At 40.6% G+C, this 211084-nt stretch carries 198 protein-coding genes, 6 tRNA genes and 2 rRNA genes (1 of these 206 running past the window's edge); 134 read left to right on the top strand and 72 right to left on the bottom strand.

Features of this window, described 5'->3' with window-relative positions; all coding sequences use genetic code 11:
• The 9 genes from F952_RS04285 to hisC all read left to right on the top strand — a co-directional run.
• A 23S ribosomal RNA gene (locus tag F952_RS04285) occupies positions 1–2790 on the top strand; the annotation flags it as partial.
• 195 nt (positions 2791–2985) lie between these two features.
• Positions 2986–3100, top strand: a 5S ribosomal RNA gene (rrf, locus tag F952_RS04280).
• Between the two features lie 241 nt (positions 3101–3341).
• Entirely contained in the window at positions 3342–4790 is a 1449-nt protein-coding gene (locus F952_RS04275) for an RNA polymerase factor sigma-54 (RefSeq protein ID WP_004922708.1), read from the top strand.
• Positions 4791–4958: 168 nt separating this feature from the next.
• Positions 4959–5297, top strand: a complete 339-nt coding sequence (gene hpf / locus F952_RS04270) for a ribosome hibernation-promoting factor, HPF/YfiA family (RefSeq protein WP_004922705.1) — start codon at positions 4959–4961, stop codon at positions 5295–5297.
• Positions 5298–5431: 134 nt separating this feature from the next.
• A complete protein-coding gene (gene ibaG, locus F952_RS04265; protein ID WP_004922703.1) occupies positions 5432–5683 on the top strand; it encodes a BolA family iron metabolism protein IbaG in 252 nt (83 codons plus the stop codon).
• Positions 5684–5689: 6 nt separating this feature from the next.
• Positions 5690–6946, top strand: coding sequence for a UDP-N-acetylglucosamine 1-carboxyvinyltransferase (gene murA, locus F952_RS04260; protein ID WP_004922701.1), 1257 nt, complete (start codon positions 5690–5692; stop codon positions 6944–6946).
• Positions 6946–7629, top strand: a complete 684-nt coding sequence (gene hisG, locus F952_RS04255; RefSeq protein ID WP_004922697.1) for an ATP phosphoribosyltransferase — start codon at positions 6946–6948, stop codon at positions 7627–7629. The genes murA and hisG overlap by 1 nt, the downstream gene beginning before the upstream one ends.
• A gap of 286 nt (positions 7630–7915) precedes the next feature.
• Complete coding sequence (gene hisD, locus F952_RS04250) at positions 7916–9205, top strand: histidinol dehydrogenase (RefSeq protein ID WP_004922693.1); 1290 nt, start codon at positions 7916–7918, stop codon at positions 9203–9205.
• A 79-nt stretch (positions 9206–9284) separates the two neighbouring features.
• The gene (gene hisC / locus F952_RS04245) at positions 9285–10370 is read left to right on the top strand and encodes a histidinol-phosphate transaminase (protein WP_004922691.1); all 1086 of its coding nucleotides are present in this window, start codon (positions 9285–9287) and stop codon (positions 10368–10370) included.
• Here the strand turns inward: hisC and F952_RS04240 are convergent.
• Positions 10367–11677: an anthranilate synthase component I family protein gene (locus F952_RS04240; RefSeq protein ID WP_011182112.1), complete on the bottom strand. Its 1311-nt coding sequence runs from the start codon at positions 11675–11677 to the stop codon at positions 10367–10369. The genes hisC and F952_RS04240 overlap by 4 nt on opposite strands.
• A gap of 301 nt (positions 11678–11978) precedes the next feature.
• On the opposite strand from F952_RS04240, the gene filA reads away from it, so the two are divergent.
• The 6 genes from filA to filF all read left to right on the top strand — a co-directional run bounded on the left by filA (position 11979) and on the right by filF (position 19932).
• Positions 11979–12845, top strand: a complete 867-nt coding sequence (gene filA, locus F952_RS04235; RefSeq protein WP_004922685.1) for a putative pilus system protein FilA — start codon at positions 11979–11981, stop codon at positions 12843–12845.
• 213 nt (positions 12846–13058) lie between these two features.
• Positions 13059–13892: a putative pilus system C39 family peptidase FilB gene (gene filB, locus F952_RS04230; protein ID WP_004922683.1), complete on the top strand. Its 834-nt coding sequence runs from the start codon at positions 13059–13061 to the stop codon at positions 13890–13892.
• Between the two features lie 51 nt (positions 13893–13943).
• Positions 13944–15104, top strand: a complete 1161-nt coding sequence (filC, locus tag F952_RS04225; protein ID WP_004922681.1) for a putative pilus system protein FilC — start codon at positions 13944–13946, stop codon at positions 15102–15104.
• A gap of 14 nt (positions 15105–15118) precedes the next feature.
• Positions 15119–16783, top strand: coding sequence for a putative pilus system OmpP1/FadL family transporter FilD (filD, locus tag F952_RS04220; RefSeq protein WP_004922678.1), 1665 nt, complete (start codon positions 15119–15121; stop codon positions 16781–16783).
• Complete coding sequence (gene filE / locus F952_RS04215) at positions 16783–18006, top strand: putative pilus assembly protein FilE (RefSeq protein WP_004922675.1); 1224 nt, start codon at positions 16783–16785, stop codon at positions 18004–18006. Before filD ends, filE begins: the two co-directional genes overlap by 1 nt.
• Positions 18007–18024: 18 nt before the next feature.
• Positions 18025–19932: a putative pilus system protein FilF gene (gene filF, locus F952_RS04210; RefSeq protein WP_004922672.1), complete on the top strand. Its 1908-nt coding sequence runs from the start codon at positions 18025–18027 to the stop codon at positions 19930–19932.
• 42 nt (positions 19933–19974) lie between these two features.
• Here filF and F952_RS04205 read toward each other — a convergent pair whose 3' ends face one another.
• Complete coding sequence (locus tag F952_RS04205) at positions 19975–20523, bottom strand: NUDIX hydrolase (RefSeq protein WP_026056896.1); 549 nt, start codon at positions 20521–20523, stop codon at positions 19975–19977.
• 122 nt (positions 20524–20645) lie between these two features.
• On the opposite strand from F952_RS04205, the gene F952_RS04200 reads away from it, so the two are divergent.
• The 7 genes from F952_RS04200 (at position 20646) to fghA (ending at position 26604) form a co-directional block, all read left to right on the top strand.
• Positions 20646–21251, top strand: coding sequence for an NUDIX hydrolase (locus tag F952_RS04200; RefSeq protein ID WP_004922665.1), 606 nt, complete (start codon positions 20646–20648; stop codon positions 21249–21251).
• Positions 21252–21276: 25 nt separating this feature from the next.
• On the top strand, positions 21277–21819 hold the full coding sequence (locus tag F952_RS04195) for a gamma carbonic anhydrase family protein (protein ID WP_004922662.1): 543 nt from the start codon (positions 21277–21279) through the stop codon (positions 21817–21819).
• Between the two features lie 106 nt (positions 21820–21925).
• Positions 21926–22591, top strand: coding sequence for a tRNA (adenosine(37)-N6)-threonylcarbamoyltransferase complex dimerization subunit type 1 TsaB (gene tsaB, locus F952_RS04190; protein ID WP_004922661.1), 666 nt, complete (start codon positions 21926–21928; stop codon positions 22589–22591).
• Positions 22592–22603: 12 nt separating this feature from the next.
• Positions 22604–23428 carry an undecaprenyl-diphosphate phosphatase gene (locus F952_RS04185; RefSeq protein WP_004922656.1) on the top strand — a complete coding sequence of 275 codons (825 nt, stop codon included), beginning with the start codon at positions 22604–22606 and terminating at the stop codon, positions 23426–23428.
• The gene (locus F952_RS04180; protein WP_004922654.1) at positions 23422–24234 is read left to right on the top strand and encodes a class I SAM-dependent methyltransferase; all 813 of its coding nucleotides are present in this window, start codon (positions 23422–23424) and stop codon (positions 24232–24234) included. Before F952_RS04185 ends, F952_RS04180 begins: the two co-directional genes overlap by 7 nt.
• Before the next feature lie 128 nt (positions 24235–24362).
• Positions 24363–25796, top strand: a complete 1434-nt coding sequence (locus tag F952_RS04175; RefSeq protein WP_004922651.1) for a C13 family peptidase — start codon at positions 24363–24365, stop codon at positions 25794–25796.
• Positions 25765–26604, top strand: a complete 840-nt coding sequence (gene fghA / locus F952_RS04170) for an S-formylglutathione hydrolase (protein WP_004922648.1) — start codon at positions 25765–25767, stop codon at positions 26602–26604. The genes F952_RS04175 and fghA overlap by 32 nt, the downstream gene beginning before the upstream one ends.
• Before the next feature lie 72 nt (positions 26605–26676).
• Here the strand turns inward: fghA and F952_RS04165 are convergent, their stop codons facing one another.
• Positions 26677–26952 carry a DUF2218 domain-containing protein gene (locus tag F952_RS04165; protein WP_004922645.1) on the bottom strand — a complete coding sequence of 92 codons (276 nt, stop codon included), beginning with the start codon at positions 26950–26952 and terminating at the stop codon, positions 26677–26679.
• 181 nt (positions 26953–27133) lie between these two features.
• Here F952_RS04165 and rpe point away from each other — a divergent pair, with 181 nt between their 5' ends.
• The 7 genes from rpe (at position 27134) to F952_RS04130 (ending at position 33275) form a co-directional block, all read left to right on the top strand.
• Complete coding sequence (gene rpe, locus F952_RS04160; RefSeq protein ID WP_004922644.1) at positions 27134–27820, top strand: ribulose-phosphate 3-epimerase; 687 nt, start codon at positions 27134–27136, stop codon at positions 27818–27820.
• Positions 27821–28253: 433 nt separating this feature from the next.
• The gene (locus tag F952_RS04155; RefSeq protein WP_227499417.1) at positions 28254–28652 is read left to right on the top strand and encodes a hypothetical protein; all 399 of its coding nucleotides are present in this window, start codon (positions 28254–28256) and stop codon (positions 28650–28652) included.
• Positions 28653–28710: 58 nt separating this feature from the next.
• The gene (locus tag F952_RS04150) at positions 28711–30471 is read left to right on the top strand and encodes a copper resistance system multicopper oxidase (RefSeq protein ID WP_004922638.1); all 1761 of its coding nucleotides are present in this window, start codon (positions 28711–28713) and stop codon (positions 30469–30471) included.
• Positions 30458–31288 carry a copper resistance protein B gene (locus F952_RS04145; RefSeq protein WP_004922636.1) on the top strand — a complete coding sequence of 277 codons (831 nt, stop codon included), beginning with the start codon at positions 30458–30460 and terminating at the stop codon, positions 31286–31288. Before F952_RS04150 ends, F952_RS04145 begins: the two co-directional genes overlap by 14 nt.
• Positions 31289–31342: 54 nt before the next feature.
• Positions 31343–32311 (top strand): cation efflux transmembrane domain-containing protein, encoded by a 969-nt coding sequence (locus tag F952_RS04140; protein WP_004922633.1) that lies wholly within the window; start codon positions 31343–31345, stop codon positions 32309–32311.
• Between the two features lie 136 nt (positions 32312–32447).
• Positions 32448–32768: a DMT family transporter gene (locus tag F952_RS04135; RefSeq protein ID WP_004922631.1), complete on the top strand. Its 321-nt coding sequence runs from the start codon at positions 32448–32450 to the stop codon at positions 32766–32768.
• A 15-nt stretch (positions 32769–32783) separates the two neighbouring features.
• Positions 32784–33275, top strand: a complete 492-nt coding sequence (locus F952_RS04130) for a methylated-DNA--[protein]-cysteine S-methyltransferase (RefSeq protein ID WP_004922629.1) — start codon at positions 32784–32786, stop codon at positions 33273–33275.
• A gap of 57 nt (positions 33276–33332) precedes the next feature.
• Here F952_RS04130 and F952_RS04125 read toward each other — a convergent pair whose 3' ends face one another.
• The 3 genes from F952_RS04125 to F952_RS04115 form a co-directional block, all read right to left on the bottom strand.
• Positions 33333–33779 carry a VOC family protein gene (locus F952_RS04125; RefSeq protein ID WP_004922626.1) on the bottom strand — a complete coding sequence of 149 codons (447 nt, stop codon included), beginning with the start codon at positions 33777–33779 and terminating at the stop codon, positions 33333–33335.
• Positions 33780–33910: 131 nt separating this feature from the next.
• Positions 33911–35086 (bottom strand): thiolase family protein, encoded by a 1176-nt coding sequence (locus F952_RS04120; RefSeq protein WP_004922622.1) that lies wholly within the window; start codon positions 35084–35086, stop codon positions 33911–33913.
• A 115-nt stretch (positions 35087–35201) separates the two neighbouring features.
• A complete protein-coding gene (locus tag F952_RS04115) occupies positions 35202–35720 on the bottom strand; it encodes a GspH/FimT family pseudopilin (RefSeq protein WP_004922618.1) in 519 nt (172 codons plus the stop codon).
• A 384-nt stretch (positions 35721–36104) separates the two neighbouring features.
• On the opposite strand from F952_RS04115, the gene omp38 reads away from it, so the two are divergent.
• Positions 36105–37172: an outer membrane protein Omp38 gene (gene omp38 / locus F952_RS04110; RefSeq protein WP_004922616.1), complete on the top strand. Its 1068-nt coding sequence runs from the start codon at positions 36105–36107 to the stop codon at positions 37170–37172.
• A 111-nt stretch (positions 37173–37283) separates the two neighbouring features.
• On the opposite strand, the gene F952_RS16930 is transcribed toward omp38, so the two are convergent.
• From F952_RS16930 to F952_RS04095, 4 genes are all read right to left on the bottom strand, one after another.
• Entirely contained in the window at positions 37284–37445 is a 162-nt protein-coding gene (locus tag F952_RS16930) for a hypothetical protein (protein ID WP_004922613.1), read from the bottom strand.
• 396 nt (positions 37446–37841) lie between these two features.
• The gene (locus F952_RS04105; RefSeq protein WP_004922610.1) at positions 37842–39305 is read right to left on the bottom strand and encodes an amino acid permease; all 1464 of its coding nucleotides are present in this window, start codon (positions 39303–39305) and stop codon (positions 37842–37844) included.
• Positions 39306–39323: 18 nt separating this feature from the next.
• Positions 39324–40340, bottom strand: a complete 1017-nt coding sequence (locus F952_RS04100) for a class I SAM-dependent methyltransferase (RefSeq protein WP_004922607.1) — start codon at positions 40338–40340, stop codon at positions 39324–39326.
• A 63-nt stretch (positions 40341–40403) separates the two neighbouring features.
• Positions 40404–41777, bottom strand: coding sequence for a uracil-xanthine permease family protein (locus F952_RS04095; RefSeq protein WP_004922604.1), 1374 nt, complete (start codon positions 41775–41777; stop codon positions 40404–40406).
• A gap of 178 nt (positions 41778–41955) precedes the next feature.
• On the opposite strand from F952_RS04095, the gene typA reads away from it, so the two are divergent.
• From typA to F952_RS04080, 3 genes are all read left to right on the top strand, one after another.
• Positions 41956–43788, top strand: a complete 1833-nt coding sequence (typA, locus tag F952_RS04090; RefSeq protein ID WP_004922602.1) for a translational GTPase TypA — start codon at positions 41956–41958, stop codon at positions 43786–43788.
• A gap of 276 nt (positions 43789–44064) precedes the next feature.
• Complete coding sequence (mscL, locus tag F952_RS04085; RefSeq protein WP_004922597.1) at positions 44065–44505, top strand: large conductance mechanosensitive channel protein MscL; 441 nt, start codon at positions 44065–44067, stop codon at positions 44503–44505.
• A gap of 155 nt (positions 44506–44660) precedes the next feature.
• Positions 44661–45008 carry a gamma-glutamylcyclotransferase family protein gene (locus F952_RS04080; RefSeq protein ID WP_004922594.1) on the top strand — a complete coding sequence of 116 codons (348 nt, stop codon included), beginning with the start codon at positions 44661–44663 and terminating at the stop codon, positions 45006–45008.
• 41 nt (positions 45009–45049) lie between these two features.
• Here the strand turns inward: F952_RS04080 and F952_RS04075 are convergent, their stop codons facing one another.
• Entirely contained in the window at positions 45050–45337 is a 288-nt protein-coding gene (locus tag F952_RS04075) for a peptidylprolyl isomerase (RefSeq protein WP_004922592.1), read from the bottom strand.
• A 35-nt stretch (positions 45338–45372) separates the two neighbouring features.
• Positions 45373–46191 (bottom strand): bifunctional DNA-formamidopyrimidine glycosylase/DNA-(apurinic or apyrimidinic site) lyase, encoded by an 819-nt coding sequence (mutM, locus tag F952_RS04070; RefSeq protein ID WP_004922589.1) that lies wholly within the window; start codon positions 46189–46191, stop codon positions 45373–45375.
• 242 nt (positions 46192–46433) lie between these two features.
• On the opposite strand from mutM, the gene F952_RS04065 reads away from it, so the two are divergent.
• The 3 genes from F952_RS04065 (at position 46434) to F952_RS04055 (ending at position 50711) form a co-directional block, all read left to right on the top strand.
• The gene (locus tag F952_RS04065) at positions 46434–48590 is read left to right on the top strand and encodes a TonB-dependent receptor family protein (protein WP_004922586.1); all 2157 of its coding nucleotides are present in this window, start codon (positions 46434–46436) and stop codon (positions 48588–48590) included.
• Between the two features lie 19 nt (positions 48591–48609).
• Complete coding sequence (locus F952_RS04060; protein WP_004922583.1) at positions 48610–49722, top strand: NADH:flavin oxidoreductase/NADH oxidase; 1113 nt, start codon at positions 48610–48612, stop codon at positions 49720–49722.
• Positions 49723–49787: 65 nt separating this feature from the next.
• Positions 49788–50711, top strand: coding sequence for an AEC family transporter (locus F952_RS04055; protein WP_004922580.1), 924 nt, complete (start codon positions 49788–49790; stop codon positions 50709–50711).
• A 44-nt stretch (positions 50712–50755) separates the two neighbouring features.
• Here F952_RS04055 and F952_RS04050 read toward each other — a convergent pair whose 3' ends face one another.
• From F952_RS04050 to ygfZ, 3 genes are all read right to left on the bottom strand, one after another.
• Positions 50756–51565, bottom strand: a complete 810-nt coding sequence (locus F952_RS04050; protein WP_017385088.1) for a tetratricopeptide repeat protein — start codon at positions 51563–51565, stop codon at positions 50756–50758.
• A 282-nt stretch (positions 51566–51847) separates the two neighbouring features.
• Positions 51848–52555: a DsbC family protein gene (locus F952_RS04045; RefSeq protein WP_004922573.1), complete on the bottom strand. Its 708-nt coding sequence runs from the start codon at positions 52553–52555 to the stop codon at positions 51848–51850.
• A gap of 235 nt (positions 52556–52790) precedes the next feature.
• Positions 52791–53513: a CAF17-like 4Fe-4S cluster assembly/insertion protein YgfZ gene (ygfZ, locus tag F952_RS04040; RefSeq protein ID WP_004922569.1), complete on the bottom strand. Its 723-nt coding sequence runs from the start codon at positions 53511–53513 to the stop codon at positions 52791–52793.
• 192 nt (positions 53514–53705) lie between these two features.
• Here ygfZ and F952_RS04035 point away from each other — a divergent pair, with 192 nt between their 5' ends.
• The 7 genes from F952_RS04035 to F952_RS04005 all read left to right on the top strand — a co-directional run bounded on the left by F952_RS04035 (position 53706) and on the right by F952_RS04005 (position 57381).
• Positions 53706–54365, top strand: coding sequence for an RluA family pseudouridine synthase (locus F952_RS04035; RefSeq protein ID WP_011182124.1), 660 nt, complete (start codon positions 53706–53708; stop codon positions 54363–54365).
• A 126-nt stretch (positions 54366–54491) separates the two neighbouring features.
• Entirely contained in the window at positions 54492–54875 is a 384-nt protein-coding gene (locus tag F952_RS04030) for a ribonuclease E inhibitor RraB (RefSeq protein ID WP_004922565.1), read from the top strand.
• Between the two features lie 134 nt (positions 54876–55009).
• A complete protein-coding gene (locus F952_RS04025) occupies positions 55010–55450 on the top strand; it encodes an SRPBCC family protein (RefSeq protein WP_004922562.1) in 441 nt (146 codons plus the stop codon).
• A 52-nt stretch (positions 55451–55502) separates the two neighbouring features.
• Complete coding sequence (locus tag F952_RS04020) at positions 55503–56045, top strand: DUF2939 domain-containing protein (RefSeq protein ID WP_004922558.1); 543 nt, start codon at positions 55503–55505, stop codon at positions 56043–56045.
• 65 nt (positions 56046–56110) lie between these two features.
• A complete protein-coding gene (locus F952_RS04015; RefSeq protein ID WP_004922554.1) occupies positions 56111–56455 on the top strand; it encodes a zinc ribbon domain-containing protein YjdM in 345 nt (114 codons plus the stop codon).
• Between the two features lie 47 nt (positions 56456–56502).
• The gene (locus F952_RS04010) at positions 56503–56907 is read left to right on the top strand and encodes an NUDIX hydrolase (RefSeq protein ID WP_004922550.1); all 405 of its coding nucleotides are present in this window, start codon (positions 56503–56505) and stop codon (positions 56905–56907) included.
• Between the two features lie 138 nt (positions 56908–57045).
• A complete protein-coding gene (locus F952_RS04005; RefSeq protein ID WP_004922547.1) occupies positions 57046–57381 on the top strand; it encodes a YegP family protein in 336 nt (111 codons plus the stop codon).
• 111 nt (positions 57382–57492) lie between these two features.
• Here the strand turns inward: F952_RS04005 and F952_RS04000 are convergent, their stop codons facing one another.
• The 3 genes from F952_RS04000 to F952_RS03995 all read right to left on the bottom strand — a co-directional run bounded on the left by F952_RS04000 (position 57493) and on the right by F952_RS03995 (position 61930).
• Entirely contained in the window at positions 57493–58776 is a 1284-nt protein-coding gene (locus tag F952_RS04000) for a ribonucleotide-diphosphate reductase subunit beta (RefSeq protein WP_004922544.1), read from the bottom strand.
• 139 nt (positions 58777–58915) lie between these two features.
• The gene (locus F952_RS16655; protein WP_171056900.1) at positions 58916–59047 is read right to left on the bottom strand and encodes a preprotein translocase subunit YajC; all 132 of its coding nucleotides are present in this window, start codon (positions 59045–59047) and stop codon (positions 58916–58918) included.
• A gap of 57 nt (positions 59048–59104) precedes the next feature.
• The gene (locus F952_RS03995; RefSeq protein ID WP_004922541.1) at positions 59105–61930 is read right to left on the bottom strand and encodes a ribonucleoside-diphosphate reductase subunit alpha; all 2826 of its coding nucleotides are present in this window, start codon (positions 61928–61930) and stop codon (positions 59105–59107) included.
• Positions 61931–62474: 544 nt separating this feature from the next.
• On the opposite strand from F952_RS03995, the gene bfmR reads away from it, so the two are divergent.
• Together bfmR and bfmS are read left to right on the top strand one after the other, a co-directional pair.
• Complete coding sequence (gene bfmR / locus F952_RS03990) at positions 62475–63191, top strand: response regulator transcription factor BfmR (RefSeq protein WP_000076440.1); 717 nt, start codon at positions 62475–62477, stop codon at positions 63189–63191.
• A 46-nt stretch (positions 63192–63237) separates the two neighbouring features.
• Entirely contained in the window at positions 63238–64878 is a 1641-nt protein-coding gene (gene bfmS, locus F952_RS03985; RefSeq protein WP_004922536.1) for a sensor histidine kinase BfmS, read from the top strand.
• Between the two features lie 51 nt (positions 64879–64929).
• Here bfmS and F952_RS03980 read toward each other — a convergent pair whose 3' ends face one another.
• A complete protein-coding gene (locus F952_RS03980) occupies positions 64930–65289 on the bottom strand; it encodes a hypothetical protein (RefSeq protein ID WP_004922532.1) in 360 nt (119 codons plus the stop codon).
• Positions 65290–65923: 634 nt separating this feature from the next.
• On the opposite strand from F952_RS03980, the gene ndhC reads away from it, so the two are divergent.
• The 15 genes from ndhC to F952_RS03905 all read left to right on the top strand — a co-directional run bounded on the left by ndhC (position 65924) and on the right by F952_RS03905 (position 84041).
• Positions 65924–66475: an NADH-quinone oxidoreductase subunit A gene (gene ndhC, locus F952_RS03975; RefSeq protein WP_004922530.1), complete on the top strand. Its 552-nt coding sequence runs from the start codon at positions 65924–65926 to the stop codon at positions 66473–66475.
• 6 nt (positions 66476–66481) lie between these two features.
• Positions 66482–67159: a NuoB/complex I 20 kDa subunit family protein gene (locus tag F952_RS03970; protein WP_004922528.1), complete on the top strand. Its 678-nt coding sequence runs from the start codon at positions 66482–66484 to the stop codon at positions 67157–67159.
• Positions 67160–67240: 81 nt separating this feature from the next.
• Positions 67241–69028 carry an NADH-quinone oxidoreductase subunit C/D gene (nuoC, locus tag F952_RS03965; protein ID WP_004922523.1) on the top strand — a complete coding sequence of 596 codons (1788 nt, stop codon included), beginning with the start codon at positions 67241–67243 and terminating at the stop codon, positions 69026–69028.
• Between the two features lie 12 nt (positions 69029–69040).
• A complete protein-coding gene (gene nuoE / locus F952_RS03960; protein ID WP_026056894.1) occupies positions 69041–69550 on the top strand; it encodes an NADH-quinone oxidoreductase subunit NuoE in 510 nt (169 codons plus the stop codon).
• Positions 69547–70878, top strand: coding sequence for an NADH-quinone oxidoreductase subunit NuoF (gene nuoF / locus F952_RS03955; protein WP_004922516.1), 1332 nt, complete (start codon positions 69547–69549; stop codon positions 70876–70878). The genes nuoE and nuoF overlap by 4 nt, the downstream gene beginning before the upstream one ends.
• 11 nt (positions 70879–70889) lie before the next feature.
• Positions 70890–73574, top strand: coding sequence for an NADH-quinone oxidoreductase subunit NuoG (gene nuoG, locus F952_RS03950; RefSeq protein ID WP_004922513.1), 2685 nt, complete (start codon positions 70890–70892; stop codon positions 73572–73574).
• Between the two features lie 3 nt (positions 73575–73577).
• A complete protein-coding gene (gene nuoH / locus F952_RS03945) occupies positions 73578–74594 on the top strand; it encodes an NADH-quinone oxidoreductase subunit NuoH (protein ID WP_004922510.1) in 1017 nt (338 codons plus the stop codon).
• 18 nt (positions 74595–74612) lie between these two features.
• A complete protein-coding gene (gene nuoI, locus F952_RS03940; protein ID WP_004922508.1) occupies positions 74613–75155 on the top strand; it encodes an NADH-quinone oxidoreductase subunit NuoI in 543 nt (180 codons plus the stop codon).
• Entirely contained in the window at positions 75155–75673 is a 519-nt protein-coding gene (nuoJ, locus tag F952_RS03935) for an NADH-quinone oxidoreductase subunit J (protein WP_171056903.1), read from the top strand. Before nuoI ends, nuoJ begins: the two co-directional genes overlap by 1 nt.
• Positions 75673–75981: an NADH-quinone oxidoreductase subunit NuoK gene (gene nuoK / locus F952_RS03930; RefSeq protein WP_004922503.1), complete on the top strand. Its 309-nt coding sequence runs from the start codon at positions 75673–75675 to the stop codon at positions 75979–75981. Before nuoJ ends, nuoK begins: the two co-directional genes overlap by 1 nt.
• Positions 75978–77873: an NADH-quinone oxidoreductase subunit L gene (nuoL, locus tag F952_RS03925; protein ID WP_004922500.1), complete on the top strand. Its 1896-nt coding sequence runs from the start codon at positions 75978–75980 to the stop codon at positions 77871–77873. Before nuoK ends, nuoL begins: the two co-directional genes overlap by 4 nt.
• Before the next feature lies 1 nt (position 77874).
• Positions 77875–79473, top strand: coding sequence for an NADH-quinone oxidoreductase subunit M (gene nuoM, locus F952_RS03920; RefSeq protein WP_004922497.1), 1599 nt, complete (start codon positions 77875–77877; stop codon positions 79471–79473).
• Positions 79474–79476: 3 nt separating this feature from the next.
• Entirely contained in the window at positions 79477–80973 is a 1497-nt protein-coding gene (gene nuoN, locus F952_RS03915; RefSeq protein ID WP_004922494.1) for an NADH-quinone oxidoreductase subunit NuoN, read from the top strand.
• A gap of 106 nt (positions 80974–81079) precedes the next feature.
• Positions 81080–81715: a uracil phosphoribosyltransferase gene (upp, locus tag F952_RS03910; RefSeq protein ID WP_004922492.1), complete on the top strand. Its 636-nt coding sequence runs from the start codon at positions 81080–81082 to the stop codon at positions 81713–81715.
• Between the two features lie 184 nt (positions 81716–81899).
• On the top strand, positions 81900–84041 hold the full coding sequence (locus F952_RS03905; RefSeq protein ID WP_004922489.1) for a TonB-dependent receptor: 2142 nt from the start codon (positions 81900–81902) through the stop codon (positions 84039–84041).
• 72 nt (positions 84042–84113) lie between these two features.
• Here the strand turns inward: F952_RS03905 and gigC are convergent, their stop codons facing one another.
• Entirely contained in the window at positions 84114–85001 is an 888-nt protein-coding gene (gene gigC, locus F952_RS03900; protein ID WP_004922487.1) for a LysR family transcriptional regulator GigC, read from the bottom strand.
• A gap of 85 nt (positions 85002–85086) precedes the next feature.
• On the opposite strand from gigC, the gene F952_RS03895 reads away from it, so the two are divergent.
• On the top strand, positions 85087–85848 hold the full coding sequence (locus F952_RS03895) for a ferredoxin--NADP reductase (RefSeq protein ID WP_004922485.1): 762 nt from the start codon (positions 85087–85089) through the stop codon (positions 85846–85848).
• Between the two features lie 131 nt (positions 85849–85979).
• Here F952_RS03895 and F952_RS03890 read toward each other — a convergent pair whose 3' ends face one another.
• Positions 85980–86402: a hypothetical protein gene (locus tag F952_RS03890; protein WP_004922483.1), complete on the bottom strand. Its 423-nt coding sequence runs from the start codon at positions 86400–86402 to the stop codon at positions 85980–85982.
• Positions 86403–86557: 155 nt separating this feature from the next.
• Here F952_RS03890 and F952_RS03885 point away from each other — a divergent pair, with 155 nt between their 5' ends.
• The 3 genes from F952_RS03885 to F952_RS03875 all read left to right on the top strand — a co-directional run bounded on the left by F952_RS03885 (position 86558) and on the right by F952_RS03875 (position 88964).
• A complete protein-coding gene (locus F952_RS03885; RefSeq protein WP_004922481.1) occupies positions 86558–86794 on the top strand; it encodes a flagellar basal body-associated FliL family protein in 237 nt (78 codons plus the stop codon).
• 228 nt (positions 86795–87022) lie between these two features.
• Complete coding sequence (locus F952_RS03880; RefSeq protein WP_004922478.1) at positions 87023–88693, top strand: mechanosensitive ion channel; 1671 nt, start codon at positions 87023–87025, stop codon at positions 88691–88693.
• 88 nt (positions 88694–88781) lie between these two features.
• Entirely contained in the window at positions 88782–88964 is a 183-nt protein-coding gene (locus tag F952_RS03875) for a hypothetical protein (RefSeq protein WP_004922477.1), read from the top strand.
• Here the strand turns inward: F952_RS03875 and F952_RS03870 are convergent.
• The 6 genes from F952_RS03870 to F952_RS03845 form a co-directional block, all read right to left on the bottom strand.
• Positions 88961–90157 (bottom strand): BaiN/RdsA family NAD(P)/FAD-dependent oxidoreductase, encoded by a 1197-nt coding sequence (locus tag F952_RS03870; RefSeq protein WP_004922474.1) that lies wholly within the window; start codon positions 90155–90157, stop codon positions 88961–88963. The genes F952_RS03875 and F952_RS03870 overlap by 4 nt on opposite strands.
• A 70-nt stretch (positions 90158–90227) precedes the next feature.
• Positions 90228–91112 carry a 1-aminocyclopropane-1-carboxylate deaminase/D-cysteine desulfhydrase gene (locus tag F952_RS03865; protein ID WP_004922470.1) on the bottom strand — a complete coding sequence of 295 codons (885 nt, stop codon included), beginning with the start codon at positions 91110–91112 and terminating at the stop codon, positions 90228–90230.
• Between the two features lie 9 nt (positions 91113–91121).
• Complete coding sequence (locus F952_RS03860) at positions 91122–91724, bottom strand: HAD family hydrolase (RefSeq protein ID WP_004922467.1); 603 nt, start codon at positions 91722–91724, stop codon at positions 91122–91124.
• An 81-nt stretch (positions 91725–91805) separates the two neighbouring features.
• Entirely contained in the window at positions 91806–92975 is a 1170-nt protein-coding gene (locus F952_RS03855; protein WP_004922466.1) for an HlyD family secretion protein, read from the bottom strand.
• 15 nt (positions 92976–92990) lie between these two features.
• Positions 92991–94652, bottom strand: a complete 1662-nt coding sequence (locus F952_RS03850; protein ID WP_004922462.1) for an MFS transporter — start codon at positions 94650–94652, stop codon at positions 92991–92993.
• Complete coding sequence (locus tag F952_RS03845; protein ID WP_026056893.1) at positions 94645–95214, bottom strand: TetR/AcrR family transcriptional regulator; 570 nt, start codon at positions 95212–95214, stop codon at positions 94645–94647. Before F952_RS03845 ends, F952_RS03850 begins: the two co-directional genes overlap by 8 nt.
• 194 nt (positions 95215–95408) lie before the next feature.
• Between F952_RS03845 and F952_RS03840 the strand changes: the two genes are divergently transcribed.
• The 3 genes from F952_RS03840 to F952_RS03830 all read left to right on the top strand — a co-directional run bounded on the left by F952_RS03840 (position 95409) and on the right by F952_RS03830 (position 97177).
• Positions 95409–96173: a class I SAM-dependent methyltransferase gene (locus tag F952_RS03840; RefSeq protein ID WP_004922456.1), complete on the top strand. Its 765-nt coding sequence runs from the start codon at positions 95409–95411 to the stop codon at positions 96171–96173.
• 40 nt (positions 96174–96213) lie between these two features.
• Positions 96214–96840: a LysE family translocator gene (locus F952_RS03835; RefSeq protein ID WP_026056892.1), complete on the top strand. Its 627-nt coding sequence runs from the start codon at positions 96214–96216 to the stop codon at positions 96838–96840.
• Positions 96841–96985: 145 nt separating this feature from the next.
• Positions 96986–97177, top strand: a complete 192-nt coding sequence (locus tag F952_RS03830; RefSeq protein WP_004922447.1) for an NF038215 family lipoprotein — start codon at positions 96986–96988, stop codon at positions 97175–97177.
• An 87-nt stretch (positions 97178–97264) separates the two neighbouring features.
• Here F952_RS03830 and F952_RS03825 read toward each other — a convergent pair whose 3' ends face one another.
• Complete coding sequence (locus F952_RS03825) at positions 97265–98617, bottom strand: 8-oxoguanine deaminase (RefSeq protein WP_004922443.1); 1353 nt, start codon at positions 98615–98617, stop codon at positions 97265–97267.
• Positions 98618–98810: 193 nt separating this feature from the next.
• On the bottom strand, positions 98811–100172 hold the full coding sequence (locus F952_RS03820) for a nucleobase:cation symporter-2 family protein (RefSeq protein WP_026056891.1): 1362 nt from the start codon (positions 100170–100172) through the stop codon (positions 98811–98813).
• 179 nt (positions 100173–100351) lie between these two features.
• Here F952_RS03820 and F952_RS03815 point away from each other — a divergent pair, with 179 nt between their 5' ends.
• Complete coding sequence (locus tag F952_RS03815) at positions 100352–101302, top strand: isopenicillin N synthase family dioxygenase (protein WP_004922437.1); 951 nt, start codon at positions 100352–100354, stop codon at positions 101300–101302.
• Positions 101295–102086 carry an alpha/beta fold hydrolase gene (locus tag F952_RS03810; RefSeq protein ID WP_004922434.1) on the top strand — a complete coding sequence of 264 codons (792 nt, stop codon included), beginning with the start codon at positions 101295–101297 and terminating at the stop codon, positions 102084–102086. The genes F952_RS03815 and F952_RS03810 overlap by 8 nt, the downstream gene beginning before the upstream one ends.
• Positions 102087–102150: 64 nt before the next feature.
• Here F952_RS03810 and F952_RS03805 read toward each other — a convergent pair whose 3' ends face one another.
• The 4 genes from F952_RS03805 to F952_RS03790 form a co-directional block, all read right to left on the bottom strand.
• On the bottom strand, positions 102151–103128 hold the full coding sequence (locus tag F952_RS03805; RefSeq protein WP_004922430.1) for an MBL fold metallo-hydrolase: 978 nt from the start codon (positions 103126–103128) through the stop codon (positions 102151–102153).
• A 126-nt stretch (positions 103129–103254) separates the two neighbouring features.
• The gene (locus tag F952_RS03800) at positions 103255–104166 is read right to left on the bottom strand and encodes a putative phage abortive infection protein (RefSeq protein WP_004922428.1); all 912 of its coding nucleotides are present in this window, start codon (positions 104164–104166) and stop codon (positions 103255–103257) included.
• A 68-nt stretch (positions 104167–104234) separates the two neighbouring features.
• Positions 104235–106292 (bottom strand): methionine--tRNA ligase, encoded by a 2058-nt coding sequence (gene metG / locus F952_RS03795; protein WP_004922425.1) that lies wholly within the window; start codon positions 106290–106292, stop codon positions 104235–104237.
• A gap of 181 nt (positions 106293–106473) precedes the next feature.
• Positions 106474–107319 (bottom strand): nucleoside-specific channel-forming protein Tsx, encoded by an 846-nt coding sequence (locus tag F952_RS03790; RefSeq protein ID WP_004922422.1) that lies wholly within the window; start codon positions 107317–107319, stop codon positions 106474–106476.
• Between the two features lie 800 nt (positions 107320–108119).
• Between F952_RS03790 and F952_RS03785 the strand changes: the two genes are divergently transcribed.
• From F952_RS03785 to F952_RS03775, 3 genes are all read left to right on the top strand, one after another.
• The gene (locus tag F952_RS03785; RefSeq protein WP_026056890.1) at positions 108120–108584 is read left to right on the top strand and encodes a hypothetical protein; all 465 of its coding nucleotides are present in this window, start codon (positions 108120–108122) and stop codon (positions 108582–108584) included.
• Between the two features lie 150 nt (positions 108585–108734).
• Positions 108735–109958 (top strand): iron-sulfur cluster carrier protein ApbC, encoded by a 1224-nt coding sequence (apbC, locus tag F952_RS03780; RefSeq protein WP_004922417.1) that lies wholly within the window; start codon positions 108735–108737, stop codon positions 109956–109958.
• 174 nt (positions 109959–110132) lie between these two features.
• Positions 110133–111008 (top strand): 5'-methylthioadenosine/S-adenosylhomocysteine nucleosidase, encoded by an 876-nt coding sequence (locus F952_RS03775; RefSeq protein ID WP_004922415.1) that lies wholly within the window; start codon positions 110133–110135, stop codon positions 111006–111008.
• Here the strand turns inward: F952_RS03775 and F952_RS03770 are convergent, their stop codons facing one another.
• A complete protein-coding gene (locus F952_RS03770) occupies positions 111009–111575 on the bottom strand; it encodes a DUF2062 domain-containing protein (protein WP_004922413.1) in 567 nt (188 codons plus the stop codon).
• Positions 111576–112004: 429 nt separating this feature from the next.
• On the opposite strand from F952_RS03770, the gene F952_RS03765 reads away from it, so the two are divergent.
• From F952_RS03765 to F952_RS03735, 7 genes are all read left to right on the top strand, one after another.
• Positions 112005–112598, top strand: coding sequence for a LysE family translocator (locus tag F952_RS03765; RefSeq protein ID WP_004922410.1), 594 nt, complete (start codon positions 112005–112007; stop codon positions 112596–112598).
• A gap of 97 nt (positions 112599–112695) precedes the next feature.
• Positions 112696–113265, top strand: coding sequence for a dCTP deaminase (gene dcd, locus F952_RS03760; RefSeq protein ID WP_004922407.1), 570 nt, complete (start codon positions 112696–112698; stop codon positions 113263–113265).
• A 231-nt stretch (positions 113266–113496) separates the two neighbouring features.
• Positions 113497–114876 (top strand): hypothetical protein, encoded by a 1380-nt coding sequence (locus tag F952_RS03755; RefSeq protein ID WP_004922405.1) that lies wholly within the window; start codon positions 113497–113499, stop codon positions 114874–114876.
• 11 nt (positions 114877–114887) lie between these two features.
• Positions 114888–115520, top strand: coding sequence for a hypothetical protein (locus F952_RS03750; protein WP_004922400.1), 633 nt, complete (start codon positions 114888–114890; stop codon positions 115518–115520).
• A gap of 13 nt (positions 115521–115533) precedes the next feature.
• Positions 115534–117792, top strand: coding sequence for a DUF6160 family protein (locus F952_RS03745; protein ID WP_004922394.1), 2259 nt, complete (start codon positions 115534–115536; stop codon positions 117790–117792).
• A gap of 15 nt (positions 117793–117807) precedes the next feature.
• Complete coding sequence (locus F952_RS03740) at positions 117808–118917, top strand: hypothetical protein (protein WP_004922391.1); 1110 nt, start codon at positions 117808–117810, stop codon at positions 118915–118917.
• A 147-nt stretch (positions 118918–119064) separates the two neighbouring features.
• A complete protein-coding gene (locus F952_RS03735) occupies positions 119065–119793 on the top strand; it encodes a DUF4882 family protein (protein WP_004922389.1) in 729 nt (242 codons plus the stop codon).
• A 66-nt stretch (positions 119794–119859) separates the two neighbouring features.
• Here F952_RS03735 and F952_RS03730 read toward each other — a convergent pair whose 3' ends face one another.
• The 4 genes from F952_RS03730 to F952_RS03715 form a co-directional block, all read right to left on the bottom strand.
• Positions 119860–121572, bottom strand: coding sequence for a proline--tRNA ligase (locus F952_RS03730; protein WP_004922386.1), 1713 nt, complete (start codon positions 121570–121572; stop codon positions 119860–119862).
• 102 nt (positions 121573–121674) lie between these two features.
• Positions 121675–124776 carry an efflux RND transporter permease subunit gene (locus F952_RS03725; RefSeq protein ID WP_004922383.1) on the bottom strand — a complete coding sequence of 1034 codons (3102 nt, stop codon included), beginning with the start codon at positions 124774–124776 and terminating at the stop codon, positions 121675–121677.
• Positions 124777–124799: 23 nt separating this feature from the next.
• Positions 124800–125909, bottom strand: a complete 1110-nt coding sequence (locus tag F952_RS03720) for an efflux RND transporter periplasmic adaptor subunit (protein ID WP_004922380.1) — start codon at positions 125907–125909, stop codon at positions 124800–124802.
• A 56-nt stretch (positions 125910–125965) separates the two neighbouring features.
• Positions 125966–126610, bottom strand: a complete 645-nt coding sequence (locus tag F952_RS03715; RefSeq protein WP_004922377.1) for a hypothetical protein — start codon at positions 126608–126610, stop codon at positions 125966–125968.
• Between the two features lie 252 nt (positions 126611–126862).
• On the opposite strand from F952_RS03715, the gene pilG reads away from it, so the two are divergent.
• The 5 genes from pilG (at position 126863) to F952_RS03690 (ending at position 134037) form a co-directional block, all read left to right on the top strand.
• A complete protein-coding gene (pilG, locus tag F952_RS03710) occupies positions 126863–127246 on the top strand; it encodes a twitching motility response regulator PilG (RefSeq protein ID WP_004922374.1) in 384 nt (127 codons plus the stop codon).
• Between the two features lie 23 nt (positions 127247–127269).
• Positions 127270–127641 carry a response regulator gene (locus F952_RS03705; protein ID WP_004922371.1) on the top strand — a complete coding sequence of 124 codons (372 nt, stop codon included), beginning with the start codon at positions 127270–127272 and terminating at the stop codon, positions 127639–127641.
• Between the two features lie 3 nt (positions 127642–127644).
• Positions 127645–128163, top strand: a complete 519-nt coding sequence (locus F952_RS03700; protein WP_004922368.1) for a chemotaxis protein CheW — start codon at positions 127645–127647, stop codon at positions 128161–128163.
• 42 nt (positions 128164–128205) lie between these two features.
• Positions 128206–129639, top strand: a complete 1434-nt coding sequence (locus F952_RS03695) for a hypothetical protein (protein ID WP_004922366.1) — start codon at positions 128206–128208, stop codon at positions 129637–129639.
• A gap of 84 nt (positions 129640–129723) precedes the next feature.
• The gene (locus tag F952_RS03690) at positions 129724–134037 is read left to right on the top strand and encodes a hybrid sensor histidine kinase/response regulator (RefSeq protein WP_004922362.1); all 4314 of its coding nucleotides are present in this window, start codon (positions 129724–129726) and stop codon (positions 134035–134037) included.
• Between the two features lie 29 nt (positions 134038–134066).
• Here the strand turns inward: F952_RS03690 and dapE are convergent, their stop codons facing one another.
• The 3 genes from dapE to F952_RS03675 form a co-directional block, all read right to left on the bottom strand.
• Entirely contained in the window at positions 134067–135200 is a 1134-nt protein-coding gene (gene dapE / locus F952_RS03685; RefSeq protein WP_004922360.1) for a succinyl-diaminopimelate desuccinylase, read from the bottom strand.
• A 118-nt stretch (positions 135201–135318) separates the two neighbouring features.
• On the bottom strand, positions 135319–135462 hold the full coding sequence (locus F952_RS03680) for an entericidin A/B family lipoprotein (RefSeq protein ID WP_011182135.1): 144 nt from the start codon (positions 135460–135462) through the stop codon (positions 135319–135321).
• A gap of 143 nt (positions 135463–135605) precedes the next feature.
• Positions 135606–136466 carry a DUF1853 family protein gene (locus tag F952_RS03675; protein ID WP_004922354.1) on the bottom strand — a complete coding sequence of 287 codons (861 nt, stop codon included), beginning with the start codon at positions 136464–136466 and terminating at the stop codon, positions 135606–135608.
• A gap of 142 nt (positions 136467–136608) precedes the next feature.
• On the opposite strand from F952_RS03675, the gene F952_RS03670 reads away from it, so the two are divergent.
• The 9 genes from F952_RS03670 (at position 136609) to F952_RS03630 (ending at position 139006) form a co-directional block, all read left to right on the top strand.
• The gene (locus F952_RS03670) at positions 136609–137022 is read left to right on the top strand and encodes a YbaN family protein (protein WP_004922350.1); all 414 of its coding nucleotides are present in this window, start codon (positions 136609–136611) and stop codon (positions 137020–137022) included.
• A complete protein-coding gene (gene elsL, locus F952_RS03665) occupies positions 137015–137518 on the top strand; it encodes a cell wall-recycling L,D-carboxypeptidase ElsL (RefSeq protein ID WP_004922347.1) in 504 nt (167 codons plus the stop codon). Before F952_RS03670 ends, elsL begins: the two co-directional genes overlap by 8 nt.
• 256 nt (positions 137519–137774) lie before the next feature.
• Positions 137775–137850, top strand: a tRNA-Val gene (locus F952_RS03660).
• 23 nt (positions 137851–137873) lie between these two features.
• A tRNA-Asp gene (locus F952_RS03655) sits at positions 137874–137950 on the top strand.
• Positions 137951–137997: 47 nt separating this feature from the next.
• Positions 137998–138074, top strand: a tRNA-Asp gene (locus F952_RS03650).
• Between the two features lie 22 nt (positions 138075–138096).
• Positions 138097–138172, top strand: a tRNA-Val gene (locus tag F952_RS03645).
• Positions 138173–138207: 35 nt separating this feature from the next.
• Positions 138208–138284 (top strand) — tRNA-Asp (locus F952_RS03640).
• A 97-nt stretch (positions 138285–138381) separates the two neighbouring features.
• Positions 138382–138457: transfer RNA gene (locus tag F952_RS03635), tRNA-Val, on the top strand.
• 84 nt (positions 138458–138541) lie between these two features.
• Positions 138542–139006, top strand: a complete 465-nt coding sequence (locus F952_RS03630; protein ID WP_004922344.1) for a DUF2750 domain-containing protein — start codon at positions 138542–138544, stop codon at positions 139004–139006.
• Between the two features lie 78 nt (positions 139007–139084).
• Here the strand turns inward: F952_RS03630 and F952_RS03625 are convergent, their stop codons facing one another.
• From F952_RS03625 to yccS, 4 genes are all read right to left on the bottom strand, one after another.
• Positions 139085–139870, bottom strand: coding sequence for a YdcF family protein (locus F952_RS03625; protein WP_026056885.1), 786 nt, complete (start codon positions 139868–139870; stop codon positions 139085–139087).
• A gap of 135 nt (positions 139871–140005) precedes the next feature.
• Positions 140006–142651, bottom strand: coding sequence for a PepSY domain-containing protein (locus F952_RS03620; protein ID WP_004922338.1), 2646 nt, complete (start codon positions 142649–142651; stop codon positions 140006–140008).
• A gap of 156 nt (positions 142652–142807) precedes the next feature.
• Positions 142808–143368 (bottom strand): YcxB family protein, encoded by a 561-nt coding sequence (locus F952_RS03615; protein ID WP_004922336.1) that lies wholly within the window; start codon positions 143366–143368, stop codon positions 142808–142810.
• A 92-nt stretch (positions 143369–143460) separates the two neighbouring features.
• Positions 143461–145635 (bottom strand): YccS family putative transporter, encoded by a 2175-nt coding sequence (gene yccS / locus F952_RS03610; RefSeq protein WP_011182137.1) that lies wholly within the window; start codon positions 145633–145635, stop codon positions 143461–143463.
• 149 nt (positions 145636–145784) lie between these two features.
• Between yccS and F952_RS03605 the strand changes: the two genes are divergently transcribed.
• Positions 145785–146996 carry a multidrug effflux MFS transporter gene (locus tag F952_RS03605; protein ID WP_004922330.1) on the top strand — a complete coding sequence of 404 codons (1212 nt, stop codon included), beginning with the start codon at positions 145785–145787 and terminating at the stop codon, positions 146994–146996.
• Positions 146997–147056: 60 nt separating this feature from the next.
• Here the strand turns inward: F952_RS03605 and F952_RS03600 are convergent, their stop codons facing one another.
• Complete coding sequence (locus F952_RS03600; protein WP_004922327.1) at positions 147057–147761, bottom strand: nitroreductase; 705 nt, start codon at positions 147759–147761, stop codon at positions 147057–147059.
• A 375-nt stretch (positions 147762–148136) separates the two neighbouring features.
• On the opposite strand from F952_RS03600, the gene gltS reads away from it, so the two are divergent.
• From gltS to F952_RS03585, 3 genes are all read left to right on the top strand, one after another.
• Positions 148137–149372 (top strand): sodium/glutamate symporter, encoded by a 1236-nt coding sequence (gene gltS / locus F952_RS03595; RefSeq protein ID WP_004922324.1) that lies wholly within the window; start codon positions 148137–148139, stop codon positions 149370–149372.
• 138 nt (positions 149373–149510) lie between these two features.
• The gene (locus F952_RS03590; protein ID WP_026056884.1) at positions 149511–150986 is read left to right on the top strand and encodes an alanine/glycine:cation symporter family protein; all 1476 of its coding nucleotides are present in this window, start codon (positions 149511–149513) and stop codon (positions 150984–150986) included.
• A 139-nt stretch (positions 150987–151125) separates the two neighbouring features.
• On the top strand, positions 151126–152076 hold the full coding sequence (locus tag F952_RS03585; RefSeq protein ID WP_004922319.1) for a patatin-like phospholipase family protein: 951 nt from the start codon (positions 151126–151128) through the stop codon (positions 152074–152076).
• Positions 152077–152113: 37 nt separating this feature from the next.
• On the opposite strand, the gene F952_RS03580 is transcribed toward F952_RS03585, so the two are convergent.
• Complete coding sequence (locus F952_RS03580) at positions 152114–152308, bottom strand: hypothetical protein (RefSeq protein ID WP_004922317.1); 195 nt, start codon at positions 152306–152308, stop codon at positions 152114–152116.
• A gap of 142 nt (positions 152309–152450) precedes the next feature.
• Positions 152451–153029, bottom strand: coding sequence for a DJ-1/PfpI family protein (locus F952_RS03575; RefSeq protein WP_004922314.1), 579 nt, complete (start codon positions 153027–153029; stop codon positions 152451–152453).
• 272 nt (positions 153030–153301) lie between these two features.
• Between F952_RS03575 and sbmA the strand changes: the two genes are divergently transcribed.
• Positions 153302–154495 carry a peptide antibiotic transporter SbmA gene (gene sbmA / locus F952_RS03570; protein WP_004922310.1) on the top strand — a complete coding sequence of 398 codons (1194 nt, stop codon included), beginning with the start codon at positions 153302–153304 and terminating at the stop codon, positions 154493–154495.
• A 66-nt stretch (positions 154496–154561) separates the two neighbouring features.
• On the opposite strand, the gene F952_RS03565 is transcribed toward sbmA, so the two are convergent.
• The 3 genes from F952_RS03565 to F952_RS03555 form a co-directional block, all read right to left on the bottom strand.
• Positions 154562–154792 (bottom strand): hypothetical protein, encoded by a 231-nt coding sequence (locus tag F952_RS03565; protein ID WP_004922308.1) that lies wholly within the window; start codon positions 154790–154792, stop codon positions 154562–154564.
• A 143-nt stretch (positions 154793–154935) separates the two neighbouring features.
• Entirely contained in the window at positions 154936–155454 is a 519-nt protein-coding gene (locus F952_RS03560; RefSeq protein WP_026056883.1) for a chromate transporter, read from the bottom strand.
• A gap of 2 nt (positions 155455–155456) precedes the next feature.
• Complete coding sequence (locus F952_RS03555) at positions 155457–156026, bottom strand: chromate transporter (protein WP_004922303.1); 570 nt, start codon at positions 156024–156026, stop codon at positions 155457–155459.
• 100 nt (positions 156027–156126) lie between these two features.
• Between F952_RS03555 and F952_RS03550 the strand changes: the two genes are divergently transcribed.
• Complete coding sequence (locus F952_RS03550; protein ID WP_004922299.1) at positions 156127–157050, top strand: LysR family transcriptional regulator; 924 nt, start codon at positions 156127–156129, stop codon at positions 157048–157050.
• Here the strand turns inward: F952_RS03550 and F952_RS03545 are convergent.
• Entirely contained in the window at positions 157040–157795 is a 756-nt protein-coding gene (locus F952_RS03545; RefSeq protein WP_004922296.1) for a DUF4850 domain-containing protein, read from the bottom strand. The two genes, F952_RS03550 and F952_RS03545, sit on opposite strands and share 11 nt — an antisense overlap.
• A 131-nt stretch (positions 157796–157926) precedes the next feature.
• Here F952_RS03545 and F952_RS03540 point away from each other — a divergent pair, with 131 nt between their 5' ends.
• The 6 genes from F952_RS03540 to F952_RS03515 all read left to right on the top strand — a co-directional run bounded on the left by F952_RS03540 (position 157927) and on the right by F952_RS03515 (position 162684).
• Positions 157927–159006: a DUF1176 domain-containing protein gene (locus F952_RS03540; protein WP_004922293.1), complete on the top strand. Its 1080-nt coding sequence runs from the start codon at positions 157927–157929 to the stop codon at positions 159004–159006.
• 37 nt (positions 159007–159043) lie between these two features.
• Positions 159044–159820 (top strand): hypothetical protein, encoded by a 777-nt coding sequence (locus F952_RS03535; RefSeq protein WP_004922290.1) that lies wholly within the window; start codon positions 159044–159046, stop codon positions 159818–159820.
• A 206-nt stretch (positions 159821–160026) separates the two neighbouring features.
• Positions 160027–161085: a TauD/TfdA family dioxygenase gene (locus tag F952_RS03530; protein ID WP_004922287.1), complete on the top strand. Its 1059-nt coding sequence runs from the start codon at positions 160027–160029 to the stop codon at positions 161083–161085.
• A 118-nt stretch (positions 161086–161203) separates the two neighbouring features.
• The gene (locus tag F952_RS03525) at positions 161204–161728 is read left to right on the top strand and encodes a hypothetical protein (protein WP_004922283.1); all 525 of its coding nucleotides are present in this window, start codon (positions 161204–161206) and stop codon (positions 161726–161728) included.
• 113 nt (positions 161729–161841) lie between these two features.
• Positions 161842–162426, top strand: coding sequence for a hypothetical protein (locus F952_RS03520; RefSeq protein ID WP_004922280.1), 585 nt, complete (start codon positions 161842–161844; stop codon positions 162424–162426).
• Positions 162427–162504: 78 nt separating this feature from the next.
• Entirely contained in the window at positions 162505–162684 is a 180-nt protein-coding gene (locus tag F952_RS03515; RefSeq protein ID WP_004922277.1) for a hypothetical protein, read from the top strand.
• Between the two features lie 54 nt (positions 162685–162738).
• On the opposite strand, the gene gatB is transcribed toward F952_RS03515, so the two are convergent.
• Genes gatB through gatC form a run of 3 tightly spaced genes read right to left on the bottom strand, consistent with a single transcriptional unit; the run spans position 162739 to position 166068 of the window.
• Positions 162739–164226 carry an Asp-tRNA(Asn)/Glu-tRNA(Gln) amidotransferase subunit GatB gene (gene gatB, locus F952_RS03510; RefSeq protein WP_004922274.1) on the bottom strand — a complete coding sequence of 496 codons (1488 nt, stop codon included), beginning with the start codon at positions 164224–164226 and terminating at the stop codon, positions 162739–162741.
• A complete protein-coding gene (gene gatA, locus F952_RS03505) occupies positions 164226–165704 on the bottom strand; it encodes an Asp-tRNA(Asn)/Glu-tRNA(Gln) amidotransferase subunit GatA (RefSeq protein ID WP_004922272.1) in 1479 nt (492 codons plus the stop codon). The genes gatB and gatA overlap by 1 nt, the downstream gene beginning before the upstream one ends.
• A gap of 52 nt (positions 165705–165756) precedes the next feature.
• Positions 165757–166068 carry an Asp-tRNA(Asn)/Glu-tRNA(Gln) amidotransferase subunit GatC gene (gatC, locus tag F952_RS03500; RefSeq protein WP_004922268.1) on the bottom strand — a complete coding sequence of 104 codons (312 nt, stop codon included), beginning with the start codon at positions 166066–166068 and terminating at the stop codon, positions 165757–165759.
• A gap of 130 nt (positions 166069–166198) precedes the next feature.
• Here gatC and F952_RS03495 point away from each other — a divergent pair, with 130 nt between their 5' ends.
• The 6 genes from F952_RS03495 (at position 166199) to F952_RS16925 (ending at position 170951) form a co-directional block, all read left to right on the top strand.
• On the top strand, positions 166199–167239 hold the full coding sequence (locus F952_RS03495) for a rod shape-determining protein (protein ID WP_004922266.1): 1041 nt from the start codon (positions 166199–166201) through the stop codon (positions 167237–167239).
• Between the two features lie 18 nt (positions 167240–167257).
• Entirely contained in the window at positions 167258–168115 is an 858-nt protein-coding gene (mreC, locus tag F952_RS03490; RefSeq protein ID WP_004922263.1) for a rod shape-determining protein MreC, read from the top strand.
• Positions 168102–168593, top strand: a complete 492-nt coding sequence (mreD, locus tag F952_RS03485; protein ID WP_004922258.1) for a rod shape-determining protein MreD — start codon at positions 168102–168104, stop codon at positions 168591–168593. Before mreC ends, mreD begins: the two co-directional genes overlap by 14 nt.
• Positions 168581–169147 (top strand): Maf-like protein, encoded by a 567-nt coding sequence (locus F952_RS03480; RefSeq protein ID WP_017385084.1) that lies wholly within the window; start codon positions 168581–168583, stop codon positions 169145–169147. Before mreD ends, F952_RS03480 begins: the two co-directional genes overlap by 13 nt.
• Positions 169148–169186: 39 nt before the next feature.
• Entirely contained in the window at positions 169187–170641 is a 1455-nt protein-coding gene (gene rng, locus F952_RS03475) for a ribonuclease G (protein ID WP_004922253.1), read from the top strand.
• 136 nt (positions 170642–170777) lie between these two features.
• The gene (locus tag F952_RS16925) at positions 170778–170951 is read left to right on the top strand and encodes a PA1571 family protein (RefSeq protein WP_011182145.1); all 174 of its coding nucleotides are present in this window, start codon (positions 170778–170780) and stop codon (positions 170949–170951) included.
• A gap of 58 nt (positions 170952–171009) precedes the next feature.
• On the opposite strand, the gene dgaT is transcribed toward F952_RS16925, so the two are convergent.
• Both dgaT and F952_RS03465 read right to left on the bottom strand, forming a co-directional pair.
• A complete protein-coding gene (gene dgaT, locus F952_RS03470; protein WP_004922247.1) occupies positions 171010–172386 on the bottom strand; it encodes a bifunctional wax ester synthase/diacylglycerol acyltransferase in 1377 nt (458 codons plus the stop codon).
• Between the two features lie 171 nt (positions 172387–172557).
• Positions 172558–173292, bottom strand: a complete 735-nt coding sequence (locus tag F952_RS03465) for a phosphoadenylyl-sulfate reductase (RefSeq protein WP_004922236.1) — start codon at positions 173290–173292, stop codon at positions 172558–172560.
• A gap of 197 nt (positions 173293–173489) precedes the next feature.
• Between F952_RS03465 and thrH the strand changes: the two genes are divergently transcribed.
• Positions 173490–174107, top strand: a complete 618-nt coding sequence (gene thrH / locus F952_RS03460) for a bifunctional phosphoserine phosphatase/homoserine phosphotransferase ThrH (RefSeq protein WP_004922234.1) — start codon at positions 173490–173492, stop codon at positions 174105–174107.
• Positions 174108–174159: 52 nt separating this feature from the next.
• Here the strand turns inward: thrH and F952_RS03455 are convergent, their stop codons facing one another.
• The 3 genes from F952_RS03455 to F952_RS03445 all read right to left on the bottom strand — a co-directional run bounded on the left by F952_RS03455 (position 174160) and on the right by F952_RS03445 (position 177912).
• The gene (locus tag F952_RS03455; protein ID WP_004922232.1) at positions 174160–175626 is read right to left on the bottom strand and encodes an outer membrane protein transport protein; all 1467 of its coding nucleotides are present in this window, start codon (positions 175624–175626) and stop codon (positions 174160–174162) included.
• Between the two features lie 390 nt (positions 175627–176016).
• The gene (locus tag F952_RS03450) at positions 176017–176949 is read right to left on the bottom strand and encodes a tRNA dihydrouridine synthase (protein ID WP_011182148.1); all 933 of its coding nucleotides are present in this window, start codon (positions 176947–176949) and stop codon (positions 176017–176019) included.
• 153 nt (positions 176950–177102) lie between these two features.
• The gene (locus tag F952_RS03445; protein ID WP_004922224.1) at positions 177103–177912 is read right to left on the bottom strand and encodes a cytochrome C assembly family protein; all 810 of its coding nucleotides are present in this window, start codon (positions 177910–177912) and stop codon (positions 177103–177105) included.
• A gap of 145 nt (positions 177913–178057) precedes the next feature.
• Between F952_RS03445 and ffh the strand changes: the two genes are divergently transcribed.
• Entirely contained in the window at positions 178058–179470 is a 1413-nt protein-coding gene (gene ffh / locus F952_RS03440; protein ID WP_004922222.1) for a signal recognition particle protein, read from the top strand.
• Positions 179471–179537: 67 nt separating this feature from the next.
• Here ffh and F952_RS03435 read toward each other — a convergent pair whose 3' ends face one another.
• Both F952_RS03435 and F952_RS03430 read right to left on the bottom strand, forming a co-directional pair.
• A complete protein-coding gene (locus F952_RS03435; protein WP_004922219.1) occupies positions 179538–180269 on the bottom strand; it encodes a pantothenate kinase in 732 nt (243 codons plus the stop codon).
• Between the two features lie 6 nt (positions 180270–180275).
• On the bottom strand, positions 180276–181037 hold the full coding sequence (locus F952_RS03430; RefSeq protein WP_004922217.1) for a biotin--[acetyl-CoA-carboxylase] ligase: 762 nt from the start codon (positions 181035–181037) through the stop codon (positions 180276–180278).
• 30 nt (positions 181038–181067) lie between these two features.
• Between F952_RS03430 and F952_RS03425 the strand changes: the two genes are divergently transcribed.
• The 5 genes from F952_RS03425 (at position 181068) to ligA (ending at position 189410) form a co-directional block, all read left to right on the top strand.
• Positions 181068–181871: a sulfite exporter TauE/SafE family protein gene (locus F952_RS03425; protein WP_004922214.1), complete on the top strand. Its 804-nt coding sequence runs from the start codon at positions 181068–181070 to the stop codon at positions 181869–181871.
• A 197-nt stretch (positions 181872–182068) separates the two neighbouring features.
• The gene (locus F952_RS03420; RefSeq protein WP_004922211.1) at positions 182069–182776 is read left to right on the top strand and encodes a GntR family transcriptional regulator; all 708 of its coding nucleotides are present in this window, start codon (positions 182069–182071) and stop codon (positions 182774–182776) included.
• 97 nt (positions 182777–182873) lie between these two features.
• Positions 182874–186323: a chromosome segregation protein SMC gene (gene smc, locus F952_RS03415; protein ID WP_004922209.1), complete on the top strand. Its 3450-nt coding sequence runs from the start codon at positions 182874–182876 to the stop codon at positions 186321–186323.
• A 1-nt stretch (position 186324) separates the two neighbouring features.
• The gene (locus F952_RS03410) at positions 186325–187302 is read left to right on the top strand and encodes a cell division protein ZipA C-terminal FtsZ-binding domain-containing protein (RefSeq protein ID WP_004922207.1); all 978 of its coding nucleotides are present in this window, start codon (positions 186325–186327) and stop codon (positions 187300–187302) included.
• 77 nt (positions 187303–187379) lie between these two features.
• Positions 187380–189410 carry an NAD-dependent DNA ligase LigA gene (gene ligA / locus F952_RS03405; RefSeq protein ID WP_004922204.1) on the top strand — a complete coding sequence of 677 codons (2031 nt, stop codon included), beginning with the start codon at positions 187380–187382 and terminating at the stop codon, positions 189408–189410.
• A 142-nt stretch (positions 189411–189552) separates the two neighbouring features.
• On the opposite strand, the gene F952_RS03400 is transcribed toward ligA, so the two are convergent.
• Positions 189553–190608, bottom strand: coding sequence for an SDR family oxidoreductase (locus F952_RS03400; protein ID WP_004922201.1), 1056 nt, complete (start codon positions 190606–190608; stop codon positions 189553–189555).
• Between the two features lie 130 nt (positions 190609–190738).
• On the opposite strand from F952_RS03400, the gene F952_RS03395 reads away from it, so the two are divergent.
• From F952_RS03395 to F952_RS03380, 3 genes are all read left to right on the top strand, one after another.
• On the top strand, positions 190739–191314 hold the full coding sequence (locus F952_RS03395) for a hypothetical protein (RefSeq protein WP_004922198.1): 576 nt from the start codon (positions 190739–190741) through the stop codon (positions 191312–191314).
• 459 nt (positions 191315–191773) lie between these two features.
• The gene (ftn, locus tag F952_RS03385) at positions 191774–192238 is read left to right on the top strand and encodes a heteropolymeric bacterioferritin subunit Ftn (RefSeq protein WP_004922195.1); all 465 of its coding nucleotides are present in this window, start codon (positions 191774–191776) and stop codon (positions 192236–192238) included.
• 233 nt (positions 192239–192471) lie between these two features.
• The gene (locus tag F952_RS03380; RefSeq protein ID WP_004922192.1) at positions 192472–193224 is read left to right on the top strand and encodes a BapA/Bap/LapF family prefix-like domain-containing protein; all 753 of its coding nucleotides are present in this window, start codon (positions 192472–192474) and stop codon (positions 193222–193224) included.
• Between the two features lie 67 nt (positions 193225–193291).
• Here F952_RS03380 and F952_RS03375 read toward each other — a convergent pair whose 3' ends face one another.
• Positions 193292–193855 carry a peroxiredoxin gene (locus tag F952_RS03375; RefSeq protein ID WP_004922188.1) on the bottom strand — a complete coding sequence of 188 codons (564 nt, stop codon included), beginning with the start codon at positions 193853–193855 and terminating at the stop codon, positions 193292–193294.
• Positions 193856–194006: 151 nt separating this feature from the next.
• Here F952_RS03375 and F952_RS03370 point away from each other — a divergent pair, with 151 nt between their 5' ends.
• From F952_RS03370 to bioD, 5 genes are all read left to right on the top strand, one after another.
• Positions 194007–194726, top strand: a complete 720-nt coding sequence (locus F952_RS03370) for an alpha/beta hydrolase family protein (RefSeq protein WP_004922184.1) — start codon at positions 194007–194009, stop codon at positions 194724–194726.
• A 96-nt stretch (positions 194727–194822) separates the two neighbouring features.
• Entirely contained in the window at positions 194823–196112 is a 1290-nt protein-coding gene (gene bioA / locus F952_RS03365) for an adenosylmethionine--8-amino-7-oxononanoate transaminase (protein ID WP_004922180.1), read from the top strand.
• Positions 196099–197256, top strand: a complete 1158-nt coding sequence (locus F952_RS03360; protein ID WP_004922179.1) for an 8-amino-7-oxononanoate synthase — start codon at positions 196099–196101, stop codon at positions 197254–197256. The genes bioA and F952_RS03360 overlap by 14 nt, the downstream gene beginning before the upstream one ends.
• The gene (gene bioC, locus F952_RS03355; protein ID WP_011182155.1) at positions 197247–198014 is read left to right on the top strand and encodes a malonyl-ACP O-methyltransferase BioC; all 768 of its coding nucleotides are present in this window, start codon (positions 197247–197249) and stop codon (positions 198012–198014) included. The genes F952_RS03360 and bioC overlap by 10 nt, the downstream gene beginning before the upstream one ends.
• The gene (bioD, locus tag F952_RS03350; RefSeq protein ID WP_004922174.1) at positions 198011–198652 is read left to right on the top strand and encodes a dethiobiotin synthase; all 642 of its coding nucleotides are present in this window, start codon (positions 198011–198013) and stop codon (positions 198650–198652) included. The genes bioC and bioD overlap by 4 nt, the downstream gene beginning before the upstream one ends.
• 67 nt (positions 198653–198719) lie before the next feature.
• Here bioD and F952_RS03345 read toward each other — a convergent pair whose 3' ends face one another.
• The 4 genes from F952_RS03345 to F952_RS03330 form a co-directional block, all read right to left on the bottom strand.
• Positions 198720–199832, bottom strand: coding sequence for a hypothetical protein (locus F952_RS03345; protein ID WP_004922171.1), 1113 nt, complete (start codon positions 199830–199832; stop codon positions 198720–198722).
• A gap of 138 nt (positions 199833–199970) precedes the next feature.
• Positions 199971–200912, bottom strand: a complete 942-nt coding sequence (gene rluB / locus F952_RS03340) for a 23S rRNA pseudouridine(2605) synthase RluB (protein WP_004922169.1) — start codon at positions 200910–200912, stop codon at positions 199971–199973.
• A gap of 41 nt (positions 200913–200953) precedes the next feature.
• On the bottom strand, positions 200954–201544 hold the full coding sequence (scpB, locus tag F952_RS03335; RefSeq protein ID WP_004922166.1) for an SMC-Scp complex subunit ScpB: 591 nt from the start codon (positions 201542–201544) through the stop codon (positions 200954–200956).
• Positions 201541–202332 carry a segregation and condensation protein A gene (locus F952_RS03330; RefSeq protein ID WP_004922164.1) on the bottom strand — a complete coding sequence of 264 codons (792 nt, stop codon included), beginning with the start codon at positions 202330–202332 and terminating at the stop codon, positions 201541–201543. The genes scpB and F952_RS03330 overlap by 4 nt, the downstream gene beginning before the upstream one ends.
• A 282-nt stretch (positions 202333–202614) precedes the next feature.
• Here F952_RS03330 and F952_RS03325 point away from each other — a divergent pair, with 282 nt between their 5' ends.
• Positions 202615–203319 (top strand): GNAT family N-acetyltransferase, encoded by a 705-nt coding sequence (locus F952_RS03325; RefSeq protein WP_004922161.1) that lies wholly within the window; start codon positions 202615–202617, stop codon positions 203317–203319.
• Positions 203320–203346: 27 nt separating this feature from the next.
• Here the strand turns inward: F952_RS03325 and F952_RS03320 are convergent, their stop codons facing one another.
• Positions 203347–203964, bottom strand: a complete 618-nt coding sequence (locus F952_RS03320; protein ID WP_004922159.1) for an L-threonylcarbamoyladenylate synthase — start codon at positions 203962–203964, stop codon at positions 203347–203349.
• 101 nt (positions 203965–204065) lie between these two features.
• On the bottom strand, positions 204066–204728 hold the full coding sequence (locus tag F952_RS03315; RefSeq protein WP_004922155.1) for an elongation factor P hydroxylase: 663 nt from the start codon (positions 204726–204728) through the stop codon (positions 204066–204068).
• Between the two features lie 96 nt (positions 204729–204824).
• Here F952_RS03315 and F952_RS03310 point away from each other — a divergent pair, with 96 nt between their 5' ends.
• The 6 genes from F952_RS03310 to lysM all read left to right on the top strand — a co-directional run bounded on the left by F952_RS03310 (position 204825) and on the right by lysM (position 208500).
• The gene (locus tag F952_RS03310) at positions 204825–205385 is read left to right on the top strand and encodes a YceD family protein (protein WP_004922153.1); all 561 of its coding nucleotides are present in this window, start codon (positions 204825–204827) and stop codon (positions 205383–205385) included.
• A 71-nt stretch (positions 205386–205456) separates the two neighbouring features.
• On the top strand, positions 205457–205642 hold the full coding sequence (gene rpmF / locus F952_RS03305; RefSeq protein WP_004922151.1) for a 50S ribosomal protein L32: 186 nt from the start codon (positions 205457–205459) through the stop codon (positions 205640–205642).
• 153 nt (positions 205643–205795) lie between these two features.
• Entirely contained in the window at positions 205796–206782 is a 987-nt protein-coding gene (fabD, locus tag F952_RS03300; protein WP_004922148.1) for an ACP S-malonyltransferase, read from the top strand.
• Entirely contained in the window at positions 206779–207513 is a 735-nt protein-coding gene (gene fabG, locus F952_RS03295; protein ID WP_004922146.1) for a 3-oxoacyl-ACP reductase FabG, read from the top strand. The genes fabD and fabG overlap by 4 nt, the downstream gene beginning before the upstream one ends.
• An 85-nt stretch (positions 207514–207598) precedes the next feature.
• A complete protein-coding gene (acpP, locus tag F952_RS03290; RefSeq protein ID WP_004922143.1) occupies positions 207599–207835 on the top strand; it encodes an acyl carrier protein in 237 nt (78 codons plus the stop codon).
• A gap of 188 nt (positions 207836–208023) precedes the next feature.
• Positions 208024–208500 carry a peptidoglycan-binding protein LysM gene (lysM, locus tag F952_RS03285; RefSeq protein WP_004922141.1) on the top strand — a complete coding sequence of 159 codons (477 nt, stop codon included), beginning with the start codon at positions 208024–208026 and terminating at the stop codon, positions 208498–208500.
• Between the two features lie 2 nt (positions 208501–208502).
• Here lysM and F952_RS03280 read toward each other — a convergent pair whose 3' ends face one another.
• Positions 208503–209735, bottom strand: a complete 1233-nt coding sequence (locus tag F952_RS03280; protein WP_004922138.1) for an ImmA/IrrE family metallo-endopeptidase — start codon at positions 209733–209735, stop codon at positions 208503–208505.
• Between the two features lie 74 nt (positions 209736–209809).
• Complete coding sequence (locus F952_RS03275) at positions 209810–210589, bottom strand: hydroxymethylpyrimidine/phosphomethylpyrimidine kinase (RefSeq protein WP_004922136.1); 780 nt, start codon at positions 210587–210589, stop codon at positions 209810–209812.
• A gap of 97 nt (positions 210590–210686) precedes the next feature.
• Between F952_RS03275 and F952_RS03270 the strand changes: the two genes are divergently transcribed.
• A protein-coding gene (locus F952_RS03270; protein ID WP_004922134.1) for an HAD-IA family hydrolase crosses the window boundary here: on the top strand, positions 210687–211084 show its 5' portion. The gene runs 277 nt beyond the window's last position; the window shows 398 of its 675 coding nt (coding positions 1–398); its start codon is at positions 210687–210689; its stop codon lies off the right edge, out of view.

The following is a 211084-nucleotide window of genomic DNA, read 5'->3' as shown; positions in this document are numbered from 1 at the left end:
TGATCCGGAGATGTCTGAATGGGGAAACCCACTTATCATAAGATAGGTATTGCATGATGAATACATAGTCATGCAAGGCGAACGAGGGGAAGTGAAACATCTCAGTACCCTTAGGAAAAGAAATCAATTGAGATTCCCTTAGTAGCGGCGAGCGAAAGGGGAACAGCCCATTAAGTTGTGTGTGTTCTAGTGGAACGCTCTGGGAAGTGCGAACGTAGAGGGTGATATTCCCGTACACGAAAGGGCACACACAATGATGACGAGTAGGGCGAGGCACGTGAAACCTTGTCTGAATATGGGGGGACCATCCTCCAAGGCTAAATACTCCTGACTGACCGATAGTGAACCAGTACCGTGAGGGAAAGGCGAAAAGAACCCCTGTGAGGGGAGTGAAATAGATCCTGAAACCGCATGCATACAAGCAGTGGGAGCCGACTTGTTCGGTGACTGCGTACCTTTTGTATAATGGGTCAGCGACTTATATTCAGTAGCAAGGTTAACCGCATAGGGGAGCCGTAGGGAAACCGAGTCTTAATAGGGCGTATAGTTGCTGGGTATAGACCCGAAACCAGGCGATCTATCCATGAGCAGGTTGAAGGTTGGGTAACACTAACTGGAGGACCGAACCCACTGTCGTTGAAAAGCCAGGGGATGACTTGTGGATAGGGGTGAAAGGCTAATCAAGCCTGGTGATAGCTGGTTCTCCCCGAAAGCTATTTAGGTAGCGCCTCGGACGAATACCATAGGGGGTAGAGCACTGTTTCGGCTAGGGGGTCATCCCGACTTACCAAACCGATGCAAACTCCGAATACCTATGAGTACTATCCGGGAGACAGACTGCGGGTGCTAACGTCCGTAGTCAAGAGGAAAACAATCCAGACCGCCAGCTAAGGCCCCAAAATCATAGTTAAGTGGGAAACGATGTGGGAAGGCATAGACAGCTAGGAGGTTGGCTTAGAAGCAGCCACCCTTTAAAGAAAGCGTAATAGCTCACTAGTCGAGTCGGCCTGCGCGGAAGATGTAACGGGGCTAAAACTATGTGCCGAAGCTGCGGATGTAACTTTAAGTTACGTGGTAGGGGAGCGTTCTGTAAGCCGATGAAGGTGGATTGAGAAGTCTGCTGGAGGTATCAGAAGTGCGAATGCTGACGTGAGTAACGACAAAACGGGTGAAAAACCCGTTCGCCGAAAGACCAAGGGTTCCAGTCCAACGTTAATCGGGGCTGGGTGAGTCGACCCCTAAGGCGAGGCCGAAAGGCGTAGTCGATGGGAAATTGGTTAATATTCCAATACTTCTGTGTAATGCGATGAGAGGACGGAGAAGGTTAGGTCAGCCTGGCGTTGGTTGTCCAGGTGGAAGACAGTAGGCATGCATCTTAGGCAAATCCGGGGTGCTCTATGCTGAGAGTCGATAGCAAGCTAGTTTACTAGCGAAGTGGCTGATACCATACTTCCAAGAAAAGTCTCTAAGCTACAGTTACACAGGAATCGTACCCGAAACCGACACAGGTGGTCAGGTCGAGTAGACCAAGGCGCTTGAGAGAACTCTGCTGAAGGAACTAGGCAAAATGGTACCGTAACTTCGGGAGAAGGTACGCTGTTGATGGTGATGGGACTTGCTCCCTGAGCGATTGACAGCCGCAGAAACCAGGCCGCTGCAACTGTTTATTAAAAACATAGCACTCTGCAAACACGAAAGTGGACGTATAGGGTGTGATGCCTGCCCGGTGCTGGAAGGTTAATTGATGGGGTTAGCGTAAGCGAAGCTCTTGATCGAAGCCCCAGTAAACGGCGGCCGTAACTATAACGGTCCTAAGGTAGCGAAATTCCTTGTCGGGTAAGTTCCGACCTGCACGAATGGCATAATGATGGCGGCGCTGTCTCCAGCAGAGGCTCAGTGAAATCGAATTCGCCGTGAAGATGCGGTGTACCCGCGGCTAGACGGAAAGACCCCGTGAACCTTTACTGCAGCTTGACATTGAACTTTGACCTTACTTGTGTAGGATAGGTGGGAGGCTTTGAAGATGGGACGCCAGTTCCATTGGAGCCATCCTTGAAATACCACCCTGGTAATGTTGAGGTTCTAACTCTGCCCCGTGATCCGGGGCGAGGACCATGTCTGGTGGGTAGTTTGACTGGGGCGGTCTCCTCCTAAAGAGTAACGGAGGAGTACGAAGGTGCGCTCAGCGTGGTCGGAAATCACGCGTAGAGTATAAAGGCAAAAGCGCGCTTAACTGCGAGACCCACAAGTCGAGCAGGTACGAAAGTAGGTCTTAGTGATCCGGTGGTTCTGTATGGAAGGGCCATCGCTCAACGGATAAAAGGTACTCTGGGGATAACAGGCTGATACCGCCCAAGAGTTCATATCGACGGCGGTGTTTGGCACCTCGATGTCGGCTCATCTCATCCTGGGGCTGAAGCAGGTCCCAAGGGTATGGCTGTTCGCCATTTAAAGAGGTACGCGAGCTGGGTTTAGAACGTCGTGAGACAGTTCGGTCCCTATCTACCGTGGGCGCTGGAAATTTGAGAGGATCTGCTCCTAGTACGAGAGGACCAGAGTGGACGAACCTCTGGTGTACCGGTTGTGACGCCAGTCGCATCGCCGGGTAGCTATGTTCGGAAGGGATAACCGCTGAAAGCATCTAAGCGGGAAGCCTACCTCAAGATAAGATTTCCCTAGGAATTTATTCCTCTAAAGAGCCGTTCAAGACTAGGACGTTGATAGGTTGGATGTGGAAGCATAGTGATATGTGAAGCTGACCAATACTAATTGCTCGTGAGGCTTGACTATACAACACCCAAACAGTTGTTGTATGCAAGATAAATTCATACAAATGATCAATTCAAACTTGATTTAGTTAATGAACTAGTTACAATACCGACTCAATAGTCCAATCCGTTAAACTCATTTGGTACAAAGTACGGCACACACTGTGAAATACAATCCACAGTCAAAATAAGACCCGAAAATGTCCATAAACAGTTTGCTGGCGACAATAGCAAGAGTGAACCACCTGATCCCTTCCCGAACTCAGAAGTGAAACCTCTTCGCGCTGATGGTAGTGTGGCGTTAGCCATGTGAGAGTAAGTCATCGCCAGCTTTTAAATATAAAAGCCCCCTGAATCAAAATCAGGGGGCTTTTTTTATGTAGAAAATAAATTAAATAGAAAAAAACTTGCGAATTTAATAGTAGGAAGGATATATAAATTTGGTTTAACTGCATTTTACAAATAATTTGTTTCTGAAATATTTTTTTTTGTAGGATAAAGTTAAATCCTATGCTATAACAATGATATCGGCATATTTTTTGCATTGTATAATAGTAGTCAGGATATTGCTTTATGAAGTTATCTGTTGGATTGAAAGTCGCGAATTCTTTATCGCTTACCCCTCAATTACAACAAGCGATTCGTTTATTGCAATTATCAAGTCTGGAGCTTGAACAAGAAATCCAGATTCAATTAGATAGTAATCCATTACTTGAAAAAATAGAAGATGAGGGTACAGCAGAAAGTTTAACCCATTTAGAAAATAAAGAAAGCCGAGATCTAACTCAGGATTTAAATGCGGACCATTTACCCAATGATCTTCCTGTGGATACCGATTGGGATGATGTGTATACGCATCAATCTACAGCTTTGGCTTCACCAGAATATGAAGAACGGGAAGATAATCGTCAAGCTGAGCATACTTTAAAAGAACATATTTTGGCCCAAGTAAATTTATTGCATTTTTCGACTGTCGATCGGTTAATTGCTTATTGCGTTGTAGATTGTCTGGATGAGAAAGGTTTTCTAGATGCCGAAATTGAAGAAATTATTGAAGCGGCACAGTATTTATTGTCAGAAGCAGGGCTTGAAGAAGAGATTGAGGCAGATGAGGTGATGGTTGTGCTTAAGCATATCCAGCGTCTTGATCCAGTTGGTGTAGGTTCAAAGAATCTTGCAGAATGTTTGAAAGTTCAATTGGATGTTCTTGATGTTTTTACACCTTTAAGAAATGAAGCTTTAAGTTTATTAAAATATTATGAACTGCTTGTGAGTAACGATTTAAATAAATTATTAAAATCTACAAATTTGACCATGTTGCAAGTAAAAGAGGCAATTGAGCTGCTTAAAACATTAAAGCCTTATCCAGGCTTGGACTTTGAAGCACAGGATTCAGATTATCAAGTTCCTGATGTGGTGGTCACTAAAAAAGATCAATCTTGGCAGGTACAGCTTAATCCTGACATTATGCCCAAATTACGTATCAATTCATTCTATTCTAATATGATTCGTAGAGCAGATCAGAGTGATGGAAACATGTATCTGCGCAATCAGATGCTGGAAGCCAAAAATTTTATAAAAAGCATTGATGAACGTCATAAAACATTATTAAAAGTTGCAACCTGTATTGTTGAACATCAACGTAATTTTTTCGAAATTGGTCCCGAGGGTATGAAACCTTTGGTACTGCGTGATGTGGCAGAGGAAGTTGAGCTGCATGAGTCAACAGTGTCGCGGGTAACCACCAATAAATATATGCTGACTCCACGTGGCTTATTCGAATTGAAATACTTTTTTTCAAGTCATGTCGGAACAACCTCTGGAGGAGAGTGTTCTTCAACTGCGATTCGTGCGCGTATTAAAAAAATGATTTCTGCGGAAAATCCACGTAAACCTTTGTCGGATAATATTATTGCAAATATGCTCAAAGATGAAGGAATTGATGTAGCGCGTAGAACCGTTGCAAAATATCGTGAATCGTTACATATCCCCTCATCTTCTGAAAGAAAAGTCTTGATCTGATCTGCATAATCTGTCTATTCTAGAGATTCATTGTTGCAAAATAATGAATCTTTTTTTTCATCGAAGGAATAGTTTAAATGATTTGACGATTGCATTTTATAGTTAATTTCTGTCTTTAGATCATTTGGCTATACCTTTATATCCTGATAGAAGGTGAGGGATAGAACTATGCAGATAACAATTCGTGGACATCATTTAACTATAACACCTGCCATTGAAGAAAATATCAAATCTAAATTTGGTGAGATGACCAAGCATTTAGATCAAGTCAATAGTATGCAGGTGAAACTTTCGAAAGATCATCAAATTGATAAAAGAACGCACAAAGGGAGTTCAAATCATATTGCTGAAGCAATTGTACGCCTACCAGGCATTGAACTTTTTGCACAAGCGTCTGCTGATGACATGTATACATCAATTAAAAAATTATCTGAAAAATTGAAACGTCAATTACAAAAACATCGAAAAATACAATGTACATATCAGCAAGTTATTGTTCCTATTTAATTTTTTGATCTTTAAAGAGGCTAGAGATTAGCCTCTTTTTTTATGTATAAAATGTAGCGACGTACTAAATTATCTCTATGATTTATAGTAGAATGATGAGTTTTTACACCCAAGGTTGTATAAGAGGTCTAGCCATGAATAGTGAACAGCTCACACAAATTTTACAAGAAGCTTTTCCCGAGTCGGAAGTAGCGGTAAGTGGGCAAGCTGGAAAATTTGACCTCCGTATAGTGGATGATCAGTTTGAAGGAAAACGAACTGTCGCTCGTCAGCAGGCAGTCTATGCACCTTTAAATTCTTATATTGCCAGTGGTGAAGTCCATGCGGTTACTATCCGTGCAATGACTAAAGAAGAATGGCGTAAAGCAAGTCTATTCGGAGCCTAAACTTACATGGACAAATTTTTAATTACGGGTGGTGTAAAACTCGAGGGTGAAGTTCGCATTTCTGGCGCCAAAAATGCGGCATTACCTTTACTTGCGGCTATGATTTTGGCTGATTCTCCAATTACGCTGAATAACGTACCTAATCTTAAAGATGTCAATACACTGGTCAAGCTGATTGCCGGGTTAGGTATTACAATGGATTATGAGGGTGAAACTGTTAAGGCAGACACCTCTACATTATCAAATCAGTTTGCACCTTATGAATTAGTAAAAACGATGCGTGCATCGATTTTAGTGCTCGGGCCATTATTGGCACGTTATGGCAATGCACAGGTTTCTTTACCAGGTGGGTGTGCGATTGGTTCTCGTCCTGTAGATCAGCATCTTAAAGCACTTGAGGCATTAGGTGCTCATATTGAAGTTGAAAATGGTTATGTACATGCCACTGTGGATGGCCGTTTAAAAGGCGCAGATATCACCTTTGATATGGTAACCGTCGGTGGAACAGAAAATATTCTCATGGCTGCGGTATTGGCAGAGGGTACAACCACAATTCGTAATGCTGCACGCGAACCTGAAATTACGGATTTGGCACAAATGTTGATTGAAATGGGCGCCAAGATTGAAGGATTAGATACAGATACTTTAGTAGTTACAGGTGTTGAAAGTTTACATGGCTGTGAATATTCAGTTGTTGCTGATCGTATTGAGACAGGTTCTTATCTTGCCGCTGCTGCGATTACAGGTGGGCGTGTTAAGACCACACATACGGATCCATCATTACTAGAATCAGTTCTTGATAAGTTTGAAGAAATGGGTGCAGAAGTCACGCGTGGTGAAGACTGGATCGAATTGGATATGATGGGCAAACGTCCTAAAGCTGTAAGTTTTAGGACATTACCGCATCCAGAATTTCCAACGGATATGCAGGCACAGTTAATGGCGGTTAATGTGATTGGTAGAGGTTTTGCGACGATTTCAGAAACTATTTTTGAGAACCGTTTTATGCATGTCCCTGAACTGTCACGTATGGGTGCCAATATTCAGGTCGAAGGTAATGATGCTATTGTAACGGGTGTTGAAAAATTGCAAGCAGCTCCTGTGATGGCGACTGATTTGCGTGCTTCTTTTTCCTTGGTACTCGCAGCATTGGTTGCCGAAGGAGATACTTTGATTGACCGTATTTATCACATTGATCGTGGTTATGAAAATATTGAAGCTAAATTACAAAGTTTAGGCGCTAAGATTAAGCGAGTAAGTTGATGAATGATATGAGAAACGATGATCCAAACTTTAACGTAATGGGGAATTTTGATCATGGTTTAACATTGGCGCTTAGTAAGGGGCGTATTTTAAAAGAGACTTTACCTTTGCTGGAGGCAGCAGGTATTAATTTACTTGAAGACCCAGAAAAATCCCGTAAATTAATTTTTCCTACCACACATCAAAAAGTCCGTATTTTGATTTTACGTGCATCTGATGTGCCAACTTATGTAGAAAATGGTGCTGCGGACTTTGGGGTAGCGGGTAAAGATGTCTTGATGGAACATGGTGCACAGCATGTTTATGAGTTACTTGATCTTAAAATTGCAAATTGCAAATTGATGACCGCTGGTAAAGTCGGAATGCAACACCCCAAAGGCCGTTTAAAGATTGCTACTAAATATGTAAATTTAACGCGTCAATACTATGCAAGCCTTGGTGAGCAGGTGGATGTGATCAAACTTTACGGCTCAATGGAGCTGGCACCTTTGGTGGGTTTAGGTGACTACATTGTGGATGTAGTTGATACTGGAAATACCTTGCGGGCAAATGGTTTGGAGCCTTTAGAGGAGATCATGAAAGTGTCATCTCGTCTGATTGTGAATAAGGCCAGCTTTAAGCGTAAACAAGCTTTATTAGATCCGATTCTTGCTCAAGTGGAAGAGGCTGTGAATCAGCGTTAACCTTAACATCAGCAAGTTGCGTATTTTATTCAAGAACCGCCATATTCTGGCGGTTTTTTGTCATTGGAACAGGTAACTATTGTTGTTTGATTAAGATATAGGGTCTTACAGTTGATGCAAGCTGTATAAGTGTTAAGCCTACACCACCAGAATAAATTTTTAGAATAACGGTTAACTCTATTTTCAATGAAACAATGCAAGATTGTTGATGGTTGATTACCCACAGAAGCCATGAAAAAGAGTACACTAAGATCTTATTTTCACTTAGCACCTTGTAGGTAAATTGATGCGACGTTTATCGACTCAAGATCAAAGCTTTAAACAGGTTTTTGCAGATCTGTTAGCGTTTGAAACTGTAAATGATCCTGAACTTTTAAAAACAGTAGACCAAATCATTGCTGATGTACGTCAGTATGGTGATGAACATGTTCTTAAGCTCACTCAGCAGTTTGATCGACATCCAGCGCATCAATTTTCAGATTTGGAACTGACCCAAGAGCAACTTAAAACTGCATTTGAGGCCTTAACGGCTGAAATACGTGAAGCCCTTGAATTGGCTGCGGAGCGTATTCGCAGTTTTCACCAAGCTCAAAAGCAAGAAGGTTGGAGCTATGTGGATGCATTGGGAAATACCTTGGGTCAAAAAGTGACACCTTTAGATCGTGTCGGTATTTATGTCCCTGGTGGTTTGGCATCTTATCCGTCTTCGGTACTTATGAATGCAATTCCAGCACATGTGGCTGGTGTACCAGAAATTATCATGGTCGTGCCAGCACCAAATGGTGAGTTGAATTCTCTGGTTTTGGCTGCGGCATATTTGGCTGGAGTAAGCCGTATTTTTACGATAGGTGGAGCGCAGGCTGTTGCCGCTTTGGCTTATGGCACCCAGACTATTCCAGCAGTAGATAAAATTACTGGACCTGGTAACAGATTTGTTGCGGCCGCTAAGCGCGCTGTTTTCGGTCAGGTCGGAATTGACATGATCGCCGGTCCATCTGAAATTCTGGTATATGCAGAAGGTCAGAATAATGCTAAATGGTTGGCAATGGATCTTTTGTCACAAGCGGAACACGATACCGTTGCACAAGCCATTTTTATTACACCAGATGAAGCATTACTTGATGAAGTCGCTCAAGCGATTGAAGAACATTTAGCTGCATTACCTAAAGCTGATATTGCGCGGACTTCAATTGCAAATCGTGGAGCACTGGTTCTGGTTAAGGATCGTGATGAGGCCATTGAATTAATTAATCAGGTGGCCCCTGAACATTTAGAGCTGTGTCTGGATGAATCAGAAGCGATGAGTCAGAAGATTCGTCATGCAGGTGCAATCTTTATGGGACGCTATACACCAGAAGCGATTGGCGATTACTGTGCAGGTCCGAATCATGTATTACCAACATCGGGTACCGCACGTTTTTCATCGCCTCTTGGGGTGTATGACTTTCAAAAACGTTCAAGTTTGATCATGTGTTCGCAAGAAGGCGTGAAAAGCTTGGCAAAGGCGGCAGACGTATTGGCTCAACAGGAAAATCTGGATGCACATGCACGTTCTGCACGTTATCGTTATCAGTAAGTATTAATATTTTAGCAAGATCAGAGCTTAGTAACTGCTCTACGGGGCTGATTTTCAGCCCTTTTTTGAGAATAGAAAGATGAATGTCACTAATGAAAAAATGCGTTTCTGGAGTCCAGAGGTTCGTGAGTTAGAGCCTTATGTACCTGGTGAGCAACCTAAAATCCAGAACTTACTTAAACTCAATACCAATGAAAATCCGTATCCACCTTCGCCTAAAGTAAAAGCAGCAGTAGAGACTGTACTGGTAGATCAGGCAGACGCATTGCGTTTATATCCTGATCCAGATGCATCATTGCTAAAACAGGCAATTGCGAAACAGCAGCATTTGAGTGTGGAACAGGTGTTTGTAGGCAATGGTTCAGATGAAGTGCTTGCACATATTTTTAAAGCATTCTTCATTCAAGATGAACCAATTTTATATCCCGATATTAGCTACAGCTTTTATCCAGTTTATAGCCAGTTCTTTGGTGTACAAACCAAACAAATTCCACTGAATGATCATTTCGAAATTGTCGTAGAAGATTATCAGCAGAATAATGGCGGTATTATTATTGCTAATCCAAATGCACCCACCAGCATAGCGCTTTCATTGAAAAACATTGAGCAAATTCTAAAGAATAATCCCGATCGTGTAGTCGTAATTGACGAAGCCTATGTCGATTTTGGTGCCGAATCTGCTGCGAGTTTGGTAAACCAGTATGATAATTTGGTCGTGTGTCAAACCACCTCAAAATCACGATCTCTGGCAGGTTTACGCGTCGGGTATGCACTTGCACAAGCACATCTCATTGCTGCACTTGAAGCAGTGAAAAACAGTTTCAATTCTTATCCCATTGATCGTTTTGCCATAGCTGCGGCAGTAGCATCTTTTGAAGATCAAGCTTATTTTGAAGAACAGTGTTTAAAAGTGATTCAAAGCCGCGAACAATTGATTGAGCAGCTTGAAACTATAGGGTTTGACGTATTGCCATCTAAGGCAAACTTTATTTTTGTGACACATCCTGCTCATGTTGCAATTGAGTTAGCAAAAGCATTGCGTGAACAAGGGATTATTGTGCGTCATTTCAATAAACCACGTATCAATCAATATCTAAGAATTACTGTAGGCACAGACGAGCAGAATCAGCGCTTAGTAAATACTTTAAAACTATTTATTAATTAAGCCGTGCTTTGCATGCTTTGCCATGTATTGATTAGATTCAGCATGGCAGAGACTTTATCAAAACATTCCTGATATTCAGCCTCAGAGTTTGATGCGATGGTAATGCCACCACCTGCCCATAAAGAAAGTTGATCTTGATACCGTTGCAGACTACGAATTAAAATATTCCAGCAACCTGTACCATCAAAATTAAAGTAACCTAAAGAACCGCAATAAGCCCCACGTGGCTCGCCTTCAAGCTCATCTATAATCTGCATGGCTCGAATCTTGGGAGCACCAGTAATCGAACCACCTGGTAAAGCAGTGAGTAAGACCTCAAAAGGATTAACATCAGCTTTGAGCGTGGCCGTGATTTCACTGACCATATGATGAACCTGATTGAAGCTTTCAATTTCAAAAAGTTTTGTTGTTTTTACTGAGCCAACTTCTGCATAGACACTTAGATCATTACGTAACAGATCGACAATCATGACATTTTCTGCCTGATCTTTTTCTGATGCTTGTAATTTTTGTTTAGACATTTGATCTAACTCGGCATTATCAAAACGCGGCATAGTTCCTTTAATAGGACGTGTCTTGATTTGTCGATACTCATTAAATTCGATAAATAACTCAGGCGAACAACTGAGTAATTCAAAATCACCTATCTGCAAATAACCTGCGTAAGGAGCATTGGTTAAATCCCAAAGTTGATCGGCTTTTGAAAGTAAATTTCCTTTGCAGTGCGTTTGAAATTCTTGTGTCAAATTAATTTGATAACAATCCCCTGATTTGATGTAATCCTGAATTTTTTCAAAAGCCTTTAAATATGTCGATTTTGTCCATCGGGATTGAAATGGTGTTGATATATAGAAGCTTGAGTTATTCTCAGAAATTTGTTGGGTGAAAATACTAAGTAGTTGTAAATATTCAGTTTCAGCATTTGGAGATTGACTATAAAAATACCATTCGTCATTTTCTTGAGTCAGGTAACTCAGATATTTGCCTACATAAAGCGCAGGTTGTACACAGAAATCGGTATTTACATATTGTGATGCAGCATAATCATAGCCAATGAATCCAATATAACCACCCTGAAATTTACTATTTATACTTTTTGTAGAATATTCAGAATTCTGAAAAATGATAAATTCAGTCAGCTCGGTATTATCTTGATCCTCGATATATTGATTTGATTCATCTCTTTTGTAGTAATGAAGTTGATGATCTTGAAAAATACAAAATGTAGCAGGATTAAATCCGATAATCGGCTGATCCTTATTATTCAAAAAAACTAATCCAGTCACTTCAGACTGTTGAAGGAGCATTAGAATATGCTGGGCTGATTGAGCTGGAAGAGGGAGTTTTTGAATATACTGCACGAGAAGTTGCTCAAGTATGAACGAAAAAATAGCGAGTAATTTTACTACACAATTGAAACAGACATAAGCCTCATAACCATTTATCGGCAAAATGGCAAATTTTACACATTACACGTTGCAGAAAATGTGAACTAGCGCTAATTTAAAGAGGCAAAATTAGGCTACTCAGGGATAAAGGAATCATTCTTTTTAACGGAAGAATGAGAGTAGTAAGAAATAAAAATAAATGCTCTTGGGAGAGTTTGGAATGAAAATATTCACTAAATTGGCTTTGGTTTCTTCTATGCTAATCAGTGTTAATGCGATGGCTATGCAGGCTATGGATGATGCATCAATGAGTGCAACTACAGGTCAGGATGGCTTAAATATTGGGATTAAGCTTGATAATGCAGGGATTAGCATTGGCAAGTTATACGTACATGATAATGATGGTTTAGGAACTGATACAAATATCACGGGCGCGACAGGTACAGCAGGTGCAATTGCCATTAATGGTGTGACTGTTAAACAAACAAATACAAGTGAGAACCTATTAGACCTAAAAATTGATACCAATGGTAGTGCAACTACGTCTAATGGTGCTCAGGGTGCTTTTCTTAACATTGCAGCCACGGTTGGTGCTGTCGATATCGATATTGGGTCAATTGGTATTGGAAGTTCTAATACTGCTGTCAATACCACAACGGGTTTACGTGGTATTAAAGAGACAAACCCAACAGAAATTTTATCAGGTTTGACTCTTTCACTGGGTAAAGTTGCAGCTAATATTCAATTAGGTGCAACCCCTCAAGGTGCCATGATTGTTCTAAATTCTACACTGCAAAAAGGCTTGACGATTTCAAACTTAGGTATCAATGATGCCGCTGGTGGTGGTCAGATTTACCTAGACAATATTTATGTTCGCGGTGCTGATAATACCACTGGTGATTTGACGTTAAATGCCACTGTCGGTGTTACAGCAAACGGTATTGTGATTAAGAACAACAGTGCGCAAAATATCAATACTTATATTCAAGGTGTTCATTTAGGAAGTTCTACAGCGAAGTCGATTGGGGATGTTGAAGTTGCTGGCCTAAATGTAGGTAACTCGACGATTACCATTAGTGGTCATTAATTGAACTAACTGTGAATTTAAAAAACGCGTGTTCGTCACGCGTTTTTTAATGACCAAAAATTACAAAAAAATACGTATTTCGTCAAAAAAAATAAAAAAAAGCTGCATTTTTTTCAAAAAAAAGGTATCTTCAAAAGACAGGGAACGTAGAGTATTTGCTCTAAAAAATACAAATATCAGGCATTTTTTGCCCAAAAGTAGAACCGCCAGATTATGTTAGAGATTACATTAGGGTCGGCATTGATCTATTACTTTGCAGCCCACGCTTTTGACATTAAAGAGAAACCTCCAGGGACAGTTCAATATACTGAAATGTTAGATTCCAGAGAGCCATCTTTCACTAGAATGCATCGTGAATCTGTTTTGATTAAACCTGCCATAGAGGAACAATTCCGAGGAATTGTACGTCAGGCATATGACTATAGCTGTGGATCTGCGGCATTAACAACATTATTAAATGGTTACGTGGGTACAAAATTAACTGAACAGCAAACCATGAATGGTCTATTACGGTTTGGAGAATATCAGCGAATCATTGAACGCCGTAGTTTCTCACTACTCGATATGAAGCGGTTTGTAACCGCATTAGGACTAGAAAGTGGGGGATATCGTGGAGAGTTTTCAGATTTGGTTAATCAGGGCCAACCTGCGATTGTTCCAATTTCTTATGCTGGGTTTAAACATTTTGTTGTATATAAAGGATATAAAGATGGACGAGTGTATGTAGCAGATCCTGCACTCGGCAATATCAGCTTTGATGAAGTGCGTTTTAAAGAAATCTGGGAAAATAATACGCTATTTTTGATACAAGTACCTGAAGCTCAACGTCAACATATGCTTGCCTTACAAGAAAGTGATATGCGCCATGTCGAGGATACAACTATCAATAAATATGCCTTCATTGATATGCAATATCCTAGTTTTTATATGGAGCGTATTGCAGATCGAATCTCGACGGTACGTCGAGCACCAGACATGGATAAAAATTCTTATACCTATGGTCAGAATATCGATACGTTTATGCGACTTTATTACAAGCGTAAATAGTTTAGTCAGAAAAAAAATAATGTGGTGGATAGAATGAAGAGAGCTCAACGGATGAATAAAACTTTTCTAGCGCTTAGTGTCAACATGCTGATGATTGGTGGGGTTTATGCTGCTGATGATGTCCAGACATCGACACAGGAGAAATCGCTTGAACAGTCTACACAGTCTTCTGAGACTGCTGCACAAGGTAGTGTGTTTACCGATACAAGTACGCCGACAGCGGTAGCATCTGATCAAGTAAATACGGCGGCTGCAAGCTCTCCGAGTTCCGCGGCGGAAGCTTTACAAAAAAAAGAAGGCGATGCGACACAAGAGAGTAATCTTCAAGAAGTTTTTACCTCAAATGAACGACAATATTCCCTGATTAAAAAAGGTGAAATTTCAAGTTATTATGATATTGATTACACTTATTACCGAGATACGCGGCTAGATTTAGCAGTTGAAGATGGAACCATTAATCAGTTACGTGTTGAAGAAGATGCAGCGCATACTTTAACCAACACCTTCACATTGCAATATGGTTTACGTGACAATATTACCTTAAGTACCTCCATTCCATTTGTTGCAAAATACGACAATTTAAAAGCAGGCTCAGGTGGTGGGGGCACAACGGCTGGTTTAGGTGATATTGCATTTGGAGCACGTTGGGAGCCTTTCCCGTTACAAACCGGACGTTTACCACTGATTCTGTTTGGTAGCCTTTCAACCAAAACAGGTGATAGCCCATATGAAATTAATCCTGTAACTGATCTTTCTACAGGTAAAGGGTATTACTCGGCTGGTCTGGGTGCAAGTACACGTAAATACATAGATCCAGTTGTTCTGTTTGCATCAGTGTCGGCCAATTATGGTTTTAAAGAAACAGGCTTAAATCAAAGACGTGGTACCCGTACTATTACTGAGTTTGATCCAGGAATAAGTGGCGGATTCGCTGTCGGATTTGCTTACTCGTTTAACTATGATGTCTCATTGACGATGTCATATCAGCAAAGTTTTAATCTGGATTCTGAGTTTACCTATTCGTCAGGTGAAAACTACAAACCTGCTGATCAAACCACTTCCATGTTTACCATTGCCTTGGGGGTTCGTGTATCACCAACAACAATTGTCAATGGAACATTGGGAATTGGCTTAACTGAAGATGCACCAGATGTTTCTTTGGGGCTTTCTTTCCCGTTAGATATAGCTGGTTTTGCTAAAAAACTTCGTTAAGGGGAGTCGTCGCTATGCGATATCTCAGACTACGCCCGTTAGCATCTGCAATTGTCTTGACGGGGTGTTCCAATGTTGCATTCGCACAGTTGGGACAGAATTTATCAGTTGATGTACGTTCTTTAGCACTGGGAAATGCTGTCACTGCTGATCCACCTGGTATCAGTGCAATTCATTTTAACCCTGCTGCTTTAACTAAAATTGAAGGTTTACAAACTGATGTACAGGGGCTAATCGCAAATTTTGATATTAAACGTGAGTTTTCAGCACCTGCTGGATATAACGTATTTGGATATTCAGATGATCCATTAGTATGTAATGATGGCCCAGAAGTTGCATCCAATTTGTGTACCGACTACAAAGGAAGTGTAAGTGGGGATGTTGAATATGCGAGTATTTATGTTCCGATCTTAAAAAAGATGGTGGATTTGGGTGAAGGTGTTCCTTTGGCTGCACCTACAGCTGGTATTGCCTATAAACCACCAGGCTCAAAAATTACATATGCCACAGCAATTTATGCACCGTTAGTTGCTGGTTTTGGATCTGAAAATGGTAATCCTGGCAATTATATGGGGCAACAAGTTGCCTTGGAGCGGGTGACCTATTTATCACCTTCTTTAGCTTTTAAAGTGACCGATGAATTATCACTGGGTGCATCCATCGGGATGTCTTACCAAGCCATTTCAATCAAAACTGATTTAAGATTTCCCAATGAGTTGATTGGTGTCTTGCGAATGGTGGATGAAGTCGTCTGCGCACCCTTTAAAGATAACAATGACGTTATTACAGATTTGCTTCTGCTGGGGATTTGTAATGCTCAGGAAGGAATGAATCCATTTAATCGTTTTGGACAGTTAAAGGTTTCGGTTGAGCAAGCATTAAGTCCAAGCTATAACTTAGGTTTACTTTGGGAGCCAAACGACGATTTCAGTTTTGGTATGGTCTACCAAAGTGCAAGTAAAATGCGCCTAAAGGGTAAATATTTTGTTGATAATGAAAAAGCACCAAGAGAGTTAATTAGAGGATTGAATTCTTCTGCCACAGGTGCGGTATTTGCAAGGATTTTAGGTTTCCCATCCAGTATTCCAGCCTCTGAGTCTGGTCTGGTATCTATGGATTTTGAATATCCTGCACATTTTCAGGCCGGAATCAAATATAAGATCCTTCCTGATTTACAAGTAAATTTTGATGTGGGCTGGACTGATTATAGTGCATGGGACAAATTCAGATTTGAGTTTGATCGGCAAGTTGCGGCGCTCAAAATCGCTAAACTTTTATCAAGTGACATCACCGATGATAGTCTGGCATTGCCATTAAAGTTTACCTCACCATGGAGCTGGGGCATTGGGTTTGAATACTCAGCGACAGATCGTCTGAAATTACGTGCAGGTTATGAGCCGCGTACTTCGGCAATTCCAAATGATAAACGTAATACATTGATTCCAATTAACAATGCACAATTATTCGGTTTAGGTATTGGATATCGTTTTGATACAGATACAGATATAGATCTTTCTGTTGGCTTTTTGCGTAGTCGGGATAATATTCCCGCTGGTAGCAGTACTTTGGCCAACCAGACAGGCGTGAGTAATATCTTGTTGAATCCTTATGCTGGCTTGGATGTAAAAACCAATACGAAAGTGACTATTTTGGGCATCAATTATAGGACACGCTGGTAATGCAAAAAAGGCAGTTGAGACTTTTAGGTGGATTGAGTGTTTTAGGATTATGTTGGAGTGTAACATCTATGGCCTGTGCGGGTGATTTTTTCACCATCATTGGTCCTGATGGACGACCTTTGGTAATACAAAGACAATCTGGTTCAACAGAAGCACGAAAGCCAACACGTCCACAAAATGTTACATCTGCCACTTCGAACAATAGCCTACCAAATGTAATAAATTCACCAAAAACCACTTTGCCAGCAAATTCTGCTACAAAAGTTGTGAGCTCAGTGAGCACGACTGAACGACCAAAAAATGCTAATCTTAATCAACCCGCGCAGAGTCAAGCTACTCAACAATCAGATTCTGTTCCACAAAAAAATCAACCTATTACTCAAGCGCTTCCGTTAAATAGTCAAAATGCAATGACTGAAAAACAGAATCAAGACACCTTATCTGGACAAGCTCAAACAGAGGCGAAGGCTCATTTAGACGGAGCAGTTACCGATCAAGGGATTCAAGCAAAAAGCTCGCCCTATATTTCAACCATTGATGGCGAACAATATGTGAATAATGAGTATCTTGAGGAGCGTGAATTTAATCTGGATGGGAAAAAACGCTTCTATATGATGCCTGAGGGAGATATTGATCCCAAAACAGGGATTGTGAGAATGCAACCCATTGAACGCGAAAAGGGTGTGAGTCGTTCTTTGCTAAATCAGATATTTAAACCGAAATCAGATCCACAGACTTCTCAAGTGTTGGCACTGGCACCCACATATTTTAGAATGCCCAAACAGCAAGTTGTGGAAAGCTTGGCAACCGCATGTTTTGACGGTAAAAAAATAAAAGATGCGAAAAAATTCGACACTGATAAATATATTTCACTTTGGCCAAGAAAACCGTTAAAAGATACCTTTGACTATGAAGTGGTCAAACTTTCGGCACCTCTAAAACAAATGAAACTGAGTTCATATGCTTCCACTCAAGAGAACCCACGTTATTACTGGCCATTTGTGGTATTTCTAGATCAACAGGGTTGCGTGATTGAAGGTGTCAGTGGTTATAAAAATCAGGAATATGCTGCTACACGATTGCAATATGCATCACTTGAAGGTGTGATCAGACTTCCTGAAAGTACGGCTTATATTTTAATGACACCATTGGCTTCTGCCATGGATGTTGAAGATAAATCCCTGACCAATCAAGGACAAATAAAATTAACGGCTATCCGTTAAAATAAGTAGGATATCAAGATGAAAAATAAAATTTTAATGGCGACAACATTGACGACTTTGGTTTCTGCTCTTTCTGGTTGCGGTGGGGAAGGAGGGAATATTTATTTGGATCCCAATGAAGGTGTGACTGCCAGTACCAGCTGTAAAACATCAAGTGATAACTGTCAAGGTTTCTATCTGGTGTATCCAGTTTCGGGATTAAATTTTGATTGTAGTAGCAATAAAAATAATCATTTTGTCACCGTAAAAGGTGGTAATAGTGTCACAGGAGCTTGTCAATTAGGTGATACCATTACCTTCTCGATCAAGGGACAAACTACAGATAAGCAAATCAATTTAGGCAGTTTAGATTTAAAAACGATTTCACCTATCAAGGTGGGAGATCAGCCACTTTCTCTTATTGATATTGCCACAGCAATGACCGGAAAAGCCCCAACAACACTTAATTTGCAAGATGATACGATTAAGGTAGCGACAGCACTGGTTCGGGTATTTCAGGCAGTTGGTATTCAAGAAGATCATAATGTCGCTGGCGATTTACAGCCAGTTTCTTTAAATGAAGATTATAAAAATGATTTATCTAAAATCACTCGTTCGTTGACGGTGAGTGATTTTATTGATGGCAGCTATGAAACTGTACTTAGTCCTTGGGTCGATTTGTCAAAAGTGTCACAGGCACAGGCTTTTGATGTGCTTAAGACCATGATGAATCTCCAGAATGCAGGCATCTTTAACGCAGAAATTTTTACACCTACCAGTGTGAGCGAGATCCTCGTTCTAAAAAATGCAAGCGGCTTTAGAGGACAGTCAACGACTACACAATCTCAGATTCTTGCCAATATGTATTTACTTACAGATCGTCAAGGTTATACCTTAGGTTATGGTTTGCAATGGAGGGGTAAGCCAGATGAGTCTACAAGTGAGCTTGCTTACCTGACGCTCATTAGAAAATATGCACCTACCAAAATGACAGGGCAGGCCCAAAAAACGTGGATTGATCCACTTTCCAAAGCACTTTCCTCTGCTCAACCATTTCGCTTCAGTCTTAACTCAAATAGTAATGAAGACCTAAAAATCTTTCAGGGCAAACTATTAGATAATTATGTTATCGTTTCGACAGATACGTTATACAAGCGTGCAATGAATACCGATACAGTTGATACATCAGTCTATGGAAACTGGACACAACAAGTCGGAACAGAAACATTTAATGGTAAAATTGATCTTGCCAAAATTTATCCAATTTCCTATCTCGACAAGGATGTCTTTAAAACCAGTAAAAATGTAACTTCTGGTCAATACATCTTTCCTCTATATGCCACGCTCACTTTCAAATTTAATGATACCTCAGTGCCTGATGTTAAATTGGGGATTGTCATCGATGAAAATGGTGATATCCGTACAGATATCGGGCCTAATGCAACTACTACGGATATGTCTGGTACATGCGGGACTTTGATTAATGGTATGCAGGATAATAACGGCGTTACTCAATATCGAGTGGGAACCACGGGCGCGGCGAACTCTACCTCAAGTGATCAATCGATTACGATTCGTATGATTTTAAGTGATGCTAAATTTGGCCTTCTTGAAGGCGCTTTACTTGGGCTTAATCAGAATTTATCTGTGAGTACCGATGCGGCGAATGCGGTATTAAGTTCAGGCGGCGTTAAAATTAATCTTGGTAATTTACTTAATACAAATAGTAATTCCAGAAGTATTAGTGTGAGTAATTTTAATGATCCTTCATCAGGGCTGAGCACAGTAGCAAACTGGGCTAACACTTATGCGGCATATCAAAAAATTTATAACAGTATTACAAACATCCAGCCAGCACCAACGGCAGATCAAATCGAACTTGCCAAGCGAGTATCGGGCACTTTAACTGCTGAGTTACCAAATTGTTATAGTGTAAAAAATAAATAATAAAAAAGGCCAGATTATCTGGCCTTTTTTATATCTTAGGAGTTAACCTGTATGATCCAGACGAGTACCAATCGTTTCAAGATGAATCGGAAAATCTTGAGTTTTACGGTCTGCAAAATAATGTCTTAAAGTTCTTTCAACGCTTGGAAAAGCCAGCTCGTCCCAGGGAATTTCATGTTCTTCAAACAGGCGAGATTCAATACTTTCTTCACCTGCACCAAAAATTCCATCTTTGATGAATGCTTTAAATAGTACATAAATTTGACCAATACGTGGAATATTGTACATACAGTAAAGGTGCTCAATCTCGATTTCAGCTTCAGCTTCTTCACGTGTTTCCCGTGCCGCGCCTTGCTCCATGGTTTCAAAAAGCTCCATGTAACCCGCAGGTAGAGTCCATAACCCATAGCGAGGTTCAATTGCACGTCGACAAAGCAATACTTTATTGTCCCAAATTGCCAAGGCACCGCAAATCACTTTAGGATTCTCGTAGTGTATATGACCGCAGTTTGTACATACGCGGCGTATTTTATGGTCACCTAAAGGAATTTTTTCTTCGGTTTTATGTCCGCAAACGATGCAAAAACTCATAATAATCATCAGCGCTAAAGATAGCTCAGCATAACCGAATTTTTATTGTTTCGCATCATTTGTATACGACCTCCAGAAAATTCAGCTATGATGGAAAAATAATAAAAAACTGAGTGAAAGGAATGATTAAACAAGGATTAACACAGCAGTTGCAACAACGATTGCGTTTTGCAAAACGAACGCAACCTGCTGAAGCAGCGGTGTTAATTGCCATCACTGATGAACATGATCCGAAGGTATTACTCACCAGACGTTCAACCCAGCTTACCAATCATGCAGGTGAAGTGTCTTTTCCTGGCGGTAAACGAGATATAGGCGATACCAGCAATATTGTGGTGGCATTGCGTGAGGCACAGGAAGAAACCGCGCTCAATCCGTTTGATGTCGAGTTGATTGGTGATCTTCCCATGCAACGTGCACGTAACGGAATGCGGGTTAAACCTATTGTAGGACTGATTCCACCGCACGTTGATTTAAAGCCACAACCCACAGAAATAGATCGTATTTTTTTTGCTTCATTGACTGAATTGATTGACGCGCCACCAACCCCTTACAAAGTACAATACATCAAACAAACGCTTTATTTCCCAAGTTTACAGGTCGAAGATGAAGTGGTGTGGGGGTTAACGGCAAGAATGCTGATTTCTTTATTTAATTATGGATTGGGTTATCAGAAAGAGTGGCCATTTTTACTGAATCCGCCTTCATTTTATCAAAGAAAATTTTAAAGTCAGAATACAAGGAAAGATCATCATGATGTACAAGTTTCAAGGATATCATCCAAAAACAAAAACTCATCCATGGAATGGGTGGATTGCAGGTAATGCAACTGTCATTGGTCATGTTGAACTGGGTGACGAAGTGAGTATCTGGTTTGGTGCGGTGATCCGTGGTGATAACAGTCTGATTCGCCTGGGAGATTATACCAATGTTCAGGAAAATGCCGTTTTGCATACCGATGCAGGTATTGAATTGCATATTGGCAATTATGTGACTGTTGGACATCAGGCGATGTTGCATGGATGCCATATTGGTGACAATACACTGATTGGTATCAATGCGGTAATTCTTAATCATGCAGTCATTGGGAAAAATTGTATTATTGGTGCCAATGCGCTGATTCCAGAAGGTAAAGTCATTCCAGATAATTCTGTGGTCATGGGCTCACCAGGCAAAATCGTCAAAACATTAGATGAGGAGGGTGCAGCAAAACTCCGCTTGAGCGCGTTACATTATGCCGAACATTACAAAAAGTATATTCAGCTTGAGCCTTACTTTTTTGATGATTACGAATAAAGATCGTGGTCAGCACTTGTAAACATTCGCGTCAATGGCTCGCCTCATTGATGCGAGTAGCGTATGATAAGCAGCGTTTTTGTTGATTATATGGCGTAAGGTTTGCATGAAAGTGCTGGCATTGGAAACAGCAAATGAGCAATGTTCTGTTTCCCTAATAGATGAACATCAAGAGCTTTTTTATCAGCTTGACTGTAGAGCAAAAGCACAGACACAAACAATTTTGCCAATGATTGAGCAAGCCCTGCTGACTACGCAAACCTCTTTAGAGGATTTGACTGCGATAGCGTTTAGTCGTGGTCCAGGTTCATTTAGTGGTGTACGGATCAATGCTGCAGTCACACAGGCACTGGCTTGGGCCAATGATTTACCCGTCATTCCAGTCTCTACCTTGCAGGCATTGGCACAAGCAGCCTATCGCGAATTTCAGTATCCGCAGGTGACCGCAGTGCTTGATGCGCGTATGCAAGAGGTTTATCTAGCGAATTATGTTCTCGATTCGACAGGCATTATGCAATTGCAAGGCGAAGAATGCTTGCTCAACTACTCTCATGCAAAAGAAGCCGCACAATTTACCCTGATCGGATCAGGCGCACATCTTCTTGATGAAACGATTAATTTACAAGAGACTCTGCATCCTAATGCACGGCATATTGCAGAGTTGGCACGTCATTATGCTCTTGATCAGCAATGGGTTTCAGCCGAGCATGCCCTTCCAGTTTATTTACGTGATAACGCATGGAAGAAAATTTCAGAACAGGGTAAAGCATAATTAGGATACTTTATGGATCTTTTACTGCTGTTAAAAGCAGCAATTATGGGTATTGTTGAAGGGATTACAGAGTTTCTTCCAATTTCGAGTACGGGCCACTTGATTCTGGCTTCTGAGCTGATGAATTTCTGGACAAAAGAAAAAAGTGCTGTGTTTGTCGTCGCGATTCAGATGGGAGCCATTGCAGCCGTTATTTATGAGTATTGGTCAAGATTGTGGGGTGCTGCCACAGGCATGGTAACAGGAGAAGAAAAGGGACGTCATCTGGCAATCTCTCTCATTCTTGCATCTATTCCAATTGTGTTGGTGGGCTTAAGTTTTGGTCAAACAGTCAAGGATTTACTTTTTAATGACGTCGCTGTGGCGATTGGTCTGATTGTTGGTGGCGTTATTATTATGTGGATTGAGAAAAATCCACCTAAAGTAAATGCGGTCGAAGTTGAAAATATTGGTCTAAAACAAGCCATCTGGATTGGCTTAATCCAAGTTTTATCCTTGATTCCAGGAACATCACGTTCTGGTGCAACCATTATTGGGGCTATGTTTTTGGGGGTATCTCGTAAAGCTGCGACCGAATTTTCATTCTTTTTAGGTATACCTGTGATTATTGGTGCAGGCTTACTGGATCTGTATCAAAGCCATGAAGTATTACAAACCAGTTTTGACTGGAGTGTATTGGGCGTTGGAATTCTGGTTTCTTTTGTTTCTGCTTTACTACTCATTCGTGCATTGGTTGCCTATGTTGCAAAACGTGATTTCATGGTTTTTGCGTGGTATCGCATAGTATCTGGTCTGCTCATTTTACTCTTTGCTTATACGGGTTGGACAATATGGTAAAACCGATGCATCTATTTGCTGTGGTTGATGCTCTGGAGCAAGCACAACAATTTCAACAGGTGCTTGCCTCCCGAGATGTGAGCACCGAACTGGTACAGATCGAGCAGTTAAATGCTCGATTTTTACGTCATCATCCCGAGCTGGCATTGTGTGTTGATCTGGATGGTTTGTGGTTATCGGCCAATGGAATGAAAATGCAGCCAGATTGGCAAGCTGAAATTCCACGTTTAAAACGCGCCAGTTTAAAATCAGAAATGATTGCACGTGCCTGTCAGATCAATGAGCAGCCTTCACTCATAGATGCAACTGCAGGCTTAGGCCATGACAGTCTATTGATGGCTTATCTAGGTGCACATGTAACTTTGGTCGAGCGACATCCTGTGCTATTTACTTTGCTTGAAGATGCCAAGTCTAAAGCCGAAAATGATCCCTTCTTGTCGAAGTACATGCAACGTATCCATCTGATTTTTCAGGATGCTCACTATTATTTACAACAATGTAATCAGGATGATCGCAAAGTCGATGTGATTTATCTGGATCCGATGTTTCCGCAACGTGACCAACATCATCAGGTTATAAAAAAACAGGCACAAGTCAAGAAACAGATGCAATTGCTGCATTTATTATTGCCAGAAGATGGTGAGATGGATCTTGGTGATCAATTGTTGCCGTTGGCGCAGCAAATCGCATCACGTGTAGTGGTGAAACGTCCAAAACATGCTGTGTTTTTAAATGAACAACAGCCAGATCATCAGTGGCAAGGAGATGCCTGTCGTTTCGATGCTTATTTTCAGATTTCTATGTGAGTATATGTGATCATTACTTCAATATTGATTCAATATTTGCTATATAGTGGAACAGCATCACAAATAAAATTGCGCTTAGGAATCTTAAAAAAAGTGCCTACTGAAAAAATGACCTCCCGAACTGCTCTATGATCGACCTGAAACCTTCCATCAACTTTTGGCATGATTTTAAAAGTAACCAAATTGCGGGCTTGTGGTTATTTCTTGGATCAAGACGATCACTCAAAGTGATTCATCCTTCAATCTTCCAATTACTGGTATGGGGAGTATTAGGGGGGGCTGCCAATACACTGTTTAGCTGGATGGTTGCAGGGGATGGCGGACAATTTAACTCTCAAGGTCTGGTGAGCTACGCGTTATGGCCTTTTCTGGCTTTGATCGTTGGTATTTTTCTGTCACAGCGAACCAACAACCCACGCCTAATGTTGGTGCCTGCTATTTTATGGTTGGTGTTAGATACCAATATCGCCTTATTGCAAAGCTTTATTCAGTATTTGGGGCAGCTCGACTATTTGCCTTATTCACTTTATAACTATTTGCCAGGCCTATTTATGGTGTTATTTGTCTGGCAAAGTCTGGCAGTGGTATGGGTGTTCGCTCGTGAGTTAAAATGGCCTTGGTGGGAACGTGCCTTGATTATGCTGGCTACGCTAGTCACACTGGTGGTATGGCAAGGTTCGGTTCGCAGTCAGCCAATCTGGAAGGTCGAAGATGTGCCGCCTACCTTTGCTGAAGATGCCTTTTATGCACAAAGTCGCTTACTTCATAAGGCACTTGAGCAGATTCAATATGGAGAGTTTGCGCAGAGTCACTGGTATTTTCTAGGGGTAGCGGGTGCTAGCTATCAGGACGTATTTAAGTCTGAAATTATGCGCATTAAGGATCAGTTTGATACTCGCTTTGGAACATTCGGCCGCTCGATGATGTTGGTCAATAATCCTGATACACGTACTCAAATTCCGATTGCATCACGAACCAGTATTGCTATGGCATTGAATCGGATAGGACAGCAAATGAACCGTGAAAGTGATGTCTTATTTTTATATATGACTTCACACGGCGCACCCAATGATTTTGAAATTGAAAATGCACCACTCGATTTACAGCAGGTCGATCCGAAATGGCTACGTGAAGCGTTAGATAAATCGGGTATCCGTTGGCGTGTTATTGTGGTGTCATCGTGTTTTTCAGGCAGCTTTATTTCTTCACTTCAATCACCTGATACCCTGATTATTACAGCTTCTGCAGCAGATCGACAATCATTTGGATGTACCAATGAAGCGGATTATACCTATTTTGGACGTGCCTTGTTTGATCAGGCAATGCGTGATCATCATTCGATGAAAGATGCTTTTCAGCAAGCTAAGCAAACGGTGGCCAAATGGGAGTCTGCTCAGGGTTTCGAACCGTCTGAACCGCAGTGGGTGATTGGAAAAAATATGGAACTGATGCTGCCACAACTAGAGCAGCATTTATTTCCACAGCAAACTTTACCGCAAGCTACCGCCATTTCGCATGAGGAAAAAACACATGGAACTTCTGCAAAAAAACAAGTGTTATGAAGGTGAACAACGCATTTATCAGATAACATCAAGTTTTTTAAATGGAAAAACCAAGTTTGGTATTTTTCTGCCTCCTGCTGCCTTGCAAGGTGAACAGTGTTCAACTTTATTTTATCTCGCAGGATTGACCTGTACAGAAGAAACATTTGCCATTAAAGCGCATGCGCAGCGTCTGGCTGCACAGCTCAATCTCATTTTAATTACACCAGATACTTCACCACGCGGAGATGATGTGGCACAAGGCGATCATTGGGATATTGGTCAGGGCGCTAGTTTTTATATCAACGCGACGCAAGCCCCGTGGAAAGCACATTATCAGATGGAAAGTTATCTTATTGATGAGTTGTACACTTTGATCCAAACGGAATTTCCTGCTCATCCAGATCAGATCGGGATAATGGGGCATTCAATGGGTGGTCATGGCGCGCTAACCCTTGCGTTCAAATACCCAGAAAAATTTAAGTCAGTTTCTGCATTTGCACCGATTTGTGAGCCATCACAGTGTCCTTGGGGTGAAAAGGCCTTTTCAAATTATCTTGGTAATGATCAATCAGTTTGGAAAAGCCACGATGCAACTGCACTGATCCGTCAAAAGGGGATGCTGTTTAAAGATATTTTAATTGATCAAGGATTAGATGATCAGTTCTTAAGTCAGCTTCACCCCGATCAATTTGAGCAGGCATGTGAAGCAGCCCAGCAGCCATTATCGCTGAGAAAGCATGCAGGATATGATCATGGTTATTACTTTATTCAAAGTTTCATGGATGATCATTTGCAATTTCATGCAGTACAGCTTGAACACGCCTAAACAAATTTATTCAAATGAGAGGTCGTTTAAGAACAAAATAGCGAAGTAGAACGCTTCGCTGTTTCACTGAGATCACACCTGAGACCACGTTACATTAAACTCTTGCTGAGCCATTCGATTCAGATGGTCAATCACGACACCTTCAAGACGCGTGTGATCCTCAAGCTCACTTTCAATACGTGCAGTCAGTTGCTGTTCTGATGGCGTCAAAACAACAGTTGCAGTTGGCATCATGATACGAAACTCAGTATCAGATTCACTCACTTCAAATTTATGTTTCCAATGATTCAGTAAGCGTTTTGCAATGCGCCGAGCTTCAACTGTATTTAAAGATGTCTGTGTTTTCACTTATCGTTCCTCTTGCTTATCGATTTACCCTAGCAAATTTTTTAAATAAAAGCGAAGTATTCTCAACAACACAACGTTTCCTTTTTGAAATGATTGATATTCGATTGATAGGCGACAAAGCAGCAGATCAATATGAGATTTGCTATACTTTAGACCAGTTTATTTCTTTGCCAGGTTCTTCATGTCCAAGCCTTATCTGATTGCGCCGTCTATTTTATCTGCTGATTTTGCCCGTTTGGGGGAGGATGTGGAACGTGTATTGGAAGCAGGTGCAGATGTTGTGCATTTTGATGTAATGGATAACCATTATGTGCCGAATTTAACGTTTGGTGCAGGTGTATGTAAAGCATTGAAAAATTATGGTATTCAGGCACCTATTGACGTTCATCTGATGGTTTCACCTGTAGATCGTATGATTGGTGACTTTCTGGATGCCGGTGCAGACATTATTACCTTTCATCCAGAGGCAACAGATCATATTGATCGTTCATTACAATTGATTAAGGCTGGTGGTGCGAAAGCTGGTCTAGTGTTCAATCCTGCAACACCGTTACATTATCTCGATTATGTACTTGATAAAGTTGATCAGATTTTACTGATGAGTGTAAACCCTGGGTTTGGTGGACAAAAATTTATTCCAATGACACTTGAAAAGCTTCGTCAGGCACGCAAGATGATTGATGCAAGTGGTTTAGATATCCGTTTAGAAGTAGATGGTGGTGTAGGGCCAGCAAATATTCGTGAAATTGCGGAAGCTGGAGCAGATATGTTTGTTGCGGGTTCAGCAATTTTTGGCAAACCAGATTATAAAGCTGTGATTGATGAAATGCGTGTAGAGCTTGCCAAAGTTGGTTCACACACGGCATAAGAGTAATCACTTTAATTTATATCAGGGTTGTGGATAACTTTGTTTATAACTATATGGATAACTGTGTTTATAAGTATATGGATAAACTGGTGATAGAATAAACAATGCAGCAACAAGTGTTTATAGCGTGATCTTTTCGCGAATAAAAAGAATACATGATGTATTCTTTTTATTCGTTTAAGCGATTTAAAAATATAATTTTTATACTTCTGATGTTGGATTATTCGAGGTACAGTAAAATGAATAAAATATTGTCAGATTTGGATTTTGAATTGCCAGAATTGAATCTTGAGCATTGTCTTGAATTTAGTTATGCTTAAAAAATACAGTAAAAATTATTTGTGAATAACGACAAATAATCTAGATACGAGGTATGGGCTTGAACACAATTCAACGCAAACACACATGGTTTGTGTTGCTTATGATTTTGATCATGAGCTGGAATAGTGCGGCCGTTGCTTCGAGTCAGACGACACATCTTAAGATGTTGATTTCATTTGATCCATCTGTATCACATGATGATCATGCAATGCAGCATATTGCCAAAGGTGCCTGTCATACGCTTTCCCTGCAACATTCAAATATGACAGATCATGTGCATCATTTGAATCCAGATTGTATAAAGAGTCTCAATACTCAGCATGCCCATGCCTCGGATTGTCAAGACTGTAATCAGTTTCATTGTCAGACGCTGAGTCATTACATCTCAAGTTCCTCCATCGTAAATGATGCAGATCGACATGAGATATCTCATCTTGATCCCTCATCCTCCTATTACGTTCAGTATTCAAAAGGATATTGGCAAGAAATATTACGTCCACCCAAAGCTTAACCTGAATTTAGATACATCACGTTTAACGTAAAGTGTTTTTAAAATTTAGAGGTTAAGTATGCGACGTGTATTACAACAGTTATGGGCTGTTGGGATTTGCCTGACTTTTTCATCGGCAACTCTCGCAGCAATCAAAGAGTATCATCTCAACATTGATGAGCAAATTATTGATCTTACAGGGAAGCCGACGAAAAAAATCACGGTAAATGGACAGTTCCCTGCACCACTACTCGAATTTGAGGAAGGCGATGAGGCCGTTATTCATGTCCATAATGCCTTGAAAGATCGTGATACCTCTTTACATTGGCATGGTTTATTGTTACCAGGCCTAATGGATGGTGTACCTGGTTTTAACGGATTCCGTGGCATCAAGCCTCATGCAGATTTTGAATATCGTTTCAAGATTCGGCAAAGTGGAACTTACTGGTATCATGCCCATAGCCAAGGACAGGAACAAGACGGCTTATATGGCGCACTTGTGATTTATCCCAAAAATAAAAAACCGATTGTCTCTTATGAGCAAGTTGATCGGGATTACGTGGTCATGTTGTCTGATTTTCATCATTCATCTAGTGATCAGATCATGAAAAATCTGAAAAAGTCTTCCGAGTATTATCAAAATCAGCGTGAAACAATAAAAGACGTTTGGCATCAGCTTCAGCAACAGGGATTTAAGGCAACCTGGCAAGACCGTAAAATGTGGAATCAGATGCGAATGCTCAAAACCGATTTATCTGATGTCACTGATTATACATTTCTGGTCAATGGAAAAACACTTGAACAAAACTGGACAGCGATGTTTAAGCCCAACGAAAAAGTTCGATTGCGTTTTATTAATGCTTCAGCCATGTCTTTTTTCGATGTCAGGATTCCACAACTACGAATGACAGTGGTAAGTGCCGATGGTCAGCCAGTAAAACCTGTGCAGATTGATGAGTTTAGAATAGGTGCTGCTGAAACCTACGATGTAATTGTAGAGCCTCAGCAAGCGCATTATCAGATTCAAGCTGAATCGATTGACCGAAGTGGTTTTGCACTGGCCAGTTTACAAAATGAGTTATTACCAGCACCACCACAGATTCAGGTTCCTACAGCACGTCCACGTAGTGTTTTAACAATGGAGGATATGGGGCATCATCCTATGGATGTTGAATCAGATAGCTCTTCGATGCAGCATGAGATGCCGAATGATGATCATGCCATGTCACATAATATGATGCAGCATGATGTGATGAGTCATGAGATGCAACCAAGTCCTCAGTATAAATCGAGCCAGCAGTCACCAGAAGGGTGGGCAAATGCTTCTACGCCAATGGGTTTAAAAGCATTGCAATATACCGATTTAAAATCTTTGTTTCCTCAGTCCGACCTGCGTCAACCTGACCGTGAGATTGTCATCCATCTTGGTGGAAACATGGAGCGATATATCTGGACCATGAATGGCAAAAAGTTTAGTGAGGCATCGCCTTTAACATTGAAATATGGAGAGCGAGTCAGGCTCAAATTTGTGAATGATTCCATGATGGCACATCCCATGCATTTACATGGCATGTTTGTACAACTGGAAAATGGTCAGGCGATGGAGCGTTTACCGAATAAACATACTTTGATCGTGCCGCCTGGCAAAACTGTAACGGCTTTGTTGACCGCAGATGAAGTAGGAGAGTGGGCGATACATTGTCATTTGCTCTATCACATGACCGCTGGAATGATGAATAAGCTCGTGGTCGCGCATACCGAAGTTCCAATGCCGAGCACATTAAAGACGAATGAAAACAGTACTCAGGAAGTGAAAGGAGAACATCATGCGCATCACTAAGGTCACCTTTTACCTGACTGGCGTTCTGATGAATGCTTCGGTATATGCACATGATGCACATGCTATGAACACGATGGTATCCAGTGATCATCATATGCAGAGTACCCCACAATTAGACAATTTTGCCGAGACTGAGACTATTCAAAATGATGCGGCTATGGATGAACAGCATCGTCATGAGCATGGGGGGCAAATTTATCAAGCCACACAATGGGATAATCTCTGGGCCTTAAATCGGCATGGAGAGGCAAGTATCTCCTCTGAGTTAAAAAGCTGGATTGGAACAGATGAAAATAAGGTTTTTTTAAAGGCTGAACTTGAAAAAGAACAATCCAGTTCACCTGATCGCTATATTTCAATTTTATACAGTCGTAATATCGCCAATTTTTGGGATGTACAAGCTGGCGTTCGTTATCGTGATCAAGCATCACAGGTTGAATCGAAAGAACATCTTGATGCCGTATTTGCTCTGCATGGCTTAGCACCTTACTTTTTTGAAACAGATGTATCGTTATATCTAGGAGAGCAACAATATGCGAGCTTAAAACTGGAGACAGAGCGAGATATATTACTCACGCAAAAACTCATATTAAAGCCTTATTTGGAAGCTGATATCGTTTTAAGTGATCAATCCCGTGATGCCGAGAAAAAGGGCTTATCTACGCTTAAATCTGGATTACAAACACGCTATGAAATTAACAAAAAAGTGATGCCATTCATTGATCTGGCGTATCATTATAAGCACGGTCAGGATGCACAGGAAAAAACTTCCGAACGGGAGTGGTTATACGGTGCGGGCATGACCTTTAAATTTTAATTTTTTGTTTTTCAATTTATCAGACTGCTACAGCTTACGAGAGTGAGTCGTCTGATGAACATCCATTGTGGTGCATTGATGAATTTAAAACAGCAGTATCAAACCAGCTTGATTACCGATGCATTACTGCATTCGCTGCAAACACATTCTGTCTGCACCACACCGTCTGAAACCATTGATTCAGCGTTGAATAGTGATGGAATGGATCGTCAATGGATGAGTTTTTTTTATTTACCAGAATTGAATTCAACCACTGTAAATAAAATTAAATCGATCTTAAGTTCTTTTACAGAAGTTGGGTATATCGAGATTGACCAACAAACGCATCATCTCGCAATTTATCATGATGGCCCTATAACACCGATTGAAAAAAACTTAGAGAAACAAGGTATTGACGTTGTCTTTCAACAAACTCAGGCCAACTATATTCCAGAACCCATTGATTGGAAGCAAATTAAAAAACGGCATCAGATTTTAAGCTGGCTGTTTAGTATCAATCTTATCATGCTGATGGTTACTTTTTTTACTGGACTCATAGCATCTTCTACTGCATTGATTGCTTTGGCATTGATTATCATGAGTGATGTTATGATTTATGCCATGACTTTGTATGGTATTCATGAAAAACAGATCGGATTGTATAAATTCACACGAGTGGGTCTTTATCTACAAATTAGTTTAAGTCTGCTTTTGATTTTAGCGGTAATTTTTCAAAGTGTACTGCAGCATCAGCCACTGGCACAGCTCATAATTTTAGTGGCTGCCTTGGCTTTTTTTACAATGCTTATCAACATGTATTTGCTTATACAGACCCAGCAAGAGCGTCCTGATCTGTTAAACTTTCGGCAATGGTTTAGTTTTTATGATGTCATGTTTAGTTTTGCTGTCATCGTTGCGGGTATATGCTGCTTATTATTTGATTCAAACTGGCCAGATATCACAATCACTACACTCATGGTTTTCTTTTTACTTGATCGTTCTAGACGTGTTTTTAAGAAAAAAACTTCATTTGTGGTGCAGTAGTTTTGCACTGACCAAATAGTGAATTCAGATAAAACAATTTAATCGTGATAGATGTTTTGTTTTACTTTTGGAGGAACGACCTCCCCCAATGTGGGAAAATATCAGGCCGACCTGATCTTGATAAAAGGAAAGCAATATGGCTTGGCTGATTTTGATTCTGGCGGGCATGTTTGAAGTGATATGGGCCTATTCGATGAAGCTATCGGAGGGTTTTACCAAGCTAGTACCCAGCATTATCACGATTATATTTATGATATTGAGTATTATTTTACTCTCTATTTCTATGCGAAGCTTACCTTTGGGTACCGCCTATACGGTGTGGACTGGAATAGGTGCTATAGGCTCATTTCTACTCGGAATTTTGTTCTTGCATGAGCCAATGGGGGCGATGCGGATGCTGGCTGCGGTCCTGATTGTATCGGGTCTGGTCTTGATGAAACTTTCTGCTCACTCATAATCATTGTGGAATATCATGGAACAATTATTTTATCGTTATATCGATTCTCCTGTTGGAAAACTCAAGCTAGTTGCCTCTGATACAGCTTTAGTGGCGATATTATGGGAAAATGAAAATCCTAAACGTATTCAACTTGCGAATTTGACTCAAGCTTTCCAGCATCCTGTGTTATTACAGACTAAGTTACAGTTAGAAGAATATTTCTTAGGCAAACGTCAGTATTTTGAAATATCACTCGATCTTCAAGGTACGCCCTTTCAAAGACAAGTATGGACAGCTTTGCAAACTATTCCATATGGAAAAACCTGTAGCTACAAGCAAATTGCCCAAATGGTGGGCCGTGAAAAAGCAATGCGTGCCGTAGGGGCTGCCAATGGAAAGAACCCTATTTCAATCATTGTGCCATGTCATCGCGTGATTGGTGCAGCTGGCACATTGGTAGGCTTCGCGGGGGGAATAGATAAAAAACAAAAATTGCTCGCATTAGAATCCAGCTTTACCATTTAAGCTAAAACTGGGTAGGGCTTTATTAAAATCAAAGTATTTTGAAAGTACGGTAAATATTTATGGTTCAAGATCTAATTGACAATTGACCATCCATTTAATACCAAACTGATCTGTAAATGCTCCATACAACGCACCCCAGAATGTTTTCTGTAATTGCATTTCGATATGTCCACCTGCAGAAAGCTGATTAAATAAGCGCCGTGCTTCGGTTTCATCTTCCAGATTGATTGAAATGTAATGATTGTTGCCTTTATTTAAGCCCAAAGGATGGGGAGAGCAAAACTGTTCATGTACATCTGATCCCATCAGCACGGTAAATTCATTAATGGGTAAAGACACATGAAGAACCCAGCTTTTTTGTTGTTCTGAATAGACCACTCCATCTTCTGATGGAAGATCACCATAACGAGTTAATATCGAAAACTCGCCTCCGAAAACCGATTGATAGAAGATAAATGCGGCTTCTGTTTCGCCTTCAAAGTTGAGGTAATGATTGAGTTGCATTGAAAGGACCTGATTATTTTTATGATGCTGTTAACCACTGTAAAATATTTTTGAGTAAAAAATAAGCAAAAATTATATTGTTTCTTATCATAAAAAATCCCGACTTGTCGGGATTTATAGATGCATAAATACTAAATTAATTCGATAGCTACTGCTGTTGCTTCACCACCGCCAATACATAGGGCTGCTATGCCTTTTTTACCGCCTGTGCGTTGTAATGCATGAATCAAAGACAAGATGATACGTGAGCCTGTTGATCCAACAGGATGACCTAAGGCACATGCCCCACCGTGGATGTTTACTTTCTCAGCATCTAGTTCAAAATCATCGATAGCACACATAGTGACCATGGCAAAAGCTTCATTGATTTCCCATAAATCAACTTCTTGAGCATTCCAGCCCGATTTTTTTAATACTTTGCCAATTGCTCCTACAGGGGCAATCGTAAACTCTGAAGGATGCTGAGAGTTAGATGCGGTTGCAATAACTTTGGCCAGTGGTTTTAAGCCGCGCTGATCAGCATTTTCTATAGATGTTAATACAAGAGCAGAAGCACCATCTGAAATTGAGCTTGAGTTTGCAGCAGTAATGGTACCATCTTTGGCAAAAGCAGGTTTTAAAGAAGGAATTTTATCAATTTTTGCATTGAGAGGTTGTTCGTCCTGTTCAATGATCACATCGCCTTTACGTGATGACACGGTGACTGGAACAATTTCTGCTTTAAAATAACCTTCTGTAATCGCATTTTGGGCACGCTTTAAAGAGCGAATGGCAAAGTCATCCATTTGTTCACGGGTATAGCCACGTGTATTCGCCATATCTTGTGCAAAAGAACCCATTAGACGACCTGTTTCGGCATCTTCCAAACCGTCTAAAAACATATGATCCTTAATTTCACCATGTCCCATACGATAACCAGAACGTGCTTTAGGCAAAACATAAGGCGCGTTACTCATCGACTCCATACCACCAGCAATCACAATTTCTGCACTACCCGCCTTAATCATATCTACAGCTTGCATCACTGCTTTCATGCCAGAACCACACAATTTATTGATCGTGACAGCACCTGTTGTATCAGGCAGTCCAGCCTTACGCATAGCTTGGCGTGCAGGGCCTTGCTTTAGACCTGCTGGCAATACACATCCCATAATGACTTCTTCGATATCTGTAGGTTGTAAACCCGAACGATAAATCGCTTCTTTAATGGTAACTGCACCCAAATCAGTGGCAGTCAGCGGAGCTAAAGCACCTTGAAAGCCGCCCATCGCTGTACGTGCGCCATTTACAATCACGATCTCAGTCATTGTTGTCCTCTCTAGAATATTGTGGTCTAAATCTTCACACTGATTTCAGCAGTATAGACAAAAAAATAGCCATTGCAGGTGAGGGAACGACTTGATTATGTAGACTGAGCAGTTTTTATAAAGTGCAATCGTTGACCTGTTCATGCCGAATATGTCCCATACGGCTCAGCACAAGTTTTTTATTAGCAGTTTTCTCAGAGCAATAATAAAAACTGCCATTTGACGCAATTGGTAAACCTGTACCAGCTTTAAACATCAGGTTGTTTGCGTGTAAGGTGCCTCTCCAGTGAAGTGAACCATAACGAGTATTCCATTGAGTAGCAGATAAAATTTTTTCATCTAAATCACGTTCACGATTACGGTTTCGGTCCAGAAACATGATTAATCCATTGCTCCAGTCATCAGAACAAGTTTGTGTATCATGACTTGGACAGATAATCACGTTATGTCGATACATCACCGCTTCAGATTTTGCTTTTTGTATGTGAATTGTGAGTATATGAGGAATAGTACGCGCTTCTTGAGCCGCCATATGACGATGATATGCGGGAAGACCTAAGCTCACTAAAATGGCTATAATTGCACTGACAGTGATAAATTCGATTAAAGTGAAACCAAAACAATTGTTATACATAGTAAGAAAATGTCCATCTTTTGTAGTTTTTTTCTTTTTTTAACAGTAAATTACCTTATGGTTGTTGAAAAAAAAAACGAATTGAAATATTTATTACCTAAGCGTTTGAATACTGTTAAAATAAAGAAAGCGTGAAGAGTAAGTTATTCACAAAGAGAAATTGAGTAAAAAGTTACCTAATTACAACGGAAATTGTAAGTAATTTTGTCAATAATTTACTTGATTAAAGTTATCAAGCACTTGGAAATAAGTTTAAGTGTTTGTATGATTCAACGTGAGTAGCTTAAAAAAAAAACTGGGGTACAAAAAGCTTATCTCAGGAAGCCAAAAAAATTTTAGGCTGAGCTTGAACAACAAACAATTTGTTATCTCTGGAGGATATCCATGAAATTGAGTCGTATTGCACTTGCTACTATGCTTGTTGCTGCTCCACTAGCTGCTGCTAACGCGGGTGTAACAGTAACTCCATTATTACTTGGTTACACATTCCAAGATTCACAACACAACAATGGTGGTGATAAAGGTAACCTAACAAATGGTCCTGAACTTCAAGACGACCTTTTTGTTGGTGCTGCTCTTGGTGTTGAATTAACACCATGGTTAGGTTTTGAAGCTGAATATAACCAAGTTAAAGGTGATGTTGATGGTGCTGCTGCTGGCGCTGAATACAAACAACAACAAATCAATGGTAACTTCTACGTTACTTCTGATTTGATCACTAAAAACTATGACAGCAAAATCAAGCCTTACGTATTGTTAGGTGCTGGTCACTATAAGTATGACTTTGACGGTGTAGACCGTGGTTACCGTGGTAACAAAGAAGAAGGTACTCTTGGTAACGCGGGTATCGGTGCTTTCTGGCGTTTGAATGATGCATTGTCTCTTCGTACAGAAGCGCGTGCAACTTATAACGCTGATGAAGAGTTCTGGAACTACACAGCACTTGCTGGTCTAAACGTTGTTCTTGGCGGTCACTTGAAGCCTGCTGCTCCAGTAGTAGAAGTTGCTCCAGTTGAGCCTGCTCCAGTTGTTCAACCTCAGCAACCACAAGAGTTGACTGAAGATTTGAACATGGAATTGCGTGTATTCTTTGATACAAACAAATCAAACATCAAAGACCAATACAAACCAGAAATTGCAAAAGTTGCTGAAAAATTGGTTGAATATCCAAATGCAACTGCTCGCATCGATGGTCACACAGACAACACTGGTCCACGTAAGTTGAACGAACGTTTGTCATTGGCTCGTGCTAACTCTGTTAAGTCTGCACTTGTAAATGAATACAACATCGATCCAGCTCGTTTGGCTACTCAAGGTTTTGCATGGGATCAACCAATTGCTGACAACAGCACTAAAGAAGGTCGTGCAATGAACCGTCGTGTATTCGCTACAATCACTGGTAGCCGTACAGTAACAGTTCAACCTGGTCAACAAGCTCCTGCTGCTCAATAATTTGAGTTTGATCAGATAAAAAAAAGCAGCTCTTCGGAGCTGCTTTTTTATTTGTGCTAAAATTTTCATGTTTTATTCCTTCATTTAAATCTATTGATCAAGTTATAACAATTATTCAAAGTTGGTATGTCTTAACCATTGTTTGGCTTGCTTACGATCCTTGCGATGCTGGGCACGTGGTTGTTCGGTTTCATGTAATCCGCTTTTATGCAGCAATGGCGAAAGAGCAACTTTATTTCTTGCTCTGACTTGAGAGGTGTTTTTGAGTTTCATTAAATGATCCTATAAATTTAGTTTTAGGGTAGAGATAACGTGTTTGATATATTTCATACTCTGATCGTTACTATTGATGATTATCGTGACTACGCTGCCAATGCTAGTTAACGCATTTTGTATACTCATAAGTGGTGTCGTATTGGTAAATTTTCAACACCTATGAACAGACACAAAAAAACCTGACGAATGCCAGGTTTGATTTAGAGCATTCGGACAAGCGATCTGGACACTTGTCCGTGAGCTGACAACGTGCCAATTATTTAAAGAATTTCCTAAAGTTCGACATGCTGCTTACTCCTATAGTTTGCCAATTCAAATAAAAATTATGAAAATGGTTAAATCTTGCTCGTTATCATAATAAACTCAACAGAATTGTCAAATCAGCATGAAATATCAATCTTCTTTACCTGCTTTCACATTCATTTCTTGATAAGGAATGAGCTTGGTTTTATATTTCCATTTATAACCAAGCCAAATGATTAAAAAGAGTGGAATACTGATATAGGTGGATAACAATCCAGTCCAGTCTATTTTACCGCCTAATATCGCCTGATAATTTTGTCCCAGAATAATAATCGAACATAAAATAAAGGCAAACCAGGGTGCAAAAGGAAAAAATTTGGCTCGATAGGCGAGATCTTCAAGTTTATAACCTTGGGCGATATAACCTTTGCGGAAGCGATAATGTGAAATCGCAATCCCTAGCCAAACAATAAAACCACACATCCCAGACATATTCAGTAGCCAGTTAAAGACTTCCTGTTCACCAATAAATGTAGTTAAAAAGCAGAGTGCTGCAATTGCAGTTGTTGCATATAGGGCGTTCATGGGCACGCCACGACGGTCAAGCTTTGCAAACCATTTAGGTGCACGTCCTTCTTTTGCCATATCCCAAAGCATACGGGTAGAAGAGTACATGCCTGAGTTTCCAGCCGATAAAATCGCCGTTAAAATCACCGCATTCATCAGGCTTGCAGCAAAGGCAAAGCCCGCTTTTTCATACAGCAGGGTAAAAGGTGACAAGGCAATATCTGAGCTATGTGCAGCTTGAAGTAGACGCGGGTCATCGTAGCTGACCAAGGTCCCAATGATGAAAATACACACCACATAAAATAGCAGAATTCGCCAGAAAATCTGTTTAATCGCAAGCGGAATTGTACGTTTTGGATCTTTAGACTCACCTGCCGCAACACCGACCATTTCCGTTCCCTGAAATGAGAATCCTGCAATCATGGCCACACCAATCATAGCTTGTAACCCCCCTACAAACGGTGCATCTTTATAGGTCCAGTTACCAAAGGTTGCCATATTTGGGGTCATCATGATTTTAATAATCATGGCCATACCAATAATAATAAAGGCAATGATGGCAACGACCTTGACCATTGAAAACCAGAATTCACTTTCACCAAAACCTTTAACGGTCATGGCATTGATGGCAAAAATCACCACCAAGAAAATAGCACTCCAGTAAAAACCTGGAATATCTGGAAACCAGAATTTCATAATAAACTGGACTGCCACTAGCTCAAATGCCACAGTAATGGCCCAGTTATACCAGTAGTTCCATCCTAATGCGAACCCGAATCCCTCTTCTACATAACGATTGCCATACGTAAAAAATGCCCCTGAAGTGGGATTATGAGTCGCTAGTTCACCGAGACTGGTCATGAGAAAATAAATCATGATGCCGATGAGTACGTATGCCAGCAGGGCGCCGCCTGGTCCCGCATTTGCGATGGTTGAGCCAGATGCAAGGAATAAACCTGTGCCAATGGAGCCGCCAATGGCAATCATATTAAGATGACGAGCACCGAGCTTGCGCTGGAGCTGATCAGGTTGAGTGGTTTCGCTCATGAAAATTCCTTACATTCCTTAAGTCGCTTTGGCATAGAGAATTTTGAATCCTTGTTGATCGGTTTTTACTTGACACTGGCCAAAGGTTTGTTCGATCAAAAGAGGATAATTTAAAAAACGGTTCGCCACTATCCACAATTCGCCACTCGTATTCAAGTGCTGTTTAGCTGTTTTACACAATCCTTCGCTGGCTGAATAATCTGTATGGATCCCTTGATGGAAGGGTGGATTACTCACAATAACATCAAGCGCTTTCGGTGCATCCTGAATGCCAGTCACAGCATGCAGATGCAGACGTTCAGATGCTAATCCATTGCGCTGAAATGTGAATTCGGTAGATCGAAGTGCAAAAGCATCAATATCTAGTGCATGAATTTCATTGTGCGGACTCAGTTGAGCCAGATATGCACTGATGACCCCTGCACCACAACCAAAGTCGGCAATTTTACCCAATTTTATCTGGTTTAGATAAGGTAGGAGTACGGCCGTGCCAATATCGAGATGATTCTGACTAAACACGCCAGGTAAGGCGTAAATTTCTAGCTGTATATTTTCATTTTTTACAGAATAATGTTTTAGCCATTGTTCAAGTGGTTTGAGCTGTTCTGTGGTTTCGATCGTAGTTTGCCAGAGCTGGCAATGACGAGCGCTGTCGAGTTTGACTGTTTTTCCGTAGCTTTGTAATTGCTTTGATGCACGTTCTACCCCCCCTTTTTTTTCACCCACCAAAAAAATATGCTGTCCAGCAGGAAGATGACTCACCACTACATGTAATAGATAACTTAATAGCTCTTTTGACTTTGGTACAAAAATAATCACCTGATCTGGTATCTGATCTGGAAAAGTGACAGCAAAATCAGATTGAATCGACTGATGTTGAAAGTATTGGTGATCTGCAAAATTCCAAGTCCATACCGAAACTTGATGTTTATGTGCAAGCTGCTGCGCAAGTTCATCGGCAGGAGGGTTAATCAGTAAAATCTTGATAGCCAGATATTGTTGCTGCCGAAGTACCACTTCACTACGTGGGTCCATCTTGTGTCTCTCATGAATAACAAAGCCCAGTCAATACTGGGCAAATCTGTTGAATTACCTAAGTTATTGTTTGTGTTCAGGCAATATAATATTCAGTATCAGCGCTGCAATACCACCTGTAGCTACGCCAGAGCTAAAGATATTTTTAAACAACGCTGGTAAATGCTCTAAAATTTGCGGGACTTGTGCAACACCTAAACCTAGTGCCAATGAAATCGCAATAATGAGTAAGGCACGTCGATCCAAATGAATACCAGACAAAATATTAATACCAGAAGCTGCGACTGCACCAAACATTACCATCACAGCACCGCCTAAAACAGCTTGTGGTACGGCTTGAATGATGCCTGCGACAGCAGGAAATAATCCAAGCAACATGAGTAACACTGCGATCCAGATACCTACGTAGCGACTGGCAACGCCTGTGAGCTGAATCACCCCATTGTTTTGTGCAAACACTGAGCTTGGGAAAGTATTAAATAGACCCGCCAAAAATGAATTTGCACCATTGACCAGCACACCACCTTTAATTCGTTTCATCCATACTGGGCCATCTACAGGTTGATTAGAAAGCTTGCTGGTAGCAGTAATATCACCAATCGCTTCAAGAGACGTCACCAGATAGATAAAAGCCATTGGAATAAATAGGCTCCAGGAAAAACTCAGTCCAAAATGCATTGGGGTTGGAATCTGAATCAAAGGCGTTTCATGTAAACCTGAAAAATTTAAATGTCCCATAAAACCTGCAAGAATATATCCCACGATCAAGGCAATCAGGATGGCAGAACTTTTGACCCAGATCACCTGAATACGATTGAGTAAAATAATAATTGCCAAAACCGTACATGACATAATCAGGTTATCGCTGCTGGCAAAGGTTTGATCCTGCATGGCTTGATAACCACCGCCCATACTGATCAGGCCTTCTTTAATTAATGTGAGTCCAATCAGTAATACTACAATGCCAGTGACGAGTGGGGTAATCAGCTTTTTGATCCAGGGCAAAATACGCGAAACGCCCATTTCAATAAACGAGCCAGCAATCACTACACCAAAAATGGCAGCCATCACCTGATTGACTGGAGTTCCAGCTGCCACCATTGTAGAGCCGATGCCAATAATCGGGCCAATGAAGTTAAAACTGGTGCCTTGAACAATCAAAAGACCAGCACCTAAAGGACCGACTTTTTTACATTGTAAAAATGTGGCGACGCCAGAAATCACCAATGACATCGACAAGATCATATTGGTTTCTTCACGAGAAACACCCAGTGCCAGACAAATTAACAAGCCTGGCGTCACAATTGGAACAATAATAGCAAGTAAATGCTGTAATGCAGCCAAAAAGGACACGAATGGGGCAGGTCGATCATCTAAACCATAGATCAAATCGAGTTGCTCGGGACGTTTTGGGGGAGATTGAGGGAGATCGGACATCTAAAATCATCAAGTCTGGTACAACAAGTTGGCGGTATTCTAATCGAGTTAGTACTGATAATAAAAGATAAAAGGCGATGGATGAAAAAAAACGCGTTAATGTCAATAAAGTGTCACTACTTTTATGTAGGATTTTTCTGTATAATTTGCCCTCAAGTTTTAGGCTTATCGAATTTTCATGTCAGATATCAAAAATCTCCGCAATATTGCAATTATTGCACACGTCGACCACGGGAAAACTACCCTTGTCGATAAACTTCTTCAACAATCAGGTGCACTTGGCGATCGCGCGGGTGAGATTGAGCGTGTCATGGACTCGAATGCGCTTGAAAGTGAGCGTGGTATTACCATTCTTGCAAAAAATACGTCAATCAAGTGGTTAGATAAACGTACCGACACTGAATACCGTATCAACATCGTGGACACCCCGGGACACGCCGACTTCGGTGGCGAAGTTGAACGTGTGATGTCGATGGTTGACTGTGTATTGTTGCTGGTTGACTCTCAAGAAGGTCCAATGCCGCAAACTCGCTTTGTAACTCAAAAAGCGTTTGCACGTGGTTTGAAACCAATCGTGATTATCAACAAAGTTGACAAACCAAGTGCGCGTCCAGACTGGGTCATCGATCAAGTATTTGACTTGTTTGATAATCTTGGTGCGACTGATGAACAGTTAGACTTTCCAATCGTTTACGCTTCAGGCTTACGTGGTGTTGCAGGTCCTTCACCAGAAGAATTGGCTGAAGACATGACCCCGTTGTTTGAAACGATTGTAGATATCGTTGAACCACCAGCAGTTGATGCAGATGGTCCATTCCAGATGCAAATTTCTTCACTTGACTATAACAGCTTCGTTGGTGTTATCGGTGTTGGTCGTATTCAGCGTGGTTCAGTGAAATTAAATACACCTGTGACTGTGATTGACAAAGAAGGCAATACACGTAACGGCCGTATTTTGAAAATCATGGGCTATCATGGTCTTGAGCGTATTGATGTTGAATCTGCATCTGCGGGTGACATCGTGTGTATCACTGGTATTGATGCACTCAACATTTCAGACACCATTTGTGATCCTAAAAATGTAGAAGCATTACCGCCATTGTCTGTTGATGAACCGACTGTATCGATGACCTTCCAAGTGAACAACTCACCGTTTGCTGGTAAAGAAGGTAAGTTCGTGACTTCACGTAATATTCGTGAACGTCTTGATCGTGAATTGATTCACAACGTAGCACTTCGCGTAGAAGATACTGACAGTCCAGACCGCTTCAAAGTATCTGGCCGTGGTGAGCTTCACCTTTCAGTTTTAATTGAAAACATGCGTCGTGAAGGTTTCGAGTTGGGTGTATCGCGTCCACAAGTGATCATCAAAGAAATTGATGGTGAAAAGCAAGAACCTTACGAAAACGTAACGTTTGACGTAGAAGAACAGCATCAAGGCGCTGTGATGGAACAAATGGGCCATCGTAAAGGCGAAATGACCAATATGGAAGTGGATGGTAAAGGCCGTATCCGTATTGAAGCAACTGTTCCATCGCGTGGTTTGATTGGTTTCCGTTCTGAATTCTTGACCATGACGTCTGGTACAGGAATCATGACGTCAAGCTTCTCGCATTATGGTCCTGTGAAACAAGGTACTGTTGCGAAGCGTCAAAACGGTGTGTTGATTTCAATGGTTCAAGGGACTTGCTTGGGCTATGCATTGTTTAGCTTGCAAGACCGTGGTCGTTTGTTTGCTAAGCCACAGCTTGAAGTTTATGAAGGTATGATCGTGGGAATTAACTCACGTTCAGACGATATGGTGGTTAACCCAACCAAAGCGAAACAGTTAACCAACGTACGTGCGTCTGGTACGGACGATGCGTTGACGCTTACGCCTGCAATTGAATACACGCTTGAACAAGCGCTTGAATTCATTGAAGACGATGAGTTGGTTGAAGTAACGCCAAAATCGATCCGTATTCGTAAGCGTTATTTGACTGAAAACGAACGTAAGCGTAATCGCGCATAAGTCGGTTTGATTAAGTCATCAAAAGACCGCTAAATTTGCTTTAGCGGTTTTTTTTTATGGCATATTTTTATGATAAAAAGGAAGAAGTAATCCATTACTTAATTTGCTGAGTGTGGTATTTAATCAGTCAAATACAAGTTATGTTGTTAAAATGTGACATATCTTTCTTTTTCTAGAAAAAACATTACATTGAATTTCATATATCAATAAAAGTTACATTTACTAAAAAATGTAATTAGAAACAAAGTGGGCAAGTTGCCTAGCTGGAGAATTTAGATGAGTATTATTCAAGAATTTAGAGAATTTGCCGTTAAAGGCAATATGATTGATTTGGCTGTGGGTGTCATCATTGGTGGTGCTTTTGGTAAAATTGTCGATTCATTGGTGAAAGATATTATCATGCCATTGATTACTGTCATTACGGGTGGTGGTGTCGATTTTACCCAGAAATTTGTTGTATTGGGCAACAACCCTGATAATCTACAATCATTGGATGCATTACAAAAAGCGGGTGTGAATGTACTCACTTATGGTAATTTCTTAACCATTTTAATTAACTTCATTATTTTGGCATGGGTTGTATTCTTAATGGTGAAACTCATTAACCGTATGCGTCGTAAGCAGGAAGAAGCACCTGCAGCACCAGCACCAACCCCGGAAGATATCGCACTTCTGCGTGAAATTCGTGATGAATTAAAAAATCGTCCTCAGGTTTAACTGATTCATCATTAAGCGGTTGCTTGTGAAAACGGTACGCGGTGCGTACCGTTTTTTTATATGAATCGTTTGATTCTGGCATGGATTTTTCTTAAAAATTTGAGATTATGACCAGCAATTAAACACGACTGTTAAAAATGAAGGATAAGCTGTAGATGAATAGATTATTTGCTTATGGCACGTTACGACCTGATCAGCCCAATGCCCATATTTTGGCGAAGCTCAATGGTGAATGGCAAACTGGCTATGTACATGGTGTCATTCATACCTTGGATTGGGGGCCAGATCAGGGACTACCTGCGATTGTGCTAGATTCTTCTGCACCACAGGTCGAAGGATTGGTTTTTAGTAGTGATCAGCTTGAAGATCATTGGCAAATGCTGGATGAATTTGAAGGTTTTCAGTATGAACGTGTCATGATTGATGTCTTACTCGACTCAAACCAATGGATACAGGCATGGACCTATCAGATGAATCCCAATGCGAAATTCAGCTCAAACTGATTAAATAAGGCTTAAATACTTAAAGTGCTTAAGCCTTTTATTCAACGAAAATCTGTTCTAAATTTAATCTCGACCAAATGGAAACCAAACTGGCTTTTGATTGGTCCATGTAATACGCGTTCAGCGGCACTAAATACCAGTTTATCAATGACAGGAACCAGTTGACCTTTTTTAACTTCACCAAGTTCACCACCACGTTTGGCAGAATTACAGGTTGAATACTGCTTGGCAATCTTAGTGAAATCTGCACCATCCTGAATTTTCTTTTTTAGCTGATCGGCCAAATCTTTGTCTTTAACTAAAATATGTCGCACGATGGCTGTTTGCATGAATTAAACCTCGCTTGTGATCTTAAAGATACACATTATTTTCGCTTTAATGGCTGACATTGAGGGCAGAACACACTGGCGCGTTGTCCAAGTTTTAGATTTTCTAAAGGTGTTTCGCAGTTTACGCACATTTCACCTGCACGGCCATAAGCCAAAAGTGTTTGCTGGAAATAACCGTTTTCGCCCATTGCATTGGTATAGTCTCGTAAAGTTGAACCACCCAGCTCAATCGCAAATTTTAAAATACGTTTGATTTCTTGAACTAAAGCCAGAATTTGAGGCTTACTCAAACTACTGGCAGGCTGGGCAGGGTGAATTCCTAAATTAAACAGGCTTTCTGTCGCGTAAATATTACCTACGCCTACCACGACATGATTATCCATAAGTGCAATTTTTATGCCGACTTGCTTGGATTTTAACTTTTGGTAAAGATAGTCTGCATTAAAATCTTCACTTAAAGGCTCTGGGCCAAGTGGATTAAGTAGCTTGCTTTGTGATTCTTCATTCAGCCATAAAATGCAGCCAAAACGCCGTGGATCGTGATAACGCAACTCGGTGCCATCATCGAATGTTAAAATCAGATGATCATGTTTACGTAGTTCATCTGCTGCTGTCGCCACACGAAAGCTGCCTGACATGCCTAAATGCCACAGCATTTGATCTGTTTCAAATTCGGCCAAAATATATTTGGAGCGTCGCTTTAGACTCGTTAAACGCTGTCCAGCAAGACGAGAAATATCTTCGGGAATAGGCCAGCGTAATCGGGAGTCTCTGACTTGCACAGATTTGACACGTTGGTTCAGTAAAGGTAACAGGCTTGTTTTTGTCGTTTCAACTTCAGGTAATTCAGGCATCTTTAGCTCAACTCTATCAACCAACGCTAATATGGGGGCGATCTTGTCCATTGTAAAGGATGGGGCGCATTGTAGCCTCTAATATGTATAGGCTTATGTCTTTCATACGTCAAAATATGGCGTGTTTACATAAAGATCTGATCAGGCATCGATAAAATCGTTTTTTGTCGATATGATATTCAGATATTTTTAAGTTTTAATGCTTTACTTTTGGGTAAAATTTTCAAGATAAGGATAAATGAATGCGTTTTACACGATTCAATACACTGTATCGTTATATGTTTTTAGCAACAGGTTTGGGGACGAGTGGTTCCCTTTGGGCACAAGAAACTGTAAATACAGCAGTCCAATTACCCACCATTAAAGTAGAAGCGACACGAACCGATACCGAATATTTAAAAACGCCTGCCTCTATTTTCCGTATTGATGCACCGCAACAGATCGAAAGTGCAGGAGTTAACCTGACTGAAGTAGTGAAAGGCGTTCCAGGGATTCAGTTAAATAATCGGGAAAACTATGCACAAGACTTGCAGCTTTCTATGCGTGGTTTTGGCGCACGTTCTACCTTTGGCGTACGTGGTATACGTTTGTATGTCGATGGTATTCCTGCCACCATGCCCGATGGCCAAGGCCAAACCTCTAATATTGATTTGAGTAGTCTGGATCATATTGAGGTGTTAACTGGGCCATTTTCATCATTGTATGGAAACTCATCTGGCGGAACTTTACTGACCACGACGAAAGAAGGACAGGGTAAGGACTCAGTTGAACTGAATTATTCAGGCGGCAGTCATGATAAAAATCGGACAGGTTTAATATTGCAAGGCGGCGCTAAACAAAGTAATCAACCGAGTTATGTAATTAGCTCATCCTATTTTGACACCGATGGTTATCGTGAACACAGTGCTGCTCACAAAATCTTGAATAATGCCAAACTCACATGGAATCTGGACGACGGCTCAAAAATTAACTGGATCACCAATTATGTCAAAATTAATGCAGATGATCCGCAGGGGCTGACACGTGATCAGTGGAAAGCAAACCCTAAACAACAAGTACCTTTTTTACAACAATTTGATGTACGTAAAGATATCGAACAGACGCAAACAGGTGTGACCTGGAGTAAACCCATCAATGATCAAAATGAGCTGTATATGATGGGATATCTGGGCAATCGTAAAGTCACACAATATCAGTCGATTCCTAAATCTACGCAAGATGCGAGTAAAAATCAGGCTGGTGGTGTGATTGATTTTGAACGGAATTATTATGGGGCAGATCTACGTTGGACAGGTAAGGAATTATTACCGAATACAACTTTTAGCGTAGGCGTGGCTCTTGATGCGATGGATGAAGACCGTAAAGGCTACGAAAATTACGTTACGGTCAATAATCAACCAAGCTATGGGGTGAAAGGCAATTTACGTCGTGACGAAGACAATACGCTTTGGAATATCGACCCTTATCTACAAGCGTCATGGCAGTTCTTACCGACTTGGCGCCTAGATACAGGGGTTCGCTACAGTAATGTTCACTATAAGTCCGATGATCATTTTATTGTCATAGGCAATACCGCAAAAGACAGTAATCCAGATGACAGTGGCAAGACCGATTATTCTAAGGTTTTACCTTCGGCTGCTTTAAGTTGGCAAATTGTGCCTGAACTCTTGGCTTATGTGAGTTATGCTAAAGGTTTTGAAACGCCCACCTTTACAGAAATGGCGTATAACCCAGATCCAGATCTTTCAGGTTTTAATTTTGGTTTAAAAGCATCGACCAGCGATACCTATGAAGCAGGGCTAAAATCACAAAACAGACTTGGTGATTTTACTTTGGCTGCATTTCAGACCAAAACCAAGGATGACATTGTCTCGGCGGGAAGTATCAATGGGCGTGCCACTTTTCGCAATGCCGATAGAACCTTACGTGAAGGTATCGAATTTACATGGAATAAACAGCTTTGGCGTGATCTGGTCTTAAATACAAGCTATGCTTATTTGAATGCAACTTTCGATGCAGATGTACCTGCAACTGCTTCTGTTGCTGCCATTACATCGGGTAATCAAATTCCAGGAGTCGCAAAAAATCAGGCTTATGCATCTTTGGCGTGGAAGCCTCAAACCGGTTTTCATGGAGGCATAGATGCCCAGTACAACGACAAAATTTATGTGGATGATAAAAACTCAGATGCAGCACCGAGCTACACCGTAGTTGCAGCCTATGCAGGATATACATGGCAAATGCAGGACTGGAAACTAAATGTATATAGCCGTGTGGATAATATGTTCGATAAAAGTTATGTGGGTTCGGTGATTGTTAATGATGGCAATAGCCGTTTTTTTGAACCGGCAGATGGTCGAAACTGGAGTGCAGGTTTGCGTGTAAGCAAACAATTTTAATCTGATCTAGAGGTGAAACGTGGCAAAGCTATTTGAAAATATTCAGTTTGATACATTGCGCCTGAGCAATAAAATTATTATTGCACCGATGTGTCAGTACTCTGCTACAGATCAGGGTGAAATCACCTATTGGCATGAACAGCAGTGGGCAAACTATGCCTTATCTGGTGCAGGATTATGTATTATTGAAGCCTCTGCGGTGCAGGCAGCGGGACGAATCAGTTATGCCGATGTTGGTCTTTGGAATGATAACCAACGTGATCAGATCAAGATGTTGCTGAATAAGATCAAACACCTTTCACCTGTCCCTTTTGGGATTCAGCTCGCACATGCGGGACGAAAAGCATCCACAGACAAGCCCTGGTTAGGTAAAGGGCAAATCCCGCCAGATCATGTACATGGCTGGCAAACAGTCGCGCCAAGTAGCATTGCATTTGGAGAACATGATCTGGCTCCACATGCCTTAACACGAGATGAAATCCAGCAGATTCAGGCTGATTTTGCAGCTTCTGCCGTCAGAGCAGTTGAGGCAGGATTTAAACTTATTGAAATTCATGCGGCACATGGCTATTTATTGCATCAATTTTTATCGCCACTTTCAAATTTACGTGATGATGAATATGGCGGTTCATTTGAAAATCGTATCCGCATGACACTTGAGGTTTTGCAAGCTGTGAAAGCGGTCGTGCCAGAAGGTTTTCCTGTAGGTGTACGTATTTCTGCAACAGACTGGATGCCAACCCAAAGTTGGGATATCGAATCCAGTGTGGGGCTATCGCAGGCTTTGGAACAGTTAGGTGCCGCTTATATTCATGTATCTAGTGGTGGCCTGCACGTCATGCAAGATATTAAAGTGGGCGCAAATTATCAGGTGCCATTTGCGGCACAAATTAAGCAAAACGTATCAATTCCTGTGATTGCAGTGGGCTTGATTACCGAACCTGATCAGGCCGAAGCGATTTTACAGAATGATGAGGCTGACGCTATTGCGTTGGCACGTGCAATGCAGTATGACCCTCGCTGGCCTTGGCATGCTGCTGCTGCGCTTGGTGCAGAAATTGAGATTTCACCTCAGTATCTACGTTGTCAGCCGCATGGTTTGAAACAGTTATTTAAAGCATTTTCTCATTGATTCACGCGAGAGAAAGATTTTCAGATCGAAATTTTTCTCTTCTGACAAAACCCAAGGAAGCCTAGGTGGTTGTTCAAGTTATTGTTCCGATTTTCCTGTTATTGTTTGCAGGTTATTTGAGTGTATCAATACGTTTGATCACCCCTGAGCAGATCAAGGCACTCAGTGCTTTTATTATTAAAATTGCGTTACCTGCATTTTTGTTTTTTGCGCTTTCCAATAAAAACCTGACCGATATTTGGCATCCTTCTTACTTTATTGCTTATGGTGGTGGTTCACTTCTGATCTTTGCTTTGGCATTTCTTTGTTATCGTAAAGGATTTGGTTATGCATTGACACCTACAGCAATCCTGTCGATGGGTGGATCTATGTCAAATACAGGATTTATTGGTACTGCGGTCTTAACATTATTGATGGGGGCTCATGCTGCAATTTATATCTCATTGACGTTGATTTTAGAAAATTTGCTCATACTTGCACTGGTTTTGGCATTGGCCGAAGCAGGGTTACATGGTCAGCAAAATATTTGGGCTGTTGTTCGTAAAACAGCAGTAAGCTTGCTCAAAAATCCTGTAATTATTGCAATCATTTTAGGAATGAGTTTTATTTTTCTGGATATTAAGCCACCGACTTTACTCAATCAGTCTTTAGAGCTGCTTGGAAAAACAGCATCACCCTTGGCATTATTTGCAATTGGTGGCAGTTTGGTGGGTATGGGAATGACTGCATTGAACCTACAAAGCTACTTACTGGTGTCATTTAAAGTGGTATTGATGCCGTTGGTTATTTACAGTCTATTACGGATATTGCCTGGTGTGAGTCAAGAAATGCTCCACGCGGGAACTATTCTGGCTGCCTTACCTATGCCAATTGCTTTTGGAATTTTTGGTCAGGCTTATGGTTTGAATGAGCAGGCCTTGACGCCTTTGATGCTGAGTACCATTTTAGGATTTATGGGCATTAGCGGCTTGATTATGTTGTGGTGGTGAAACTGCCTTAAATGTGTAAGACAGTTTCTGATATTTTTTTAGTTTCAGCTTTTTGCTTTGCTTGCAGGTGCTTTGGCTTTTGCAGCAATCAGTTGATTGACTGCAGCGAGTGACTCCTTGGCTTGAGGGACATTGTCTTGTGCCAAAGCAGTGAAGATTTTTTTCGCTTCTTCCAGATTTTGCGGCACGATATTACCATTTGCCAGCATATTTCCTACGGCCATCAGCGCTGGAACATAGCCTTTTTTGGCCAGACTTTCGATACTGGCTAACCCAACCTTAACAGCAGCTTCATTTTTGGTTTTAAAGCCGTTGCTAATGTCGTAAATTGCTTTTAAATGCATTGCCCGATAATTATTCTTTTTGATGAGAGGGTCCAGTTTTTTCAGTGCAAGCTGATCTGATGCAGGTTTGTTTTCAGAGAATAACAACACTGCAAGCTCTACTGTTGCTTCGTCAAATCCAGCATTTGAGGCTTTTTCAAGATACTGTCGGCTTTTATTAACGTCTTTGGTGACACCCAGATCGCCTAGCGAATAAATCTGTGCAAGGCGGTAAGTCGCTACAGGATAGCCTTTATTAGATGCATCTTGATAATAGCTCAGCGCCTTTTTGGGGTCTTTAGTTGTGCCTTGCCCGAGTTCGGTCATAAACCCAAGATTATAAATGGCTTGAGGATTACCCGCTTTGGCAAGTCGATCGATTTCCTGATATGCCGCTGTATAGTTTTTTTGATTATAAAGCTGTTCTGCTTTATCAAAAGGCGTTGCTTGGGATGTATTTGCTGGCGCATCTGCAGCGAAAGTCATGCTTGCAGAAAGGGAGAGAAGTATTGCGAGGAGGTGTTTTTTCATCTCTGGATATCCTGTTTTTATACTCATTGCATTCCTTTGATAAGTATAAGTGTTGCTTGATCTAGTTCATATTAAGTACTTTCAAAAGAATGTAAATGCATAAATTAAGATAAATCACAGCATTTTGATACACGGCGTATCACTGTACTCAAACTTTGTAAAAAAGCTCCCCAATCATGAAGAGCTTTTGAAGAAAGATACGTCACCATTAACATTCAATCATGATTTTTTAATAAAGTTAATTATTCAGAAGTTGTTATACCCATGAGTGATGCTATGGGATTATTGGGCTTGATCCAGCAACGTATTTAATTGACCTGCTTGCATAGCACCCGCAATGCGTTCTCCATTTTTGAGGTACATGGTAGGTGTGCCATTAATGTTGAGTTTTTGTCCTAACGCCAGATTTTTTTGGATCGGGGTGCTACATTTTTGAGAGGCTGTTGATGCTTTATGATTGAGTAAATAATCTTGCCATGCCTGATATTGATTTTTTGAACACCAGATCTGAGTTGCTATGGTTTCTGCATTTGGATGCAACGTCGTCAACGGGAACAAAAATAAATAGATGGTCACATTATCTACCGCAGTAAGTTCTTTTTCGAGGCGCTGGCAATAAGGACAGTCAGGGTCACTAAAAATATACAGTGTTCTTTTGCCATTACCTTTGACGTGTTTGATCGCTTGGTTTAAGGGTAATGTGCTGACATCAATTTTATTGAGTTGCTGCATGCGTTCGGCTGTCAGGTTCCGCTGATTTTTAGGATCGACCAGATTACCTACGAAAAAGTACTGTGCATCGTCATTGGTATAGACAATTTGGCCTTCAGTGATGACTTCATAAACCCCCTTAACAGGCGTAGTATTGACCGCAGAAACTGGAATCTCTGGAAAGTTTTTCTTTAAGTTTTGCTGTGTTGTCGCAACATCTGCATGTGCCAGCCCCAAAGTCGATAGACTTAAAATAAGTGTAGTTAACCAAGTTTTCATCATGATTCCAGTGATCGTTTTATTGTGAGAATAATGCCTAAAATATAAAGCAACTTTCGTAAAAAAATGTGTGAAGTTGTTCATCGCTTAGCATAACTAATGATCTATCTTACATGATAAGTTTAAATAGCACGGCACAATGTTTTTAGTAACTGTTTGATTATATCTCAATGATCTGGATATAAAAAAGCCTTCAAATTTGAAGGCTTAATTCGAGCTCAATACATCATATCTGTTATTGAGGACGAGCCACATCGGCGCTTAATGCTTCGGGCAAATCAAGTACAGTGAGGCTTAATTCCTCAAGTGCAGCAGGTTTGGCAATCACCAACGCTTTATAACCTGACGCTATAGCAATACTATTAACCACTTCAACATCATTATTCAATTTAGTTGCGGATACAGGCACTTCGCCATCGCCTAATACCAGATGTAGCCAGTGCTTGGGTTTTGCCTTGAACCATAAACGAGCGACAATTTCCTGTCCCAGATAACATCCTTTGTCATAGTCGACGCCATCACGCTGATGCAGGCGTAATTCTTGTGGCTGAAACTCATGTTCGGTCAGCTTGCTAATCCATGCCTGACCAGATTCAATGGCCTGGAGTTGCCATGCATTGATATCTGTTTCGCTATTTGAAAATTCAGTCTGGATGCCTGTAACTGTTGGATAAACTGTTCCCGTTTTCTCAAGCTTCATTTTAGAAAATGCGCCATATTTTTTAATATGTAGGGCAAAATCTTCGGCCTGATCTTGGGTGGTTACAATCTGGAATTCTTCAGGATTGAGTTTGGTGATCCATAAACCAAAGTGGATACGTCCTTTAAGATCACAAATTCCTGTATAACGCGTCGTATTTTCTGCGAGGCGTTCAATATGAAGCAGGACTTGTCCTTGCAAGAATTTTTGTGCATCGACACCAATAAGGGTGAATGAAGTAAACGCCAAATCATTCATAAAACGTCTAACCTGAATTGTGTATAGAATTATTCAAACTATTTTGCGCTATTTCTTTCAAAAAATCAGCCTTTGCCTTCAATCTGTATCCAAGTCTGGAGGCAATGAAATTCTAGGCCGTATGATTGACACCTGAATGTGCCATTGCTATGTTGCGCGACGATTTTGATTTCCCATGAACTGTATCAATCAATGAGCACTAACTTTGTATACATGCCACCGCAAGACCCTATGTGTATGGTCTATGAAGATGATGACCTGATTGTGATAGATAAGCCTGCTGGCTTGCTGTCTGTGATGGGGCGCTTACCCGAACATCAGGACAGTGCTTATCTAAGAATACGGCAGCAATATCCATTGGCGCGAGTGACACATCGTCTGGATATGGCAACTTCTGGACTATTGATGTTTGCTAAACATCGCCGTGCAGAAATCGCGATCAGCAAATTGTTTCAAACACGATGTATCCAAAAATATTATATTGCTTTGGTTGATGGAGAGGTGCAGGCACAAGGAATGGTTGAAGCACCTTTAATCACAGACTGGCCGAATCGACCTAAACAAAAAATTGATTTTGTAGAAGGTAAAGCAGCAAAGACATGCTATCAGCCACTTGATTATAATGCAGCATTCAATCAAACCCGAATTCAGCTTGAACCGATTACTGGTCGCTCCCATCAGCTTCGTGTACATATGCAGCATATTGGTCATCCAATTATGGGAGATAAGCTTTATCATCCTGAACCTGCCAAATTTGCCTTAAAGCGTATGGCGTTACATGCGACTTCACTCAAATTCATCCAGCCATTTACCCAGCAACCTTTAGACATTGTAGCCACAGTTCCATTTTAAAAAATCTCTAAAAATGATCTGACACAAATTCGAGTAATAAAAAGTATCTAAGTGATAAAACTGACATAAAATTAAGTTAAGCTAGAATTAAAATTATTTTCAAACCATCATAACAAGGACATATACATGAGCCGTAACTATGAACTTTTTCCAGATGATGATAATGGCAATGTGCTTTGGCAAATGGTCGAAGATGGCAACGATTTAAACGAACCACATGAGTTCGAATTTTCAATTGTATTTAAAGAACAGTCAGATATCGAAAAATGTGCGTTACATCTTTTGCACCAAGAACAAAAAGTGTCTTTATTTCAAGAAGACCAGCATACAGAGGGTTCTGATCTGTGGGTGCTTAACATTCATGTGACCATGACGCCCGAATATGATGACATTCAGGATTTGGAACAGTGGTTTACCCATATTGCGCAGGATTTTGGTGGCGATTACGATGGCTGGGGCTGTATGAGTTACCTGTACGAATATGAAGATGATGAACCCTTACAAAACTAAATCCTCTTAGATATTAGCAAAGTGCCTGATCGAAGCAGTATTGGGTACTTTATATAAACTGGGCAGCATGATCTACAGGATGTTATCCGTTTTGCCAGTGTTCAAATCATAATTATTATAAAAGGAGAACAGGGATGGGAATGGTGAGACTACATCGTATATTTAATGCACCTCCGTCGCGCGTATATCGTGCTTTTCTGGAACCAGATGCGCTTGTGAAATGGATAGCTCCCAATGGATTTACGGCCAAAGTACATTCCTTTGAAGCCAAAGAGGGTGGACAATATCAGATGTCATTTACCAATTTTTCAACAGGAAGCTCGCATTCTTTTGGTGGAACTTATATCAAGCTGATTCCAAATCACTTGATTCGTTACAATGATCATTTTGATCATCCAGCATTATCTGGCCAGATTGAAGTAACGATAGAAATACAGCCTGTAAGTGTTGGAGCAGAAGTCTATATTACCCAATCTGGTATTCCCTATGCGATTCCCGTTGAAGCATGTTATTTGGGATGGCAACAATCTTTACATCTGTTAGGCTTACTGGTGAATGCCGAAATTCCTGATTAAGCTTCTTGATAAGACAAATCTGCATTGTTCAAATAGGATACATCAACTGAATATGAAACAATTAACATCTCTATTGATGGTCGTACTGTTTTTATTTTTATTTTATGTATTCGCTTCACCTTATTGGGTGGCATATCAGATTCAGCAAGCTGTTCAGAATAACGATGCTAAGCATCTTGCTCAATATATCGATTTTCCGATGCTTCAAAATAATTTAAAACAACGGATCCATTTAAGGGTGCTTGAAGTACAAGAAGCTCACCCTGAAGATCCGCTTCACATCTTAAGCCGCGTATTTGCAACAAAGCTGATTGATAAAGTTGTTGATTTTACACTGACTCCCGAGGGAGTTGCGTTATTGCTACAAGGCAAAGAGTTAAAACAAAGTATATCTTTTTCTCGGCCTCTAGATTCTGCGTCTACCGATCATCCCATTGAGCAAACCCCATCAGTCAGACTTGATTACTCTGGGCATTATGAATCCTTTAGCCAGTTTGAAGTGACTTTACTAACAGAACAATCGCAGGAAATTCAGTTTATTTTGCATCGTGATGGCTTATCTTGGAAGCTGGTTGATATCAAGCTTCCATTTTAGAATTCTTTTCAATTTTTTGAAAAAAAAGACAATTCACGGCATAATAATGCTTTTCGAGTTTTTTAATGTCTTTACCACATTGTCCTAAATGTCAGTCAGAATATACCTATCAAGATAATGACTTATTGATTTGCCCTGAATGTGCTTACGAATGGAAAGAAGGGGAAGCTGCTGCGCTTGATGAAAATGAAATCATTAAAGATGCAAACGGAAATATACTCGCCGATGGTGATCCTGTCACCGTAATTAAGGATTTGAAAATCAAGGGTTCTTCTTCTGTGGTAAAAGTTGGAACCAAAGTAAAAAATATTCGTTTGGTTCCAGATTCATCCGATGGACATAATATCGATTGTAAGATTGATGGCATTGGACAAATCAAGCTGAAATCTGAATTTGTTAAAAAAGCATAAACAGATGAAGAGGGAGTACAACTCCCTTTTTTATTGCAGGAGTATTCATGGCATTTTTAGACCGATATCGTGTAGGGGCACATGCGGTAATTATTAATCCACAGGGACAAATTTTACTGCTTAAGGCTACGTATGGTCATTTGGCTTGGGGATTGCTAGGGGGAGCTATTGATCCACAAGAAACAATTTTTGAGGGGTTACAGCGTGAGTGCTTGGAGGAACTAGGCGTTGATATTGAAAATGCTATCCTTACGGGCATTTATTTGCATTCCGATATCGATGCGCATGTGAGTATCTTTCGCTGCAAGTTACCGCGAGAGCATAAAATTCAGTTGAGTCACGAGCACTCAGAGTACGCTTATTTTAATCTTTCGGATTTGGCTGCAATACAGAGGCAACGTGTAGAAGATAGTCTTGGTTTTAATGGAAACGTAATTTTTCGCAAATTTTAAAAACGGTCACTGAAAATAATATCTAAAAAAGAGAAGTGAAAAGTATAAATATAGACTTTTATCTATCATTAAAATCTTTTATATTTTGAATACATTGTTTAAAAAAAATACGAAACTCATAATAACAGGGGATAGCTGATGTCAGGTTGGTACGAAATTAGTCAGGCAAAAGATGGGCAATATCGTTTTGTGTTAAAAGCGGGAAATGGTGAAATTATTTTGACGAGCGAGCTGTATAAAGCCAAAGCATCGGCAGAAAATGGAATTGCATCTGTACAAAAAAATAGTTCAGATGACGCGCGATACGAGCGTTTAGTTGCAAAAAATGACAAACCTTATTTTAATTTAAAGGCAGCCAATCATCAGGTGATTGGAACCAGTCAGTTTTATGCATCTGAACAGTCTCGTGATAAGGGAATTGAGTCTGTTAAAAATAATGGGACAACCGCTACAGTCAAAGATTTGACTGGTTAAAATGAAAGGTTAATTCAGGATGATCTTGATCATTTTAAATAACTAAGAAATTAAGTATGAAAAAACCGCCTATTAAAAGACGGTTTTTTTGAATATTATCAATAACTTATTTCACCAACTCAAAGCGCCACCTGTCTGATAGTCTGTTACGCGCGTTTCGAAGAAATTCTTCTCTTTACGTAAGTCCATCATTTCAGACATCCACTGAAATGGGTTGTTCACGCCACGATATTGCTCTGGCAAACCAAGCTGTGCCAAACGGCGGTTACAGATAAACTTCAAGTACTCTTCCATCATGGCAGCATTCATACCTAATACACCACGTGGCATGGTGTCACGTGCATATTCGATTTCAAGTAATGTACCTTCCACAATCATCTGAATCACTTCTTGTTGGAACTCTGCTGTCCACAAGTGCGGGTTTTCGATCTTGATCTGGTTGATCATGTCGATCCCGAAGTTTACATGCATTGATTCGTCACGCAAGATGTACTGGAATTGCTCAGAAACACCATTCATCTTATTACGACGGCCCATACTCAAAATTTGAGTAAAGCCACAATAGAAGAAGATCCCTTCAAGTACGCAGTAGAATGCAATCAGGTTACGCAAAAGCTGCTGATCTGTTTCAGGGGTTCCTGTTTCAAACTTTGGATCGCTCAAAGATTGTGTATATTTCAAGCCCCATGCTGCTTTGCGTGCAACACTTGGAATCTCGTGATACATATTGAAGATTTCGCCTTCATCCATACCCAAAGATTCGATACAGTACTGGTATGCATGTGTATGAATGGCTTCTTCAAATGCCTGACGCAAAATATACTGACGGCATTCGGGGTTGGTAATGAGGCGATAGATCGCAAGAACCAGATTATTTGCAACCAGTGAGTCTGCAGTAGAGAAGAAGCCAAGATTACGTTTTACAATCACACGTTCATCTTCGGTTAAGCCATTTTCAGACTTCCAGAGTGCGATGTCGTGGTTCATGTTAACTTCTTGTGGCATCCAGTGGTTGGCGCAACCATCCAGATACTTCTGCCAAGCCCATTCGTATTTAAATGGTACAAGCTGGTTTAAGTCTGCACGGCAGTTGATCATGGCTTTATCATCAACCTGTACACGTGCGGCACCAGTTTCAATCTCTTGCAGACCAGCCGTAATGTCCAGATGTTTTAGGGACTCAGATGCTCGAGCCACCGGATCGGTTGGATCTGTTGATCGCATGGAATCGGTTCCAGAGGATTGTGCAGTTGCCACACGCGGCGATGATGGCTCTGCATCAGATACCAACGGCGCAGCTGGCGCTTTTTGCGTATCGACGGGCGCAGGCTTGTGTTCATGTGCAGCCGGTTTTTGCGAATCATCTTCTAAATCGTCCCAACTCAGGATAGACATCTCAATTCTCTCTTCGTTGTTAATATCGTTATCGACACCTTTCTACGAAGATGCCATTACTATACGCTTATTATGTGTAAGCAAAATTAAGTTTTGTCGATAGATGTTCTAAAATTATTCATTAGAACAGATATCCCCACTACTTATTTTGATTACGCTGCTGTTTACGAATTTTAAAAAAAGCGTAAACCATCGGTGCGTAAAAGAAAACGAAGGCAAAAATCAGTACCATCAAGCCTAATGTGTAGTTATGACTCAGATGTAACATGATTTTTACCCCGCTCTCGTAGAAGGAAATATCAGATTCTGATATTTCCTTTATGGTGTCTTACTGACACGCTTCACAATCTGGATTGTCGATTGAGCAAGCCATAGGTACTGGTGCTGCTGTGGTGAAACCATCTTCTGCTGTCACTTCTGGTTTAGTTTCCTGAGCGACGGCAGCAACTGGTGCTGCGACAGTTGTTGGTTTTACTGCATTCAATGCACCTGTGTTGATGGTTGATTTCTCGGCAGATGTTGCACCTAATGCACGGAGATAGTAAGTTGTTTTAAGACCACGTAACCACGCCATTTTATAGGTGATATCTAGTTTCTTACCATTTGCGCCTGCAATGTACAGATTCAAAGATTGTGCCTGATCAATCCACTTTTGACGACGAGAAGCAGCATCTACAATCCAGCGTGGTTCAACTTCAAATGCAGTTGCAAAGATTGCCTTTAATTCTTCAGGAATACGGGCAATTTTTTGTACCGAACCTTCAAAGTGTTTCAGGTCATTCACCATTACAGTATCCCACAAACCACGTTCTTTTAACGCACGTACAAGGTAAGGGTTGATCACTGTAAACTCACCAGACAAGTTTGATTTTACATACAAGTTCTGGAAAGTGGGTTCAATCGATTGAGATACACCACAAATGTTTGAAATGGTTGCCGTTGGTGCAATCGCCATGACATTCGAGTTACGCATACCGTCTTTTTGGACTTTATTGCGTAGGGTATCCCAGTCCAGGCGCTGTGTACGATCAACTTCAAACATGCGCTCAGGACGTGATTTAGCCACGATATCTAACGAGTCAATTGGCAGGATACCTTGATCCCACAATGAACCTTTAAATGTCGAGTAAACGCCACGTTCGATTGCCAAATCACTTGATGTCTGGATCGCATAGTAGCTGATCACTTCCATCGATTCATCAGCAAAATTAACCGCCTCATCAGAACCATAAGCCATGTTCATTTCATAAAGTGCATCTTGGAAGCCCATGATGCCCATACCAACTGGACGATGCTTAAGATTTGAGTTTTTCGCCTGTGGTACAGCGTAGTAGTTGATATCGATCACGTTGTCGAGCATACGTACCGCTGTTTTGATGGTACGTGCTAACTTGTCACGATCAAGAACACCGCCTTGTACGTGTTGGACCAAATTAATCGAACCTAAGTTACATACTGCAATTTCATCATCGCTGGTGTTAAGGGTGATTTCTGTACACAAGTTTGATGAGTGAACCACACCGACGTGCTGTTGTGGTGAACGCAGGTTACATACATCTTTGAAAGTAATCCAAGGATGGCCTGTTTCAAACAACATAGAAAGCATTTTGCGCCATAAATCTTGTGCACGAACTTTCTTATGCAGCAAGTTCTGTTCTTTCGCTATAGACTCATAATATGCATAACGCTGTGCAAATTCTTCGCCAGTCAGGTCATGTAGGTCTGGCACTTCTGAAGGGGTAAATAGTGTCCATTCACCATCCTCAAATACACGTTGCATGAATAAGTCTGGAAGCCAGTTTGCAGTATTCATATCGTGAGTACGACGACGGTCATCACCTGTGTTTTTACGCAGCTCAAGAAATTCTTCGATGTCGAGATGCCAAGTTTCAAGGTATGCACAGACTGCACCTTTACGCTTACCACCTTGGTTCACTGCAACAGCCGTGTCATTGGCAACTTTCAGGAATGGAACTACACCCTGAGATTTACCATTAGTCCCTTTGATGTAGGAGTTTAAAGCGCGTACTGGTGTCCAGTCATTCCCTAAACCACCTGCCCATTTAGACAGCATCGCGTTGTCACGGATGGCACCATAGATGTTGTACAGATCATCACCAATAGTGGTGAGGTAACAGCTTGATAATTGTGGACGCAATGTACCTGAGTTAAACAGGGTTGGTGTCGAAGCCATGTAGTCAAAGCTTGACAGCAAGTTATAAAACTCAATCGCACGTTCTTCGCGGTTGTCTTCGTTGATCGCAAGACCCATCGACACACGCATGAAAAATAATTGTGGTAATTCGTAACGAACACCATCAGAGTGAATGAAGTAACGGTCGTATAGCGTTTGTAAACCCAAGTAAGTAAATTGGTTTGAACGCTCTGGTTGGATCGCAGCAGCAAGAGTCGCCAAATCAAAGTTGAGAAGCTCAGGGTCTAAAAGCTCAAGTTCCACACCTTTTTTTAAGAACGTCTCAAGCGCATCATTTTCTGCGGTATCTTCAGACAGACCTAAGAACTCAAGACCTTTAGCCACAAGCTCATTACGTAATAAACGTGCAGTGACATAGGTGTAGTTTGGCTCGTGTTCAATACGGGTACGGGTTGCCATCATCATGGTGGTGGCAATATCGCTGACTTTCACGCCGTTATAAAGATTTTTGACGGTTTCTTCTACAATCGCCTGAATTTCAATACCTTCCAGACCTTCTGCCGCTTTTTCTACAGTTGCTTTAAGTGCATCTAGATCAAGGGGTTGCAATTGACCTTGGGCATCTGTGATTTGTAGCGTAGGGTGGTGGTTGGCACCAGACTGTTGACGTGCGTTACTGCGTTGCTCACGATAGATGACATAAGAACGTGCAATTTTATGCTCGCCTGTACGCATCAGCGCAAGTTCAACCTGATCCTGAATTTCTTCAATATGAATGGTTCCGCCAGAAGGTAAACGGCGATTAAAGGTGTTTAACACCATTTCGGTTAACTGACTGATTCGGTCATGAATGCGACTTGAGTCGGCACTCTGCTGACCTTCAACAGCCAAAAATGCTTTTCCAATCGCAACAGAAATTTTTTCTGCATCAAAGGTAGCAACTTCTCCATTGCGTTTAATCACCTGAAGTTGTCCAGGAGTTGAAGTGATTACGCTCATGTCAGCATAGCTCCATTATCATCTGTAGTTATGTTCATGGACCGTTTGAACCGGGCAATTTTGTGCACGATGTTTGAGGGATAAACACAAGACTTAGTGGTTAATATTGTTTATAGGCACAAGATACGGGAATTTAAGCTTGATATCAATCTTGACTTTTCTTTAATTCTTTTTTCATTTGATATGTGCATGATTCTGCGATGCATAGCATAACAAAGAGCCTGAAAATTGCGTATAGATAAGTTTGTGGATAACTCAAAAAACAAACATTTAGGCTACTGTATTTCGATCAATGAAATAATTTGTTTAATATTTGGACGTACTAACCGACGATTGGCGAACTTGTAATCTGTGACTAAAATCAGATTAAAAACATCTGAAAATTCAACACTTAATAAAAATGCAACAAAATGCAACCGAGATGTATCAGTTTGGTGAACGAGGACTTGTTTACAATGTAAACGTGTGTATATTGCAATCTATTAAGTCAGTGTATCTGCTGGATTTTGATAGATACACTCCAATAGATCATAGGGGCAAAAGTATGAGCCAAGAAGAAAAGTTACCCAAGATTTTAATTGTTGAAGATGATGAGCGTCTGGCACGTCTGACACAAGAATATTTAATCCGTAACGGATTGGAAGTGGGTGTTGAAACTGACGGTAATCGCGCCATTCGTCGCATTATTAGTGAACAGCCTGATTTGGTCGTACTTGATGTGATGTTGCCAGGTGCAGACGGCTTAACGGTTTGTCGTGAAGTGCGTCCACATTATCATCAGCCGATTTTGATGCTTACAGCCAGAACTGAAGATATGGATCAGGTTTTGGGTCTGGAAATGGGTGCAGATGACTATGTTGCTAAACCTGTTCAGCCACGTGTATTACTGGCACGAATTCGTGCTTTGTTGCGTCGTACAGACAAGACTGTTGAGGATGAAGTTGCTCAACGTATCGAATTTGATGATTTAGTCATTGATAATGGTGGTCGTTCGGTAACTTTAAATGGCGAGCTGGTCGATTTTACCAGTGCCGAATATGATTTATTGTGGTTACTCGCTTCAAACGCGGGCCGGATCCTATCGCGTGAAGATATTTTTGAGCGTCTTCGTGGCATTGAATATGATGGTCAAGATCGTTCGATTGACGTTCGTATTTCACGTATTCGTCCAAAAATTGGTGATGATCCTGAAAATCCAAAACGTATCAAAACTGTGCGCAGTAAAGGTTACTTGTTTGTGAAGGAAACCAATGGCTTGTAAAAGCAAGTAATGGTGATGAGTAAAACTTCCATTTAAGGCTGATCGAGTGTTTAAACACAGTATTTTTTTGCGCATTTATGCAGGCTTGGTCGTTCTGGTCATGTTGGTTGCTTTATTTGGCTACTTACTTGTACAGATTATTAACTACCAGCGTGCTCAAGAATATCGTGAATCATTGACCGATGGCATTTCTTATGTCATTGGTGAAGGAATTGCTCGGCAGCCTACAAAACAACAAAAATTAGACTGGATATCAGATGCCTCTGATCTACTTGAGTTGCCCATCTATTATATCGATGCCAGCAAAATCGAGTTATCACGTACAGAGAAGAAACGTCTGGATGAGCAAAAATCAGTTGTTCGTTATGATGCTGAAACCTCAATTGCTTATGTGGTCATTGGCTTAAAGGATGATCCAAAACACTTCCTTTATATTAAGGTAGATAAAATTGGTGAGCGTCAAATGAAGGCGCTGCCTATTTTTATCCTGGATTATCTGATTTTTTATCCTGGACAGGAAAAACAATACGTTCAAAAAATTCAGAAATATTTTTCTTATCCAATTAATATTTATGATGTTAAAGATTTGAATTTGGACTCGGAGCAGATCGGGCGTTTACGTCAGGATCAAAGTGTGATGCTCTATAAAGATAATGCGACCATTCGTGGAACCACGATTTCGATTATCTCACCCATGCCAAACAATCCAATGCAAGCTTTGGTACTCGGGCCTGTGCCATTATTCAACTGGATGCCATTTCAACTCTCTGCTGGAATTACCTTATTTAGTTTGTTTCTGCTTAGTCTGGGTGTTTATGGTTTAATTTTACCACTTGAACGAAAGATTCGTCAGGTACGTTATGCACTCAACCGCATGAAGTCTGGTGATTTATCATTACGTGTCCCGATTGAGGGAAGTGATGAAATGGCAAATCTGGCATCAAGTTATAATAATATGTCGGATCATATTCAGCGTTTGATTGAGGCACAACGTGAGTTGATGCGTGCAGTTTCCCATGAACTAAGAACACCTGTTGCACGTATTCGTTTTGGAATGGAAATGCTCGCTGAAGAAGATGACTACAATTATCGTATTCAGCAAATGGAAATGATTGACCGTGATATTGAGGCACTGAATACCTTAATTGATGAAATCATGACCTATGCCAAGTTGGAGCAGGGTACACCTTCGCTTGATTTTGAAGAGATCATACTGGTCGATCTGCTTAATCAGGTAGCCATTGAAACTGAAGCACTCAAAACCCAAAAAGAAATTGAACTCATTCCACCGCCCACTTATGTTATGGTCGATGCAGAGCGTCGTTATTTGCATCGTGTGGTTCAAAATCTGGTAGGTAATGCCGTGCGTTACTGCAATGATAAGGTGCGAATTTCTGGTGGAATTCATCCAGATGGTCATGCATTTATCTGTGTGGAAGACGATGGTGCGGGTATTGCTGAAGAAGATCGCGCGAGAGTATTTGAAGCATTTGCTCGTTTAGATGATAGTCGTACACGTGCTTCTGGCGGCTATGGTTTGGGGCTTTCGATTGTGAGTCGTATTGCCTATTGGTTTGGTGGAACCATCCAGGTAGATGAAAGTCCAGAATTAGGCGGCGCCCGCTTTGTGATGCAGTGGCCTGCAAAACGTTTTAATGAAAATAGTAAAAAGAAAAAATCGATATAGAACAAAAAAACAAGGCAGCGATAAACTGCCTTGTTTTTTAAATTTTAAAAGTTATTCGTACTGGTTCGCATCTGGTGCAACTAAAGATTTACCTTGCTGTAAACTTTTAGCGGCATCTTCATCAAAATCAATGGTGAGTGAATTGTTTTCTGCATCAATTTTATAATGGGTAATTAGCTTCTGATCACCACTATTTAAAGTTTCAACTTTGTATTCATCGGCAATATTTAGGATACTGTCGAGATTGGTGGTTGATGATGCATAATCTTGACGAAATAAATCATAAATATCGCTCAACTCAAAGGTAGCATGAAGGACATCAGGATGTTTTTGTATATAAGTTTCTATATGGCGAATAAATAATTGCGCATAAAAGAAATAATTAGGTTTATGGGTATATTCAAGATTCATTCTTTTACTCCTTATACATTGTTATTAGCATACACATCAGTTCGAATTGATCTGTATAAAGTTAATTAAAGCATGTTACTGAATTGAAACAGGTTATATAAGGCTAAAGACATGATTTCGATCTGACTGTTTAGTTTAATACCGTACTTGATTTCTTTCTTGGGATAATTGTTCAATAGCGTGAGTATGACCACTCTAAAACAATGCCGCTCGAACAAAAAATGATACATTTGTGCCGTGGACGCATTTAAGTATAATTTATCATAGTGGTAAATGATCATCATTTAAATTTATTATGCTTGCGCTATAGTGGTGCAATTTGTAAATGTCATGAGCTCTTGCTATAAATTTACGGAATCTGGGTTTAAGACATGATTTTTTTCAAATAAAGAAAAAAATAATCATAAAGTGATAAATGATTTAATAAATCGATGATCTACGTGGGTGTTGGGATTGAACCATGTTGTGTCAAAAAAATGTATAAAAACCATGCTAAAGGCTAAGAGGCTTGAACTAGAAAGAGAAAAGCGAAATCAGGTACAATTGGCGGGATTAATTTTGTGTTTGGTGCGTTTCCAAGACCTAAACATACATTTCTTTGTTAAATAATAGGCCTGCCAGGAGTTATCCCCGCATGAGTGCCATTACTCCATACGATTGGGCAATTATTGCCTTCGTGATCGGCGTTACATTTCTGTGCGTTTTTATGCTTACTGTTCCCTTACTCCTAGGGGGTAAATCATGGGGACGTGCGAAGCAGGAACAGTTTGAATCGGGTGTGGTGAGCGCAGGTGGTGCTCGCATTCGTTTATCTGCAAAATTCTATTTGGTTGCAATTTTCTTTGTCGTGTTCGACCTTGAAGCACTTTATCTTTATGCATGGGCAACATCTGTGCGTGAAGTCGGGTGGATGGGCTTTACCACGATGGTTATTTTTGTTGTAGATCTTCTTATTGCATTGATTTATGTCTTTGCAACAGGCGCCTTAACTTGGTCTCCGTCAGATCGTCGTAAAGCAGCAGGAATTAAACCTAAAATCGGTTCTCCTAATATGAATATTGCAGAGATCACGCGATTCAATTCAATTGAAGAGTTGGTCATCGATCCAACTGGTCATATCCCTGCACAATCCTCTGGTCGAATGAAATCCAAAACATCGACAGCACCGTCATCTAAACAGGAGTAACTCGGGATGAAATATACATTAACCCGTGCGAATCCGGATGCTAATCAATATCCATTACAAGAACGCCAAGTTGTGAACGATCCACTTCAGGAAGAAGTCAATAAAAATGTATTTATGACTCGCCTTGAAGATGTATTGCATAACGTAGTGAACTGGGGCCGAAAAAATTCGGTTTGGCCTTTTAACTTTGGTACTTCTTGCTGTTACGTAGAATATGCAACAACCTTGACGGGTGTGCATGATTTATCACGTTTTGGAGCTGAGGTAATTCGTGCTTCACCTCGTCAGGCTGACCTGATGATTGTTGCAGGAACGTGCTTTGTCAAAATGGCACCTGTTATCCAGCGTTTGTACGAACAAATGCTTGAGCCGAAGTGGGTTATTTCCATGGGTGCATGTGCAAACTCAGGTGGTATGTACGATATTTATTCTGTCGTACAGGGTGTTGATAAAATCATTCCTGTTGATGTGTATGTTCCAGGATGTCCTCCTCGTCCAGAAGCACTCATTCAGGCACTTATGCTCTTGCAAGATCAAATTCAGCTTGAGCGTCGTCCATTATCAGCCGTCATTGGTGATGATCTTCAGCCAGTATATAAGCCAAAGATGATGCCAGAACGTGACCGAAAAAATGCTGAACGGATTGCAGTGAAAAACTTACGATCTATGGATGAAATTAAATAATTTTTTTGATTTTCCATCTCTATGTTGAGCATGGTTGTCAAAAACCAAAAAAGAATTTGTATTAAATAGGAAGCCAAACCAATGGCTGAAACTGACATTGCTATGCCAGAATCAACCCCTGTTGATTCACGCCCAGCATTTGCAATTGTAGAAGAACTCAAAACCAAATTCGGTGAGAACTTCTATGTGCAAACGACTTGCGAAGAGTTTCCAACGGTCTGGGTTGAGCGCTCACGCGTACAAGAAGTTTTGATGTTTCTACGTAAAGTAGACCGTCCTTATGTCATGTTATTTGACTTGTCTGCAATGGACGAGCGTTTACGTGTACATCGTGATGGTTTACCTGCTTCAGATTTCACTGTTTTCTATCATTTATTATCGTTAGAGCGCAATAGTGATATCCGTATCAAGGTTGCATTGAACGAGAGTGATTTAAACATTCCAACCGCGACCAATATTTGGCCAAACGCCAACTGGTACGAACGTGAAGCCTACGATATGTTTGGAATCAATTTCGAAGGGCATCCGATGCTCCGTCGTATTTTGTTGCCAACCTATTGGGAAGGTCATCCACTTCGTAAAGAGTATTCTGCGCGTGCGACCGAATATACGCCGTACATGCAGAATCAGGCGAAGCAGGATTTTGAACAGGAACATTTGCGTTTTGTGCCTGAAGACTGGGGTCTTAAGCGCGGTAACGCCGATGAAGACTTTATGTTCTTGAACTTGGGTCCAAACCATCCATCTGCGCATGGTGCATTCCGTGTGGTCTTGCAGCTTGATGGTGAAGAAGTCAAAGACTGTGTGCCCGATATTGGTTATCACCACCGCGGTGTGGAAAAGATGGCTGAACGTCAAACATGGCATTCTTTCATTCCTTATACCGACCGTGTCGATTACTTGGGTGGTTGTGCGCAAAACATGCCGTATGTGATGGCAGTTGAGCAGCTAGCAGGCATTAAAGTGCCTGAGCGTGCACAAGTGATTCGTGTCATGTTGAACGAATTGTTCCGTATCAATAACCACTTGTTGTTCTGCGGTACAGCGATTCAGGATGCGGGTGGTATGACACCTGTATTCTATATGTTTGCAGACCGTCAGAAAGTGTATGACATCGTAGAAGCCATTACAGGTTACCGTATGCATCCAGCATGGTTCCGTATTGGTGGTACCGCTCACGATCTTCCAAATAACTGGCATAAGCTGGTGAAGGAACTGCTCGAGTGGATGCCAAAACGTCTAAACGAATACCACACGGCAGCGCTGAAAAATTCGGTGTTTATTGGTCGTACCCGTAATGTTGCCCAGTATGATGCAAAATCGGCATTGGCTTGGGGTGTGACAGGAACTGGTTTACGTGCAACAGGTATTGATTTTGACGTACGTAAATATCGTCCTTATAGCGGCTATGAAAACTTTGATTTTGATGTGCCGCTTGAGTATGAAGGCGATGCCTATGCACGTGTCATGGTGCATTTCCGTGAAATCACGGAGTCATTAAAAATTATTCAGCAATGTCTGGATAACATGCCATCAGGCCCTTATAAAGCGGATCACCCATTGGCTGTTCCACCGCCAAAAGACAAGACATTACAAGATATTGAAACCTTGATCACACACTTCTTAAGTGTATCTTGGGGTCCAGTAATGCCTGCGGGTGAAGCATCATTCATGACTGAGGTTGTAAAAGGTGCGAGCACGTATTACCTCACATCTGACAAGTCAACCATGAGCTATCGTACACGTATTCGTACGCCAACCTTCACCCACTTGCAGCAAATGCCTTCGGTGATTAATGGTAGTCTGGTTTCGGACTTGATCATTTATTTGGCGACCATTGACGTGGTTATGGCTGACGTGGATCGCTAGGGGTAAACGATGATGATGATTTTGACTGATAAAAAACCTCGTGTGAATGTTGAAGGAATTTTGACTGCTGATGAAATTCATGAAATTGAACATCACATTCATCACTATCCTTATCCACGCGCTGCATCTTTAGATGCGTTGAAATGTGTTCAGCGTCGTAATGGCTGGGTCGATGATGCGCAAATGAATGCGATTGCACAAATGCTCAGTATTAGTGTGGCTGATTTGGAAGGTGTAGCAACATTCTATAACCGTATTTACCGCCAGCCTGTAGGCCGTCATGTGATTTTACTCTGCGATTCGATCGCGTGTTTTCTCATGGGTGCTGAAACGTTAGCAGAGGCATTCCAGCGTGAGCTTGGAATCCAGTATGGGCAAACGACAGCAGATGGTCGCTTCACATTATTGCCAATTTGCTGTTTAGGAAATTGCGATAAAGGACCAACCTTAATGATTGATGAAGATACACATGGCTTAGTTGATGTATCTTCGGTCAAACAGTTATTGGAGAAGTATGTATGAATACTGAACCAAAACCGATTTATGGCGACGGAAACCCTGAAACTCATCCGCTGACTTGGCGTTTGAGTAAGCAGGAGCATGTACGTAGTGCTGATGATTACGAAGCACTAGACGGTTATGCAGGTTTTAAAAAAGCCATTGGCATGACACCTGCTGAAGTCCTTGATGTCGTAAAAGCCGCAACAGTCAAAGGCCGTGGTGGTGCTGGTTTCCCTGCCGGGATCAAATGGTCATTGATGGCGCCAAATGATGGTGGTCCTCGCTACCTGATTTGTAATGCCGATGAAATGGAACCAGGGACTTTTAAAGACCGTCTATTGATGGAAAAGTTACCTCACCAGCTGATTGAAGGTATGTTGATTGCAGCATATACACTTGAAGCGACTCAGGGTTACATCTTTATCCGTGGTGAATATATTGAAGCTGCCCAGTACTTAAATGAAGCACTGGAACAGGCTCGTGCCAAAGGTTATCTTGGCGATAATATTCTTGGAACAGGCTGGAATTTCGAGCTTTACGTCCATACGGGTGCGGGGCGTTATATTTGTGGTGAAGAAACTGCATTGATTAACTCACTGGAAGGCCGTCGTGCCAACCCACGTACCAAACCACCATTTCCACAGGTTGCAGGTGCTTGGGGTCGTCCAACCATCGTCAATAACGTAGAAACCTATAATAACTTACCAGCGATCATGTTACGTGGTCCTGAGTGGTATATCGGATTGTCTGCTGGCAAGTCAAAAGACCCAGGTACCAAGATTTATGGTGCATCGGGTAAAGTTAAATTCCCAGGTTTATGGGAGCTTCCATTTGGTACAACTGCGCGCGAAGTGATTGAAGAGCATGCAGGTGGTATGCGTGATGGATTAAAGCTGAAAGCATGGTTACCAGGTGGTGCATCAACAGACTTTTTGGCTGCTGAGCACATTGATCTGCCTATGGATTCAGAAAGCATTATGAAGGCGGGTTCTCGTTTGGGAACATGCTTGCTGATGGTGGTGGATGAAACCCAATGTATGGTTTCAGCAACACGTAATCTGGAAGAATTCTTTGCACGTGAATCATGTGGTTGGTGTACACCCTGTCGTGATGGTTTGCCTTGGGCTGTGAAAGCATTAAAAGCGCTCGAGAATGGTGAAGGGAAGATGGAAGATATTCAGCATCTTCAGGAACTGACTCGAAAGTTATGGATTGGTAAGACTTTCTGTGCTCACGCACCAGGTGCGATGGAGCCACTGATGGGCGCACTCAAATATTTCCGTAGCGAGTTTGAAGCGAAAGTGGCAAAAAGCCCAGTCGTTCAAACTAGCCACGTAGCACAAGCTTAAGGAATTCGACTATGGCTACAATTCATGTCGATGGAAAATCTTACGAAGTCGATGGATCAGAAAACCTGTTGCAGGCCTGTTTATCACTTGGTCTTGATATTCCATATTTTTGTTGGCATCCATCATTAGGTTCTGTGGGTTCATGTCGTCAATGTGCAGTAACTCAGTATGCAAATCCTGAGGATACGCGTGGCCGTCTGGTCATGTCATGTATGACGCCTGCAACTGACAATACTTATATTTCAATTGAAGATAAAGAAGCGGTTGATTTTCGTGAGTCGGTGGTTGAGTTCTTAATGACCAACCACCCACACGATTGTCCAGTGTGTGAAGAAGGCGGTCACTGTCATTTACAGGACATGACAGTCATGACAGGTCATGACCGTCGTCGCTATCGTTTCACTAAACGTACCCACTACAATCAGGAGCTGGGTTCGTTTATTGCACATGAAATGAACCGTTGTATCGCATGCTACCGTTGTGTGCGTTATTACAATGACTACGCTGGTGGTACTGACTTTGGTGTCTATGCCAATGCATCACGTGTTTACTTTGGTCGTCCAGAATCAGGAACTTTAGAGTCTGAATTTTCGGGTAACTTGACTGAAGTGTGTCCAACAGGTGTATTTACCGATAAAACTCACTCTGAACGTTATAACCGTAAATGGGACATGCAGTATGCGCCAAGCGTATGCCAAGGCTGTTCTTCAGGTTGTAATATCTCTCCAGGTGAGCGTTATGGCGAGCTTCGTCGTATCGAAAACCGCTTTAATGGTGAAGTCAACCAGTACTTCTTGTGTGATAAAGGCCGCTTTGGTGGGGGATATGTCAATCGCGCAGATCGCCCACGCCAGCCACAGTTCCGTGTCGGTGAAGCAGTGACCACAGTTTCTGTGGATCAGGCACTGGATCAGGTCATTGCCAAGATTCAAGGCAAGAAAGTTCTGGGGATTGGTTCACCACGAGCGAGCCTCGAATCAAATTATGCATTGCGTGAGCTGGTGGGTCAGGAAAACTATTCGACTGGTATTTCCCAGAAGGAACAGCGTCTGGTTGAGCTTGCAGCATCGATCATGCAGACACAGGGAATTTACAACCCGAACATGCGTGAAATCGAAAGCTACGATGCAGTTTTGATTTTAGGTGAAGATCTGACTCAAACTGCGCCACGTATGGCGTTGTCTGTACGTCAGGCTGCTAAAAACAAAGCCAAGCAAATGGCAGCAGATCGTCGTACCCAAGAGTGGCTAGCAGAACCTGTACAGCGTATCGGTCAGGATGCAAAATCTCCGATCTATATCTTGGCTGCAACACAAACCCGCTTAGCTGATGTAGCTGCAGGCGAAGTGGTTGCATCGCCTAATGATATTGCGCGATTAGGATTTGCGATTGCTGCGGCAGTGAAGGGTGAGACCATTACGGGTCTGGAAGATGATGCAAAAGCATTTGCTCAAACAATTGCTGACACATTAAAAGCTGCGAAAAAACCATTGGTTATTTCGGGTACGAGTCTACAAGATCCTGCCATTATGGAAGCAGCAGCACAGGTCACTCAGAACTTGGGTGAACGCGCTGGTCTGACACTGACTGTCCCAGAAGTTAACTCGATGGGCTTGGCACTGTTTGGTGGCTTGAGTTTAGAGCAAGCATTTGCGCATGACTATGATGTCATGGTGATTGTTGAAAACGATCTGTTCCGCCGCTTGCCTGAAGCACGTGTTAAGGCTGCACTTGAAAAAGCTGAAACGGTGATTGTGCTTGATCATAGCCAGACTGCGACCTTGGAACAGGCAGATATTGTGCTTTCAGCAGCAAGCTTCGCTGAAGGTGACGGTACTGTTGTGAGTCAGGAAGGCCGTGCTCAACGCTTCTATCAGGTCTATGATCCAAGTTATTACAAGCCTGAATATGCGATCAAAGAATCATGGCGCTGGTTACATGCGATTGAAACAAGTCTGAAAGGTAAGTCAATTGACTGGACTTTACTTGATGACGTGATTGAATCTGTTGTGAAAAATGTGCCTGTGCTAGAAGCAATTCAGGATGTTGCACCTGATGCGGGTTATCGTGTTCATGGTCTGAAAATTGCACGTGAACCACGTCGTTATTCTGGTCGTACAGCACTTCGCGCACCATTATCTGTACATGAACCAAAACAGCCTGTAGATGTTGACTCTGCATTAACATTCTCGATGGAAGGTTATGTCGGGCCGCAAAAAGCATCAGCATTGGTTCCATTTGCTTGGGCACCAGGTTGGAACTCTCCACAATCTTGGAATAAATATCAAGATGAAGTCGGTGGTCATTTGAAAGGTGGTGATTCAGGCATCCGTCTGTTTGATCGTTTACCAAAACGTCCAGCACGTAGCTATGTCGCACCGTCGGCAGTACTGGTTAATCCAGAAAGCTTCCGTCTGGTTCCAATGCATCACATTTTTGGTTCTGGTGAATTTACCATTAAGACACCAGCGATGCAGTCCCGTATTCCAGAAGCAGCCTTTGCTGTGGGGGAGCAGGATGCAGAGCGTCTGAATTTGAAAGATGGTGAAAGTATTCAAGTTCAAGCAGGTGATACAACGGTTCGTTTACCTGTTCAGGTGATTGAATATTTACCAGCGGGTTATATTGGTTATCCAATTGGGTTGGCACCAACAATCTCAATGGCCGAACCTGTGTCTGTTGCGGTAGGAGTATAATTCATGAATCAAGAAATTATGCGTCAAACACCGCTCTGGGCAGAGAACTGGCCAATTGCATATTCAGTCATTCAGGCGATTGTGATTTTACTGGTCGTTGTTCTGGTTGCTGCATTAATGTCATTTATTGAACGTCGTCTACTTGCATGGTGGCAAGACCGTTATGGTCCGAACCGTGTAGGTCCTGGCGGTATGTTTCAGATTGTGGCAGACATGCTCAAGATCATGTTCAAAGAAGACTGGACACCAAAATTTGCAGATAAACTCACGTTTCGTATGGCACCAGCAGTGGCAATGGCAACTGCGGTACTGTCATTTATCGTGATTCCAGTCAGCCCAACACTGGGTGTGGCGGATATGAGTATTGGTCTGTTGTTCTTTATGGCAATGGCTGGTATTGCAGTGTATGCGGTTTTATTTGGTGGTTGGGCTTCAAACAACAAATATTCATTACTTGGTGGTTTACGTTCGGCTGCTCAGACCATTTCTTATGAGGTCTTTTTAGGGATTTCCCTAATGGGCGTTGTTGCAATTGCGGGTTCATTTAATCTACGTGAAATTGTAGAAGCGCAACGCGACATGTGGTTTATCGTACCGCAGTTCCTTGGTTTCATGATCTTTGTGGTTGCTGGTGTTGCGGTGACTCACCGTCATCCATTTGACCAACCAGAAGCCGAGCAAGAGCTGGCAGAGGGTTATCACGTCGAGTATGGCGGTATGAAATGGGGCATGTTCTTCGTCGCTGAATATGTCAACATCGTACTGATTTCTGCACTGATCGTGACGTTGTTCTTTGGTGGTTGGCTTGCACCGTTTAACCTTGAGATACCGTTTATTCCACCCGTATTTTGGTTCATTGTAAAAACAGCATTCTTTGTCATGATGTTTGTTTTGGCACGTGGTGCGTTAATGCGTCCACGTTATGACCAAGTGATGAATTTTGGTTGGAAAGTTTGTTTGCCGCTGGCGTTGGTCAACCTGATGGTGACTGGTGCTGTGATTCTGATGAATCAGGCCTAAGACAGCAGGGAGTACAAAATGTATAAAGTTCTAGCTGGAGTTGGGTCAATCGTTCGTACATTGTGGATGGTTTTCACTCACATTACACGTAAACGTGACACAATTCTGTATCCAGAAGTACCAGCAGAGGAAATTGTACCACCTCGCTATCGTGGTCGTATTGTTTTGACACGTGATCCGGACGGGGAAGAGCGCTGTGTCGCGTGTAACCTCTGTGCGGTGGCATGTCCAGTGGGTTGTATTTCACTGCAAAAAGCAGAGAAAGAAGACGGTCGCTGGTATCCTGAATTTTTCCGTATCAATTTTTCACGTTGTATCTTCTGTGGTATGTGTGAAGAAGCATGTCCGACCACTGCCATCCAGATGACGCCGGATTTTGAGTTGGGCGAATACGTGCGTCAGGATTTGGTTTATGAAAAAGAAAACTTACTGATTTCTGGTCCTGGTAAATATCCTGATTACAACTTTTATCGTGTTGCTGGTATGGCAATCGATGGTAAAGAAAAAGGTCAGGCACAAAAAGAAAGTGCACCAATTGATGTACGGAGTTTATTACCATGATGTGGCCATTTTATTTGATGGCTCTTGTGGCCATTATCTCGACGATTCGTGTTGTGACTAACACGAATCCAGTACATGCTTTATTAAGCTTGATTGTTTCACTGCTTGCTGTTGCAGGTATTTTCATGATTGTGGGTGCGCCATTTGCTGGTGCACTTGAGATCATTGTTTACGCTGGTGCAATTATGGTCTTGTTTGTATTTGTGGTGATGATGCTCAATTTGGGCCGCCACACTGTAGAGCAGGAGCGTAAATGGCTGACCTCTGAAACATGGGCTGTTCCTGCTTTGATGAGTTTTCTGCTTGGCCTGACATTGGTCTGGATGCTAAGCGGTGAATATACAACAGCAGGACATGTTTTAGGACGTGAAGTGATCGGTCCAAAAGCTGTTGGTCAAGCACTGTTTACCCACTATCTATTACTGGTTGAAATTGCCGCAATGTTATTGCTTGCAGCTCTTGTTGCAGCATTCCACTTAGGTAAGCGTGAACCAAGTGCAACAGAGGGACAAGAATAATGGGTAATATTCCTTTAGAGCATGGTTTGATTGTTGCTACCATTCTTTTTGCACTGGGATTTTACGGTGTAATGGTGCGACGCAACTTATTGTTTATGTTGATGAGCCTTGAGATCATGATGAATGCTGCTGCACTGGCATTCGTTTTGGCGGGGAGTGTCTGGGCACAACCTGATGGTCAGATCATGTTTATTCTGATTTTGACCCTTGCTGCGGCAGAGGCATGTATCGGTCTTGCGATCGTCCTTCAGTTTTACCATCGCTTCCACCATCTGGATGTGGATGCTGCGAGTGAGATGCGTGGATGAGTACTTTATATTTAACGATTCTTTTTCCGCTGATCGGTTTTATTTTATTGGCGGCAGGGCGCGATAAACTTTCTGAAAATGTAGCCGCGATTGTGGGTGTCGGTTCAGTTGGTTTATCCGCATTATTTGCGCTTCTTGCGGGATTGGCATTTACCAGCAGTGGTCAACCTGTTTTTGTTCAGCATTTATGGACATGGTTTAATGTCGGCGGCTTTGCACCTGGCATTACCTTGCATTTAGATGGTTTATCATTGCTCATGATGGGCATGATTACTGGCGTTGGTTTTCTGATCCACATCTTTGCATCATGGTATATGCGTGGTGAAGAGGGCTATGCACGTTTCTTCTCCTACTTTAACCTGTTTGTAGCCAGCATGCTGGTGTTGGTATTGGGTGATAACCTTGCGTTATTGTTCTTGGGTTGGGAAGGTGTAGGTCTGTGTTCATACCTATTGATTGGCTTTTACTACTCAAATCCTGCCAATGGCTGGGCTGCCATCAAAGCATTTACAGTGACCCGTGTGGGTGATGTATTCTTGCTGATTGCACTCTTCTTGCTTTACCAACAGTTTGGTACGCTCAACACGCAGTACATTGTGGAAAATGCAGCGTCAGTGATGACTCAAAGTTCATCACTTTCGATCTGGACCGCATTAATGTTGTTCTTGGGTGCAGCAGGTAAATCGGCACAAATTCCATTACAAACATGGCTTGCTGATGCAATGGCAGGCCCAACACCAGTTTCGGCATTGATTCACGCGGCAACGATGGTTACTGCGGGTGTTTACTTAACCAGTCGTATGCATACAGTGATCGAAATGGCGCCTGCTGTGATGCAGTTTATTTCAATCACGGGTGCAGTGACACTCCTTGTTGCAGGTTTTGCGGCACTGGTTCAAACCGATATCAAACGTATCTTGGCTTACTCGACTATGAGTCAGCTCGGCTATATGTTTATGGCTGTGGGTGCAGAAGCTTATCAGGCTGGTCTGTTCCATATGTTGGCACATGCATTCTTCAAAGCATTACTGTTCTTATCATCTGGTGCAGTGATTCTGGCATGTCATCACGAACAGAACATTTTCAAAATGGGTGGTCTGCGTAAAAAGATCCCATTTGTATTCTGGTGTTTTGTGATTGGTGGTGGTGCATTGGCTGCGCTTCCGATCGTAACGATTGGCTTCTTCTCAAAAGATGCAATTTTGGGTGCTGTATACGCGCAGTCTACGCTTGCGAACCTTCCGCTTTACAATACCTTGTACTGGGTCGGTGTTGCTGGTGCATTCCTCACCTCGATTTATACCTTCCGTTTAATCTGGGTAGTCTTCTTTGGCGAAGAAAAAACCGAAGCACATGCCATTCATGGCGTGACTTACTGGGGACCACTCGCAATTCTGGCATTTCTATCGACAGGTGTGGGTTATTTCCTTCAAGCACCCGTCTTAAAGCTACTGTCAGGGGCAAACATTCCAGCATTCACTATTCCTGAGCAATTAGAAGCAGCAGTGTCTCATGCTGAACATCTGGCAAGTGGTGTTGCGATTGTTGGATTGGTTATTGGAATTGCATTGTTTGTATTTGCATATAATGCGGTTAAATCTTTTGCTGCAACAGGACTCGGTTCTGGTCTGGCACACATTTGTCGTACGGCTTTTGGTTTCGATGCACTCTATGACATCGTGTTTGTTAAACCCTATTTGCTCATCGCGAAAATTTTAGGTCGTGATCCGATTGATGGTTTGTGGTTAGTGCTTCCAGCTTTGGTTAAAGGTGGTAATAGCTTTACCAGTGCCCGTCAAACAGGTTCATTGCGTGAATACGCGTCAAGTATGTCACTCGGTGTAGTGGTGTTATTGATGATCCTGATCATTATTCAGGTAGTGGGGAAATAAAATGGAAAACAATTTAATTTTACCCGCGCTGATACTCGTTCCCTTCATTGCAGGTTTTCTTTGCTGGATCATTGATAAACTTGACCAGCAACTTCCACGCTGGATTGCCCTGATTGGTATGCTAATTACCTTGGGCTTAACTTTGGCACTTTGGCAGCATGGTACTTATCAGTACGAGCTAGGGGCAAAAGTTCCAACGTGGTCTTCAGAATTTTATATTCCTTGGATTAAAACACTTGGAATTAATATCCATCTGGCTGTAGATGGTCTTTCTCTTATGATGGTTGGATTAACTGCATTACTTGGTGTATTGGCAGTCGGCTGTTCATGGGGCGAAATTCAAAAAAATGTTGGTTTTTTCCACCTTAACCTGTTGTGGTCATTGGGTGGGGTGATTGGTGTATTCCTTGCAATTGATATGTTCCTCTTCTTCTTCTTCTGGGAGATGATGCTGGTTCCAATCTATTTCTTGATTGCACTGTGGGGACACAAAGGATCGAATGGCCGTTCGCGTGTATATGCAGCGACTAAATTTTTCCTTTATACCCAGATTGCTGGTTTGATCATGTTGATCGGTATTCTTGGTCTTGTAGTTTATGGCTACATGATGACAGGTATGATCGGCTTCGATTATAACTACTTGCTTGCAGTTGCAAACAACTTGCCAGCAGGTGTTGCTTATGCCTTTATGCTGTGCTTCTTTATTGGTTTTGCCGTAAAACTTCCTGTGTTTCCTTTACACGGCTGGTTACCAGATGCACATGCACAAGCACCAACAGCAGGTTCTGTGGACTTGGCAGGGATCTTGATCAAAACGGCTGCCTATGGTCTGCTTCGTTTTGTGATTCCATTCTTTCCAGCGGCGTCTGCACAATTTGCAGATATCGCAATCATTTTTGGTTTGATTGGTATTTTCTACGGTGCTTGGTGTGCTTACCAGCAAACAGACATGAAACGTTTGCTTGCTTATACCTCTATTTCACACATGGGCTTTGTACTACTTGCAATTTATGCAGGTAATATTTTGACGTATCAAGGTCTGATGATCATGATGCTGGCACACGGTTTGTCTTCTGCTGCGCTATTTATTATGTGCGGTCAGATTTACGAGCGTTTGCATACACGTGATCTACGTTTGATGGGCGGTATTCGTGGTCAGTTCCGCTACTTGCCATTTTTCTTAATGTTCTTTGTTGCAGCACTTGTGGGTATTCCTGGTTTAGGTAACTTTATTGGTGAATTCCTGATTTTGATGGGATCTTTCAACAAGTATCCAACATTCACAATTATTGCGGCTGTAAGTTTGGTATTTGCAGGATTGTACGGTTTGATCTTGATCCATCGTGCATTATTTGGCGAACCAAATCCAGAGCAGGCTCAGCATTACAAACAACCACTGAAAGATCTTTCTACTCGTGAAGTAGGAATTTTGATGATCTGTTTAATTGGTCTGGTTTGGTTAGGAATCTATCCTCAAACTTTCCTCGATATTTCTCATTCATCAATGCAATGGTTAACCAATGGTTATGCTCCTGTCAGTCAAATTGTTGATGTTACTCAACAAGCAGTAGCTCAGCTTAGCGATGTGGAGATCCAATAAGCCATGAACTTCACAATGTCTTTTTCTCAGCTTATGCCGTTAGCACCTGTCATGATTGTGGCTTTAACCGCAGTCGTGGTAATGATCCTGATTTCGATTAAACGAAACCACAATCTGATTGCAACAGCTTCGGTCATCGGCTTAAACCTTGCGGCGGCTTATATTCTTCTCACAATGTTTGGTGGTCAGTTTGTACCATCAAATGTTATGGGTATGTTTATGGTTGATCCATTCACATTGCTCTACCAGCTTCTTATTTTGGTTGCATCATTGGCATGTTGTACCTTGTCGCATGCTTATATCGATTCATATCAAGAAAATCGTGAAGAACTCTATCTATTGCTACTGGTTTCGGTATCAGGTGCCATGTTGATGGTTTCTAGCGCGCATTATGCATCGTTCTTCATTAGCCTTGAGCTGATGTCGATTCCTGTCTATGGTTTGCTGGCTTATACCTATCAACGTAGTCGTTCTTTAGAAGCTGGAATCAAATATCTGGTTTTATCTGCTACAGCGTCTGCAATGCTATTGATGGGTATGGCATACATTTATGCATATACAGGTTCTTTAGCATTTTATGATTCTGTACAGGCACTATTTGAAGCGATTCAGCAACCAATGGTCATTTTAGGTCTTGGCCTGATCATTTTTGCAGTTGCTTTCAAACTGTCACTTGCACCATTTCATAAGTGGACACCAGATGTTTATGCAGGCGCACCGGCACCTTTAGTCACATTCCTTGCGACCGCAGCGAAAGTTGCAACGATTGGTTTGTTTGTACGCTTTATGCTGACTTCTGGGGCAATCCTGATCGATTCAATCGTGACAATTATTACCATTCTTGCGGTATTGTCGATTGTGATTGGTAACTTGCTTGCTGTTCGTCAGGTGAATTTAAAGCGTGTACTTGCTTACTCATCGATTGCCCATTTTGGTTACTTACTCATTGCTTTAGTGAGCATGACTTATGCAAGTTTAGGTAGCGTAACCGTATATGTGATCACTTATGTACTCACTACAATTGGTGCATTTGGTGCTGTAGCGCTGATGTCGAGTCCTTACAACAACGTGGATGAAGCAGAAAGTCTTGCAGATTATCGTGGTCTATTTTGGCGTCGTCCAGTTTTAACCGCGACCTTAACGGTGATGATGCTATCTCTTGCAGGTATTCCATTAACTGCTGGATTTATTGGTAAATTCCTCGTGGTAATGGCTGCCGTAACCACTCAACACTGGTTCTTGGCTGCAATGATTGTGGTGGGTAGTGGTATTGGTTTGTACTATTATTTGCGCGTCATGATTGTGATGTATATGACCCCACCAGATGTCCCACGTATCGATGCAGATAAGCATTGGGGACAAAAAGTGGGCGGTATCATGGTACTTGCTGCGGCTGCATTGGTCTTGATTATTGGTATCTATCCAGATCCGATTATCAAGCTTGCACTTGAAGGTGAAATTCTTTCTCCATTACATTTTGTGTTAGCAAATCATCAGTAATGTTTGGTTTTTAACAAAAAGAGCCTCCATTTTTGGAGGCTTTTTTTATTTCATGTTCAAAAACAATTATAATAACCAAAGTTTATCGTTGTGTTAGGTGTCTCTCGTGCCCATTCAAGAAATTCGTCATCCTTTAATTCGTCATAAACTTGGTTTATTACGTCGTGCGGAGATTAGTACCAAAAATTTCCGTGAGTTGGCTCAGGAAGTAACCATGCTATTGACCTATGAAGCGACCAAGGATTTACAACTGGTTGATCATGAAATTGATGGCTGGGTGGGTAAGGTAAAGACACAACGCATTGCAGGCAAAAAAATTACCATTGTACCAATCTTGCGTGCAGGTATTGGAATGCTTGAAGGCGTACTCAATCTTATACCAAGTGCGAAAGTAAGTGTGTTGGGATTGGAGCGTGATGAAGAAACGCTTGAAGCACGTACCTATTACAAAAAGCTGGTGCCTGATGTTGCGAATCGTATTGCCATGATCATTGATCCGATGTTGGCAACGGGTAGCTCATTGATTGCGGCAATTGATGTACTGAAAGCCAGTGGTTGTAAAGACATCCGTGTGATGGTGTTGGTGGCTGCACCAGAAGGTGTAAAGAAAGTGCAGGCTAAGCATCCAGAAGTCGAGATTTATACGGCATCTATTGATGATGGTCTAAATGAGCATGGTTATATTGTGCCTGGACTTGGCGATGCTGGTGACAAAATTTTTGGTAGTGTCCAAAAAGATTAATTCCTAAAAATAAAAACAAAAGCCACAATATTGTGGCTTTTGTTTTTTCATTTCTTGATTGTTAAATATTTTTATAAAGATCTCTTGATACTTTAGTAATAATAAATACTAATATTATTTATAATAATAATTATTCTCATTTATTAATGTGTTTGCTAGAATCCCTCCATCTATGGGGGATGATATGAACAAGAATATTTTATTTTTATCTTTAATGGCCTTACCTGTATTTGCCTTCGCTGAAAATAATCTGGTATTACCTACAATTACAGTGAGTGCTGAGCAGCAAGTGCAAAGCTATGCAGCAGATAGATTGAATAAACAAGCAGCGTTGGGAAGTCTTGGTGAAAAATCTGTGCTTGATACGCCATTTTCACTTGTGAGCTATTCAGATGTCATGATTCGGGATCAACAGGCATCTACAGTATCAGAAGTATTAAGAGCTGATCCGAGTATTCGTGAAACGACCAATGCAGGACATTTAAATGAGAATCTTCAGATAAGAGGTTTTACAGTAGGTTTTGAAGACTACAATATCAATGGCCTATATGGTATGTCGCCATCTGGACGTATACCCACTGATATTCTAGATCACGTCACCTTATTAGAAGGTCCGAATGCATTGGTCGCTGGGATGGCGCCAGCAGGTAGTGTCGGTGGGGTGGTCATGGCACAAACCAAGCGAGCCACAAAAGATCTCACTCAAGTTTCTGCAATGTATGAGGATGGTGGTTACTATAAGTCAGGATTTGATGTGTCGCGTCGTTTAGGACAAAATAAACAGATTGGCGCGCGTGTTAGCGGTTCTTATGGACAAGGTGAGCATATCATTGATGGTATGCAAGATAAAAATTCAACAGGTGTTATCGCCCTTGACTATACGACAGACAAATTGAAAATTAATTTGGATGCCTATGCGGTACGCGACGAGCGTAAAAATGGTTCACCTGCCATGGTTGGCTTCGTTCCTTGTGCCACATTATCTAAAGCCACAGCGTGTACTACGCCATATACATTAAGCAGTGCTCCATCAGGAGATACCAATTATTTTTCAAATATTAAAGGACAACAAAATAGTAAATACACAGGCTTGTCAGGAGAATATAAGTTTACTCCAGACGTGAAAATGTATGCAGGTTTAGGTTATGCACAAAAAGAATATTCAGGACATTTGTTTGGAACTCGACTGATTGTTAATGATACAAACACAGGAGCTTCTTCTTCCCAATATTACCGTGTAGGCTCAAAAGAAAATAATTTTGCAGCGAATACTGGATTTGAAAGTAAATTTGAAACAGGCGCGATCAAACACACAGTCGGGTTACGTGTCGATTACTTAAATCGAAAGTATAGTCAACATGCTGCTGCAACCAGCTCAACGTTTACTACAAATTTGTATTATCCTAGTCATGATGGAACAATGCCAACCAGCTATCCAAATATTGTACCTTATGCAGATAATACTTATGTGAGTTATACGCTGACTGATCAACTTTCTATGCTGGATGATAAATTGCAACTCATTTTAGGAGCACGTTATCAAGATATTCACACGAAAAATTTATATAAAAACTCAAATTATTCGAGCGATAAGGTTTCTCCAAGCTTAGGCCTGGTTATTAAACCGTTTAGTGATAATTTATCGTTTTATGTCAGCTATGTAGAAGGTTTATCAGAAGGCGTAACCGTGTCGGATATTACTTATCCAACAGCAATCAATAAGGGCGAAACATTTACACCATTTCAAACCAAACAATATGAGCTGGGCACTAAATACCAAGTAGGGTCATGGTTAAGTACGGTTGCACTTTTTCAAATTGAAAAACCTGAGATTTATTTAGATACGACGACATCGGCAGTAAAAGACGATGCACAAACGCGTTCTCGTGGCATTGAATTATCAACATCAGGTAATGTCACAGACCATCTTAATTTAATGGCAAATATGGCTTACATCGATGCTAAATATGCAAAATCTGGTACGCCAGCATTAGTTGATAAAACAGTGTACGGCATTCCAGATTTTACCGCAGGTTTAATGCTGGATTATGCGATTGCTTATGTAGATGGGTTGAGTACAAATGTGGGTATCACCTATGTGAGTAAACAATATTTAAATAACACCAATACTTTAGAGTTACCTGATTATACAATTCTGGACTTGGGTGCAAAATATAAAGTCAAATTGGGCGGCGTTGATACTACATTTAGAGCCAACATTGATAATGTGAATAACAAACAATATTGGTCAGGTGTATTTAATAACAACTATGCCGTTATTGGCGAGGCACGAACCTATAAACTGGGTGTAACATTTGATTTCTAAATGAAGGAATAAATAAAAAACTCTTTCAATTGAAAGAGTTTTTTATTCAGATTAATGAAATCGCGTAAAAAATTAATTCACTCGATTTTCACAGAAGTTCATAAAGGCCTTTAAACCAGGTCCCTGATATTTTTGACGATGGACTAATAGATGTAAAGGGCGGGTAAGTTCCCAAAAAGGAGTTTCTAAAATCACCAATTGACCTTTTTCAATTAAAGGTTCGATCGCTAGTCTGGAAATACAGGACATACCGAGTCCCCCAGCAACAATTTTTAAAATCGCTTCATTATGCCCCAAAGTCAAACGAATATTGGCATCAGGTACATCCTGCAAAATAGCATTGTCAAACACTTCACGTGTCCCAGAGCCTTCTTCACGCAAAATCCATTCAACATTTAAGAAATCTTGCGCCGTGAGGGGGCGGCCAAGTTTTGCGAGTGGATGATCAGGCGCACAACATACAGCAAGTTCATCATTACGCCAGTGAATACATTGTAATTGAGGCAAATGACAAGAGCCTTCAATGAGTGCCAGATCTAGCTGAAACTGATTCACTGCTTCAATCATTTGGCGGGTATTACCCACTTGAAGCTGTAAATGTGCTTGTGGATGAATTTGAAGAAAATCTGCCATCAGGTCTGGAATCAGATAGTCACTGATCGTTAAAGTTGCACCTAGGCGTAAATCAATACTTTGTAATTCACCTTTGGCTGCCTGTTCAAAGGCTTCACAGCGGCCTAATATTTCCAAGGCTTGAGGTAATAGAAAACGACCAAGATCATTGAGCTGTAAACGCTTCCCTAAACGATCAAATAAAGGTGCTCCAAGCCCATCCTCAAGATCAGCCAAAGCCATACTCGCTGCACTTTGTGTGAGGCGAACAGCATCGCTTGCTTTTGTTACAGTACCTTCTTGAGCGACTGCCACAAAAACAGCCAACTGACGTAATGTCATGCGCATGAACGAAGCCTTACCCTTTAAAAAGTATTAATAATTTGAGCTGTCATGCTAACATGAGCACACCATTTCGTGCCACGTTGAAATTATGTCTATTGAAAAATTTAGCGTAGAAAAAGTGTTGTCTATACACCGTTGGACACCAACATTGTTTAGCTTTACCTTAACCCGACCTGCACATTTTAAATTTAGCGCAGGGCAGTTTGCACGGATTGGTTTAAAAGTAAAAGATGATTTGGTAGTTCGTGCCTATTCCATTGTTTCATCGCCATTTGATGAAACACTAGAGTTCTTTTCAATTGTGGTTCCCGATGGTGCATTCACTTCAAATTTACAACATCTCAAGATTGATGATGAATTGTATCTGGAAAAGATTCCTTATGGTTTCTTGACGCTTGCGCGTTATCAGTTACCTTTACCTCAGGATTTATGGCTACTGGCAACAGGAACTGGACTGGCGCCCTTTATTTCCATGCTGCAAGATTTTTCTACTTGGGAAAATTACCAGCATATTTATCTGGTTTACAGTGTACGAAGTGCTGCCGAACTGGCCTATGTAGAAAAAATTCAGGAAATTGCAGCAAATTTTGGAGAAGGACATCGCGACTTTAAGTTTATTCCTGTCGTTACTCGTGATCCACATGCAGCATTGCATGAGCGTTTACCTGTTTTAATTGAAAATGGTGAACTTGAAAAAGCTGCCAACCATATGCTTAACCCTGCCAGTAGTCATGTGATGCTATGTGGAAATCCACAAATGGTAGAAGATACCAAAGAAGCCTTAAAACGCCGTGGTCTAAGTATGAACCGACGTGGTGAAGGCAATATCGCAGTAGAAAACTATTGGTAATGAGCTGCGACTCAAGCAGCACAAGGGCGAGTTAACCAGTTTAAAAATGATTTAATCATCCACACATAAAAAGGTTAAAGACTTTTCATCAGCTGAGTTGGGATTTTTCATTCATTGGTCTGAACAAGAATTTAATGCACGAACATATCCATAAATTCACGCAGTTCAAAAATTGCATTGTCCAGATCGGTGGTTAGCCAAGTCGGTTCAAAAAAGCCAATATAATGTTCTAAACGTTCTTGTGGCACCACCAGACGCACAGGACATTCTTCTTCTAAAAGACGCCAAGGCAAAATTGGAACGTCATTATCCAGAAAAGCGTTTACCTGACGAATATCGATAATCATGGCATTGATACAGTCAGGGAAAGGCATCACTGAGAATTCTTCAGTACGACGGCGAAAATATTCCAGATCACCCCATTTGAGTGCGTAACTCGACTTGGTGAATTCGATAATCCCGATAATGTGCTCATCACGAGTATGGTGCAATGAACATTGATGTGTGACGTCAGTGTCAAGATCAAGAGTTACACTTTGCTGACGGTACGACATAAGCGCCTAAACAAAAAAATGGGTGAGATAGTATAGCCTATTTTTTAATACAACGATGAAACAAAGAACACGTTGCTACTATGCTTCTTCACACAATGCTACATAAGTGCTTGTTATGATGGAGTTGTAGAGAAAACAATAACGAGGATAAAACCATGAAACATGATTTTAGCAAACCATCTTCGCATACATCGACACCAGAAGAAACTGAAAAGAAACGTAAGCTTCCCGTTTATATTCTTATTTTTGTTGGGATTTTCTTGGTTGCCTTGATCGCGTATATGGTGGCAGACCACAAACCAGATGCGGCAGATGCACCTGCTGATCATCCAAATCCAAGTGCACAACCTGCGACACCAAACAATTCGACCCCTGATTCTAATAAATCTTAATCCAGGAAAAGGACGGATCTCAATCAAAAGAGGCGCTTGATATGTAAAGCAAGTGCCTTTTTTGCAATGTTTTACAGTGATTTTGTTGTAATTCAGATGTTATGAATTGAATAAAAAATAAACACAAAATATGGTGATAGACATCACAAAAATATTTTCTTTATGACTAGAACTATTTTGATTTTATTGTGAGTGAAGTCAAAAACATAACAAGAGGACATCAACAATATGAATGATTTTTTAGGAAATGGGTCATCTCGTGCCCATTATGATCTGATGTATTACTGGGATATTTTTCAGCCCATTATCGCTGCGATTGCTGTGTTTATTGTGGGTTGGATTTTAGCTCTTGTCATTGCTGCAGGGATTAAAAAATTACTCAGTGCGATTGGGACAAACCATCGTTTGTCTACGGCTACAGGAAAAACGCCTGATTTTGAGAGGATTGTATCCAAGTTTGTCTTCTGGTTTGTATTGGTTATCGCGCTGATAGCTGCATTAAATGTTTTAAACATTTATAGCGTGAGTGGGCCATTTAGTGCCATGGTAACTCAGGTACTGGTTTTTGTACCCAACATCATTGCTGCTGCCGTTGTGGGACTGGTGGGATGGATTATTGCACGTTTAGTACGAGCGGGAATAAGTAATGTACTTGCCAGAACTCAACTTGATGAAAGGCTCAGTTCAGAAGTAGGCGTACGTCCATTAAGTGAAAATATCGCAGATATTATCTATTGGTTAATTCTTTTACTGTTCCTGCCTATAGTGTTGTCGATCTTGGGATTAAACGGTCTGTTAATTCCAGTTCAGAATATGGTGAATGATGCAGTCGGTTATTTACCAAATATCTTTATTGCGGGCGTCATCATTTTTGTTGGTTACATATTGGCAAAGATTGTGCGAGGTATTGTAGAAGGGCTAGTTAATAGTGTGGGCCTTCAGCAACAAGCACAAAAAATTGGCTTATTTAAACAAAGCAACATTGGACGTGTACTGGGTTCATTTGTATTTGCTCTAGTCATCATCACTGCATTGATTGTGGCATTTGAAGCACTGGGTATCGAAACAATTTCTCAGCCAGCAACATCAATGCTGAATGAAATTATGTATGCGATTCCAAATATCATTGCAGCAGGATTAATCCTGATCATTGCTTATGTGGTATCACGTTTCGTCGCGAATCTGGTGCAGGATATTTTGTCTGGCACTGGTGTTGATGATGTACCTGCAAAATTTGATTTACAGCGCTTTTTAGGCACTACCAAAATTTCCCAAGTGGTTGCAGTATTGATTGTATTCTTTACTATGCTATTTGCGATTTCCGAAGCAGCAAACCGTCTTGGGTTTGACCAGATTAGTAACCTGATTACGATCTTTATTGCTTTTGGTGCCAATATCTTGCTGGGTGCGGTCATTCTCGTGATTGGTTTCTGGCTAGCCAATGTCGTTGCGAATGTGGTACAGCGTGGTGAATACAATAGCTCGCGTTGGTTAGGCAATTTGGTCCGTGTGCTGATCATGGGTCTTGTGCTTGCCATGGGCCTTCGTGCCATGGGTATTGCAGACTCGATTGTGAATCTTGCATTCGGTTTAACTTTAGGCGCAGTAGCCGTCGCGTTTGCTTTGGCCTTTGGTTTAGGTGGACGTCAGCCAGCAGAGCGTGTATTGACTGATCTGATTGATAAAGCCAAGAAGGAAGGTAATCAACCGAACCCTGTAGCTAAAACTGCTGATGTAGACACCAGTTTGGTGCCAAAACCAGTAAGTTCAAGTTCAGATCATGACGTGCCAACAAGTTTTGATGTCGATCCTCAAAACAAGCCATTGAATAATCCATATGGCTCAAAAGGTGAAGGGGATGATATTTCTCCACCACAATCCGATGATCAACCAAAATAAATTTTGATTTTTAAATCAAGATCGGCCACTCTATCATGAGTGGCCGATGTTTTGGTCATCTATAAAAAGAACATAGAGGAGTGAAATAATGGAAAAACAACCGAATCGTTTTCTGGCGCCTATTGTGATTGCGGGTATTACCGTAGGTTTCTTGGCCAGTGCCTACAAGTTTATTTTTAAAAAGCCAAAAGTGGCAAATCCATCAGATCCAACAGCTAAACCCGAGATATCAGCGAGCTCCCAACAACCCGATGTATTGGAAAAGTATTAAACGTATTGGGCAGCAGCAAATGCAGATGCCCAAGCCCATTGGAAATTGTAGCCACCCAGATGACCTGTCACATCCATTACTTCACCGACAAAAAATAAACCTTCTACTTGCTTACTTTGCATGGTTTTGGACGAAATTTGCGTGGTATCTACACCACCTAATGTGACCTCAGCGGTTCGGTATCCCTCTGTTCCAGAAGGTTTGACATTGAATGCATGCAACTGTTGGCAAATTTCATCGAGTACGGCATCACTGAGCTGACCAATGGCAGTATCGGCATGTTGAGACCAGATCAGTTGCTGTAATTCAAGAACGATACTCTTAGCTGCAAGTTCGCTTAATAAAGTACGTAGTAGCACTTTAGGCTGTTGCTGTTTTTTCTTTTTAAAGAAATCGATGAGGTCATGACTTGGAAAGAAATCAATCTGAAAATTTTCCCCTGATTCCCAGTAGTTGGAGAGTTGTAATGAACTTGGTCCACTGAGGCCACGATGGGTAAACAACAGTGCTTCGGTAAAGCTATTTTTATGGTTTGATAATGTGGCATCTAGTGCATTGCCACTTAAACGTGTGGTGACTTCCTTAAACTGGTCCGAAAATGTAAATGGAACTAAACCTGCACGTGTAGGATAAACACGATGGCCAAATTGCTTTGCAAGTTCATAACCAAAACCTGAGCCGCCGAGTGTCGGAATGGAAAGACCACCAGATGCAACCACGACCGATTCTGCATAGTACATACCGTGCGGAGTGCTGACTTGAAAACGACTATCATCGAGTTTGGTCACGGCCTTGACTTCACTCTCGGTTTTGATGGTGACGCCACCTGTCTTATCACATTCGGATAACAACATGTTCAAAATCTCTTTTGCCCCTTTGAGGGTAAAAAGCTGCCCATGTTTACGTTCTTCATAGTCAATGCCATAGTCGCAAACTAAACCAATAAAGTCCCAGTTGGTATAACGGCTCAGCGCTGAAATCACGAAATGTGGATTGTGTGAAATATAATGTTCTGGCTCGACATAAAGATTGGTGAAATTACATTTTCCCCCACCAGACATCAAAATCTTTTTACCGATCTTATTGGCTTTTTCCAGAATCAGTACCGAGCGCCCACGCTTTGCTGCATGTGAGGCCAGCATGAGGCCCGACGCACCAGCACCGAGAACGATCACATCATACTGAAACGACATTTGAAATTACCTTGCCAGAAGAAAGGGGGCGATTATAAAAGATTCTATCAAGGATGTCAGAACTAGATGATTATTCTGTAACGCCAATGTCATGGCGACGTCCTTGTAAACCGCCTGTATGCAGAGCAAGGATGCGTGTACCTTGATCAAAATCATTTTTCTGAATCAGGTCGAGCAGTCCATATAGCATTTTGGCGGTATATACCTGTTCGAGTGGAATCTGATATTTTTGTTCAAACCCAGCTATAAAGTCGAACAGTTCAGAAGATGTTTTTGCGTATCCCCCAAAGCAATAATCATCCAGAATATGCCAGTTGGTTTTATTGGTATGGCGCTGGACATCATTGTGAAGAAAGTCTCCTTTGAGTGCGGAGAAACCTATAACATATTGCCCATGATGGCTGGCTTCAATCAGTCCAGCCAGTGTACCACCAGTACCAACCGCACAGCAGATGACATCATAATTGAGTCGATCTGTATCACTCAAGATTTCTTTGCTGCCTTGTATGGCAAGTGCATTCGTTCCACCTTCTGGAATGATAAAGGCAGATGGGTATTGACTTTGAAGCGTATGTAAAAATTCTGACTGATCTTTTTGGCGATATTGCTCACGTGACATAAACTCAAGTTGCATGCCATAGTGCTGTGCAGTTTTTAATGTTGCATTGAGAGAACGATACGCCAGCTCTTGACCACGAATAATACCGATACTTTTAAAATCAAAATGATGTGCGGCATAGGCACTGGCTGCGATATGATTGGAAAAGGCACCTCCAAAAGTCAAAATACGATCACAACCGCGCTTTTTTGCTTCAATAAGATTGTATTTAAGTTTATAAAACTTGTTGCCTGAAATGTGTGGATGGATAAGATCAAGTCGCTTGAGATCAAGACGAACAGGTGAGCCATCGATTAATGTGTGATATGGAATATCTTGGGCGATAGAGTCAAACATAGTGATGGGTTATCTAGGATTGATGGGTTGCCAACGATAAAAGCCGTGCGTTGCCAGTGATAACATCGCTTGATCTTCAATGGTATCCCCATAAGCATAAATCGCAGCATAAAGGCTTAAATCATAATTGTCCAAGATACGTTGCTTTTTGACTTCACGGCTACAGTCGCCGTTTTTATAAATTCCCGTAATCTTGCCATTGATGGTATCGACTTCACTACAAAGCAGATCAAGGCCATATTGTGTACACCAAGGCTTTAGATAGACATCCATGGATGCAGACACCACCACGACATGATCACCTTGTGCCAAGTGCCACTGAATACGCTCTAATGCCTGTGGACGAATAATTTGTGGCAAATAGCTTTGGCTAAAACTGAGTCCTTTTTGCTGAATTTCGTCTGCATCAAGCCCTGCAAAGCCCAGCTTGAAAATTTTTGAGCGTAGTACCGTACCGCGAATCAATTTTAAGCGATAACCCAGAATGTAAGGGGCAAGTAAAAATTTTCCTTTTTTCATTCTGGATGCTGGAATGGTTTGAAAAATAAAAGGGGTATAAGAATCGGTCGAGGTAATGGTGCCGTCAAAATCAAAAAAAGCGATATTTTTCAAAAAAAGCCTATCATTTTATCTTATAAGAATGAGCAACTAGTTTAACCTTTAATTTCTATATGACAACCTTGAAGTTGATCCTCAACGAGATGAGGTATCCACTGATGTAATCACAGACATGCCTGGGCGCAACCGTTTGAGCTCATCCTGATTCGGATCAATCGCAATGCGTACCGAAATTCGTTGAACCACTTTAGTAAAGTTACCAGTTGCATTATCTGCTTTAAGTACACTAAATTCCGAACCCGCAGCAGGTGAAATCTGTTCAATATGCCCTTTAAATTTTTGATGATCGAGTGCATCTACGGTAAATGTTGCAGGCTGTCCAATTTTCATATGGGCAATCTGGGTTTCCTTGAAATTGGCAATGACCCAAGTCTGGTTGGGAATTAAATATAAAAGTTGTGAACCCGCAGCGACATATTGACCAATTCGAGGTGTAACTTCTCCTAGCTGACCATCCATTGGTGCTGTAATCACACTATAATTCTTGGTGGTTTTGGCCTGATCGAGTTGTGCCTGTGCGCTGGTTACTTGAGCATTCAAGCCTACTTCAGCAACTTGAGCCGTTTTTAAAGCCTCATTTGCAACTTTGACATTGGCTTTTGCTTTCTTTAAAGCAGCCAGATTGTTTTTTGCCGTGGCTGCAATCTGATCTTGTTCAGACTTTGAGGCTGCACCGCTATCTCCTAACTGCTGATAACGTCTAAGTTGATCGAGTGAAAGCTGATACTCTGCCTGTGCCTGATCGACTTGCGCCTGAGCTGCGATAATATCCGCCTCACGCTGCGCAATCGTTTGCGTCTGGTTTGCTAAAGTATTTTGTGCCTGCGCAACAGCAGATTCGGCCTGTGTGACTTTCTGATCGTAGGTCGTGGCATCAATATAAAGAAGCGGTTGTCCTTGTTTGACATCATCAAAATCCTTCACCAGCACTTCCTTAATATAACCATTAATCTGTGATGACAAAACGGTGGTTTTTCCCTTGACATAGCTGTTATCTGTTTGTTCAATCATGGTGTGAAATGGACCAATTCGCCATGCCCACATAATCAGACCAATCCCAACCAGAAGAACAAAGAACATGATGAATAACGTCGATTTTTTGGTGGGAATGAGTTTCCCCACCCGCTGAACAGGTTTGTAAGGCGTAGGTGTAGACGAGTTTGTACTCTGGGCATTCGACTGTGCTTGCGTATTGTCATTTGATGCTGCTTGAGGCGGTACTTTTGGTGCTTGCTCGTCACTCATACATTTACTCTACATTCAGGAATTAGAAGAATCGGGAACCGATAAACGCTCTCGATAAACAAGATATTTTCCCCAAGCAATATTACATAATCCCCAAAGAAACAGGACAATTGCAACAACACTATTAAAACTAATCACATCATTATAAGCCCGTACCTGAGCTTCTCTATTGGCTGTTTGTGATAGGGTTTTCAGCGCTTGTAACTGATCCAGCGTTGGATCTGTAATATTGGGACTAAATTTAGCTTGGTACTGGTTTAAACGTTGCGTCACAATCGGATTGGTTTGTTCCAGATTGCGATCAATATTCATTTGATAAATTTGGGTCTGATGCTTTTGATAGGTATTATAAAAGGATGAACCAATCAACCCGCCAAAACTCTGGGTTGCAGAAAACAGGACAATGAACGTCACCACATGATTTGGCCCTTCCTTGAGGGCACGCCCAAATCCAACCAGCAATAAAGGCCCGATAAATAAGCCATTGGCAAATGAAATCAGAAACTGGCTATAGAAAAAATTTTGTGGGCGGATATCACTGGTTAGATGGGCATCTAGCTTGCTGGCAACCAAAATCAGAAAAGAAGCCAAGACCAGATGCAGCAGGGTTCTTTCTCTGGAAAAAGTCACTGCACTAAAGAGTACGCCAGCCAGCATGCCAAAGAAAATAATACTGTACAGACCCACAAACTGATCGGGCCCCATGCCGACAGTTTTGAGAAAATTCACTGCAGCATAACTTTGTTCAGAAAGTAAAAAGCGTAGACAGAATGCGCCGAATATAAAACGTAATACAGCGGCTGTGCCCAACCATCGAGTCATGATGAGGGGGTTACGGCGGTGATGTTCATAGAAAAAACCAAGAACCAGCAGTACAAATCCGCTCATCAGTACATAAGCCAACCAAGGCGAGTCAAACCACCATAGTAAAGGGCCTTGCGTTAGTACGGCACACAGGCAGGCAAAGCCTGGGGCCAATAGTAAAAAAGTGAAGATATCTTGCCGCTCAAATACTGCAATTCTGAGGCTACGAGGTAGCTTAAGCGAAACCACCATAGCATAGCAGCATACGGCCAACCCAAGCTCAAACGTATAAAGTACAGTCCAGTCGTTTACAGTGACCAGTGCTGGAGAAATAATCCATGCAAGCGGCACACCCAACTGTCCAAAACCAAACCCGATATATAAACCTTTAAGACGGTGTGCATTACTAAAACTCTGCATGATGTAATACATGCCTAATGAGCTCAGTGGTGCTGCGACCATACCACTAATAAAACGCACCAAAACAGCCATGTGATAGTTTTGCACAAAAATATGTAAAACCATTACCACAATGAACGCCAACAGCCCGATCTCGGTAAATAACCTTAAACCGTATTGTTGTCGTGCTTTAAACAAAATCAGGTTAGAGCTGACATTGGCCATTACATACGCTGCTGGAAGCCACGCAGCTTCTACAGGTGTTAGACCATATTCACCTTGCAATTGCGGAAGGTTGGCGGTAATAAAGCCATTACTCAAGCCTGCCGTTAACGCAATAAAAGTTCCAATAATAAAATACAGATAACGTTTATGGGTGGGATGAGCAATCGAAGGCGGTGAGCCTGGTAACACGGGTCGCTCTTCATCAGTCCAGTCTGGTGGTGTTTCCAGATAACGTGGTGTATCAGCCATGTGATTCCTCTTGATTGAGGCAGATTCCGTTCAGCAGTAAATCAATGACACGTGATGCCATACGGATCTGTTCCTGCTCGGTGTGTCCACGAAATGAAGAAGATAGCATGGTGACAATACTTCGATAATCTTCAAAATTGAAATCAGGCCTACACACCTTGTGCAAAATCGCCTGATCGATGAGCGGTTGGATAATACGTTGATGCTGTTGAATCAATGCCTGTAATGAAGTATCGCTATAATCTAGAACACGCCAGTATTCCATCAACGCTGACAAATGATTTAGATGATTGACGTGGCTTTGAATGAGACGGATTAACCCATCTGGATAAGTCTGATAGAGCTGGGTACGTTGTTTGAGTTTAACCAGAGATTGCTCAAGTAAGGCATACACCAGCATTTTTCGATCAGCAAAGTTGCGGTAAAAGGTCGCGCGCCCCACATTTGCATGATCAATGATGACCTGTAGAGGCACCATCATCCCATGAGTCTTGAACATTTCAACAGCAGCTTCGAGCAAATCCTCTCGATTTTTGGCTGCACGTTTAATGTGTTTACTCATGGAAATAATCATTAAAAATTTGAACAATATATTTTACGGACAAAATTGTCCGAATTAATAGCAGATATTCCGTAAACTTTTGTAATAGATTATATTGATAACTTTTTATTATAATTTATTAAAAAAATCATAATTATATCTTTTATTTTATTTCAGCTAATTTAAAGCAATCACTTTGTAATGGATTAACTAAAATGAAAACTCAACATGAAATTAACCAACAGCAATATCAAGATAAATCAAAATCTTATCTAAATAGTACAGTGCATGCAAAAGGAATAGAGTTTGAGAAAATGCAAGGCTTTATTCAGAAGCATCAGCTCAAGCATGTATTGGATTTAGGGTGCGGAGGTGGTCATGTCAGCTATCAAATCGCGCCTTTTGCAGAGCAAGTGACTGCTTATGATCTTACCGCAGAAATGGTGCAATTGGTGGTTGAACAAGCGAAACAAAAAAAGTTGAATAACATTGTGGGGCAACAAGGTGCAGCCGAGCAATTAGAATTTGAAGATGACCATTTTGATGGTGTGATTAGTCGTTACTCTGCACATCATTGGCAAAATATAAGACAAGCGATGAGTGAAATTTTTCGTGTGGTCAAACCATCTGGCAAAGTGATTTTGGTCGATATATTGGGAACTCAGCAGCCCATCTTAGATACTTTTTTTCAAAGCATTGAAAGCATTCGTGATCCGAGCCATGTACGCAATTACAGCTTAACAGAATGGACAAATTTTGCTGAATATGCAGGCTTTCAGATAGAAACGATTGAGAAACAACATCTGAATTTAGACTTTCAAAGTTGGGTAGGGCGCATGCAAACACCATCATTTGCAATTGAAACGATTCGATATTTACAGCAAAAAGCATCAGATCAGGTGAGAAATTATTATCAAATTCAGGATGATGGTTCATTTCGAAGCGAGGTGATGTATTTGGTACTCAGCAAATCTTCTTGAACCTGTTAGAATGTATACCTGTTTTTTGATTGAGATATAAATCTTGGATAGCTTAATTCCGCTCTTTTCGATTGCTGCTGCATTGATGCTAGGCGCAATGAGTCCTGGTCCAAGTTTTATCTATGTTGCTCAAAACTCAATCGCCAAATCGCGTAAACACGGTTTATTTACAGCATTGGGAACAGGTACAGGTGCTGCAATCTTCGGTTTTTTAGCAGTTATGGGATTACAGGCTGTTTTGCTGGCCGTTCCTTCAGCCTATATGATTTTGAAAATTGGGGGCGGTCTATACTTGCTGTGGATGTCATTTAAAATTTTGAAATATGCCAAGCAGCCAATGGAAACAGGAAGCGCTGTTGCGACGCAGATGACGTATTCTAGTGCATATCGCTATGGCCTATTGACTCAGCTTAGTAATCCTAAAATTGCAATTGTTTTGGCAAGTGTTTTTACGGCTTTGTTACCTAAAGAGATTCCAGGCTATTATTATATTGCTTTGCCTGTAATCTGTTTTATGATTGATGCTGGATGGTATTCACTGGTTGCATTACTGCTTTCTTCTGAAAAGCCAAGAACTTTTTACATTAAAGCTAAAACCATGATTGACCGTGTGACGGGTGGCATTGTCACAATTTTAGGTTTAAAGCTAATTTTTTCTAGCCGTTAATTCTGACGATACCAAATTCTACACTATAAAAAGTATGGATTTTATCTGTACTTTTTTATTTAATATAAATTGAAATAGATTAAAGGATGCATCTGAGCATAAACGTGCTAATCTGAGAAAAACAACAAAAAATAATGGAGGATGTATGAAAAAAATATCCATCATGATTATTTTATTGAGTAGTTTCACAGCTCTCACAGCATGTAACTGGAAAGATACTGTGCGACCGCCGAAGGCTGAGCGTGCGATGAGTATTGCAGGTATGCCTGTATATGAAAAAGACTATCGTTTAAATAATCAAATGCTGGCAAAACAGCAACCAATTCAACCCGACTAAATCAAAAATACTTTCTAGTTGTTTCCTAAACTGAATTTAAATAATTTTTTGAGTAAGACCATAAATGTGGTCTTACTCAAATTCAGATTAGGCAGCCAATAATTTTTTTGCTGCAATTCGATGTTCGGCTTGAAGTTTTTCAAGATCGATACCTTGAATTTGTCGATCTTTAACAACCCATTCACCACCAACCATGACATGTTCAGCCTGATCTGCACCACAGAGGAGCAGGGCTGCAATCGGATCATGGCTTCCAGAGAAACGAAGCTCATCGAGTTTGTAAAATACCAAATCTGCCTGATAACCCACTGCCAATTGTCCTAAATCTTGCTCACGACCTAAAAGTTTGGCAGAACCTTGTGTTGCCCAGCCCAGTGCCAATTCTGGTGTTATTTTTTCTGCGCCATATTTGAGTCGTTGTAAATACATAGCTTGTCGGGTTTCCAGAATCAGGTTGGATGCATCACCCGAAGCAGAACCATCAACGCCTAAGCCAATATGTGCACCTGCTTGCATTAAATCAAGCGTTGGGCAAATGCCTGAAGCCAGTCGCATATTTGAATGCGGACAGTGACAAATGCCAACACCTGCTTGCCCTAAACGCTGAATCTCATCAGCATTAAAATGAATGCCATGTGCCAGCCATGTACGATGATTTAACCATCCAACACTTTCCAGATAATCGACTGTTCGCATACCAAACATGCGGAGACAAAAGGCTTCTTCATCTAATGTTTCTGCCAAATGGGTATGTAAGCGCACATCTAGGTGTTCGGCCATAGTTGCACTTTCACGCATAATTTCTTGTGTCACTGAAAATGGAGAACATGGTGCAAGCGCAATATTGACCATGGCATCTGCATCACGTTGATGATATTTTGCAACGAGACGTTCTGAATCGAGTAAAATTTGCTCTATATTTTGCACAGTATGTTGAGGAGGCAAGCCACCAGATTCTTCGCCTAAACTCATGGAACCACGTGTTAACATTACACGAATACCCAGCTCCTGAGCTGCTTGTGCCTGAATATCAATTGCATCTGCGAGCTGTTGTGGAAATAAATAATGATGATCTGCGGCAAAAGTACAACCAGACATCGCCAGTTCGGCCAAAGCAACCTGCGTCGCCAGATGTAATTGTTCTGGTGTTAACTTGGCCCAAACGGGATATAAATTTTTTAGCCATGGAAACAAAGGTGCATTGACGACGGGTGTCCATGCACGGGTCAGCGTTTGATAAAAATGATGGTGAGAGTTAATTAATCCGGGCATGATGACATATTCCCGTGCATCAAAGATTTGATCAATCGGTTGAGTTGGTATTTTTCCTTGTTGTACCAGCTCAATGATTTGCCCATTTTGAATCACTAAACCATTACTGGCATCTTGTTGATTGGCGGTAAATATGGCGAGTGGCTGTTTAATCCAGATGCGTGACATGACTGTTCTCAGATAATTTTGCTATCTAAAAAAGCAATGCGTATACCAAAAGTGATGATTTTAAAATGCTCTATATTTGATATAACCAAAAATGGATAATCAGATTAGATTGATCTATTAATGTGTATTAATCGTCATATTGAAAAAGCCAAACATTAAAACTGTTTGGCTTGGGGCAAAGCAGGATTCATTTCTAAAGATGGTTTTGTGCTGTCGCTGAAGGCTTGGTTAATCCTTCAGAAACTGTCTTTTTTCCAAAATTTAAATGGTTAAAGAACAGGTTAAGTAACAATGCCATAATACAAGTAATACTGATGCCAGAATGGAACAGGGTTTGTACGGCACCAGGCATAGAATGAAAGAATTCTGGGCTAATTAATGGAATCAAACCAGCCCCTAGTGATACTGCCACAATAATCATGTTGGATTGTAGTTGATAGTCGACTTTAGACAATGTTCGAATACCACTCACGGCAACACTACCAAAAAGCACCAATCCTGCACCGCCTAAAACAGGCATTGGAATGGATGCGACCAGACGACCAAACACAGGAAGTAAGCCCAGTACCACTAAAATTCCACCTGCTGTTGCAACTACAAAACGGCTTTTTACACCTGTAATAGCCACGAGCCCTACATTTTGTACAAAAGCACATTGCATAAATGCGCCGAAAAATGGGGCTAGTGCAGAAGATAGCATATCGGCACGTAAACCATCTGCAATGCGGTGATTATCCACCTTGGTTTCTACGATTTCTCCAATTGCGAGTAAGCTGGCTGTGGTTTCTGTTAAAATTACTAAGGTGACAATACACATCGATAGAATGGCAGGCCATTCAAACACAGGCATACCAAAGCCCAAAATATTTGGTAGAGCCATCCATGCGCCCTGACTCACTTTAGAAAAATCTGCTAAACCGAAAGCAAATGCAACAATTGCCCCAAATATAATGGAAAGTAATACCGCTAATCGTTTGATAGATGTTGAGCCAAACTTGGTCAGTAAAAGTAAAAAGACTAAGGTAATGCCAGCCAAGCCTAAATTTTCCAAAGAACCCCAGTTGGGTGCTTTAGGATTACCACCCATGATCCAGCGAATGGCAACAGGTAGAAGTGAAATACCAATAATTGCAATAATTGAACCTGTCACAATAGGGGGGAAAAAGCGAACAATTTTGGAAAAAAATGGTGCAACAATAATTCCAAAAATGGAACTGACTATAATTGCACCAAGAATGGACTGGAAGCTGCCTCCATTTGCACCAATTGCGATCATACTTGCTACAGCCGCAAAAGAAGTTCCTTGAACAATAGGTAAACGTGAACCAAACCACTTAAAGCCAAGGGTTTGCAATAATGTTGCCAAGCCTGCCACCAAAATAGAGGCTGTAATCAAAAGACCAATATCAGCTTGGGATAGACCAATACCAAGGCCCACGACCAACGGCGCTGCGATTAACCCGCCGTACATGGTAAGGACATGCTGGAAACCATAGGTCAAATTTTTGGTGAGTCCTAGGTGTTCATGTTCAGGTGAGGTTGCTTTTGTATTCATAGCGCTTACTTCTATTCTTGATAGATTTTCAAGAAAAATTGCAACATATATGCCACGCATTCGGTCTTTCATGTTTCCTGAATTTTGAAATAACGAAATTGATATAAACCTGAACGATTTATTTTGGCTGGCATGTGAATTGCCTTCTCGATATAACATTTAAAAAAAGGTAATACATCGTGACCCAGCATATTCCGATCATTTCTATTTCAGGTTTGTTTAGTCCATTGCTTGAAGATCGCTTACAGGTTGCCATGCAAATGAAACAGGCATGTGAAGATAACGGCTTCTTTTATATTGCAGATCATGGTGTTTCTAAAAACTTACAACAGAAAGTATTTGAACAAAGTCGGCAATTTTTTGATTTACCGACAAATGAAAAAGAAAAAATTCATAAGAAAAACTCGATTGCCAATCGTGGTTATGAACCGTTAAAAAATCAGACGCTAGAAGCAGGAACACCTGCTGACTTAAAAGAAGGTTTCTATGCTGGACGTGAATATGCGTTGGACAGTCAGGCCGTATTAAACAAAAGATTTAACCACGGGCCAAATCAATGGCCCGAACAATTTCCTGAATTTGAATCGACCATGCAGCATTATCAGGCTGAACTTGAAGTATTGGCTAAACATCTGATGCGAGGTTTGGCGCTTTCGCTTAATTTAGATGAAAACTATTTTGATGACTTTTGTCAGGATTCTTTGGTGACTTTACGGCTACTTCATTATCCGCCACAACCTGCCAATCCTGAGCCAAATGAAAAAGGTTGCGGAGCACATACCGATTTTGGTGCATTAACTTTATTACTCCAAGATCAACAAGGAGGCTTGCAGGTATGGGATAAACATACCGAAAGCTGGATTGATGCACCTCCAATTGAAGGAACATACGTAATTAATCTAGGTGATTTGATTGCTCGCTGGACCAACAATCATTACAAATCGACCGTTCATCGAGTCATTAATAAATCTGGCAAACAACGCTACTCAGTTCCATTTTTCTTTGGTGGAAATCCTGATTATCTGGTCAAATGTCTCCCAGATTGCATGTCAGAAAGTGAGCCATCCTTATTTGTACCTACCACAGTTGAACAGCATCATATCGAAATGTATCGGAGAACCTATGGCTAAGCATATTGTATTGGTACATGGCGCTTGGCAGGGCAGTTGGTCATTTGATTTGATCAAGCCATGGTTGCAGCAAAAAGGTTGGACAGTACATGCAGTTGATTTACCTGATAATGGCTGGAATAGTGACACTCAAATTACAGCCAGTCAGCAAAGCTATTGTGATTATGTGGTACAAATGATTCACAACATTGGTGAACCCGTAGTATTGCTCGGACATAGTGGTGGTGGATTAACCATTTCAGCGGTCGCTGAGCAGATTCCAGAATTGATTTCGCACTTGGTTTATCTGGTCGGAATGATGTTACCCTCAAACATGAGCTTTCTGGACTTTAAAAAGCTCTGTGAACAACACTTTCCAGATGAAGACTTTTCAGGCATTTCACCTTATCTCACTTTTACAGATGATGGCTACAGTATCGTAAGTTCTGAAGGTGCAAAAAAAATATTCTTGCAAGATTGCGAACCTGCTTTGGCAGAACAACTGATTGAAAAACTCAGACCTCAGCCAGAGGCAGGACGTGATTTAAAACCTGTCTTAACGCCTGAGCGCTTTGGTTGTGTACCACGTATTTATGTAGAAGCGCTGAATGATCAGTCTTTATCAATAAACATGCAACGTTTGATGCAGCAGCTTCAGCCTAACAAACTGCAAATCATCGCCATGCAGACAGGCCATGTACCACAAGCTGTACAGCCAGATCTATTGGTTGAAAAACTCAATCAGATTCTTTCACCAGATAAAACTAAAATCCAAATTGATACAGGAGAGAAGGCGGCAGATTAAGCCACTTTCTCTATTATGCTATTTATGTGGTCTCGGAATGATCGTGATTTAAACACAAGGAAAATTAATCTTTAAAATGTATAGGCATCCATTGATAGCTTTTTCCATCTGCCGAATACACATGCCCAATTCCTGGAAATGGTAAATGCGGTGCGGCAATGGTTTGTCCATGTTTGGCAAAATCTGCAAATTGCTTTAAGCGCGTTTGTACGGCTTGTTGTGGGTTAATATCATATTCAATGGCTGTTTTTGGCCGATCGAACTGCACTGTGTGCGAGTGAACAATATCACCAATAAATACTACGGTTTCGCTATCAGTTTTAAGGGCATAGCTAAAGTGTCCCGGTGTGTGACCTGCGGTACTGATCACCTTGAAGCCTTGAATTTCGTCACCAAGCTTATAGGTTTTAAAGCGTTGTTTAGCCTGATATGGTGCAAGCGCTGCTTTGATTTTTTCGACGGTACCCAAGTAGCCTGCACGTTTGGCTTCTGGCACTTTACTGGTCTGCTTTGCATCTAACCAATAATTGGCTTCATCTTGCGAAGCATATACAGTGGCATTTGGAAAATTGGCATTGCCGTCTTTACTGATGCCGCAAACATGATCGGGATGTAAATGAGTCAGTAAAATGGTATCGACCTGTTCAGGCTGGTAGCCTGCTGCTTTTAAATTGGTCAAAACAGAACCTAAATGCGCCCCGAAGCAACTGGCGGCACCACTATCGACCAGTACCAGCGATTTTCCAGTATTGACCAAAAATGCATTGACTGAGGTTTGAACGCCTTTCTCCTGATCGGCATAGTATTTCTTTAAAATTTCATGTACTTGTTGCTGTGGAATATTTTTAAACAGCGTAGGTGACATAAAGTTTGTGCCGTCGAGCAGGGCAGTGATTTGAACATTCCCTGCTTGATATTGGTAATAGCCTGCGACTTGTTTTTGTTGCTCGATCACTGGCAGTGTTTTGGTCGTTTCTGCATGGCTCAGTAAAGGGAAGCTACTCAAGAACGAGATAGAAAGGAGTAGTGCTGTTTTTTTCATTTATGAGTATTCTCTAGATTTGTTGAATCGTCTATTTTTTAGCATATGAGGTGATTTTTTTCATCTGTTTTCTTGATATAATAAGGAATCTAAGAAAATGGAAAGATACTATAGTATTGGTTTTATTTAATACTCCTCTTCTTCATATGTTATATTGAAAAAATCTTTAGGATTGTAGCCATCACAATATTCGAAAGGAATATTTTTTAGTAATTCATATTTTTCAATATATTGATTATTTATCCATTTTCTCCCAAATCGAGATATAACATTAAAAAATATAATATATAGTTCAGCATTAGAAAACTGTGCCCGATAAATTTTTATTAGATTTTCTTTCTCTTTTTGGTCTAAAAAATTAGATTCATCAACCATTTTGATCAAATTATACATGTTCCTGAAATAAGCACTAAGATAGGTTTGATTAGCTCTGACAAATTTTCCATCTCCTCTTTTTACTAATTCTCCTTGTATTTCATTTATCATACTTAAATTAATAAAGTTATACTTTTCAAACTTCTTATAAATAAAATCAGTCCAAGATCCTTCTATTCCATAATAGAAAATTATATAACTAATATCGGCAAGATCTTTTTTTGAAAATGGAACACTATTTTTCTTTAGCACTATTTCAGTTGTATCTAGAATACGTTTGAATTGTATTTTAAACTGAATAAAGGCACGTTTACCCTCTACTAATCCATTTTCTGGCTTTAGATGCGGAATACAAATATGATTTAAATGCTGATTGTGGTAATCAATCATCCTAAAGAAATGATTTTCTAAAACATTTTTTTGAACCTCATTTTTTTGATGGATAATTGTATAAATTAATAAGAATACACTTGATGCACTTAAAAGTGTTCCTATTAATCCCCCGTAGAGATTTCCAAATTGTGCTGATAGTTCTTTATCTATTATTAGTGATTCACCGACATGAAATGTTTGATTTGATGTAATAAAAAAAGATCCAAATATGCATAGTAATATTAAAAATACTGGAATATAAAGACATGAATATTTTATAAAATTGTTCATATTTAAATTTATAACTTAATGAAAGCCCCACTAAAATATAGCAGGGCTTTTTGAAGCTGTCTAAAAAATTAAGACACCTTATCGCCCGGTTTTGCACCGCTGTCTGGTGAAATTACCCAAACACCGTCGCCATTACCCGCAGCTAAAACCATACCGTTAGAAATACCAAAACGCATTTTACGTGGTGCAAGGTTCGCTACCATCACCACCAGTTTGCCTTTTAAATCTTCAGGCTGATAAAACTCACGAATCCCGCTAAAGACATTGCGCGGTTCAGCTTCGCCGACATCTAAAGTCAATTGAAGCAGTTTGTCTGAGCCTTCAACTGTCGCAGCCTCTTGCACAAGCGCTACACGAAGGTCAACTTTTATAAAGTCTTCAATACCAATAATTTCAGCTTCACCTACTTTTGGTTCAGGTTTCTTCTCGACTTTCTTCTCTTTTTTCTTTTCCGCTTTTGGTGCTTCCGCTGTAGCAGCCAACGAATCTTTAGATGCATCGACCATCGCAGCCACAGCTTTCGGATCTACACGTTGCATGAGTGGTTGGAACTGTGCAATTTCGTGTGCAAGCAAGATTTGCTGACGTGATGCAAAATCAAAGCTTTCAAGTTGTAAGAAAGCCTGAACTTGAGCAGCAAGTGTTGGCAGCACAGGAGACAGGTAAATCGCAAGCTGACGGAATAAGTTAATCCCGACTGAGCAAACGTTATGAACTTGTTGTTCTTGACCCTCTTGCTTCGCAAGCGCCCACGGTTTTTTCTCATCGATATATTGGTTGGCTTTGTCGGCCAGTGCCATAATTTCACGAATTGCAGCGCTAAACTCACGCGCCTCGTAGGCTTGTGCAATAGAGTCGCCTGCATCGATAAAGCTTTGTACCAGTTCTGGTTCTGCACAGTTTGCAGAGAGGGTATTGTTAAAGCTGCTATTGATAAATTTGGCACAGCGGCTGGCAATGTTGACCACTTTACCGACCAAATCAGAATTTACTTTTTGTACAAAATCATCCAGATTCAAATCTGAATCTTCCACTTTGTCCGAAAGTTTCGATGCAAAGTAGTAGCGCAGGTATTCTGGATTCAGGTGCTGTAAATAGGTTTCTGCTTTAATAAATGTACCGCGTGATTTCGACATTTTCTGACCATTGACCGTCAGGAAGCCATTAACGAATAAACCACTTGGTGTACGGTAGTTGGCACCTTCAAGCATCGCTGGCCAGAACAGCGCATGGAAGTAGACAATGTCTTTCCCAATGAAGTGATAGACTTCGTTTTGGCTATCTTTTTTCCAGTAATCGTCAAAGTTGAGCTCTGGGCGCTTGGCTTTGATGTAGTTTTCAAAGCTCGACATATAGCCAATTGGCGCATCGACCCACACGTAAAAATACTTGTTGGGTGCATCTGGAATTTCAAAACCAAAATACGGCGCATCGCGTGAAATATCCCAGTCGGCTAAACCTGCTTCAAACCATTCATCTAGCTTGTTGGCAATCGATACCGGCAAACGGCCTTCGTCACGTGTCCATTTTTGTAAGTATTCACCAAAGTTGGGTAACTTAAAGAAGTAATGATCTGACGATTTTTCAACGGGTGTTGCACCGCTCAAAGTCGAACGCGGATTCAGTAATTCGGTGGCATTGTAAGTAGTGCCGCATACTTCACATGCATCGCCATACTGGTCTTCTGCTTTACATTTTGGGCAAGTGCCTTTAATAAAACGATCTGACAAAAACATTTGTTTTTCAGGATCGAAAAGCTGGGTAATCGGGCGAACGGCAATATTGCCTGCTTCACGGTTTTTTAGGTAAATATCTTCAGAACGTACTTTGTTTTCAGCGCTGTGAGTCGAGTCGTAATGATCGAAATGTACACCAAATCCGTCAAAATCGCGGATATGTTCTTGTTGTACATTGGCAATTTGCTTTTCTGGCGAGATTCCATTGGCTTCGGCACGTAACATGATTGCCGTACCATGAGCATCATCCGCACATACGTAGGTCACATCATGGCCCATTGCACGCATGGCACGAACCCAAATATCTGCTTGGATATAACCGAGTAAGTGGCCCATATGGATGGGTCCATTGGCATAAGGGAGGGCGTTGGTGACTAAAATTTTACGCACGGATTGGATTCTCTCATTCGTATTCATAAGACCGATGATTCTAACTGATGAACCCGAGAAAACAAAGCAAGGCATGGCTTGACAGAGAAGGGAAAATTAAAAAAGAGCACTTAGATGAAACGCTTAAAACAACTCAAGCCTGCGAGCAGGCTTGAGGGAGATAAATCAAGAGATGAAATACTTAGAACTGGTAACCCGCAGCGACGTAGTAGCCCCAACCATTGCTATTTTGCACAAAGTCACCGTTGCCCCAGTTGGCAATCGCGCCGTCTTTAAACTGACCGCCATTATGGAAATAACGTGCAGCAGTGAATAAACGCAGATGCTTCATGTTATAAGAAAAAACATGCGTTGAAACCAAAGCTTCATTGGTACGGTTCGGGTCTTTATCGCCAAGTTTTGAACCAAAGTCATAGTTGGTAAAGGTGAAATAGTTGAGCGATGCGCCATTATTAAATGAATAAAGCGGGTAGAAAAACTGAACCTGTAAACGTCCGCCATCATCTGAGGTATATGAGTTTGGCGCGCCGTAGTTTTCCCATTGCTGTTTTGCAAACACGTTTACATTCATACCAAGTTTGGTGTGGGTGTCAATTGAGGTACCCAAACCATAGTACAAGGTATTTTGGCTGTTATTCGAGTGACCACCAGCGTCTACGATCCAGTCAGTTGCAAAGAACCAGTCTTTAAATGGCCCAACAGAGAGATCTTTACCCGTTAAACGATTGAACGAAACTTTTGGCTGGTTTTCAGCAAATAGTTTAGAACCGTCTTTGTCCCAAACGCCTTTGATGTTGTCATTACCACCAAAATATTTTGGCGCATCAAAATAACCATACCAATCGATTGGCCCAGTTTGACCATAATATTCAAGCTCAAGATAAGCATTTTCTACCGTTTTTGGAGAAAATTTGATGTTATTGCTATAAATACCCCAAAGTGTAGCATTCACATCGGCATTGGCCTGTTGTACACCCAGCAAAGTGGTTGCAGCTAAAAAAACAGTGCTTAACGATTTAAGAGACATTATTAGAACTACTCCAACATCATAAAATTCGAGGCATATCGGAAGATGCCAAATCAGTTAATTCTTTAGAAAAAACGAACGCAAGCAAAGCTAAGCAATGAGCATGCCAGCATACATAACAAGTGCTTTCGTCTTGATATGCAGATCACTTTATTCAGATGCGCGTGATTTTATTTCATTTTGCAAACAAATTGTTAACCTTTGTAAATAAAGAACTATTTTGAGAAATTTACTGAAAAGTATTTTTTTTTAATTTTATATTTTTCATAATCTTATTTTTATTGATAGACAAATCTTTTTTTGATACAGAATCAAGTCTAAGTTAGATATTCCCCATCATTTAGAAAAAGTTTAAGAGACGCTTGATAAAATTGAATGAGCGGAGAAGGTTGAACGTATGCATGATTAATGTGCATAAAATTTACCATTTGGTGCATTTTTTAGTTTAATTCCCTTAAATTGAAAGCAATTTGAGTGGTAAACAGTGCAAATGACTGGTTTAGTCATCAATTAATTTTGTAAAAGAGTGGCTATAAAATTTTGTCATTATTAAATATCGTAGTGAGATGAAGTCTTATTGCTGATTTGACAAGGACTGCTAATAACGTAAAAGAAATTAGTATATTGAAAATAAAGATAAAACCGTTCGATACAGCATGTATCATCTTTGTTGCAAATTGCATTTTTTAAACTACCCACTTGCAATTCGTTGTATAAAAGAGGGTAAGTTTATTGCCATTGATCACGATCAGGCATTACAAAAGTTTAATTTTAATCGTAATGACAATGAGGATAGCGACATGACAAACCAAAATAAATTAGATGAATTGAAAGATAAAGCTGCAGATTTGGGTGATGAATTAAAACACAAGGCAAAAGAGGCGAAGCTTGAAGGTGAAAAAGCAATTGATGACCTGAAACACAAGGCTCAAGAAGCAAAACTTGAAGGCGAAAAAAAACTGGATGATCTAAAAAAAGATGCTGAAAAAGAGCATTCTGAACAAAAAGCAGCTTTTGACGAAAAAGTTGATGATGCAAAAACAAAGTGGGATAGCGCAAAACACGATGCCCAAGACAAGTTTGATCATCTTAAAACAGAAGCAAGCCATAAGCTTGAAGAAGCTAAGCTCAAGGCACAAGAGCTTAAACATGACGCTTCTGAAAAACTGGATGAACTCAAAGCTCAAGCCACTGCAAAGTTTGACGAACTGAAAAAAACAGCAACAGATACACTCAACAAGTTTAAAAATAACGATAAGGGATAAAATTGATCCTTATGGTATGAGATGAATCTCTGGATGTTCAGGTTTCTGTAAGTAAAATGAAACATTAATTGAGCATCCAGTGAGTGAGCAAATAAAAAATACTGTTAAACTAAGCTCCAATTGATGCATATCTCTGTTGGAGCAACTGAAATGTCTTGGCTTTCTTCACTTAAATCCGTGTTTTCACCATCACAAGAAGTTAAGGAAGATGATGTTCAAACCATATTGCAATCGTATTCACTTGAAAATTCTTCATTTGTACTCAAAGATCGAATTACCCAGATTAATGTCGAAGGCCGTATACTTCAACTCACTATAAAAACCTTTCCCGAAGAAGCCGATCATTTACAGCAAATTCATGATGAGCTTGCAGATGCATTACAAAAAGCGGGCATCCAAGAACTGAATTTACACGTGATTCAGCAGAAAACAGCACCTCGTACAGAGCCAAAATCAAGTTCATCCACCACATCATCATCCAGTCATTTACCGCCTGTAGTCGATGCTTCTGCATCACCAACACCCGATCCAAATAATCCACCCATCCAGAAAAAAGCACCTATACAAAGTGAAGTGCCTGCTCATCCACGTATAAAAAACGTGATTTTGGTTTCTTCGGGTAAAGGAGGGGTAGGCAAATCCACGACTACCGTGAATCTTGCTTTGGCGCTTCAAAAGCAAGGTTTAAAAGTGGGCGTGTTGGATGCCGATATTTATGGACCGAGTATTCCAACCATGCTTGGCAATGCAGGACGTACTCCTAAAATTGAAAATGAAAACTTTGTACCACTTGATGCTTATGGGCTTGCTGTACTTTCGATTGGACATCTAACGGGTGATAACAATACGCCTGTTGCATGGCGTGGCCCAAAGGCCACAGGTGCCTTAATGCAGTTGTTTAATCAAACTTTATGGCCAGATTTAGATGTATTGGTCATTGATATGCCACCGGGTACGGGTGATATTCAGTTAACCTTGGCTCAGCGTATCCCCGTAACAGGTGCTTTGATTGTGACGACTCCTCAAAATGTAGCCTTGCTTGATGCAAGCAAAGGAATTGAATTATTTAACCGTGTCGGTATTCCAGTTGTGGGTGTAATTGAAAATATGTCGACACATATCTGTTCAAATTGTGGTTTTGAAGAACAAATTTTTGGTGTTGGTGGTGGTGATAAACTTTCTGAGCAATATGATATTCCATTGCTTGGACGTTTACCGTTGAATGCACAAATTCGTGAAAATGCCGATAAGGGTCAACCCAGTGTGATCGCGCAAGATACTGCTGCTGAAAGTTATCAAATGATTGCACAGGCGCTCTGGACTCGTGTAGAGCAACTCCCGCAACGTGCGCGTGATGATAAGCGTATCTTTTAATTTGAAAACTCGTTCATCAAGATATGCAGGAATATAGTGTAAGGATTATATTTTTTATTAGATTCCTTATATAATCATGCTATCTATCTGATTATTTAAATTTTATTGATTAGTTTTTTTGAACGATTGGCATAAAATTTGCTAATTATTTGTTTTTGAATTTAAGGATAACGAATGAAGTTTAAAGCGTTGTTTACTGCACTTGGATTATGCTCAGGTTTGTTTTTGACCGCATGTAGTAGCCATTATGTTGCATCTACTCCCTCAGTTGAAGTGAAGTCAGCATTGAAACCGATTATTATTCAGGGTGCTTTACCCGTCGAGTCTGAGCAAATGGCATCCAAACTCAGTGATGTCAGTGTAGAAACAATTGGTGGATGGAAATTCTGGAAAGGCACGTATCACGGTTATCCAGTGATTATCTCTAAAACCCGTATGGGCATGAGTAACTCAGCCGCTGCAACTGCGATTGCGATTGAGCGCTATCAACCTGTTGCGATTATCAATCAGGGCACATCGGGCGGACATGATCCGAAGCTCAATGTGTACGACATTGTGCTTGGCCAATACACCACGAATATTGGTGCATTTAAAACGCCTCATCGTCCAGTAGGCGGCGGTTCAGATGCATTGACATGGAACGAAGCTTTTGATGTATTACCAAAAGATGAATCTGATCCAGAACCAATCGCAATTCGTAAATTTACAGCAGATCAGGGCTTAATGGCTGCTGCTCAGCGTGTAAAATCGACTTACAGCAAAGGCAAAGTGGTAGAAGGTACGATTGGTTCAGCAGATGTTTGGAATAACGAACTTGACCGTATCAAATTCTTCAACACACGTTATGGTACATCTGTAGAAGAGATGGAAGCGGCATCGGTTGCACAAATCGCTAGCCAGTTTAATGTTCCATTTATTGGCATTCGCGTGGTGTCAAACAACATCACGAATAATGGCAAGTATGATGGCGGTACAGGTGAAGCGTGTCAGGAATATGTTTTACATGTCGCTGAAGATTACATGAAAAATCTGAAAGCAAAAACCAATTAATTACTTAAGGTCGAACTGCGGTTCGGCCTTTTTTTGACGTCTTTTTTGACGGTGTCGCATGATACTCCAGCGCCAGAAAATTTCTGTGGCTGCATATAGGCATAGCGCCAGCACCAATGCTTCAATAACAAGTCCAGACATCAAAATTTTGGCAAGACTCAGGTCAATATGGCCGTGTCCAAAATGTTTGATCCAATTGCAAATCTGATGTAACACCCCCAGCATCATGTCTTTATTGATCATATGTACATGGTAGATTTTGCTGCCTAGCCAAAAACCAACATATAAAATAGGTACTAGGGTAAGTGGATTACTTAACCAAGCCAGTGCAAGGGCCACTGGAAGATTCACTTCAAGCAGTAATACTACTAAAATGATTAGTACACTATGAAAAGGGATAGGAAGTAAGCCAAAGAACGCACCAATAAATACTGCTCTAGAGATAGATTTGCGATTGACATACCACAGCAACGGATTCAAGGTTCTTTGACCAAAAAAACGCATCAACTTTAACTTTGATACCTTTTCTGGTGAAGGAAGCCAGGATTGAAAAAATTGCTTTGCCATAGACCTATGATCATATAATAAAGATGACGCTGAGTTAAAAATATTCAGATAACCCAATGCATTACAAATTGATATAGTGCAGATAGAAACTTAGAAAAAGCTTAACACCACATCATAGCAGTGTACAAAGACAGATAAAAAACCTTGATTACCGCCACGTTACGCCTTTTACGAAATGAAGTCAAATGTGCTTCGTCCCGATTGTAATTTAAGCGCTAACACCGACTTTGATAAAAGACAAACATGAAATTAATGACATAGAATTGACAATTGTGACTGCTGCGTTTTATTGGTTTTTACCTGCTAAGCTTTTATAAAATATTGAAATTTTCAATGGTTGTCACATTCTATTTCAAATGGATTAAGTTTATTTTGTCACTTGATGCTATATTCATTTTGGTCTTGTTGTATACAGGGTGAGGTCATTAGATGATTTCATGGTTTTTTATTGGTCTGGTCGCGGCAATCTTACTCACTCCTGGGCCTACCAATACGCTTTTGGCGTCATCGGGTATTCAGGTGGGGATTCGTTCATCATTACGTCTTATTCCTGCCGAGTCTATAGGTTATATCATTGCTATTTCCTTTTGGGGATTATTAATTGGCATGATCTCGCAGCATTTCCCAATGTTGCCGACTATTTTGAAACTGTTAAGTGCCTTTTATATTGTGTATTTGGCAATCAAGCTCTGGCGTACTGCCAATCATGAGCAAAGTCTGATTCAACCGACCATTCGCGTTAGTGAACTGTTTTGTGCAACGCTGCTTAATCCCAAGGGGCTATTGTTTGCTTCGGCTATTTTTCCTGCTTCTGCATGGCTTAGTTTGCATGCTTATACTGTACATATGCTGGTATTTTTGGCGCTCATTCTACCCATTGCTAGTTTTTGGATTACGGTGGGAGCCTTATTGGCAAAAAAACAAACTCGATGGTTAAATCCATGTAATTTACAGCGTACGGCATCGCTTATATTGATTAGTTTTTCAGTTCCACTGAGTTATTCGGCCATATTGAAGTTTTAATGTGGTGCAACAATAAACAGTATCCAACTTTCCCTTGAGCTTGTATTTACGTTAAAGTAATGCCAATTTTAATTTAACTGTTGTGGATAATTGAAACATGGCGATTAAGTCGGATCGTTGGATTCGTGAAATGAGTGAAAAACATGGCATGATTGAGCCCTATGCTGAAAATCAGGTACGTTTTAACGCGCAAGGGGAAAAACTGATTTCTTATGGGGTATCCAGTTACGGTTATGACGTACGCTGTGCACCAGAATTTAAAGTTTTCACCAATGTCCATTCAGCGATTGTCGATCCTAAAAATTTTGATGAAAAAAGCTTTATCGATATTCATTCCGATGTATGTATTATTCCGCCAAACTCGTTTGCACTTGCCAGAACTGTTGAATATTTTAGAATTCCGCGTAATGTCCTAACCGTTTGTCTGGGTAAATCGACTTATGCACGCTGCGGTATTATTGTGAATGTAACGCCGCTTGAACCAGAGTGGGAAGGGCATGTAACGCTAGAATTTTCAAATACCACCAACTTGCCAGCGCGTATTTATGCGGGTGAAGGTGTGGCTCAGATGTTATTTTTTGAAAGTGATGAAGTGTGCGAAACTTCTTATAAAGATCGTGGTGGTAAATATCAAGGGCAGACAGGCGTGACCTTGCCAAAAGCTTAATCTATTTCAAGCGATTAAAAGCAAAAGGCGATATAATATCGCCTTTCGTTTATCGGAAAAGTTTTTTTTTACATGATTTTTTTTGCATTTGTTTAAAGGATAAGCATAATAGAAATTGAGGAAAGGTTGGCAAAAAATAGCTAACCTTGTGGTGAGCTTGGAAGCTTTCTACAAAATAAAATCAAGAAAAAGAAGATATGGTGCGGAGCATCGTATAAAAGGATGGTCACGATGACGACAGGACATTATACGGTAAGTTTTCCCAAAGCAATTTTGACCATCGCAATTGGTCTTGGCCTGAGTCATTCGGCCTTTGCATTGGAAGCATTATCAGATGAAACATTAAGCCAGCAAACGGGTGAAGGAATCGCTTTTTTACCTGAAAACGTCAAAATGGTGTTTCAAAAAGCTGAAGATAATCTGAGCGGTGCTCAAAATACAGCGCGGATGGCTGATCGTGGGTATGATACTGGCCTGATTCGTGTGATTCCTGTCGGGCCTTTATCTTCAACAGCTACAGCTTCTGGAGCAAAAAAAGCCGATTTGTTTATTTACGGACTTGCACTTTCCAAAAGTGACAGCAATGTCAACTCACGTTTTAGTAATACAGGTGTTAATCTGGGTACAGAATCTAACCCATGGGTGCTGAATGTACTTCCTGTAAGTACCTATGACTTTGCAGGAAATGTACAGAGCTTGAGTTATTTAGGGCTTGAAGCGCCCTTACTGCGAGCCGATGGTACGCTTGCCAGTGATACCGCCAAGCTAGGGCTGTGGGGCGATATTTTTTCGCGTAATTCGACTACCAGCACTACAGTGAATGCCGCAACGGGAGCACCAGACTCTTTAGGTGGGCTTGAAAATCGTTTACGAGTACAAATGATTCTGAATGGTTTGAGTTTAAATGGTTCAAATTTGAAGTTATTTCAGACATTGGGGAATGCAACCAATAATTCTGGACTATCCACGACTTATAATAAAACGCTTGGTTTGGCAGGGTTGATCCGTTTAAATACAGATTATAACGCTGGAACACGTACCACAGCAGATTCGAGTCGTATGCTTAGAATTAGTACGGCAGAATTAACAGGGACAACCAGTTGCTCAACCACAGGTACATGTCTAAATACGCCTGCGATTACAGGCGAGAGTGCACCTAACTTTAATGCGCTTGAAGGGGTGTATATCTACAGTCCAAATATAAATTTGGTACTGGGCAGTGTTTATCAGCCTTTGATTTTTAATACAGATGGCAATAACTTCTCATTGGAAGTAACCCGTATTCCAAATGTGGCGAGTATTTATCAACAAATTTACACTGATTATTCAGGGCAAGATAAATCTTATAAAGGCTCAACTTGTAATGTTCAGAACTGCGGTACGACTTCCACGATTGCTGGAGTGAATTATCAGGGCAATACCGCCACACATAGCAGTATTAGTATCGGAACGGCCACCATTGACAACAGCAATTTACTTAAAGCTGTCAATACAAGTTCTGCGGTGGGCCTAACTTTTAAAGACTCTGCGGGTAATGCGGTTAATTTGGGCTCAGCAGCAATTGATGGCCTCATGATTCAGCATCTGAAAATTTCAACTACTGGATTATAAGGATGAATCTAATGAATAAAAAATATGTTCTTGGATTGTTGAGCTTATGTCTGGTAACAACGAGTTCATTTGCAGATGTAAAAAGTAATTTGAAACCGTTAACCAATCAGGAGTTAAGCCAGATTGAAGGTCAGGGCGGTGCAGATTTAAGCTTATCTTTGTCATTGAATCATGCTTTGCCTACTGGTAACGGCCTTGCCAATACCTATCAATGTGCTAATGGTGCCAATCAATTTTGCCGTCTTGCTATTGCATTTAATAATCGTCAGGATCAAAACGGCAATTTATACTGGCTGGTCTTTAAAAAAATTCAGGGTACGCTGGCAATTGACAAATTTCAGCTAGATGGTACGACCGTCACAGTAGATACCAATCAATACCGCTCGGCTTTAAAACTCACTTTTTTAGATGCCTATCCGATACAAATTCGTAATTTTGGATTTGGAGCGCTTTCGATTGAAACCGATACCGGCAGCTCAGATGCACAAAAGGGATATTTAAGTACCTTTGTGCCTTCGAGCTATACAGGGTTTGATCAGGGAATGGAGCGAGGATTTGTTGGGGTAAATATGAATGGTAATTTGGCATTATCAGGTTCGGTAAAAATATTTAGCTGCAATGGTTCAGCCACATCTCGTTGTTAAAAGGAACTTGGCAATGAATAAAAAGAATATCAAGTTAAGTTTACTGGTGATCAGTATGTTGCTGGTGCATCAAAGCTATGCACTGGAAGCGCTTTCAGAACAAAATATGCGTGAAGTTTCTGGACAAGATGGTCTGACCGTTCAACTTCAAACAGACAAAATTGTAGCGGACCAGATGAATTGGAAAGACAATACGGTTTTTGCAGATGGCAGTACAGGTAATCTGAATTTATCGTTAAACAAGATGTCGATTACACCGCTAGGAAATCAGGCTGTGGGAGGTACCGTCAAGCTTGATGTGGGTGGGGCAGGCAATAGTAATACTGCTGGAATCCGCCTTGAAGCAGCTTTGAATCCATCTCAAATACATTTTGCCGATATCAAAGTTTGCTCTGACAACGCAGGTAAGGCCAATTGTTCGGACAGCAGTAGTCAAAGTCTGGGTGCCTTAACGCTACAAGATCGTGATGGAACTAAATTTTTACTTCAAACCAGCAACGGTTTATTTAATGCTAAAGATTTGGCATATCTCGAATTTGGTTTGCAAAATGCCAATATTTTTTATAGCTTAAAAAATAGTAGTGCAGTGAATCAGTTGGTTTTAAAAGATTTTAACTTTAATTTTAAAGGGTCTGGATATATGTATCTTGATCCTGTAAAGGGCTTTGTACTTTCGACCAATGCCCAAAATACAACAGGTTCAAATAATCAGATTTTACTTGAGCGCGTAGCAGATCTGGATAATGCGGGTAAAACCAAGCCAGGATTTAATATTGATTTACGTTACAAGCCGAATGCAGGTTCAGATCCGAAAGCGTATTCAGCTCAAAATAGTGATACCACGCTAAAACCGATTATTCGTTTGGGTGCTTCAGGTGTGCTCAAAGATGCAGAAATTTCAGTCAATGCAGATAAACCGACTTTGGGCGGTGCTCAAATCGGTTCAACCACTGCGAGTGGTGATATGACTGGGAGTACAGGCCTACACCTCGCCATGAAAACCAGTTTTACACCCGATATTAAAGATAGTAATGGGCAAGTGACTTCTCAGGGAACCCGACTTGAACTGGGAGGAACAGGTACAAATGCTTATGCAATCGAATTTGGTAACTTAACGCCGTTGCAAATTCGACAAGGTATTACATCGGGTACGGCTAATCTTGCGCTCAATCAGAATTTAGCTTCGATTAACTTTGGTGATCTTTATATCAATACCATCAAAAGTCAGTCAATGGAGTTTCAAATCAGTTCAAGCATTGCAGCGTTGCTTGGACAACAAGCAGGTATTTATCGGCATAATCTGTATGAATCAGGTGTAACCAGCAATCCAAATATCCTGAGTCTGGCAATACGCGGCATGGAATTTCAGGCGATTGCCCGTAGTGCACGGTTTATCGCAGATAACAGTAATGATGCAAATCATCAGATTAGCAATCAGTCTGGAACATGGGGGTTAGGATTGCCTATTTACAACCTGAATGCCAACTTGGGTGTGTATGGCACGACTTATGGAACCAATAAAGACAAACAAGGGATTGGATTTGGTTTGGCGATGTCGACCCAGGGTCGTAATAGTGATGGAAGTAAAACAACTTCAATCATGCTGATTGATGGTGCAAAAAATTCAACCAGTGGCGAAGAAGTTAACTATTATGCAGGCTTACGTAATATCGACCTGTTTTTAGATACCAATGGCACGATTGGTTTTGAGCAGAATGGCATTGCGATTGACCTGACCAAACTGATTATTGCACTTAATGCCGAACTGGCGCTCGGCCAGTTACCAGGAAGTCGCTACAATACTGCGGCCTGTGCAACCAGTTCATCCATCAGCTGTTTTGTTCCATCGAATAGTTTTACTCAAAACTCAGATGTTTTATTTGCGATTGCAATGCGTTTGGATGGTACGGCATCACTGATGTTGATTCCAGGTTCTGCATCAGATTTAAACTTGACTGGAAATGTTAAGCTGAATGCATCAGGAAATAATGAAAATAAGAATTACATTCACATTGTCGACCCTGGCAGTAATGCTGCCATGGGGTTAGATCAAATTTCGGGTAATTTAAATGTGGATGCAAATCTTAAGTTAACCCAAGATACTTTTAAGATCGCCAATACACTTCAAATTAACCCAAATCAGGATCCATCGGGTGTATTAAAAGCGAATTTAAATTTTTATCCAACCGCGACATCATCTGGTCAGCAATTAGGACAAATGGTGATTACGGGTGGCAACATTCGTAGCAGTATTGGTATCACACCACGATAATTAAGGACAATAATCATGCTTAAATTAAAACTATTGTTTGCATTCATGGGTGTGGTCATCACAAATGCAGTGTGTGCCGATACATTAAAGTCTTTGGATGATCAGCAACTTTCACAAGTGACAGGTCAAGCATTACTCAATCTGAATTATGTTGCGCCAGGGGGTTCCAATCCCAATGCAAATATTGGTTTTTATCGCTTGGGGCTTGAAGCTGTACTTGAGCTGAATGCCAATATTAAAAAATTGCAGCTTGGTTGTGGTGGTGTAAAAGGTACGGGTTGTGATATCGACATTGATAATATTGCTTTAACAGGTATTACTACATCCACGGCACAAGGGGCAGGGGTAGGAACAGACTTTAAACTCACCAATCCATTTATTGAATTTGCCATACAAAATCCAGATACGGCTGCTACACGTACCGTGACAGGTTTTCGTTTAGGTGCACTCTCTGCACTGGGGATTATGAATATTGGCTCAAATGGTGACTTAAATACGCTTGCAGATGATACTGGGATTAACTCTTTAAGTGGAGATATTGGGGTAAGAGTAACCAATGCGAATTTAACCAATGTGCATGCTTGTACTTTAGGTGTAAGTTCATCTGGGAACTCTTGTATCGGTGGAAACCTACCATTGATACAATTAAACGGGACAGCAAATGTAGCAGACTACAGTACCACTTTAATTAATAATCGAAGTTCAACTTTTAGTTTGACTAAAATGACGGCTCAGGCCTCTGCAAGCTTGCTTGGTTTAAAATTAACCAATGTCAATATGAATGATATTCCATATTCAACTGTACACCAGTTACTGGTAGCCGATACCGACTCAAATGGTAATTTAATCGCGACAAGTAATGCTTATATTTCATCGCAAAGTAAAAATATTTACTGGCAAAATGTCAGTGATAAAACATGGAGCAGCAATGCAGCACAGCAAGGCTGGTGGATTTCAATTCCACAAACTCAATTTAATAATTTGAATATTACACAAGATGTGTTTTTAAGTGCTTTCGGTCAGGCTATACCAGGAGCAATATTCGGTACTCCAGTGAATCTTGCTCCTGTTGATTTGGGTCAGATGCCAATTAGTAACTGTTATGGGAATTTAAAGTTTTGTTAATATATGAGAGGAATTTTTATAATATTGAATAATATAAATAGGTTGCTTAAGAAAGTTTTCAATATTTATGCTTTTAGAGAAATTTAAAATAATATCTTTTTAAAAAATTAAAGATTGAGTTAATTTTAATAGAGAAAGGAAAGGAATATGAAAATAAAAATGGCATTGAGTCTATTTTTACTCGCTATTATTCAAAATAGTTTTGCAGCAGAGTGTAGTTATGATTTTAATGTAAATACATATCCAGTTGTAAGCGGTAAACAGTATAAATTTACGACATTAAGTAGTAACGAAGCTAAGGAATATGGGGCATTAAGAACTTTAGATGGTGGTTTAAATAATAATTTTATTTATAAAGGTTTACCCGAATCAGGTATTTATAGTTTTGAGTTAAAATCAGAAGTCATATCTTATGACTTACCTGATAATGAAGCAGTTTTATTAATTTACAGTATTCTTTTAAAAAGTAATGACTCGGATTATAGAATAATGGTTTATTATCCTAATAATAGTTTTTATGAAGATCATAAAAGAACATTAATTATTAATATGATAAAAATAACTAATGATGTCTATTCTACTATTTTTAAGAGGTCTTATCAATATAGTGGGTTAAATCAAAAGCTTGGTTTTTATTTTAATCAAAATACAAATCAGATAGGCTTAATTATAAATGGTATTAATCAGGGATATGTTGCAAATATCAATGATAAGTTAAACCAGATTGGATTTTTTATGTCTGGTGGTTTCCCACCTTTTGCTGCAAATTCATCGAATCTAGGTAAAGTGTTATCGCAAGAGTTTATTTTCGATCATAGTCAGTTATCAAGCGGTTATCCTGTTGGTACAAAAGATATTTGTGGCAATCCACTGTAATCAATATCTAAGCTTTTTTTGATAAAAAAAGCAGGTATCAAACCTGCTTTTTTAAAATCTTAAAATTTATTTGAGTTTTGCTAACAGCTCATCTTTAGTCAAGTTAACAGACTCAGCATCAGTGCGGCCTTTATATTCAAATGTTCCTGCATCCAAGCCTTTTTCACCAATCACAATACGATGTGGAATACCGGTTAGCTCCAAATCAGAGAATTTCACGCCAGGGCGTTCATTACGATCATCAAGCAATACATCATAGCCTTGTGCTTGCAATTCTGCATACAGTGCTTCGGCAGCTTCAAGTGTTTTTGGTGATTTGTGCGCATTCATTGGCACAATGGCAATTTCAAACGGCGCAATAGCAGAAGGCCAGATAATACCTTTGTCATCGTAATTTTGCTCAATGGCAGATGCCACAACGCGCGTTACACCAATCCCATAACAGCCCATTGTTACCACCAATGGCTTACCGTCATCACCCAACACAGTACAGTTCAGTGCTTCAGAATACTTCTGACCCAACTGGAAGATGTGTCCAACTTCAATACCACGTTTGATTTGCAATACACCTTGACCATCTGGAGATGGATCGCCGTCTACGACATTACGCAAATCATAGATTTCGCTAAATTTTGCGTCACGTTCCCAGTTTACACCTGTTGCATGTTTGTCGGCTTCGTTGGCACCTGCAATAAAATCTGACAGCACTGACGCTGCGCGATCAACAATCACGGTCAGGCCTTTCTCAACTAAACCTTGCGGACCCACATAACCTGCGGTCAAGCCGAGCTCTTGTAGTTGCGCTTCAGTTGCAAAGGTTAAAGGTGCTGCAATTAAAGGATGATGCTCTGCCTTAATTTCGTTAAGCTCATGATCACCACGCAAGAATAGCGCAATCACAGGGACATTACCTTTTTCATCGGCATTGCCCTGCACTAACAACGCTTTTACTGATTGTTTCGGATCAGCGTTTAAGAATGTACAAACATCAGCAATCGTTTTTTGATTTGGTGTATCTACAATGCTTAATGCTTGCGCAGGGGCTGCACGCTCTCCGACTAAAACTGCCTCAGCTTTTTCTACGTTTGCTGCATAGTCCGATTCAGTCGAAAATACGATATCGTCTTCACCACTGTCTGCAAGCACATGAAACTCATGTGAACCTGAACCCCCAATTGAGCCAGTATCGGCTTGTACAGGGCGGAAATCTAAGCCTAAACGTGTAAAGATACGGCAGTAGGTGTCGTACATGTTGTCGTAGGTTTCTTGTAGAGATGCCTGATCAACATGGAAAGAATACGCATCTTTCATGATAAATTCGCGTGAACGCATCACACCAAAACGTGGACGAATTTCATCACGAAATTTGGTTTGAATTTGATAGAAATTGATGGGTAATTGCTTATAACTTTTCAGTTCATTACGTGCTAGATCGGTAATCACTTCTTCATGGGTTGGGCCAAGTACAAATGGATTATCATGACGATCTTTAAAACGTAAAAGTTCTGGGCCATATTGCACATAACGGCCTGATTCTTCCCAAAGACTTGCGGGTTGAGTCACGGGCATAAAGACTTCAAGCGCGCCTGAGCGATTCATTTCTTCACGTACAATCGCTTCAACTTTATTTAACACGCGTACGCCCATCGGCAGCCAAGTGTATAAACCTGAAGCCAATTTACGAATCATCCCAGCTCGTAACATGAGCTGATGCGAAATTACTTCTGCATCATTTGGGGTTTCTCTTAACGTTGCAAATAAAAAGCGGCTTGCGCGCATGGAAACTGTCCTAAAAGTGGGCTCTCAAACTGAGCACGATAAAAACAAGAGATTATAATAAAAAATGAGATGAATAATTCACCTCACTTGATAAAAAACCGATTATGACATTAATTTACGGGTTTGGCGCAACAAGAAGTTTTTCAAATCGTCCAAATAGGTAAAAATGACAGGAACCACGACCAAAGTGAGCAAGGTGGAGGTAATTACACCGCCAATGACAGCATGCGCCATAGGGGCACTTTGCTCACCGCCTTCACCCAAGCCTAAAGCCAGAGGAACCATGCCCATGACCATTGCACTGGTGGTCATCAAAATTGGACGCAAACGGGTCTTGCCAGCCTGAATAATCGCATCATAGCGATTTTCTCCTCGATCCATCGCTTTTTTGATGAAGTCGATGAGTAGGATGGCATTTTTAGTCACCAATCCCATGAGCATAATGATGCCAATAATCGAAAATAGATTCATGGTACTATTAAATAAAAATAGCGCCAGAAATACCCCAATTAAGGACAAGGGGAGTGATGCCATGATGGCAGCAGGATGAATAAAGCTATTGAACTGAGAACCCAATACGATATAAATAAACACAATCGAAAGGGTGATGGCTGTGAGCGCATATCCCGCTGATTCTGCCATGTCGGCATTGGCGCCTTGCGTATCAAAACTATAACCTGCGGGCAATTTAAAGTTTTTCTGTAATTGCTCAATGTCCTTGCCGATATCACCCGCAGGACGGCCAGAGGTATTTGCTTCGACTAACACTTCACGTGCCAGATCACGACGATTAATTTGTGACGCACCCAGTGTCTGTTCAAATTTGGCGACCGAAGCCAGTGGAACCAAAATTGCCTGATTGTTGCTGTCTATCTTGCTTGAAGTTAAATACAAGTTTTCGACATCGCGTGGCAACATACGACTATGCTCAGCCAAACGCAGATTGACATTGTAGGTTTCACCACGATCATCCTCCCATGTGGTCACATTATCACCTGCAATTAAGGGGCGAACAGTATTGGCAATCTGATTCACAGAAAGGCCCAAATCACTGGCAAGCACTCGATTGACCTGCACAGAAAGTGTGGGTTTTGGTTCTTTGAGTGAACTTTCAAGATCAACTATGCCTTTAATCTTTTCCATTTCTGTCATAAAACGATCTGATATTGCTTGTAGCTCATTCAAATCTGGCCCTTTGATCGAAATCATGATGGGCTTTTGACCACCTGAAACGGTTTCATCTGCTGAAGCAACAGACGTGACTGTAATGCCAGCGACGCGTTGTAAACGTTGACGGAATTGGTTATTAATTTCGATAAGCGTTTGAGAGCGTTCTGTTCTTGGTGTAACTGTAACGCGCAAGGTGGCATGATTTTTACCACGATCAGTCACGCCATTGATGACGCCATAAGTCGATTTTACATAAGCAAACTGTGTAATGATCTGAGTCACTTGATCCAGCTTGGCTTGCGTATAATCCAGTGAAGCATCCACGGGTGTTTCAAACTTGATTCGCACTTCACCTTTGTCGGGAGTCGGTACAAATTCGGTACCAATTAATTTGGATAATCCTAATGCTCCAATGAGAGATACAACTGCAATCAAAAGGGTGATGAAACGAAAGCATAATGCCAATTTGAGTAAACGTTCATAAACATGACTTAAGTGGTCTAACTTTTGAGAAATCCAGTTGAAAAAACGCTTGATCCGACTTGGTGGCTTGTTTGTTTTTCTTTCCTGCCAATGTGCAGATAGCATGGGGTCAAGGGTAAAACTCACAAACATCGAAATCAGAACTGCTGTGCTTACAGTCACGCCAAACTGAAAGAAAAAGCGCCCGATAATGCCACCCATGAATGCCACAGGTAAAAACACGGCCACAATAGTGAGTGTGGTAGCAAGTACAGCCAGACCAATTTCCTTGGTTCCATCGAGTGCGGCTGTGACATGATCTTTGCCCATGTCTGCATGACGCACAATGTTTTCACGCACCACAATGGCATCGTCAATGAGTAAGCCAATACACAATGATAACGCCAGTAAGGTCATCATATTGATACTAAAACCAAATGCCCAGATAAAGGTTAAAGTCCCCAGTAATGCAATAGGTAGGGTTAGACCTGTGATGACGGTAGAACGGAAAGATCCAAGAAACAGCAGTACAATCAGTACGGCCAGAGCTGCACCTTCAATAATGGTACGTGCGACATCTTTGATGGAGGCGCGTATGCCTTTTGAGGTATCGACAACCACATGCAGGCTTGCACCCTGAGGCAATTGCTGTTTGATTTTATCCAGAACCTTGTAGGTATTATCGACCACCTCAATCACATTGGCATCTGAACTGCGTAAAATGTCGACTGCTACGGCTGTTTTACCATTTAGAAAAGCGCCTGTTTCTAGCTCAGCCTGAGTATCCTGTACATCTGCAACTTGTTTAAGGTAAATTGGAACGCCGTTTTTATTGGCAATGACCAGGTCGCCAAAGCCATAAGGATGAATCACTTTGGATTGGATTTCGATGACCAGTTCTGAGTCTGGCTGTTTTAAAGTACCACCTGGAATCTCGACATTTTCATTTTTGAGGGTATTTATGACCTGATCGATACCAATCCCGTAACTTTGTAATTTTTGTGGATGAATGATAATTCTGATTTGGCGTTTTGCCTCACCCAGCAAATTGACAGTACCTACGCCAGGGGTGGTACGCAGTTGTGGTAAAATCCGCTGATCGATATAAGAACTAAAATCACGTAAAGACATCTGATTGGTTTCAAACACCACAGATAAAATCGCACTACTGGCGGGGTCATAACGCTCTACAACAGGATCTTCAATTTCATCACGAAAATTGGCCTTAGCAACTGCAATCTTGTCACGAACATCTTGTGCCGCAACACTGGAGGCCACATCCAGATTGAATTCGGCCACAATCATGGATAATCCCTCGCTTGATTGCGAGGTGATCTGCTTTAAGCCCGAAATGGTATTGATCTGATCTTCGAGTTTTTTGGTAATCTCTGATTCAACCGCTTCAGGAGATGCACCAGGATAGTTGGTATAAATGACCACAAAAGGGAAATCGACATCTGGAAATTCTTCAACGCTCATTCGTTGCCATGATGCCAGCCCCAATACCATCAAACAGAACATCATCATGATGGTAAATACAGGATATTTGACACTGATTCGGGTAAACCACATAGACTAAATCCTGAATATTCTTTTTATTTGTGAGAAATCGAAACAGTTTTGTTTTCATCACGACTTTCAAATTTAATTCGGCTGATCTGATCGGAGGACTGTAATCCTTTGACGATGGCCTGATTGTCTGCAAAGCGTTTTTCGAGCACCTGTATATTGATTTTGTGTATTTTTTGCTGGCGAATGACCCAAACAAATGGCTGATGATCGAGATTCTGAATGCTATCGAGGGGAATAATCTGACCCTGGATCTGATCCTGATTGATAATAAAGCCTTCCACAAAAGCGCCAATACTGAGCGACTGAATTACATCTGAAGGCGTGGCAAAGAATTCAATCTGACGGCTGGCTTGATCTGCAACAGGTGAAATGCGACTTAAACGTGCCGATCTACTCTGTGTTTCACCTTGAATATTAAATTGTATGGTTTTTCCAGTTTTTAATGCTGCCTGCTGTTCGAGAGGAAGTTTGGCCTGAATCTCTAACTGCTTTGGATCGACAATTTCAAATAAAGTTTGTCCAGCCGAAACAGTTTGCCCTGGTTCAACCTGACGCTTGGTGATCACACCAGTCAGTGGACTGCGAATAATGCCATCCTGATCTGCTTTTAAGGCAATATCCAGATTGGCTTTTTGAGCATTTGCTGTTTCAAGCTGGCCTTTGTAGTCGACCTGACTTTGTTCATATTCCACACGTGAAATAAACCCCTGATCGAGCAGACGTTTTTTGCGAAGCATCAAGTTATGTGCCAGTTCTGCCTGAGCCTGTGCTGAGGCCAGATTTGCTCGTGCTTGTGCTAGACGGGCAACATTATCCTGATTATTTAATCTCACCAACACCTGATTTTTTGTTACAGCTTCTCCTACATCGGCATTGACTTGAGTAGCCGTTGCAGTCACCTGTGCTTGTATTGAGCTCTGATTTACCGCACGAATTGTGCCGGTAAATGGAATTTTAGTTTGAAGTTCTCCTGTTCGTACTGCAATCAGATCTTGTGCAATAAGCTCAATCGATTGGCTTGAAGTTTGAGCAGGGGGATCCGATTCAGGTTTACTGCATGCCACCAACATCAGGCTTAGACTAAGAACACTAAATTTTGATATATCAAGAATGAAGCCTGAAGCACTACGCATGCAAGTTGATCCTTTAGAGAATATTCATTATTTTACTTCGTTTCAGATTATAACGATTATTCGATTTTTTTTAAGCGTTCAATAATATTGGTGTATTGGATCTGGGTGGTACGATAATGATTCTGTAAGTCACGCAGGGTTTCTTTACTGGCATCAATTTGTAATTCATTTTGTGTCAAATGTGCCGAAATCGCTTGCGGAACACGTTGTCCTTGACGTAAATATTGGTTTTCCTGATTCTTAAAAATAATCCGTTCATTTTGTTGTTGTTTAAGCTGCTGCTGTTGAAAGATCATTTGCTTGTTGATATTCCCCAATATTTCATCACGTTTAATGCTGGCTGTTTTACTATTTCCATAGGCACGTTTCAGTTTTAAATCATATTCTTTTTGGCGAGCCTGAACTTCACGCTGCGAAGCCTGTTTTAAATCTTGATGAGTATTGTAGGCGGGTGTTCGTGCAATCACCTGCATATTCTGATCCAAAGATTCATAACCATAACGAATGTGCGCTGGCGTAACACTAGAGCTAATATTGGCGATACCTCGCTGATCATAATAACGATACCATGTGGTGTGGGTATTGGCAGCGGCATGTACGCCTAGAGATAATAACAGACAACTAAAAGGTAAAAAATTGAGATATTTTATTCGTCTCAGACACAGCAAATGCTTTTGATTATTTTTCTCTGCAATGATCATGGTGATTCCCCAAATGTATAAAATACAAATTTAATGGATTTATTTTTTAAATAATAATATTGCTATATTAGTTTGAGTTTGCGCGATTATAAAGCATTATTCGTCTTGAACAGAATCTACTTGTACCACCAAAGCATACTACAATATCTTGTCGCCGATTCATTGAAAACAAGACTTTATCTATGTCAGAATGCATCTATCTTAATCATAATCTTGTTGCCAGATTTGTGGCAAAACCATAAGGACGAGTGAATGGAAGACAAATCCAAAGTGATCAAAATCATGGTAATTGATGATTCAAAAACCATTCGTCGGACAGCTGAAACACTTTTACAAAAAGAAGGCTATACGGTAGTCACCGCAACAGATGGTTTTGAAGCATTGTCTAAAATTGCACAAACTAATCCTGATATTATTTTTGTAGATATCATGATGCCACGTTTAGATGGTTATCAAACCTGTGCTCTGATTAAAAACTCACAAAACTATCAACATATTCCTGTGATTATGCTTTCAAGTAAGGATGGATTGTTTGATCAGGCAAAAGGACGTATTGTGGGCTCAGATGAGTATCTGATTAAACCTTTTAGTAAAGATGAATTGCTCACCGCAATTCGTAATCACGTCAGTGTATAACACGATATTGTTTTGAGGTCTTTATGGCACGTATTTTGATTGTTGATGATTCACCAACGGAAACTTATCGTTTTCGTGACATACTGACCAGACATGGCTACCAAGTGTTAGAGGCGACCAATGGCGCAGATGGGGTAACACTTGCGCAGGCAGAACAGCCTGATTTGGTGCTTATGGATGTGGTGATGCCAGGTGTAAATGGTTTTCAGGCAACACGTCAGATTTGTCGGGGTGAGCAAACCAAGCATATACCTGTGGTGATTGTGAGTACCAAAGACCAAGCGACAGATCGTATCTGGGGTAAACGTCAGGGTGCCCGTGAATATCTCACCAAACCCATTGATGAAAATCAGCTGATTGAAGTCATCCAGCAATATATTCATACGGATGATTAAAAGATGAGCTCTGCAACCACATCTGCTGGTTTGGAGCAACTTGATGCTGATCAGCATCATGAGATTGATCAAGATCAGCGTTGGACAGGCATTGCTTTTGAAATATTGGGACAATATTTTGTTGTACCATTAGGTGAGGTAGCAGAAGTGATATATCCGCCTGTTTGTATTCCTGTCCCGAATACTCAGCAATGGTTTAAAGGTCTGGCCAATATTCGGGGACGTTTGCTGGCTGTTTCAGATCTTGCTGGTTTTATCGGTTCGACCAGCGTTCCTTATTCTGATCATCAGAAAGTATTGTGTATTAGTCATCATCAGCATTATATTGGTTTGTTGGTAGATCAGGTGTTTGGGGTTCAGCATTTTAATAAAGCATACTATTTTTCGGATAACGATCAACTGCCACTTGACTTGAAACCGTATTGCCGAGGATATTTTGTACAATATCAACAGCAGTGGAATATTTTTTTATTTAGTCAATTATTAAAAAATACAGATTTTATGAATGCTTCACAATATTGATGATGAAGAGGTATGCAGATGCTGTAATGGGGGATAAACATCATGGAATCAATCAATCGGAAAAAAAATAAAGCGTTACAACAGCCACATTTTAAAACAGACACTTTTTTTTCATCGTTTTCTTCTAAACTCAAGCAGTTTTCGAATTATTTTGAATCACCGCAAAAGGCTCGTTCTTTATTACAGGTTATTTTAACCTGTTTGGCATTCTCTTTTATTTTTTCACTTTTTTTATGTCAACATTCAATTTACACAAGTAAAGTAGATAAAAGCCTGATTCAGCTAAGTATTTTAAATCATCGCTTTTTATCACAATCTTTGGAAACCATTCGTTCCGATGCCGCTCAAAATCGCCAACTTTTGAATGAAGCACAGAAGTCATTTAAACATGAAATGACCTATTTAGATGACTCTTCAACCGAATTTCAAAATGTAAATCAGGCATGGCAACAGTTATCGCGTAGTATTGATCAGATTCAAGCTCATCCAGAGTTGTTAAAACAGGTTCAGTATTTGCATCTGGCAATGCAGCTTTCCATGCCAGAAATTCAGGCAAATTATGCTCAATTGATTGAGCGTATGCGGAGCCAGCAAGCACCTCTTGCTGAAATTAAAGTTGCACAGCAGCAAGAATTACTGGCCAGCAAATTATTGAAATGGATTAATACGCCAATTTTACCAGAGCAAACTTCACCTGCATCGGTGTATATATTTTTAGATGACTTCAAAGTATTTCGTTCAAATATCGATCTTCAATTAAATGGTCAGTCTGTATCAGCATTCGACCCACAATCACGCATCCTATTACAAAATATTCATCTGGAATATGAAAGTGCTTTGCAACCTAAACTCAATCGGGTATTTCAACGCCCTAATGAAATTGAGCAGTTATGGCAGGCTTACTGGAAGCTTCCCACACAATCAGAAAAACTGATGGATATGCTGGATGAGTTTGCCCAGTCAAAAAACAGTTTGTTATCAATGCTGGTTTCAGGATTACTCATCATTTTTTTGATGATTATGACTTATGCTTTGATTCGTCTAATTCGGTTGCGCCGTGCTGAAACACCGCCAAGTGAAGTACTACAAACCGAAGACAGCATGCAAAATCAGAATGCGATTTTAAGATTATTGAATGAAATGAGTGATTTTGTAGAGGGTGATCTAAGACGTCAGGCGACAGTTTCAGAGGCATTTACTGGTACGATTGCAGATGCTTTAAATATTATCGTGCAACAAAAGAAAGACTTGATTCGGTGTGTACAGCACAATATTGATGGTATTGAAAAAGCGATAAAAACATTGACGCATTCTAAGCAAAAGCTTGTCGCCTTACAGCAAAATCATCAGGGTTTAGAGACTCTAAATCAAACTGAGCAGTTAGAGTTGGCTCAATGTGTTTATCAGCTTAATGAGATTATTCAGACATTACGTACTGCCATCATGACGTATAAGCTTGATTTTGCATCTGAGTAAAGATGAGATTTGTTTGAATCAGATGTGTTTTATAAAAGGGTAAAATGCAATGGAAAACGGGGTTTATTTACAAGACATGATGTTATGGATGCACAAGTAAATCATCTTATAGAGACGATTGAATTACCTGAAGATCATTATCTGGATCAAGATCAGGAAATTCTGGAAGTCTTTATTGAAGAGTTGGAAGAAGTATTCAATGCACTGGATACTTTGCTTCAGCAATGGCAAATGCATCCTGATGATATGCCACTGATTCATGAGGTCTGTCGTCATTTTAACAATCTTAAAGGCACTGGCCGAATGGTAGGTGCCAATGCATCCAGTGAAATTGCTTGGATTGTTGAAGAAACCTTGACTCGAGTCATGAATGCATTATTGCCATTCAGTCAGCTTTTACTGGATTTTGTATATTGTATTTTTAAGCTGTATCAAGACGATCTGATTAATGATTTTAAACAGCTAAAACCGCATGAGATTGATTTAAGACCTTATGCCTTGATCGGGCAGCAATTACAATTTGAACAACAAATTTTACCTGCACTACTGTCATATGTATATCCGAACACTATTGTAATTACAGCGCAACCTGATATTTCTTTGGTGTCAGACCATCCATCTAGAGTTGAACTTTCAGAATCTTTAAATATCTTTCTAGATGAGATATCCGTCTATGTGCAAGATATTACGTTTTTTCTCAATCAGTCTCATCCCGATGACGAGGATCATAACCGCGTTTTAAGAGCATTACATACTATACGTGGGAGCTCATCAATGGCCGAAATTATGCCATTGTTTGAGGTCAGTAGTACGGTTGAGTCGATGATTAAACAAGTGCTGTTGCATCATGCCAAATTGACTGTACTTGAACTGAAGTTGCTTCGAGACTATCAGCAGTTTATTGCTCAGGCGATTGAGCTAATCCGTCAGGATCCATCATTACAAAAATTGCAACAACAAGTACATCAGTTTGAATTGAGTTGCCAACATTACCAAGCTCAGATCGTACAGATCGCCGAAAAAGAACAGCAGCAAGCTGTGGGAATTGTGGCGCACTTACTTGAATTGGGAATTGATGAATTATTAGATGCCGAGTTTGAGTTTGAGGTAAGAATCTCTCATGAGGCTAGCGAATATATCGCAAGGTTAAATGAGCAGGCGGCACTGCTACATAGCCATACTGATACTCAGCGAACGCGTTTTTTGCATAATTTTAGTGGCAGCTTACAACATATTTATCAAGACTTACTCAGTACAGCATGTACCGATTTTCCTGCTTCATTACGTCATGCTTTTCAGCGCGCTCATGAGGCCATGATTAGTTTATTTGATGCTTTGGCAGCAGTGCAACACATGACTGTTTTTGCATCTTATCAGACGATACTTGATGTACTGGTCAATGAGGTATTTCAATATAAACAAGCTCAATGTATAAATGCCGAACGTGAGGTTTTACAACATGCTGATAACGCTTATAACATTGCAGAACCAGTAACCAGTCAACTGTCATCATATCTTGCGCTTGATCGTCAACAGGATTCAGTAATCGCTTTATCAATTGACCCGATATTACTTGAGATTTTTCTGGAAGAAAGTGAAGAATTATTAGCAAGCATCGATGCAGAATTTTCGATCTGGACAAATCAACCTGATCATACAGATCCCTTGCAGCATTTAATCCGGTTTCTCCATACCTTAAAGGGTGGAGCCAATATGGTACAACTGACACATATTGGTCTGATTGCACATGAATTAGAAACAATTTATCAGCGCCTGATTTATCAACAGCTTCACGTTTCAGAAAGCCTGATCAAGATTATGCGTATGGTGCAAGATGAGCTGGCTGAACGTATTCAGCAATTACATCATCAGTCCGACGATTATCCGTCTAGCCATGTACTGGATGTGCTTCAGCATATCGAAGACTGGATTGATCCTTCAGTCATAAGTACGGTATCGTCTGAAAGTATGCCAGATGAACAGCCATCAATGGATTTTGATGCTGATCAAGATATGGGACTTAAGCAGATACTCGAATTAAAACCATTGCTATCTGATGAGGTGGATACACCGCAAAGTTTGGTCGAAAACATGTTTCTGGAAGAGGCGGCAGAGCTTTTGCAGCTTGCAGAGATCAGCTTGCAACAATGGATTAAGCAACGTGATCAACGGCACATTTTGCTTGAGCTACAACGCATATTTCATCGGCTAACACGAAGTGCTCGTTTACTCGAACTCAAGTTTGTTGTGGATATGGCAACGTGTCTTGAAATTACATTTGAGCGAATCAGTTTACATAATTTTAAAACCTCAGCCCATGACGCTGTACTCCAGCATGCAATACAGTGGTTAAATGCAGCGATATTTGATGGTGAATATGCTGACTATCATATCCTTAAGCAGAAGCTCGAACAGCTTGAATTTATTGAACCACTTTTTCCAGTACCTATTGAGCAACTTTTAACGCTGACAACACCTCAGCCAGCATTCTCAGTATCTGGTGACGGTGTCGAACCGCCTTCCATGCACGGTGAATGGGAAAATGTACTGCCGGTCGATGAAACCAATGACATGATTCGTGTGTCATCAGATCTGATTGAAAAAATGATAGATCTTTCTGGTGAAAATACGATTAATCGTTCGCGCATACATATGGATATGGGGCACTTTGATAGCATACTTGGTGACATGGAGTTGGCTATTCAACGTTTATCTGGACAATTGAAGCAGCTGGATAAAGAACTTGAAAGCCAGTCATTACAAACGGTTGATGTATTTAAAGTTCATCGATTTGCAAGGGAACAAACTTCAAATTTACAACAGTTGTCTAAATCTCTGACCGAGTCTGCATCTGACTTACTCGATTTTAAAAGTAGCCTCACGGAAAAAATTCGTGATACAGAAAGCTTATTACTACAACAATCCCGTATTCAGGCCGAATTGCAAGAAAATTTGATTCGTACCCGTCTGGTGCCTTTTGCACAACTTTTGCCAAGATTGCAGCGTACTGTTCGGCAGGCTGCAACCACATTAAACCGTCCGACACAATTGCTTGTACATAATACCGAAGGTGAACTGGATCGGAGTATTCTTGAACGACTGGTGATGCCACTCGAACATATGTTACGTAATGCAGTCGATCATGGAATAGAAGATCCCTTAACGCGAATAAAACAGGGTAAGCCGTCTATAGGAACCATAGAACTGTCTATTCGCCGTCATGGTACGGATGTTTTACTTACATTAAAAGATGATGGTCGTGGTATTGATCTGGAGCATGTTCGTCAAAAAGCACAGTTATTGGGATATCTTCAGCCTAATCAAATTTCAGATGAACAAGAATTATTGCAATATATTTTTTATCCTGGCTTTTCAACTGCTTCTCAATTAACCCAGTTGTCTGGGCGAGGCGTAGGGCTGGATATTGTACAGAATGAAATTAAAACACTTGGCGGAAAAATTACGGTATCTTCCGTATATGGCACGGGAACCAGTTTCACTATTCGTGTACCCACGACAGTGGCTGTGAGTGATGCCTTAATGGTTAAAGTCAATGATCAGCAGTTTGCATTACCTCTTGGAAAAATTGAACGTATTGTACGATTATCTCCACTTATTTTAGAACAATACTTTAATAGTCAAACAGACCGTTTTGAATTTGAAAATAGAGCCTATAAACTTCGTTATTTAGGCGAATTTGTGGATGATATACTGGTTCCTGATTGGTCAAAAGCTTCTTCAGAATGGCCTGTTTTGCTGATTAATGCACATACAGGGCAGCAAGTCGCTTTACTGGTAGATCAGGTTGTGGGGTCTCGTGGTCAGATTGTCGTTAAACCCATTGGACAACAATTTACCCAGATTAAAATGGTTGCTGGTGCAACTATTTTAGGGGATGGACAAGTCTGCCTCATTCTGGATCCTTTAAATATTGCACAGCAGGTTTACAGTAAGCCAAGGCATGTACATGATTTAATAGAGGAGTTGGGAACACGAGAAGACCGTTCACTGATCATGGTGGTAGATGACTCGGTCACTGTTCGTAAAGTAACATCCAGACTTTTAGAGCGTCAGGGTTATGATGTCGTGACAGCAAAAGATGGGCAGGATGCACTTGAGCAGCTTGAACATATTCGTCCAAGTTTAATTTTGCTTGATATCGAAATGCCACAAATGGATGGTTTCGAGTTGACCCGATATATTCGCCAACATTCAATCTTAAACTCGCTACCTATTATTATGATTACTTCTCGAACAGGCGAAAAGTATCGGGAAATTGCGCAGCAGCTTGGTGTTGATGATTATATGGGTAAACCTTTTCAAGAAGACGATTTACTTACAAAAATTCAAAACCTTCTAGCGCAAAATAAAGCGATTAAACATAGCCAAAACCAATAAAAAAGGGACTCATTTGAGTCCCTTCATAATTAAGCTAATAATTGTTCCAGAATTTTTTCATAAATTTCGGCCAATGGCTCAAGGTCTGCCACATTGACATGCTCATTGATCTGATGAATAGATGCATTAAGAACACCCAGTTCAAGTACTTGAGCACCTGTTGGTGCAATAAAACGTCCATCTGATGTGCCACCACTGGTCGATAATTGGGTATCAACACCAGTGACAGTTTTAATCGCATGGGTTGCTGCATTGACCAATTCACCTACTGGCGTCAAGAAAGGCAAACCCGAATGAGTCCATACAATATCGTAATCTAGACCGTGACGTTGCAAAACTTCAACAACACGTTCTTTGAGCTGCTCAGCAGTCACTTCGGTCGAATAGCGGAAATTAAAAGTGACGGCCATGGTGCCTGGTACGACATTGGTCGCGCCTGTACCTGCATGGATATTGGAAATCTGGAAAGATGTTGCAGGAAAGTATTCATTGCCTTGATCCCAGACTGTTTCACATAGTTCATGTATGGCTGCCGATGCAAGATGAATTGGATTGCGCGCCAAATGCGGATAAGCCACATGACCTTGCTTACCTTTTATTGTAAGTACCGCATTTAAAGAGCCACGACGCCCATTTTTAATAATATCACCGAGTTGATGAGTACTTGATGGCTCGCCTACCAGACACCACGTCATTTTTTCATGACGTGCTTCCAGTGTTTCAATCACTTTGACTGTACCGTTGATTGATGGGCCTTCTTCGTCCGAAGTAATGAGAAAAGCAATTGAACCTTTATGATTCGGATGTTTTTCCACAAAACGTTCAGAAGCAACCACCATCGCGGCAAGTGCAGTTTTCATATCGGCAGCACCACGACCATAAAGAATGCCATCACGTACTTCTGGCGCAAACGGATCACTGTTCCAGTTGTCTAAATTTCCTGTTGGAACAACATCGGTATGACCTGCAAAGCAGAAAACAGGTTGTTGAGTACCACGACGTGCCCATAAATTATCGACATCATCAAAACGCATGTTTTCAATCTGAAAGCCAGCTTTTGCCAAACGTTCAGCCATAACAGCCTGACAATCATGATCTTCTGGAGTGACAGAAGGGCGGCGCATTAAATTTAAACTAAGATCGAGCGTGTCAGAACGGTTCATACCAAAAAATTGAGTCTGTAAAATCTAACCCGATATGATAGGTCAATCTTCACACGATGGGTATGCTCAAACAAAAAAACCTTATCAAAAGATAAGGTTTTTTTGTTTTTATATAGAATTACATCTTATTTTGAGTCTTTTCTGCTGTATTTGTTACAGCATCACCTGCTCTAGAAACGTCTTTCCCAACACCTTTGAATGTATTACAACCAGTTAATACAAAAGCAACCATAACTGACGCAGCTAAGATTTTTTTCATCATCGATCTCCAATTTAGATTTAATTCTGATGTACTTAAGAGATTAAAAACTAAACGCTAAAATAAACATTGCTTTTTGATAGTAGAAACGTTAACAAATGTTTCAAAGAAGAATAATTCTTAAGAAAGATAGATTTATTTTACTTTTAACGAAATTGACTGAGCATCAATGACTGGCGATACATATAGTAATGACAAGAATGTTTCATATCGAGATATAAGCCGTTTGTCCACCATGTGGCTGCTAAAGATGAAGGAGATTTATGGGGACATAACCATTCATGACGTTGCAGCCGATAATATCCTGCTTTTACCTGTGTGCCCCAAGATCCTAAACGTCGCTGTGTATTGATCCACAAGGGCATGTATGTAGGATCTCGCTTTTCTGGAACAAACAGTTGACCTTTCATTACCGCGAAGCACTGCTCAATAGGATGACCTAGTGCAGAATCAAATTGAAACTGGCGCTGGGTAAAATAGTTTAATTTCTTATGTAATGTATCATCTCGATTTAAGCCATACCAATGACTCAAACTTAAATCACATTCTCCTAAATAGTATTTAAGCGCAACTTCCCAGTGCTCAATTTGATTTGTTTGTGTATTTAATAAAACAAAATCCAGCTCTCCCAGCGTTTTTGCACCCTCAATTTTTTGAATACTATGACCAAGTAGCTGATAAGCGTGATAATCACGATCAAGTAACCAAAACCAAAGCAGATATTCAAAACGTAAGCCTAGACGCGTACTTTTAAGTTGATTCAAAAAAGCAATTAGGGGTTCAGGGTTTCGATCAAGTTGTTTTAAACGTGGCAAATATTGCTCAAAGTGATCCTGCCAAAATGTATGGAAATGTAGTAAAAAATGGTATTTAAGGGTGAGATCATCTGGAATATTCGAAATAATATCAGGACTACCCACGCAAAAAGCTAACTGGCGAACATACGGGTGTCTGAATTGCTGCCAAGGTTCTTCTATCTCGTGATAACAAGATACCAGACCTATCATATTCATATCCTTGTTTTAGATTTCAATTTTGCGAAGGGAGCAGCACAGTTTACAGCAAAACATCTTATACTAGACCTCACGGTCAACTGTTGGTTTGCAAGGTACTGACAGACGCTAAAATTTGCAGATTAGGATTGCAAACATGAAAACATTATTCTGGCGTACCTTAGTCGTGATATTTATCATACTTGGTGTGATTGGTGCAATTTTACCAGGTATGCCCACCACGGTGTTTTTGATTTTAGCAGCTTGGGCTGCTTCCAAAGGCTGGCCCGAAATGGACGAATGGTTATTAAACCATCCGAAGTATGGTCCAACTTTACGGGACTGGCGAGCGCATGGCACAGTACCCCGCAAGGCAAAATGGATTGCATCAATTATGATGCTAATCAGTGCAATAATGATGTTATTTACCAATGCGCCTTTTTGGGTGAAGGTGTTTACAGACACGACCATGCTGATTGTTGCAATTTGGTTGTGGTTACGGCCTGAGCCTGTCAAGTTACCATTAGAATCTCCAACATTGCATCAAAATACAGAAGATGAACATGTTTAACTTAAAAGAAGCCGACATTCTGGTTGATTTAGAAACACAGCGATTGTACTTACCCAAACATCAAAAATGTTATTCGATTTCAAGTGGCAAAAATGGCATTGGCGAGCAAGAAAATACAGGAAAAACGCCAAGAGGATGGCATCAGATTGCTGAGAAGATTGGTGCAACAGCATTAGAAAATACAGTTTTCATAGGCCGAAAGCCTACAGGTGAACTTTATAATTCAGTTCTTGCAGAACAATTTCCTGAACGTGACTGGATCCTATCCAGAATTTTATGGCTGGATGGATTACAACCTGATTTTAATCAGGGGCAGGGGTGTGATACTAAGCAACGCTACATTTATATTCATGGTACGCCAGATACAGAGCCAATGGGGATTGCGATGTCACATGGCTGTATCCGCATGCGTAATCGTGATGTGATTGAGCTATTTGACTTGGTTCCCGAGTATGCTTTGGTATATTTGTCTGAACAAAGGTTAACGTTGGATTAATATTTTGATCATTGGAATTTGGCGCGAGAAATCGTATTAATTGCTTAATTCGGTGTTCTATTAAATTAAAAAAAGTAGCGAGCAGATTGCTAATTTTGAATGTAATGTTTAAATAAAATACAGAATTTGCTGGATTTTTAGCAAAACAACCTATTTTTTAATCACTCAAACTTATTTTTTAAAAAAGTCGGTGAAAAGCGTTTGACACTCAGTGAAGATTCTCTATAATGCACCACACAAACGATGAAGACGTTAAGGGCGCTTAGCTCAGTTGGTAGAGCGTCTGCCTTACAAGCAGAATGTCGGCGGTTCGATCCCGTCAGCGCCCACCAAGCCTTTACGTTAAGACTCAAGTGCAGCGGTAGTTCAGTTGGTTAGAATACCGGCCTGTCACGCCGGGGGTCGCGGGTTCGAGCCCCGTCCGCTGCGCCACTTAAGTTTTGATGATTCGTTTGCCACAAATGTGACTTTGTTGAAGTGCAGCGGTAGTTCAGTTGGTTAGAATACCGGCCTGTCACGCCGGGGGTCGCGGGTTCGAGCCCCGTCCGCTGCGCCACTTTCAACAAAAACGCTTTTGAGGGCGCTTAGCTCAGTTGGTAGAGCGTCTGCCTTACAAGCAGAATGTCGGCGGTTCGATCCCGTCAGCGCCCACCAAGTTAGTGACCATATCTCTCATGAGATATTGTAGTGCAGCGGTAGTTCAGTTGGTTAGAATACCGGCCTGTCACGCCGGGGGTCGCGGGTTCGAGCCCCGTCCGCTGCGCCATTTCCTTGATTCCCTGATCAAGAAAATGTATCATTCAAAGACTGCATATGCAGGACTTGAAAAGCTAAAAATTGAGTCCTTCAGTTTTTATCTCTCAGGGCGCTTAGCTCAGTTGGTAGAGCGTCTGCCTTACAAGCAGAATGTCGGCGGTTCGATCCCGTCAGCGCCCACCATATACTCTCCATTCTTATGTTGAACTTTCTCTAATTATTTCATAAAATTCAATTATATCATTGTCTTAATGCTGATGAAATTTCATGAGAAATCCATATCAACGCAAAGCTGCTTCAGTCACTGCGGAAAATAACTCGCTTCAGCCTAAAGAACTTTATAAACAGTTTATTGAAACAATTGTTGCTCAGCGTCAGCTTATGGCTTTATATGATGATGGGTGGGCATTGTGTGGTACACCAAATGGACAGCAGGCATTTGCAGTATGGCAAAATAAGGGCTTGGCTCAGCTTTTAATTAAAGGGCCTTGGGAAAACTATCATACACATGAAATCCCGCTTCTGAATTTTGTTCAGGAAATTATCCCTTATCTACGTGAAAAAAATACTTTACTCTCTTTAAACCTTACCCCAGAAGGTCAAAATATTTTAGTGCGCCCAGAGGCCATACTGTTAGATATTAAGAATTATTTATACCAGCTATATGTACAACAGCCTCAATTATTTGCAGATTTAAAATTACCGCTGCCACGCTCTATTCGTTTGAATTAAAGAACAGCTTAAATAGCTAATCAGTATAAATATGCTATCTAATAGCCTAAGCTACTAGATAGCATGATTATTTTTGATTTAGTATTCTCTTAAGATCCATCCACTAATAAATGCAAAATATTCACGTAACCATGCGTTGTATCGTGTCATGACCGGCGTAGGTGAACTCAGCATATAAGCCTGTTGATATTGTTGTTTATGGGCTATCGCTTTTGAACGAATGGTATGAAAATCGCTAGTCACAATGACGATAGGATCATTCAGCAAAATTTGATGCTGCTCCAATATGGGTTTACTATTTTTAAGATTTAACTCTGTACTAGTGCTTTGATCTTCCAAAGCAAGGGTATTTCGAAGTGCAGGAAATTGTTGCTTGAGATAACGTCGCATCACTTCAGCTTCAGTTTGTTGTTCTCGGTGATCTAATCCACCACTTAAAATGATCAAAGCTGCAGGATGATCTTTTGCAAAGTGGGCGGCTGTGTTGAGGCGTTCCGCCAAAATTGCTGAAGGCTGACCATTTTCAACCCCACTTCCCAGCACTATAATGGCTTTTACATCATTGGTTTTGGGGATGTTCTGGGTTGAATGATCAATATAGATAAAGAAGATCAGCACAGACAACAACCAGATCCAGAAGCCAAACCATGCAAATTTTATCCAGCGTTTAACAACAAAATGCTGGTTTAAAAAAGTTTGAATCTGATGCCATAATAATGCGTAAGTACACAGGACAAGCCCCAAGATGAACGGGAAAATGACGCCAAAGTGACTTTTGTTTTTTACAATTAAATATAGGCCATCAGCAAATAAGATAAAGCCAAAAATAAAGAGAGCAAATCGAGAAAATATATTTGTTTTCATGGTATCACGTGAGATCAATGATTCAATATTTAGAAGTGATGAGAGCATAGCAAAAAAGACAGGATATAAAGAAAAACAATCGCATAAATAAAACCGAAGTTTTCACTTCGGTTTTATGACGTGGTTTACATGATCTTAATAAACATCTCGACGATAACGTCCCTGTTGTCTAAGTTCATCGACATGATGTTCTCCTAAAATGTCTATCAATGCATGATCAACGCCAGTTGCCATACCCTCAATGCTGCCACATACATAAATCACGGCATCTTTTGCAATCCACTGTTTGAGTTGGTCTGCTTGTTCAATCAATACATTTTGAACATAACGTTTTTCGAGTTGATCGCGTGAAAAGACCAGATCAAGTCTTTTTAGCATGCCTGTGGTTTGCCATGCAGAAATTGTATCCTGATAGAAAAAATCATACGCCTGTTGACGTTCCCCAAAAATTAACCAGTTTTCGGTGTAATCATGGCGAATTCGGCTATGTAACAGGCTCATTAATCCCGCAATTCCTGTACCATTTCCAATACAGATGATTGGGCGGTTATCGCCAATCAAGTGAAAAGATTCATTGGTACGAATACGTAATAAAATTTTAGACTGTTCATCTAGATGCTGTGTTAACCATCCTGAACCTAAACCAAATTCGCCATTTTGATCAAATTGCTGACGTACTGTTAAACGTAAGATTTGCTGGCTAGGAATACTGGCAATTGAATATTCACGAGTAGGCAGGGTAGGGAGTTGCTCAAGTAAATGTTCTACATTGGCAAAAGGTTCAACTTCGACAGTTAAATCTTTATCCCAAAGGGCTTCTCCAATCTTGATATCTAATGATTCAACGTATGTAGATGCTGATATATGATGTTTCTCCAAAAATGCCTGAATCCGTTGTTTGCTATTACCAGGCTGAATTTCTGCAATATCTCCCGCTTGCCATAGTGCATCATAAGTCGGTTTTAGCTCAATATTATAAGCAGCAGCGCCTTGGCTATTGGGGTTTAACAATTCGCGTTTTTCCAGAATCCATTGATCGAAAGTTTTTTCAATATTCATCGATTGCAGATCAAGCTTAGTGGCTTTAATTAAAGACTGATTCCAGTTTTGGATATCTGTAGGATTGGCGTTATCTACTTCAATGACATCAAATAAGGCTTTCGCGCCTGATTGTTTGAGCCACTGATCGACGCGATGTCCAAAAGCACAATAACTATTTGGATATTCTTTTGAGCCCAAGGCTAAAATGGCATATTCAAGATGTGCCAGTGATAAAGATGTTTTTAGAAATTTCTTTTCAAAGTTGGTCGCCAGATCGGGAGCTTCACCTGTTCCATAAGTGCTTAAAATAAATAGTATTTGTGGCGATTCAGTTAAATCTTGCTGCGTAAGTTGCTGAACGGGTTTGACCTGAACGGGTTGATGTGCTTCTTGTAAGCGTGTTGCAGTGCGCCAAGCCAATTGTTCAGCCACCCCAGTTTGTGAAGCATATGTCACTAACCAAGGTTTGGCATCTGGATCGATATGATGATTTCCAAGCTGTTGACGTGCTGCAAGCGTAAGTTGTTTTTGTTTACGTCTTTTTAAATATAGCATCCAGCCTGTAATAAAAAATAGAGGCATGGCCAGAGATGCTAGCATAGCAAAAAAGTGATAAACCGGCCCAAAGAAGCTACCGCGATGTACCGGTAGCATACTGCTCATGATTTTTTCATTAAGCTTTTTATCTTCATATAACTCTAATTTTTTGATACTACCTGACTGATAATCATAAACCGCAGAGTTACGCGCACGTTCGTGTTGTGGAACGGGGTCAATAAAGATAAGTTCAATGTTGTTATCAGCTTTTTTGGGTAAAGTTAATGTAATGGATGAATAGTCCCGTCCAAGTTTTTGGTTGAAACCTGTCCACGTTTGAGTAAGTGCATAGCTGATTTGTTCAGGTGAAATTCTGGCAGAATGTTCTTTATTATTCTTTTGATCATGCTCGCCAGCACCACGAACATGTTCACGAGACATATTTGCATGTTGACGTGATTCGGCGTTTCGATTTGGACTTGCTGGGCTTTCATCACGTGTACCAGTATTTCCCTGCATTTGAGGTTGTGGACGTTCAACGCCCATAATTTTAAACATGCCATCGCGCCACCAGTCATACGACCAATATAAACCTGTGCATGCCAGAATGAGATAGAAAACAACCACCCATGTCCCCACAACTGCATGAAGATCCCAAATAAAATTACGACCTTTGAGTTTAGGTTTAACAAATAGCCACTGGCGCCAAGAATGTTTTTTAGGCCAGCGTAAGTAGAGACCGCTCAATACGAAAAAGATCAGGATAAGTGTACAGGCACCTGTAATTTGCTTACCCACAGGTCCAAAGGTCAGGGTGCGATGTAACTGTTGTACAAACTGAAAAAAGCCTCTGCCTTTAATTTCTGGTAATACTTCAGCGGTATAGGGGTTGACCATCATGTTGTAACCACGACGTTCGCCTTCTTTCTGAATATTCACAGTCGACGAGGCGGTTGGATCTTTCACAATGGTGATGCTATTGATTTTAATTTCAGGACTTTTCTTTTGAAAGTACTGATATAACTCTGCTGGTGTGAGTTTGGGGGAGGCTTGTGCCTGCACCACATAACTATCTTGATTGATCAGCTTTAATATTTGTTGATCATAGGAATATATCGCACCTGTAACGCCCATTAGCGCGAGAATCAATCCAGCACTAATCCCCAAAAACCAATGAATCTGGAAAAATATTTTCTTCAGCATAGTTATAAACAGTAAGTTTAAGATTTAAGTTCGAAATGATTATAGCTTAAGATTTAATAGATAATATGGATTTTCGAGATAATATTAATTTTCATTATCATTTGTATGCGTATAAAAAACCTCCATTAAGGAGGTTTCTTAACAACAACTCATGATTTATAACGGTTTGGCATCACCCACATGTTCTGCAAGATGTTTGCGAATGGTATTAAATGAAAAGTTCTTGGTATCCATACGCTTCGGAAGAAGATATGCACCTTGTTGACCTTTCACTTTAAAGTTCAGCAAAATGAAATCTGGGGTATTGTACCATTCATAAATATCTTTCCAGCCGATGGTGCCCATACCTTCTTGGCCACCCATTTGCTGACGCATTACAATACCGTGTGGTTGAACGCCTAAACGGATTCCCTTGACTTCTTGAACTGGAAATTCATTCATCTTGCGTTTTACGTACCATTCAAGGCCGTATTTGCGTAACACGTAATACAGTACAACACCGATAATCGCAACCCAACAAAAAATAGTTGAGTAATTTTTAAGAAGAATAATCCCTGCGATAGACAATGCTAAAACCACTGCCATGATAATCCATGCTTTTGTGCTGATTTTATTGGTGCTACGCCAAATCATAAGCTGAGCCTGACGTTGTTCGGCTTCAGAAACTTCGTAAATAACTGGCTGTAGCGTATAAGCGTATAAAGTTTTCGCGGTCATAGTGCTAAGTGCATAAAGTGAATTTTAAACTCGCCAAAGTTTAGCATTAAATAACCCTATTCCGTGAATATATTGTGCCATTTTCATGGGATTTATAAAGATGCTAATTCTGTGGCGGCATCGTCTCGGTCATGGCTCAGACTTTGCTTGAGTGTACTGAGTTGTTTTAGGATGCTATACATTAGTGAAAGTTGCTGCAAAATGAGTAAAGCGCTTTGATCTTCTTCACTACTTTGTTTTAACCGTGTGCGAATAGTCTGTAGCATATTATGTGCGGTCAGATCTGGCATTTCGTCACGCAGCAAAGCACCCTGAATATCATCCAGCGCCTGATCTAGCAATTGAAGAACCTCTTTGTCTTCAATTTTTTGGCGATGTGCCCCTAAAGCAGCAATATAGCTCAGAAAGGTATGGTTTAAACACAGGAACTCAAAGGCTAGATTTTTTTGCAGTGGATCAAAGTCGGGTTCTGTCGCCAGAGTCGAAATGAGGGAGGCAACATCAGCATCAGTATTATGTGCATTACGTCGAGCAATACGATAGCTTAGGCCATGGTTTCGACCTTCATGATATTGCTGAACCACATCGATTAGATAATTACACTGTGCCTGTAAGGCGCGTCGGATGGTACGTGGCAAGCGCCTGAATTTCCAGTCTGGCCAGATAAAACTGACACCGAACCATGCCAATGCACAACCAATCAAGGTATCAATCATACGTGGTAAGCCAGCAGAGAAACCGAATCCATCCAGATTAAAGTTAATGAGCGCCAAAATAGTGATAAATGCAGTGGCCTGTGCATATTGTTTACTACGCAATTCAAAAAATAATACGCCACTTATCACCAGTAATAAGAGTTGTCCTTCTAATGATGGAACAAAATACAGAATAGCAAGACCAATAATAATCCCAACCAATGTACCTACAATCCTTAAACGTAAACGGCGTTTGGTTGCATTAAAGTTGGGCTGGGATACAAACAGGGCGGTGAGCAAGATCCAGTAACCGTACTGAATACCTGTCATTTGTACAAAAATATAGCCAATCACCAGTACTGTGGATAAACGGATGGCGTGACGGAACAGCACCGATTCTGGTGTTAAATTTTGTTTGATGCGAATCTTGATGTCTTTCCAGCCTTTAAGATCATCATCTTTAAGCTGTTGTTCGAGTTGTTTGTTTTTATCAAGTGCGATATTACGTTCTGTTTCCAGGTTACGCAGTTGCGCATCGATTCCTTTTAAATTTTGATACAGTGCAAAAAGGGCATTGACCCACATCTGGTCATATACCTGATCCTGACGCAGTTTTTCAAGTGACTGCTTTAAATTTTCAAAAGCATGCTTAAATCGCTTGTTATGTTTATAAGACTCTCTTTTTAAAATACTTTCACTCAAGTCTTTACAGGCTTTGCCCTGAATACTCAAGATTCGTTGAAAGCGAAACAGAATATCACTGTGCTGAAAAATCTTACTCAATTCTTGATAATTAATATGTGCAGAATCAGCACGCTCATGAATATCTTGCGCAACGAAATAATATTGCAAACTACGGCGTGTATCTTTTTGTCCCCGGTCGCCTTTAAGCCGGGTGAGCAGAGCGGTTTTTAGATCATTAAAAATTCCCACCAATTTGCCATTTTCCAAAGACAAATCAATCAAGCTCTGCTGGTAACTATTTGGCGTCATATCGACATCAAATACACTTGATTTTGCAAAAAGAAAATCTCCCAGAGATGAATAGCATGCTGCCAGTTTGTCTTGAACAGGGCGAATCGGAAATAGTAAAAAACTAATAGTTGCAATTAAGCCATACCATGCAGCACCACAAACTAGCAGTACAGGTTGCACATACCATTCCGAGAACAAATGAACGCCGAGCATCGAATATACCGAGACGACTAAACATCCATACGAGATGGTGGCATAACGTCGCCCTAGTGAACCCAGTAAAATCCAGAAAATACAAGCGACAATCAATCCCAATGCAAATGCAATAGGATAGGGAAATAGGAGTTGAACCGAAGTTGCCGCAACAAAAAATCCAATATAGGTATAAACCAGATTCATGATGCGAACCGAAAAGCGGTCATCAATATCGCTCAGACCTGCAGCAACAACGCCTAATGTTAAGGGAATTGTCGCGAGTTGATAGTCAAGAAAGTAGGGGACAAATGCAGTGCCTGCAAATGCAATGAGCATTCTCAGGTTATACATCAATGATGTGTTGTATGTCGCTTTTCTGACTTTAGACAACCAGGGCTTCAAGAGGATTCCTTATAATCTGCTGAGTGAGGACGGTGATATGACATTTAAATTTAGTATTTGAAAAACTTTCATTGTTTTATGCTGTGAAATCATACTATGGACAGTGTAAGCTTGTCTGCACGCATAATATTTTAAATTAAAATGTGAACATGTCTGAAAGTAGATTAAATCGTCAATACTCAACTGCATGGATCATGCTCCTTGCACTTTTAACTGCACTCGGTCCATTATCTATCGATATGTATCTGCCTGCCTTGCCACAAATGGCAGAGGATTTTGGTGTAAGTACTGCAATGGTAGCAAATACCTTGCCAGCTTATTTTTTAGGGCTTGCAATTGGTCAATTGGTATACGGCCCGATTAGTGATCGTATTGGTCGTAAAAAGCCTTTATACGTGGGACTAACACTGTATGTGATCGCCAGTGCATCTTGTGTCCTGGCAGATAATGAATGGTCGCTCATCTTTGCACGTATTATTCAGGCATTAGGTGGATGCGTGGGTGTCGTGATTGCAAGAGCAGCGATTCGTGATCGACTCGATGTACAGGGTTCTGCTCAAGCATTTTCAAGTATGATGATTGTAATGGGAATTGCACCTATTGCAGCACCTGCATTAGGAGCGTTTGTACTGGAGTTTTTTCACTGGCAGGCCATTTTCTGGATATTGGCATTGATTGGCTGTATTTCTTTGGTGTGTATTCATTTTTTCTTTATAGAAACTTTGGTTCCCGAGAAGCGTCTTCGACTCAGTCTCAATCAGGTGTTTACACTCTATATTGCGATCTTTAAAGATGCGAGCTTTCGTTTTCCCATGTTTGCGGGTTGTTTGACTGGTGGTGTTTTGTTTAGTTACATCAGTTCTGCTTCTGCGGTATTGATGGATCAATACGGTTTATCTCAGCAGCAATTTGCCTATGCTTTTGGTTTCAATGCACTCGGGATCATTATTTTATCTTCACTGAACAAAAAGCTCGTTTCAAGATTAAGTACATTACAGCGCCTTAAAATTGGTGGATTTATACAATTAACAGGGGCATTGGTTGTTTTAGTCAGCGGTCTGCTGATACACGCGCCTATAGTGATGGTGATGACAGGTTTATTTTTGGCAGTGTCTGGTTTGGGAATGACAGGCCCGAATGCAATGGCGTTGGCGATGTCGCAACAAGGTTCACGTGCAGGAACAGCGAGTGCTATTATGGGCAGCATGCAGTTTGCTTGTGGCTTATTGGCTGGTGTATTACTTAATTTTCTAATTTGGAATGCGCTGTTTAATATGGGATTGATGATGCTGCTATTTTCAGGTGTAGGTGTAATCGCAATTTTTGTTGTCGCACGTCAGCTTAAGCTACAAACCACTTAAGTCTTTAATTGCATACAAAAAGACCTGAATGCACAGGTCTTTTTATTCAGATCGGTCGGTTTAATCTAAAAACTGGGTAAAACTCTCGACGCTTTCACGTGGTGTAATAAAGGTATTTACAATATGATCTGGATCTGCATAACCTAAAGCCACAGTACAGACTAATTCTTCATCTTCTGGTGCATGGAGTACATCGAGGACAATTGGATGAAAATGATTCCATGCAGCTTGGGGGCAGGTGTCTAGTCCGCGGGCTTTGGCAGCAATCATGACATTTTGAATCATCATGGAAATATCCATTTTCGATCCGATACCCATCATTTTATTGACGGTAAAATACAGTCCAACTGGTGCGTCAAATAACTGAAAGTTACGTAGTTGCTGTTGCGCCATTTTTTCCTTTTCGCCCTTTTGAATATTGAGTAATCCATACAGCCCCCATCCATTTTCACGGCGGCGATCAATAAAGGGTGAAATCCATTTTTCAGGATAATAAGCGAATGTTTCCTGATAATGCTCGGCATGGCTTGGATCATTTGTCAGTGCCATCTGGGCTTCACATACCCGACGAATCATGGTGTCGCGTGTTTGACCAGTGACGACATACACTTTCCATGGCTGAGTATTGGTGCCCGATGGTGCACGGCTTGCGACTGCCAAAATATCTTTGATGATTTGAGGTTCAATCGGTGTGGATAAAAAAGCACGAACTGAATGTCGAGACATAATGGCTTGATCGACCAATTGAATTTGCTCAGACTGCATGGGCATTCCTTATCCGTTTTTTGGGTGCAACCACTATAAAGGATTCATCTGCGATTTTTAAACCGATTTTATAAAAATCAAAAATAGACTTTAGTGGATAAATTGCAACTAAAACTGCAAAAGGTGAATGATCTTGTGTAAAAAATCATCAGGATTACAGCAAAAATACGGAGTCTACTGTAATAGTATACTATACTGATTCACTTGTGATTTTTAGCTTTGCTTCAAATCAAACTGTTTGTTCTTATTTGAATTCATCTTTCTGTTTCACTTCTTTTGGGTAATTCTTCTCAAGATTCCGTTTAGTCATCTTTATCATTCACATGTTAGAAGAATGAAAATCGATTAAATGCTTGAGAGTTAAATGGAAAATATATGGAATTTACATTTAATGCCTTCTATACGTTGATTGCAGCGGTCATCGTATTACTTTTAGGGCGATTTTTAGTCAATAAAATTGACTTTCTGAGACGTTATAATATCCCTGAACCTGTTGCTGGTGGTCTCGTCGCAGCAACAGTTTCGTTTGCTGTACACTCGATTTGGGGGTATAGCATTATTTTTAGCAGTGAACTACAAACCAGTTTTATGTTAATTTTCTTTGCCTCGATCGGTTTGAGTGCGCATTTTGCCAAACTCAAAGAAGGTGGGGTGGGATTAATCATATTCTTGATTTGTGTTGCGTCATTTATTGTTGTCCAAGATATTGTCGGAATAAGTCTGGCCACTCTATTAGGTATCGACCCGCTGATCGGTTTGATTGCTGGTTCAATTACACTCACTGGAGGGCATGGCACAGCAGGTGCATGGGGAGAAATCTTAGAAACTCAACATGGCATTCAGGGGGCGCTAGCACTTGGTATGGCGAGTGCAACTTTTGGACTGATTATTGGTGGAATTATTGGGGGACCTTTAGCCAAGCTATTGATTAATCGTCATCAGCTCGCAAATGCCAAAACACGTGCCCAAATTAAAGACCGCGATACGCATGTTGATACGCATCCAGATGATCTGGCACCATTTGAAAATCCACATCAGGTTCGATTAATTACCGCAGATAATGCCATTACTACGTTGGGAATGTTCGCTGCCTGTCTGGCCTTTGCTGACTTCATGACTGGATATAGCAAAGGAACATGGTTCGAGTTACCTACTTTTGTATGGGCACTTGGTGGTGGCGTGATCTTAAGAAATGTTCTGGAAAGTATTTTTCGTGTCGATATTTTTGATCGTGCGATTGATGTTTTTGGAAATGCATCACTTTCACTGTATTTGGCGATGGCTTTATTATCGTTAAAATTGTGGCAATTGGTCGATCTTGCTGGTCCTTTAGTAATTATCCTTGCAGCACAAACCTTAACAATGGCATTATACGCCGCCTTTGTGACGTTTAAGGTCATGGGTAAAAATTACGATGCAGCTGTACTTGCCGCTGGACATTGTGGTTTTGGTATGGGCGCAACGCCTACTGCCGTTGCAAATATGCAAGCAATTACGAATATGTATGGCCCGTCGCATAAAGCATTTTTAATTGTTCCACTGTGTGGTGCATTTTTTGTTGATTTAATTAATGCGACCGTTATTCAAGTTATTCTTAAGTTTTTTGTGTAAGACTAAAAAACTGATTGAAAGATAAACTGATTCGCAATGTCGATAAGTAAAAAAGTCTCTAGTCACAGAGGCTTTTTTATTTGTTAAATAGATTTAGATAGATGCCATAGCAATATGGTAAACACAAGTGTTTCAAATATGAATGAGCAATTAACTGCAACCCTGATGTCTTGGGTCAGCTTTTTTAATGATCCTTTATGGGATTTTCTGGTCATTTTTTTACTTGCAGCAGGTACGTTTTATACCATCGCAACCAAAGCGGTGCAGATTCGTATGTTCTGGCAAAGTATTAGAGTCATGAAAGGAAGCAGAAAAGAAGGAGAAGACGAACATGGAATTACACCATTTCAAGCTTTTGTAACAGGTCTGGCAAGTCGTGTTGGTGTAGGTAATATTGCAGGGGTTGCAATTGCGATTGCACTCGGTGGACCTGGTGCTGTGTTCTGGATGTGGGTGACTGCGTTACTCGGAATGAGTTCGGCATTTACAGAGTCGACATTGGCACAATTGTTTAAGGTAAGAGACAGTGAAACCAAACAGTTCCGCGGTGGACCTGCCTACTATATTACCCAGGGTTTAAAAAGTAAGACATTTGGTTTAGTTTTTGCTCTTTCTTTGATCTTTACTTATGGATTTGTCTTTAATTCTGTACAAATCAATGCGATTGCCAACGCAACCTCTCACTCTTGGGGATGGGACAAGGCCAATATTATTTTGCCAATGGGTGGTCTTAACTTCGAAGTGTCTTGGGTCGGATTAGGTCTGGTGGTCTTGGTTGCTATTGCAATCTTTGGTGGGATTAAGCGTATTGCCAAATTTGCAGAAATGTTTGTACCGATCAAAGCAGGTTTATATCTGGCGGCTGCATTGTATATTGCTGTAATTAACTACGATATTTTACCTGATATATTTAAACTGATCTTTACCGAAGCCTTTGAGTTTAAAGCAGCGGCTGGTGGTTTTTTTGGTGGTATGATTTCCTTGGCCATGATGCAAGGCATCAAGCGTGGTTTGTTTTCCAATGAAGCGGGTATGGGATCTGCACCTAATGCTGCTGCAGCTTCAGATGTAAAGCATCCTGTCGATCAGGGCTTGGTACAAATGCTCGGCGTATTTGTAGACACATTTATTGTATGTACTTCAACCGCACTGATTATTTTAATTTCAGGCGTGTATCATGATGGTGGTACGATTGGTGTTGAAATGACGCAGCGTGCTTTAGAATCTCAATTGGGAAGCTGGGGCGGCGATTTTCTTGCGGTATTGTTATTCTTATTTTGTTACTCTGCGGTACTGGGCAATTATGCCTATGCAGAAGGAAATATGCAGTTCATCAATAACAATCCGAAAGTGATGTTCATTTTCCGTATTTTTGTACTATTGATGGTCTATTTTGGTGCGATTAGTAGTGTACCTTTAGTTTGGTCAATGGCCGACCTGTTTATGGGAATCATGGCAACTATCAACTTGATTGCGATCTTGCTACTTACTCCATTTGTACGTTCTTTACTCAAGGATTATCAGCTACAGTTAAAGAAAGGTATCAAGCAGCCAGAGTTTAAGATTGATCAGCATCCAGAAATGAAGAAAAAAGTTGATTCTGATATCTGGTAATTGAATCTTATTTTAAAGACAGTCCGATATACGGGCTGTTTTTTTATGACAATTTAAATAATTTCGATACAGCTTTTCACACAGCATCAGACTAAACTTTGCAAACACAAAAAGAACAGGTTAAAGGTTTTTTATTGCAATGAAATGTCTGTATCTGATGTTGCTGACTATATGTATGGGACTGGCAGGCTGTCAGCATGTGTCGCCACATCTTCAGCAACCAGCACCACAGCCTATGATGGATGCATATAGTGAACCCGTGCCCGCATCATTTTCAAGTATCAAACAGCAGCGTCCCGTGATTGCGTTGGTGCTTGGCAGTGGGGGTGCGCGTGGTTATGCGCATATTGGGGTCATACAGGTTCTGGAACAAAATGGTATACGTCCAGATTTTATTGTAGGTACCAGTGCAGGCAGTATTGTAGGGTCAATCTACGCGAGTGGTAAAAATGCCTCAGAACTGCGTGATATTGCTTTAAATATGAAAGTGGGCGACGTACGTGAGATTACCCTGGATAAAAAAGGCTTTTTCGATGGGAAAAAAGTTGAAGACTATGTCAACCAGCAAGTCAATGATACGCCACTTGAAAAAATGAAGATCCCAATGTACGTTGTAGCAACCGAACTCAAAAATGGTACAGAAACTATATTTAATAAAGGCAATACAGGGCAAGCGGTTCGGGCTTCTATTTCAATACCGAGTATGTTTGTACCGACCAAAATTCAGGATAAAGAATATGTGGATGGAGGGTTAGTGAGCCCCGTTCCTGTTGAAGTCGCCAAAAAATTGGGTGCAGATATTATTATTGCCGTGGATATACTTGCCCAGCCTGTACATACCGAAACCACCAATATGTGGGGGCTATTTAACCAAAATATTAATATTATGCAAAACAGACTGGCACATGAAGAATTAAAGCATGCAGATATTGTGATTCAGCCAGAATTATATGAAAAAGCCCATATATTTGATGTCAAAGAGCGTGAAGCGACTATGCAGGCAGGTGCGCGGGCAGCCGAGAAAAAACTTAATGATATTCAGACAGCACTTGAATTACGTCAGACCGAACTGCAAGCACAACAGCGATAAAGAGTTATAGTAATGATGTAGAGTAATTAGAGGAAAATCAAAAACGTTTCCATATTTGATTTTCCTGATTTAGTGCCAAAGTAAAAGAAAATCCCGAATCATCTTGTACTAAATACTTTTCTGCAATGCGCATGACGACTCGCAAAACTGTACCACTTTCAAATACCTTGGGTTCACGATTTTCTTTATAAAGAAAAACATGTTCAATCAGTTCAATCGCTTTGGTATCCATGATTGATCTCTAAACGTGAAAATTTGATGAGATTACATATTATCATGTTTATTTGATTTGTACGATTAATAACCGATTACTAGCGGATCAATAAAAGCAGTCTAAATTTGAGTTTAGCTGCTTAAATTGATTGATGATCTTTTTATAGCGAGATTTTTGCGCCGAGTACCTGAACAAACTGTGACAACCATGCAGGATGAGCAGGCCACGCTGGGGCTGTAACAAGATGGCCGTCTGTTACTGCCTCTGTAACGGCAATATCTGCATAGTTACCACCAGCTAGTTTGACCTCAGCCGCACAAGCAGGATAGGCAGAACAGGTTTTGCCTTTCAAAATATTTGCTGCAGCAAGTAGTTGAGCGCCGTGACATACTGAAGCAATAGCTTTTTTCTTTTGGTCAAAGGCTTGAACAATTTCAATCACGCGGTTATTCATGCGTAAATATTCGGGTGCTCGACCACCTGGTATGACTAATCCAATATAGTCATCTGGATTGACCTGATCAAAACTGTAATTGATCGCAAAATTATGTCCACGTTTTTCACTGTAGGTTTGCTCACCTTCAAAATCGTGAATGGCGGTTGCGATGTGATCTCCCTGATTTTTGTCAGGACAAACAGCATGAACTGTATAACCGAGTCCAGTTAAAAATTGGAAGGGAACCATTGTTTCATAATCTTCGGCATAATCGCCAACCAACATAAGAATCTGTTTTGTCATGGTGAGTTCCTCTTATGATTTATATGTATATTTTCATCAACAGAACATATGCAAAAGCGATGTCCAGAATGACATTGGCAGACTTTGATCTAAAATAAAAGTAGAGATTTTAAGCCTCTCGGCTTGCACTTGTTACAAAAAATGATTAAAAGTGCTGAAATGTCGATTAAATCACAACGAGATAATTAATCTGGTTAGGTAAAATTTAAGCTTACTCTTTTAAATTCGATTTTTAATACGACCTGTCTGCATTCAAGGAATTTCACGACACAATGTTTAAATCTTTTTTTCCTCAACCAAAATGGTTCTTTTTGTCACTGATATTCTGGTTTGGCCTAAATTTAATCCTGTGGTATTCGGGAGGAAAACAGTGGGGCGAGTTTCTTGGATTTCCTGCGGGTTACGCAAATGCTGAATTACCTATTGGCGTAAGCAGATTTTGGGCGCCTGCTTTTTTATGGTTTTATCTCTGGTTTTTTGTAGCAACGGCTTTATTTGCAATATTTTGGAAAATATTTTCAAATAATTCATGGCAGCGTTGGTCGGTATGGGGTACTGCATTTATTTTATTTAATATCTGGTTTGGTGTGCAGACGAGTGTTTTGGTTAATGCTTGGTATGTTCCATTTTGGGATTTAATTCAAAATATGCTGACCAATGGTGGGGGAAATATCATAGATTTGTACAAAGAAACGTTGGTTTTTCTTTATATTGCCATGGTGGGTGTGACGTTAGCTGTAATTAATTCTTATTTTACCAGTCATTATGTGTTTCGCTGGCGTACAGCAATGAATGACTATTACACGGCACATTGGGACCAACTCCGACACATTGAAGGTGCTTCGCAGCGTGTACAGGAAGATACTATGCGTTTTGCTACAATCATGGAAGATCTGGGTGTTGAGCTTGTTAAAGCAATGATGACCCTGATTGCATTTTTACCATTATTGTTTCAACTCTCAAAATACGTTCCAGTGGTTCCGATAGTTGGTGAACTGGATCATTCGCTGGTCTGGGCAGCCATTGTTTGGTCATTGTTTGGAACGGTGCTGTTGATGGTGGTGGGAATCAAGTTGCCTGGGTTACAATTCAATAATCAAAAAGTGGAAGCGGCGTATCGTAAAGAGCTGGTTTATGGTGAAGATCATGCTGACCGTGCTCAACCAGCAACGTTAAAAGAATTATTTAGTCGGGTTCGTACAAACTATTTTAGGCTTTACTTTCACTATGCCTATTTTAATCTTACTGCGACTTGGTATGGTCAGTTAGATATTCTCTACAATCTGGTTGTGTTATTTCCATCCATTGCCGCTGGGAAACTAACTTTGGGGTTAATCCAGCAGATAGGTGGCGTGTTTGGTAAAGTACGAGATTCTTTTCAGTATTTGATCAATTCATGGAAAACAATCATCGAATTACTTTCGATTCGTAAACGTTTAAAAGCCTTTGAATCTATTTTGAAATAGTCAATTTCGATTTAAAATGACTCTTAGATCGAACTGAGAGTCATTTTATGCATTTTTTAATCAGTGTTATTCGCCACCGCCAGGACCATATCCACCGCGACCTCCGCCAGGACCATGTCCACCACGATCACCGCCTGAATTATATCCACCACGACCACCACCATCTGAACCATGTCCACCGTCGCCACCACCATGATGTGGTCCTCCCCACCAAAATGGATCAAGCAACATACATCCAGATGTACTAAGCGTGGATATAACCAGAATACTCGCAAAGAGTGCCTTTACTTTACGCATAACCGTACCTTTAATTTTATAGATATTTATGATGCAATATGAGTAGTGGTTTTTTTAAGTATAAAGTTCTGTTATTTTGTGATGATAAATCCATAATATATTCATAAATGATCAGTAAAAATATTTTTGGGGATTAGAAATACTTATAACTGAAGCATCGTGCCTAAACTGGCACCAAATATCATGATCCATAAAGGATGTATTTTTTTAAACATCCCCATAATTGCTGTGATGATGACAATCATGACCAAGAAAATATTTTGAGCCGATGCATCTGCAATCATCCATGCACTCACCAACACTAGACCCACAGTAATCGGTTTTAAAGCATATTCAAAACGTGCTCTAAGAGAATGATCTTTAAAACGCTGCCAGAATTTAAGTGCATAAACCGTAATAATGGATGAGGGTAAAAATTTTGCCAGTGAAGTAACCAATAAACCTGCTGGCCCAGCCACATGCCATCCAACTAAAGGTACAATCATCATGTTAGGGCCGGGTGCAGCCTGTGCCATTGCAAAGAGTGAGCTAAATTGTTCGGCAGTCATCCAGTGATGTACAGTCACGACTTGATATTGCATTTCGGGCAAGATTGCATTGCCCCCTCCAAATGCCAAAACAGAGAGATGGGTAAATACGAGTGTCAAATTGAGTAGTATCAGCATCATGATTTTTTTACTCCCAAAATAACAAGGTTAATGATCATAAGAATAGCCAGTGTCAAAGCCAGCGGTAATTTGATGACCAACATAAATATAAACGTGAGAATGATAGTAAATAAGGTCAGGTAACTTTTAAAAATAGGCCTTAACATTTTAAGACCCGTAGCAAATAACAAACCTGCCGCAGCCGCCGCTAATCCTTGAATAAGGTGCTTCACTGTTGGTAAATACTGGAAGTGGGCATATATCTGATAAATCATGAGTACAATGAGTGTGGGTGCACAAATTAAGCCAAGCACAGAACTGATCGCGCCTTTTACCCCTTGAAACTGCATACCAATGGCAACAGACATATTGATAATGTTTCCACCTGGAAGCAACTGGCAGATGCCAAGTAGGTTGGTAAACTCACTTTCACTGAGCCATTTTTGTTCATCGACAATCATGCGATGTGCCAGTGGTAAAACGCCACCAAATCCCATGAGTCCGAGTTTCATAAATCCAGTAAATAAAGCCTTACAATCTGGTGTAGTGGTTGTCTCACTCACGATTGGCATGGCATGTACCTTCATTAATTACCTCATCTTCAAACGATATATGCATAGCATGAGCCGATCATGGTATATTTACAAATGCTATTTTTGGCAATAAACATACTAAAAAAGTATCGTTATGATTGATATTCACAAATTGAATGCGTTTGTTGCAGTGGTTGAGGAAAGCAACATTTCCAGAGCTGCAAATCGTTTGCATATGCAACAGCCACCTTTGACACGTTTAATCCAGAGTCTTGAGCAAGACCTGAATACGACCTTGCTCAAACGTTTGCCACGTGGTGTTGAGGTGACAGAGGCTGGTAAAGTGCTTTATCAGGAAGCTGTAACCATCTTGGCTCATGCCAGTTCTATCCCACAAAGAGTACAAAATATTGCGCAAGGCAAAGAAGGCCAGATTAATATTGGATTCACTCACTCTATTGGTTTACATCCTTTTTTACCGACATTACTGCGTCACTTTAGAGAAAAATTTCCAGCAGTTTCGATTCATCTTGAAGAAGACAGCAGCAGTGCTTTAACGGATGCGGTGATTAATGAAAAACTCGATATCGTATTTCTACGCAAGCCAGCACCCAAGCATACTGCCGTGCAAACCATGCATGTGCTCAATGAGACTTTAATTGTTGCGCTACCAAGTAATCATCCTTTAGCAATGCAACAGGGCGCAATTCATTTACCCGATTTAGAACCTTATGAGTTTGTACTTTATCGCCGTTTAGCGGGACAAGACTTATTTGATAATATTCTGGCAAATTGCTATCAGGCGGGCTTTAGTCCTAACATTGTACAAGAAGCACCCCGATTAACGTCGAGTCTAAATTTAATTGCAGCGGGAATTGGGCTTTCAATTGTTCCCGCGTCTATCCAAGACTTTTGGAATAAACAAATTATTTACCGTCCTTTGGAAGCAAAGAAACCTTGCATTGCACCGATTTATGCAATTTATAGCGCCAAAGATAATAATATCCGTGTGGCGCATTTTTTAAATCTATTGAAAGCCAGCCAATCATCTGGAAATGTATTTCATATTAATGAGTAAACTGGTAGAAATTTAAAATTGGGCCAACCAAATGTTGTTGTGATTTATCTAACGTGACTTTGATTTCTCGGAAGTTAAAGTCACCATCATCATGATATTTTGCGACGCCATGCGTTTTGTTATTCAGCTTCGGAATCTGATAACTAAAGAAAGCGGTGTGTTTGGATGGATGTACCACATTCATCAATTTTTGTGAGTCTTGATAACCCCCAAATTCATTTTCTATACTTTCTTTTAATAATTCTGGAAAATACAGGCTGGCATAGGGCAAACCACAACCCACGCATAGTGAAGAATCATAAAGCTGAATAGCCTGCTTTTGATCTGGACTTATGATTAACGCATAACCAGTCCCATTGGCACCTGCATCTGCTTGTATGTCTTGCCATGTTCGAGGTACAAGAACCACACCAATTTCAGGAATTGCAATCAGTTTTAAGTTTTTGGCCTGTTCCGCAGGAAGTTTAAAATTAAACTGGCAGTTTTTCGGATTACAGTATTTAAAATTCTTGAGTAATCCATCATCGACAGGATTCAGCGCTGTAATTCCATAAAGTGGCACCTGAACATGATCTTTAAATGAGACTTTTCCAAGTGGGTAAATCTGATTATTTTGTTTACGCTGCTTGATCGTGCTTGAAAATTGAGGAAAAGATGGCTTAAACGTAGATACTTCAGCATGTGTCAACGGAAGCCAAAGTATCGAACCTAAAGATAGGATAGTTTTGATGATCAATTTTATCATTATAAGGAGCGATCCCAATAAAATAGCTGTTTTAAAGCTAGCATATTTTTAATACAAGCGTGTATGACTGTTCCACTCAAAAAGGTTTTAGAATAATAAATAGATTCATAATAAATTGATGAGAATTCCAAATGATTCATCTAAAAAAAATAGTGTCAGGTTGTGGCCTTATGGCAATCAGTTGCTTTGCATTCGCTCAAGAGATTAAAGGTCTTTCTTTTTATCATCAGGACTGGGAAGTGTATTGTAGCAACACAGGAACTTGTCGGGCTGCAGGTTATCAAAGTGACGATGGTAGTCAACAACCTGCATCGATCTTACTCACTCGTGAGGCAGGTTCAAAACAGCCAGTACAAGCAGAGTTTGCATTGGCAGGGGACGATCAGGAAACATTCGCAGCTAATAAGATTAAAAATATCCGTTTTTATGTCAATGGCAAAGATCTAGGGACAGTGAGCGTAAAGGGCGTAGACTCTCCATTAATGGGTAAGCTCTCTACAGCTCAGGTCAATGGATTACTGCAACAAGCGACACAAAAAGTCGATATTGTTTTTAAAAATAATCATTATGTATGGAAAATTTCAGATTCTGGCATGACTGCGGCATTGCTTAAAGTTGATGATTTTCAAAAGCGTATTGGTACTGTAGGCGCATTGGTGAAAAAGGGTAAATCTGATGACTCCAAAGTATTGATGCCTCAGCCAAAATTGGTAATCAAAAAAGTCAAAACAGCCGATCAGCCTTATTTGACACTTAATCCTAAAAATAAACAATATGCTTCACTGTATAAGTTGTTGATGGCTGCCCAGCCTACACCCAAAGAAGATGGATTTTGTGAAGGAGTGTATGACTTTGATAGCGATGCCATCACAGCGCAGTCGATTGAACTATATAAATTGACCAATAATAAAGTACTGGCTACAACACTATGCTGGCGCGGTGCATATAATGAAGGTTATGGCGCTTGGGTGCTCAATCAATCGCTAACAGGCCCGGCTACTTATATAACGCAGTCTGCTTCAGACATCGCATCTGGCATAATTAGTAGTGCACAAAAAGGTCGAGGAATTGGAGATTGCTGGATGAGTCAATCTTGGATCTGGAACGGCCAAAAATATGTACAAAATCAAGATATGTGGACAGGCATGTGTAAAGGCCTGGCCGCTGGTGGTGTATGGGAACTGGATCAGATTGAAGCAGTGGTTAAATGATCATGTTGTGAGTATAAAAATAGCCAAAGGAAACACAATGTTTAAGCATAAGATTGGTTTGGGTGGAATAATTTTAATGGCTGCATTCGCCTGCTTTGGTGCATCTGTTTTTGCTGCACCTTTACACATTCTCGATTTCAAAACTGGACAACTTAACCAGACGACTCAAGATCAACTCTGTAAACAATTCAAAGATCTATGCAAAAAAGGTGTGCAATGGAGAAGCCTAAAAACTTCAGACCAGAATTTGTGGGTGTTATCAAGTCGTAATGATATTGCACAATTTAAGCCGACAGCAATGGGTTATAAATTGATTCGACAGTGGAATATCGTGACAGTTGCTAGCGATGACGCTGATCACAGGGAATATGTATTTCCCAAACTTTTTCCGCTCACTCAACAGCGTTATGCGATTGCAATCATCGATCAGTTTTCAGAAATGTATTCGGGTGGTGGAGCAAATATAGAACAAGCCAGTTTTTATGAGCTAAAGGATTTAGGTCAGATACATCGATTTATTGAAAATTATCCATTTAGTTTTAGTCGTATGGTTCGAGCGTGTTTTTCTGAGCAAGACTATAAGCGCGCTAAAGATCAGTGTCACGATGAGGATGGCCTTAGTCTGGATATTCATCCGATCAAACCGATGTTGTGGCAATTTCGTTATCGCTATCGCTATCGTTTAGATGTATCACCAGCATCCGATTCGGGTGAAAAATCTTATAAAGGCAGTCGCGACTTAAATATTGATTTGAATCAAGTACCAAAGCAGCCCAATATTCCTGAAGCATGGAATTATACAGGTCAGGGTTAAGCGTTATATCTACTCATAAACCCAGCACAATTTTATCAATCTGGTACTGAGAGCATCAATAGGATCAACCGTTTATCATCTAAACCAAAATATATTTGAACAAGACTATAGTTTTAGACCAATTATTGATATTTGTAATCAATGGACCATGATGAGCTGTTTAGCTGATTGAGACTGGAATAAATTTTTTTTATTTGAGGAATGACATGGAATTACTTTTAGAGCCACTTTGCTCTTTTGCTAAGCTTTATCAAGCTAAAAATGATAATAACCAATTTTCTGATCTAAAAACATTATTTGAGTCTTTTCGCGTGGAAATTTTTGATCAACTACACCAGACAGGAATTTTGGTTTTTAGAGGATTTCAAATTCATAATATTCAACAATTTGAAATATTAGTTCAGCAATCATTACAATTAAAAGCATGGAATGCATTCAATCCGAATTTACCTGGATGGTTAGCCTCCTTGATGCGTAAGTATAGTGAAAATTTATTGGGTGCAGGGGATTATCGACGTTATCTGGGTAAAAATACAGTACAACTTGGTCCTGTAGACAATTCTGTACAAGGCCCTCATGTTGAAGGTGGAATTCAATCAACTCGTTGCCATTACTTATCGCTTTACTGTCAGGAACCATCGGAATATCTTGCAGAAACAGGATTTAACGATTTACAGCAAATCTGGCAAAATTTTGATAGGGACACGCAAAATTATTATCAGACTGCGTGGAATTATTTTTATTATGTTTCTAGTCGGCCTATCAATCTAATAGATAAATTACTTTTAAAGAACAGTCCTTTTCAAGTGGAGCAGCAGTCCGATAAAACTGCAAAACTGATTCTAGAAAAAAGCCCGTTAGTTATTTATCATCCAGAAACTAAGAAACCTTGTTTACAACCCTGGGCATTTGCTAAAAATACGAATTCTTATGCACATCAGGCAGCAATTCATCAATTCGAGGGGCGCGGAGAAATAGTAGGTGATGCCACTGCAAATGGTATGAATCTTTCATGGGAAATGCGTACCTCTGATGGAGAAAATTTAAACTGGTCCGATTCAGATAAATCAAGTTTTTTCAATAATTTATATAAAGATGCATTTTTACTGAACTGGGAAAAGGGAGATATTGCACTGGTTGATAATATTAAAATTGCCCATTGGCGTATGAATGGTCAGCAAGGTAAACGTCAACTGATCCAGATTCAAGCCAATGTTTTCAATGCAGAAGAATGTCTTAACGCTGAAACATCAGCTTCGTTATAGTACTACTATGCTCTGAAGTTGGAGTGATGATCGGGATGAATACTGTTTACAGCCAAGTTACAGATCGAATGAATCTAAATATGCTAAAAGTAGGCAATTGTAGATTGGAGTAAAACTTATGTTGCAGCATCGTGATTCATTATTGGGGCAGAAACGTTCTACCATTGCGTGTGCCTTTACACTTATAGCGGCCATGTTTGGAGCAACTCAAATGGCAAATGCTGGCCCTGCGGTGGATCAGTTGAGTGATTGCTTGGTGAAATCGACCACAGCAGCCGATAAAACGACGGTGTTGCAATGGACTTATGCGGCGTTGTCTGTGCATCCCGATTTAAAAGCATTTAGTAATGTGAGCGCTGAACAAAAAGATCAGCTTGACCAAAAGCTTGCACAAGTTTTGCAACGCATTATTATCGATCAATGTTCGGCACAGACTAAAAATGTGATTCAAACCGAAGGCTTGCAGGCAGTGGGGCAAAGTTTTCAGCAATTGGGACAAAATGCAGGTGAAGAGATTGTAAAAGATCCGGCAGTGAAACAGCAGTTACAAGGAACACTACGTTATATTGATTTAAACAAAGTGGCGATGACGTTTTTGACGCCGGGGGTATTGGGTAAGTTGGGTGTGCTAGGAGGGCAGTAATGATTCTTTTGATGCTGGCCTTTATCAAACAATCAAAATAACAGCTAAGATACCTTGTATAAGTAATGTTGTTTGTTAGAATTTTCACTAATTTTAGTTTTCTTTTATAACGCATGAAAAAAATATTGCTAACTTTTGTAATTACAATGCTTGCTGGTTGTACGGCTAGCGTTGTGAACCAATCAAAAAAATTAATTGGCCATAAATTATATCAAGATTCAGTTGATAGTTTAGCTAGTAATATTCGTATAGAGCAAGGCCGAAATTTTAGTGTAAGACTATATCCGAATGGATGTATAACCTCAATGCAACCCAAGTTTTTAATGTCACCAGAAGTTGAAAGTATCGGCGTATTAGGTGGAGAGGTTCGGTATAAATCTAAGTTGTTAAATATGCCTTTTCCACCTAAAAAGATTCAATTTGCAGAATTTAAAATACCAGCAGAACGTTTTATTGCTTTAAGTGCATATAAAAGTTATCACACTGGTACAGAGTTACGTGGTTGTAGTGTAGAGGCAGTTTATAAGTTTGGATCAAACAAAAATTATGAGCTGCTTGATCATAAAGGTGGTAATGAATGTTCTTTAGAAGTTCAAGAAGTTTTATCTACAGGTGAAAGAGTTGAGCTAAAACCATTGAAATATCTGCGTAATATTAATGAATGGGCTGGGTGTGAGGCTCAATTACAAGGACTTTAAGTTTGGATATATTTATTAAAAGAAGATAATACTCTTTTTTTAAAATAAGTTATTAAGCATGTCGATTGTAAAATTGCTATGGGCAATACTATTAGTGATGAAGCAGCACAATTTTATTCATCTTTAAGCTTTGGTTTATCTGTTAAAAAATCATTTGACCAAGCACAAGCAGCCCAACTTCTAAAAGGTATTTATGAGGTTGATACGCCACGACTTTATGTTAAAAATGTTTTAGTCGAAGAAGAGAGTTTTTATTAACCTCTGAATAAGAAAACCCGCTCTAAAGCGGGTTTTCTTTGAAACTAGATTAGCTTAACCAATCAATTTCTTCATCAATTCATTCACTTGAGCAGGGTTGGCTTTGCCTTTTGAAGCTTTCATCACTTGACCTACAAGGCCATTAAAAGCTTTCTCTTTACCAGACTTATACTCCTCAACCATTTTTTCATTGGCTGCAAGTACGTCTTTAATAATGGCTTCAATCGCACCTGTGTCAGTTTCTTGCTTTAAACTTTTTTCCTGAATAATGGTATCGGCAGATTTGCCTTCATCCCACATAAAGCCAAAGACTTGTTTTGCAATTTTACCGCTGATGGTGTTATCCACAATACGTGCAATCATGCCACCCAATTGCTCAGCAGACACAGGCGAATCTGCAAGCTCTAGGCCAGCTTTATTTAAGGCCCCAGAGAATTCACCCATCACCCAGTTTGCAGCAATTTTACCGTGTGCTGCACCGCCAGCCGCTGCCACGACCGCTTCATAAAAATCGGCCATTTCACGAGACAAGGTAAGTACATGCGCATCGTATTCGGTAATTGCAAATTCAGCGATAAATCGTTCACGGCGAGCAGCAGGTAGCTCCGGCATAGTCGCTTTAATTGCTTTAATTTGCTCATCTGCAATGATCACAGGCAACAAGTCTGGATCTGGGAAGTAGCGATAGTCGTTCGCTTCTTCTTTAGAACGCATTGAGCGGGTTTCCATTTTGTTTGGATCAAACAAACGGGTTTCCTGATCAATCGTACCGCCCCATTCCAAAATTTCCATCTGGCGCTCAATTTCGACATTGATCGCTTGCTCGATAAAACGGAACGAGTTAAGGTTTTTCAGCTCACAGCGGGTACCAAATGCATCGCCCGGACGGCGCAATGACACGTTACAGTCGGCACGGAATGAGCCTTCTGCCATGTTACCGTCAGAAATCCCTAACCAGCGCACGAGCGTATGTATCGATTTGATATACGCAACCGCTTCTTCGACCGAACGCATATCTGGTTCAGATACAATTTCGAGCAATGGCGTACCGGCGCGGTTTAAATCGATACCCGACTGACCTTCAAACTGGTCATGAATCGATTTACCTGCATCTTCTTCCAAATGCGCACGCGTTACACCGATGCGTTTGACGGTGCCATCTTCAAGCTGGATGTCGATATGACCCAAGCCCACAATCGGATTGTCCATCTGGCTGATCTGATAGCCTTTTGGCGAATCTGGGTAGAAATAGTTTTTACGTGCAAATACAGAAGCCTGATCGATATATGCATCGATGCCCAAGCCAAAGCGGATCGCAAGATTCACCACTTCTTCATTTAATACTGGCAATACACCTGGCATGGCCAAATCGACCAAGCTTGCTTGCGTATTCGGATCTTGTCCAAATTCGGTAGAAGAACCCGAGAAAATTTTAGATTGGGTTGCAAGCTGGGTATGAATCTCAATCCCGATCACCACTTCCCAACCATCAATCAGGTTCGACTTTGGCTTTTTTTGAGCTGCTTTTGAAGGATTATTCATTAGGCATTCTCCTCAGCAATTGCCGCACGTTGTGTGTGGAAGGTGGTGTCTTGTTGGTACTGATGCACAATCGAAAGCAATTGCGACTCAGACCAGTAATTACCAATCAGTTGCAAACCGACAGGCAAATTATTGCTGTCGAGGCCCACAGGTGCATTGATGGCTGGTAAGCCTGCAAGGTTCACTGCAAGGGTATAAATATCGCCCAAATACATTTCAACTGGTGTGAGATCGGCACCAATTTTATAAGCTGTAGTTGGTGCAGACGGTGCAGCAATTACATCTACATTTTCAAATGCTTTTAAGAAATCTTGCTGAATTAAGCGGCGCACTTTCTGAGCTTTCACATAATAGGCATCATAATAGCCAGCCGAAAGGGCATAAGTACCAATCAAGATACGGCGTTGTACTTCTGCACCAAAGCCTTCTGAGCGTGAACGCTTGTATAAATCCATCAAATCGACTGGATTTTCACAGCGATAGCCATAACGCACACCGTCATAACGCGATAGATTCGATGAGGCTTCAGCAGGTGCAATCAGGTAATAAGTGGGTACATAGCTTTCGGTCATACTGAGATCAATCTCGACCAGTACCGCGCCCATCTCTTCAAGTTTTTTTAGAGATTCTTCTACGCGCGCTTTCACCTCGGCATCTAAGCCTGCCACATTGAAGTATTGCTTTGGAATACCAATACGCAGGCCTTTTAGTGCTGTTGCATTTAAGTTCGCTACATAGTCATCGACGTCTTTTTTGACAGACGTTGAATCTTTGGCATCATGACCTGCCATGACATTCATCAGGTAAGCGCAATCTTCGGCAGAGCGTGCCATTGGGCCGCCCTGATCCAGCGATGATGCATAGGCGATCATACCAAAGCGTGATACACGGCCGTAGGTTGGCTTTAAACCTGTTAAACCACAAAACGACGCCGGCTGACGAATAGAGCCGCCCGTGTCTGTCCCTGTGGCAAACGGAGCAAGATCTGCTGCTACAGCAGCAGCAGAACCACCCGATGAACCGCCTGGTACACGGTCGAGTGCCCATGGGTTACACGTTGCACCAAAATACGAGCTTTCCGAGGTCGAGCCCATGGCAAACTCATCCATATTGAGTTTGCCCAAGGTCACTAAACCTGCTGCATTGGCTTTTTCAACTACAGTTGCATTGTAAGGCGAGATAAAGTTGTCGAGCATTTTAGAACCAGCAGTGGTTTTAATGCCTTTGGTACAAAAGATATCTTTATGTGCCAATGGAACGCCAGTGAGGAATCCAGCATTGCCAGCCTGACGCAATGCATCGGCAGCATCGGCCTGTGCCAGTGCCTGTTCGTGGGTCACAGTGACATAACTTTTTACCTGAGCGTCGATTTTATCGATGCGGTTCAGATAATGTTGCGTGAGTTCGCGGGAAGAAAATTGAGCTTGGCCTAGACCCTCGGCGAGCTCACGAACAGATAAGCGGTGTAAATCGGTCATAAGTAAAAATTCTTTACGTTCAAAATTGTAAGCAATTTAAGTAGCGAGAGTATTATTCGATTACGCGAGGAACCAGATACAGTCCAGCTTCGGTTGCTGGAGCAACTGCTTGATATTCTTCACGATGATTAGTTTCCGTTACCGCATCTTGGCGCAACGGCTGCGCAGTATCAAACGGACTCTTGAGTGGCTCAACACCATCAGTATCGATACTTTTTAAGCTTTCCATCATGTCTAAAATTTTATTTAGACTTTGAGCATATTCGGCAGATTGCGTATCATTCAGCGACAATCGAGCAAGATTGGCGATTTGCGATACGGTTTGTGCATTTAAATCTGAATGCTGAGCATCCGATGTAGACATAACATCACCTAAGTCTGTATGAAAATTTGCAAATAATGTGGCTTATAATAAGCGATTGACTTGTTCAAAGCATCACATTTAGTTAAAGTTGCCAACTTGCGTCCACATAAAGTTTAACTGGGAACGACCCGTGATTCTAAAACGACTAATTGGCTTGTTTTCGCCAGATCTAGCCATTGATTTAGGTACAGCAAATACACTTATTTATGCACCGGGCAGAGGCATTATATTAAATGAACCGACTGTTGTGGCCATTCGTCACAGTGGTTCGCAGAAAATTGTTGCTGCTGTAGGTCTCGATGCTAAACAAATGCTAGGTCGTACGCCAGCGAATATTTCTGCAATTCGTCCCATGAAGGATGGCGTGATTGCCGACTTTGAAGTCACAGAAACCATGCTGAACCAGTTTATTGGTAAAGTGCATGAAAAACGTTTATTTCCACCTGCACCGCGTGTTGTGGTGTGCGTGCCGTGTAAATCGACACTGGTTGAGCGCCGTGCGATTCGTGAAGCCGTATTTAATGCAGGCGCACGTGATGTCCGTTTGATTGAAGAGCCGATGGCTGCTGCAATTGGTGCAGGTATGCCTGTAGAACAAGCCTGCGGTTCAATGGTAGTTGACGTGGGTGGTGGTACTACTGAAATTGCGATCATCTCGCTTCAAGGCTGTGTCTATGCAGATTCTTTGCGTATTGGTGGCGATGTATTTGATGAGCAAATCATTCATTATGTGCGTAAGGCACATGGCTGTGTGATTGGTGAGACGACGGCTGAAAATATCAAGAAAGAAGTGGGTATGGCGATTGCCGATGACACTAAGCTTGAGATTGAAGTTCGCGGTCGTAATTTGGCAGAAGGTGTACCACGCTCAATTACTGTTACATCGGATGAAGTGATGCAAGCGATTGCAGATCCATTACAAAGTATTGTCAGTGCTGTCAAATCTGCACTTGAACAAACGCCGCCAGAATTGTCATCAGATATCGCAGAGCGCGGTATTGTCTTAACTGGTGGTGGTGCATTATTACGTAACCTCGACAAGTTATTGGCGCAAGAAACTGGTTTACCTGTAGTGGTTGCAGAAGATCCACTGACTTGCGTGACTCGTGGTGGTGGCAAGGTGCTTGAATTCTTTGATAATCCAAATCACGATATGCTTTTTGTTGGCTAATTTATTAAGGACGGGGCGGTGCAACCGAATCTTTTTTCAAGACAACCGCCATCTTTTCGCTCTTTTATAATTGCGGTCATTACAAGTCTGGTAGTGCTATTTTTTAACTGGCGCATGCCTCATGTAATCCAGCCTGCAAGGGATGTCTTGTATGCAGCGTATAATCCAATTTATGCGCTGGCAAGTTATCCAGTATTGTCGCGAGAGTGGCTCAATCAACAAACCAAATCTGAAGCTCAGCTACGCCGTGAAAATACAGCGATGCAGGCAGAGCTACTTCAGGCACAGGTACGTTTTCAAAAACTGTCCGAACTTTCTGCGGAGAATACACGGTTACGTGGTTTGCTTGATACGCCATTGATTATTGATGGGCGTATGGAAATTGCGGAAGTCATTGGTACAGATGCAGATCCTTTACGTCATATCATCATTATCAACCGTGGTGCAAATAATCAGTTAAAGGTGGGACAAACTGTACTCGATGATAAAGGGATTATGGGCCAGATTATCAATGTTTACCCACATAGTTCCCGTGTCATGTTGCTCTCAGATAAAGATCATTCATTATCAGTACGTTTAGAGCGCACGGGTATGCGGGCGATTGTTTCAGGTACAGGTGATCTGGGACGACTTAAAATGGAATATGTGCCAACCAGTGCTAATATTCAGGTAGGGGATAAGGTTTTTAGTTCAGGATTGGGTGAGCATTTTCCTGCGGGTTATCTGGTGGGAACCGTGTCAAAAGTTCGTCGCCAAAATTCGGGTGAGTTTGCAGAGATTGATGTAACGCCTGCGGCACAACTGGCCAGTGGGCATCATGTTGTGGTTCTATTTTCCGACTCTCTGGCGATGGAGCAACCCTATGCTAATCGCTAAATTAAGCGCTAAAAAATCAAATGATCCTTTATGGGTGATTGTACTATCGATCATCATTGGCTCTGTATTGATGGTTTACCCTTTGTCATACGATGTTTCGGGATGGCGACCATTATTCATGTTTATGATCATGTTGTTCTGGGTGCTTTGTCAGCCAACATGGTGTGGTGTTTGGTTTGCTTTTGGGGTGGGGATTTTTAACGATCTTTTGCTGGATGCACCTTTAGGATTGAACGCACTTAGTTTTGTTTTAATTACCTTTTTCACACGGTATTTGACACGCGAGCGACGTATTCTAACCTTTTGGAATATCTGGACGTTGGCAGCACTGGCTATTTTGGCGCATTTATTTTTTATTTGGTTTGCTCAAAGTCTAGGAGACATTCGTTTTTCTCTGGCAAGACATTGGCAGCCCTTATTAACTAGCATTTTATGCTGGCCTTTAGTTTATTATTGCTTGAAAAAATGGCGCATATAATTCTGGCTTCAAGCTCGCCCAGACGTCAGGAGCTGTTAAAACAGCTCGGACTGGAATTTGAGAGTTACGCTCCAGAGATTGATGAGTCGGTTCAATATAACGAAACTGTTGAAGCGTATGTAGAACGTTTGGCACGTGAAAAAGCAAATACAATACTTCAACAGTTTCCGCAATCCATCATCATTGCGGCTGATACAAGTTTGAGTATCGATGGTAAGATCATTGGAAAACCAGAATCAAAACAACATGCTTTTGATATTTGGTCTACTTTATCAGGCCGTCGTCATGATGTGTTTTCTGGAATTTGTGTTGCAGCATCAAATGCCATTCATAGCTGCGTTGTTAAAACCTCGGTTGAGTTTCAGACACTTTCCATGGCAGACATGGAATTATACTGGGCCACAGGAGAGCCGCTTGGGAAAGCGGGAGCTTATGCCATTCAGGGAATTGCTGCACAATTTATTCCACGTATAGAAGGCAGTTATACCAATGTCGTTGGTTTGCCTTTGTTTGAAACAATACAGTTACTAAAAAGAGTTAAGGCTTTCAATTAACTCTGAAACAAGAATTTTTATAACAATTTGAGTTTTTTTATGTCGGATGAATTACTCATTAATGTCACACCTATGGAGTGTCGGGTGGCATTAATTCAGAATGGAACAGTGAATGAACTGTTCGTTGAGCGTACGGTCAAACGCGGTCTGGTCGGTAACATTTACATGGGGAAAGTTGTCCGTGTATTGCCAGGTATGCAAGCTGCTTTTGTTGATATTGGCTTGTCGCGAACGGCTTTTCTCCATATCAATGACATGGTCTGGCCTCGCTCTCAGCCTACGCCAAATGTCTATGAATTATTGCATCCAGGCCAAATTCTGACGGTTCAAGTCATGAAGGATATGCTTGGAACCAAAGGCGCACGTCTTAGTACCGATCTCTCGATTCCTTCGCGTTATTTAGTGATGATGCCTTACGGACACCATATTGGCGTGTCACAGCGTATTGAAGCCGAGGAGGAAAGAGAGCGCCTGCGCGGCATTATTGAACGTATACAGGTCGAACACAAGCTTCCTGGCAGCGTGATTGTACGTACCGCAGCAGAAGGTATTGATGAAGCCTCAATTGAGCAGGATATGTGCTATCTGGCAAAATTGTGGGAATTTATCCAGCGTAAAGAAAAGCAGGCGATTGTGCCTAGCTTGATTTTTGAAGAATTGCCACTGCCACAACGCGTCATTCGTGATTTGGCTAGTGAAGACATGACCAAAATTTATGTCGATTCGCGTGAAATACATGCCAAATTAAAAGAATTTATTGATGAGTTTGTACCGAATATTCAAAATCGTCTCATTCATTATCCGGGTGAGCGCCCACTTTTTGATTTATATAATGTCGAAGAGGATATTCAAAAAGCATTACAAACACGTGTTGCCTTGAAATCTGGTGGTTATTTGATGATCGACCAGACCGAAGCCATGACCACGATTGATGTGAATACGGGTTCTTATGTGGGTGGACGAACCCTCGAAGATACTGTATTTAAAACCAATATGGAGGCAACACAGGTCATTGCACGCCAATTACGGTTACGTAATTTGGGTGGGATCATCATCATTGACTTCATCGATATGCAAGAAGCAACGCATCGCGAAGAAGTGATGAAACAGTTTCAGAAAATGCTGGAACGTGATCATGCCAAAACCAAGATTACCCAAGTATCTGAACTGGGCCTGGTTGAAATGACACGTAAACGAACGCGTGAATCATTGGAACATTTGCTGTGTGAGTCGTGTCCAACCTGTCAGGGCCGTGGCTATGTTAAAACAGCAGAGACGGTTTGTTACGAGATATTTCGTGAAATTTTACGTTATACGCGAGCTTTTGAATCACAGAGTGGCTTTACTGTTGTTGCGCATCCATCTGTAATTGATCGCCTGTTGACGGCAGAAGCACCAGCAGTCGCGGATCTTGAGCATTTCATTAATCGGGTCATAAAATTTCAAGTCGAAAATTTATACACGCAAGAGCAATATGACATCATTTTGAGTTAAAGTTGTAACAAAATTTCGCTTAATCCTTGTTACAACTGAAATTTTACTTTTATTGGCGAATTTTCAATACTAGGTACACAACATAGCCAAAGACTTTTCTCCCATATTAGTCTTAGCAAATAACGGGGTATCTCGCATGAATGTAAGTGAAAGAATACTAGCTCAAGGTTCAACGCATATGGTTGATAACAAAACTGCCAATTCTTGTTATATGGTCAATGATCAAGGTAAAGAAATCCAGATCACGACTGCAATGGTTCATCATGTGTGTCATCAATTACTTAAACAGTGTCGTACTGTTAAAAACTAAAGGGCTAATTTAGCCCTTTAGTTTTATCTGATAAATTAAAAAATCAAGTTTATTGTTTTTAATTGGCTGTTTTAATATCTTCCTGCTTTGCAATTACGCCTTCAAATAGTTGAATTTCTTCTTCTAAATGTGTCAGTAAATTCTGCATTCTTGGCAATGCATTACGGCATGCAATCAAACCAACTTCAAGTTTATCTAAATAACTGGTCATTGTAATATTCAATGCTTGACCGTCTAATACAATTGAAGCTGGGTAGAGTGCATCAAGTTTGGCACCATTCCAGTAAAGTGGCTCTCTTGGGCCAGGCACATTGGAAATAACCAGATTGAAGGCTTGGCGTTTTGGCATCATGCCAGAAATTATGTTGAGTCCTGCAGGGCCATATACGACAGCACTATAATTTAGAATCTGATCGCTGGTCATACGTTTGAAGCGTTGCTTTGAGTTTTGAACACTACGGCGGATAATTTCAAGACGTTGTAAAGGATCATCTTTGTGGGTTGCCAAATTTGCCAGAATCATCGTAATACGGTTGCTGACATCTGAATCGTCATTGCGAATAGAGGCTGGAACCATGGCAATTAATGGTTTTGAAGGCAAACTATTATGACTCATCAAATACGCACGTAATGCACCAGAACATACCGCTAGTACAACATCATTAATGGTCACATTCAACGATTTGGCAATATTACGAAAACGATCTAGGTCAAAAGACTGTGCTGCAAAACGTCGCGATGAGCTCACACGCTGATTCAAAATAGAACAAGGCGCCTGAAAGCTTGAAACATGATCAGGATTACGTCCAATATCTTTAAATACTGTCTGAGAAAGCTCTTGAATGACTGTGGGTGTCGCCTGAAGCTGACTCTTAATACCAGACATGATTTTCTTAATTTTACCTGTTTTAGGTTCTCTTAAGCGCTTTGCACGTTTTCCCTCAACACACCAAGGTGGCACGATACTTTTTTCTGTTACATCATGGGAGAGTGATTTTTCAATTAACCGCATACCAGCAACGCCATCGACCATCGCATGGTGAATTTTGAAGTACATGGCAAAACGATTGCCTTCAATTCCTTCAATAATATTGCAGGTCCACAAGGGCTTTGCCCGATCTAGCAGCGTACTGTGCTCTTGTGAAATATAAATAAGCAATTCACGAATACGACCAGGATGAGGCAGTGCAATATGACGAAAATGATGATCTAAATCAAACTCTTCATCTTCATCCCAAAAAAGCCCATTCAGTTTATTGTTGAATGGTGGAACAGGGATTGATTTTGATATCCGGATATCATTCACCAGATCTTGAATAAAGGTGTCTGGGGCGTTATCAGGAATCTGAAACAAAAATAAACCACCTACATGCATAGGCTGTTGTCTTTTTTCTAGTGACAGGAATATAAAATCAATCGGATGTAATGGGCGCATAGCGTGGATTGCCTCACTGCAAAGATATTAATAACCCTTTATGAGCTATGTTTTTAGAATTATAGAACCGAGTATTGAGTATATCGTTATTAATCAACATAAATCTAACGAATTATACTGAATAGCGAGTACATAAAAAAAACCACTGCAATAACAGTGGTTTTTTTTAAATTATTTATTTAAGTTGCCTGCATGTAGGCCACATTCTTTTTTAGTCGCTTCTTCCCACCACCAACGACCTTCACGTTCATGCTGGTTGGGCAAAACAGGGCGAGTACATGGTTCACAGCCAATCGAAACAAAACCACGCTCGTGCAATGGATTATACGGAATTTCCATCATACGAATATAATTCCATACATCTGCACTTGACCAGTTGGCAAGCGGATTATACTTGATTAACTGTTTTCCTGGGCCTGAAAAACCTGCATCTGCCTGAACAACTGGAATTTCATTACGAGTACCAGGGCTTTGATCTTTACGTTGACCTGTGATCCAGCCATCTAATGTTGCCAGTTTTTTACGAAGTGGCTGTACTTTTCGAATACCACAACATTCGGAATGACCATCTTCAAAGAAGCTAAACAATCCTTTTTCTTTTACGAAGTTTTGAACTGTTTCAGCTTCGGGAAAACAGATTTCGATCTCGATATTATAATGTTTGCGGACAGTTTCAATGAATTGATAAGTCTCTGGATGTAAACGTCCTGTATCCAGACTAAAAACACGAAACGGCTTACGTAAACGTGAGGCCATATCAATGAGTACTACATCTTCTGCACCAGAAAATGAAATGGCAATTTCACCTTCTTGATTCAGAGCAAGCTCAAGAATCTCGGTCGGATACTTGTCTGCATACTCTGTATTAAGTGCATCAACCAAATCAATGGTAGGAATGGCGGTCATAAATGCTCCTGGCAAGAGGCTTGGATGCGTATTATATAGCGCAGTAAATTATAAAGGTTCTAATTTATACGAAATAAAAGTGCGATCAATCTATTTCACGCACTTTCAATCATGATGATTTATCAAACAGCAGCGCAATTTGAATAATCTTAATGCTATTATACATCCATTTTTAAAACTGACAGTTGGAGTCTTCCATGGAAATCGTATGTCTTGATCTTGAAGGTGTTTTAGTTCCAGAAATATGGATTAATTTTGCAAAAAAAACAGGAATCAAGGAACTTGAAGCAACGACACGTGATATTCCAGATTACGATGTTTTGATGACTCAGCGTCTCAATATTTTAAAGCAACACGGCTTAGGTTTAAATGATATTCAGGCTGTTATTGCAGATATGGGACCATTACCAGGCGCTAAAGAGTTTGTTGAGTGGGTTCGCACACATTTTCAACTGATTATTTTATCTGATACTTTCTATGAATTTGCACACCCATTAATGCAACAACTGGGCTGGCCTACCATTTTCTGTCACAAGCTTAAGTCAGATGAGCAGGGGATGATCACTGCCTACAAACTTCGCCAGCCAGATCAGAAACGTGAAGCTGTTAAAGCATTACATGGTTTAAACTTCCGTGTCATTGCAGCAGGGGATTCATACAATGATACAACCATGCTAGGCGAAGCTGATCATGGGTTCCTGTTTGATGCGCCTGAAAATGTCATTGCTGAATTCCCACAATTTCCAGCAATCCATGGTTATGATGCACTCAAAGAAGCGATTCGTGCAGTTTCACAGCGCGATATTCCGGCGTAAAAACTGAATAATAAAAAAGGCGCTAAATGCGCCTTTTTTATTTGAATCCAGCCTAGAACTTGTAGCCAATTTTCATACCGTAGGCGATAGCGTGATTGTCACTAAACTCTGCGACATAATCACTGCTTCCAGCCTGTGCACCCGTTTGTGCTTTGGCATCACCTAACCAGAAGTATTTAACCCCACCTGCGATAAAGTAGTTTGGTGCAGGGCTATATTGCACGCCAAGGCCGACATTCCAGTAGCCTTCGGTTGGGCCAAGTGTGGTTACAGGGTTACCTGCACCAGAATCCCAGCCTACAGAAACATTACCTGCCCATTGCTCATTAAGCTTACGGCCTACCCCCACATTTGCAGACCATTGATCTTTCGAGTATTCAACCAGATTAAAGCCATTAGAGCGACCAATGAGAGGGCCGACTGCTTCAGAGACCTTGCCAAATTTATAAGGACGAATTGAAAAATCTTTCCAGTTGACCCAACGCACATTGGCAAATGCAACGGTATTGGCCATGATCCCTGTCTGAAAATCTAAATTGACAGACTGTGGAGTAGTAATCGTGGTTTTACCATTGCTGTTGATTGCAGCAAGTTTATCTGCTGATACTCCAAGTCCAGTTAATAATGCTGGATTAGCATCTATAACAGACTGAATAGCAAGATTTTCATTGATATTAACTTTATGATCTATTTCTGATCTATATGTCAGAGACGCCTTTAAAGCAATTTCTGGAATTTGATACGCAAAACCCGCAAGCCAGCCAACACCACCAGTTTCTTTAATGTTTGCATCGTAACCATTATATAGACTATAAGCCTGACCTCTTAGACTGACATTCCCTTTAACGGTTTGGTACACAGGTCCCGCATAAATATTCCAGTTTTGAGTTGGTTGGTATCCTAAAACCATAGAAAGGTTTTGAGTATCTACTTCTACTTGAGTATTACCTCTACCTAAGGCTGAATTGGCAGCCGCCAAACCTTGTTGTAGACCAACGACTTGTGGGCTGCTAAGAAAACCTTGGGTAACTTGAGTTATTGCTTGCTGTTGAGTCGCTCCACCTTGAATAAGTGCAGCTATTTGTTGTTGTCCAGTTGTCGATTCTAAATAACTTTGAACTTTAGTTTGAACTAAATTATTAATCAAAGCTTGTGGCAATACAGTATCATTACCTGGATTTGATACAAAAACATTATTTCCAGAATATTCTGCTTTCGCGCCAAATGGTTGATCATAGAGCAATCCAAAAGAAAATTTATCTGTAAGCTGCAGTTTTAATGCAGCGTTTGGAAATAAATAATCATCTGCCATATCATTGATATTACGACGAGTTGTACTACTTCCAGCTTCTTTACCCGATACATCAGGATCTAAAACGGAAAGACCTGCTTCAAAGTAGTTTCCTGGTTGCAAAAATGCAGACATTGACTGTCCAGAACGGTCTAATGCCGCAGCAAAAACGCCTGTTGCTGGTAGAGTTGCCAAAATGATTGCTGTACTTAAATGTTTTAATTTCATTTTAATCTTTCCTTGAACATCAAGATTTTATTATGCAGTTCTATCTTAGAACTGAGTGTTATAAGCATTTCTTTATTCGATTAACCATCGAAATATAAATAGTAACGCTGTGCAACAAAAATAGCACAATTCGCTGACGAGTAAATGCCCAAGGTAGACTCACTGGTAAAAAAAATTGCTGGTAAATACAATAAAAACATCTAAGCAATTTATGTAAATAGAATAAAAAATTTAAGGTATTGAAAATAAATAAATATTTTATAAATAAAAAATTATGTAATTGACCTGATTTCTTTTTTTAAAGGTTGAAATGATCAAGAAATTCTAAGGAAATACCATATTTTCGGTTTTTTGTAGAAAGTTTTGCTTTTGATGAGGCTGAATCAAAAATTATGATGAGCGACCAAGTTTCAATAAAATTTCGTCTAGGTTTTTGATGCGTTTAATCTCATCCCAAAGCTGTTTGGCTTCAGGATAGGCTTTGGTCATCATACCTAGCCATTGTTTATAACGGCCAATCATGCCAATTTCTGTTTTATATTCACCATTTAAAAAGCGCTGTTGTAGTTCAATCAAAGCGGCCCAATTCATTAAGGCTTCATCCACATTTTGACGGATGCACAGAGTAAGGTCAGGCGTGGTGACTGCACCACGGCCAATCATCAAATCTTCACAGCCAGATTGCTGCTGACAGGCTTTTGCATCTTGATTGGTCCAGATTTCACCATTGGCAATCACATTGATGCTTAAGGCATCTTTAATCGGCTGTATTTTTTCCCAATATGCAGGCGGCGTATAACCATCTGCTTTGGTCCGCGCATGAACCGTCAACCAGTTTGCACCAGCTTCCTGTATTGCATAAGCATTGTCCATGGTGTGATTTTCATCGAGATAACCCAGACGCATTTTTGCAGACACTGGGATATGTGCAGGTACGGCATCACGCACAGCTTTTACGAGTAGATGCACGACATCAGGCTCATCAAGTAGGATTGAGCCACCACGATGTCGGTTTACGGTTTTTGCAGGGCAGCCAAAATTCAGATCAATCGCTGGTGCGCCCAAAGCCACCACTTTTTCGGCATTGGCAGCCAGCATATCGGGATTGTTCCCTAAAAACTGAACATGAACTGGCGTACCAGCAGCAGTTTTACCGTTATTTTTAAGCTCAGGGCAGTAGGTGTAATAAACATGATCAGGCAATACGCTATCAGTCACACGAATAAACTCTGTAACGCACCAGTCGAAACTTCCGACATGCGTAAGAACATCACGCATGATTGGATCGGTCAAGCCTTCCATTGGTGCAAGAATAAGTTTCAACGTGTATTACCTGACTGGGCTAAATAAACCTGAGCGTTATACGCATTTTTATCTGAGATGTCCAGTTTGAGATTTCTTCTTCATTCGATTTACTTTTGGAGAATTAAAGTAGATGCATCATCATATGAAAAGAATAATCAACTGAACCGTTTTTTATTTACCCAAAATTAATTCAAGAATCATTTTGCTGCCAATAAAGCCAATCGCCAGTAAGATAAAACCCATGAGGGTAAAGCGAATCGCTTTTTGACCACGCCAGCCAAATTTGGTATGCCCAATTAAAAGAGAACCATAAATAAACCATGAAATAATACTAAACACGGTTTTATGGGCCAGATGTTGGCTCAGGAAATTATCTACAGTGAAAAAACCAAAAATCAGAGCAATGGTGAGTAATGCAAACCCTGTGCGTAATAAATCAAATAACAGGGATTCCATGGCCTGAAATGGCGGAAGTAGGTTGACCCAGAAACGGTGTTTTTGTTTCTTCTTCAGCTCGCGATCTTGAAACCAAAGCAAAATTGCATGAATGGTAGCCATGAGCAGAACGGCATAGGCTGAAAGTGATAAAATAATATGTGCATCTAAACCCAGCGAATGCTGCTCAATATACTGGTCTGGACGGCTAAAAGCATAGCCAAGAATAAGTCCCGTTGCTGCGACAGGAATACCAATCAGGTTTAATGCGAGTACAGGACGAAAGGTACTAAATAGTAGACTTAATAACAGCATCAGCCCTGAAGTAAATGATATCAGGTTAAAGACATCGTAATTGATGCCAATTGGGGTCATCATGTTGTTATACAACACGCCCGTATGTAAAAGCAGACCTAAACCGAGTACAAGTCCAATAAACCAATAGTTGGGATCACGTTTTGACATTAAGTGCATAAACAGATACCAAAATGATGTTGTATATGCAATAAGAGCCAAAATGGTATAAGCCAACGGGAGACTGATCATGTCAAACCTTTTTTGGGATTGAGAATATTCATCTAGATGAGATATAAATTCGCGGCGAACTACAGTATCCTATAGCATCTTATGCATAAATTTTCTATTTTGAGAAAGATTTTTTTGCAACTGGCCATTTTTAGCGGATTTTGCAATGTTTGATACCTTAACAGAACGACTCACGCAGAGTTTAAGAAATGTTACTGGCTCAGGGCAGCTAACCGAAGACAATATTAAAGATACCTTACGTGAAGTACGTATGGCACTTCTTGAAGCTGATGTTGCGTTACCTGTAACTCGTGAATTTATCGCGAAAGTTAAGGAACAGGCATTGGGTCAGGAAGTCATGACTCAGCTTTCCCCTGGGCAGGCATTCGTCAAAATTGTGCATGACGAATTGACCAAAATGATGGGTGAGGCCAATGAAAGCCTTGATCTCGCGGCAAAGCCACCTGTAGTGGTCTTGCTTGCAGGTTTGCAAGGTGCAGGTAAAACCACCACAGCTGCAAAGCTTGCACGATTTTTACAAGAACGACAAAAGAAAAAAGTCGCGATGGTCTCTGCCGACGTTTATCGTCCTGCAGCGATTAAACAGTTACAAACTGTTGCGGCAGAAGTTGGCGCGATGTTCTTTGAATCGAATGCCAATGAAAAGCCGATTGATATTGCCAACCGTGCCATTGAGCAAGCCAAAATCCAGTTTGCCGATGTGCTGATTGTCGATACCGCAGGCCGTCTACATGTCGATGAAGACATGATGGGCGAAATTAAAGAATTACATGCCTCAATCAAACCGACAGAAACCTTGTTTGTGGTTGATGCCATGACGGGGCAGGATGCTGCCAATACCGCGAAAGCATTTAACGATGCCTTACCATTGACGGGTGTGATTCTGACCAAAACTGATGGTGATGCACGCGGTGGTGCAGCACTTTCTGTTCGTGCAATTACTGGTAAACCGATTAAGTTCTTGGGGATGGGCGAGAAGCTGGATGCTCTTGAGCCGTTCCATCCCGAACGTATCGCACAGCGTATTCTTGGTATGGGTGACGTATTGTCACTTGTGGAAGAAGTCGAGCGCAAAATCGACAAAGAAAAAGCCGAAAAAATGGCGAAAAAATTGCAAAAAGGCGGTACTTTCAACTTGGAAGACATGCTGATGCAATTTGAGCAAATGAAAAAAATGGGCGGCATGATGGGCTTTCTGGATAAACTTCCAGGCATGAGCAACTCAGGGATCCAGCAGGCACTTGAACAGGCGAATCCTGAAAAACAAGTCAAGAAAATGGAAGCCATTATTCAGTCGATGACGCCGAAAGAGCGTAAGAATCCAGATATTATCAATCCAAGCCGTAAAAAGCGTATTGCTGCGGGTTGCGGTATGGATGTTTCTGAAATCAATAAATTGCTTAAACAGCACAGTCAGATGGCAAAAATGATGAAGAAATTTGCCAATCCATCTGGTATGAGCAAAATGATGCGTTCATTTGGCAATCTGCAAAAACAGTTTGGCGGTGGTGGTGGCGTTGGTCCATTGTTTGGCGGTGGTAAAGACGACAAAAAGTAAGCTGAACTCATCAGTTAAACTCAAAAAGGCGCTTGATGCGCCTTTTTCGTGGATATTAGAATCTTTACTAGGGTAATTGATGCCTTACATAATGCTGCAAGCCCTTTAGTAATAAATCAGGTTCAATTTGGGGATGATAAGGTTGTAAAAATTTGGCAAACAACGGTGCATCTCCGCCCGTCAATACGAGCTGCTGGGGAGACTGCTGCATGATGGTTTGAATCGTGCTCACCAAGCCAAGCAAAATACCATGATGTACAGCATCAATGGTGTTGTGCCCAGGTTCCAGATCATCAAATGCAGAATCTGGAATTTTAATGCCTTTGGTGTTTTGAATCAGCGCATCACGTTGCAAATATAGATTTGGCAGAATGTAACCACCTAAATGCTGATAACCTTTGACCAGATCGATGGTCAGCGCTGTACCACATCCGATCACACATACATTTCGATCAGGCTGTGCAACAGCAAGTACCTGAAGCCACCGATCAATCCCGAGCTGTTCGGGATGATCATAACCACAGCGAAGAGCAGCATATTCCTGATGTACCTTTGCCATGATCATCGGAATATGAAGCCGTTTTAGGATGCTGCGAATACGGTCATTATTGTGTTGATCCAGAACCGAAGAGACGCCCACTTTTTGAATATTTTGATGATTAAAATGCTGAATTAAGCCCAAAAGTAAATCGGATGGCGATTGCAAATGCAGTTCGGCAGCGTGTTCAATCACCGTTTCATTTTGGGTAATCCAGTATTTTAGCCGTGTATTGCCAATATCGAGCCATAATTGCTTCATATTGATTTATCCTGAAGTGTTTTCGATACGGCGCATACGGCCTTGATAAAAATGATGCAATTGTTCTGGCGTTCGGATTAGCACTGCACCCTCATGATTAATTCCTTCAAAATGCCCATTAAGATTGCCCTGATGATGCTCAAAGCGGACATGATCATGCATGAAGGCTGCATAATGATTAAAGCGCTCAGCAAGGCGATAACAGCCATGATCAAACCAGTCTTTGGCTTGCTGGATTGCGAGATACAACTGTGCGATTAAATGGGTTCGTTCTCGTTGATGACAGCCTAAATCCGTTAATGAAGTGATTGCCTGATCGGTGTCGTGATGTTCTGGCGTCACGACATTTATGCCGACACCAACAATGGCTTGGGTAGCAGAAAGCGGTTCAACCAGAATTCCGCCCCATTTTCCTTGTAAACTATACAAATCGTTGGGCCATTTCACTTGTAAATTAAGGTTGGCAAGTGCAGGCATTTGTAAAATATTTAACGCCACTTCGAGTGCCATACGACCATCTAAGGTTGTTTGGGTATTGATCAGTGTGCTTAAATAAATATTCCCTTTCGGTGAAATCCATTGCCGTTGATGTTGTCCGCGACCTTGTGTCTGAACGTTACTGCAAACCAATGCCGTCAAAATACCTTTTTGTGCAAGCTCTCGTACATCGTCATTAGTCGATGTCGTAATTTCTTTCAGTAAAAGAATTTCTGGTAATTGGTTGGCATCTGATAGCTGCTGGCGAAGTAAACGAGTCTCTAAATCCATGTTGAATCTGAGAAGAGTAGAAAATTATTTATGGAGTTAATCATATATTTAGCCATTGGCGCAATCGCTGGTTTCGCGGCAGGCCTGTTTGGTGTGGGTGGTGGGTTAATTATTATTCCAATTCTGTATGTCGTTTTTACTCAGTTACATTATGATCCAGCAGTGATTATGCATATGGCGGTAGGAACGTCTTTAGCCACGATTATTGTCACTTCTATGAGTTCTGTCATGGCACATCATAAAAGAGGGGCCGTACTTTGGAGTGTATTTAAGAATATGGCACCTGGTTTAGTCCTGGGCTCCTTGCTTGGTGCAGGAATTGCAGATTTGCTTTCGGGACAATATTTACAACTGATTATTGGTACGTTTGCAATCTGGGTTGCATTTAAGATGTTTACAGGGGCAAATGTAAAAGTTGATCAAAGTAAACAGCTTCCATCGCGCGCTATGCAAGTTCTGGCTGGCGGAGGTATTGGTATTGCATCTGCGATTTTTGGAATTGGTGGTGGTAGTTTGACTGTACCTTATCTCAATAAAAATGGTGTGGTGATGCAAAAGGCAGTTGCTACCTCAGCCGCCTGTGGCCTACCCATTGCAGTCGCAGGCGCGCTTGGTTTTATGTGGTTTGGTTATCATCAGCATGTGTCGGTTCCCAATGCAATTGGATATATCCATATTTATGCGTTTATCGGCATCAGCTTGATGAGCTTCGTCACTGCCAAAGTTGGTGCAAAGGTTGCACATCAACTCTCTCCAGCCATGCTAAAAAAATGTTTTTCAGGATTGCTGACTGTGGTCGGAATTTACTTTATTTATCAAGGTATTTTCAAATAATATGCTGATAGTTCAATCGCGATTAAAAAACAGGCATGAAGATGGAGCGATATGCCTGTTTGATGTGAATTGGCTCAAAATGCAATAAAATTGTTAGACAATGACATAGTCAAGAAAGATTCAAATCAGTTAAAAAATAACGAACACCATGATGGATTGGCAGAAGGATGCCCAATAAATAATGAAAAAGGTGAGCCATGAATCTTGATGATATAGAGAGTTTGTCCGAGCAAATTGCCCGACATATTGGTGAGCAGATTATTACAGGGGAGCTGGTTGAGGGAGAGCGCATTCAGGAATTGCGCATTGCCAAAGAACTGGATGTCAGTCGTGGCTCGGTGCGTGAAGCATTGTTATTGCTGGAAAGAACGCACCTGATTGAAATATTTCCGCGTCGTGGAGCGATTGTCTCTGAAATGTCCTCTCAGCAGGTAAAAGCATTATTTGATAGCAGTGTGCTGGTGTTAGGGCATATTGTGCAAAAAATTAGTGAGAGCTGGCGAGTACATGAAGCGGAGCAGCTTCAGCACCTTATTGAGCAATTGAATGAGCATGTCAAAGCGGGGGATACCGAAAAATTTTACGACGGCATCTTTGAATATCTCGCTCAGCAACATGATATGGTCATGAATGCGTATCTGATGAAATTTTATAAAGAACTTCTGCCTTCGTTAAGACGCAGTTATTTTTTGACCTTAAACACCTCACGACGAGAGCTACAAGAAGCTTTAGCGCTCTTTAAGCTGGTGACTGATGCTATTTTGATCCGAAAATCACATCAAGCTACTTTATTTATGGAAGATTTTTGCCGACACTTGCGTAACCTTGTGTTGGAGTCGCTTACGCGCATGAAACAGATTGAATTGGCATGGGCAAGACGTTCACGTCGATCATCAAATCGATAAAATGTGCGAAGAAATCACATAAGGAAATGGTATAACCTTTCATTTTATATTTCAGTACAGGCTGGAGTATTCATATTCCTGGATTGATTAGGACATTATGCGTTTAAGCAGTTTAAAACTTGCAGGCTTCAAATCATTTGCAGACAGTGCAACTTTACATTTTAAAGCCAATCGGACTGCTGTGGTCGGGCCAAATGGCTGTGGTAAATCAAATGTGATTGATGCCATCCGCTGGGTGATGGGAGAGTCCAATGCGCGGCAATTACGCGGTGGTAGCATGCAAGATGTTATTTTTACAGGGACTGCCAAGCGTAAACCTGTCGGGATGGCCAGTGTCGAGTTACGTTTTGAGAATACATACGGAAAACTTGGCGGTACGTATAATGCTTATAATGAACTGGCCGTACGAAGACAGGTCAATCGTGATGGAAAATCTGAATATTTCTTGAATGGAACCCGTTGCCGCCGTCGTGATATTACCGATATTTTCTTGGGGACAGGGTTAGGACCACGTTCTTATGCGGTGATTGAACAGGGCATGATCAATCGTTTGATTGATGCCAAACCCGAAGAAATGCGTATCTTTATTGAAGAAGCCGCAGGGGTATCCCGTTATCAGGCGCGACGTCGTGAAACTTTGCAGCATCTTGAACATACCGAACAAAATCTGGCACGGCTTGAAGATATTGCGCAAGAATTGAAAGGACAACTCAAAAGTTTAAAGCGTCAATCTGAAGCGGCAGTTCAGTATAAGCAGCTTGAACAGCAAATCAGAACACTCAAAATCGAGATACTTTCATTTCAGTCGAGCCAGAGTCTAATTTTGCAACAAACCTATACCATCGAGATGAATACGCTGGGTGAGCAATTTAAATTGGTTCGTTCCGAATTGAATACGATTGAGCATGATCTGGAATCGACCAGTGCACTTTTTCAGCGTCTGATTCAACAATCAACGCCGTTACAGACAGAATGGCAAGTGGCTGAAAAGAAACTGGCCGAGCTGAAAATGACACTAGAGCAAAAGCAAAGCCTCTATCAGCAAAATAGCACGACCTTAACCCAGTTAGAGCAGCAAAAGGTGCAAACCAAAGAGCGCTTGCAGTTGAGCGAAATTCAGCTTGAAAGCTTACAGGAGCAGCAAGAGCAACAGGTAGAACATCTGCACCATGCAGAACAGCAGACCCAGATGGCAGAACAACGTCACATCGATTTACAGGCACAGCATAAACAAACGCAGCAACAGTTTGACCAGTTAAAAACACAAATCGAAAAACAGCAGCAACAAAAGTCGCAGATGTCTGCACAGATCGAACAACTGCGCAAATCTGTTGAGCGTTTAGAGCAGCAAAAGCAAACCTTACAGCAGCAAATAGGTCAGGTGACAGCACAAGTTCAGCATGAAGATCTTGAACGACTGAAACAGCAGTTACACAACGATGAAGAGCTGTCTGCACAACAGCAACAGCAGCTCGAACAATTCAAACAGGCAATAGATGTCACCTTGCAGAAACAGATCACATTCAAAACTGAATTACAGCAGTTTGAGATGCAAATTAAGGTTCTCGGCTCCGAGCGGAGAAATCTTGAACAGTTAGTCACCAAAAATAGTATCAAATCTGAGGCCACCGATGTCCCTCTGATGAATGTTTTAAAGCTCACAGAGGTGGGCAGGTCATATAGCAGCCTGATTGAAAAATTATTAAGCCCATGGCTGAAAGCCAGTTATCTCGAACACGATCAGCAATTTGAAACGGAGCGGGCGCGTCAGGTTCGTCAGATTCAACGCTCTAGCGACCAATCAGTATTTGATTTGCCATCTTTATCGGAATGGATTGAAACACCACAGCTTTCACTCTGGCACAATGTCTGGATTGCACAAACACTCGATATTGCTTTGACCTTGCAGCCCAAACTTTCTTTGGGTCAACGTATTTTGACAATTGATGGTTACTTGCTGGCGCAAGACTGGGTGATCGGGCTAGATTATGATGAGAATAGTCAAAGCAATGGGATGTTGAGTCATCGCATTCGTTTAGACGAGATTGCACAAGAGCACAGCCAACTTGAAACACAGCGAGATATGGTTGCGAAAAAGCTTGAGACATTAGCACTTGAACTTGCTGAGCAGCAAAAACAGTTTCAGGATTTACAGCAAGATGCAAAACAACGACGCCACGCTATACAGAAAAATGAATTAGAGGTTGCTAAAAAGCAAGCTTCAGCTCAGGCATTTGTTTTGCAGAACCAACAGTTACAACAGCAATTAAATCAGGTCGATCTTCAACTTGAAGAAGATGCTATGCAGCGGGATGATTCGGAAATTGATCTGCATGCTTTACAGCTTAAGCTCGAAACCCATCTACCAAATTTTAAGCTACAACAGCTTGAGTGGGAGACACTCACTGATCAGTTAGATGATGCATTGCAGCACTGGCAACAGCGGCAACAAGAACGAGAGCTGTTAAGACGTCAGACCTCACAGACACAGCAACAAATGGAGTTGCTTGAGAAAGATATTTCCTTCTTAAAAACTCAATTACAGCAAATTATGGTGCAAATGGATCAGGCCAAGAAATTTGTTGACCCAATTCAGCTTGAATTGCCTGCCTTAGAGTCAGCGTTTTCTGAGCAATATCAGCAGACCGAGACCTTGCAAAAAAAATGGAAAGAATGGCAGCTTGAACTGAACCATGTGCAGGAAAAGCAGCAGCATCTCACCGAACAGCGGCATCAAACTGAGCAGCGTGATGAGAAGGTCCGTGCCGATCTTGAAGAGAAACGTCTGGCATGGCAAGCTGCAAAGTCAGATTTAGAGCATTATCAAGAACAACTGGCCGCATTAAATGCACAGATACAGCCAAACCTGACACTAGATCTGGCATTGCATCAACAACAACTTGAAAAGGCACAAAAGCAGTTTGAAAAGCTAGGTGCTGTCAATCTGGCTGCATCACAAGAATATGAAGAAGTTTCGGGTCGTTATGAAGAGTTAACTCACCAGATGCAAGATCTGGAAAATACAGTGACACAGCTTAAAGATGCCATGAAAAGCATTGATCAGGAAACCAGAAAATTGTTTATGACAACTTTTGACCAGGTCAATCATGAGCTACAAGAATTGTTTCCAAAAGTGTTTAATGGCGGAGAAGCCAGTTTAAGTCTTGAAGATGACTGGCAATCGGGTGTAAAACTAATGGCACGACCTCCTGGTAAACGTAATAGCTCTTTGGCGTTACTTTCTGGGGGTGAAAAAGCATTAACAGCTTTAGCGCTGGTATTTGCCATATTCAGGCTCAATCCAGCACCATTTTGTGTACTAGACGAAGTTGATGCGCCACTGGACGATGCCAATGTACAACGGTTTTGTAATTTGGTAAAAGAGCTTTCTGAGCAAGTACAATTCATTTACATTACTCATAATAAGCTTGCAATGACAATGGCAACCGATTTACTGGGAGTAACGATGCCAGAACCTGGCACCTCAAAACTGGTTACGGTTAATTTGGAAGAAGCAAAAGAATACGGGTTAGTTACGGAGTCATAGTATGGAAGTCACCACAATTGTGGGAATTGTTGTCGCGGTTGTCATTATGATTATCGGCTTAAGACTATTGCTAAAAAGATCAATACCCGCTGAACCCTCTTTGGATAGTGAATTACATATCGATTCGGAAAGTAATCAACCCATCATTCCAAGACATGTGAGAGATCAGCTTCCAATTCAGACACCTGAAGCACAAGAGCGTAAAGAACCAGTATTGCAAGATGCGGCTAAAATGCAGGAAGAAAAATCTATCCAGATTGAGGTTCCTGAAAAAGCTGAAGTGACATCTGATGCCGAAACTACTCATCCAGATGTAGTGCCACTAGATCAATTAGACTCGGCAGAAAAATTAGAAAAAACGGCTGAGACCGATGAGAAGACAAAACTATCTGCACCTGATGCTACTGCAAAAGTACAAAAGGAACCTGAGCTGCGCTTAAATCCAGAAGTGGAAACTGTAGAAATTGCAGACTTTGATGGTGAAAGTAGTCTGCTGGATGTGCATTTACATCAACAGCAACAGTTTGATGATGAAAGTGCTTTGGCAACTGCGGAACAGATTGTCGCACTGAATGTCTATCCCAATCCGCGCCGTGCATTGTCAGGTGATAAAACACTTAAAGTGTTACTCAAATATGGCCTACGCTTTGGCGAGTTATCGTGTTTCCATCGTTATGAAAAAACCGATGAGCCTAGTCCATTGATGTTTTCTGTGTTACGGATGACTGACAATGGGCCTGCTGGATTTGATCTTGAAGCGCTTTCAGTAGAGCAAGTGCAGGGGCTGGCTTTCTTCTTGGCACTTCCACATAATAATGCGCTGACAGGTTTTGACATGATGGCCAGCATTGCGGGGCTAGTGGCACGTGAAATTGATGGCAAGGTCTATGATGAGAATAATAATGAGCTTACGCCTCAGCTCAAAGAACATTGGCGTCATCATGTGATTGACTATCGATCATCTCAGGCATCAGTTTAAGTCAAAATCTTTTATACTGCTGGTAACAAGATAAGTTTAGGGCGGACGTTTCCGCCCTTTTATATGGTGATTTTTTTATGATGCAGCCTGCTGATATTGTTGCGCAAATGCGTCAACTGATTCAACTGATCGCAAAGCATAATCATGCGTATTATGTGATGGATCAACCATCAATTACGGACAACGAATATGATCAGTTGTTTCATCAGCTTAAAGCACTCGAAGCAGAGTATCCTGAGTTAACTCAAGCGGATACACCTACCAACCGTGTTGGTGGTCAGGCACTGAGCAAGTTTGAAACGGTGACCCATGCTGTGCCCATGTTGTCCTTGGGCAATGTATTTAATCAAGAAGACTTATTTGCATTTGCACGCCGGATTGAAGAACGTTTGCCCAATCAGCAGATTCAGTATGATGTCGAGTTAAAACTGGATGGTCTGGCGATTTCACTGTGGTATGAAAATGGTGTACTGGTGCGTGGTGTAACACGAGGAGATGGCGAAACAGGAGAAGATATTACCCAAAATGTCAAAACTATTCGAAATCTACCTAAACACTTACAACATCATTCCGTTGAAACTCCACGCTTTTTAGAGGTTCGTGGCGAAGTACTCATGCCAAAACAGGGCTTTGAGCGACTTAATGCTGCTAATGAGGCCAAAGGCGAGAAGACCTTTGCCAATCCGCGTAATGCGGCAGCAGGGAGTTTACGTCAGCTTGATCCTGCGATTGCTGCTTCACGTCCATTGGCATTTTACGCTTATGGGATTGCCCAGTGCGAGCCGCATCATGGCTTGGGAAGTATGCATGAAAGCTTACAATGGCTGACACAACTTGGCTTTGAAATTGCCGAACGTCAATTTTTATGTTCTTCGATTCAGGAAGTACAGCAGTGTTATGAACAGATTCAGCAAGAACGCCCTGATCTTGCGGTTGAAATTGATGGCATGGTCATCAAGGTAGATGATTTAAAACAGCAGCAACAGCTTGGTTTCTTAAGCCGTGAACCACGTTGGGCTACGGCGTATAAGTTTCCTGCCGAAGTTGCCATGACCACAGTAGAAAATATTGATTGGCAGGTAGGGCGAACAGGGACACTTACTCCAGTTGCTCGTTTGCAACCTGTATTTGTAGGTGGGGTAACCGTTTCCAATGTGACATTGCACAATATTGGTGAAATTCATCGACTAGACGTGCGTGTTGGCGATCGGGTCAGTGTTTATCGAAGCGGTGATGTGATTCCAAAGGTTGAAAAAGTCTGGCCAGAATTTCGCCCAGAGCTAGCCGAAATTGTGCAATTACCAGAACAATGTCCTGTTTGTTCATCGCCTGTGGTGATGCCAGAAGGCGAAGCATTGGCACGTTGTTCTGGGGGCTTATACTGTGCTGCACAGCGTATTGAAGCCATTCGTCATTTTGTATCGCGTAAGGCCTTGGATATTGAAGGTTTAGGTGATCGTTGGGTAGAGTCATTATTGCATCTTGATTTACTTAAGGATGTCGCCGACATTTACCACTTGCACGAACACCGTGAACAATTGCTCACTATTGAGAAAATGGGCGAGAAGTCTGTACAAAATCTAATGGATGCTATTGAAGCCAGTAAAAAAACCACATTGGCGCGTTTTATTTATGCACTTGGAATACGGGGGGTAGGTGAAACGACGGCACGAATGCTGGCCAATACCTTTCAAACTCTAGATGCCTTAAAGCAAGCAGATATAGAAGCACTCAAGAAAACCCCAGATGTCGGTGATATCACCGCAGAATGGATTTATGATTTCTTTTTGGCTGAGCATAATATTGAAGTGCTTGATCGATTGCTGGCAGCAGGAATTCATTGGGATGCACCGCTTGCACCGACCCGACAGCCCCTTAATGGCGAAAGCTGGGTGGTCACGGGTACATTGGAAACCATGGGGCGTGATGAAGCAACTCAGCGCTTGCAAGCGTTAGGGGCACGAGTAAGTGGTAGTGTATCGAGTAAAACCAAATGTGTCGTTGCGGGTGAAAAAGCGGGTAGTAAACTCGATAAAGCCGAAAAACTGCAAATTCGTGTGATGAATGAACAGGAGTTTCTGGCATTTTTGGCACAATACTCAGCTTAACATGCTGCAATCAGTCCAATCTAAGCGAATTGCATAAGTGATGACTTTATCAAATAAGATTTAAAAAAACTAAGAGGCGGTCTATAAATTGCCTCTTAGTTTTAATCTGAAGAAAAACAGACCTCAAGCTAATACATCATTGCTATAACCATTTCTTAATAACGCCATCATCAAGTAATTGCTGAAAATGATCACAAACACTCTCTCGGATATCACGATATTGTATGTTGAGTTCTTCCTGACTACGTTTTGCATTGAAGTAAATTGGATAGCCCATATTTAATTTTACAAATTCGCGTGAATAACCTAAAAAGGGCGCGACGAAAGAAAAAGCAGTTTTAGGTACAGTAAAGTGAGGAAATGGAAAGCGATAGCCAAAGCGTTGAGTCAGTGCTTTCCCCATATCTAGCAGGCTTAAACTTCCCCCTGAAATAATATAGCGTCCAGAGGCATCAGGTAATAAAGCTGCAGCTACGTGAGCATCGGCCACATCGCGTACATCAACAATACCATTCCACATCGACGGTACACCAAATAGCGTCACACCATTGGCAAATTGTTGTAAGAGTTCAATACTTCCAGACTGGCTAGAAGCGGTCAGAGAGGGCCCCATCACCAATGCTGGATTGATACAGACCAGTGACCAACGGTTTTGTTGATCTGCCATTTCCCATGCCTTGCGTTCGGCTGCCACCTTCGAATAAGAGTAAGGTTGATGTGTTGCATTACTGGTATTGTTCCAGCAACTTTCATCAAATTCGTTATTCGATGTTGCTTTAATTTCAATCGCATCGCCGTAAGTGGCGGCAATACTAGAGGTGACGACTACACGTTTAACAGATTCTGTGCGGTTGACGGACTCCAATACATTTGCAGTACCATTGACAGCGGGTTCAATAATGTCTTTAACAGCATCTTTATAATTGGTAATTACAAAAGGTGATGCGGTATGAATCACAATTTCACAACCCTGCATCGCTTCATCAAATACACCTTCACTTAGAAGATCCGCTTTAAAAAAATGAATACTTCCTTCAGATTTTTTTGCAATATCGGTAAGGTGTTTGATTTTTTCGGTGTTAGATGGATCACGCACCGTCGCGTGCACCGTATGGCCTTGATTAAGCAGTCGCTCAATAATCCAGCCAGCGACATATCCTGTAGCACCAGTGACCAGAATAGGGGTGTTTTTATTCATATTTCCGCCAGATTAATGTTTTTGAAGAGATTGAATTTTAAGAAATTATCTTAGGATATTTGCTGCACCATTTATAGACATTCTATCAATCAATTGTTAATTTATGTGATGATAAGAATCTATACCGTTAATGTCTAAAATGAATAAAAAATTTCGATTGATCTTTCAAAATCTGATCACAGCTTTCATCCTTGTTTCTGTAACGAATAGTAGTTTCGCAAACATTTATATTCCTATTTCATTTTTTAAAAAGCCTGACCACTCTAAAACTGTCAAAGCCAAAGTATTTAAAACTGAAGATTTTGATGCAACCACACTCCAATTGTTAAATGAAGGTTTTGTGCCTATACAGTCTAAAAAATTTGATGGACATGATAGTGCTAAAGGTTATGAGTATATCGTTTCAAATATGGAGAAACGTGCGGACACATTAGGTGCATCAATGGTTGTATTTAGTGATCAGCCATCGGCAAATATGTATGGATATTATACTTTTTTAAATCCTGCACCACAGAATCCGCAAAACCAACGATCAAATGATCATTTTTTTGGAAGTAATACCTCAAATGGGTTAACAGAAAGTGCTCCAGTTTATAATCCTCAGAAAAAGTATCAAGTGAGTTACTTTTATAAATTTGATTCAATTACGGGTATTTATCCAGTTGACTTATCCGATGCAGATCAATCAAAAACTGGCTATACATAGGGTGTGAAAGTAAAGGTGATTAAGAACCTATCTCCAGCATTTAACCAGCTTATAGAAAATGACATTCTATTAAAACTAAATGATATTGAAGTTCGGGATGTTAATCATTTTGTCGATATCTCAAGTTATTTAAAGAAAGGCAACATTCAGTTGGAAATTCTCAGGAAAGGACAAAAAATAATGAAAGAGATTATCATTCTTTAATGTGTTGTTATGAAATAAGAAGCATTGTATTTAGTTACAAAAATCTGGCCCATATAAAAGCATATTTTAAGCTGCGCATAAAACCAATGAAATATCGCAAAGCTTTATTTTATTTGGATAAAATTCACCAATTAAAACTGTAAATGCGTATGTTTATCATTTTAATTTTATAAAAATCAAATGCTTAAGATTTAATTTCTTTGCAAATATCAATAAATTTGAGCATAATATTGCCATCGAAGAGGAGAATTACTAATGCGTGGCAATCCAGAAGTCATAGACTATCTAAACATGTTGATCGGTGGTGAACTGGCTGCTCGTGATCAATATCTGATTCATTCTCGTATGTATGAAGATTGGGGACTCGGTAAAATTTATGAGCGAATTGATCATGAGATGCAAGAAGAAGCTTCACATGCAGATGCCTTGATTCGCCGTGTATTGTTCCTTGAGGGCAAACCAAATATGAATCGTGATGATATCGTTACGGGTGAAGATGTGGTGTCTTGCTTAAAGGCTGATTTGGCACTTGAATATCATGTTCGTCAGAAACTGGCGGATGGCGTTAAATTGTGTGAAGAAAAAGCAGATTATGTCAGCCGTGATATGTTACGTGCACAAATGTCAGATACCGAAGAAGATCATACATATTGGCTTGAAAAACAACTACGTTTAATTGAGTTAATGGGTTTACAAAATTATATTCAGTCTCAAATGTAAGCTAATTATTGACAAAAGACTCAGCTTCGGCTGAGTTTTTTATGCATATTATTTTTTGAGATTTTAACTAGATATCATTTCAAGATGTTTGATGAAGTGGTGATTTAAATACATTGTTTTAAGCCGTGCTATTTTTTTTATTTTTCAGTATTATGTTTTCGAAATATCTAGCTTTATTAAATTGTTAAATAAAAAAATGTGGCAATCCAGATGGCTACCTCAGGAGTATGGCGATGTCTGCAATTCAAGTAATCGGAAAAGAAAACCATAAAGTCATCAAAGATATTCCTGATAATTCGGTAAAACTTGATCAGTCTTCTGTTGTTGTTGCCAATATTTCGACAGAACAAATAGAAGAAGTGGTACGTGATGGTACCAGCATGATTATTCGTCTACAGAATGGCGAAATTATCATTATAGATAACTTCTTTAATATGGATGCCCATACAGAAAATAGTTTGGTCTTGTCTGATTCTATGACGGGTCAATTGACGTGGGTGCAGTTTATCGAAGCACAAGGAAATGCAGAACCTCAACTGGTTTATCATGCAATTGATTCAACCGATTCACTTTTATACCACAATGCAAGTGGCTTTGAAGCAGGCAGTGCATGGGCGTGGGCTGCCGTACCTGTGACAGTGGGTGGTATATTATTGTGGGCAGATCATCACAAGAATGATCAACAGGATAATGTTTTGCAGACCCAAACGGCCGATGTGCAAAATACTTTACAAGCGTCTGTCGTCACTCAGGATGCTACAGTCGAGGTTGAAGATTCTAATAATACTGAAAAGGACAAAAGTTCATCAGAAAACACAGAAGCTGCCGACCATCAGACCGTTGATACAGTGAACCAAATTCTAGATTCGTCTCAAACAGCAGAAGCCACGAGTACTTCTAGCAGCTCTACTCAAACAGATACATATATTGATAATAGTTATAGTGCCTTAAATGAGTTATTAACCACGCAAACTGCATTGGTTTAATCATGCAATATTTATCTATCTATGAATACAATGCCTAACTTAGATTTTACACATTTTAAATTCGCGCTTATTTGCTTTGAAAACGTTTTAAATCTTTAAGTACTTCATCTGCATGTGTCTGGGTATTTACACTGGTATAGTGATAAACAATCGTGCCTTTAGGGTCAATGAGGAAGCTTTCACGCTTTGCAATTTTGACAATACCTAAATTTCGGACAATACCAAACTTTTCAGCAAGTTGATGATTGTCATCAGACAAAATTGGAAAGTTTAATCCGAGTTTTTCTGAGAATTTTTGATGTGATTGGACGTCATCCAGACTGACGCCCAACACAGCCGCATTTGATTTTAAAAACTGAGGATAAAGTGCTTTAAACTGGTTTGCTTCTTGCGTACAGCCTGGAGAATTATCTTTTGGGTAAAAATATAGAACGATCCATTTCCCTGCATAATCGCTCAGGCTATGCCATTTACCATTTTGATCCTGTAATTTAAAAGCTGGGGCGGGTTGGCCTACCCATTGCTTTTCTGCCTGGTTCTGATTAGAGAAAGGATTGGCAAAAATTTGGCTAGAAAAAACTGTACCTGTAAAAACCAATGCACAAGATAACACCACATTTCTAATCATCATTAAGAGATCCATCTTTTTATTTTCACGGGTTAAATACTATCAGTTTTAATGATCGAAAGCTGTAGTATTGATGTGATTATGCCATAGCTATAGATGTTAACTCTTCTATACTTTGCAAGATAATTTTGAAAATTTGAAAAAGAGTAGATCAATGGCTCGGGTTTTGCTGATTACAGGGTGGGGCGGAGGAACAGGTGTGTTAACTCCCTTACAAAACAGTTTGCAACAATTGGGGCACGAAGTTGAATTACTCAATATATTTAATGCACTTGATCCCGATATATTACAACAACAAACTGATTATGCACTGAACTTTGATGTTCTGATGGGATGGTCATTGGGGGGAGAGTTGGCAACTGTATTGGCCCATGAGATTTTTAAGCGCACTGGTCAAACATTACCGCTGGTCACTTTAGCAACCAATCCGAGTTTTGTAGTACGAGAAAATTGGTCAACTGCTATGCCAGAAACAACGTTTAATGCATTTCAGCAGGGCTTTCAGAATGATCCTGCCAGTACGCTAAAACGATTTGGTTTACTGGTTACCAAAGGGACGTCAACTGCAAAATCAGATTGGATATCAATGCAGGCTTTATTAAAAGCACAGCCATTAGCTTTGCTCAGGCAAGGCTTAATTATGTTGGAAAAATTAAATTTAGTTGAAATCATTAAAAATTATGGAGGATTTCAGCTACATATATTTGCCGAGCATGATGCATTAGTTCCTTACCAAGTTGTGCAAAATATGCATCTTATTGCGACAAAAAAAACTAAAATAATTGAGCTAGCGAGTGCAGCGCACAGTTTTCCATTTACAAAGTTAATGGAAACAAGTAGTGAAATTGAAAAATTTATTGTTTCATCAGTATAAGCTTTAGTCGAAATGATGCATATCGCAATTTATTTACATTCCTTGCAAGTTTAACATGTGCTCTATTCAATATTTATAGCGCATCAGGAGTCATGGATGGTGGATCAATTTGATTTGGAGCATATCTGGCATCCTTATACTTCCATGATTAATCCATTACCAACCTTTAAAGTGAAACGTGCTTCTGGTGTGATGATTGAGCTGGATGATGGTCGTCAATTAATTGACGGTATGTCATCGTGGTGGTGTGCGATTCATGGTTATAATCATCCAGCATTAAATCAGGCTGTAAAAGACCAACTTGAGCAGATGTCTCACATCATGTTTGGGGGGTTTACCCATGATCCTGCGATTGAACTTGCCAAAATATTACTAAAGATTACGCCGCCGAGTTTGGATAAAATCTTTTATGCAGATTCTGGTTCTGTTGCAGTAGAAGTTGCGTTAAAAATGGCAGTACAGTATTGGACTGCACAAGGGCAACATCAAAAAACCAATTTCATTACTACCCGTTCTGGATACCATGGCGATACATGGAATGCGATGTCTGTCTGCGATCCAGTTACAGGTATGCATCAAATTTTTGGTGCAAGTTTGCCAAATCGTGTGTTTGTATCGGCACCTAAAAGCCGTTTTGATGGAGAATGGGACTCATCTGAAATGGATGAGGTCGAGCAGTTGATCCAGCAGCATACGCAATTGGCAGCGTTCATTATCGAGCCGATTGTTCAGGGGGCTGGTGGCATGCGGTTTTATCATCCTGAATACTTACGTCAGTTAAAACAGCTTTGTGAAAAATATCAGTTACTTCTTATTTTTGATGAAATCGCAACAGGTTTTGGTCGTACAGGGAAGTTATTTGCGTGGGAGCATGCACAGGTTGAACCTGACATCATGTGTATTGGCAAAGGTTTGACAGGTGGATACATGACTTTATCGGCAACTCTAACCAGTCAGCATGTTGCCGAAGTGATTAGTCGTGGAGAGGCTGGCGTCTTTATGCATGGCCCTACTTTTATGGGTAATCCTCTGGCCTGTGCTGTGGCATTAAAGAGTACCCAACTTTTGGTTGAGCAAGATTGGCAGTCTAATATCAGACGTATTGAAAATAGATTACAGCCGCTCTATCAATTGGCTGCACTAGCGCATGTTGCAGATATAAGAACTTTAGGTGCAATTGGTGTGGTAGAACTCAAGCACAATGTTGATATGAAGACCCTCCAGCAACAATTTGTCGAGTTAGGAATCTGGATCAGACCGTTTGGTAAATTGGTTTATGTAATGCCACCCTATATCATTTCCAATGATGAACTTGATGAATTAATCCAAAAAATGATGAACGTGGTTCGTCAACTTTCTTGTGAGGCGCAGCATGGCATTGCTTGATCATTATGCACAACAGCTTGATCAATTAAAACAATCTGGAAATTTACGCCAGTTTGTTGCGAATCAACAACAAGGTGCGACCATCCAGATCACAGGCCAGCAGATGTTAAATCTATCGTCCAATGATTATTTGGGGTTGGCTGCCAATGTGGAATTACGTGAGGAGTTTTTGCAACAACAGCCTGTTGAACGTTGTTATTTTAGTTCGTCATCTTCACGTTTACTCACAGGTAACTATGAAGAATATGAGCAACTTGAAGCAAGTTTAAGCCAGGCATTTTATGGTCGTTCGGCACTCCTATTCAATAGTGGCTATCATATGAATATTGGTATTTTGCCTGCGATTTGTGATTCACGTACATTAATTCTGGCGGACAAACTGGTTCATGCCAGTATGATTGATGGTATTCGTCTATCTGTAGCAAAATACGTGCGATATCGTCATAACGACTTACAGCATCTTGAACAGCTTTTATTAAAATATCATGCCAATGATGACATTGAACGCATCGTCGTGGTGACCGAAAGTATTTTTAGTATGGATGGTGATGAAACTGATCTGGATGCACTGGTTCAAATCAAACGTCGTTTTGGCAAGGTCATGCTCTATGTTGATGAAGCCCATGCGATTGGGGTTCGTGGTGAACAGGGGTTGGGCTGTGCAGAACAGTATCAAGTGATCAATGAGATTGATTTCTTGGTCGGTACGTTTGGAAAAGCAGTTGCATCGATTGGTGGATACTTGATTTGCGATCCGATTATTCGTTCATATCTGATTAATACCATGCGCCCACTGATTTTCAGTACGGCTTTGCCACCGCTTAGTATTGCATGGACAAATTTTATCTGGAAAAAGATGCTGACTGCACAAAAGCAGCGTCAGCATTTGCAGCAAATTAGCAATTATTTGCAAAATTCAATCATTCAAAAAGGTTACAGTAGCCCATCAACAAGCCATATCGTCCCTGTCATTATTGGTGAAAGCCAGGCTGCCGTAAATATGTCCAAATATGTACAGACCAATGGCTTTTATGCAATGCCCGTTCGTCCACCGACAGTGCCACAGCATAGCGCTCGTTTAAGAATTTCATTAACATCACTCATTCAAATAGATGAACTAGATCGGTTGGTGGCTTGTTTGTGAATCTGAATAAATCACTCATTGCTCAGCGTTTTGCGAAGGCGCGACAAAGTTATGTAGAAAATGCCATTGCGCAGAAAAAAATCAGTCATCATTTGTGCCATTTGATGCAAGCTTATTGTCCGTTACATCTAAGCCGTATATTTGAAATCGGCTGTGGCTCGGGCAATTTGACACAGGAATTATTTGTATCTTTTCAGATTCAGAGAGCATATTTGAATGATCTATACGATGAAGTCAAACAGCATTTTTTAGATGAGCAGCCAATCGAGTGGTGTATCGGGGACATTGAAAGTTTAAGTTTGCCAGAGCATTTAAATGCAATTGTTTCAAGCTCTGCCATTCAATGGGTTCAAAACTTACCTCAGCTTTTAGGTCGCTGTCATCATGCCTTGAATGATCAAGGCTGGCTATGTCTTTCAACTTTCGGCTCTGATAATTTTAAAGAAATTAAACAACTGACAGGTCAAGGGCTGAGCTATTGGTCTGTGCAGGATTGGCAAGTTCATTTACAAGCTTCTGGTTTTGAGCTGATGAAGATTGAACAACAGCAACTTAAGATGCAATTTGATTCGCCCAGAGCAATCCTCAAACATCTTAAGGCAACTGGTGTCACAGGGACAGTGGCTACTACGCAACCTCACTGGAATAAACAATCTTTAGCACAGTTCTATCATGATTATTGTCAGTTTCAGACAGATGATGGTCATTATGAACTGACCTATCATCCTATTTATATCATTGCTCGGAGAACGTCATGACGGCTTCTGTTTATTTTATTAGTGGCATTGATACAGGTATTGGAAAAACTTATGCCACGGGATATCTTGCAAAGCAATGGATTGATCAGGGTATAAAAACCATTACTCAAAAGCTGATTCAGACAGGCAATATTGAAATATCGGAAGATATAGAAAAGCATCGTGACATTATGCAGACTGGTTTTTTGCCAGAAGATGATGAAAAACTCACCATGCCTGAGATTTTTACTTATCCTGCATCACCACATCTGGCAACCAAAATGGATGGAAGAGCGCTGGATTTCAATAAAATTGAACAGGCCACTCACATATTGAAACAACGTTTTGATGTGGTATTGCTTGAAGGTGCAGGTGGTTTAATGGTGCCGCTGACCACAGATATGCTCACTATTGATTACATTGCAGAGCATCAGTTTCCCATCATTCTGGTGAGTTCGGGCCGTTTAGGGAGTATTAATCATACTCTGTTAAGTCTTGAAGCGATAAAACAGCGTGGCTTGTCACTTTATGCCTTAGCGTATAATTTGAATGATGAGTCGCAAGATACAATCATTTCTAAAGATACAGCCCAGTATTTAAAACAATATCTTAAGCACTCATTTCCAGAGGCAAAATGGATTGATATTCCTAAGATTTAAAAAAGACAGACTATGTCTTAGAAAAGGTTTTATTCAATGAATAAAACCTTTTCGTAAATAAAGCATTTTATTTGTAATATTTCTGAACTTCCGTGGAAATAAAATTATAGCTAACTTTATTAAATAATGTGTGTTCTCCAGAAGAATCATTATTATCAAAACCATCTTTAGATGGTATACCATAGTCAGATGAAAGAACATCTCCTTTTATGTACCATTCACCATCATAAATTTTTCCATCTTTTTCTATTGCGGGGTCGGCACCGAAGCTAAATGCAGCATTATTATTACTATCAACGCTGTATATGACATTCAAACCACCAACTTTATCTTTTTTGTATTTATAAGATGTCTTGCCATATACATTATCAAACCATTCGTCTAGGGTTAGATATTGAGTTTGATCATCTTTAGAGAATGTAAATTGAGTTTCACTATAGATTGCTGATTTTGGTACATAAATAATAGCACCTTGTGGAAAACTTATATCACTATTCAGAAGGTTATTAAGGGCTTCTTCATTTCTTTTTAGAATATTTCCAATTTGTCTATCTATATAAATATAATCATTTGGTTTAGGGGAGTTTGTCAAAATATTATCAGGCAAAATATCTTTTAATTTTTTACCTGATACATCTATAGCCTCAAATGAATAGTCAATTTTATTTGTTGTAAAATTACAATTATCATTAAAAGAAGCTAAAGATAATTTTAAATTATCTGATGCAGTAAGGTATCCAAATGGCCACCCATTATTCTGTTTTTGATAGAAGTTTATCGTTGATAAACCTGATGAATTTAATGTGTAATCTTTAGGCCTTGTTTTTATATTTGATTCTATTTCTTCCAAACTTAAATTATAAATTGGTGTGTAATTTGAGTATAACATTTGTCCATTATTTTCGATTTCTTCACCATATATACCAGTTTTTTTTATCTCAATATGACCCGAGCTTTCATCTTCAATATTAAGATAATTTAAAATATAAAGATGTTCATCAAAAATAGATTTAGCTGTTAAATTTGAATTAAGTAAAATACCACGATCACATTTTAATTCATTATTTCCATTAGCACTATTTTCTTGTGAAGCCGAACTTGAGTCGCCCGATCCACCGCCTCCACAACCTGTTAGCATAGCTAGAGAGAAGGTAATTGTTAAATAAGATAGTTTTTTCATCATGAACCTAATTATTGTTGATTTATAGCCATTAAATTATATACAGACTTGTATATATGTAAACTATTTCTCAAAAAAACAATTTAATAAAAAAGAGTTCACAAAAGTGAACTCTTTTTAGGTTACATAATGAATTGATCAGAACTTCTTAAATCCTTTATTTACCGCCACAGTCTTTCGCGCAGCAGCATAAGGTTGTTTGGTTTCGTTATTATTTTCAGTGCCATTTTCATTGTCACGGCGCTGCTGTCTCAAGTATCCACCACGGCGTGCAGCCATTGGCTTTTCGACCATACGCTCTGTACGACGTTTTGCCATACCATAAAGACCAGTGCCCTGACGTGGTTTCAACTCAACCAGTTTGGTGAGATTATCAATATCGCCTTTATCTAACTCTATCCAGCGGCCTGTACGGAGTTCACGTGGTAAAATCACTGAACCATAACGGGTACGTAATAGACGGCTGACTTTAAGACCTTGTGATTCAAATAAACGACGGACTTCACGGTTACGTCCTTCTTTCACCACAACCTGATACCAACGGTTAATTCCGTCACCACCAAGCTCAGAAAAAGACTCAAATTTCGCTGGACCATCGTCTAGAACAACACCATTAAGTAAGGTTTGACGAATTTGAGGCGTCACTTCACCCATGACGCGTACTGCATATTCGCGTTCGATTTCATTGGATGGATGCATCAAACGATTGGCAAGTTCACCATCATTTGTGAAAAGCAAAAGCCCAGTACTGTTGATATCTAGACGGCCTACCATCACCCAACGGTCATTGGCAATTTGTGGTAAATGATCAAACACGGTTGGGCGCTGTTCTGGATCGTTACGAGAACAGATTTCACCTTCTGGTTTGTAATAAATCAATACACGACGACGAATTTCGTCTTCAATCTGAAATTGTACCTTGCGACCATCAATCCTTAATTCGTCGCCTGGTTCAATCCTTTCACCAACTTGAGCAATTTGGCCATTCACACTGACGCGACCCGCGGCAATGACCTCTTCCATATATCTGCGAGAACCTAAACCAATTCGCGCTAATACTTTTTGCAATTTTTCACTCATGACAGCATAACCTTAGAAATAATTGTCAACAGTTCACCGATTTATGACTTGGGTGTATTCACATCCAAACTCATAAACGCGTCCTTGGCATCCTGCAGGGGAGGCAATTGACCTAGAGAAACCAAGCCAAATGCATTCAAAAATTGAGGCGTTGTAATCAACAACGCAGGTCTTCCGGGCAAGTCTCTAAAACCAGACTCTTTAATCCAGTTCCATTCAAATAACATTCTTAAAATTTGACTGTTATTTGAAACGCCACGAATTTGTTCAATATCCGCACGAGTCACAGGCTGGTGATAAGCAATCACCGCAATCGTTTCAAGAAGGGAGGGAGATAGCTTAGTCGGACGTTCGGGCCATACTTGCGCGATCATATTACGATATTTTGATCGAACCTGAAACCTAAAACCTTGAGCAGTCTCAATTAATTCAATTGAACGACCGTGCTGTAAAACGGCAAGTTGTTGTAAAAAATGACGAAGCTGTTGTTTATTATACTGATTTTGAAAAGCTTCTTTTAAACGGGCCAATGAAATAGGAACATCGCTGGCAAACAGAATTGCCTCGATTTGTAACAAGACTTCATGATGAATATCTTCAAGCGAAAGTGCTGAACTTTGATCAATGGTCATACTTGAGCTCCTTGAATTGCGAGCGGAGCCTCTACTCCAGAAGCAATGATTTTAATCTTTTGCTGGCGTGTTAGTTCTAAAATGGCCATAAATGTAACGACCATGCCCATGCGACCCTGTTGTGGCTTTAAAAGTGAAATAAAGTTGAGGATCTCACCTGACTGAACTTTTTCTTCGATATAAGCAATACGCTCTTCAAGCAGAACAGGTTCTTGGGCAACAGTATGAGTAACAGGTTCAGGACGATTAAAAATACAAAATAGTGCATCGTGTAGGTTCTGCACATCATAGCCTTCATACACCGGCGCAATATGACCAATTCCCACATTGGTGTGGAACGTATCTCGCTCCAAAACGGGAAGTTGCCCCAGTCGCTCAGCAGCTTTTTTGATACGTAGGTAGGTTGCTAATCGGTCAATTAATGCTTGTTTGGGGTCTTTTTCAATGGTGAGTGTCGTCGGCTTTGGAAGCAATAACCGTGATTTTAAATCTGCAAGTAGTGCAGCCATCACCATATAGTCGGCCGTTAGCTCGATATTGAGTGATTTCATTGCTTCCATATAAGACAAATATTGAGTCGCGATCGGTGCAATATCAACTTGTAAGAGATCAAAACCGTTTTTCTGGATCAGATAAATTAAAAAGTCGAGTGGTCCCTCGAAATGTTCAAGTAAAATCTCAAATGCAGATGGAGGAATATAGAGATCTTCGGGAATAGTTTCCTGCCATTCATCTAAAACACGGATGTTAGGAATGGAATCTACTGGAGAGGACAATGCTTGTGTCATTACGATTTTAGGCCACGCGAATTTTCAAAGGCATGAATATGTTCAATAAGTAATAGCATAACTATTACCAAATAAGCAAAAGCGAACTAAATAGTCTTTATTCTAATCTAAATTACGATCTGAATAAATTGTTGAAAATAACAAAATGTGAAATAAATTAAGATGAGAAAGTTTTTAAGGTCAATTTTGCTCATACTTCGCCAAATTGATAAGAAATTTACTTATCTGAGCATATTGTACTTTCAAATTATGATGATAAGGCGTGTACTTTAAGGAATTACAATGGAATTTAATCAGTTTGGACAGCCGATTGGTCATGCAATACAGCAGCCAATACCTGGTAAATTCAAAGCGCAATCGCTTATCGGGAATGATGTGAATCTGGTACTGATTGAACAGGATCGTGTTGCATTAAAGAATGTTGAGCAGCTTTGGGATTGTATTAAAACCGAACCTGATGAGCGTTGTTGGACTTATCTGCCGTATGAGGCACCAGAAACTTTTAGACAACTTGAGTATAACTTAAAACGAAATTTTGGTTTTGAGCCCTCATTTCATTATTGGATTATGGTAGAAGGGCAGGCGGTTGGCTGGATTGCACTAATGAATTTGCGTGAGCAACATGCTGCAGTTGAGATTGGGAATGTCTACTTTTCTCACCGTTTAAAACAAACAGCGGCAGCGACAGAGGTCATCTATTTGTTATTGAACCATTGTTTTGAGCAAGGTTTACGTCGTATAGAGTGGAAGTGCGATGATTTGAATGGCCCTTCGAAACGTGCAGCGCTTCGATTTGGATTTGTTTATGAAGGGTTGTTCCGACAAGATCGAGTGAGCAAAGGACGTAATCGTGATACAACATGGTTCTCAATCATTGATAGCGAATGGGCAAGTTTGAAAACTGCATATTTGCAATGGTTGAATCCAGACAACTTTAATCATGCTGGAAAGCAGAAAAAACGTTTGGAAGATTTTATTGTGACTTAACCAGATGATTTGCTTTTTGGTCAGTGCTTATTCAAAAGCACTGACATCACCTGCACCATGGCGCACGACTTCTGGATTTTCACCTGATAAATCCACAATACTGGTTGTACTTAGTGTACCAAACCCGCCATCAATAAATACATCAACACGCTTACCCAACTGATTTTCAATATCATAAGGATCATCCAGTGGATCACTTTGACCTGGTAAAATCAGGGTACTGGTTAGAATGGGTTCGCCCAGTTCTTGAAGTAAAGCCTGACAAATTGGATTAGTTGGAATACGTAATCCAATGGTTTTTTTCTTAGGATGCATTAACCGTTTAGGGACTTCACTGGTTGCAGGCAAAATAAACGTGGTGATCGATGGCGTATTGGCTTTAAGCAAACGATACATTGCATTGTCGACTTTGGCATATGTTGCGATATCGGATAAATCACAACACATAATGGCGTATTGATGTTTTGGTCCTAAACCACGAATCTGTGCAATACGTTCCATTGCAGATTTATTCCCGATTTGGCAACCAATCGAGTAGGCAGCATCGGTTGGGTAAACCACCACATCACCTGCACGTATGCGTTCGACAGCCTGATTGATTAAGCGTGCCTGTGGATTGTCTGGATGTATATGTAAATGCAACATATCTGGATACTCCTTCATTCTGTTATTGTTGTAAAGTTAATGCTTACATTTAATCATATGTATTTGATCTAATGAGTGAAGACGAGTAGAAATTATGTAATCTAATCCAGCGCTTCGCGTTGAAATTCACTTGCTTTTAACCACTGACCGTGACGCGTCGTCATACAAATACATTGAATAAAATGTTGTGCATCTAGAGGAAGTTTCGCCTCACCAGAAAAATATTTTTGTACCTGAGCAAAGACGTTATTTTTAAACGTTGCCCCGTCACCACCTTCACCTGTCAGATTATCGAGTGAAACACGGAACTTTCGACCAAAGGCCTGAGCAAACATCCATTCGATAGCTTGTGGTTTGACCTCAACCTGTTCAAATAAAGCCTGTTGTTCTGCGGTACGTCCGTCAGGTGCATACCAGTATCCTAAATCTGCCAGCAATCTTCTTTTAGAGCCAGCAATGCTCCAGTGACTGATTTCATGTAATGCACTATTAAAAAAACCATGCGCAAACTGGATTCGGGCAGGCGCGTGCCGATGTGCAGGAAAATACTCAGGTTCTGACTCACCTTTCACTAAAATCACATTTTGGTGGGAAAACCAGTGATTAAAGTGTAAAATAAGCCAGTCCACCTGATCCTGCTCAGTTTGTAAATTTTGCCATAGTGAGAGTTGCACTGTGTCTATAGACAAGGCAGAATCTAAGGTTAGATGGGTGCTAACAAGTGATGAAGTTGTTACTTCAGGTTGCGGCTGCAACAGGTGCATTGCTTAATTTACCCCGAGTTCTGTCGAAATTAGTACAAAATTGTATCTTAATCTTTGACAGAGTACTGATGAATTTGTAGAATTGCCGCCTTAATTATGTCAGCAAATACCTTTCCGGCACAGATTGAGCCGTATAAATGGGCTGAACAAGGCTTTACATGGTCAGGAACACTGCCATTGTCTCGCTTTGCTCGTATTGCTCGTGAAGCTGTTGGGTCAATTAATGATCAATTGATCTATATAGACTGTAAACTATCAATGGATGCGTATCATCGTATTGTATGGTTTGAGGGTCATATTGAAACAAAAGTACCATTAGAGTGCCAGCGTTGTCTGGAACCTGTGGAAATTCCTCTTGTTTCAGATTTCCGTCTTGCCTTGGTCGATGATGAGTCACTGATAGAGCGCTTGGATGAGGATGCTGATTTCATCGTTTTAGGTGAAAGTGAATCTTCGACAAAGGGTGATTTTGCCACTCCTGCGACTGTCGATTTACTTTCTCTACTAGAAGATGAACTGTTACTGTTGATGCCTCTGTCTCCCAAGCATGATGCCTGTGAACATAAACATCAACCTACCGTTCAGGACATTGTTGAAGAAAAACGTGATAATCCGTTTGATGTTTTAGCAAGTTTGAAAGGTAAACTTAACTCATAAGTGTTATACTTGTGGGCTAAGATAACTGAATTTGTTCTGATCCATTTTTTCGATCTTTGTAAGGAGCCATCATGGCCGTTCAGCAAAACCGTAAAAGTCGCTCTCGCCGTGACATGCGCCGTTCACATGACGCTTTAACCGAGAATGCATTAACAGTTGACCAAACTACTGGTGAAACTCATCGCCGTCACCACGTGACTAAAGATGGTATCTACCGTGGTCGTCAATTATTCGCTAAAGCAGCTGACGCTGAATAATTTAGTGAATTTGCATTAGGCTTAAGGCTTTAATGTAGAAAAAATGGGAGCGAAAGCTCCCTTTTTTTGTTGTTTTTCGCAATTATAAAATCTTTTAAATAATGATAAATTCCCCCAACAGAAATAAGTAAAGACCAAATAAAGGATTTTTATATGTCTGCTAAACGACTCGATCAAGTCGCTCAAGCAACTAAAACTGCATTTGTGTTTCCTGGTCAGGGTTCGCAAAAAGTCGGCATGCTCGCTGAACTTGCAGAACAGTTTAGTGGTGTGCAAGAAACCTTTGCCGAGGCTTCTGATGCAGTCGGTTTTGATTTGTGGCACATTGCGCAAAGTGGTGAAGGGTTAGATCAAACTGAAAATACTCAACCCGTGTTACTAACTGCCAGTATTGCATTGTGGCGTGTATGGCTAGACTTGGGTGGTTTAGCGCCTAAATATATGGCTGGACACTCTTTGGGTGAATACAGTGCTTTGGTTGCCGCAGGTGCTTTATCATTAGGTGATGCAGCAAAGCTTGTTAATCTGCGCGGTAAACTGATGCAGAGTGCTGTACCTCAGGGTGTTGGTGCAATGGCTGCAATTTTGGGGTTGCCTGACGAAAAAGTCATTGAATTGTGTCAGGCTGTCACTGCTTCAGGTGACGGTTCTGTTGAGGCTGCCAATTATAATTCACAAGGTCAGGTGGTGATTGCTGGTTCTGCTGCTTTGGTCAATGAAGTCATGACTCAGGCAAAAGAGCAGTCGGGCAAAGCCATTGCATTGCCTGTTTCGGTTCCATCACACTGTTCATTGATGAAGCCAGCGGCAGAAAAATTTGCCGAAGCATTGGAACAAACTGCCATTGAGCTACCAAGCCTTCCTGTAATACAAAATGTAAATGCAGGAATTGCGACAGATGTGACTCAATTGCGCCAAGCTTTAACTGCGCAATTGTATCAGTCTGTACAGTGGACTCGTACCATGCAATATTTGCAAGATCAGGGAATTCAGTACGTGGTTGAATGTGGTCCCGGTACAGTACTGAGTAATCTTGCAAAACGTTTACCAAATATAGAAAAAGCATTTGCGATTGATAGCAAAAGTCGTATGGAAGATGCCCTAAACGCAGTTTTAGTGGCTGAAGGAAAAATTGCATGACACAACAACGTAAAGTTGCATTAGTCACAGGCGCAAGCCGTGGAATTGGTGCAGCAATTGCAGAACAGCTCATTCAAGACGGTTTTTTTGTTGTTGGAACAGCAACAAGTGAGTCAGGTGCTGAAAAATTGGCAGCGCAGTACGGTGAGCAGGGAACTGGTCTTGTACTTGATGTGCGTCATCTGGATGAAATTGAAGCGGTTGTTACCACAATCGAACAAAATTATGGTCCTGTGCTTGTACTTGTGAATAATGCAGGTATTACACGTGACAATCTGTTGTTGCGTATGTCTGAAGATGACTGGGATGATATTTTAAATATTCATTTGAAAGCGGTTTACCGTTTGTCAAAGCGTGTATTGAAGGGTATGACCAAAGCTCGCTTTGGCCGTATTATCAATATCAGTTCAGTGGTTGCACATTTTGCAAACCCAGGTCAGGCAAACTATTCAGCTGCTAAAGCGGGTATTGAGGCATTTAGTCGCAGCCTTGCAAAAGAGATGGGCAGTCGCCAGATTACGGTAAATAGCGTTGCTCCTGGCTTCATTGCAACTGAAATGACAGATGCTTTAAGCGAAGATTTACGTAAAAAAATGAGTGATCAAGTCGCTTTAGGTCGTCTTGGTGAACCACAAGATATCGCAAATGCGGTAAGTTTCTTGGCTTCTGAGAAGGCAAGTTATATTACTGGTACGGTATTACATGTAAATGGTGGTTTATACATGGCCTAAGTGCCGATGTATTAACTTTCAAAAAATTCAATATTCAATTAAACTAACGGCAATTAAAACGCCACGAGCAATGAGGAGAATTCCTGTGAGCGATATCGAACAACGCGTTAAGCAAGCAGTTGCAGAACAACTTGGTATTAAAGCAGAAGAGATCAAAAACGAAGCGTCTTTTATGGATGATTTGGGTGCGGACTCTCTTGATCTAGTAGAACTTGTTATGTCTTTCGAAAATGACTTCGACATCACGATTCCTGATGAAGATTCTAACGAAATCACAACTGTTCAATCAGCAATTGATTATGTAACCAAAAAACTTGGTTAATTGATCAAAGTTGATAAAAACCACCTTATGGTGGTTTTTTTATGCCTGATTAATAAAAATGTGATGGGAGTTACATTATTTTACTTGAATGATGACAATATACACGTAATAACTTGCATTATTTGAGTATAACTTTAAGAGTTTTATACTTTTATTCATGACTACAATAATCATGTCAGGAGAAAATAATGGGTCTTTTTGATTTTGTAAAAGGTATCGGTAAAAAAAATCAGGCAAAAGTTGAACAAACAACGACACCAGCATCAACTGAGCCAACAGCACAAGAAGTCGCAAATCAGCTGCTTGCGCATGTTCAAAGCTTGGGGTTGCCGATAGATGGCCTAGTGGTCAATTATAACAGTACAACAGACTTGGCGACGATTCAGGGTAAAGTTAAAAGTCAGGCAGATAAAGAGAAAATTATCTTGGCTGTCGGGAATATCGATCATGTTGCGAAAGTAGATGACCAGATGACGGTTGAAACACCTGAACCAGAAAGTAAATTTTATACTGTTAAAGCAGGTGATAATTTGTCTAAAATTTCAAAAGAATATTATGGTGATCCAAATCATTACAATAAAATTTTTGAAGCAAATAAACCTCTTCTTAAAGATGCTGATGATATTTATCCAGGTCAGGTCTTGCGTATTCCACAGTATTTTTAAAATTAATCAAATTTAGCTAAGCCTAATCCCTCTAATCGAATTTTGATGGTTTCTTGAGAAACACTAAAATATTTGGCTAGAGGGATTATAATTTTGAAGTAATTATCAATATTGCAAGGTTGGTTATCTATAAATAACGGTGAAAAACCACGATTTTTTATTCCATAGTAGTTAAGATGTGCTATGAACAGCTTCTTAAATAAAGTTCTTGGTAATAATAGGCAAGCTGCAAAGTAATTTGCTTGGAATTCAAGTCTATCAATATTAATAGCTAGCCCATAAAAACTTTGTTGATTAATTGATTGTTCATCCGAAGTTCGTTGCTCGGTTTTTAGAATTTGTCCATGCCCAAGTAATATATGCCCAAGTTCGTGAGCTAGAGCAAATTTAAGCTGAGTATTGGAAAAATATTCAATACCAAATAATTTTATAGTTTTATTATGAAAGTTAAGATTGGCAATAATATCTGTTGACTCAAGTTCATTGGTTTTTATTAGCTTAAAATTATATTTTTGAATAACTATTTCTAAATCTAATTGATTTGCTTGAGAGAATTTTAAAAAAATACTTTCAGCAAATTTTTCCAAATCTTCCTTTGATTTATATGGAACATTTTGTTTCTCTTTACTTCTAGCATATTCTGATTGTAATCCTAAGTCTAAGATCATATCTTTTATGAGCTCTTTAGGATAAAAAGTATTTCTAAAAGGCGTTTGAATAAAAATATTTCCATAATTCTGATAGCCATAATTTTCTTCAGTTAAGGCGGAATAAAACTGATTGTTCAAGTTTGATAATCTGGCTTTTGTTCTATTTAGTATGATTTCATGTGGTTGATGTTGTGTTATGCGCCATAAACTAATTCCTTTATTCTTTGAGAAAGTTAATGCTCCTTCTTGAAAGCCTTTAGTTGTGATGCATAGAGCTTTAGTTTTATGAGTACTAATTTGAGAGACTTTGGATGAAAATTCTTCTATATCGTCTATTGGTACTTTTTTATCATAGTTTTTACATTCAATAAGTATAATTAAAAATGGTATGTCTTGTTGTGGAAAAAATAATTCTAGTGAAAGATCAAAAACAATCTCTTTTTCTCGATCTTTAGAATAGTATGCTTTTTGTTGAGTAAGAAGGCATTGATCTTTAGTAAAGCCAAAATATCCATTTTTAATTAAATAGTTAAAATAATTAAAAACAATTTCTTCAAATATTGAGCCTTTTTGAGTCGTATTCATTCTATAAAATTTTTATCGAGACTGATTCATTAAATCACAATTTAACCCACACGAAAAAAGTGGGTTATTATTCATTAAACTTCAACTTTAAACCGCTTTGGAATTTTTTGCCCATTTGGAGCAGGCATTTCTGCTTGTTTTAATACGTCAAATAACCATACTTCTGCATGCTGCACTGCAATTTTTAAATCATCACCTAGTGCCAGACGACCAGCAATATAACTGGCCAATGAACATCCCGAACCGTGATATTCACCTTCTAGACGTGGGCAGGTACTTTCGGCAACCAGTTCACCCTTTATAAAGAGCTGATTATGAATATGATCTGGTGTGGCTTCATGGCCGCCTTTCACCAAAATCGCCTGAGCACCCATATCAAATAGTTTTTGTGTGGCGTCTTCAATGTTGTCTAATCCAGTTAAAGCACGGAGTTCAACTGTATTTGGTGTAATGACGGTTGCCAGAGGAATGAGCTCGACAAAGGCTTTGACTAGTGTTGCCTGATCGCCTAAAGAGCCGCCGCTATTGGCAACGAGAACTGGATCAAGTACATATTGATAATCTGGATGTTCACGTAGGAACTGAGCAAGTGCAGCGATATTCTCAGTGGTACCGAGCATACCTGATTTAACACATTTAATTGGTAAATCAACGACTACCGCATTGGCTTGAGCAAGCAGTAATTCTTTCGACGTTGCTTCAAAACCAAAAACTTGTTGAGAGTTTTGAATGGTGAGTGCAGTACAGGCGATGGCAGCATGCGCGCCACTTTGTCCAATGGATTCTATATCAGCTTGTAATCCAGCGCCGCCAGATGGATCGAGACCAGAGAAACAAAGTACGGTTGGGCGCACAGTTATTATCCTTAAAATATTCAATTTGAGTTAGTATAGGCAAGTTTGAATAAACTCTCGACCCTATTTTTTATCTAGCATTGTTTGAGTGTGATTTGTGAGCGTTGTAAAAAATATTCTGATTGATTTGGATGGAACTTTAACAGACCCTAAAGTGGGCATTACCACTTCGGCTCGCTATGGGCTAAATAAAGTTGGGTTTTGTGTTGCTGAACATGAAAATATTGACTGGATTATTGGACCACCGCTTAAGGCTTCTTTGGCAAAAATTATTAATGTTGATGCCAGTCATGACTTGGCAGAGCAGGCATTACAGGGTTATCGGGAGCGTTTTTCTGTTATTGGCCTATTTGAAAATGAACTGTATCCGCATGTAAGGTCAACGTTACAAGTACTTCAAACTCAAGGTTATCGGTTATATCTGGCAACAGCCAAACCACATGTTTATGCCGTGCGTATCTTGGAGCATTTTGATTTGCTCAAATATTTTATTCA

Source organism: Acinetobacter baylyi DSM 14961 = CIP 107474, assembly GCF_000368685.1.
In the GTDB taxonomy this organism is placed as follows: domain Bacteria; phylum Pseudomonadota; class Gammaproteobacteria; order Pseudomonadales; family Moraxellaceae; genus Acinetobacter; species Acinetobacter baylyi.
Note: the sequence above shows the minus strand (reverse complement) of the source record. Positions and strands in the feature narration are given on the sequence as shown.

What these genes read in the sequence shown, in the direction of transcription:
- F952_RS04275 (WP_004922708.1), top strand. Translation starts at nt 3,342, where the DNA reads ATGAAGTTATCTGTTGGATTGAAAGTCGCGAATTCTTTATCGCTTACC.
- hpf (WP_004922705.1), top strand. Translation starts at nt 4,959, where the DNA reads ATGCAGATAACAATTCGTGGACATCATTTAACTATAACACCTGCCATT.
- ibaG (WP_004922703.1), top strand. Translation starts at nt 5,432, where the DNA reads ATGAATAGTGAACAGCTCACACAAATTTTACAAGAAGCTTTTCCCGAG.
- murA (WP_004922701.1), top strand. Translation starts at nt 5,690, where the DNA reads ATGGACAAATTTTTAATTACGGGTGGTGTAAAACTCGAGGGTGAAGTT.
- hisG (WP_004922697.1), top strand. Translation starts at nt 6,946, where the DNA reads ATGAATGATATGAGAAACGATGATCCAAACTTTAACGTAATGGGGAAT.
- hisD (WP_004922693.1), top strand. Translation starts at nt 7,916, where the DNA reads ATGCGACGTTTATCGACTCAAGATCAAAGCTTTAAACAGGTTTTTGCA.
- hisC (WP_004922691.1), top strand. Translation starts at nt 9,285, where the DNA reads ATGAATGTCACTAATGAAAAAATGCGTTTCTGGAGTCCAGAGGTTCGT.
- F952_RS04240 (WP_011182112.1), bottom strand. Translation starts at nt 11,677, where the DNA reads ATGCTCCTTCAACAGTCTGAAGTGACTGGATTAGTTTTTTTGAATAAT.
- filA (WP_004922685.1), top strand. Translation starts at nt 11,979, where the DNA reads ATGAAAATATTCACTAAATTGGCTTTGGTTTCTTCTATGCTAATCAGT.
- filB (WP_004922683.1), top strand. Translation starts at nt 13,059, where the DNA reads ATGTTAGAGATTACATTAGGGTCGGCATTGATCTATTACTTTGCAGCC.
- filC (WP_004922681.1), top strand. Translation starts at nt 13,944, where the DNA reads ATGAATAAAACTTTTCTAGCGCTTAGTGTCAACATGCTGATGATTGGT.
- filD (WP_004922678.1), top strand. Translation starts at nt 15,119, where the DNA reads ATGCGATATCTCAGACTACGCCCGTTAGCATCTGCAATTGTCTTGACG.
- filE (WP_004922675.1), top strand. Translation starts at nt 16,783, where the DNA reads ATGCAAAAAAGGCAGTTGAGACTTTTAGGTGGATTGAGTGTTTTAGGA.
- filF (WP_004922672.1), top strand. Translation starts at nt 18,025, where the DNA reads ATGAAAAATAAAATTTTAATGGCGACAACATTGACGACTTTGGTTTCT.
- F952_RS04205 (WP_026056896.1), bottom strand. Translation starts at nt 20,523, where the DNA reads ATGAGTTTTTGCATCGTTTGCGGACATAAAACCGAAGAAAAAATTCCT.
- F952_RS04200 (WP_004922665.1), top strand. Translation starts at nt 20,646, where the DNA reads ATGATTAAACAAGGATTAACACAGCAGTTGCAACAACGATTGCGTTTT.
- F952_RS04195 (WP_004922662.1), top strand. Translation starts at nt 21,277, where the DNA reads ATGATGTACAAGTTTCAAGGATATCATCCAAAAACAAAAACTCATCCA.
- tsaB (WP_004922661.1), top strand. Translation starts at nt 21,926, where the DNA reads ATGAAAGTGCTGGCATTGGAAACAGCAAATGAGCAATGTTCTGTTTCC.
- F952_RS04185 (WP_004922656.1), top strand. Translation starts at nt 22,604, where the DNA reads ATGGATCTTTTACTGCTGTTAAAAGCAGCAATTATGGGTATTGTTGAA.
- F952_RS04180 (WP_004922654.1), top strand. Translation starts at nt 23,422, where the DNA reads ATGGTAAAACCGATGCATCTATTTGCTGTGGTTGATGCTCTGGAGCAA.
- F952_RS04175 (WP_004922651.1), top strand. Translation starts at nt 24,363, where the DNA reads ATGATCGACCTGAAACCTTCCATCAACTTTTGGCATGATTTTAAAAGT.
- fghA (WP_004922648.1), top strand. Translation starts at nt 25,765, where the DNA reads ATGGAACTTCTGCAAAAAAACAAGTGTTATGAAGGTGAACAACGCATT.
- rpe (WP_004922644.1), top strand. Translation starts at nt 27,134, where the DNA reads ATGTCCAAGCCTTATCTGATTGCGCCGTCTATTTTATCTGCTGATTTT.
- F952_RS04155 (WP_227499417.1), top strand. Translation starts at nt 28,254, where the DNA reads ATGAGCTGGAATAGTGCGGCCGTTGCTTCGAGTCAGACGACACATCTT.
- F952_RS04150 (WP_004922638.1), top strand. Translation starts at nt 28,711, where the DNA reads ATGCGACGTGTATTACAACAGTTATGGGCTGTTGGGATTTGCCTGACT.
- F952_RS04145 (WP_004922636.1), top strand. Translation starts at nt 30,458, where the DNA reads ATGCGCATCACTAAGGTCACCTTTTACCTGACTGGCGTTCTGATGAAT.
- F952_RS04140 (WP_004922633.1), top strand. Translation starts at nt 31,343, where the DNA reads ATGAACATCCATTGTGGTGCATTGATGAATTTAAAACAGCAGTATCAA.
- F952_RS04135 (WP_004922631.1), top strand. Translation starts at nt 32,448, where the DNA reads ATGGCTTGGCTGATTTTGATTCTGGCGGGCATGTTTGAAGTGATATGG.
- F952_RS04130 (WP_004922629.1), top strand. Translation starts at nt 32,784, where the DNA reads ATGGAACAATTATTTTATCGTTATATCGATTCTCCTGTTGGAAAACTC.
- F952_RS04125 (WP_004922626.1), bottom strand. Translation starts at nt 33,779, where the DNA reads ATGCAACTCAATCATTACCTCAACTTTGAAGGCGAAACAGAAGCCGCA.
- F952_RS04120 (WP_004922622.1), bottom strand. Translation starts at nt 35,086, where the DNA reads ATGACTGAGATCGTGATTGTAAATGGCGCACGTACAGCGATGGGCGGC.
- F952_RS04115 (WP_004922618.1), bottom strand. Translation starts at nt 35,720, where the DNA reads ATGTATAACAATTGTTTTGGTTTCACTTTAATCGAATTTATCACTGTC.
- omp38 (WP_004922616.1), top strand. Translation starts at nt 36,105, where the DNA reads ATGAAATTGAGTCGTATTGCACTTGCTACTATGCTTGTTGCTGCTCCA.
- F952_RS16930 (WP_004922613.1), bottom strand. Translation starts at nt 37,445, where the DNA reads ATGAAACTCAAAAACACCTCTCAAGTCAGAGCAAGAAATAAAGTTGCT.
- F952_RS04105 (WP_004922610.1), bottom strand. Translation starts at nt 39,305, where the DNA reads ATGAGCGAAACCACTCAACCTGATCAGCTCCAGCGCAAGCTCGGTGCT.
- F952_RS04100 (WP_004922607.1), bottom strand. Translation starts at nt 40,340, where the DNA reads ATGGACCCACGTAGTGAAGTGGTACTTCGGCAGCAACAATATCTGGCT.
- F952_RS04095 (WP_004922604.1), bottom strand. Translation starts at nt 41,777, where the DNA reads ATGTCCGATCTCCCTCAATCTCCCCCAAAACGTCCCGAGCAACTCGAT.
- typA (WP_004922602.1), top strand. Translation starts at nt 41,956, where the DNA reads ATGTCAGATATCAAAAATCTCCGCAATATTGCAATTATTGCACACGTC.
- mscL (WP_004922597.1), top strand. Translation starts at nt 44,065, where the DNA reads ATGAGTATTATTCAAGAATTTAGAGAATTTGCCGTTAAAGGCAATATG.
- F952_RS04080 (WP_004922594.1), top strand. Translation starts at nt 44,661, where the DNA reads ATGAATAGATTATTTGCTTATGGCACGTTACGACCTGATCAGCCCAAT.
- F952_RS04075 (WP_004922592.1), bottom strand. Translation starts at nt 45,337, where the DNA reads ATGCAAACAGCCATCGTGCGACATATTTTAGTTAAAGACAAAGATTTG.
- mutM (WP_004922589.1), bottom strand. Translation starts at nt 46,191, where the DNA reads ATGCCTGAATTACCTGAAGTTGAAACGACAAAAACAAGCCTGTTACCT.
- F952_RS04065 (WP_004922586.1), top strand. Translation starts at nt 46,434, where the DNA reads ATGCGTTTTACACGATTCAATACACTGTATCGTTATATGTTTTTAGCA.
- F952_RS04050 (WP_017385088.1), bottom strand. Translation starts at nt 51,565, where the DNA reads ATGAAAAAACACCTCCTCGCAATACTTCTCTCCCTTTCTGCAAGCATG.
- F952_RS04045 (WP_004922573.1), bottom strand. Translation starts at nt 52,555, where the DNA reads ATGAAAACTTGGTTAACTACACTTATTTTAAGTCTATCGACTTTGGGG.
- ygfZ (WP_004922569.1), bottom strand. Translation starts at nt 53,513, where the DNA reads ATGAATGATTTGGCGTTTACTTCATTCACCCTTATTGGTGTCGATGCA.
- F952_RS04035 (WP_011182124.1), top strand. Translation starts at nt 53,706, where the DNA reads ATGAGCACTAACTTTGTATACATGCCACCGCAAGACCCTATGTGTATG.
- F952_RS04030 (WP_004922565.1), top strand. Translation starts at nt 54,492, where the DNA reads ATGAGCCGTAACTATGAACTTTTTCCAGATGATGATAATGGCAATGTG.
- F952_RS04025 (WP_004922562.1), top strand. Translation starts at nt 55,010, where the DNA reads ATGGGAATGGTGAGACTACATCGTATATTTAATGCACCTCCGTCGCGC.
- F952_RS04020 (WP_004922558.1), top strand. Translation starts at nt 55,503, where the DNA reads ATGAAACAATTAACATCTCTATTGATGGTCGTACTGTTTTTATTTTTA.
- F952_RS04015 (WP_004922554.1), top strand. Translation starts at nt 56,111, where the DNA reads ATGTCTTTACCACATTGTCCTAAATGTCAGTCAGAATATACCTATCAA.
- F952_RS04010 (WP_004922550.1), top strand. Translation starts at nt 56,503, where the DNA reads ATGGCATTTTTAGACCGATATCGTGTAGGGGCACATGCGGTAATTATT.
- F952_RS04005 (WP_004922547.1), top strand. Translation starts at nt 57,046, where the DNA reads ATGTCAGGTTGGTACGAAATTAGTCAGGCAAAAGATGGGCAATATCGT.
- F952_RS04000 (WP_004922544.1), bottom strand. Translation starts at nt 58,776, where the DNA reads ATGTCTATCCTGAGTTGGGACGATTTAGAAGATGATTCGCAAAAACCG.
- F952_RS03995 (WP_004922541.1), bottom strand. Translation starts at nt 61,930, where the DNA reads ATGAGCGTAATCACTTCAACTCCTGGACAACTTCAGGTGATTAAACGC.
- bfmR (WP_000076440.1), top strand. Translation starts at nt 62,475, where the DNA reads ATGAGCCAAGAAGAAAAGTTACCCAAGATTTTAATTGTTGAAGATGAT.
- F952_RS03980 (WP_004922532.1), bottom strand. Translation starts at nt 65,289, where the DNA reads ATGAATCTTGAATATACCCATAAACCTAATTATTTCTTTTATGCGCAA.
- ndhC (WP_004922530.1), top strand. Translation starts at nt 65,924, where the DNA reads ATGAGTGCCATTACTCCATACGATTGGGCAATTATTGCCTTCGTGATC.
- F952_RS03970 (WP_004922528.1), top strand. Translation starts at nt 66,482, where the DNA reads ATGAAATATACATTAACCCGTGCGAATCCGGATGCTAATCAATATCCA.
- nuoC (WP_004922523.1), top strand. Translation starts at nt 67,241, where the DNA reads ATGGCTGAAACTGACATTGCTATGCCAGAATCAACCCCTGTTGATTCA.
- nuoE (WP_026056894.1), top strand. Translation starts at nt 69,041, where the DNA reads ATGATGATTTTGACTGATAAAAAACCTCGTGTGAATGTTGAAGGAATT.
- nuoF (WP_004922516.1), top strand. Translation starts at nt 69,547, where the DNA reads ATGAATACTGAACCAAAACCGATTTATGGCGACGGAAACCCTGAAACT.
- nuoG (WP_004922513.1), top strand. Translation starts at nt 70,890, where the DNA reads ATGGCTACAATTCATGTCGATGGAAAATCTTACGAAGTCGATGGATCA.
- nuoH (WP_004922510.1), top strand. Translation starts at nt 73,578, where the DNA reads ATGAATCAAGAAATTATGCGTCAAACACCGCTCTGGGCAGAGAACTGG.
- nuoI (WP_004922508.1), top strand. Translation starts at nt 74,613, where the DNA reads ATGTATAAAGTTCTAGCTGGAGTTGGGTCAATCGTTCGTACATTGTGG.
- nuoJ (WP_171056903.1), top strand. Translation starts at nt 75,155, where the DNA reads ATGTGGCCATTTTATTTGATGGCTCTTGTGGCCATTATCTCGACGATT.
- nuoK (WP_004922503.1), top strand. Translation starts at nt 75,673, where the DNA reads ATGGGTAATATTCCTTTAGAGCATGGTTTGATTGTTGCTACCATTCTT.
- nuoL (WP_004922500.1), top strand. Translation starts at nt 75,978, where the DNA reads ATGAGTACTTTATATTTAACGATTCTTTTTCCGCTGATCGGTTTTATT.
- nuoM (WP_004922497.1), top strand. Translation starts at nt 77,875, where the DNA reads ATGGAAAACAATTTAATTTTACCCGCGCTGATACTCGTTCCCTTCATT.
- nuoN (WP_004922494.1), top strand. Translation starts at nt 79,477, where the DNA reads ATGAACTTCACAATGTCTTTTTCTCAGCTTATGCCGTTAGCACCTGTC.
- F952_RS03905 (WP_004922489.1), top strand. Translation starts at nt 81,900, where the DNA reads ATGAACAAGAATATTTTATTTTTATCTTTAATGGCCTTACCTGTATTT.
- gigC (WP_004922487.1), bottom strand. Translation starts at nt 85,001, where the DNA reads ATGCGCATGACATTACGTCAGTTGGCTGTTTTTGTGGCAGTCGCTCAA.
- F952_RS03895 (WP_004922485.1), top strand. Translation starts at nt 85,087, where the DNA reads ATGTCTATTGAAAAATTTAGCGTAGAAAAAGTGTTGTCTATACACCGT.
- F952_RS03890 (WP_004922483.1), bottom strand. Translation starts at nt 86,402, where the DNA reads ATGTCGTACCGTCAGCAAAGTGTAACTCTTGATCTTGACACTGACGTC.
- F952_RS03885 (WP_004922481.1), top strand. Translation starts at nt 86,558, where the DNA reads ATGAAACATGATTTTAGCAAACCATCTTCGCATACATCGACACCAGAA.
- F952_RS03880 (WP_004922478.1), top strand. Translation starts at nt 87,023, where the DNA reads ATGAATGATTTTTTAGGAAATGGGTCATCTCGTGCCCATTATGATCTG.
- F952_RS03875 (WP_004922477.1), top strand. Translation starts at nt 88,782, where the DNA reads ATGGAAAAACAACCGAATCGTTTTCTGGCGCCTATTGTGATTGCGGGT.
- F952_RS03870 (WP_004922474.1), bottom strand. Translation starts at nt 90,157, where the DNA reads ATGTCGTTTCAGTATGATGTGATCGTTCTCGGTGCTGGTGCGTCGGGC.
- F952_RS03865 (WP_004922470.1), bottom strand. Translation starts at nt 91,112, where the DNA reads ATGTTTGACTCTATCGCCCAAGATATTCCATATCACACATTAATCGAT.
- F952_RS03855 (WP_004922466.1), bottom strand. Translation starts at nt 92,975, where the DNA reads ATGAGTGACGAGCAAGCACCAAAAGTACCGCCTCAAGCAGCATCAAAT.
- F952_RS03850 (WP_004922462.1), bottom strand. Translation starts at nt 94,652, where the DNA reads ATGGCTGATACACCACGTTATCTGGAAACACCACCAGACTGGACTGAT.
- F952_RS03845 (WP_026056893.1), bottom strand. Translation starts at nt 95,214, where the DNA reads ATGAGTAAACACATTAAACGTGCAGCCAAAAATCGAGAGGATTTGCTC.
- F952_RS03840 (WP_004922456.1), top strand. Translation starts at nt 95,409, where the DNA reads ATGAAAACTCAACATGAAATTAACCAACAGCAATATCAAGATAAATCA.
- F952_RS03830 (WP_004922447.1), top strand. Translation starts at nt 96,986, where the DNA reads ATGAAAAAAATATCCATCATGATTATTTTATTGAGTAGTTTCACAGCT.
- F952_RS03825 (WP_004922443.1), bottom strand. Translation starts at nt 98,617, where the DNA reads ATGTCACGCATCTGGATTAAACAGCCACTCGCCATATTTACCGCCAAT.
- F952_RS03820 (WP_026056891.1), bottom strand. Translation starts at nt 100,172, where the DNA reads ATGAATACAAAAGCAACCTCACCTGAACATGAACACCTAGGACTCACC.
- F952_RS03810 (WP_004922434.1), top strand. Translation starts at nt 101,295, where the DNA reads ATGGCTAAGCATATTGTATTGGTACATGGCGCTTGGCAGGGCAGTTGG.
- F952_RS03805 (WP_004922430.1), bottom strand. Translation starts at nt 103,128, where the DNA reads ATGAAAAAAACAGCACTACTCCTTTCTATCTCGTTCTTGAGTAGCTTC.
- F952_RS03800 (WP_004922428.1), bottom strand. Translation starts at nt 104,166, where the DNA reads ATGAACAATTTTATAAAATATTCATGTCTTTATATTCCAGTATTTTTA.
- F952_RS03790 (WP_004922422.1), bottom strand. Translation starts at nt 107,319, where the DNA reads ATGTCTCTTAAATCGTTAAGCACTGTTTTTTTAGCTGCAACCACTTTG.
- F952_RS03785 (WP_026056890.1), top strand. Translation starts at nt 108,120, where the DNA reads ATGACAAACCAAAATAAATTAGATGAATTGAAAGATAAAGCTGCAGAT.
- apbC (WP_004922417.1), top strand. Translation starts at nt 108,735, where the DNA reads ATGTCTTGGCTTTCTTCACTTAAATCCGTGTTTTCACCATCACAAGAA.
- F952_RS03775 (WP_004922415.1), top strand. Translation starts at nt 110,133, where the DNA reads ATGAAGTTTAAAGCGTTGTTTACTGCACTTGGATTATGCTCAGGTTTG.
- F952_RS03770 (WP_004922413.1), bottom strand. Translation starts at nt 111,575, where the DNA reads ATGGCAAAGCAATTTTTTCAATCCTGGCTTCCTTCACCAGAAAAGGTA.
- F952_RS03765 (WP_004922410.1), top strand. Translation starts at nt 112,005, where the DNA reads ATGATTTCATGGTTTTTTATTGGTCTGGTCGCGGCAATCTTACTCACT.
- dcd (WP_004922407.1), top strand. Translation starts at nt 112,696, where the DNA reads ATGGCGATTAAGTCGGATCGTTGGATTCGTGAAATGAGTGAAAAACAT.
- F952_RS03755 (WP_004922405.1), top strand. Translation starts at nt 113,497, where the DNA reads ATGACGACAGGACATTATACGGTAAGTTTTCCCAAAGCAATTTTGACC.
- F952_RS03750 (WP_004922400.1), top strand. Translation starts at nt 114,888, where the DNA reads ATGAATAAAAAATATGTTCTTGGATTGTTGAGCTTATGTCTGGTAACA.
- F952_RS03745 (WP_004922394.1), top strand. Translation starts at nt 115,534, where the DNA reads ATGAATAAAAAGAATATCAAGTTAAGTTTACTGGTGATCAGTATGTTG.
- F952_RS03740 (WP_004922391.1), top strand. Translation starts at nt 117,808, where the DNA reads ATGCTTAAATTAAAACTATTGTTTGCATTCATGGGTGTGGTCATCACA.
- F952_RS03735 (WP_004922389.1), top strand. Translation starts at nt 119,065, where the DNA reads ATGAAAATAAAAATGGCATTGAGTCTATTTTTACTCGCTATTATTCAA.
- F952_RS03730 (WP_004922386.1), bottom strand. Translation starts at nt 121,572, where the DNA reads ATGCGCGCAAGCCGCTTTTTATTTGCAACGTTAAGAGAAACCCCAAAT.
- F952_RS03725 (WP_004922383.1), bottom strand. Translation starts at nt 124,776, where the DNA reads ATGTGGTTTACCCGAATCAGTGTCAAATATCCTGTATTTACCATCATG.
- F952_RS03720 (WP_004922380.1), bottom strand. Translation starts at nt 125,909, where the DNA reads ATGCGTAGTGCTTCAGGCTTCATTCTTGATATATCAAAATTTAGTGTT.
- F952_RS03715 (WP_004922377.1), bottom strand. Translation starts at nt 126,610, where the DNA reads ATGATCATTGCAGAGAAAAATAATCAAAAGCATTTGCTGTGTCTGAGA.
- pilG (WP_004922374.1), top strand. Translation starts at nt 126,863, where the DNA reads ATGGAAGACAAATCCAAAGTGATCAAAATCATGGTAATTGATGATTCA.
- F952_RS03705 (WP_004922371.1), top strand. Translation starts at nt 127,270, where the DNA reads ATGGCACGTATTTTGATTGTTGATGATTCACCAACGGAAACTTATCGT.
- F952_RS03700 (WP_004922368.1), top strand. Translation starts at nt 127,645, where the DNA reads ATGAGCTCTGCAACCACATCTGCTGGTTTGGAGCAACTTGATGCTGAT.
- F952_RS03695 (WP_004922366.1), top strand. Translation starts at nt 128,206, where the DNA reads ATGGAATCAATCAATCGGAAAAAAAATAAAGCGTTACAACAGCCACAT.
- F952_RS03690 (WP_004922362.1), top strand. Translation starts at nt 129,724, where the DNA reads ATGGATGCACAAGTAAATCATCTTATAGAGACGATTGAATTACCTGAA.
- dapE (WP_004922360.1), bottom strand. Translation starts at nt 135,200, where the DNA reads ATGAACCGTTCTGACACGCTCGATCTTAGTTTAAATTTAATGCGCCGC.
- F952_RS03680 (WP_011182135.1), bottom strand. Translation starts at nt 135,462, where the DNA reads ATGATGAAAAAAATCTTAGCTGCGTCAGTTATGGTTGCTTTTGTATTA.
- F952_RS03675 (WP_004922354.1), bottom strand. Translation starts at nt 136,466, where the DNA reads ATGATAGGTCTGGTATCTTGTTATCACGAGATAGAAGAACCTTGGCAG.
- F952_RS03670 (WP_004922350.1), top strand. Translation starts at nt 136,609, where the DNA reads ATGAAAACATTATTCTGGCGTACCTTAGTCGTGATATTTATCATACTT.
- elsL (WP_004922347.1), top strand. Translation starts at nt 137,015, where the DNA reads ATGTTTAACTTAAAAGAAGCCGACATTCTGGTTGATTTAGAAACACAG.
- F952_RS03630 (WP_004922344.1), top strand. Translation starts at nt 138,542, where the DNA reads ATGAGAAATCCATATCAACGCAAAGCTGCTTCAGTCACTGCGGAAAAT.
- F952_RS03625 (WP_026056885.1), bottom strand. Translation starts at nt 139,870, where the DNA reads ATGAAAACAAATATATTTTCTCGATTTGCTCTCTTTATTTTTGGCTTT.
- F952_RS03620 (WP_004922338.1), bottom strand. Translation starts at nt 142,651, where the DNA reads ATGCTGAAGAAAATATTTTTCCAGATTCATTGGTTTTTGGGGATTAGT.
- F952_RS03615 (WP_004922336.1), bottom strand. Translation starts at nt 143,368, where the DNA reads ATGACCGCGAAAACTTTATACGCTTATACGCTACAGCCAGTTATTTAC.
- F952_RS03605 (WP_004922330.1), top strand. Translation starts at nt 145,785, where the DNA reads ATGTCTGAAAGTAGATTAAATCGTCAATACTCAACTGCATGGATCATG.
- F952_RS03600 (WP_004922327.1), bottom strand. Translation starts at nt 147,761, where the DNA reads ATGCAGTCTGAGCAAATTCAATTGGTCGATCAAGCCATTATGTCTCGA.
- gltS (WP_004922324.1), top strand. Translation starts at nt 148,137, where the DNA reads ATGGAATTTACATTTAATGCCTTCTATACGTTGATTGCAGCGGTCATC.
- F952_RS03590 (WP_026056884.1), top strand. Translation starts at nt 149,511, where the DNA reads ATGAATGAGCAATTAACTGCAACCCTGATGTCTTGGGTCAGCTTTTTT.
- F952_RS03585 (WP_004922319.1), top strand. Translation starts at nt 151,126, where the DNA reads ATGAAATGTCTGTATCTGATGTTGCTGACTATATGTATGGGACTGGCA.
- F952_RS03580 (WP_004922317.1), bottom strand. Translation starts at nt 152,308, where the DNA reads ATGGATACCAAAGCGATTGAACTGATTGAACATGTTTTTCTTTATAAA.
- F952_RS03575 (WP_004922314.1), bottom strand. Translation starts at nt 153,029, where the DNA reads ATGACAAAACAGATTCTTATGTTGGTTGGCGATTATGCCGAAGATTAT.
- sbmA (WP_004922310.1), top strand. Translation starts at nt 153,302, where the DNA reads ATGTTTAAATCTTTTTTTCCTCAACCAAAATGGTTCTTTTTGTCACTG.
- F952_RS03565 (WP_004922308.1), bottom strand. Translation starts at nt 154,792, where the DNA reads ATGCGTAAAGTAAAGGCACTCTTTGCGAGTATTCTGGTTATATCCACG.
- F952_RS03555 (WP_004922303.1), bottom strand. Translation starts at nt 156,026, where the DNA reads ATGAAGGTACATGCCATGCCAATCGTGAGTGAGACAACCACTACACCA.
- F952_RS03550 (WP_004922299.1), top strand. Translation starts at nt 156,127, where the DNA reads ATGATTGATATTCACAAATTGAATGCGTTTGTTGCAGTGGTTGAGGAA.
- F952_RS03545 (WP_004922296.1), bottom strand. Translation starts at nt 157,795, where the DNA reads ATGATAAAATTGATCATCAAAACTATCCTATCTTTAGGTTCGATACTT.
- F952_RS03540 (WP_004922293.1), top strand. Translation starts at nt 157,927, where the DNA reads ATGATTCATCTAAAAAAAATAGTGTCAGGTTGTGGCCTTATGGCAATC.
- F952_RS03535 (WP_004922290.1), top strand. Translation starts at nt 159,044, where the DNA reads ATGTTTAAGCATAAGATTGGTTTGGGTGGAATAATTTTAATGGCTGCA.
- F952_RS03530 (WP_004922287.1), top strand. Translation starts at nt 160,027, where the DNA reads ATGGAATTACTTTTAGAGCCACTTTGCTCTTTTGCTAAGCTTTATCAA.
- F952_RS03525 (WP_004922283.1), top strand. Translation starts at nt 161,204, where the DNA reads ATGTTGCAGCATCGTGATTCATTATTGGGGCAGAAACGTTCTACCATT.
- F952_RS03520 (WP_004922280.1), top strand. Translation starts at nt 161,842, where the DNA reads ATGAAAAAAATATTGCTAACTTTTGTAATTACAATGCTTGCTGGTTGT.
- F952_RS03515 (WP_004922277.1), top strand. Translation starts at nt 162,505, where the DNA reads ATGGGCAATACTATTAGTGATGAAGCAGCACAATTTTATTCATCTTTA.
- gatB (WP_004922274.1), bottom strand. Translation starts at nt 164,226, where the DNA reads ATGAATAATCCTTCAAAAGCAGCTCAAAAAAAGCCAAAGTCGAACCTG.
- gatA (WP_004922272.1), bottom strand. Translation starts at nt 165,704, where the DNA reads ATGACCGATTTACACCGCTTATCTGTTCGTGAGCTCGCCGAGGGTCTA.
- gatC (WP_004922268.1), bottom strand. Translation starts at nt 166,068, where the DNA reads ATGTCTACATCGGATGCTCAGCATTCAGATTTAAATGCACAAACCGTA.
- mreD (WP_004922258.1), top strand. Translation starts at nt 168,102, where the DNA reads ATGCTAATCGCTAAATTAAGCGCTAAAAAATCAAATGATCCTTTATGG.
- F952_RS03480 (WP_017385084.1), top strand. Translation starts at nt 168,581, where the DNA reads ATGGCGCATATAATTCTGGCTTCAAGCTCGCCCAGACGTCAGGAGCTG.
- rng (WP_004922253.1), top strand. Translation starts at nt 169,187, where the DNA reads ATGTCGGATGAATTACTCATTAATGTCACACCTATGGAGTGTCGGGTG.
- F952_RS16925 (WP_011182145.1), top strand. Translation starts at nt 170,778, where the DNA reads ATGAATGTAAGTGAAAGAATACTAGCTCAAGGTTCAACGCATATGGTT.
- dgaT (WP_004922247.1), bottom strand. Translation starts at nt 172,386, where the DNA reads ATGCGCCCATTACATCCGATTGATTTTATATTCCTGTCACTAGAAAAA.
- F952_RS03465 (WP_004922236.1), bottom strand. Translation starts at nt 173,292, where the DNA reads ATGACCGCCATTCCTACCATTGATTTGGTTGATGCACTTAATACAGAG.
- thrH (WP_004922234.1), top strand. Translation starts at nt 173,490, where the DNA reads ATGGAAATCGTATGTCTTGATCTTGAAGGTGTTTTAGTTCCAGAAATA.
- F952_RS03455 (WP_004922232.1), bottom strand. Translation starts at nt 175,626, where the DNA reads ATGAAATTAAAACATTTAAGTACAGCAATCATTTTGGCAACTCTACCA.
- F952_RS03445 (WP_004922224.1), bottom strand. Translation starts at nt 177,912, where the DNA reads ATGATCAGTCTCCCGTTGGCTTATACCATTTTGGCTCTTATTGCATAT.
- ffh (WP_004922222.1), top strand. Translation starts at nt 178,058, where the DNA reads ATGTTTGATACCTTAACAGAACGACTCACGCAGAGTTTAAGAAATGTT.
- F952_RS03435 (WP_004922219.1), bottom strand. Translation starts at nt 180,269, where the DNA reads ATGAAGCAATTATGGCTCGATATTGGCAATACACGGCTAAAATACTGG.
- F952_RS03430 (WP_004922217.1), bottom strand. Translation starts at nt 181,037, where the DNA reads ATGGATTTAGAGACTCGTTTACTTCGCCAGCAGCTATCAGATGCCAAC.
- F952_RS03425 (WP_004922214.1), top strand. Translation starts at nt 181,068, where the DNA reads ATGGAGTTAATCATATATTTAGCCATTGGCGCAATCGCTGGTTTCGCG.
- F952_RS03420 (WP_004922211.1), top strand. Translation starts at nt 182,069, where the DNA reads ATGAATCTTGATGATATAGAGAGTTTGTCCGAGCAAATTGCCCGACAT.
- smc (WP_004922209.1), top strand. Translation starts at nt 182,874, where the DNA reads ATGCGTTTAAGCAGTTTAAAACTTGCAGGCTTCAAATCATTTGCAGAC.
- F952_RS03410 (WP_004922207.1), top strand. Translation starts at nt 186,325, where the DNA reads ATGGAAGTCACCACAATTGTGGGAATTGTTGTCGCGGTTGTCATTATG.
- ligA (WP_004922204.1), top strand. Translation starts at nt 187,380, where the DNA reads ATGATGCAGCCTGCTGATATTGTTGCGCAAATGCGTCAACTGATTCAA.
- F952_RS03400 (WP_004922201.1), bottom strand. Translation starts at nt 190,608, where the DNA reads ATGAATAAAAACACCCCTATTCTGGTCACTGGTGCTACAGGATATGTC.
- F952_RS03395 (WP_004922198.1), top strand. Translation starts at nt 190,739, where the DNA reads ATGTCTAAAATGAATAAAAAATTTCGATTGATCTTTCAAAATCTGATC.
- ftn (WP_004922195.1), top strand. Translation starts at nt 191,774, where the DNA reads ATGCGTGGCAATCCAGAAGTCATAGACTATCTAAACATGTTGATCGGT.
- F952_RS03380 (WP_004922192.1), top strand. Translation starts at nt 192,472, where the DNA reads ATGTCTGCAATTCAAGTAATCGGAAAAGAAAACCATAAAGTCATCAAA.
- F952_RS03375 (WP_004922188.1), bottom strand. Translation starts at nt 193,855, where the DNA reads ATGATGATTAGAAATGTGGTGTTATCTTGTGCATTGGTTTTTACAGGT.
- F952_RS03370 (WP_004922184.1), top strand. Translation starts at nt 194,007, where the DNA reads ATGGCTCGGGTTTTGCTGATTACAGGGTGGGGCGGAGGAACAGGTGTG.
- bioA (WP_004922180.1), top strand. Translation starts at nt 194,823, where the DNA reads ATGGTGGATCAATTTGATTTGGAGCATATCTGGCATCCTTATACTTCC.
- F952_RS03360 (WP_004922179.1), top strand. Translation starts at nt 196,099, where the DNA reads ATGGCATTGCTTGATCATTATGCACAACAGCTTGATCAATTAAAACAA.
- bioD (WP_004922174.1), top strand. Translation starts at nt 198,011, where the DNA reads ATGACGGCTTCTGTTTATTTTATTAGTGGCATTGATACAGGTATTGGA.
- F952_RS03345 (WP_004922171.1), bottom strand. Translation starts at nt 199,832, where the DNA reads ATGAAAAAACTATCTTATTTAACAATTACCTTCTCTCTAGCTATGCTA.
- rluB (WP_004922169.1), bottom strand. Translation starts at nt 200,912, where the DNA reads ATGAGTGAAAAATTGCAAAAAGTATTAGCGCGAATTGGTTTAGGTTCT.
- scpB (WP_004922166.1), bottom strand. Translation starts at nt 201,544, where the DNA reads ATGACCATTGATCAAAGTTCAGCACTTTCGCTTGAAGATATTCATCAT.
- F952_RS03330 (WP_004922164.1), bottom strand. Translation starts at nt 202,332, where the DNA reads ATGACACAAGCATTGTCCTCTCCAGTAGATTCCATTCCTAACATCCGT.
- F952_RS03325 (WP_004922161.1), top strand. Translation starts at nt 202,615, where the DNA reads ATGGAATTTAATCAGTTTGGACAGCCGATTGGTCATGCAATACAGCAG.
- F952_RS03320 (WP_004922159.1), bottom strand. Translation starts at nt 203,964, where the DNA reads ATGTTGCATTTACATATACATCCAGACAATCCACAGGCACGCTTAATC.
- F952_RS03315 (WP_004922155.1), bottom strand. Translation starts at nt 204,728, where the DNA reads ATGCACCTGTTGCAGCCGCAACCTGAAGTAACAACTTCATCACTTGTT.
- F952_RS03310 (WP_004922153.1), top strand. Translation starts at nt 204,825, where the DNA reads ATGTCAGCAAATACCTTTCCGGCACAGATTGAGCCGTATAAATGGGCT.
- rpmF (WP_004922151.1), top strand. Translation starts at nt 205,457, where the DNA reads ATGGCCGTTCAGCAAAACCGTAAAAGTCGCTCTCGCCGTGACATGCGC.
- fabD (WP_004922148.1), top strand. Translation starts at nt 205,796, where the DNA reads ATGTCTGCTAAACGACTCGATCAAGTCGCTCAAGCAACTAAAACTGCA.
- fabG (WP_004922146.1), top strand. Translation starts at nt 206,779, where the DNA reads ATGACACAACAACGTAAAGTTGCATTAGTCACAGGCGCAAGCCGTGGA.
- lysM (WP_004922141.1), top strand. Translation starts at nt 208,024, where the DNA reads ATGGGTCTTTTTGATTTTGTAAAAGGTATCGGTAAAAAAAATCAGGCA.
- F952_RS03280 (WP_004922138.1), bottom strand. Translation starts at nt 209,735, where the DNA reads ATGAATACGACTCAAAAAGGCTCAATATTTGAAGAAATTGTTTTTAAT.